At 61.2% G+C, this 225,113-nt stretch carries 216 protein-coding genes, 3 tRNA genes, 2 pseudogenes and 1 riboswitch (2 of these 222 running past the window's edge); of the genes and pseudogenes, 120 read left to right on the top strand and 101 right to left on the bottom strand.

Features of this window, described 5'->3' with window-relative positions:
* The 6 genes in view from flgG to flgB are tightly spaced (at most 54 nt apart) and all read right to left on the bottom strand, a layout consistent with a single transcriptional unit that may run on beyond the window.
* Positions 1-412, bottom strand: the 5' portion of a protein-coding gene (gene flgG, locus SSARUM_RS14330) for a flagellar basal-body rod protein FlgG (RefSeq protein WP_004934819.1). Its footprint begins 371 nt before the window's first position; only the first 412 of its 783 coding nucleotides appear in the window; it begins with the start codon at positions 410-412; the stop codon falls past the left edge of the window.
* Positions 413-430: 18 nt separating this feature from the next.
* Complete coding sequence (locus SSARUM_RS14335) at positions 431-1,186, bottom strand: flagellar basal body rod protein FlgF (RefSeq protein ID WP_033647783.1); 756 nt, start codon at positions 1,184-1,186, stop codon at positions 431-433.
* A gap of 12 nt (positions 1,187-1,198) precedes the next feature.
* The gene (gene flgE / locus SSARUM_RS14340) at positions 1,199-2,422 is read right to left on the bottom strand and encodes a flagellar hook protein FlgE (protein ID WP_033634993.1); all 1,224 of its coding nucleotides are present in this window, start codon (positions 2,420-2,422) and stop codon (positions 1,199-1,201) included.
* 54 nt (positions 2,423-2,476) lie between these two features.
* Positions 2,477-3,154, bottom strand: coding sequence for a flagellar hook assembly protein FlgD (gene flgD, locus SSARUM_RS14345; RefSeq protein ID WP_033634994.1), 678 nt, complete (start codon positions 3,152-3,154; stop codon positions 2,477-2,479).
* A gap of 12 nt (positions 3,155-3,166) precedes the next feature.
* A complete protein-coding gene (gene flgC / locus SSARUM_RS14350; RefSeq protein WP_004934826.1) occupies positions 3,167-3,571 on the bottom strand; it encodes a flagellar basal body rod protein FlgC in 405 nt (134 codons plus the stop codon).
* A gap of 5 nt (positions 3,572-3,576) precedes the next feature.
* The gene (gene flgB / locus SSARUM_RS14355) at positions 3,577-3,990 is read right to left on the bottom strand and encodes a flagellar basal body rod protein FlgB (RefSeq protein WP_033634995.1); all 414 of its coding nucleotides are present in this window, start codon (positions 3,988-3,990) and stop codon (positions 3,577-3,579) included.
* Positions 3,991-4,150: 160 nt separating this feature from the next.
* Between flgB and flgA the strand changes: the two genes are divergently transcribed.
* From flgA to SSARUM_RS14380, 5 genes are all read left to right on the top strand, one after another.
* On the top strand, positions 4,151-4,804 hold the full coding sequence (gene flgA, locus SSARUM_RS14360) for a flagellar basal body P-ring formation chaperone FlgA (protein WP_033647785.1): 654 nt from the start codon (positions 4,151-4,153) through the stop codon (positions 4,802-4,804).
* A 129-nt stretch (positions 4,805-4,933) separates the two neighbouring features.
* The gene (gene flgM, locus SSARUM_RS14365) at positions 4,934-5,245 is read left to right on the top strand and encodes a flagellar biosynthesis anti-sigma factor FlgM (RefSeq protein ID WP_033647786.1); all 312 of its coding nucleotides are present in this window, start codon (positions 4,934-4,936) and stop codon (positions 5,243-5,245) included.
* Positions 5,246-5,285: 40 nt separating this feature from the next.
* Entirely contained in the window at positions 5,286-5,720 is a 435-nt protein-coding gene (locus SSARUM_RS14370; protein ID WP_060430214.1) for a flagella synthesis protein FlgN, read from the top strand.
* A gap of 230 nt (positions 5,721-5,950) precedes the next feature.
* A complete protein-coding gene (locus SSARUM_RS14375; RefSeq protein WP_033647787.1) occupies positions 5,951-6,322 on the top strand; it encodes a type II toxin-antitoxin system RelE/ParE family toxin in 372 nt (123 codons plus the stop codon).
* On the top strand, positions 6,319-6,621 hold the full coding sequence (locus SSARUM_RS14380; protein WP_033632742.1) for a helix-turn-helix domain-containing protein: 303 nt from the start codon (positions 6,319-6,321) through the stop codon (positions 6,619-6,621). Before SSARUM_RS14375 ends, SSARUM_RS14380 begins: the two co-directional genes overlap by 4 nt.
* A 2-nt stretch (positions 6,622-6,623) precedes the next feature.
* On the opposite strand, the gene SSARUM_RS14385 is transcribed toward SSARUM_RS14380, so the two are convergent.
* The 15 genes from SSARUM_RS14385 to flhD form a co-directional block, all read right to left on the bottom strand.
* Positions 6,624-7,028: a flagellar protein FlhE gene (locus tag SSARUM_RS14385; RefSeq protein WP_060430216.1), complete on the bottom strand. Its 405-nt coding sequence runs from the start codon at positions 7,026-7,028 to the stop codon at positions 6,624-6,626.
* Positions 7,028-9,106 carry a flagellar biosynthesis protein FlhA gene (gene flhA / locus SSARUM_RS14390; protein WP_033647789.1) on the bottom strand — a complete coding sequence of 693 codons (2,079 nt, stop codon included), beginning with the start codon at positions 9,104-9,106 and terminating at the stop codon, positions 7,028-7,030. Before flhA ends, SSARUM_RS14385 begins: the two co-directional genes overlap by 1 nt.
* Positions 9,099-10,250: a flagellar biosynthesis protein FlhB gene (gene flhB / locus SSARUM_RS14395; RefSeq protein WP_015378261.1), complete on the bottom strand. Its 1,152-nt coding sequence runs from the start codon at positions 10,248-10,250 to the stop codon at positions 9,099-9,101. Before flhB ends, flhA begins: the two co-directional genes overlap by 8 nt.
* Positions 10,251-10,415: 165 nt before the next feature.
* Positions 10,416-11,060, bottom strand: coding sequence for a protein phosphatase CheZ (cheZ, locus tag SSARUM_RS14400; protein WP_033647790.1), 645 nt, complete (start codon positions 11,058-11,060; stop codon positions 10,416-10,418).
* Between the two features lie 10 nt (positions 11,061-11,070).
* Positions 11,071-11,460, bottom strand: coding sequence for a chemotaxis response regulator CheY (gene cheY, locus SSARUM_RS14405; protein WP_004934862.1), 390 nt, complete (start codon positions 11,458-11,460; stop codon positions 11,071-11,073).
* 102 nt (positions 11,461-11,562) lie between these two features.
* Positions 11,563-12,612 carry a protein-glutamate methylesterase/protein-glutamine glutaminase gene (locus tag SSARUM_RS14410; protein ID WP_033635003.1) on the bottom strand — a complete coding sequence of 350 codons (1,050 nt, stop codon included), beginning with the start codon at positions 12,610-12,612 and terminating at the stop codon, positions 11,563-11,565.
* Complete coding sequence (cheR, locus tag SSARUM_RS14415) at positions 12,612-13,484, bottom strand: protein-glutamate O-methyltransferase CheR (protein WP_025159837.1); 873 nt, start codon at positions 13,482-13,484, stop codon at positions 12,612-12,614. The genes SSARUM_RS14410 and cheR overlap by 1 nt, the downstream gene beginning before the upstream one ends.
* Positions 13,485-13,521: 37 nt before the next feature.
* A complete protein-coding gene (locus tag SSARUM_RS14420) occupies positions 13,522-15,138 on the bottom strand; it encodes a methyl-accepting chemotaxis protein (protein ID WP_060430218.1) in 1,617 nt (538 codons plus the stop codon).
* 76 nt (positions 15,139-15,214) lie between these two features.
* Entirely contained in the window at positions 15,215-16,885 is a 1,671-nt protein-coding gene (gene tsr, locus SSARUM_RS14425) for a methyl-accepting chemotaxis protein (RefSeq protein ID WP_060430220.1), read from the bottom strand.
* A gap of 195 nt (positions 16,886-17,080) precedes the next feature.
* Entirely contained in the window at positions 17,081-17,581 is a 501-nt protein-coding gene (gene cheW / locus SSARUM_RS14430) for a chemotaxis protein CheW (RefSeq protein WP_060427896.1), read from the bottom strand.
* Positions 17,582-17,613: 32 nt separating this feature from the next.
* Complete coding sequence (cheA, locus tag SSARUM_RS14435) at positions 17,614-19,635, bottom strand: chemotaxis protein CheA (protein ID WP_060430222.1); 2,022 nt, start codon at positions 19,633-19,635, stop codon at positions 17,614-17,616.
* A complete protein-coding gene (gene motB / locus SSARUM_RS14440) occupies positions 19,632-20,702 on the bottom strand; it encodes a flagellar motor protein MotB (protein ID WP_033647795.1) in 1,071 nt (356 codons plus the stop codon). Before motB ends, cheA begins: the two co-directional genes overlap by 4 nt.
* Entirely contained in the window at positions 20,699-21,589 is an 891-nt protein-coding gene (gene motA / locus SSARUM_RS14445; protein ID WP_015378266.1) for a flagellar motor stator protein MotA, read from the bottom strand. The genes motB and motA overlap by 4 nt, the downstream gene beginning before the upstream one ends.
* Positions 21,590-21,733: 144 nt before the next feature.
* Entirely contained in the window at positions 21,734-22,318 is a 585-nt protein-coding gene (flhC, locus tag SSARUM_RS14450) for a flagellar transcriptional regulator FlhC (protein WP_016927281.1), read from the bottom strand.
* Positions 22,318-22,668: a flagellar transcriptional regulator FlhD gene (gene flhD / locus SSARUM_RS14455; protein ID WP_033647796.1), complete on the bottom strand. Its 351-nt coding sequence runs from the start codon at positions 22,666-22,668 to the stop codon at positions 22,318-22,320. Before flhD ends, flhC begins: the two co-directional genes overlap by 1 nt.
* Positions 22,669-23,595: 927 nt before the next feature.
* On the opposite strand from flhD, the gene SSARUM_RS14460 reads away from it, so the two are divergent.
* The 4 genes from SSARUM_RS14460 to SSARUM_RS14475 all read left to right on the top strand — a co-directional run bounded on the left by SSARUM_RS14460 (position 23,596) and on the right by SSARUM_RS14475 (position 25,965).
* On the top strand, positions 23,596-23,958 hold the full coding sequence (locus tag SSARUM_RS14460) for a hypothetical protein (RefSeq protein WP_033647797.1): 363 nt from the start codon (positions 23,596-23,598) through the stop codon (positions 23,956-23,958).
* Positions 23,959-24,012: 54 nt separating this feature from the next.
* Complete coding sequence (ydgT, locus tag SSARUM_RS14465; RefSeq protein WP_039565480.1) at positions 24,013-24,228, top strand: transcription modulator YdgT; 216 nt, start codon at positions 24,013-24,015, stop codon at positions 24,226-24,228.
* 197 nt (positions 24,229-24,425) lie between these two features.
* Positions 24,426-24,845 (top strand): universal stress protein UspC, encoded by a 420-nt coding sequence (uspC, locus tag SSARUM_RS14470; protein ID WP_033635011.1) that lies wholly within the window; start codon positions 24,426-24,428, stop codon positions 24,843-24,845.
* 85 nt (positions 24,846-24,930) lie between these two features.
* Entirely contained in the window at positions 24,931-25,965 is a 1,035-nt protein-coding gene (locus tag SSARUM_RS14475; protein ID WP_033647798.1) for an NADP-dependent oxidoreductase, read from the top strand.
* 34 nt (positions 25,966-25,999) lie between these two features.
* Here the strand turns inward: SSARUM_RS14475 and pcp are convergent, their stop codons facing one another.
* The gene (pcp, locus tag SSARUM_RS14480; RefSeq protein WP_033648133.1) at positions 26,000-26,647 is read right to left on the bottom strand and encodes a pyroglutamyl-peptidase I; all 648 of its coding nucleotides are present in this window, start codon (positions 26,645-26,647) and stop codon (positions 26,000-26,002) included.
* Positions 26,648-26,744: 97 nt separating this feature from the next.
* Here pcp and SSARUM_RS14485 point away from each other — a divergent pair, with 97 nt between their 5' ends.
* The 34 genes from SSARUM_RS14485 (at position 26,745) to SSARUM_RS14650 (ending at position 65,606) form a co-directional block, all read left to right on the top strand.
* A complete protein-coding gene (locus tag SSARUM_RS14485; RefSeq protein ID WP_033647799.1) occupies positions 26,745-27,677 on the top strand; it encodes a LysR family transcriptional regulator in 933 nt (310 codons plus the stop codon).
* A gap of 512 nt (positions 27,678-28,189) precedes the next feature.
* The gene (locus SSARUM_RS14490; RefSeq protein ID WP_033647800.1) at positions 28,190-30,529 is read left to right on the top strand and encodes a type VI secretion system Vgr family protein; all 2,340 of its coding nucleotides are present in this window, start codon (positions 28,190-28,192) and stop codon (positions 30,527-30,529) included.
* 10 nt (positions 30,530-30,539) lie between these two features.
* Positions 30,540-30,929: a DUF3592 domain-containing protein gene (locus SSARUM_RS14495; protein ID WP_033647801.1), complete on the top strand. Its 390-nt coding sequence runs from the start codon at positions 30,540-30,542 to the stop codon at positions 30,927-30,929.
* Between the two features lie 101 nt (positions 30,930-31,030).
* Entirely contained in the window at positions 31,031-31,531 is a 501-nt protein-coding gene (locus SSARUM_RS14500; RefSeq protein WP_060430227.1) for a hypothetical protein, read from the top strand.
* A gap of 170 nt (positions 31,532-31,701) precedes the next feature.
* Positions 31,702-34,254 (top strand): DUF2169 family type VI secretion system accessory protein, encoded by a 2,553-nt coding sequence (locus SSARUM_RS14505; protein WP_060430229.1) that lies wholly within the window; start codon positions 31,702-31,704, stop codon positions 34,252-34,254.
* Complete coding sequence (locus tag SSARUM_RS14510) at positions 34,251-35,318, top strand: pentapeptide repeat-containing protein (RefSeq protein ID WP_060430230.1); 1,068 nt, start codon at positions 34,251-34,253, stop codon at positions 35,316-35,318. The genes SSARUM_RS14505 and SSARUM_RS14510 overlap by 4 nt, the downstream gene beginning before the upstream one ends.
* Positions 35,319-35,348: 30 nt before the next feature.
* Entirely contained in the window at positions 35,349-35,984 is a 636-nt protein-coding gene (locus SSARUM_RS14515) for a DUF3540 domain-containing protein (RefSeq protein WP_033653621.1), read from the top strand.
* A 16-nt stretch (positions 35,985-36,000) separates the two neighbouring features.
* Positions 36,001-36,393 carry a DUF4150 domain-containing protein gene (locus SSARUM_RS14520; RefSeq protein WP_004934933.1) on the top strand — a complete coding sequence of 131 codons (393 nt, stop codon included), beginning with the start codon at positions 36,001-36,003 and terminating at the stop codon, positions 36,391-36,393.
* Positions 36,394-36,437: 44 nt separating this feature from the next.
* Positions 36,438-36,938, top strand: a complete 501-nt coding sequence (gene tagV, locus SSARUM_RS14525; protein ID WP_033638520.1) for a type VI secretion system accessory protein TagV — start codon at positions 36,438-36,440, stop codon at positions 36,936-36,938.
* A 29-nt stretch (positions 36,939-36,967) separates the two neighbouring features.
* Positions 36,968-37,498, top strand: coding sequence for a type VI secretion system lipoprotein TssJ (tssJ, locus tag SSARUM_RS14530; RefSeq protein WP_048321733.1), 531 nt, complete (start codon positions 36,968-36,970; stop codon positions 37,496-37,498).
* Between the two features lie 40 nt (positions 37,499-37,538).
* The gene (tssK, locus tag SSARUM_RS14535; RefSeq protein WP_048322102.1) at positions 37,539-38,885 is read left to right on the top strand and encodes a type VI secretion system baseplate subunit TssK; all 1,347 of its coding nucleotides are present in this window, start codon (positions 37,539-37,541) and stop codon (positions 38,883-38,885) included.
* A gap of 21 nt (positions 38,886-38,906) precedes the next feature.
* Positions 38,907-40,109, top strand: a complete 1,203-nt coding sequence (locus SSARUM_RS14540) for a DotU family type VI secretion system protein (RefSeq protein WP_049272050.1) — start codon at positions 38,907-38,909, stop codon at positions 40,107-40,109.
* On the top strand, positions 40,109-43,744 hold the full coding sequence (tssM, locus tag SSARUM_RS14545) for a type VI secretion system membrane subunit TssM (RefSeq protein ID WP_060430232.1): 3,636 nt from the start codon (positions 40,109-40,111) through the stop codon (positions 43,742-43,744). The genes SSARUM_RS14540 and tssM overlap by 1 nt, the downstream gene beginning before the upstream one ends.
* A gap of 18 nt (positions 43,745-43,762) precedes the next feature.
* Complete coding sequence (gene tagF, locus SSARUM_RS14550; RefSeq protein WP_033647808.1) at positions 43,763-44,482, top strand: type VI secretion system-associated protein TagF; 720 nt, start codon at positions 43,763-43,765, stop codon at positions 44,480-44,482.
* A 23-nt stretch (positions 44,483-44,505) separates the two neighbouring features.
* The gene (tssA, locus tag SSARUM_RS14555) at positions 44,506-45,537 is read left to right on the top strand and encodes a type VI secretion system protein TssA (protein WP_060423725.1); all 1,032 of its coding nucleotides are present in this window, start codon (positions 44,506-44,508) and stop codon (positions 45,535-45,537) included.
* Between the two features lie 121 nt (positions 45,538-45,658).
* The gene (gene tssB / locus SSARUM_RS14560) at positions 45,659-46,195 is read left to right on the top strand and encodes a type VI secretion system contractile sheath small subunit (RefSeq protein ID WP_033635026.1); all 537 of its coding nucleotides are present in this window, start codon (positions 45,659-45,661) and stop codon (positions 46,193-46,195) included.
* Positions 46,196-46,198: 3 nt separating this feature from the next.
* Positions 46,199-47,704, top strand: a complete 1,506-nt coding sequence (gene tssC, locus SSARUM_RS14565; protein WP_016927259.1) for a type VI secretion system contractile sheath large subunit — start codon at positions 46,199-46,201, stop codon at positions 47,702-47,704.
* A gap of 67 nt (positions 47,705-47,771) precedes the next feature.
* Complete coding sequence (locus SSARUM_RS14570; protein WP_049194641.1) at positions 47,772-48,155, top strand: Rap1a/Tai family immunity protein; 384 nt, start codon at positions 47,772-47,774, stop codon at positions 48,153-48,155.
* A complete protein-coding gene (locus SSARUM_RS14575) occupies positions 48,152-48,643 on the top strand; it encodes a T6SS effector amidase Tae4 family protein (protein ID WP_025159845.1) in 492 nt (163 codons plus the stop codon). The genes SSARUM_RS14570 and SSARUM_RS14575 overlap by 4 nt, the downstream gene beginning before the upstream one ends.
* A gap of 298 nt (positions 48,644-48,941) precedes the next feature.
* Positions 48,942-49,424: an Hcp family type VI secretion system effector gene (locus tag SSARUM_RS14580; RefSeq protein ID WP_004961372.1), complete on the top strand. Its 483-nt coding sequence runs from the start codon at positions 48,942-48,944 to the stop codon at positions 49,422-49,424.
* 48 nt (positions 49,425-49,472) lie between these two features.
* Positions 49,473-49,976 carry a type VI secretion system amidase effector protein Tae4 gene (locus SSARUM_RS14585; protein WP_071883819.1) on the top strand — a complete coding sequence of 168 codons (504 nt, stop codon included), beginning with the start codon at positions 49,473-49,475 and terminating at the stop codon, positions 49,974-49,976.
* Positions 49,973-50,431, top strand: coding sequence for a T6SS amidase immunity protein Tai4 family protein (locus SSARUM_RS14590; protein WP_033653617.1), 459 nt, complete (start codon positions 49,973-49,975; stop codon positions 50,429-50,431). The genes SSARUM_RS14585 and SSARUM_RS14590 overlap by 4 nt, the downstream gene beginning before the upstream one ends.
* Positions 50,432-50,449: 18 nt before the next feature.
* Complete coding sequence (locus SSARUM_RS14595) at positions 50,450-50,797, top strand: T6SS amidase immunity protein Tai4 family protein (protein WP_196239299.1); 348 nt, start codon at positions 50,450-50,452, stop codon at positions 50,795-50,797.
* 69 nt (positions 50,798-50,866) lie between these two features.
* Complete coding sequence (locus SSARUM_RS14600) at positions 50,867-51,205, top strand: T6SS amidase immunity protein Tai4 family protein (protein ID WP_223181965.1); 339 nt, start codon at positions 50,867-50,869, stop codon at positions 51,203-51,205.
* Between the two features lie 233 nt (positions 51,206-51,438).
* Positions 51,439-53,169 (top strand): type VI secretion system-associated FHA domain protein TagH, encoded by a 1,731-nt coding sequence (tagH, locus tag SSARUM_RS14605; RefSeq protein WP_033647811.1) that lies wholly within the window; start codon positions 51,439-51,441, stop codon positions 53,167-53,169.
* The gene (locus SSARUM_RS14610) at positions 53,169-53,942 is read left to right on the top strand and encodes a PP2C family protein-serine/threonine phosphatase (protein ID WP_015378289.1); all 774 of its coding nucleotides are present in this window, start codon (positions 53,169-53,171) and stop codon (positions 53,940-53,942) included. The genes tagH and SSARUM_RS14610 overlap by 1 nt, the downstream gene beginning before the upstream one ends.
* Before the next feature lie 28 nt (positions 53,943-53,970).
* Positions 53,971-54,957, top strand: coding sequence for a hypothetical protein (locus SSARUM_RS14615; RefSeq protein ID WP_033635030.1), 987 nt, complete (start codon positions 53,971-53,973; stop codon positions 54,955-54,957).
* A 15-nt stretch (positions 54,958-54,972) separates the two neighbouring features.
* Positions 54,973-55,794 carry a type VI secretion system accessory protein TagJ gene (locus SSARUM_RS14620; RefSeq protein WP_265093611.1) on the top strand — a complete coding sequence of 274 codons (822 nt, stop codon included), beginning with the start codon at positions 54,973-54,975 and terminating at the stop codon, positions 55,792-55,794.
* A gap of 2 nt (positions 55,795-55,796) precedes the next feature.
* Complete coding sequence (locus SSARUM_RS14625) at positions 55,797-56,372, top strand: type VI secretion system baseplate subunit TssE (protein WP_033635032.1); 576 nt, start codon at positions 55,797-55,799, stop codon at positions 56,370-56,372.
* A gap of 4 nt (positions 56,373-56,376) precedes the next feature.
* A complete protein-coding gene (gene tssF / locus SSARUM_RS14630) occupies positions 56,377-58,263 on the top strand; it encodes a type VI secretion system baseplate subunit TssF (RefSeq protein ID WP_033647812.1) in 1,887 nt (628 codons plus the stop codon).
* Positions 58,260-59,330, top strand: a complete 1,071-nt coding sequence (tssG, locus tag SSARUM_RS14635) for a type VI secretion system baseplate subunit TssG (RefSeq protein WP_033647813.1) — start codon at positions 58,260-58,262, stop codon at positions 59,328-59,330. The genes tssF and tssG overlap by 4 nt, the downstream gene beginning before the upstream one ends.
* 56 nt (positions 59,331-59,386) lie before the next feature.
* A complete protein-coding gene (tssH, locus tag SSARUM_RS14640) occupies positions 59,387-62,041 on the top strand; it encodes a type VI secretion system ATPase TssH (protein ID WP_033647814.1) in 2,655 nt (884 codons plus the stop codon).
* 49 nt (positions 62,042-62,090) lie between these two features.
* Positions 62,091-63,536 (top strand): serine/threonine protein kinase, encoded by a 1,446-nt coding sequence (locus SSARUM_RS14645; RefSeq protein ID WP_033647815.1) that lies wholly within the window; start codon positions 62,091-62,093, stop codon positions 63,534-63,536.
* A gap of 141 nt (positions 63,537-63,677) precedes the next feature.
* Positions 63,678-65,606, top strand: a complete 1,929-nt coding sequence (locus tag SSARUM_RS14650) for a type VI secretion system Vgr family protein (protein WP_033647816.1) — start codon at positions 63,678-63,680, stop codon at positions 65,604-65,606.
* 191 nt (positions 65,607-65,797) lie between these two features.
* On the opposite strand, the gene sbmC is transcribed toward SSARUM_RS14650, so the two are convergent.
* The 5 genes from sbmC to rclC all read right to left on the bottom strand — a co-directional run bounded on the left by sbmC (position 65,798) and on the right by rclC (position 69,677).
* Positions 65,798-66,265, bottom strand: a complete 468-nt coding sequence (gene sbmC, locus SSARUM_RS14655) for a DNA gyrase inhibitor SbmC (RefSeq protein WP_033647817.1) — start codon at positions 66,263-66,265, stop codon at positions 65,798-65,800.
* Positions 66,266-66,286: 21 nt separating this feature from the next.
* Positions 66,287-67,129, bottom strand: a complete 843-nt coding sequence (kynA, locus tag SSARUM_RS14660; protein WP_033635042.1) for a tryptophan 2,3-dioxygenase — start codon at positions 67,127-67,129, stop codon at positions 66,287-66,289.
* Between the two features lie 148 nt (positions 67,130-67,277).
* On the bottom strand, positions 67,278-68,615 hold the full coding sequence (gene rclA / locus SSARUM_RS14665) for a reactive chlorine resistance oxidoreductase RclA (protein ID WP_033647818.1): 1,338 nt from the start codon (positions 68,613-68,615) through the stop codon (positions 67,278-67,280).
* 37 nt (positions 68,616-68,652) lie between these two features.
* Positions 68,653-69,069: a DUF302 domain-containing protein gene (locus SSARUM_RS14670; RefSeq protein ID WP_223181980.1), complete on the bottom strand. Its 417-nt coding sequence runs from the start codon at positions 69,067-69,069 to the stop codon at positions 68,653-68,655.
* A gap of 35 nt (positions 69,070-69,104) precedes the next feature.
* On the bottom strand, positions 69,105-69,677 hold the full coding sequence (gene rclC, locus SSARUM_RS14675; protein ID WP_089185404.1) for a reactive chlorine resistance membrane protein RclC: 573 nt from the start codon (positions 69,675-69,677) through the stop codon (positions 69,105-69,107).
* 137 nt (positions 69,678-69,814) lie between these two features.
* Between rclC and SSARUM_RS14680 the strand changes: the two genes are divergently transcribed.
* The 5 genes from SSARUM_RS14680 (at position 69,815) to SSARUM_RS14700 (ending at position 74,641) form a co-directional block, all read left to right on the top strand.
* Positions 69,815-70,690 (top strand): cupin domain-containing protein, encoded by an 876-nt coding sequence (locus tag SSARUM_RS14680; RefSeq protein WP_060426002.1) that lies wholly within the window; start codon positions 69,815-69,817, stop codon positions 70,688-70,690.
* A 159-nt stretch (positions 70,691-70,849) separates the two neighbouring features.
* Positions 70,850-71,887, top strand: coding sequence for a LacI family DNA-binding transcriptional regulator (locus tag SSARUM_RS14685; protein ID WP_060426000.1), 1,038 nt, complete (start codon positions 70,850-70,852; stop codon positions 71,885-71,887).
* A 270-nt stretch (positions 71,888-72,157) separates the two neighbouring features.
* Positions 72,158-73,393 (top strand): MFS transporter, encoded by a 1,236-nt coding sequence (locus SSARUM_RS14690; protein WP_170929829.1) that lies wholly within the window; start codon positions 72,158-72,160, stop codon positions 73,391-73,393.
* Positions 73,394-73,414: 21 nt separating this feature from the next.
* Entirely contained in the window at positions 73,415-74,176 is a 762-nt protein-coding gene (locus SSARUM_RS14695) for an SDR family NAD(P)-dependent oxidoreductase (RefSeq protein ID WP_060427879.1), read from the top strand.
* A gap of 48 nt (positions 74,177-74,224) precedes the next feature.
* Positions 74,225-74,641 carry an RbsD/FucU domain-containing protein gene (locus SSARUM_RS14700; protein ID WP_060427877.1) on the top strand — a complete coding sequence of 139 codons (417 nt, stop codon included), beginning with the start codon at positions 74,225-74,227 and terminating at the stop codon, positions 74,639-74,641.
* Between the two features lie 51 nt (positions 74,642-74,692).
* Here the strand turns inward: SSARUM_RS14700 and SSARUM_RS14705 are convergent, their stop codons facing one another.
* Positions 74,693-76,036, bottom strand: coding sequence for a colicin-like pore-forming protein (locus tag SSARUM_RS14705; RefSeq protein ID WP_033647825.1), 1,344 nt, complete (start codon positions 76,034-76,036; stop codon positions 74,693-74,695).
* A gap of 374 nt (positions 76,037-76,410) precedes the next feature.
* On the opposite strand from SSARUM_RS14705, the gene SSARUM_RS14710 reads away from it, so the two are divergent.
* On the top strand, positions 76,411-77,124 hold the full coding sequence (locus SSARUM_RS14710) for a cysteine hydrolase family protein (protein ID WP_060430235.1): 714 nt from the start codon (positions 76,411-76,413) through the stop codon (positions 77,122-77,124).
* 52 nt (positions 77,125-77,176) lie between these two features.
* A complete protein-coding gene (locus tag SSARUM_RS14715) occupies positions 77,177-78,160 on the top strand; it encodes a GlxA family transcriptional regulator (RefSeq protein ID WP_052475422.1) in 984 nt (327 codons plus the stop codon).
* Here the strand turns inward: SSARUM_RS14715 and umuC are convergent.
* The 9 genes and pseudogenes from umuC to SSARUM_RS14760 form a co-directional block, all read right to left on the bottom strand.
* Positions 78,097-79,383 carry a translesion error-prone DNA polymerase V subunit UmuC gene (umuC, locus tag SSARUM_RS14720; protein WP_060430236.1) on the bottom strand — a complete coding sequence of 429 codons (1,287 nt, stop codon included), beginning with the start codon at positions 79,381-79,383 and terminating at the stop codon, positions 78,097-78,099. The genes SSARUM_RS14715 and umuC overlap by 64 nt on opposite strands.
* A 204-nt stretch (positions 79,384-79,587) precedes the next feature.
* Positions 79,588-80,304: an energy transducer TonB gene (locus SSARUM_RS14725; protein ID WP_223181966.1), complete on the bottom strand. Its 717-nt coding sequence runs from the start codon at positions 80,302-80,304 to the stop codon at positions 79,588-79,590.
* 272 nt (positions 80,305-80,576) lie between these two features.
* The gene (locus SSARUM_RS14730; RefSeq protein WP_060430239.1) at positions 80,577-81,494 is read right to left on the bottom strand and encodes a FecR domain-containing protein; all 918 of its coding nucleotides are present in this window, start codon (positions 81,492-81,494) and stop codon (positions 80,577-80,579) included.
* Positions 81,495-81,511: 17 nt separating this feature from the next.
* Positions 81,512-82,024: a sigma-70 family RNA polymerase sigma factor gene (locus SSARUM_RS14735; RefSeq protein ID WP_025303329.1), complete on the bottom strand. Its 513-nt coding sequence runs from the start codon at positions 82,022-82,024 to the stop codon at positions 81,512-81,514.
* Positions 82,025-82,191: 167 nt separating this feature from the next.
* Positions 82,192-84,729 carry a TonB-dependent receptor gene (locus tag SSARUM_RS14740; protein ID WP_060430242.1) on the bottom strand — a complete coding sequence of 846 codons (2,538 nt, stop codon included), beginning with the start codon at positions 84,727-84,729 and terminating at the stop codon, positions 82,192-82,194.
* A 95-nt stretch (positions 84,730-84,824) separates the two neighbouring features.
* Entirely contained in the window at positions 84,825-85,259 is a 435-nt protein-coding gene (gene umuD / locus SSARUM_RS14745) for a translesion error-prone DNA polymerase V autoproteolytic subunit (protein ID WP_060430244.1), read from the bottom strand.
* A gap of 188 nt (positions 85,260-85,447) precedes the next feature.
* Positions 85,448-85,627: pseudogene (locus SSARUM_RS24650) on the bottom strand (SOS response-associated peptidase family protein); the annotation flags it as partial.
* Positions 85,628-85,929: 302 nt separating this feature from the next.
* On the bottom strand, positions 85,930-86,301 hold the full coding sequence (locus tag SSARUM_RS14755) for a hypothetical protein (RefSeq protein ID WP_140927119.1): 372 nt from the start codon (positions 86,299-86,301) through the stop codon (positions 85,930-85,932).
* A gap of 213 nt (positions 86,302-86,514) precedes the next feature.
* A pseudogene (locus SSARUM_RS14760) lies at positions 86,515-86,706 on the bottom strand (S24/S26 family peptidase); the annotation flags it as partial.
* 306 nt (positions 86,707-87,012) lie between these two features.
* Here SSARUM_RS14760 and fdhD point away from each other — a divergent pair.
* Genes fdhD through SSARUM_RS14775 form a run of 3 tightly spaced genes read left to right on the top strand, consistent with a single transcriptional unit; the run spans position 87,013 to position 89,828 of the window.
* Complete coding sequence (gene fdhD / locus SSARUM_RS14765) at positions 87,013-87,855, top strand: formate dehydrogenase accessory sulfurtransferase FdhD (protein WP_049211434.1); 843 nt, start codon at positions 87,013-87,015, stop codon at positions 87,853-87,855.
* Positions 87,856-87,913: 58 nt separating this feature from the next.
* Positions 87,914-88,831: a bestrophin family protein gene (locus SSARUM_RS14770; RefSeq protein WP_033635062.1), complete on the top strand. Its 918-nt coding sequence runs from the start codon at positions 87,914-87,916 to the stop codon at positions 88,829-88,831.
* Positions 88,832-88,865: 34 nt separating this feature from the next.
* Positions 88,866-89,828 (top strand): Dyp-type peroxidase, encoded by a 963-nt coding sequence (locus SSARUM_RS14775; protein ID WP_060430246.1) that lies wholly within the window; start codon positions 88,866-88,868, stop codon positions 89,826-89,828.
* Between the two features lie 27 nt (positions 89,829-89,855).
* Here the strand turns inward: SSARUM_RS14775 and arsC are convergent, their stop codons facing one another.
* The 3 genes from arsC to SSARUM_RS14790 all read right to left on the bottom strand — a co-directional run bounded on the left by arsC (position 89,856) and on the right by SSARUM_RS14790 (position 91,987).
* A complete protein-coding gene (gene arsC / locus SSARUM_RS14780) occupies positions 89,856-90,287 on the bottom strand; it encodes a glutaredoxin-dependent arsenate reductase (RefSeq protein ID WP_048321742.1) in 432 nt (143 codons plus the stop codon).
* A 20-nt stretch (positions 90,288-90,307) separates the two neighbouring features.
* The gene (locus tag SSARUM_RS14785; protein WP_060430248.1) at positions 90,308-91,591 is read right to left on the bottom strand and encodes an arsenic transporter; all 1,284 of its coding nucleotides are present in this window, start codon (positions 91,589-91,591) and stop codon (positions 90,308-90,310) included.
* A 69-nt stretch (positions 91,592-91,660) separates the two neighbouring features.
* Positions 91,661-91,987: a metalloregulator ArsR/SmtB family transcription factor gene (locus SSARUM_RS14790; RefSeq protein ID WP_060430251.1), complete on the bottom strand. Its 327-nt coding sequence runs from the start codon at positions 91,985-91,987 to the stop codon at positions 91,661-91,663.
* A gap of 150 nt (positions 91,988-92,137) precedes the next feature.
* Between SSARUM_RS14790 and SSARUM_RS14795 the strand changes: the two genes are divergently transcribed.
* The 4 genes from SSARUM_RS14795 to SSARUM_RS14810 all read left to right on the top strand — a co-directional run bounded on the left by SSARUM_RS14795 (position 92,138) and on the right by SSARUM_RS14810 (position 95,105).
* Positions 92,138-93,247, top strand: coding sequence for a YbdK family carboxylate-amine ligase (locus SSARUM_RS14795; protein WP_060430253.1), 1,110 nt, complete (start codon positions 92,138-92,140; stop codon positions 93,245-93,247).
* Between the two features lie 95 nt (positions 93,248-93,342).
* Complete coding sequence (locus SSARUM_RS14800; RefSeq protein WP_004935085.1) at positions 93,343-93,522, top strand: hypothetical protein; 180 nt, start codon at positions 93,343-93,345, stop codon at positions 93,520-93,522.
* A 210-nt stretch (positions 93,523-93,732) separates the two neighbouring features.
* A complete protein-coding gene (locus SSARUM_RS14805; RefSeq protein ID WP_049211431.1) occupies positions 93,733-94,329 on the top strand; it encodes a hypothetical protein in 597 nt (198 codons plus the stop codon).
* Positions 94,330-94,331: 2 nt separating this feature from the next.
* Positions 94,332-95,105, top strand: a complete 774-nt coding sequence (locus SSARUM_RS14810; protein WP_033635070.1) for a DUF3307 domain-containing protein — start codon at positions 94,332-94,334, stop codon at positions 95,103-95,105.
* Positions 95,106-95,153: 48 nt separating this feature from the next.
* On the opposite strand, the gene mgtA is transcribed toward SSARUM_RS14810, so the two are convergent.
* Positions 95,154-97,853, bottom strand: a complete 2,700-nt coding sequence (gene mgtA / locus SSARUM_RS14815) for a magnesium-translocating P-type ATPase (RefSeq protein WP_060430254.1) — start codon at positions 97,851-97,853, stop codon at positions 95,154-95,156.
* 242 nt (positions 97,854-98,095) lie between these two features.
* Entirely contained in the window at positions 98,096-98,794 is a 699-nt protein-coding gene (locus SSARUM_RS14820; protein WP_025303346.1) for an MgtC family protein, read from the bottom strand.
* 500 nt (positions 98,795-99,294) lie between these two features.
* On the opposite strand from SSARUM_RS14820, the gene SSARUM_RS14825 reads away from it, so the two are divergent.
* Together SSARUM_RS14825 and SSARUM_RS14830 are read left to right on the top strand one after the other, a co-directional pair.
* Complete coding sequence (locus SSARUM_RS14825) at positions 99,295-101,478, top strand: glycoside hydrolase (RefSeq protein ID WP_060430256.1); 2,184 nt, start codon at positions 99,295-99,297, stop codon at positions 101,476-101,478.
* Between the two features lie 61 nt (positions 101,479-101,539).
* Positions 101,540-102,925, top strand: a complete 1,386-nt coding sequence (locus SSARUM_RS14830; protein WP_033653589.1) for a CoA transferase — start codon at positions 101,540-101,542, stop codon at positions 102,923-102,925.
* Here SSARUM_RS14830 and SSARUM_RS14835 read toward each other — a convergent pair.
* Positions 102,922-103,797: a LysR substrate-binding domain-containing protein gene (locus tag SSARUM_RS14835; protein WP_060387938.1), complete on the bottom strand. Its 876-nt coding sequence runs from the start codon at positions 103,795-103,797 to the stop codon at positions 102,922-102,924. The two genes, SSARUM_RS14830 and SSARUM_RS14835, sit on opposite strands and share 4 nt — an antisense overlap.
* Positions 103,798-103,898: 101 nt before the next feature.
* On the opposite strand from SSARUM_RS14835, the gene SSARUM_RS14840 reads away from it, so the two are divergent.
* Entirely contained in the window at positions 103,899-105,314 is a 1,416-nt protein-coding gene (locus SSARUM_RS14840) for a pyridoxal phosphate-dependent decarboxylase family protein (protein ID WP_060387939.1), read from the top strand.
* Positions 105,315-105,327: 13 nt separating this feature from the next.
* Here the strand turns inward: SSARUM_RS14840 and SSARUM_RS14845 are convergent, their stop codons facing one another.
* Positions 105,328-105,969 (bottom strand): GNAT family N-acetyltransferase, encoded by a 642-nt coding sequence (locus tag SSARUM_RS14845; RefSeq protein ID WP_077791457.1) that lies wholly within the window; start codon positions 105,967-105,969, stop codon positions 105,328-105,330.
* Between the two features lie 796 nt (positions 105,970-106,765).
* Here SSARUM_RS14845 and rcsA point away from each other — a divergent pair.
* The gene (gene rcsA, locus SSARUM_RS14850) at positions 106,766-107,395 is read left to right on the top strand and encodes a transcriptional regulator RcsA (protein WP_033635078.1); all 630 of its coding nucleotides are present in this window, start codon (positions 106,766-106,768) and stop codon (positions 107,393-107,395) included.
* A gap of 218 nt (positions 107,396-107,613) precedes the next feature.
* On the opposite strand, the gene dsrB is transcribed toward rcsA, so the two are convergent.
* Positions 107,614-107,814, bottom strand: a complete 201-nt coding sequence (gene dsrB, locus SSARUM_RS14855) for a protein DsrB (protein WP_033635079.1) — start codon at positions 107,812-107,814, stop codon at positions 107,614-107,616.
* Between the two features lie 320 nt (positions 107,815-108,134).
* Positions 108,135-108,347: a transcription antiterminator/RNA stability regulator CspE gene (gene cspE / locus SSARUM_RS14860; protein WP_004935122.1), complete on the bottom strand. Its 213-nt coding sequence runs from the start codon at positions 108,345-108,347 to the stop codon at positions 108,135-108,137.
* A 377-nt stretch (positions 108,348-108,724) separates the two neighbouring features.
* Here cspE and SSARUM_RS14865 point away from each other — a divergent pair, with 377 nt between their 5' ends.
* The 3 genes from SSARUM_RS14865 to SSARUM_RS14875 all read left to right on the top strand — a co-directional run bounded on the left by SSARUM_RS14865 (position 108,725) and on the right by SSARUM_RS14875 (position 110,984).
* Positions 108,725-109,102 (top strand): hypothetical protein, encoded by a 378-nt coding sequence (locus SSARUM_RS14865; protein WP_060430257.1) that lies wholly within the window; start codon positions 108,725-108,727, stop codon positions 109,100-109,102.
* A gap of 511 nt (positions 109,103-109,613) precedes the next feature.
* Positions 109,614-109,823: a hypothetical protein gene (locus tag SSARUM_RS14870; RefSeq protein ID WP_033647847.1), complete on the top strand. Its 210-nt coding sequence runs from the start codon at positions 109,614-109,616 to the stop codon at positions 109,821-109,823.
* A 153-nt stretch (positions 109,824-109,976) separates the two neighbouring features.
* Complete coding sequence (locus SSARUM_RS14875; protein WP_033647848.1) at positions 109,977-110,984, top strand: NAD(P)H-quinone oxidoreductase; 1,008 nt, start codon at positions 109,977-109,979, stop codon at positions 110,982-110,984.
* 44 nt (positions 110,985-111,028) lie between these two features.
* On the opposite strand, the gene SSARUM_RS14880 is transcribed toward SSARUM_RS14875, so the two are convergent.
* Positions 111,029-112,081: an SDR family oxidoreductase gene (locus SSARUM_RS14880; protein WP_049197249.1), complete on the bottom strand. Its 1,053-nt coding sequence runs from the start codon at positions 112,079-112,081 to the stop codon at positions 111,029-111,031.
* Between the two features lie 110 nt (positions 112,082-112,191).
* On the opposite strand from SSARUM_RS14880, the gene SSARUM_RS14885 reads away from it, so the two are divergent.
* A complete protein-coding gene (locus SSARUM_RS14885; protein WP_060430261.1) occupies positions 112,192-113,124 on the top strand; it encodes a LysR family transcriptional regulator in 933 nt (310 codons plus the stop codon).
* A gap of 3 nt (positions 113,125-113,127) precedes the next feature.
* Here the strand turns inward: SSARUM_RS14885 and SSARUM_RS14890 are convergent, their stop codons facing one another.
* From SSARUM_RS14890 to SSARUM_RS14900, 3 genes are all read right to left on the bottom strand, one after another.
* The gene (locus SSARUM_RS14890; RefSeq protein ID WP_033635085.1) at positions 113,128-113,517 is read right to left on the bottom strand and encodes a YidB family protein; all 390 of its coding nucleotides are present in this window, start codon (positions 113,515-113,517) and stop codon (positions 113,128-113,130) included.
* 95 nt (positions 113,518-113,612) lie between these two features.
* A complete protein-coding gene (locus tag SSARUM_RS14895) occupies positions 113,613-113,861 on the bottom strand; it encodes a GlsB/YeaQ/YmgE family stress response membrane protein (RefSeq protein WP_033635086.1) in 249 nt (82 codons plus the stop codon).
* 14 nt (positions 113,862-113,875) lie between these two features.
* Complete coding sequence (locus tag SSARUM_RS14900; protein WP_033635087.1) at positions 113,876-114,073, bottom strand: ElaB/YgaM/YqjD family protein; 198 nt, start codon at positions 114,071-114,073, stop codon at positions 113,876-113,878.
* A 626-nt stretch (positions 114,074-114,699) separates the two neighbouring features.
* Between SSARUM_RS14900 and SSARUM_RS14905 the strand changes: the two genes are divergently transcribed.
* Together SSARUM_RS14905 and yjdN are read left to right on the top strand one after the other, a co-directional pair.
* Complete coding sequence (locus SSARUM_RS14905; protein ID WP_033647852.1) at positions 114,700-115,620, top strand: Kdo(2)-lipid IV(A) acyltransferase; 921 nt, start codon at positions 114,700-114,702, stop codon at positions 115,618-115,620.
* A 178-nt stretch (positions 115,621-115,798) separates the two neighbouring features.
* Positions 115,799-116,218, top strand: a complete 420-nt coding sequence (yjdN, locus tag SSARUM_RS14910) for a VOC family metalloprotein YjdN (RefSeq protein WP_033635089.1) — start codon at positions 115,799-115,801, stop codon at positions 116,216-116,218.
* A gap of 15 nt (positions 116,219-116,233) precedes the next feature.
* Here the strand turns inward: yjdN and SSARUM_RS14915 are convergent, their stop codons facing one another.
* Entirely contained in the window at positions 116,234-116,428 is a 195-nt protein-coding gene (locus SSARUM_RS14915; protein ID WP_033635090.1) for a hypothetical protein, read from the bottom strand.
* Between the two features lie 160 nt (positions 116,429-116,588).
* Between SSARUM_RS14915 and SSARUM_RS14920 the strand changes: the two genes are divergently transcribed.
* The gene (locus SSARUM_RS14920; protein ID WP_033647853.1) at positions 116,589-118,142 is read left to right on the top strand and encodes a sensor domain-containing diguanylate cyclase; all 1,554 of its coding nucleotides are present in this window, start codon (positions 116,589-116,591) and stop codon (positions 118,140-118,142) included.
* A gap of 478 nt (positions 118,143-118,620) precedes the next feature.
* Positions 118,621-119,514: a Kdo hydroxylase family protein gene (locus SSARUM_RS14925; RefSeq protein WP_033647854.1), complete on the top strand. Its 894-nt coding sequence runs from the start codon at positions 118,621-118,623 to the stop codon at positions 119,512-119,514.
* Between the two features lie 43 nt (positions 119,515-119,557).
* Here the strand turns inward: SSARUM_RS14925 and paaZ are convergent, their stop codons facing one another.
* Positions 119,558-121,624 carry a phenylacetic acid degradation bifunctional protein PaaZ gene (gene paaZ / locus SSARUM_RS14930; RefSeq protein WP_048321750.1) on the bottom strand — a complete coding sequence of 689 codons (2,067 nt, stop codon included), beginning with the start codon at positions 121,622-121,624 and terminating at the stop codon, positions 119,558-119,560.
* Positions 121,625-121,941: 317 nt separating this feature from the next.
* On the opposite strand from paaZ, the gene paaA reads away from it, so the two are divergent.
* The 13 genes from paaA to paaY all read left to right on the top strand — a co-directional run bounded on the left by paaA (position 121,942) and on the right by paaY (position 133,233).
* On the top strand, positions 121,942-122,880 hold the full coding sequence (gene paaA / locus SSARUM_RS14935) for a 1,2-phenylacetyl-CoA epoxidase subunit PaaA (RefSeq protein WP_048321752.1): 939 nt from the start codon (positions 121,942-121,944) through the stop codon (positions 122,878-122,880).
* 21 nt (positions 122,881-122,901) lie between these two features.
* Complete coding sequence (gene paaB, locus SSARUM_RS14940; RefSeq protein ID WP_004935173.1) at positions 122,902-123,189, top strand: 1,2-phenylacetyl-CoA epoxidase subunit PaaB; 288 nt, start codon at positions 122,902-122,904, stop codon at positions 123,187-123,189.
* Between the two features lie 8 nt (positions 123,190-123,197).
* Positions 123,198-123,956, top strand: a complete 759-nt coding sequence (gene paaC, locus SSARUM_RS14945) for a 1,2-phenylacetyl-CoA epoxidase subunit PaaC (protein ID WP_039565380.1) — start codon at positions 123,198-123,200, stop codon at positions 123,954-123,956.
* Positions 123,957-123,965: 9 nt separating this feature from the next.
* On the top strand, positions 123,966-124,463 hold the full coding sequence (gene paaD / locus SSARUM_RS14950) for a 1,2-phenylacetyl-CoA epoxidase subunit PaaD (protein WP_033653577.1): 498 nt from the start codon (positions 123,966-123,968) through the stop codon (positions 124,461-124,463).
* A gap of 13 nt (positions 124,464-124,476) precedes the next feature.
* Positions 124,477-125,535 (top strand): 1,2-phenylacetyl-CoA epoxidase subunit PaaE, encoded by a 1,059-nt coding sequence (gene paaE / locus SSARUM_RS14955; protein WP_033647859.1) that lies wholly within the window; start codon positions 124,477-124,479, stop codon positions 125,533-125,535.
* 8 nt (positions 125,536-125,543) lie between these two features.
* Positions 125,544-126,317 carry a 2,3-dehydroadipyl-CoA hydratase PaaF gene (gene paaF, locus SSARUM_RS14960; RefSeq protein ID WP_033647860.1) on the top strand — a complete coding sequence of 258 codons (774 nt, stop codon included), beginning with the start codon at positions 125,544-125,546 and terminating at the stop codon, positions 126,315-126,317.
* Positions 126,318-126,320: 3 nt separating this feature from the next.
* Positions 126,321-127,112, top strand: a complete 792-nt coding sequence (paaG, locus tag SSARUM_RS14965) for a 2-(1,2-epoxy-1,2-dihydrophenyl)acetyl-CoA isomerase PaaG (protein ID WP_033635102.1) — start codon at positions 126,321-126,323, stop codon at positions 127,110-127,112.
* Between the two features lie 2 nt (positions 127,113-127,114).
* Positions 127,115-128,644, top strand: a complete 1,530-nt coding sequence (locus SSARUM_RS14970; RefSeq protein ID WP_060419001.1) for a 3-hydroxyacyl-CoA dehydrogenase — start codon at positions 127,115-127,117, stop codon at positions 128,642-128,644.
* Positions 128,641-129,081: a hydroxyphenylacetyl-CoA thioesterase PaaI gene (gene paaI / locus SSARUM_RS14975; protein WP_060419004.1), complete on the top strand. Its 441-nt coding sequence runs from the start codon at positions 128,641-128,643 to the stop codon at positions 129,079-129,081. Before SSARUM_RS14970 ends, paaI begins: the two co-directional genes overlap by 4 nt.
* On the top strand, positions 129,078-130,283 hold the full coding sequence (gene pcaF / locus SSARUM_RS14980) for a 3-oxoadipyl-CoA thiolase (protein WP_060419006.1): 1,206 nt from the start codon (positions 129,078-129,080) through the stop codon (positions 130,281-130,283). The genes paaI and pcaF (SSARUM_RS14980) overlap by 4 nt, the downstream gene beginning before the upstream one ends.
* A 15-nt stretch (positions 130,284-130,298) precedes the next feature.
* Positions 130,299-131,606 (top strand): phenylacetate--CoA ligase PaaK, encoded by a 1,308-nt coding sequence (gene paaK / locus SSARUM_RS14985; RefSeq protein ID WP_016927188.1) that lies wholly within the window; start codon positions 130,299-130,301, stop codon positions 131,604-131,606.
* A gap of 79 nt (positions 131,607-131,685) precedes the next feature.
* Positions 131,686-132,624 (top strand): phenylacetic acid degradation operon negative regulatory protein PaaX, encoded by a 939-nt coding sequence (paaX, locus tag SSARUM_RS14990; protein WP_033635109.1) that lies wholly within the window; start codon positions 131,686-131,688, stop codon positions 132,622-132,624.
* A gap of 12 nt (positions 132,625-132,636) precedes the next feature.
* Positions 132,637-133,233: a phenylacetic acid degradation protein PaaY gene (paaY, locus tag SSARUM_RS14995; RefSeq protein ID WP_060419008.1), complete on the top strand. Its 597-nt coding sequence runs from the start codon at positions 132,637-132,639 to the stop codon at positions 133,231-133,233.
* Between the two features lie 39 nt (positions 133,234-133,272).
* Here paaY and SSARUM_RS15000 read toward each other — a convergent pair whose 3' ends face one another.
* From SSARUM_RS15000 to SSARUM_RS15020, 5 genes are all read right to left on the bottom strand, one after another.
* On the bottom strand, positions 133,273-134,670 hold the full coding sequence (locus SSARUM_RS15000; protein WP_060419009.1) for an amino acid permease: 1,398 nt from the start codon (positions 134,668-134,670) through the stop codon (positions 133,273-133,275).
* A 20-nt stretch (positions 134,671-134,690) separates the two neighbouring features.
* The gene (locus tag SSARUM_RS15005) at positions 134,691-135,878 is read right to left on the bottom strand and encodes an amino acid aminotransferase (RefSeq protein ID WP_060419011.1); all 1,188 of its coding nucleotides are present in this window, start codon (positions 135,876-135,878) and stop codon (positions 134,691-134,693) included.
* Positions 135,879-135,936: 58 nt separating this feature from the next.
* The gene (locus SSARUM_RS15010; protein WP_060419013.1) at positions 135,937-136,308 is read right to left on the bottom strand and encodes a RidA family protein; all 372 of its coding nucleotides are present in this window, start codon (positions 136,306-136,308) and stop codon (positions 135,937-135,939) included.
* A gap of 1 nt (position 136,309) precedes the next feature.
* Positions 136,310-137,107 carry an alpha/beta hydrolase gene (locus tag SSARUM_RS15015; protein WP_060419015.1) on the bottom strand — a complete coding sequence of 266 codons (798 nt, stop codon included), beginning with the start codon at positions 137,105-137,107 and terminating at the stop codon, positions 136,310-136,312.
* A gap of 147 nt (positions 137,108-137,254) precedes the next feature.
* The gene (locus SSARUM_RS15020) at positions 137,255-138,166 is read right to left on the bottom strand and encodes a LysR family transcriptional regulator (protein ID WP_033647869.1); all 912 of its coding nucleotides are present in this window, start codon (positions 138,164-138,166) and stop codon (positions 137,255-137,257) included.
* A 98-nt stretch (positions 138,167-138,264) separates the two neighbouring features.
* Between SSARUM_RS15020 and SSARUM_RS15025 the strand changes: the two genes are divergently transcribed.
* The gene (locus tag SSARUM_RS15025; RefSeq protein ID WP_033653568.1) at positions 138,265-138,882 is read left to right on the top strand and encodes a glutathione S-transferase family protein; all 618 of its coding nucleotides are present in this window, start codon (positions 138,265-138,267) and stop codon (positions 138,880-138,882) included.
* Positions 138,883-138,886: 4 nt separating this feature from the next.
* Positions 138,887-139,801, top strand: coding sequence for a pyridoxamine 5'-phosphate oxidase family protein (locus SSARUM_RS15030; protein ID WP_282493402.1), 915 nt, complete (start codon positions 138,887-138,889; stop codon positions 139,799-139,801).
* Positions 139,802-139,838: 37 nt separating this feature from the next.
* Here the strand turns inward: SSARUM_RS15030 and SSARUM_RS15035 are convergent, their stop codons facing one another.
* The gene (locus SSARUM_RS15035) at positions 139,839-140,054 is read right to left on the bottom strand and encodes a glycogen synthase (RefSeq protein WP_038872200.1); all 216 of its coding nucleotides are present in this window, start codon (positions 140,052-140,054) and stop codon (positions 139,839-139,841) included.
* Positions 140,055-140,265: 211 nt separating this feature from the next.
* Between SSARUM_RS15035 and gabD the strand changes: the two genes are divergently transcribed.
* The 3 genes from gabD (at position 140,266) to SSARUM_RS15050 (ending at position 142,647) form a co-directional block, all read left to right on the top strand.
* Entirely contained in the window at positions 140,266-141,741 is a 1,476-nt protein-coding gene (gabD, locus tag SSARUM_RS15040) for an NADP-dependent succinate-semialdehyde dehydrogenase (protein ID WP_060419019.1), read from the top strand.
* Between the two features lie 101 nt (positions 141,742-141,842).
* On the top strand, positions 141,843-142,256 hold the full coding sequence (locus SSARUM_RS15045; RefSeq protein WP_060387986.1) for a GyrI-like domain-containing protein: 414 nt from the start codon (positions 141,843-141,845) through the stop codon (positions 142,254-142,256).
* Positions 142,257-142,275: 19 nt separating this feature from the next.
* The gene (locus SSARUM_RS15050) at positions 142,276-142,647 is read left to right on the top strand and encodes a glyoxalase superfamily protein (RefSeq protein ID WP_060419021.1); all 372 of its coding nucleotides are present in this window, start codon (positions 142,276-142,278) and stop codon (positions 142,645-142,647) included.
* Positions 142,648-142,653: 6 nt separating this feature from the next.
* On the opposite strand, the gene SSARUM_RS15055 is transcribed toward SSARUM_RS15050, so the two are convergent.
* On the bottom strand, positions 142,654-143,049 hold the full coding sequence (locus SSARUM_RS15055) for a (R)-mandelonitrile lyase (protein ID WP_060419023.1): 396 nt from the start codon (positions 143,047-143,049) through the stop codon (positions 142,654-142,656).
* 171 nt (positions 143,050-143,220) lie between these two features.
* Between SSARUM_RS15055 and SSARUM_RS15060 the strand changes: the two genes are divergently transcribed.
* Entirely contained in the window at positions 143,221-144,114 is an 894-nt protein-coding gene (locus SSARUM_RS15060; protein ID WP_033647876.1) for a LysR family transcriptional regulator, read from the top strand.
* On the opposite strand, the gene SSARUM_RS15065 is transcribed toward SSARUM_RS15060, so the two are convergent.
* Together SSARUM_RS15065 and SSARUM_RS15070 are read right to left on the bottom strand one after the other, a co-directional pair.
* Entirely contained in the window at positions 144,111-145,100 is a 990-nt protein-coding gene (locus SSARUM_RS15065) for an aldo/keto reductase (protein ID WP_060430265.1), read from the bottom strand. The two genes, SSARUM_RS15060 and SSARUM_RS15065, sit on opposite strands and share 4 nt — an antisense overlap.
* Before the next feature lie 130 nt (positions 145,101-145,230).
* Complete coding sequence (locus SSARUM_RS15070; protein WP_060431617.1) at positions 145,231-155,247, bottom strand: non-ribosomal peptide synthetase; 10,017 nt, start codon at positions 155,245-155,247, stop codon at positions 145,231-145,233.
* A 528-nt stretch (positions 155,248-155,775) separates the two neighbouring features.
* Here SSARUM_RS15070 and pqqU point away from each other — a divergent pair.
* The 4 genes from pqqU to SSARUM_RS15090 all read left to right on the top strand — a co-directional run bounded on the left by pqqU (position 155,776) and on the right by SSARUM_RS15090 (position 161,014).
* Positions 155,776-157,905, top strand: coding sequence for a TonB-dependent receptor PqqU (gene pqqU / locus SSARUM_RS15075; RefSeq protein WP_039565344.1), 2,130 nt, complete (start codon positions 155,776-155,778; stop codon positions 157,903-157,905).
* 147 nt (positions 157,906-158,052) lie between these two features.
* A complete protein-coding gene (locus SSARUM_RS15080) occupies positions 158,053-160,425 on the top strand; it encodes a glucose/quinate/shikimate family membrane-bound PQQ-dependent dehydrogenase (RefSeq protein WP_033647880.1) in 2,373 nt (790 codons plus the stop codon).
* A 227-nt stretch (positions 160,426-160,652) separates the two neighbouring features.
* A complete protein-coding gene (locus SSARUM_RS15085; RefSeq protein WP_033648139.1) occupies positions 160,653-160,838 on the top strand; it encodes a hypothetical protein in 186 nt (61 codons plus the stop codon).
* Positions 160,835-161,014 carry a hypothetical protein gene (locus SSARUM_RS15090; protein WP_033647881.1) on the top strand — a complete coding sequence of 60 codons (180 nt, stop codon included), beginning with the start codon at positions 160,835-160,837 and terminating at the stop codon, positions 161,012-161,014. Before SSARUM_RS15085 ends, SSARUM_RS15090 begins: the two co-directional genes overlap by 4 nt.
* Here SSARUM_RS15090 and SSARUM_RS15095 read toward each other — a convergent pair.
* The 10 genes from SSARUM_RS15095 to SSARUM_RS15140 form a co-directional block, all read right to left on the bottom strand.
* Positions 160,979-161,680, bottom strand: a complete 702-nt coding sequence (locus SSARUM_RS15095) for a helix-turn-helix transcriptional regulator (protein WP_080281286.1) — start codon at positions 161,678-161,680, stop codon at positions 160,979-160,981. The genes SSARUM_RS15090 and SSARUM_RS15095 overlap by 36 nt on opposite strands.
* A gap of 109 nt (positions 161,681-161,789) precedes the next feature.
* Positions 161,790-162,611, bottom strand: coding sequence for an MrpH family fimbial adhesin (locus tag SSARUM_RS15100; RefSeq protein WP_223181969.1), 822 nt, complete (start codon positions 162,609-162,611; stop codon positions 161,790-161,792).
* Positions 162,612-162,684: 73 nt separating this feature from the next.
* The gene (locus tag SSARUM_RS15105; RefSeq protein WP_369819406.1) at positions 162,685-163,227 is read right to left on the bottom strand and encodes a fimbrial protein; all 543 of its coding nucleotides are present in this window, start codon (positions 163,225-163,227) and stop codon (positions 162,685-162,687) included.
* Between the two features lie 14 nt (positions 163,228-163,241).
* Positions 163,242-163,733: a fimbrial protein gene (locus tag SSARUM_RS15110; protein ID WP_050438937.1), complete on the bottom strand. Its 492-nt coding sequence runs from the start codon at positions 163,731-163,733 to the stop codon at positions 163,242-163,244.
* 15 nt (positions 163,734-163,748) lie between these two features.
* Complete coding sequence (locus SSARUM_RS15115; RefSeq protein ID WP_223181970.1) at positions 163,749-164,234, bottom strand: fimbrial protein; 486 nt, start codon at positions 164,232-164,234, stop codon at positions 163,749-163,751.
* A gap of 18 nt (positions 164,235-164,252) precedes the next feature.
* On the bottom strand, positions 164,253-164,882 hold the full coding sequence (locus SSARUM_RS15120; protein WP_209007969.1) for a fimbrial protein: 630 nt from the start codon (positions 164,880-164,882) through the stop codon (positions 164,253-164,255).
* A gap of 48 nt (positions 164,883-164,930) precedes the next feature.
* Positions 164,931-165,689: a fimbria/pilus periplasmic chaperone gene (locus SSARUM_RS15125; protein WP_033635126.1), complete on the bottom strand. Its 759-nt coding sequence runs from the start codon at positions 165,687-165,689 to the stop codon at positions 164,931-164,933.
* A gap of 33 nt (positions 165,690-165,722) precedes the next feature.
* Positions 165,723-168,248, bottom strand: a complete 2,526-nt coding sequence (locus tag SSARUM_RS15130) for an outer membrane usher protein (protein WP_039565341.1) — start codon at positions 168,246-168,248, stop codon at positions 165,723-165,725.
* 61 nt (positions 168,249-168,309) lie between these two features.
* Positions 168,310-168,855, bottom strand: a complete 546-nt coding sequence (locus tag SSARUM_RS15135; protein WP_033647884.1) for a fimbrial protein — start codon at positions 168,853-168,855, stop codon at positions 168,310-168,312.
* A 91-nt stretch (positions 168,856-168,946) separates the two neighbouring features.
* Positions 168,947-169,471 (bottom strand): fimbrial protein, encoded by a 525-nt coding sequence (locus tag SSARUM_RS15140; protein WP_033653555.1) that lies wholly within the window; start codon positions 169,469-169,471, stop codon positions 168,947-168,949.
* A gap of 775 nt (positions 169,472-170,246) precedes the next feature.
* On the opposite strand from SSARUM_RS15140, the gene SSARUM_RS15145 reads away from it, so the two are divergent.
* Positions 170,247-170,519, top strand: a complete 273-nt coding sequence (locus SSARUM_RS15145) for a hypothetical protein (protein WP_033647885.1) — start codon at positions 170,247-170,249, stop codon at positions 170,517-170,519.
* A 62-nt stretch (positions 170,520-170,581) separates the two neighbouring features.
* Here the strand turns inward: SSARUM_RS15145 and SSARUM_RS15150 are convergent, their stop codons facing one another.
* The 3 genes from SSARUM_RS15150 to SSARUM_RS15160 all read right to left on the bottom strand — a co-directional run bounded on the left by SSARUM_RS15150 (position 170,582) and on the right by SSARUM_RS15160 (position 172,805).
* The gene (locus tag SSARUM_RS15150) at positions 170,582-172,015 is read right to left on the bottom strand and encodes an EmmdR/YeeO family multidrug/toxin efflux MATE transporter (protein WP_033653553.1); all 1,434 of its coding nucleotides are present in this window, start codon (positions 172,013-172,015) and stop codon (positions 170,582-170,584) included.
* 114 nt (positions 172,016-172,129) lie between these two features.
* Complete coding sequence (gene gspS, locus SSARUM_RS15155; RefSeq protein WP_033635132.1) at positions 172,130-172,528, bottom strand: type II secretion system pilot lipoprotein GspS; 399 nt, start codon at positions 172,526-172,528, stop codon at positions 172,130-172,132.
* A 76-nt stretch (positions 172,529-172,604) separates the two neighbouring features.
* Positions 172,605-172,805 (bottom strand): hypothetical protein, encoded by a 201-nt coding sequence (locus SSARUM_RS15160; RefSeq protein ID WP_015378375.1) that lies wholly within the window; start codon positions 172,803-172,805, stop codon positions 172,605-172,607.
* 217 nt (positions 172,806-173,022) lie between these two features.
* Between SSARUM_RS15160 and SSARUM_RS15165 the strand changes: the two genes are divergently transcribed.
* Complete coding sequence (locus SSARUM_RS15165; protein WP_039565328.1) at positions 173,023-173,457, top strand: DoxX family protein; 435 nt, start codon at positions 173,023-173,025, stop codon at positions 173,455-173,457.
* Between the two features lie 47 nt (positions 173,458-173,504).
* Here SSARUM_RS15165 and SSARUM_RS15170 read toward each other — a convergent pair whose 3' ends face one another.
* From SSARUM_RS15170 to SSARUM_RS15180, 3 genes are all read right to left on the bottom strand, one after another.
* On the bottom strand, positions 173,505-174,467 hold the full coding sequence (locus SSARUM_RS15170) for a hypothetical protein (RefSeq protein ID WP_033635134.1): 963 nt from the start codon (positions 174,465-174,467) through the stop codon (positions 173,505-173,507).
* Between the two features lie 272 nt (positions 174,468-174,739).
* Positions 174,740-175,372 (bottom strand): ECs1377 family protein, encoded by a 633-nt coding sequence (locus SSARUM_RS15175; RefSeq protein ID WP_039565325.1) that lies wholly within the window; start codon positions 175,370-175,372, stop codon positions 174,740-174,742.
* 135 nt (positions 175,373-175,507) lie between these two features.
* Positions 175,508-176,314 (bottom strand): IclR family transcriptional regulator domain-containing protein, encoded by an 807-nt coding sequence (locus SSARUM_RS15180; RefSeq protein WP_033635136.1) that lies wholly within the window; start codon positions 176,312-176,314, stop codon positions 175,508-175,510.
* Between the two features lie 190 nt (positions 176,315-176,504).
* Between SSARUM_RS15180 and SSARUM_RS15185 the strand changes: the two genes are divergently transcribed.
* From SSARUM_RS15185 to pcaDC, 5 genes are read left to right on the top strand one after another with little or no spacing between them, the layout of a single operon-like run.
* On the top strand, positions 176,505-177,194 hold the full coding sequence (locus SSARUM_RS15185) for a 3-oxoacid CoA-transferase subunit A (RefSeq protein WP_039565323.1): 690 nt from the start codon (positions 176,505-176,507) through the stop codon (positions 177,192-177,194).
* Positions 177,195-177,204: 10 nt separating this feature from the next.
* Positions 177,205-177,858 (top strand): 3-oxoacid CoA-transferase subunit B, encoded by a 654-nt coding sequence (locus SSARUM_RS15190; RefSeq protein ID WP_039565321.1) that lies wholly within the window; start codon positions 177,205-177,207, stop codon positions 177,856-177,858.
* Positions 177,859-177,868: 10 nt separating this feature from the next.
* Entirely contained in the window at positions 177,869-179,071 is a 1,203-nt protein-coding gene (pcaF, locus tag SSARUM_RS15195) for a 3-oxoadipyl-CoA thiolase (RefSeq protein WP_060430274.1), read from the top strand.
* 3 nt (positions 179,072-179,074) lie between these two features.
* On the top strand, positions 179,075-180,418 hold the full coding sequence (gene pcaB / locus SSARUM_RS15200; RefSeq protein WP_049211392.1) for a 3-carboxy-cis,cis-muconate cycloisomerase: 1,344 nt from the start codon (positions 179,075-179,077) through the stop codon (positions 180,416-180,418).
* On the top strand, positions 180,415-181,569 hold the full coding sequence (gene pcaDC / locus SSARUM_RS24675) for a bifunctional 3-oxoadipate enol-lactonase/4-carboxymuconolactone decarboxylase PcaDC (protein WP_060430276.1): 1,155 nt from the start codon (positions 180,415-180,417) through the stop codon (positions 181,567-181,569). The genes pcaB and pcaDC overlap by 4 nt, the downstream gene beginning before the upstream one ends.
* Positions 181,570-181,578: 9 nt before the next feature.
* Here the strand turns inward: pcaDC and SSARUM_RS15215 are convergent, their stop codons facing one another.
* From SSARUM_RS15215 to pcaH, 3 genes are read right to left on the bottom strand one after another with little or no spacing between them, the layout of a single operon-like run.
* Positions 181,579-182,511, bottom strand: coding sequence for a LysR substrate-binding domain-containing protein (locus SSARUM_RS15215; RefSeq protein ID WP_060430278.1), 933 nt, complete (start codon positions 182,509-182,511; stop codon positions 181,579-181,581).
* A gap of 58 nt (positions 182,512-182,569) precedes the next feature.
* Entirely contained in the window at positions 182,570-183,190 is a 621-nt protein-coding gene (gene pcaG / locus SSARUM_RS15220) for a protocatechuate 3,4-dioxygenase subunit alpha (RefSeq protein ID WP_033635143.1), read from the bottom strand.
* Positions 183,190-183,927 (bottom strand): protocatechuate 3,4-dioxygenase subunit beta, encoded by a 738-nt coding sequence (gene pcaH / locus SSARUM_RS15225; protein WP_033647894.1) that lies wholly within the window; start codon positions 183,925-183,927, stop codon positions 183,190-183,192. Before pcaH ends, pcaG begins: the two co-directional genes overlap by 1 nt.
* A gap of 229 nt (positions 183,928-184,156) precedes the next feature.
* Between pcaH and SSARUM_RS15230 the strand changes: the two genes are divergently transcribed.
* The 3 genes from SSARUM_RS15230 (at position 184,157) to SSARUM_RS15240 (ending at position 190,235) form a co-directional block, all read left to right on the top strand.
* Entirely contained in the window at positions 184,157-186,052 is a 1,896-nt protein-coding gene (locus tag SSARUM_RS15230) for a bifunctional sugar phosphate isomerase/epimerase/4-hydroxyphenylpyruvate dioxygenase family protein (protein WP_033635145.1), read from the top strand.
* A gap of 255 nt (positions 186,053-186,307) precedes the next feature.
* Positions 186,308-187,684, top strand: a complete 1,377-nt coding sequence (locus tag SSARUM_RS15235; RefSeq protein ID WP_049211384.1) for an MFS transporter — start codon at positions 186,308-186,310, stop codon at positions 187,682-187,684.
* 181 nt (positions 187,685-187,865) lie between these two features.
* On the top strand, positions 187,866-190,235 hold the full coding sequence (locus SSARUM_RS15240; protein ID WP_049211382.1) for a glucose/quinate/shikimate family membrane-bound PQQ-dependent dehydrogenase: 2,370 nt from the start codon (positions 187,866-187,868) through the stop codon (positions 190,233-190,235).
* Positions 190,236-190,447: 212 nt separating this feature from the next.
* On the opposite strand, the gene SSARUM_RS15245 is transcribed toward SSARUM_RS15240, so the two are convergent.
* Positions 190,448-190,537: transfer RNA gene (locus SSARUM_RS15245), tRNA-Ser, on the bottom strand.
* Positions 190,538-190,629: 92 nt separating this feature from the next.
* Between SSARUM_RS15245 and mtfA the strand changes: the two genes are divergently transcribed.
* Complete coding sequence (gene mtfA / locus SSARUM_RS15250; RefSeq protein WP_033635147.1) at positions 190,630-191,430, top strand: DgsA anti-repressor MtfA; 801 nt, start codon at positions 190,630-190,632, stop codon at positions 191,428-191,430.
* A 99-nt stretch (positions 191,431-191,529) separates the two neighbouring features.
* Positions 191,530-191,605 (top strand) — tRNA-Asn (locus tag SSARUM_RS15255).
* A gap of 54 nt (positions 191,606-191,659) precedes the next feature.
* On the opposite strand, the gene gap is transcribed toward SSARUM_RS15255, so the two are convergent.
* The 4 genes from gap to SSARUM_RS15275 all read right to left on the bottom strand — a co-directional run bounded on the left by gap (position 191,660) and on the right by SSARUM_RS15275 (position 195,619).
* Positions 191,660-192,670 (bottom strand): type I glyceraldehyde-3-phosphate dehydrogenase, encoded by a 1,011-nt coding sequence (gene gap, locus SSARUM_RS15260; RefSeq protein ID WP_033647897.1) that lies wholly within the window; start codon positions 192,668-192,670, stop codon positions 191,660-191,662.
* A gap of 77 nt (positions 192,671-192,747) precedes the next feature.
* Positions 192,748-193,722 (bottom strand): GlxA family transcriptional regulator, encoded by a 975-nt coding sequence (locus tag SSARUM_RS15265; RefSeq protein WP_033647898.1) that lies wholly within the window; start codon positions 193,720-193,722, stop codon positions 192,748-192,750.
* Between the two features lie 126 nt (positions 193,723-193,848).
* Positions 193,849-194,583 carry an SDR family NAD(P)-dependent oxidoreductase gene (locus SSARUM_RS15270; RefSeq protein WP_033647899.1) on the bottom strand — a complete coding sequence of 245 codons (735 nt, stop codon included), beginning with the start codon at positions 194,581-194,583 and terminating at the stop codon, positions 193,849-193,851.
* A 13-nt stretch (positions 194,584-194,596) separates the two neighbouring features.
* Positions 194,597-195,619 (bottom strand): LLM class flavin-dependent oxidoreductase, encoded by a 1,023-nt coding sequence (locus SSARUM_RS15275; RefSeq protein ID WP_060437427.1) that lies wholly within the window; start codon positions 195,617-195,619, stop codon positions 194,597-194,599.
* 150 nt (positions 195,620-195,769) lie between these two features.
* Positions 195,770-195,872, top strand: a riboswitch (TPP riboswitch).
* Between the two features lie 62 nt (positions 195,873-195,934).
* Here SSARUM_RS15275 and SSARUM_RS15280 point away from each other — a divergent pair.
* From SSARUM_RS15280 to SSARUM_RS15310, 7 genes are all read left to right on the top strand, one after another.
* A complete protein-coding gene (locus SSARUM_RS15280; RefSeq protein ID WP_049213260.1) occupies positions 195,935-196,618 on the top strand; it encodes a TenA family protein in 684 nt (227 codons plus the stop codon).
* Positions 196,615-197,355: an ABC transporter ATP-binding protein gene (locus SSARUM_RS15285; protein WP_049213262.1), complete on the top strand. Its 741-nt coding sequence runs from the start codon at positions 196,615-196,617 to the stop codon at positions 197,353-197,355. Before SSARUM_RS15280 ends, SSARUM_RS15285 begins: the two co-directional genes overlap by 4 nt.
* Complete coding sequence (locus tag SSARUM_RS15290) at positions 197,352-198,119, top strand: ABC transporter permease (protein ID WP_049213264.1); 768 nt, start codon at positions 197,352-197,354, stop codon at positions 198,117-198,119. The genes SSARUM_RS15285 and SSARUM_RS15290 overlap by 4 nt, the downstream gene beginning before the upstream one ends.
* 35 nt (positions 198,120-198,154) lie before the next feature.
* Positions 198,155-199,090, top strand: coding sequence for an ABC transporter substrate-binding protein (locus SSARUM_RS15295; RefSeq protein WP_060419061.1), 936 nt, complete (start codon positions 198,155-198,157; stop codon positions 199,088-199,090).
* Between the two features lie 108 nt (positions 199,091-199,198).
* A complete protein-coding gene (locus SSARUM_RS15300) occupies positions 199,199-200,110 on the top strand; it encodes a LysR family transcriptional regulator (protein WP_033647905.1) in 912 nt (303 codons plus the stop codon).
* 204 nt (positions 200,111-200,314) lie between these two features.
* The gene (locus SSARUM_RS15305; RefSeq protein WP_060430620.1) at positions 200,315-200,713 is read left to right on the top strand and encodes a cupin domain-containing protein; all 399 of its coding nucleotides are present in this window, start codon (positions 200,315-200,317) and stop codon (positions 200,711-200,713) included.
* 5 nt (positions 200,714-200,718) lie between these two features.
* The gene (locus SSARUM_RS15310) at positions 200,719-201,543 is read left to right on the top strand and encodes an aldo/keto reductase (protein ID WP_033647906.1); all 825 of its coding nucleotides are present in this window, start codon (positions 200,719-200,721) and stop codon (positions 201,541-201,543) included.
* Here the strand turns inward: SSARUM_RS15310 and SSARUM_RS15315 are convergent.
* Positions 201,536-202,279, bottom strand: coding sequence for a transporter substrate-binding domain-containing protein (locus tag SSARUM_RS15315; protein WP_033647907.1), 744 nt, complete (start codon positions 202,277-202,279; stop codon positions 201,536-201,538). The genes SSARUM_RS15310 and SSARUM_RS15315 overlap by 8 nt on opposite strands.
* Positions 202,280-202,565: 286 nt before the next feature.
* On the opposite strand from SSARUM_RS15315, the gene opgB reads away from it, so the two are divergent.
* Together opgB and SSARUM_RS15325 are read left to right on the top strand one after the other, a co-directional pair.
* Positions 202,566-204,869 (top strand): phosphatidylglycerol--membrane-oligosaccharide glycerophosphotransferase, encoded by a 2,304-nt coding sequence (gene opgB / locus SSARUM_RS15320; RefSeq protein ID WP_060430284.1) that lies wholly within the window; start codon positions 202,566-202,568, stop codon positions 204,867-204,869.
* A 138-nt stretch (positions 204,870-205,007) separates the two neighbouring features.
* A complete protein-coding gene (locus SSARUM_RS15325; protein WP_060430286.1) occupies positions 205,008-206,471 on the top strand; it encodes an AMP nucleosidase in 1,464 nt (487 codons plus the stop codon).
* A 36-nt stretch (positions 206,472-206,507) separates the two neighbouring features.
* Here the strand turns inward: SSARUM_RS15325 and nac are convergent, their stop codons facing one another.
* Positions 206,508-207,431, bottom strand: a complete 924-nt coding sequence (nac, locus tag SSARUM_RS15330; RefSeq protein ID WP_039565289.1) for a nitrogen assimilation transcriptional regulator NAC — start codon at positions 207,429-207,431, stop codon at positions 206,508-206,510.
* A 338-nt stretch (positions 207,432-207,769) separates the two neighbouring features.
* Here nac and SSARUM_RS15335 point away from each other — a divergent pair.
* Positions 207,770-207,845: transfer RNA gene (locus SSARUM_RS15335), tRNA-Asn, on the top strand.
* A gap of 56 nt (positions 207,846-207,901) precedes the next feature.
* On the opposite strand, the gene SSARUM_RS15340 is transcribed toward SSARUM_RS15335, so the two are convergent.
* Positions 207,902-208,342, bottom strand: coding sequence for a DMT family transporter (locus SSARUM_RS15340; protein WP_033647911.1), 441 nt, complete (start codon positions 208,340-208,342; stop codon positions 207,902-207,904).
* Between the two features lie 16 nt (positions 208,343-208,358).
* Positions 208,359-208,877: a GNAT family N-acetyltransferase gene (locus tag SSARUM_RS15345; RefSeq protein WP_033647912.1), complete on the bottom strand. Its 519-nt coding sequence runs from the start codon at positions 208,875-208,877 to the stop codon at positions 208,359-208,361.
* Positions 208,878-208,915: 38 nt separating this feature from the next.
* Here SSARUM_RS15345 and SSARUM_RS15350 point away from each other — a divergent pair, with 38 nt between their 5' ends.
* Positions 208,916-209,485, top strand: coding sequence for a helix-turn-helix domain-containing protein (locus SSARUM_RS15350; protein WP_060430288.1), 570 nt, complete (start codon positions 208,916-208,918; stop codon positions 209,483-209,485).
* A gap of 13 nt (positions 209,486-209,498) precedes the next feature.
* On the opposite strand, the gene SSARUM_RS15355 is transcribed toward SSARUM_RS15350, so the two are convergent.
* The 3 genes from SSARUM_RS15355 to SSARUM_RS15365 all read right to left on the bottom strand — a co-directional run bounded on the left by SSARUM_RS15355 (position 209,499) and on the right by SSARUM_RS15365 (position 211,476).
* On the bottom strand, positions 209,499-209,792 hold the full coding sequence (locus SSARUM_RS15355; RefSeq protein ID WP_033647914.1) for a DUF2623 family protein: 294 nt from the start codon (positions 209,790-209,792) through the stop codon (positions 209,499-209,501).
* A 130-nt stretch (positions 209,793-209,922) separates the two neighbouring features.
* Positions 209,923-210,510 (bottom strand): nitroreductase family protein, encoded by a 588-nt coding sequence (locus SSARUM_RS15360; protein ID WP_039565279.1) that lies wholly within the window; start codon positions 210,508-210,510, stop codon positions 209,923-209,925.
* A gap of 69 nt (positions 210,511-210,579) precedes the next feature.
* The gene (locus tag SSARUM_RS15365) at positions 210,580-211,476 is read right to left on the bottom strand and encodes a LysR substrate-binding domain-containing protein (RefSeq protein WP_039565277.1); all 897 of its coding nucleotides are present in this window, start codon (positions 211,474-211,476) and stop codon (positions 210,580-210,582) included.
* A gap of 115 nt (positions 211,477-211,591) precedes the next feature.
* Between SSARUM_RS15365 and SSARUM_RS15370 the strand changes: the two genes are divergently transcribed.
* Both SSARUM_RS15370 and SSARUM_RS15375 read left to right on the top strand, forming a co-directional pair.
* On the top strand, positions 211,592-212,227 hold the full coding sequence (locus SSARUM_RS15370; protein ID WP_060427804.1) for a flavodoxin family protein: 636 nt from the start codon (positions 211,592-211,594) through the stop codon (positions 212,225-212,227).
* A gap of 143 nt (positions 212,228-212,370) precedes the next feature.
* Positions 212,371-213,480, top strand: coding sequence for a glycosyltransferase family 9 protein (locus SSARUM_RS15375; RefSeq protein WP_060388003.1), 1,110 nt, complete (start codon positions 212,371-212,373; stop codon positions 213,478-213,480).
* On the opposite strand, the gene SSARUM_RS15380 is transcribed toward SSARUM_RS15375, so the two are convergent.
* Entirely contained in the window at positions 213,410-214,627 is a 1,218-nt protein-coding gene (locus SSARUM_RS15380) for an O-antigen ligase family protein (RefSeq protein WP_060388004.1), read from the bottom strand. The two genes, SSARUM_RS15375 and SSARUM_RS15380, sit on opposite strands and share 71 nt — an antisense overlap.
* Complete coding sequence (locus SSARUM_RS15385) at positions 214,605-215,513, bottom strand: hypothetical protein (protein ID WP_060388005.1); 909 nt, start codon at positions 215,511-215,513, stop codon at positions 214,605-214,607. The genes SSARUM_RS15380 and SSARUM_RS15385 overlap by 23 nt, the downstream gene beginning before the upstream one ends.
* 304 nt (positions 215,514-215,817) lie before the next feature.
* Here SSARUM_RS15385 and SSARUM_RS15390 point away from each other — a divergent pair, with 304 nt between their 5' ends.
* On the top strand, positions 215,818-216,060 hold the full coding sequence (locus SSARUM_RS15390; RefSeq protein WP_033635174.1) for a hypothetical protein: 243 nt from the start codon (positions 215,818-215,820) through the stop codon (positions 216,058-216,060).
* A 19-nt stretch (positions 216,061-216,079) separates the two neighbouring features.
* On the opposite strand, the gene SSARUM_RS15395 is transcribed toward SSARUM_RS15390, so the two are convergent.
* On the bottom strand, positions 216,080-216,709 hold the full coding sequence (locus SSARUM_RS15395; RefSeq protein ID WP_060388006.1) for an alanyl-tRNA editing protein: 630 nt from the start codon (positions 216,707-216,709) through the stop codon (positions 216,080-216,082).
* A gap of 85 nt (positions 216,710-216,794) precedes the next feature.
* Here SSARUM_RS15395 and SSARUM_RS15400 point away from each other — a divergent pair, with 85 nt between their 5' ends.
* Positions 216,795-217,730: a LysR family transcriptional regulator gene (locus tag SSARUM_RS15400; RefSeq protein WP_060388007.1), complete on the top strand. Its 936-nt coding sequence runs from the start codon at positions 216,795-216,797 to the stop codon at positions 217,728-217,730.
* On the opposite strand, the gene alkB is transcribed toward SSARUM_RS15400, so the two are convergent.
* Positions 217,713-218,360 (bottom strand): DNA oxidative demethylase AlkB, encoded by a 648-nt coding sequence (gene alkB, locus SSARUM_RS15405; protein WP_060388008.1) that lies wholly within the window; start codon positions 218,358-218,360, stop codon positions 217,713-217,715. The genes SSARUM_RS15400 and alkB overlap by 18 nt on opposite strands.
* Positions 218,361-218,499: 139 nt before the next feature.
* On the opposite strand from alkB, the gene rarD reads away from it, so the two are divergent.
* Positions 218,500-219,378: an EamA family transporter RarD gene (gene rarD / locus SSARUM_RS15410; protein WP_033647922.1), complete on the top strand. Its 879-nt coding sequence runs from the start codon at positions 218,500-218,502 to the stop codon at positions 219,376-219,378.
* A 1-nt stretch (position 219,379) separates the two neighbouring features.
* Here the strand turns inward: rarD and dhbA are convergent, their stop codons facing one another.
* The 5 genes from dhbA to SSARUM_RS15435 form a co-directional block, all read right to left on the bottom strand.
* A complete protein-coding gene (gene dhbA / locus SSARUM_RS15415) occupies positions 219,380-220,138 on the bottom strand; it encodes a 2,3-dihydro-2,3-dihydroxybenzoate dehydrogenase (protein WP_039565253.1) in 759 nt (252 codons plus the stop codon).
* A gap of 100 nt (positions 220,139-220,238) precedes the next feature.
* Positions 220,239-221,429 carry an isochorismate synthase gene (locus SSARUM_RS15420; RefSeq protein ID WP_043147656.1) on the bottom strand — a complete coding sequence of 397 codons (1,191 nt, stop codon included), beginning with the start codon at positions 221,427-221,429 and terminating at the stop codon, positions 220,239-220,241.
* Positions 221,430-221,618: 189 nt separating this feature from the next.
* On the bottom strand, positions 221,619-222,311 hold the full coding sequence (locus SSARUM_RS15425) for a 4'-phosphopantetheinyl transferase family protein (RefSeq protein WP_080430333.1): 693 nt from the start codon (positions 222,309-222,311) through the stop codon (positions 221,619-221,621).
* Between the two features lie 161 nt (positions 222,312-222,472).
* Complete coding sequence (gene agp, locus SSARUM_RS15430) at positions 222,473-223,702, bottom strand: bifunctional glucose-1-phosphatase/inositol phosphatase (protein ID WP_043147658.1); 1,230 nt, start codon at positions 223,700-223,702, stop codon at positions 222,473-222,475.
* Positions 223,703-223,848: 146 nt separating this feature from the next.
* Positions 223,849-225,113 carry the 3' portion of an anion permease gene (locus tag SSARUM_RS15435; RefSeq protein ID WP_004940821.1) on the bottom strand. The gene runs 199 nt beyond the window's last position, so the window shows 1,265 of its 1,464 coding nt (coding positions 200-1,464); the start codon falls outside the window, past its right edge; it ends in the stop codon at positions 223,849-223,851.

A 225,113-nucleotide genomic window follows, 5' to 3' on the forward strand; every position in this document is an offset into this window, starting at 1 on the left:
GCTGCACCTGGAAACCGCTGGAGGTCACCAGTTGGCCGTTCTGATCGATCTGGAACGACCCGTCGCGGGTATAGGCCTGGGTGCCGTCCGGCAGCATCACCTGGAAGAAACCCTGCCCCTTGATGGCGACGTCTTTGCTGTTGTTGGTCTGCGACAGATTGCCCTGGCTGTGCAGACGCTCGGTCGCCACCGGACGCACGCCGGTGCCGATCTGCAGGCCGGAAGGCAGCGTGGTCTGCTCGGAGGACTGCGCCCCCGGCTGACGCATGGTCTGGTACAGCAGATCTTCAAATACCGCACGCTGGCGTTTGAAGCCGTTGGTGCTGACGTTCGCCAGGTTGTTGGCGATCACGTCCATGTTGGTCTGCTGCGCGTCCAGACCGGTTTTGGCAATCCATAAGGATGGAATCATCGGTTATTTCCTTGCTGCTTAACTCAATGAGAGCAGTGAGTTGGCACGCTGTTCGTTTTCATCCACGCTGTGGATGACCTTCATTTGCATTTCAAAACGGCGGGCGTTGGCGATCATGTCGACCATGGTCTCCATCGGCTTGACGTTGCTGCCCTCCAGCACGCCCGGCATCACCCGCACCTGCGGATCGTTTTGCAACTGATTGCCGCGCTGCTGTTGGGTTTCCGGCGTCAGGCGGAACAGCCCGTCGTCACCGCGCATCACTTCGCGCGCATCGGCCTTCACCAGCTTCAGGCGGCCGATCTGCGCGATGGTGTTCGGCGGATCGCCGGCGTTCAGCGCCGAAATGGTGCCGTCGGCCGCGATGGTGATCTCCGCCGACGGCGGCACCTCGATCGGGCCGCCGTCGCCCATCACCGGCAGCCCCTGCACCGTCAACTGCCCGGTGGAGGAGATCTGAATGTTGCCGTTGCGGGTATAGGCTTCACCGCCGCCCGGCAGGCTCACCGCCAGGAAACCGTCCTGCTGCAGCGCCACGTCCAGCGGGCGCGCGGTGTAGTTAAGCGCCCCCTGGCTCATGTCGGCGCCCGGCGTCGACGCGGTCACCAAGGTGCGCGTCGCCAGGCTCGGCCCGTCGACCGGCACCGCGCGCAATGCGGCGAGCTGGGCGCGAAAGCCCGGCGTCGACGCGTTGGCCAGGTTGTTGGCGGTAATGGACTGCTGCTCCAGCGTTTGGCGCGCCGCGCCCATCGCGGTATAAATCGCGTGATCCATGACTCGGCCCTATTAGCGCAGGCTAACCAGCGTCTGCAGGATGGAGTCCTGCGTCTTGATGGTCTGGGCGTTGGACTGGTAGTTACGCTGCGCGACGATCATGTTCACCAGCTCCTGGCTCAGATCGACGTTGGAAGATTCCAGCGCGCCGCTGGTCAGCTTACCGAAGCCGCCACCGCCCGACAGACCGACGCGCGGCTGACCGGACGCGCCGGTTTCCTGCCAAACGTTATCGCCCTGCGACGCCAGCCCTTCCGGGTTGGAGAAGTTGGCCATGACGATCTGGCCCAGCACCTGGGTCTGCTGGTTGGAGTAGATGCCCACGACGGTGCCGTCGTTGTTGATTTGGAAGTTGGTGTATTCACCGGCGGCATAGCCGTCCTGCGCCACTTTGCTCACCGAGTCGCTGCCCACGTTCTGCTGCATGCTGCCGGCGAAGCTCAGGGTGAAGTTTTGCGCCGGTGCGCCGTCTTTGGCAGTCATCGGGATCACCATGCTGAACTCGCCCGGCGCGCCGTTGGTGCTGGTGGTTTTCACCAGGTTGCCGCTGGTGCTGAACTCCATGGTGCCGGCGTTCACTGGCGCGGCGCTGCCATCCTGGGTATAGACCTGCCACTTGTTGTCGTCGGTCTTGACGAAGTAGGCGTTGATGTTGTGCGCGTTGCCCAGCGAGTCGTAAGCGGTGATGGTGTTAACGTAGTTGTAGCTGTCCTGTTTGGTCGGATCGAAGGTCTTGTTCTCCGGCACCTTATGGGTGGACTTCAGGTTGGTCACCATCTCGCCGGAAGTGGACGCCTTGGCATTCATCATGCCTTCAGGAATGCTCAGCGGCACCGGGTTGGCGCCCTGCTGGATGGTCGGCGGGGAACCGGCCGCCGGATAACCGGTCAGCTGCAGGCCCTGCATGTTGGTCAGGTTACGGTTCTCGTCCAGCTTGAACTGGCCGTTGCGGGTATAGAAGATGCCGCCGTCTTTATCCTGCATGCGGAAGAAGCCGTTGCCGTTGATGGCGATATCCAGCGCACGGCTGGTGCCGGTGGTGGTGCCGCCCTTGAAGTTCTGGGTGATGCCGGACACCTTGACGCCCAGCCCAACCTGCGAACCGGCGAACATGTCGGCGAAGGAGACGCTGCCGGATTTGAAGCCCGCGGTCGCGGAGTTGGCGATGTTGTTACCGATCACGTCCAGATTGGTTGCTGCCGCGTTCAAGCCGCTGACTGCCTGAGAAAAGGCCATGTTATTCTCCGAATAGTGGTCAGGCTATCGTCCGATTGAGCCTGATGCTTAGGGTTATAAGATCTGTCGCACGTCTTCCAGGGTGGCGTTGCCCGCCAGGCCGAGATCCAATTTGGCGCCGTTGCCGTCGCGGATCACGCCGTTGACCAGCCCGAAGTGCAGGCTGCGCGCCACCAGCTGCTCGCCGTTGCCTTTGGCGTTAACCGCCACTTTGTAGGCGCCGTCAGGCGCGGTGGTGCCGTCATCCAGCGAACCGTCCCAGGTGAAGGCGTGTACGCCGGCGGTCAGGCCGCCGATTTCGATGGTGCGCACCACCTGCCCGCTGGCGTTGGTGATGGTGGCGGTCACCTGATCGGCGGCGCGCTCCAGTTCCACGCCGAACGGCGTGGTGCTGACCTTGCCGTCCTTGCTGCCGACCAGAATGTTGTTGCCCGGCACCATTACGCCGTGACCGATCAGCGCAGTCGCCTGCAGCGACTGATTGCTGTTGATCTGGCCGGAGATCGACCCCAGCGTGGTGTTGAGCTTTTCGATGCCCTGAACGGTGTTGATCTGCGCCAGCTGCGAAGTCAGTTCGTTGTTCTGCATCGGATTGGTCGGATCCTGGTTTTTCAACTGCGCCACCAGCAGCGTCAGGAAGCTGTTGTGCAGATCCTGGCTGTTGGTATTTTTGCTGTTGTTACCGATGACGGTGTTGTCCAACGACTCGTTGGTGGTTGCGGCGATAGCCATGGGAACCTCCGGTTACTGACCCAGCGTCAGGGTTTTCATCATCATCGACTTGGTGGTGTTGAGCACCTCGACGTTGGCCTGGTAGCTGCGGGAAGCGGAGATGGTGTTGACCATTTCCCCCACCACGTCGACGTTCGGCATGCGCACGTAGCCCTTGGCGTCCGCCAGCGGGTTGCCCGGCTGATACACCAGACGTTCGGGCGCCGGATCGTCCACCACCTGGGCGACGCGCACGCCGCCGGTCGGCTGCCCGGGCGCCGCCGCGACCTGGAACACCACCTGCTTGGCGCGGTAAGGCTCGCCGTCCGGGCCAGTCACGCTGTCGGCGTTGGCCATGTTGCTGGCGCTGACGTTCATGCGCTGGGATTGCGCCGATAGCGCCGAGCCGGAGATATCAAAAATGTTCAGTAAAGACATGCGCCTTATCCTTGTTGCAGCACGGACATCATCCCTTTGATCTGCCCGTTGAGCAGCGTCAGGTCGGTCTGATATTTCAGGCTGTTATCGGCAAAGTTGGTGCGTTCGCGATCCATGTCCACCGTGTTGCCGTCCATCGATGGCTGGTCCGGCACCCGGTACAACAGATCGAGCTGCGGCGGCTGCAGGGTCTGCGCCGGGATGTGGCGCGCCGCCGTCAGGTTCAGCGACATGCCGTTGCCGTTGACTCGCCCTTGTTCCAGCACTTTGTTCAATTGGCTGGCGAAATCGATATCCCGCGCCTGATAACCCGGCGTATCTGCGTTGGCGATATTGGCGGCCAGAATTTCCTGCCGCTGGGCGCGCAAGTTCAGCGCCTCTTGGCCAAAGCGCAGAGCCGCGTCCAGTTTGTCGAGCATGCTCCCTCCGCGAGGTTAGAATTTGGAGTCGACAGCATAAACGCCCCCTGCGCCACCCTATCGCGGGAATAAACGCAAAATGGGGCGCTATTTATCTGCTTAGCCTGCGCGCGCTGCGGGTACACTTACGCGTATCCCGATGAGGCTTGAGAAGATGACGATGAAAGGTAAAATGCTGCTGCTTATCGGCCTGCTGTGCAGTCTGAACGCGCGCGCCGACGATCTGGCGACGCAAATCGAAAGCTTCATCCAAGGCAAGTTCAGCGGCGAACCGGTGCAGGTGAAAGTGCGGGTGCGCACGCCGCCGGCCCAGTGGCCCGCCTGCGAACTGCCGCAGCTGTCGCTGCCGCCCAACGCGCGGATCGGCGGCAACGTCAGCATTTCGGCGCGCTGTGGCCAGGAGCGGCGTTTTATCCAGACGCAGGTGCAGGTGTTCGGCCGCTATCTGGTTTCGGCGCGCGGCATCAGCGCCGGCAGCCGGTTGACCGCGGCGGATCTGACGTTGAAAGAAGGCCGGCTCGATACCCTGCCGCCGCGCGCGCTGACCGAAGCGGGCAAAGCGTTGGGCGCCGTCAGCCTGCGCAACATCAGCCCCGGCCAACCGCTGACCCTCGCCATGCTGCGCCGGGCCTGGATTATCAAGGCCGGGCAATCGGTACAGGTCAACGCGCAGGGCGAAGGATTCAACATCAGCGGTGCGGGCAAGGCGATGAACAACGCCGCCGCCGAAGACAGCGTGCGGGTGCGCATGGCGTCCGGGCAGATCGTCAGCGGCGTGGTCGGAGACGACGGCGCGATCCGCATTACGTTATAAAAAAGTAAAGGTTCCGCAAACCTTGCCGATAAGACAAATCAAGCAGCATTTTATCGGCCAGCAGGGCCGCAACACTTTCATTGCAGCGTCGTCGCCCGAGAGCGGTCACGGCGTAAACGGAGATGGACCATGAGTATCGATCGCACCCAGCGGTTACAGCCGGTTTCCACTGTGCAACCGCGTGAAACCCCGGCCGACAACCCGCTCCAACCGCGTAAGACCGCCGTGGCCGAAACGGCCGTCAGCGGCACGCAGGTCAAGCTGAGCGAGGCGCAGGCGCGCCTGATGCAGCCGGGCACCCAGGATATCGATATGGGCCGGGTCGAGGCCATCAAGCAGGCGATCCGCAGCGGCGAACTGAAGATGGACGCCGGCAAAATCGCCGACGCGCTGCTGCAAGACGCGCAGAGCGACATTCAATGGATCGCCGGGCGCGACTGACGGCGCGGCGGCGAGTAGCGGTAAAGGATAAGTCATCACTATGGAAAACCTGGCACAACTGCTGGATAAACTGTTGGAAACGCTGCAGGCGCTCAATGGCGTGCTGGAGGAAGAGCACGACTTGCTGTGTTCCGGCCAGTTGCCCGGCGTGGCGCTGCAGCGCGTAACCGATGCCAAAAGCCAGCTGCTGGCGACGGTCGCCTACCTCGAGCAACAGCGCCTGGGGCAGGAAAGAGCCTGCGGGCAACGCGCGCCCTACGCCAGCCATGCGCCCCTGGCCGATCGCTGGCAACGCGTTCAACTGCTGAGCCAAACGCTGCGCGAAAAGAATCAGCACAATGGCCTGCTGCTCAATCAGCAGATCGACCATAACGCTCAGGCGCTGGCGATCCTGAGCAAGAACAATAAATCGCTGTATGGCCCGGACGGCCAGTCGCACGCCGGCAGCCTGCTCGGCAGAAAAATCGGCGTCTGACCTGACTCATTTCGCCCGGTGAACGCACCGCCGGGCGCGGGTTTCCCCGGTTATGCGCAGCCTCTCGCAATTTCTTCTTACCGCTTTCTGAATTCCCTTAACGCTATGCGCCAGGCTGCGCAGAACGGATATTTTCCTGTTCCCCATCACTCCCTATTTCGTCATCTTAGCTCGGTCGTTAAACATCTTGATCTGTACCCATAAAGGGTATATTTTCACACGGAGAGTGAATGACCGACATTTATCTCACAAAAGCCTTCCAGACATTTGCCGGCGACGAACGCATCAGTGACGCCACGATAGTGAAAGCGGCGCGAGAGATGCAAAATCAGTTGTACGACGCCAATCTCGGTGGTTGCGTTTACAAAAAACGCATCGCCCGGATGGGGAGTGGAAAACGGCGCGGGTATCGGGTCTTAATCGCAACGGCAGATGAAGGCAGGATCTTTTTCATGTATGGCTTTGCCAAAAACGAAAGAGACAACATCAATCAGGATGAGTTAATTTCCTGGCGGCATTTGGCGGCGCTGTATCTGGATTATTCACCATTCAGACTGTATCAGCTGGTCAACTGCGGGGAATTAATAAGGTTACAACTATGAGCAAGATGCTGAAATCGATCCACCAGGAAGTTCAGGGCCTGCACCGCGCCGGTTTCGTCGACGACGTGACCATGCGCACCTTCGACATGCTGTGCCTGCGGCCGGTAAAACAGTTCGGGCCGGCCGAGATCCGCGCATTGCGCGAACGCGAAAACGTCAGTCAGCCGGTGTTTGCGCTGTATCTCAACGTCAGCAAAAAGGCGGTGCAGAAATGGGAGCGCGGCGAAGCGCAACCGAACTCCGCCGCGATGAAGCTGTTGACGCTGGTGGAACGCAACGGCCTGCAAATTCTGGCCTGATCCTACTGATAATTGACGATCACCTGATTGCCAATCACCCGCAGCGGCGGGTTCAGCCCGCCTTGCGACTGCACGTAATAGACAAAGCGCAATTCCGCATTGGCCGGTTCGCCCTGCAAACCGTTGCTGCTGCCGCTGCCGCCGCCGAGCGCAATGCAACGGTTTACCGTGCAGAGCTGGGCCTGCAGCCCGGCCGGCTCCGGCCCCAGCAAACGGTAGCGCCAGCTGACGCGGGTGATGCGCGCATTGGCGTCCGGCAGCGCGTTCGGCGGCCGCAAACCGGCGGACTCATCGCGCATGCCGCCCTGTTCCAACGTCACGCCCGCCCCTTCGGCCACCCAAGAGCCGGACACCGCGCCGGCAGTCAACGGGGCCAGCAAACACAGCACGAACAGACAGCGTTTCATCAGGCGGCTCCGATGGTCGAGGTCATGCGAATCTGGCGATCGTCGTTGATCTCGAGGTTGGACAGCACCACGAGCTGCGGCAGGCTGCGACGCAGGAAGCGCGCCAGTAAAGGCCGCAGCGCATGGTTAACCAACAGCACCGGCGGCGCGCTGAGCATCTCTTGCCGCTGCAGCGCCTGGCGCGCCTGTTCCAGCAGGCGATCGGCCAGCCCCGGCTCCAGACCGCCGCCGCCCTGCAACGCCTGCAGCAACAGACGCTCCAGTTGGGTATCCAGACCGATGACCTGAATCTCGCCGTTGCCCGGGAACCACTGCTGCGTGATCGCCCGGCCCAGCGCCACCCGCACCACGGTGGTCAGTTCATAAGGATCGCTCTGCGCCGGAGCGTGCTCCGCCAACGTTTCGACAATGGTGCGCATATCGCGGATAGAGACGCGCTCGGCCAGCAGGTTTTGCAGCACCTTGTGCAGCGTGGTCAGTGATACCACGCCCGGCACGAAGTCTTCGGTCAGCTTCGGCATCTCCTGCGACACGCGATCCAGCAACTGTTGGGTTTCCTGGCGGCCAAACAGCTCGCTGGCGAACTGGCCGATCAGGTGATTGAGGTGTGTCGCCACCACGGTGCTGGCTTCCACCACGGTAAAGCCCTGGATCTGCGCCTGCTCGCGCAAGGCACTGTCGATCCACACCGCCTCGAGCCCAAAGGCCGGATCGACGGTTTTGTCTCCCGCCAGCTCGCCCACGGCATTGCCGGGGTTGATCGCCAGCCAGCGGCCCGGCTGCGCTTCACCGCTGCCGATTTCGACGCCTTTCATCAGGATGCGGTAGCTGGCAGGCGGCAGTTCCAGGTTGTCGCGAATGTGTACCACCGGCGGCAGATAACCCATGTCCTGCGCGAATTTCTTGCGGATCCCGCGGATACGGCCCAGCAGCTCGCCGTTCTGTTGAAAATCGACCATCGGAATCAGCCGATAGCCTACTTCCATCCCCAGCGGATCTTCCAACTGCACGTCGGCCCAGCTGGCTTCGGCGGCCTGCGGGTTGTCCGGCACCACTGGCTCTTCAACCGCTCTCGGCGCCTGTTGTTCACGGCCGCGCAGCCACCAGGCCAAGCCCAGCAAAGCGGCGGTAAACAGCAGGAACACCAGGTTCGGCATGCCCGGCACCAGGCCCAACAGCCCGAGCACCCCGGCGCTCAACAGCATCACGCGCGGATTGTTGAACAGCTGGCCCACCATCTGCTCGCCGACGTCCTGATCGGTCGCGACGCGGGTGACGATAACGCCGGCGGCGGTGGAGATCACCAGCGCCGGGATCTGCGCCACCAGGCCGTCGCCGATGGTCAGCAGCGTATAGCTTTCCGCCGCCGCCCCCAGCTCCATGCCGTGTTGCACCACGCCGACCAACAGGCCGCCGACCACGTTCAGCACCATGATCATCAGGCCGGCGATGGCGTCGCCGCGCACGAATTTACTGGCGCCGTCCATCGAGCCGTAGAAATCGGCCTCCTGGGTGACTTCGGCGCGGCGTTTCTTCGCTTCGTCCTCGCCGATCAACCCGGCGTTCAGGTCTGCGTCGATCGCCATCTGCTTACCCGGCATGCCGTCCAGCACGAAGCGCGCGCCCACTTCGGCGATACGCCCCGCCCCCTTGGTGATCACCATAAAGTTGATCAACACCAGGATGATGAACACCACGATACCGATGGCGAAGTTGCCGCCCACCAGGAAGTGGCCGAAGGCCTCCACCACACGGCCGGCGGCGGCGGAACCGGTGTGCCCTTCCAGCAGGATGATGCGCGTCGACGCGACGTTGAGCGACAAACGCAGCAGCGTGGAGAACAGCAGAATGGTCGGGAAGGCGGCGAATTCGAGCGTGCGCTGGGTGAACATCGCCACCAGCAGCACCATGATCGACAGCGCGATGTTGAAGGTAAACAGCAGGTCGAGGATAAACGCCGGCAACGGCAGCACCATCATCGACAGGATCAGCAGGATCAACACCGGGCCGGCCAACACCTGCCACTGCGTATCTTTAAAATTGCCCGGCAAACGAAGCAGGGAGGCCAAATTAGCCATCAGAGTCACTCTCTTTTGCAAAATCCAGTGCTTCCGGCACCGGTAAACGTTCAGGTTTTTTCGGGATCAAGCCGCCCTCGCGCCGCCAGCGGCGCAGTTGGTACACCCAGGCCAGCACTTCGGCGACCGCGGCATACAGGGTGGCCGGAATATGTTGCCCAATCTCGCTGTGTCGATATAGCGCACGCGCCAGCGGCGGCGCTTCCAGCATCGGGATGCGGTGTTCCGCGCCGAGCTCGCGGATGCGCAAGGCGATTTCACCGGCGCCCTTGGCCAGCACTTTCGGCGCACTCATTTTTTTATCGTTGTACTGCAACGCGACGGCGTAGTGCGTCGGGTTGGTGACGATCACGTCCGCCTTGGGCACATCGGCCATCATGCGGCGCCGGGCGATCGCCCGCTGCTGCTGACGAATGCGCCCCTTGACGTGCGGATCCCCTTCCTGATCCTTGAATTCGTCGCGAATATCCTGCTTGGTCATCTTCAGCTTTTTGAAGTGGCTCCACAGCTGGTAGAACACGTCGAACGCCACCATCGGCGTCAATCCCAGCACCACCAGAAAACCGCAGAACAGAATCATCTGCAGCGCATTGCCCAGCGCGTCGAGCGGCTGCTGGGTCATCAGATGCAGCATCGCCGCCCAGTTGTGCCACAGATAAAGACCGGTCACCCAGCCGACCAGCGTCGCTTTCAGGATCCCTTTCAGCAGCTCGGCCAGCACCTGGCTGGAAAAGATGCGCTTCAACCCGGACAACGGGTTCAGCCGTTTCAAGTCGAACTTGATCGACTTGCCGCTGAACAGGATGCCCCCCAACAGCATCGGCGCGGCGAGCGCCACCAGCACCAGCCCCGCCATGATTGGCAACAGCGCCAGCACCGCCTGGCGCAGCAACATGCCCAGCTGGCGCAGCATCTGTTTATCGTTGCTGACCATGCCGTGGTCGAAGTTCAAGCCCTGCGTGAGCATCGCCGCCAGCTGTTGCGCCATGTTGCTGCCGGACATCAGGATGATCGCCAGGCCCGAGAGCAGCATCAGTACCGAGGTCAGTTCGCGGGAACGCGGGATCTGGCCGTCTTCACGCGCCTTCTCCAGCCTATGGGGCGTGGGGGCCTCGCTTTTTTCCAGATCGCTGTCTTCAGCCACGAAACGCCGTTCCTGTGTCGGGAGGGTAAAGAATGGCGGTCAGCATGCCAAAAAATTGGCGATGTCATTGACGGAACAACGGGGGAAAAGGCGGGTTATTTAGGGGATGAGACGAAAACTGCGCGGAATGTTGTCGGGGCGCGCCGCTGCGCGCCCCGATAAGCCTCAGAAACCGAGGCTGTCGAGCAGATCATCGACCTGCGCCTGGTTGGCGATCACGCCGACGCCGTTCTGGTCGAGCTGCGGGCCGTTCAGCAGGCTGTCGTTTGGCCGTTTTTCCTTCACCGGCTGCTCCGGCATGTTTTCCATCAGCACCATCAGCAGCTGCTTTTCGATCTCCTGCACCACGTCCATCATGCGCTTGATCACCTGACCGGTCAGATCCTGGAAGTCCTGCGCCATCATGATCTCCAGCAGCTGGGCGTTGGTGAAGGCCGTATGGCTCGGCACCTGATCCAGATACTGGCGCGTGTCGTTGACCAGAGAACGCGCGTCGTCCAGTTCGATAGGATTGGCGAACCACTCGTCCCAGCGCCCCTTCAACGCGTTCGCGCCGGATTCCAGCTCCGCCTGGCGCGGTTGCGCCGCCTCCACGCAGTTCAACGCCCGTTCCGCCGCCTGCGCCGTCATGGTTACGACATAGTCAAGACGGTCGCGCGCATCCGGGATCGCCTCTGCCGCCTGGGCGATCGCCTGATCGAGCCCCAGTTCGCGCATGCTGTCGCGCAGCATTCGGGTCAGTTGGCCGATGCGGGAAATGATCTCTCCCGCGGTCGCTGCATCGCTGGCAGGCATTGGAATGTCTCTCATCGCCCTCTCCTTACATGCCCAATTTTTCAAAAATCTTGTTGAGCTTTTCTTCCAGCGTCGCCGCCGTAAATGGTTTCACTACATAACCGCTGGCGCCGGCCTGCGCCGCCGCGATGATATTTTCTTTCTTGGCTTCCGCCGTCACCATCAATACCGGCATCGCGGCCAGCGCGCTATCGGCGCGGATGGTTTGCAGCAGCTCCAGCCCGTCCATGTTCGGCATGTTCCAGTCGGACACCACGAAGTCGAAACCGCCGGCGCGCAGCTTGTTCAGCGCATCCGCGCCGTCTTCAGCTTCTTCGACGTTGTTGAAGCCCAGCTCTTTGAGCAGATTTCTGACGATGCGACGCATGGTGGAAAAGTCGTCCACAACCAGAAATCTGAGGTTCTTGTCTGCCATTGTTACTCCTGAAATAGTTAACCGTTTAATGATGCAAAACCGCAGGCCGCCGCGCGGCGAACCTGGGTCATATCGCCGCCGAGTAGACCCTGCGGACTAAAATCAAATGCGCAATGCCTGGCCGCCGGCGATCTGCGCCAACATGCGCTGGCTCATCCTGTCCAGCTCGACCACTTCGCTGACGCCGCCGCCGGCGATCGCCTCGCGCGGCATGCCGAACACCACACAGCTCGCCTCGTTTTGCGCCAGGGTATAGGCCCCGGCGCGGTGCATCTCCAGCATCCCCGCCGCCCCGTCGTTGCCCATGCCGGTGAGGATCACGCCCACCGCATTGCGGCCGGCATATTGCGCCACCGAGCGGAACAGCACATCGACCGACGGACGATGGCGGTTAACCGCCGGGCCGTCATGCAGCTTCACCTGATAGTTGGCGCCGCTGCGCGCCAGTTCCAAGTGGCGATCCCCCGGTGCGATGTAGGCATGGCCCGGCAGCACGCGCTCGCCGTCCTCCGCTTCTTTCACCGTGATCTGGCACAGCTTGTTCAGCCGCTCGGCGAACGAACGGGTGAAACCGGGCGGCATGTGCTGGGTGATCAGCAGCGCCGGACTGGTGGCAGGCAGCGGCTGCAGCACCTGGCGGATCGCTTCGGTGCCGCCGGTGGAAGCGCCGATGGCGATCAGTTTTTCACTGCTCAGCAGCGGCGCGTGGCTGAGGATCGCCGGCGCCGGGCTGTTGGAACGCTGCGGCAGGCGCGCCCTGGCGGCGGTGCGGATCTTCTCGGCAATCAGCTCGCTGTAGGCCAACATGCCCTCGCGAATGCCGAGCTGCGGTTTGGTCACGAAGTCCACCGCGCCCAGCTCCAGCGCGCGCAGCGTGATTTCCGAGCCTTTGCCGGTCAGCGAAGAGACCATTACCACCGGCATCGGCCGCAGGCGCATCAGCTTCTCGAGGAAATCCAGCCCGTCCATGCGCGGCATCTCGACGTCCAGCGTCAGCACCTGGGGATTAAATTTTTTGATCAGATCGCGCGCCACCAGCGGATCCGGCGCGGTCGCCACCATCTCCATGTCGGCGTGGCCGTTCACGATTTCCGTCATCAGCTGGCGCATCAGTGCCGAATCGTCTACGCATAACACTCTGATTTTACTCATTACCTCTCCTTGGTCAGCCCATACACGGTCTGCCCACGCAAGTAGAAATCCCGGCTGATCTGGCTGAAATTCTCGGAGTGGCCGGCGAACATCAGCCCCCCCGGCTTAAGCAAGGGAACGAAGCGGCGCAGGATGCGCTCCTGCGTCGCCTTATCGAAATAGATCATGACGTTGCGGCAAAAAATGGCGTCGAACTGCCCCGGCAGCGCCCACTCCGGCGCCAGCAGGTTCAGCGGCTGAAAGTTCACCCGCGCCGCCAGTTCCGGCCGCACGCGCACCAGCCCCTGATGCGGCCCGGTGCCGCGCAGGAAATAGCGCTGCATTTGGGTCGGCGTCAGGGTGCGCAGATCTTCCTGGCGGTAAACGCCCGCTTCCGCTTTTTCCAGCACCTGCGTATCGATGTCGCTGGCCCAGACCTGGCAACTGCCGGCCCGCTGGCCCAATGCATCGCTCAGCGTGATGGCGATCGAATACGGCTCTTCGCCGGTCGAGGCTGCGGTGCTCCACACGCTGTAGCCGTTCGGCCGCGAGCGCGCGTGTTCCGCCAGGATCGGGAAGTGATGCGCCTCGCGGAAAAAGGCCGTCAGGTTGGTGGTCAGCGCGTTGATAAACGCCTGCCACTCCGCGCTGTTCGGATCGCTTTCCAGCAGCGCCAGGTAGTCGCCGAAATCGTGCAGTCCCAACAGCCGCAGCCGGCGCACCAGACGGTTGTAAACCATCTCGCGCTTATGCTCCGCCAGCACGATGCCGGCGCGTTGATAAATCAACTGGCTGATACGGCGAAAATGCACGTCCGACAGCGGCAGGCGCTGCACCATTTGCGTCAACATCGACGCAGTATCCCGGTTAGAAGTTGACGGCGCCTGTTTCATGCCACCTCACCGGGGAAACACGTGCTGCTTATGCGGTTTAACAATCTTGGGCTTCCTTTACCACGGGTGAAACTGCGTTGTTGCTGTTACCTGGCGCGACGAAGTTATCGTCCGCCAGACGGAATACCGCGACCGCGTCAGCCAGGGTAATGGCCTGCTCTTCCAGCGCGGTGGCGGCAGAAGCGGACTCTTCCACCAGCGCGGCGTTCTGCTGGGTGACCTGATCCATCTGGGTCACCGCCTGCGTCACCTGCTCGATGCCGCGGCTCTGTTCATCCGAAGCCGACGCGATCTCGCCCATGATGTCGGTCACGCGGGTCACCGAACGCACGATGTCCTGCATGGTGGCGCCGGAGTTTTCCACCAGCACCGAGCCGTGTTTGACGCGGCTGACCGATTCATCGATCAGCACCTTGATCTCTTTCGCCGCCTGCGCGCTGCGGCTCGCCAGGTTGCGCACTTCGCCGGCGACCACGGCGAAACCGCGCCCCTGTTCACCGGCGCGCGCCGCTTCCACCGCCGCATTGAGCGCCAGAATGTTGGTCTGGAAGGCGATGCCGTCAATCACGCTGGTGATGGCGCCGATTTTCTGCGAACTGTTGGCGATATCGTGCATGGTGGTCACCACGTCGCCGGCCAGTTCGCCGCCCTTGGCCGCGGTGGCCGAGGCGTCGCGCGCCAGCTGAGAAGCCTGCCGCGCATTGTCGGCGTTCTGTTTCACCGTGGCGGTCAGCTGTTCCATGCTGGCGGCGGTCTGTTCCAGCGACGCGGCCTGCTGCTCGGTGCGGGAAGAGAGATCGTTGTTGCCTTCGGCGATCTCCTGCAGGCCGATCAGAATCGACTCCGCCCCGTCGCGCACCGCGCCGACGGTGCCGATCAGCGACTGCTGCGTGCGTTGCAGGCTGGCGAACAGCATGCTGATTTCATTGCGGCCATACACCTGAATCGGCGTCGCCAAATCGCCGGCGGCGATACGTTCAAAGTGGCTGCGGATCTGGTTCAGCGGCTGTACCAGCATGGTGCGTAACCACCACATGGCGCTGCCGGTCACCACGATCAGCATCAAGACCGCCCCCGCCAGCATCAGGCCCGCCAGCTTGAAGGAGAACTGGTTGGCGTCTCTGGCTTCGCTGATGTCGCCGTTGACCAACTGCAGGTACTGCACGAAGTCGGCTTCGAACAAGTCCTGGGTTTTCTGCGTCGGCTGGTCCATAAACGCCTGCAGCTCCCCTTTCTCCAGAAAGCCGATCAGCTCGCGCAGCGCGCCGCGCAGCCGCTCGTAGCTGGCCTTGGTGGTTGCCGTCTGCTGACTCTGTTGCTCACTGCTGCGCTCAACCGCCATGAACTGATTGAAATAAAGATCGGCCTTCTGCAGCGAACTGCGAGCGCTGCTCATCAATTCGTTCACCTGCTCCTGCGGCAGTTTCAGCGCCGCACGGGTGCCGGCGCGGTTCAGCGTATTGCGCGCCTGCAACAGCGACACCCAGCTCAGGCTGAGCGAATCGCGCTGCTGGCTGCCGAGGGTGATGATGTCGAGGTTGTGGTTATCGGAGCGAAACGCGGAATACGACAGGCCGCTGCTGGCCAGCTGCAGAACGCAGAAGGTCATCAACAACAGGAACAAGCTGGTAGAGATACGGATTCGGTTAAACACTGTGAACCTCCTTGCAGCCGGCCGGCGACCGGCCTACGTAGGGGAAAGGGCCGCTGCGAGAGAGGCCCGATACCGGTCAGAACGTTTCCCAGTTATCCTGCAGATCGCTGGCGTTCATTTTCTTATGATTGATTACCGGTGTTACCGTCGCCTTGCTGGTGACAGGCGCTTTAAACTCTTCCTGGCCTTCCGCCCTCAGGCGGAATACCGCCACCGACTGGGTCAGCATGCTGGCCTGTTCTTCCAGCGCCGCCGCCGCCGAGGCGGATTCTTCCACCAACGAGGCGTTCTGCTGGGTCACGCGGTCCATTTCCGCTACCGCCTGGCCAACCTGATCGATCCCGCGGCTCTGTTCGTCCGACGCCGAGGCGATTTCGCCCATGATGTCGGTCACGCGGGTGACGGCGTTGACGATGTCGCCCATGGTTTCACCGGCGCTTTCCACCAGCACGGAACCCATATCGACGCGGCTGACCGAGTCTTCGATCAGGCCTTTGATCTCTTTGGCCGCCTGCGCGCTGCGCTGCGCCAGGTTGCGCACTTCACCGGCCACCACCGCGAAGCCGCGGCCCTGCTCGCCGGCGCGCGCCGCTTCCACCGCGGCGTTCAACGCCAGGATGTTGGTCTGGAAGGCGATGCCGTCGATCACGCCGGTGATATCGGCGATTTTCTGCGAGCTGCCGGCGATGTCGTGCATGGTCTGCACCACGTTGGCCACCACCTTGCCGCCCTTCTGCGCGGTTTCGGAGGCGCTCAGCGCCAGCTGTGAAGCCTGACGGGCGTTTTCGGCGTTCTGTTTCACCGTCGCGGTCAGCTGTTCCATGCTGGCGGCGGTCTCTTCCAGCGAAGCGGCCTGCTGCTCGGTGCGGGAGGAGAGATCGTTGTTGCCCGCGGCGATTTCCGACGCGCCGCTGTAGATGGCGTCCGCGCCCTGACGCACGCCGCTGACGGTTTCGATCAGTTCGCTTTGCATGTGTTTCAGGCTGGCCGCCAGCACGCCCATTTCGTTGCGGCTGGTGACGACGATCTGCTGAGTCAGGTCGCCGGCGGCGATCTGTTTGATGTGGTCAATCATGCGGTTCAGCGGGCGCACCAGGATATGATGGATGCCGGTCCAAACGAGCACGATCACGGCCAACACGACCAGCAACACGATCACCAGCGTCCAAATGGCCGAGGAGAACGACTTGTTGCTGTCTTCTACCGCGCCTTGGTACAGCTTGTCGTTTTGTGCCAGGTAGGTGTTGTAGATCTGCTCGAAGCCGTCCTGATAGCTTTGTGTCGGTTGATCGAAGAAGGCATTGATTTTGCCTTCGCCCAACAGCTGAATCAGTTCGGTCAAAGCACCGTGCAAGATGTCATACTGTTGCTTGAGTTTTTCCGCGGACTGCACGTCCTGACGCGGATCGAGAGGGATTTTTTCATAGGCGGCGTAATGCTGTTCCGCGACCGTCAGCATGCTCTTCGCCGAAGTCAACAGATCGGTGACGGTGGCACCGCTGCCGATTTTGTTGGTATCCATCATGTAACGAATACCCGCTCGGTTCAGGGTATTACGAGTCTGCAGCAGGTTGACCCAGCTTTCGTTCAATTCAGACTGCTGCTGACGAATCGTCTGCAGTACGGCAAAGTTCTCTTTATCATTCTTGAGCGAGGAGAAAAAGAGTCCGCCCGAAATCAACTGCAAGGCGCCAAACAGCACCAACACCAGCAACAGGCTGGTGACCACCTTCATACGATTTAACATGATTTCCCTTGTTGAAGCCCGCGCAGACAGGCTCTGATGACGTTGAATGAGAGAGTTATCGGCGCCGTGCGGCAAAACTTTATGCGGGAAAGTAACTATTTTTAGTGGGGGTTCCGGGTGCGGTCTGCGGCGCCGCGACAGGTCAGGAAGAGTGATGGATGAAGGGGGCAGCGCCCTGCCCCCTGGCGTCATGAATCAGACGCTTTTCGCCACGCTGTCGACCAGCGACATCTCTTCGCTGCTCAACAGCTTTTCGATATCCACCAGGATCAACATGCGCTCGCCCAGCGAACCGAGACCGGTGAGGTATTCGGTCGCCAGCGTCACCGCGAACTCCGGCGCCGGGCGGATCTGCTCGGCGATCAGCGACAGCACGTCGGAAACGCCGTCGACCACGATGCCCACCACGCGCTGGCCAAAGTTCAGCACGATCACCACGGTGTTTTCATCGTAAGACACGCTTTGCTGCGAGAATTTCACCCGCAGATCGATGATCGGGACAATCACGCCGCGCAGGTTGGTGACGCCCTTGATGAACGCCGGCGTGTTGGCGATGCGGGTCACCTGATCGTAGCCGCGAATTTCCTGCACCTTGAGGATATCGATGCCGTACTCCTCATTGCCCAGGGTGAAAATCAGAAACTCTTGCCCTACCGTTTCGCCAGCCAATTTGCTGACGGCTGCCAATCCTGCCATATCATTCACCTTTTAAATCAATAAACTCATTATTATGCGGCGGCGTCCGTCAGACGCTTTTCACGGTTCAAGGTTTGCAACGCCGAGACATCGACGATCAAGGCCACGCTGCCGTCGCCCAAAATGGTCGCGGCGGAGATGCCCGGCACTTTGCGGTAGTTGCTTTCCAGATTCTTCACCACCACCTGATGCTGGCCGATCAGTTGATCCACCAGCAACGCATAGCGGCGGCCGGCGCTTTGCAGGATAACGACGATGCCCTGCGTGGCGTCGGTTTTGGCGCCGTCCACTTCAAATACCCGATACAGCTCCACCAGCGGCAGATATTCGCCGCGCACCTGCAGCACGCGTTCGCCCCCGGCCAGCGGGTGCAAGTCTTCCGCCTGCGGCTGCAGCGATTCCATCACCGCGTTCAGCGGCAGGATAAAGACTTCGTCGTTCACCTTGACCGACATGCCGTCGAGGATCGCCAGCGTCAGCGGCAGCAGGATGCGGATGGTGGTGCCTTTGCCGGCCTGCGAACGGATCTCGACGTGGCCGCCCATCTCCTGAATATTCCGTTTCACCACGTCCATGCCGACGCCGCGGCCGGAAACGTCGGTCACCTGCTCGGCAGTGGAGAAGCCCGGCGCGAAGATCAGCATGCCGACTTCTTCGTCGCTCATGCTGTCGCTCACCGCCAGCCCTTGCGACGCGGCCTTGGCGAGAATTTTTTCGCGGTTCAGGCCGGCGCCGTCGTCGATAACCTCAATACAGATGTTGCCGCCCTGATGTTCGGCCGACAGCACCAGATTGCCCACCGCCGATTTGCCGGCGGCGACGCGGGTGGCCGGTTCTTCGATACCGTGATCGAGGCTGTTGCGCACCAGGTGCGTCAACGGATCGATGATGCGTTCGATCAGGCTCTTGTCCAGTTCGGTGGAACTGCCCTGCAGCGTCAGCTCCACCTGCTTGTTCAGCTTGCCGGCCAGATCGCGCACCAGGCGCGGGTAGCGGCTGAAGACGTATTCCATCGGCATCATGCGGATCGACATCACCGACTCCTGCAGATCGCGCGCGTTACGCTCCAGCTGGCTCATGCTGTTCAGCAGATCGCCGTGGTTGACCGGATCGAGCGTGCCGGAGCGCTGCGCCAGCATCGACTGGGTGATCACCAGCTCGCCCACCAGGTTGATCAGCTGATCCACCTTTTCCACCGCCACGCGAATGCTGGTGGACTCGCTCGCCTTGGCGCGCGCTTTCGGCGCTTCCGCCGGAGCGGCGGCCGGTTTGGCGGCAGGCGGCGCGGCGTTCGCGACCGGCACAGGTGCAGGTTCCGGCGCGGCGACCGCTGCCGGTAAGCTCGCTTCTGCAACGGCCGGTTCGCTCTGCGTCGGCGTCGAGAAGCTGATTTGTTCCGGCTCCAGCACGAAGCACAGCACGGCGCTGATGTCGTCTTCGCTGGCGGAGGTGAGCAACGTCACGTCCAGACTGTGTTCCGTCTGATGAGGGTCTTTAACCTCGCCGAGGTTGCCCAGCTCTTCCAACATCAAGGGGATTTCACTGGCTTTCAGCCCGTTCAGGCTGATGCGCATGCCGCCTTCGATCGCCGCCGGCGCAGCCACCGGCTTCACGACAGGCTGCTGAACGGCCGGTTGAGCCGCAGGCGCCTCCTGCTGCTGTTGCGCCTCCAACGCCAGCTGGCGCAGCGCCTGGCAAATGTATTCAAAGCTTTCGGCGTCAGGCTGTTGCGAGGTTTTATAGGCGTCCAGTTGCTCCTGCATAATGTCTTTGGTTTCCAGAAACAGGTTGATAATCTCGGTGCTCAGGCTCATTTCCTGGCGTCTTGCACCGTCCAGCAGGTTCTCCAGCAGGTGGGTGGTTTCCTGCAGCACCGAAAAGCCAAAGGTCGCCGCGCCGCCCTTGATCGAGTGCGCCGCGCGGAAGATGGCGTTCAACGGCTCGATATCGGGGGCCAGCGGATCCAGCTCCAGCAGATGTTGCTCCATGTCGGCCAGCAACTCGTCCGCCTCATCAAAGAAGGTCTGATAAAAATCGCTAATGTCCATGCTCACGGGGTCACCTCTGGCTGTGAGTCGCGGTTAGTCGGTGCGGGTGCGGCCGCCGGTTGTTCCTGCGCCTGATCGGCCGGGGCTATCGCCGGGGATACCTGCGCTGGGACGCTCGGCGCTGGCGTTGACGCCGCCGGCTCCAGGGCTGCCGCCGAGGGCTCCGGCGTTTGGCTGGCCGGCGCAGTCGCCGACGGCGCCAGCTGTTTCAGGCTGTCCGGCTGGGCGATATCCATCGCGTTGCTTTCGGCATTTTCATGTTCGATGCCTTCTTGCGTTTGCTTATTCAGCACCAGCACGGTGATGCGACGGTTAATCGCGTCATCGGCGCCGTGCTGTTTCAGGCTCATGGTGGCCGCCATGCCCACCACCCGCAGCACCTTGCCTTCCGCCAGACCGCCGGCGATCAGCTCGCGCCGGGAGGCGTTGGCGCGATCGGCCGACAGTTCCCAGTTGCTGTAGCCACGCTCGCCGCTGGCGTAAGGGATATCATCGGTGTGGCCGGACAGGCTGATCTTATTCGGCAAATCGTTGAGGATCGGCGCTATCGCCCGCAGAATATCGCGCATGTAGCTCTCGACCTGCGCGCTGCCGGTTTTGAACATCGGCCGGTTTTGGCTATCGATAATCTGTATGCGCAGCCCCTCGTCCATCATGTTGATCAGCAGATGCGGGCGCAGCGCCTTCAGGCGCGGATCGGACTCAATCAACTCATCCAGCTTTTCGCGCAGCTTGTTCAGGCGCAGCTCTTCGGCGCGCTTGTCCGGCGAATCGACCTGCTTTCTCACCAGGCCGTGCTGCTGGGTAGGATCGTCGCCGCCGCCCGGGATCGGGCTGCTTTCGGAGCTGCTCTTGTCGCCGCTGGTCAGTGCCACCTTGAGCGGCGTGCGGAAATATTCGGCGATTTGCGTCAGCTCCTGCGGGCTGGCGATCGCCAGCAGCCACATCACCAGGAAGAACGCCATCATCGCCGTCATAAAGTCGGCATAAGCGATCTTCCAGGAGCCGCCGTGATGGGCGGCATGATGCGACTTGCGCTTTCTGACCAGAACGACCGGATGATTCTGTTTCATGCTTCTTCTTCTTCCGTCGCCTGCTGCGCCGGCGCTTTCACGCGGCGCACGTGTTCTTCCAGCTCAACGAAAGAAGGACGTTCGGTGGTATACAGCGTTTTGCGGCCAAACTCGACGGCGATCTGCGGCGCGTAGCCGTTCAGGCTCGACAGCAGCGTGACCTTGATGCACTGCATCATCTTGACGTTTTCGGCACTCTTCTGGCGCAGCAATGTGGCCAGCGGCGAGATGAAGCCGTAGGCCAGCAGAATGCCGAGGAAAGTACCGACCATGGCGTTGGCGATCAGCGCGCCCAGTTCCGCGGCCGGCCGATCGGCCGAAGCCAGGGCGTGCACCACCCCCATCACCGCCGCGACGATACCGAACGCCGGCAAGGAGTCGCCCACCATCGCCAGGCTGCCGGCGGGCACTTCGCTTTCCTGCTCGTAGGTTTCGATCTCTTCGTCCATCAGCGCTTCGATCTCGAACGCATTCATATTGCCGCTCACCATCAGCCGTAAATAGTCGGTAATGAACTCCACCAGGGTGTTATCGGCAAGGATGCGCGGATAATTAGAAAAAATTTCACTTTCTTGCGGATTATCGATATCGAACTCGAGCGACAGCATGCCCTGCTGGCGCGATTTGGCCAGCAGGCGGAACAGCAGCGCCATCAGATCCATGTACAGATCTTTGTTGTATTTGGAACGGCGCATCAGCCGCGGCAGCGCGCGCAGCGTGGCTTTGATTGCCTTGCCGTTGTTGCCGACGATGAAAGCGCCGACCCCCGCCCCGCCGATAATCAGAAACTCCGCCGGCTGATACAACGCACCGAGATGGCCGCCCACGATCAGGTAGCCGCCAAACACCGCACCCAATACCACCAGATAACCCAAAATAACTAGCACACGCATTCCTTAAATTAACAATGTGGATGGAAGGTGGGGCAAACGCGCCCTGGCGCACAGACCAGGCTGCGTGTCTGGGGGCGGCATGCCGCCCCTGCGTATCACACGTCGGTATTCATTGCCGAGAGCCGGCAATGTGGCGGCTCAAATGGCGCGTTTGACCTGCTCGTCCAGCAGTTGAGGAATAATATCGGCCAGTTGCGGCGAAAGTTTACGTCTTTTTACGGCGCGGGATGGGGGTTGGCATAAACTGCAGATGAAACCGTTCAGCGGCTGGTGCGCGTGGGTGATAAATGCGCCGCCGCAGCAGCTGCAGGCAGAGAGCTGCAGCATGCCGCTGTCGACGAAACGCACCAGCGTCCAGGCACGGGTCAGCGCCAGCAACGGCGCCTCGCCGGCCTGCTGGGGGCACTGCTCGAGATAGAGGCGATAGGCTTTGATCACCGCCTCCACTCCGCTGCACTGCCCGCTTTTCATCAGAAACAGGTAGGCGTTGTAAAACATCGACGAGTGAATATTTTGTTCCCAGGTCATAAACCAGTCGGTTGAGAACGGTAACATTCCTTTTGGCGGCGGGCTGCCGCGTAACTCCTTGTAAAGTTTAATCAAGCGCCCGCGGCTGAGCTGGGTTTCGCTCTCCAGCATCTGCAATCGGGCTCCCAGCGAAATCAGCTCCATGGCGAGCTGAATGTCCTTGGCTTCTTGAACGATACTTTTCTCAACCATCATCAGGCTCTTTTCTTCGTCGGGCTAGCGTCTTTACTCGATAGCTCTTGCAGTAAATGGCTTGATAGCAAAATGCCGGTATGGATTTGTTGCAGATCGTCGACGCGCGACTCTTTGGTCAGGCGTTCGATGGTCTGGCTTTCGTTAAAGCGGAAGTGGCAAACCAGCTGGTTGGTCTCGGCCAGTTTAACCATTTGCGGCAAAGTCAGCTGCGCCAGCGCATCGGCCATGGCTTCATCAATACCAAGACGGAACATCGCGGAGGCTTTTTCATCGTTGATCAAACGCTGTGCTAAAAGTAAATATGACAGATTGATGTCATAAATATGCTTAAGTAATTCAGACGTACCCATATTCCCCATCCCGACAGACTATGTTTAAAAACATACGCTGGGTGATAAATTTTATCGCCCGTGACCTGGGTTGTTTCCCAAAGCTGGCAAATTAATCTCTCAAAAACGACTGCTATAATTTTCAACAATCGCTAAATTTGACCACTGTTCAGTATTTGCTACGAGCGTAAACCAACGTGTATGGATGTACAGCATTCTGCTTCGATAGTGTTTAGTCACCATGAAACTATTTTTACAAATTTAATAAGATTATTCCTAAAGCAGCGCAACTCTACCCCCGAACCATTAGCACACACAATGTAAGTGAGAGGCAATTTTAAATACAATGTGACATAGATCACAAAAATAAAAAATAATTAAGCCAAATACACCCAAATACGCTCACTTATTGACCGCCATTTTGTTCACAAAACATCCATAGGTAAAAAAACGTCTTAAAAACAATGTTTATCAGCCAAAAAATTATCTTTTTTAGATCAATTCGAACAAAAGCATCACCAAACCAAAATAACAGAACAAAAATCTGTATATAGGCAACAAACTCAGTATAAATAACCATTTGAGTTACTAAAAAATATCCAAGCTGAAAAATAACACGTGTAAACTATAAGGCTATTGGCTATCGGATTTGACTTAAGCCCTCAGCCTGAAGCTGTTCTAATTTTCCACATCAGGTGATTATGGCTTATCAATGATTCGCTGGCGTAGTGAACAAGCTAACAGACGTAACGATATGTTTCCGTATTAGCGCAATGCAAGAATGCTTTTTCTACATTAGAGTTCCCCAAAACGATATATCGGCAGCAATCCATAAAACTTTAATGCCTTTATTTCTTTTTCTGTCGCCGTGATAATTCTCTCTCCCCCAGAGATTATTTACATGGCTTACGTTTTCATCACGTCATTGTCATAAAATAAAACGCAGTTTTGTTTTACTCTTCATATTTCCCCATCGAGAAAAACGGCTTTTCAGCGCAAGTGACGACGACAAACACCGCCCAATGCCGCAGCGGCACCACGGACGGTGAAAAAATCACCGCAAAAGTTGGCCTGGCGCGGCGCCGCGAGCTTGTGCACGGCAAGAACGACGACGCGTCGGCCGTCAACCGCCCTGAGACTTTCCCTATTTATCCGTTTATCAGCAGGATGAGATTGCTGACGGCGCACTGGCATATTATGATTTATCAAAGCGCCGCTACGTGCGGCGTGACATCATTACCCGGTGCAATTTATCTACTTGAAATGATTTTTGTCAGGTCGTACATCGCTGCCTCGACGGCGTCGCCGTGAGCCGCCGATGTGTTATTCACCCGGCTTTAACTATTAACAGGCTATATTTTAATCATGACCGATACGCTCGAATATCTGCTGACATTCCGTAAATGCTCCTCTTTGGACAGCCTGGAGAAGGTGTACGACAAACTGAACTACTCCATTGAAAATGATAAAGAAATTAGCAACATGTACCGCGCCGCCGACCACCGTCGCGCCGAGCTGGTTGCCGGTAAATTGTTCGATCTGGGCAAGGTGCCGAAAACGCTGTGGGCGCAGGTGCTTTAATTCAGTGAAATTACGTGCGGCAACGGTTTTATCTTTTATTGCTATATAACCGGGGTAAATTCGGCTTTTATTGCCGCGCGTGATGCGAAACACATTTATTCCCCCCGCCAGGCTCTACCCTTTATCCGACGCAGTACCTCCGCCCAGGCCGCCGATGCAGCAGCCTGGAATGCGATGGATACAACAAGGAGTGGGATATGGGGTATCAAAACGTTCTGGTCACCGTCGCCGTTGCCCCTGACAGCCACCGCCTGGTGGAAAAAGCCGTCTCCATCGTCCGCCCTTACGGCGGCAGCATCACCTTGTTAAGCACCCTCGCCAACCCGGAAATGTACAATAATTTCGCCGGGCCGATGCTGGGGGATTTGCGCTCGTTGATGGAGGAGGAAACCCGGCTGTTTATGGAGGAACTGCGTCAACGCGCCGGTTACCCGATCGCCGATGCGCTGATCGTGCACGGCGAGCTGGGTGACAGCCTGGAATACGCCAGCCGCCGTCAGCCGTTCGACCTGCTGATCTGCGGCAATCATCGCGACGGCATGATGAATAAGGTCTCCTGTTCCGCCGCCCGCTTTATCAATATCAGCCATATCGACGTGCTGATCGTTCCGCTCTAAGGCTAAGCACATTCGGTAACGTTGCCTTGCCGCCCCTGGACTAGGCTTAACGCATCTTGTTTGTCGCAACGCAAAGGAGCTTTCGATGTCCCCTTCTTCTCAACAGAACCGCCGCTTCCTGCTGGCCTCGCGTCCGCACGGTGAACCGACGGCGGCCAACTTCCGTCTCGATACCGTCCCCGCACCGCAGCCCGGCGCCGGACAGCTGGTGCTGCGCACCGTTTATCTGTCGCTGGATCCTTATATGCGCGGGCGCATGAGCGATGCCCCCTCCTACGCGCCGCCGGTGGAGATCGGTCAGGTGATGGTGGGCGGCACGGTATCGCGCGTAGCGGCTTCACAGCATCCCGATTTCAACGTCGGCGATTGGGTGTTGGGTTATGACGGCTGGCAGGATTACGCCCTGTCTGACGGCAGCGGCCTGCGCAACCTCGGCCCGCACCTGCCGCAGCCTTCCCGCCTGCTGGGCGTGCTGGGCATGCCGGGATTTACCGCTTACATGGGGCTGCTCGACATCGGCCAACCGCAGGCGGGAGAAACGCTGGTGGTGGCCGCCGCCAGCGGTGCGGTCGGCTCGGTGGTCGGCCAAATCGGTAAGCTGAAAGGCTGTCGCGTCGTCGGCGTCGCCGGAGGGGCGGAAAAATGCCGCTATGTGGTGGAAGAGTTGGGTTTCGACGCCTGCATCGATCACCGCGCCCCTGACTTTGCCGAACAGCTGGCGGCCGCCTGCCCTAAAGGCATCGACATCTATTACGAAAACGTCGGCGGGGCGGTGTTCGACGCCGTACTGCCGCTGTTGAACACCAAAGCGCGCATTCCGGTGTGCGGCATCATCGCCCATTACAATGCCACCGGGTTGCCTGCGGGGCCGGACCGCTTGCCGCTGCTGGAGGGGCTGATCCTGCGCAAACGCATCCGTATGCAGGGCTTTATCATCTTCGACGACTACGGCTCACGCTTTGACGAGTTCTTGCAACAAATGAGCAGTTGGGTCGAGGAGGGGAAAATCAAGTTCCGCGAGGACATCGTCGACGGGCTGGAGCAGGCGCCGCAGGCGTTTATCGGCCTGCTGCAGGGCAAGAACTTCGGCAAGCTGGTGATCCGCGTCGCCGACGAGTAACCGGTAACAGGGCGTGGTACACCACGCCCTGCTGTTAATGTATGGCGCCGTCGCCGAATCGCACATCTTCCTCGACCGTCAGCGTCACCTGCACAATAGTGCGCACCGCTTCCACCATCGTCGCCAGCGCCATACTCGGCTTGCCCGGATGCGCCGCCGCCAGTGCATGGCTGTACGGGACATGCACGAATCCGCCCCTGCCCCTCGCGTGCTGCGTCTCGAGATAGTGCCGCAGACCGTAAAAAATATGGTTGCAGTTATAGGTACCTGCCGTATAAGAGACCGCCGCCGGGATCCCCTGTCGGCGCAGCTGCTGCACTGCGGCCTTGACCGGCAACGTGCTGAAATACCCCACCGGCCCGCCGGCCACCACCGGTATATCGACCGGCTGTTTACCGGCATTGTCGGGAATGCGGGCATCGATCAGATTGATGGCCACCCGTTCCAGCGATATCTCGGCCCGGCCGCCGGCCAGGCCCAGACAAATCACCGCCAGCGGCTGCAGCGCCTCAATCGCCGCGATCAATTGCTGATTGGCCTCGCCCAACACGCAAGGCAGCTCGAGCGCCGCGATCTCCGCGCCGGCAATATGTTCACCGGCCAACGCCTGCGCAATCTGCCAGGAAGGATTCACCGCATCGCCATCGAACGGCTCAATGCCGGTGATCAAGACTTTGTTCATCATTTCCCCTGATTGAAGGCTAAATTCGTGTACTTCCAGCCTAGAGAACGCAGTATGATTCTGGAAATGGATTATCTGTATATAGAGTATTCATAAAATGAATTTGGCCAACGTCGATCTCAACTTGCTGGTGGTGTTCGAGGCGTTATATCAGACGCGCAACGTCACCGCCGCAGGCCGGCGTCTTAACCGCGCCCAGCCCTCCGTCAGCAATGCCTTGGCACGGCTGCGCACGCTGCTGAACGATCCGCTGTTTGTTCGCAGCGGCGGCGGCATGGCGCCTACGCCACGCGCCCATCAGCTTATGCCGCAGATACAGCAGGTGCTTGAACAGATCCATCTGGCGTTGGCGCCCCCTGCCCGTTTCGATCCGGCCACCGCCGGGCAACGGCGCTTTACGCTGGCGGCCGGCGACTATGCCGATATCCTGCTGCTGCCCGCTATCATCAGTCGGTTACGTCAGACAGCACCCGGCATCGATATTCGCGTTTCGCGCCTGGATCGCCACAATATTTACCGGCAACTGGATCGCGGCGAGGTGGATATCGCGCTGGGAGGGCACCTTTCCGGAGCGGAAAGCCACTATGTGCGCACGTTGTTTGAAGAACATCTGGTGTGTATCGCCAGCCGTTCACACCCACAGTTGGCGGATGGCCGCTGGGATCTGGCACGCTACCTCAGCCTGCCGCATGGGCTGTACGCACCGGCAGACGACGGCTCTGCCAGGGGATTGGTCGACCGGCGCCTGGCGGAAATCGGCGGTCAACGGCGCGTCGCCGTAACCTTTTCACATATTGCCGCTCTGCCGGCTGTGGTCGCCGACAGCGATCTGATCGCCACCCTGGCCGCCAGCGCGGCCCGGCATTTTTCCGATCCGCAACGCGTACGCATTCTCCCGCTGCCCGACGAGTTGGCCATCGCGCCTTTCCCCATTGAGCTGATCGCCGGCAGGCTGGCGCAACGCGACCCGGCGTTAATCTGGCTCTGTGAGCTGATAGGCCAACTCTCCTTCGCCCCCTCCCTACGTTAACGACGGCATTCGCTGCATTTTCAACCGTTCGAACGCATGTTCCAGGGCTCGCCGGTGGGCCCTGAGAGGTCTGCCAAATAGGAATCATCCGAATTAACATTCGCCAAATTTATATATTTGATCATCTTTAACTGGCAAATGGTAAGGATAAAAAACAGTCAGTGACTTTTTTTACGTAAAAAAAGAGTTGTTTTATAAACACGTTGACTTAAGTGTTACAGATTTATTTTTTGGTATTACCAATTATCCAATAATTTGAGATAAAAAATGATCTGCTCGCATGTATATGTTTTAGATGATTAAAACCAAGATCGTGAGCAAGTTAACGAATTGAGCATTGATCCACAAGGCTATTTTGCAAATGCAGAGCTCTATTGTAGACTGCACAAATCGTGCCTTTGTGTAAACTTTGTTAAATCTTTCGTCAGTTCCTGTCTCCATTCGTGACAGATACGCCATCGGGATCGCGCGTCAATTCTCGTGCGGTAGCTATGCCTAAAGCGGGGAATAGTATGGATCGCCTTATCATTGCGCACACGCCTTTGCCCTCCCATCAGCTGTTGTTCAGAAGCCTTTCCGGTGAGGAAAAACTGGCCGGATTGTTCGAGTTCGACGTCGAGCTGCTCAGCCCCGACAATCGGCTCGATCTGAAAGCGCTGCTGGGACAAAAAATCACGTTGGAGCTGCGGGGCAATCCGCTGGCGCCGCGCTATCTCAACGGCAATATCACGCGCATGACTCTCTCCGGACGGGAAGCAGGCGGCAACCGTTACTATATCTACCGCGCCGTGCTGCGCCCCACGCTGTGGTATCTGACGCAAAACCGCGATTTTCGCATCTACCAGGAAAAGACCGTTCCCGACATCCTGACTCAGGTGCTGGGGCAGTATCAGGTGAAAATCGATAATCGCCTGAGTTACGACTACCGCATCTGGGGGTACTGCGTGCAGTACCAAGAGAGCGATTTCGATTTCATCAGTCGCCTGATGGAGCACGAAGGCATCTATTACTATTTCACGCACCAGCAAGACGGCCATACGCTGGTGCTGGCTGACGCGCCGTCGGCGCATCAGGAACTCGCCGGCTACGCCAGCATTCCCTATCAGCTCGCGGAAGGCGGCCTGGTGGAAAACAAAGACAGCATCAACAGCTGGAGCGTTTCGGACGCCATCACGCCCAGCCTGTATAGCCTGGATGACTACGATTTTCGCAAGCCGCGCGCGCGGTTGCTGGAGGCGCGGCAGAATCCCGCCTCGTTCGCGCAGGACAAAGCCGAGGTGTTCGACTGGCCCGGGCGTTATACCGATCACGCCCACGGCCAGTTTTACGTCAAGGTTCGCCAGCAGGAGTTCGAAGCGCAGCACGAGCAGATGAGCGGCGAAGGCAGTTCGCAGGGCATTGCGCCCGGCTACCGTTTTCAACTGATCCAGGCGCCGCGTATGGAGGACAACCGCGCCTACCTGGTGGTCAGCGCGCATTACTTCATGCAGGAAAACAGCTACGCAAGCAATGATAACGACGTCGGCGAGCAGCGTACCGAATTTCAGGTCGTTCCGGCGGACATCAATTGGCGCCCGGCGCGCATCACGCCCTGGCCGAAAACCCACGGCCCGCAAACTGCCGAAGTGGTGGGGCCGGAAGGCGAAAGCATCTGGACCGATAAATATGGCCGGGTGAAACTCAAATTCCGTTGGGATCGCCACGGCAGCGGCAATGAAACCAGTTCCTGTTGGGTGCGCGTCTCCAGCGCCTGGGCCGGCTGGAAATACGGCGGGATCCAGATCCCGCGCGTGGGCGAAGAAGTGGTGGTCGACTTTATCAACGGCGATCCGGATCGCCCTATCATCACCGGCCGCGTTTACAACGAAGACAGCATGCCGCCGTGGGATCTGCCCGGCGACGCCACCAAAATGGGCTTTATGAGCCGCAGCAAAGGCGGCGGCGCCGACAACGCCAGCTTCCTGTTCCTGGAAGACTCGCCCGGCAACGAATCTTTCGACATGCACGCCGAACGCAACATGAACATGACGGTGGAAAACGACAAGAACGTCAATATTGACGGCAGCCGCACCACCACCATCGGCCGCAAGCAGGACGACACCGTCACCGGCGACGCCACGTTCCTGTACAAAGCGAAACGCACCACCACCGTCGATGGGCTGGAAACCGCCAACCTGAACGCCCACCAGACGGTGAACATCAAAGGCGGCCGCGACCTGACGATTATCGACGGCGGCGATAAAATCGACATCACCGGCAATCAGTCCTTCAAGCTTGACGGCGCACAGACGCAAAACATTACGCAGACCCAACACGTCACGGTGAAGGGCAATCAGACCCTCGACATTACCGAAGGGCAACAAACCAGCACCATCAAGCAAGGGCAAACGGTCAACATCACCTCCGGCGGGCAGCACACCACCATCACCGCCGGCGGGCAGGAATTGACGGTTAAAGGCGGCGGCCAAACCGCTACCGTCACCGGGAATGTCACCGAGACCTACAAAAACGATCAGAGCACGACGATCACCGGTACGCTGACCATCAAAGCGAAAACGATCAACATCACCAGCGCAGACGGCGTGTCGGTGCAGACACCGAGCTGGAAAGATAACTGCCACGGTTGGAAATGGGTGGCGACCGGGGCCAACTTCGCCTTCTACGGCTCCAATCTTGCGTTGACAGGAGCCAGCCTGAAACACACGATGCTGGATATCTCGCACAATCCGCTGGCGATCAGCAAAACCAATTTCAAGCTCAGTAACGATCCAATGACGTTCACTCAGCTTGGCGCGCTGGTGACCAACGGCGCCTTACGGTTGAGCACCAAGGCGCTGGCGATCTTTTTATAAAGGGACTCCCATGTCGAAGGCCAAAAATGTTCTCACCGTTATCGGGTTGATTTTATTGGCTCCTATCCTCAGCCTGGTGGGTTTTTTCAAATTCATCACGGTCGATATCTGGGGTTATTTCAAACATATCGGTTCTTCCCTCAGCGTGATGGAGAACGGTATTTCCGCCTCCGGGCAAATCGTCAGCATTCGCCAGACCAACCTGTGGGACGGGAATCGGCCGGTCTGCGAAGTCGAAGTCAAATACATCGCCCAAGACGGAAAAAACCATACGGCCGTGGCGAAAGGCCCGATCAGCGTCGTGGATCTGCCGCGTTATCAGCCGGGCCATTTCACCGCGATCAAGTACGACCCCAAGAACCCCAAAAAAGCGGTGATCGAAGAGCTTTCCCGGCTTTAAGCGAAAAGGCTCCTTTCAATCACGCTATCCGATTGCAACGCTCTGCCAACGGCTTATCGTTCATCGGTTCGCTAACTCACCTTGCATAAGGAAGTGTCACGATGGGCGCGTTCATTGCCTTTTCGACGCAGGACAGCCTCTGGGGACAAATCCTGTTTACCTTCTTTGGCATCCTGGTTGGCTGCGTCTTGCTCGCCGCGATCGGCAAAATCTTTTTGTCGGCCAGCCGAGCGGCCGCGTTGCCTGCGCGGTTGCTGATCTTTGTCGCGCTGATGCTGGCGCTGCTGAAATACAACCAGCAGGTGATGTCTGCGGTGAATGCCCCCGCAGAATTGATCGGGTTCCTGATTTTGCCCGGCTTTTTGATGAGTTACCTGGGTGCGGCGCCCACCGGCAGACTGGCGCTGGCGATAGAGCTGCCCTGTTTTGCGGCGCTCGCCGCGCTGCTGATTCTGGGCACCGCCGACGTCGAATTTTTTGCCCCCTATCACCTGGAGAGCGCCGGCCAATTTATCGCCAAGGCGATCGCTGCGGCATTGTCCGTCGCCGCCGTGCTGTTGGCTCGCGGAATAAACGGGAAGGACGGCGCACTGTCCTCTTGATCATCCCTTTCGAAGCGGGGCCCTCCCCGCATTAACGATCGGCGCTGAACGCCGCATCGTTTTCTTCATCTGTTGTGACATAGCCTGATATCTATTAAACCGAAAAACGGATTGTTTTTGAGCAGCAGCCTGGCTGCCAGCTGATATCCACAGGAAGCTTTACACACACAATGAAAGTCGTAAAACCTCTGCGCCTCAGCGCGCTTCATCGCCCCTTCTCTTGGCAAGGGCAAAACCATCTGGGCGTTTCCGTTTTGGCCTTGGCCGATATGGGGGCTTCCCCGCGCCTGCGCCCCGAACCGGAGCTGTGGCAGTTGGCCGCCGAAGAACTCACGCTGAGCGGCGGCGTGCTCGATTTGGCTATCCCCAAAGCCTGCGCGGAGTTTCTCGCCACCGGTAACGCCTACACCCACCATCAACAAGACAAAACCGCTTGCGCCGTAAAGATCCAGCTGGATTCGCTGGAAAAAACGCTGGTGGTTTTCGGCGATCGCCATTGGATCAACGATCGTCCCTCCACTCCCCTCCCTTTTGCAGAAATGCGTCTGGACTGGCGCCGGGCTTACGGCGGCACCCAGTTCGCCGATAATCCGCACGGCATCGGCGCCACTCCAGAAACATTTCCGCAGGGCCGCATCCATCGCCTACCCAATATTGAACCGCTGCAGGGGCGCCTCGCGTCTCCTCGGCAAAGCGCGCAACCGGCAAGCTTTGACGCGTTGGATCTCACCTGGCCGCGCCGCTTCTCCCGCATCGGTAAAAACTACGACGCCGACTGGTTGAAAAACGGCTTTCCCGGCTTCGCCAACGATATCGACTGGCGCCTGTTCAACATGGCGGAAAGCGATCAGCAGTTTCCTCAACGCGACAGCTTGCCGCCCCGCGCCGCCTATCGAATTTGGAACATGCACCCTTCAGAACCGGTGCAGCAAGGTCATTTGCCGCCGTGGCGCACACGCTGTTTCATCAACCGGCTGCGCGGCGACGAAACGCATTTCGAAGAAATCGCGATGCGCCACACCACCGTCTGGTTCTTCCCGCATCTGGAACAGATGCTGCTGATTTATCAGGGCAGCACACGCATCAATGAAGACGATGCCGCCGACGTAATGCAGCTGATGCCGGCTTTGGAAATCGAAGGCGAGCCCCGCTCCACCGCGCATTATCGGCAGGTGTTGACCCAGCGGCTGGATAAGGAACGGGGGGCTCTGCACGCGTTTCGTGAGCAAGAGTTGTTGCCGGAAGCGTGCATCGGCGCCTGGCTGGATACGGAAACGCCGACGCAGCAAAGCCCGATGGCGGAAAATATCGCCGCCTACGAGCACCGGCAGCGCGAAGAGCACCGCCAGCGCCTGCTGCGTGAAGGCCAGGACATCGATGAACTGTTCCCGCTGCCGTCGCAAGACGCGCCGCCGAAGCTGGACGAGCTTGCCGAATTCGTCGAGCGTCTGGAAAGCCAGGCCGAGGCGCAGTATCAGGACATGCTCAAGCTGGCGCAAGCCGAGGGTATCGATCCGCGCAATCCCGGTGGGGATCACGTGCCGCCATCCGGTGCGGAAAGCTACCAGCAGCAGCGCGATCTGCTGTTCCAGGAGGCGCGCCGGCATCCCGATGCGTTCAGCGAAAAACAGCTGGGGGAAAGCGAGCGTGCGCTGCACCAAATGTATTTAATGTCGGCACAGGCGCAAAGCCCTGCGCTGCGTTTAAGCGGCGATCTGGCGCAAATCATTCGCCAACGCGTCACCGCCGCCATGCTGCGTGATAAGGATCTCAGCGGTCTTGATCTCACCGGCGCCGATCTGTCCGGCATGGATCTCTGCCAGGCTAACTTGCGCGGCGCTTTGCTGGAAAACGCCAATCTGCGCCAAACCCAACTGGTGGGTTGCGACCTTCGCGAGGCGATGCTGGCGCGCGCCGATCTCAGCGGCGCCGTCTTGCAGCAGGCCGATCTGAGCCACGCCTCTTTGGCCCTGGCGAAATGCGAAGCGACGGATTTCGGCGGCGCACAGCTGCACGAAACCAACATTCAGCAAACGTTGTTTCAACGCTGCGATTTCACGATGGCCTCATTACGCGATTTGCTGGGATACGAAACCTTGCTCGGGCAGTGTGATTTCAGCCGCGCCACGCTGGCCAACATTACGCTGATGGAGTTGCAGTTGGAGCAGCTGACATTCAGCCACACCCGGCTCGACAAAGTCAGCTTCGTCAAATGCCGCTTGCAGGCGGTGAACTTCGATCGGGCGCGGCTGGAAAGCTGCGCCTGGGTTGATACCGAGACGCAAAACCTCAGTTTCCGCGCCGCACGCCTCACGGCCTGCGCCTTCGCGGCAAAGACGCTGCTGCCGCAGGCGGATTTCAGCGACGCGACGCTAAACCAGTGCAATTTACGCCAGATGCCGTTGCAGCGGGCCAATTTCAGCCGTGCGCGTCTCAATAATTGCGACCTGTCGGAAACCCGGTTGAACGACGCCGATTTCCGTCAGGCCAACGGCAGCGGCAGCCTGTTCATTCGCAGCGATCTGTCTCGCGCCAACCTGCGCGACGCCAATTTCATTGCGGCGCTCCTGCAAAAATGCGTGCTGTCGGGCGCCGACCTGCAGGGCGCCAATCTGTTCCGGGCCGACCTGTCGCAGTCGCAAGTGGATCAGGCGACCCGGCTCGAGGGCGCCTATACCGCCAGGGTGAAAACATTGCCTCGCCACAACGGGAAGGAAGTATGACCTCAAAGCCAGAGCAAATACGCCAGCGCGTGAAACGCGGCGAGCTGATTGCCGGTGAGGATTTGCACGGCCTGTCATTCGCCGGTATGGATTTGGCCGGCGGCATGTTCAATGAACTGAACCTGAACGGCGTGAACTTCTCCGATTGCGATCTGCGCGACAGCGTCTTCAGCAATTGCCGGCTCGAACAGGCGCAATTTGCACGGGCGAACCTGAAGCAAACGGCCTTCAACCAGTGCGCCATGTCGGGCGGCCGCTTCAGCGAGAGCCATATCGAACTGACGATGTTCAACGACTGCCGGCTTGAACAGGGCGACTTCAGCCGGCTGGCGCTCAACCAAAGCCACTGGATGTCATGCCAATTGGCCGGCGCGAATTTTTCCGCCACTCAGCACGATCGCACCACCTTTTACGAAAGCCCGCTCGACGGCGCTGCGTTGAATCAGGCGCGGTTATCTCTTGTCACGTTCTTCCGATTAAACCTCCGTGACACGCGGTTTGAAGGGGCAGATTTCGACCGCGTCACGTTTTTCGAATGTGACCACCGCGGCAAAAGTTACGCCGGGCAGCGCCTGATCGCCTGCCAGTTTACCGATAACCAACTGGACGACGTCGATTTCAGCCAGGCGACGCTGCGTCAAAGCAACTTCAAGGGCGCTTCGCTGCGGCGCGCCAACCTGGCGGGCGTGCAGGCGCAGCAGTCACTGTGGCTGGAGGCCAATCTGACCCACGCGCAGTGCCGCGGCGGGCAGTTCGATCAGGCGATCTTCAGCGAAGCGACGTTGGACGCCGCCAGCTTCAACCAGGCGCGCCTGTATCAATGCGTATTCCAGCACAGCCGCGCGGCGCGCTGTGATTTCAGCGACAGCGACCTGACCTACGCCGACTTCTGTTATGCCGACATCGGCGCCGCCGATTTCCGCCGCGCGCGCTTTATGCGCACCCGCATGCACCGCGCCCATCAGCAGCAAACGCGCTGGGGCGATCGCAGCGGAATTCTCGAGCGCGACGAAGAGCTGTACGCCGCCGAAACCTGGAGCGCACAGCGCCAGAGCCGAATCTGAATGCATTGACCACTTCACGAGGGGATCACCATGAGCGTTGCCAACACAACCCGCGCCGTCAACATCGCACCGCCCCAGCAGGCCGCCGGCCAGGTCGTCAACCTGTTGCCGGACGGCAGTCTGGTGGTGGAGTGCGAAGGCCGCGGCTGGCATTGCCGCCGGGCGGCGAGCTGCCTGCTGACGCCGGCACTCGGCGATAACGTGCTGGTCGCCGGCTGCGGCCACCAGCTGTGGGCGATCGCCGTCCTTGAGCGCGCGGAACCGCAAAGCGCGGCGCGGCTGAGCGTTGCAGGCGATCTGCACATTGAAACGCCGAGCGGCTCACTGTCGCTGCACGGCGCGCAGGCGCTGAAACTGAGCGGCGACGCCATGACGCTGCAGGCCAACAGCGGCGACTGCCAGGTCGACAAGATGAAATACAGCGGCGAAGAGCTGTCGGCCTTCGTCAGCATCAGCCGCCTGGTCGGCAAACGCTGCGAGTCGCTGTGGCATTCGGTCAGCCAGATCAGCCATTCGCTGTTCCGCAAAGTGCGCCAGACCGAGCACGTGCGCGCCGGGCAGCTGGATTACCAGGCGGAAGATTACGCCCGCATTCATGCCCGCAACACGCTCATTACTTCAAAAGACATCACCAAGCTGGATTCGGAACAAATCCACGTCGGATAACCTGCGGAGGCCTTTTATGTTTGCCAACAGCCAAATGATCGGCGTGGACCTGGCGTTTCCCGACGTCTGTCTGACGCCAAGCCCGGCGCCAGTACCCGTGCCCTACCCGGATATCGCCCTGGCGCCGACCGCCATTCCGAACGCGTTCAACATTCTGTTCGTCGGCACCCCGGCGCACAACATGGCGACGGTGACGCCGCTGACCAACGGCGACAACCCCGGCGTGGCCACCGGCGTCGCCTCCGGGACAGTGATGGGGCCGTCCCGCCACCTGACCGGCGCCTTTACCGTGCTGCTCAAAGGCACCCCGGCCACCCGGCTGACCAGCCTCAGCCTGCAAAATTCCACCAACGCGCTCGGCATGCGCATCGTGCCGAGCCAATTAAAAGTGTTGCTGCTTGCGCCCTGATGACGGCGCCCTATTACACAGCCATTAAACAAGAAGAGGACATTGTGAAAACACGGATTACCCTGACGCTGCTGACCGCCCTGACGCTTGCCGGTTGTTCCACGCCGCCGCCACCGCCGCCGGCGCTCAATAACGACGCCATCGTCAGCAGTGAGGTCAACGGCGTCACGCTAAAGCACCGCGCCGCAGTGAGCGCGCCGCAACAGTTCAAGCCGATCGGTGAGGAGTACCGCAGCCTGTACGCCGCCAGCATCATGAGCAGCCCGAATTATACCGGCACCGCCGTCGGCAGCCTGGACAACGCCGCCGCGTTCTACGCGCTGGGCGAAGTGGAAAACAACTGGCTGGCGATCTCCGCCATCCGGGGCGGCGACCTGGTGGGTTACATCCAGGCCAACGCCGGCGTACCGGAAGCGCGCTACAAATCGACGCTGCGCAAAGATCTGCCGCGCCGCGCGCGCGCCGCCAAACAGGACTGCGTCAAAGTCGGCGGCGACAGCAAGGCGTGTAAAAACGCCGGCTCAGCCACCTGGATCCTCCAGTAGTCAGCACGCCTGCGGGCGACGAGATTCCCATGATGACGACCCCTATCGCTTCCCGCTGGTGCGGGATGCTTTTTCTACTGCTGGGCGCACTGGCGCTCGGCGGCTGCATGTCTTCCGCCAAAAGCGTGCCGTCGCGTTACAGCCTGGTGTTCGATGCCGATCGCCAGGTCAACGCCGCCGCCGGCGCGCAACCGGCGCCGATAAAAATTCGCGTGCTGCTGCTGCGTTCGGATGCGGAATTCATGGATGCCGACTTCTTCAGTCTGCAAAACGACGCCAAAAGCGTGCTCGGCAATAGCCTGCTGGACAGCGATCAGTTCTTCCTGACGCCGGGCCAGACCGGCAAAAAACTCGGTGGGCAAAGCGCGTTGGATGCGCGCTACATCGGCGTGATCGCCGAATATCAAAATCTGGACGGCAAAACCTGGCGCCTTTCACTGCCGCTGCCGGAACCCACCGAAACCAATTTCTACAAGGTATGGCAATTCTCGCCGGATGAGCTGGAAGCGCATATCGTCGCGGGCGTGAGTGGCCTGCGCCCCGTAAAAAAGGTCGACTGACCTACCGCTGCGCTGAAGCGAAGTAACTATAGGTGTGATGATGAAAGATGCTCATAAGGTTGTCTGGACTGAGGGGATGTTTTTGCGCCCCCACCATTTCCAGCAGGCGGAAAACTATCTCGAAGGCTATATGCGCAACTGGGGCCAGGCCCACAGCGGCTGTTTCTGGGGATTCCTCACCCTGGATCTGGACCAAACGCTGCTGCGCCAGGGCAAGATTGCCCTCAACGCCGCCAGCGGCATCATGCCGGACGGCACGCCTTTTCGCTTCTCCGGCGCCCAGCAGGCGCCCGCGCCGCTGACCATCGCCGAAAACAAGACCGGTGAAAACGTGGTGCTGGCCCTGCCGACCTACCGCGCGGGGCGTGAAGACGTGATCTTTCAGGAAAGCCCGGAGGCGCTGGCGCGCTACCTGGCTTACGAGAACGAAGTCGACGATCTCAACGCCGTCTCGGTGGGCAGCGCGGCGCTGCAGTTCGGCCGCCTGCGCCTGCGGCTGATGCTGGAGAGCGAGCTCAACGCCGAATGGACGGCGCTCGGCGTGACCCGCGTGCTGGAAAAACGCGGCGACAACAGCCTGCGCCTCGATACCGCGCAGATCCCGCCGATGCTGAACTGCCAGGGCAACCCGGTACTGAAAACCTTCATCAACGATCTGCAGGGCCTGCTGCAACAGCGCAGCCAGCAGATGAGCCAGCGCCTGCTGCAGCCGGGCCGCGGCGGCAGTTCCGAAATGGTCGATTTCATGCTGCTGCAGCTGATCAACCGCCACCTCGGCCAGGTGAGCCACGCCTACCACCTCGACCATCTGCACCCGGAGCGCCTGTTCGCCGATTGGCTGCAGTTCGCCACCGAGCTCGCCAGCTTCTCGGCGCAGCGCACCCCGGAAGGCCGTCTACCGGTGTATGACCACGACAACCTGGCGCTGTGCTTCGGCAAGCTGATGCTGTTGCTGCGCCAGGGGCTGTCGGTGGTGCTGGAAGACAACGCCATTCAGCTGACGCTGGTCGAACGCTCCCACGGGCTGAACGTCGCCACCGTGCAGGACGCCAAAATGATGCGCGACTTCGGCTTCGTGCTGGCGGTGCGCGCCGACGTGGCCGCCGAGGTGTTGCTGACCCATTTCCCGGCGCAGATGAAGATCGCCCCGGTCACGCGCATCCGCGATTTGGTGCAGCTGCAGCTGCCAGGCATCGGTTTGCGCACCATGCCCGCCGCGCCGCGCCAGATCCCCTATCACGCCGGCTACACCTACTTCGAGCTGGAAAAAGGCGGCGACCTGTGGAAACAGATGGAAAAATCCAGCGCCTTCGCTCTGCACCTGGCGGGCGAATTCCCGGGGCTGGACATGGAATTTTGGGCGATTCGCAGCCATACGGACCGGTAACCTATGACTCAGGAAAATAGCATGGCGCCGGCGGCCAACCCGCTGGTGGACGCCGCCAACCCGCTGCTGAACGCCATTTCGCAGATCCGCCAGTCGGCCACGCACGCCAACCCGGCGCAGCTGCGCCAACAGCTGATCGACGAAATGCGCCGCTTCGAGATCCGCGGCCAACGCGCCAACCTGCCGTACGAGGTGATCATCGGCGCGCGTTATTGCCTGTGCACCGCGCTGGATGAAGCGGCGGCGCTGACCCCGTGGGGCAGCAACAGCGTGTGGTCCGGCAGCGGGCTGCTGGTGACCTTCCATAACGAAACCTGGGGCGGCGAGAAATTCTTCCAGCTGCTGGCCAAGCTGTCGCAAAGCCCGCGCGAGCACATCAACCTGCTGGAGCTGATCAATTATTGCCTGCTGCTGGGCTTTGAAGGCCGCTACCGGGTGATGGAAAACGGCCGCTCGCAGCTGGAAACCATGAAGCAGCGCCTGCTGCAGCTGATCCGGTCGGTGCGCGGCGGCTATGCCCCGCCGCTGTCGCCCCATGCGCTGGATCTGCCGGTACAGCAGAAACTGTGGCGCCCGCTGGTGCCGCTGTGGGCCTGCGTGGCGCTGACCGGCTTCCTGGCTTCGCTGCTGTTCATCGCCCTCAACTGGCGGCTGGGCGACAACACCAGCCCGGTGCTGGCGGCGATTTACCAAACCAATCTGCCGCAGGTGGCGATCGGTAACCCGGCGCCGGCCGCACCGCCGACGCTGAGCCTGAAAAGCTTCCTGCGCAAAGAGATCGCCGAAGGGCTGGTGGTGGTGCGCGACGAAGCGCAGCAAAGCGTGGTAATCCTCAAAGGCGACGGGCTGTTCGACTCCGCCGCCACCACGGTGCGCGCCAACTATATTCCGGTTATCGACCGCATCGCCGCCGCCATGAACGGCGTCAGCGGCAAAATCCTGGTCACCGGCTACAGCGACAACGTGCCGATCCGCAGCGCCCGTTTCGCCTCCAACTGGGAGCTGTCGCTGGCGCGCGCCGAAGCGGTCAGCGCCCGGTTGCAAAAGCACCTCGCCAACCCGCAGCGTGTCAAGGCCGAGGGCCGCGGCGAGAGCAATCCCGTCGCGCCGAACGATAACAAAGTGAACCGCGCGTTGAACCGCCGGGTAGAAATTACGCTGTTGGTCGCCCCGGAAAATACCCAGGCGGAAATCAACGGCTTGCCGCAAGGAACCGGAAAGTAATGCTCAGTACGTTATTCTCCATCATCACCAGCCGCCTGCTGTGGGGCTTTGTCGGCATTACCGCGCTGGCGTTCATCATCTGGATGATCGGCCCGCTGGTGGCCATCGGCGACTATCGCCCGCTGGAGCCGGAACTCAACCGCCAGATCGCCATCGGCGTTATCTACCTGATCTGGTTCCTGTGCCGCCTGATCCCGCGCCTCTACAGCGCCTGGTTCAACAGCCGCCTGCTGAGCAACCTGCGCGCCGCCGAAGCGGTGCCGGCGGAAGACGGCAAGCCCGAGGTCAAACAAGACGATCAGTTGGCGCAGCGCTTCGACGAAGCGGCGCAGCTGCTGAAAAAGGCGCGCTTCACACCGGGCCAGGGCGACGGCAAACACCGCTGGATGACCCGCTTTAGCCGCCAGTACCTGTACCAGCTGCCGTGGTATGTGATCATCGGCGCGCCCGGCGCCGGCAAGACCACCGCGCTGGTCAACTCCGGCCTGCACTTCCCGCTGGCGGATCGCTTCGGCAAATCCGCGCTGCGCGGCGTGGGCGGCACCCGCAACTGCGACTGGTGGTTTACCAACGACGCCGTGCTGCTCGACACCGCCGGCCGCTACACCACGCAGGAAAGCCAGCGCGAAGAAGACGCCGGCGAGTGGCAAAGCTTCGTCGCGCTGCTGAAAAAATACCGCACCCGTCAGCCGATCAACGGCGTGATGGTGACCATCAGCGTCGCCGATCTGCTGAGCGACAGCGCCGAAGCGCGCGCCGCCCAGGCCAGCGCGCTGCGCAAACGCCTGATCGAACTGCACGAACAGCTGGGCATTCACTTCCCGGTCTATGTGCTGGTCACCAAAACCGACCTGCTCAACGGCTTTATGGCCTACTTCGGCAGCTTCGACAAAGCACAGCGCGACCAGATCTGGGGGTTCACCTTCCCTTACGAGCGCTCGCGGCAGCCGGACTTCAACCTGAACGCCGCTTTCGAACAGCAATACGCCCTGCTGCAACAGCGGCTGGACGCGGCGCTGCCTGATACGCTGCTGATGGAGCACGACGCGCGCCAGCGCGCCGAAAGCTACCTGTTCCCGCAGGAGTTCGCCGCGCTGCGCCCGCTGCTCGGCCAATACCTGGAGCAGGTGTTCGCCACCTCCAGTTTTGAAACCCGCTTTACCCCGCGCGGCATCTATTTCACCAGCGGCACGCAGGAAGGCCTGCCGTTCGACCGGGTGATGGGCGAGCTGAACCGCTATCTGCAGCTGCCGACGGCAAACTCAGGGGCGCAGGCCAACGCGGCCTGGGACAGCGTGGGCCAGGAAGCGCCAATCCCGGCGGCCAAGGGCCAAAGCTTCTTCCTGAAAGAGACGTTGGAATCGGTGGTTTTCCAGGAATCCGGGCTGGCGGGCAGCAACCGCTGGTGGGAATACCGCAACCGCGCCCTGCACTGGGCGGGTTACATCGCACTGGCGGTGATCCTGGCGGTGCTGGCGATGCTCTGGTTCACCAGCTACGGCAACAACAAGGCCTATCTGGCGGAAGTGGCCGCCAAGGTGCCCGGCGTCGAGCGCCAGGGGCAAAACCTGACGCAGTTGGGCAACGGCGACATGTTCTCGCTGCTGCCGTTCCTCAACAGCCTGCTGCACCTGCCGGACAGCCAAAACTTTTCGCTGGACGATCCGCCGTTCACCTACCGCATGGGGCTGTTCCGCGGCGATCAGGTGAGCGACGCCGGCAATGCGCTGTACCAAAAAGCGCTGAAAGAGCTGCTGCTGCCGCAGGTGGCGCAACAGATCGCCACCACGCTGCGCAACGACAACCACGGCGATGCGGACTTCAGCTACGAAGCGCTGAAGGCCTACCAGATGCTGTATCTGCCGAAGCAGTACGACGGTAAATTCCTGCGCGCCTGGGTGATGCTCAACCTGCAGCGCAACCTGCCGCAGGGCAGCACCCAGAAACAGCTGCAGCAGATCGAATGGCATTTGGGCCAGCTGCTGGATGCGCAGATCCAGGCCTCGCCTTACGCCAAAGACGACCCGCTGGTGGCGCAGGCGCAGGCCGCCATCAACCGGGCGCCGCTGTCGCAGCGCGTCTACGGCCGCCTCAAGCGCCTGCTGCTGAAGCAGACCGACATCAAGCCGGTCAGTCTGGTCGATTTGGCCGGCCCGCAGACCGAGCTGGCGTTCAGCCGCAAAAGCGGCAAACCGGTGACCGACGGCGTGCCGGGCCTGTTTACCTCGCAGGGGTATTGGAAAGCGTTCAACGACAACATCGATCCGGTGACCGACACCCTGCGCAAGGAAGACGTCTGGGTGTTGAACAGCCAGACGCCGGAGCAGAAGAGCGCTGATTTGACCAAAACCATCCGCCAGCTGTACATGCAGGACTTCATCAGCGCCTGGGATGAGCTGCTGGGGGATATCCAACTGGCCAACATCGGCAACCTGACCCAGCGCATCAGCAGCGCGCGCCTGCTGTCCGGCAACCCGTCGCCGATGCGTAACCTGCTGGTCAACGTCAGCAAAAACGTCACCCTGCGCGACGAGAAAAGCGACGCCGACTCCCGCTCGCTGCTGGCCAAAACCGAAGACAGACTGAATCAAAACGCCAACCGCACGCTGGAAGCGCTGTTCACCAACCGGCCGGCCAACGCCGACGGCGACGTATCCGCCCAGCCGGAACAGCTGGTGATGGCGCACTTCGCGCCGCTGCTGGAGCTAGCGCAAAGCCAGGGCGAAGGCAATAAGGCGATCCCTTTCGACAGCGTGCTCAAGCAGGTCGATGAGCTGTACAGCTATCTGACGGCGGTTCAGGGCGCGGCCAACAGCGGCATGTCGGCGCCACCGAGCGACATCATCCCGCGTCTGCAGGCCGAATCCGGCCGCTTGCCGGTGCCGTTCAAACAGATGCTGCTGTCGCTGGCGATCGGCGCCAGCAGCGACACCCAGCGCAAAGAGATGGAGAACGTGAAAAAGCGCATCAGCTTCGAGGTCGGCAGTTTCTGCCGCCAGGCGATCGCCGGCCGTTATCCGCTGGTGGCACGGGCGCGCCAGGACGTGACGCCGGACGATCTGGCGCGCATGTTCGCGCCGAACAGCGGGCTGATGGACAGCTTCTTCCGCGACAACCTGCAGGGCAAGGTCGACACCACCCGCGCCAACTGGCGCTTTACCCCTGGCGTGGACGGCAAGACGCTGCCCGGCGGCGAAGGCATCCTGCGTTCCTTCCAGCAGGCGCAGCGCATCCGCGACGCCTTCTTCGCCAACGGTACCGCGACGCCCTCTTACCGCGTGACCGTGCGGCCGGTGCGGATGGATAACGACATCCTCAACCTGACGCTGGATATCGACGGCCAGCTGTTCAAATACAGCCACGGCCCGCAGGTGCCGCTGGTGGTCAGTTGGCCGGGCACCCGCAATACCAACCAGGTGCATCTGCAGCTGGCGCTGGCCAACGGCACCACCGCCAGCCTGGTGACCAGCGGGCCGTGGGCGCTGAACCGCCTGGTGGATATGGCGCAGTCTTCGGGCACCGGCGGCCTCGGCCGTCAGGCGACCTTCAATCTTGACGGCCACCGCGTCACGCTGGAGTTCACGCCCAACAGCATTCGCAATCCGTTCCAACTGCCGGCCTTCTCGTGCCCGTAGCCCCGAAAGGACATGACCATGAGCACTGATTCAAGCGCCCCGACGAGCATCGGCTGGTACGGCAAACTCCCTTCCGCCGGCGACTTCCTGCAACGCCGCCTGCCCGATCCGGTGGTCAACAACTGGGCCCACTGGTTCCATAACGGGCTGGTGAATTTGCAGCGCGATGCGCAGGGGCCGAACGGCCACCCGTTCAGCAACGCACCGGTGTGGAACTTCGTGATCCCCGCCACGCTCGGCAGCCCGTACGTGCAGATGGGTTGCCTGTTGCCGGCGCGCGATCGCGTCGGGCGACGCTACCCGATCTGCGCGCTGCGCCTGTTCAGCCAACAGGATTGGCGGCCGCAACAGCTGAACATGGCGGCGAGCTGGTACCAACAGCTCGGTTATACCCTGCTGAACGGCGTGCGCAACGGTTTCTCCGCCGAGCAGATCGACCGCACGTTGCAGGCGATCCCGGCGCTGCCCAGCCCGCCGGCGGAAGCGGATTCCGAGATATTGTCAATTATCGGTTTCCAGCATCCGGACGTGCCGGGCCTCGGCTGGCAACAGGCCGCCGACTGTTTCGACCCGGCGCAGTACACCAGTTTCTGGTGGACCAATCAGGCCGACGGACACCCGCTCTACACCCACGTGCACAGCGGCAACCTCACCGTGCAGCTGTTTTCACTGCTGTTCGAGCCCAACGGCTGGGCGCGCCCCGGCCGCGGCGGCCAGTACCCGCAAATGTTTGATTAACATCGCTCGTTGAAGGAAATTTTATGGCTATCGACACCGATACCCTGCTGGCACCGGTCGACGCGGACAATCCCTGCGGCGACAACCTGGAATACGACGCCGACTTTCTGGCGATGGAACAAGCCGCCACCGGCAAGGCCGAACAACAGTTCGGCAGCACCATCATCCCGGAAGAAGCGCCGGATTGGGTGCAGGTCGAACGCCTAGCGACCTCGCTGCTGGCGCGCACCAAAGACCTGCGCGTCATGCTGTATCTCACCCGCGCCTGGACCCAGCTGCGTGGGTTGCCGGGCTACGCCGACGGGCTGACGCTGATCCACCAGTCGATGGCCCGTTACTGGGACGCCCTGCAGCCGCCGCTGGAGTTCGACGGCGAGGCCGACCCGCTGTTTCGCATCAACGCGCTGGCCGACCTTGGCGACAAGGCCGCGCTGGCCGCCAGCGTGCGCGCCGCGCCGCTGCTGAAAAGCGCCGCCGGTGAAATCTCGCTGCGCGATGCCGGCGCCCTGCTCGACGGCAGCAAGCAGGAGTGCCCCAACTTTCCCGGCGGCCGCGCACGGCTGCAGGATGAGCTGGCGCAACAGGATCGCCCCGAAGGCGCCCTGGTGGCGCGCATCGCCAACACCCTGAGCGCCATTCGCGGCGAAGTGACCCGTCATCTGGGGGAAAGCGCGCTGCCGGAAATGAGCGCGCTCACCAAGGTCTTTTCGCTGGTGGCGCTCGCCGGCCAGAGCGAGGCCCCGGCCGCCGCCGAACCCGACGCCCCGCCGGAAGCCGCCGCCGTGCAGCCACCCGCCGCCGTGCAGAGCGCCACCGCCCCGCTCAACTGGCGTAGCGCGCAGATCCAGTCGCGTGACGACGCCCAGCTGATGCTGGACAAGGTGAAAAACTATTTTCGTCTTCATGAGCCGAGCCACCCGGCGCCGCTGATGATCGATCGGGTCCAGCGGTTGATTACGCTGGACTTTATGCAAATCGTCCGCGATTTGGCGCCCGATGGGCTTAACCAACTGGAGACCATTCTCGGTCGCCCCGACAACGAGGAGAACAGCTAGCCGCCGACCTTTGTTCTCTTGACGCATCCGATACCGTCTGCCCCTGCGCAGACCCGAATCAGAACCTGACTCTCCCAGCCGGACGAGGCGCGTTCCCAATCGCCATTAGATGGAGTAAATCATGTCAAACTCGAAATCCCGCAGCGGGCAGAAATTCATCGCCCGCAACCGCGCGCCGCGCGTACAGATTGAATACGATGTCGAAATTTATGGCGCAGAGCGCAAAATCCAGCTGCCGTTCGTGATGGGCGTGATGGCGGATCTGGTGGGGAAAGCGGTCGATCCGCAAGCCAGCGTGGAAGAGCGCAAGTTCATGGAGATCGACGTCGACAACTTCGACGAGCGCATGAAATCGCTGAAGCCGCGCGTCGCTTATCAGGTCGACAACACCCTGACCGGCGAAGGCAAGCTGAACATCGATCTGACCTTCGAAAGCATGGAAGACTTCTCCCCCGCCGCCATCGCCCGCAAGGTCGACGCGCTGGACAATCTGCTGGACGCCCGCACCCAGCTTTCCAACCTGCTGTCCTACATGGACGGCAAGAACGGCGCCGAAGAGCTGATCTCCAAGATCCTGCAAAATCCGGCGCTGCTGCAATCCCTGACCGACGCGCCGAAGCCGGCGGTTAACGACGAAAACAACGAGCGTGAGGATTAATCGATGAGCAACTCGCCTCAGCAACAAAATGCGTTGCAGACCACCGAGACTTTTTCCAGCGATGAATTCAGCGCGCTGCTGAACAAAGAGTTCCGGCCGAAGACCGATCAGGCCAAAGAAGCGGTCGAGAACGCGGTGAAAACCCTGGCGCAGCAGGCGCTGGAAAACACCGTCACCGTTTCTTCCGACGCCTACCGCACCATCCAGGCGCTGATCGCGGAAATCGACGAAAAGCTGTCGCAGCAGATCAACCAGATCATTCACCACGACGACTTCCAGAAGCTGGAAGGCGCCTGGCACGGCCTGCATTATCTGGTCAACAACTCCGAAACCGACGAGATGCTGAAGATCCGCTTCATGAGCATTTCCAAGCAGGAGCTGGGCCGCACGCTGAAGCGTTATAAAGGCGTGGGCTGGGACCAGAGCCCGATCTTCAAGAAAGTCTACGAAGAAGAGTATGGCCAGTTCGGCGGCGAACCGTTCGGCTGCCTGGTGGGCGACTACTACTTCGATCACAGCCCGCAGGACGTGGAGCTGCTGGGCGAAATGGCCAAGATCGGCGCCGCCTCGCACTGCCCGTTCATCGCCGGCACCGCGCCAAGCGTGATGCAGATGGAGTCCTGGCAGGAGCTCTCCAACCCGCGCGATCTGACCAAGATTTTCCAGAACACCGAGTACGCCGCCTGGCGCAGCCTGCGCGAGTCGGAAGACGCGCGCTACCTGGGCCTGGTGATGCCGCGCTTCCTGGCGCGCCTGCCGTACGGCATCCGCACCAACCCGGTGGACGAGTTTGACTTCGAAGAAGACACCGACGGCGCGACCCACGGCAACTACACCTGGACCAACGCCGCCTACGCCATGGCCGCCAACATCAACCGTTCGTTCAAAGAGTTCGGCTGGTGCACCGCCATTCGCGGGGTGGAATCCGGCGGCGCGGTGGAAAACCTGCCGTGCCACACCTTCCCGAGCGACGACGGCGGCGTGGACATGAAGTGCCCGACTGAGATCGCCATCAGCGATCGCCGCGAAGCCGAGCTGGCCAAAAACGGCTTTATGCCGCTGGTGCACCGCAAAAACTCCGACTTCGCCGCCTTTATCGGCGCGCAGTCGCTGCAGAAGCCGGCGGAATACTACGATGCCGACGCCTCCGCCAATGCCCAGCTTTCCGCGCGCCTACCGTACCTGTTCGCCTGCTGCCGCTTCGCGCATTACCTGAAGTGCATCGTGCGCGACAAAATTGGCTCCTTCCGCGAGCGCGACGACATGGAACGCTGGCTGAACGACTGGATCATGAACTACGTGGACGGCGATCCGGCCAACTCCTCGCAGGAAACCAAGTCGCGCAAACCGCTGGCCGCGGCGGAAGTGCAGGTGGAAGAGATCGAAGACAACCCGGGCTATTACAGCGCCAAGTTCTTCCTGCGCCCGCACTACCAGCTGGAAGGCCTGACCGTCTCCCTGCGCCTGGTGTCGAAGCTGCCTTCGCTGAAGCAAAACGACGCGTCCTGATGGACTGAAGTCAGGCCGCGATAGTGCGGCCTGGCTGATACATTAACCTCATCACAGGGAAAGAAAGATGAAGACAAAACGGTTTTATCTGGCATCGCTGTTGGCAGTCGTCTGCTCGCTCTCCGCCGCGCCGCCAGCTTTCGCAGAGCAGACAACGAGACAGCATTTGACTTCCGATGATGTCAATTTGCCAGGCAGCGACTTTTTCCGTTTCTATCGCAGTGCAGATAAACAGGAAAAAGAGAAAGCGCGGATTTATTTGCTGGGCGTGCTGGACGCGACGGAAGGAAAAAGCTGGTGCCAATACAGCCAGCTACAAACCGTCACTCTGCAGGAGTTTGTGTTCGAATTCTTTAATAAACTTCCCGCTGCGCGCCTGCACGAAAGGGCAGCCTCCCTGATTGAAGAGGCTCTGGCGACTCGCTTCCCCTGCAAAGGAGGCAAAGCATGAAACCATTATATCGTCAGCTAAAAAGCAGCCATTACTCCTCTGATTACTCTAGCCCGGGATATTTGGCAGCAGAAGCCGTTTACGCCGAGATTGGTTATGAGCTTGATACGCTTCTAAAGCAAAACCCTGGTTATGCCAATACCTGTGCCGTCCGCATGAGCCTTGCGCTGTTGAAAGCCGGCATCAGCTTCAAAGGCCGCCTGCCAATCAAAAAAGGCGCCTATAAGGGTAAAACGATAGAACCTGGAGCCAAACTGCTGGCCGATCAGTTGCATCGCTCCAGTAGTTTTGGCAAAGCCAAAATTTTCTTTAATGCTCCAGATGCAGAGAAAGGTATTGGCAATAAAAAAGGCGTCGTGTTCTTCAATAAGATCACCAACTATGATGGCGGACACATTGATCTGATCGAACCAGAAAACTCGCTATTGACCTGCCATTCCCATTGCTATTTTAACTGCAAAGAAGTCTGGTTTTGGGAATTAAGCTAGTGTTCCATCGGCTTGTCAGTAAATGCATGAGGTTTGGTTTAACTGCATGCTTGCAGATCGAAAAAAAACAGAACATACATTGAACCCAGACAACGCGAAATAATTAAGCATTGAGCCATTAGCACTTAATAGTGGCTCGGTAACCCGTACCGATAGTTTTCGGTATTTAATAAGGTGCATGGCACAAGGATATAAATTGGTAATGCATTACCACACTTGCAATTCCTGCTGCTATTACCTGAGTTTTTCAACGTAACGTTAATACTACTGTTAACCCTTAATAAAGAGTGAAGAAACTATGGCTATTGATATGTTCCTGAAAGTTGAAGGTGCCAGCGGCGAATCTAAAGATTCGAATCACAAAGGCTGGACCGACATTACTTCTTTCTCCTGGGGCGCTTCTCAACCGGGCAATATGGGCGTTGGCGGCGGCGGTGGCGCCGGTAAAGTGTGCTTCAACGATCTGCACGTTAACGCGCTGGTCGACAAGTCAACCCCGGCGCTGCTGAAGCATTGCTCCAGCGGTAAGCACCTGACCAAGGTTGAGTTGTCTGTCTGCAAGGCGGGCGGTACTCAGGTTGAGTACGTTAAAATCACCCTGGACGACGTGCTGGTCACCGCCGTGCAGTACACCGGCGCAGGCGGCGAAGACACCGTGGGCGTCACCTACTCCTTCCAGGCGGCGAAAGTGAAACAGCAATACTGGGAGCAGAGCGACAAAGGCGGCAAAGGCGCCGAAAGCAGCGCAGGTTGGAACATCAAGGAAAACCGCGAAGCTTAATTTGTATGCCCCCCGGTTACGGCCGGGGGTCTAATATAGGAAATAACAATGAATAATAACCGCCCCATTTTTTCAGCCGCATGGGCTGCAAGCACTAAAATATATAACGCGCAATATTCAGCTCAGAATGTTGCCGAGATTATCGGTGGGCGTGTAGCCATGAATATTGCGCCTAATGGAAAGTGGGAAAACACCTGCGCTGTACGCATGAGCTACATCTTGAATAAATCTGGCTTTCCCATTCCTTATGTAAAAGATCAGACCGTATCAGGTGCCGATCGTCAATGGTATTTTTTTAGAGTTAAAGATCTTATCGCTTATTTGACAAAGATCTGGGGCAAACCCGACCTTCGAGTCAAGTTCCCTCCTCCAGGTGGTGGTGAATTAGCAGGAAAGAAGGGGATCATATTGTTTGAAATTGCAGGTTGGAGCGATGCCGGAGGGCATGCTACGCTCTGGAATGGGAACGGCGATTGTTATGATCATTGTTATTTCAATGAACCAGAAGCTCGCTATACAACAAATTACGCTAACTTTTGGGTATTAAGATGAAAAAAATCCTTATCTCCTTTTTTTGTCTATATGCCACTTGTGCTATAGCACAGAAAAATCAAGAAGAACCTATTGAAAAGTGGCCACCGCAGGCAGCATACAGAAACTATTTGCAAAACTATAAAGATATCGCTCTAACCTACTGCATTTCAGTCGCTTATAAGACATCACCAGAAGCCAGCAAAGATGCAATTGCCTCATCGAATGGAATCGATGCGTGGTCATACTATGCAATTCGTGATGAAGAATCCCCTATCATTGCGCTGACAAAGCAGTACTTGCAAAAGAATTACAATGCTAAGGATGGGAAAAGCCGCTTAGACTTAATGAAGTGCATGGATATGTACCATAGTAAAGATCTTGACAAACTTGCGAAAGACTATGTACAGCGCCCTAATGATAATTGGGTGAAAGACAATCCGGATAGAATAAATGAAAATCCTCCTCGGAAATAATCAGTGAAAAGAATCTTACTGACTGTGGCCATCGCCGCAACGTTGAACGCTAATGCAGCGACAAAAATTGACTACTCCCCTGCCGAGTACCTCAAAAACTACGCGCTTAGCGTTTGTATCGCCGAGGGGTACTCAGCAAAAGAAGTCAAAAACGATGCCGCCGCCGCTGCTCGGGGTTACACGGAATTCGGCGATTATTCTCTGGAAGCGCATACCGCTGTCAGGGCGCTGGCAAAAGAATTTCTGGCAAAGCCCTATGACAGCATGTCTGGGGAGCCGATGACGATGGCAAAGTGCATCGACCTTGTACACAGCCAAGCGTTGCAAGCCATCATCAAGAAATACCAAGGGAAAGACGACAACTGATATCAGAGTTGCTCAAACGACGGCTCATATCAAAGGTTATCTCGGATGAGAAGATACACGTACTTTTTAATGTCTCTGCTGCTCGGAAGCCATGTAGTCCTTGCTGAAAACTCGCTTAATGCTTTATCGCAAGAGGCACTATATAAAAATTGGTTAACCAGCCGCTGCATTGGGAAATCCACTGACTCAGAAAGAACCAAACAAGACGCCTTCCGTTCCGCTTCCGCCTATTTAGAATTGAGTAAACTGCCGATGGATGCATTTGAACAAGGTGAAAAACTGGCTGAACAGTACGCAAATAAAAATAGCCAAGGCTCAGTTCAAGGGACTTACCATACTTTAGATTGTCTTTCACTGCAGAGCGCCAGTGAAGCTAACGTCATCTTTTCTCGCTACTCTAATCAGTAAATTAGTTATAAGAGGGTAGTTACCTTGGGATAATCAAGAAATCTAATTTCAATTCTCTAATCAACAAGCCTTCAATTAATAACAAAAGCATTTCGTAAAATTAAGACCACAACAAGCCTTAGTGAACGAGTTAAGAAACAACTTAACGGCTTGCCAAAATACCCGCCAATTTTGGCAAGCCACAGATCGAATCATTAATTATTGCACTACCTCCTAATCAGCAGGAATGCCTTATGCGATTTTCCATTGTAAAAAATAAAAGCGGCCAGGTTCCGCCGCAGAGCAGTTGCGATTTTCTGCCGCCGGGCGGCACCATCGGCCGCAGCGTGGACAACAACCTGGTGCTGCCGGACGAAGAGCGCGCCATTTCCCGTCTGCAGGCGATCGTGCATATTTCCGCTGACGGCGAATGCCGCATCACTAACCGCGGCAACGTTACCCGCGTGCTGCTGAACGACATTCCGCTGGAACGTGGCCGCCAGGTTGAACTGCAGGACGGCGACGTGCTCGGCATCGACGATTACCAGATTGAAGTCAGCGCGCTGCAACAGCACGCCGCGCCACAGGCTCAACCGGTGGCCAAGGCCGCCGCCGTTGCCGCTGTTACGGCCCCTGCAGCCGCCGCCAAAGAAAAATCCGCCGCGCCAATCCCCAACGAAATCTGGGACAGCCTGGTGGAAGAATTCACGCCGAATGCGCCGGCCGCCGCCACAGTCACACCGCCGCAGGTCGCCAATCCAGGCAGCCACCCGCTGCTGGATACCCCCGCTCGCGAGCTGAACCCAGCCGATCCGCTGGCTCAGCTGGCGGGCGATGTCGATCTGCGCCAGCTGCAGCAGCAGCAAACCGATCCGGCAGCGCTGTTCAACACCGACACCACCTTTGAGCGCGAACACATCCTGGCCGATACCACCCCCAGCGCGCTGCTGGCGGAGCAGGCTGCGCCGCCGCGCCCGGCGACTCCCACCCAAAAAACGCAGCAACCGGAGCAAGAGCTGGATCCGCTGGCGCTGTTCGGCGGTTCATCCGCGCCCGCTTCGCCAGAAGCGTTGAACAGCAACGATCCGCTGGGCCTGCTGATGGGCGGCGCCGTGCCGCTGGCCCAGCCGGAAGAACCGGTACAGCCGCCCGCGCCGCCGATCGCCGCACAACCGCAAGCGCCGCGCCCACAGCCGACGCCACCGCCCGTGCAAATCCCCGAGCCGCAGCCCCAACCCGCGCCGCAGTTCAGCCAGCAGGAACCACCCGTGCAGCCGCCGCGCCCGCGCCAGGGCAACCGCCTGGGCATCGATCCGGTCGCCTACCAGTCCGCCCAGCGGCAACATGCCGCCGCGCCGAATGGCGACACATTGGAAGGGCCGTTGCTGGCGGCGCTGTTGCAAGGCATCGGCCTCGACGATCTGCAGCCGCAGCCGCACTTCGACGAACAACAGATCCGCCAGGCCGGACGCCTGCTGAGCCTGTTCTCGCAAGGCACCGTCGCCCTGCTGTCATCCCGCTCTATCCTCAAGCGCGGCGTGAAGGCCGAAATGACCATGATCCTCGACGAGGCCAACAACCCGTTCAAGCTGCTGCCTTCGGGCAAAACGGTGCTGATGCAGATGTTCGGCAGCCAGATGCCGGGCTTTATGCCGCCGGAGCAGGCGGTGCGCGACGCGCTGATCGACCTGCAGGCGCACCAGCTGGGGATGATCGCCGGTATTCGCGCCATCATCGCCGCCATGCTGCAGTCGTTCAACCCGGAGCGTCTCGAAGAGGAAGCGCGCAAGGAAGGCGTGGCGCCGCGCCTGTCGCTGCCCGCCAACCGCAAGGCTGCGCTGTGGGACTACTTCGTGAAGAACTATCAGCAAACCTCCGGCGAGATCGAGGACGATTTCCACACCCTGTTCGGCGAAGCCTTCCTGCACGCCTATGACGTTGAAGTGAATCAATACAAAGACTCACAGACCAAACCGGACGCGTAATGAATATCACCATAGCCTCTACCTCCAACCAGGGCGGCCGCGCCTCCAACCAGGATCAGACCGGCGAGGTGCTCGGCAACCGCGCCGCCTGCTTCGTGGTGTGCGACGGCATCGCCGGCTTTCCGGGCGGCGATATCGCCGCCAAACTGGCGCGCGACACCATTTTGCAAAACTTCGACGGCGAAAAGCACCTGAACGCCCAGAGCATTCGCCAGCACATCACGCGCGCCAACGCCGCTATCCACCAGCAGCAGCGGCAGTCGGATGAATACAGCAAGATGGGCACCACGCTGGTCAGCCTGTTTATCGATCGCGATTATCAGCTGGCCTACTGGGCGCACGCTGGCGACAGCCGCCTGTATCTGTTCCGCCGCGGCTACCTGCATGCCGTCACCACCGACCACAGCCTGATCCAACAGATGCAGGACGCCGGTTATCAGACCAACGGCATCAACAGCAACCTGCTGTATTTCGCGCTGGGGCTCAATGAAGAGCGCGACGCCACCTACAGCGACGTGCTGCAGCTGGAAGACGGCGACGTTTTCCTGCTGTGCACCGACGGCTTCTGGCACAGCTTCAGCCAGGCCGAACTGGAACAGTCGCTGCACATGGTCAACTCCCCCAGCGAGTGGATCGCTCTGATGCAGCAGGCATGGAAGAAAAACAATAACAGCGATAACTACAGCGCTATCGCCGTCTGGATTGGCTCACCGCAGGAAACCACCCTGCTGCATTCGCTGGCGGATGCGGAGCGGTTTCTGAGCCGCGACTGAGCAGCGCACATTCACAGCAAGGTTCACTATGAAATATTGGATGCCGGGGCTCGTCGCCCTGATGGCGGTGCCGACCGCGCAGGCGATGAACTATCGCCTGGTTTACTCCCCCAGCCAGAAGCTGGAAGTGTTTATCGATGACGTCAAAAACAGCAATCCGGCAAGCTGGTGCGGCAAAAGCATCCCGCTGCGCATCGTCTCGGCGCAAAGCCAGGATCCGGCGGTGCTGAACGACTTCCTGCCGCGCGTCGGCAATCTGCTGGAAAAGCAGTGCCCGAAAACCGGCCACCTGCCCTGGACGCTGACCGACAAGCGCGGTGAGAAGCTGGCCAGCGGCGAGGCCGCCAAAGCGCGCGGCTGGAAACCGGTGGTCAAACAGGAGGCCGTCGAGCAGCCGCAGATCCCGCCGCAGCCGGCGATCCCTGCGGCGGTAGCCGTGACCTCTCCGCAAGCGGACACCGCGCCGGCTCAGCGTTTCAGCCTGCCGCAGGGCTGCCACTTCCGCACCTTCTGGCGTGACGAAGCCAACGGCGGCGCGCTGTTCATTCCCGCCGGCGACGCGCTGCGCTGCGGCGAGGACGGCTGGCTGCAGGGCAGCGGCGCGGTCACGCTGCAACAGGGCGGCCAAACCCTCTCGCCGACGCTGTGGTTCCTGCAAGGCTATCCGCTGGCGCAGATCAACGGCGGCGATCGCGCGCTGACCGTCGTCAGCGCCAACGCCCAGCGGCTGGTTCTGGGCGGCAACCCGCAGGCACCGGGCAGCTTCCTGCTGCTGAGCTTCGAACCGAAGCTGCACGCGTGGGCGTTCAACGGCGAAGCGATCGTTGAAATGCCGCGCGTCGACGCCGCAGACGAGAACAAGATCAAACAGCGCCTGCAGCAGGCGCAAACCGCCTGGCAACCGCTGCTGAGCGCCCCCGCTCCGCTGACCTTCAAGCTGGTGGAAAAGCTGGCCGCAGACCGGGTCGATCCCGCTAGCGGCAGCTACCTGTCGGTTAACGGCGCCACTCACTGATTATAAGGAAAGCCTGTGAAATCATTAGCAAGCATGCTGCAAGGTCAGTCGATCGGCGCGGCCATCACCGCCGTCGAAAACGATATCAAGGCGAAACCGGCGGATGCCGACCTGCGCGCCGCGCTGGTGCAACTGCTGTGCCTGAGCGGCAACTGGACGCGCGCCAACGCGCAGCTGAAATCCTGGCAGGCGTTGAAACCGATCGCTCAACCGACCACGCTGCTGCTGATGCAGTCGGTCAACGCCGAGCTGCAACGCCAGGCGGTGTTTGCCGGCACGGCCGCGCCGGCGCTGCTGCGGCAGGATCAGCCCTGGCTGAAACTGATGGTGCAGGCGCTGCATCAGGATGCGCAAGGGGCGGCCGAACAGGCCCAGGCGTTGCGCGATGAAGCGCTGGAGGCCGCCCCGGCCGGCGCCGGGCGGTTAACGCTGGCCGAAGGCGACCAAGAACGGCAACTGCGTTTCGACTGGCTGACCGACGGTGACGGCCGCCTCGGCCCGGTATGCGAGCTGGCGCTGAACGGCGTTTACTACTGGCTGCCGTTCGCCGACATCGCCGCGATCCAGTTCCAGGCGCCGCAGAGCGCCATCGATCTGGTGTGGAGCCATGCGCTGGTGCGCCTGACCGACGGCCGCGAACAGGTGTGCCAACTGCCCGCCCGCTACCCGCTGGCCGAAGACAGCGACGACGCGCTGCTGCTGGGCAAACGCACCGAATGGCAACCGCTGGGCGACGGCACCCACTATGCGGGGCTGGGCTTGAAGACCTGGCTCAGCGAAAGCGACGAATTCCCGCTGCACAGCCTGCGGCAGCTGAGCTTCGACGCGAGCGCCTGACCATGAACGACAAGCGCCCCCCCCACTACGACGGCGGCGATCTGCACCGCCAGGGCTATCGCTATCGTCAGGACAGCGAACGCCTGACGTCACGCGACAAAATGCAGCCGGTGCTGCTCGACATGCTGACCGACGACGAGCCGCAGAAAAAACAGGAGACGCAGGTGCGCAACCTGGTGTCGCACAGCGAACTGCGCCGCCGGGTGCTGCGCGATCTGCAGTGGCTGTTCAACTGCGTCAACAGCGAATCCAATCTGGATCTCGGCGATTTTCCTCAGGTGCGGCGCTCCACCCTGAATTACGGCATCGCCTCACTGGCGGGCAAGCGCATGTCGGACATCGAATGGCTCGACATTCAGCGCGCGCTGACCGAGTCCATTCTCCATTTCGAGCCGCGCATTTTGCCCGAAGGGTTGCAAGTGCGCTGCATCTCGGACACCGGCTCGCTGGAGCTGCACAACGTGTTGTCGATCGAAATCAAGGGCCGCCTGTGGTGCGTGCCCTATCCGCTGGAGTTTCTGTTCCGTACCGACGTGGATCTGGAAAACGGCCACTTCGATCTGAAAGACATAGGGTAAGGCGATGGACAGTAAACTTTTAGATTATTACAACCGCGAGCTGGCCTATCTGCGCGAGATGGGCGCCGAGTTCGCCGAACAGTACCCGAAGGTCGCGGGCCGTCTTGGCATGCGCGGCATCGACGTGGCGGATCCTTATATCGAGCGCCTGATGGAGGGCTTCGCCTTCCTCACCTCGCGCGTGCAGCTGAAAATGGACGCCGAGTTCCCGCGCTTTTCTCAGCGCTTGCTGGAGATCATCTACCCCAATTACCTGTCGCCGACGCCGTCGATGGCGATCGCCGAGCTGCAGCCGGACAGCAGCAAAGGTGACATCAGCAACGGCTTCGTGGTGCCGCGCGGCACCATGATGGACAGCCAGACGCTGAAGAAAAGCGGCATCACCTGCAGCTACGCCACCGCCCATGACGTCACGCTGCAGCCGGTGCGCATCGCCGCCGTCGAGCTGGGCGGCATTCCGGCCGATATCCCGTTGGCCTCGCTGGGGCTGCAGCACAGCGGCTGCGTCAGCGCGCTGCGCATTCGTCTCGAGTGCTACGAAAGCGTGACGCTCAACAACCTGCAACTGGATCAGCTGATGTTTTACCTGGCCGGGCCGGACATGCAGGCGCAGCAGCTGCTGGAACTGCTGATGCAACACAGCGTCGGGCTTGTCTGCCAAACGGTGGAGGCGCAGCCGCAGCGGCGGGCGCTGGCGCTGGACGGGCTGCGGCAGGAGGGCTTCGCCGCCGAACAGGCGCTGCTGCCCAACGACCTGCGCAACTTCGAAGGCTACCGGCTGCTGCAGGAGTACTTCGCCTTCCCGGCGCGCTTCCAGTTCTTCAGCGTCAACGGCCTGCGTCCGCTGCTGCAGAGCGTGCGCGAAGGGAAAAAGGCGCTGCGCCAGTTCGAGATCGTGGTGCTGCTGGATCGGCACGACGCCGCGCTGGAGCGGGTGGTCGACGCCGCCCATTTGGCGCTGCACTGCACGCCGGTGATCAACCTGTTTCCGAAGGTCGCCGAACGCATCGCGATCAACGAAAAAAACCACGAATACCATCTGGTGGTCGACAATATCCGGCCGCTGGATTACGAAGTGTTCTCGGTGCAGCGGCTCGGCGGCAGCGCCAGCGAAAAACGCTACGAGCAAGAGTTTCGGCCGTTTTACAGCACCCTGAGCGCGGACGACGGCAACTATGGCGCCTACTTCTCGCTGCGGCGCGAACAGCGCACGCTGTCGGAGCACGCCCGCCGCTACGGCACCCGCACCGGCTATGCCGGTTCGGAAGTGTTCGTGTCACTGGTGGACGAGCGGCAATCGCCGTGGCACAGCGATCTGAAATACCTCACCGCCGACGTGCTGTGCACCAGCCGCGACCTGCCGTTGATGTTGCTGCAACAGGATCAGGGCAACTTCGTGATGCCCGATTCGATCCCGATCAAGCAGGTCTCGCTGCGCAAAGGCCCCACCCCGCCGCGCCCGGCGCTGGCCGAAGGCATGATCACCTGGCGGCTGATCAGCCAGCTGCAGCTGAACTACCTCAGCATGATGGACGGCGATCCGGAACAGGGCGCCGCCAGCCTGCGCCAGCTGCTGGGGCTGTACGGCAACCTGAGCGAGCCGGCGATCGCCAAACAGATCCAGGGCGTGCGCCACTGCAACCTGCGGCCGGTCTATCGGCGAGTGCCGGAGCCGGGCCCCATCGTGTTCGCGCGCGGCATCGCCATCGATCTGACGGTCGATGAGCAGGCGTTCTCCGGCAACAGCCCTTATCTACTCGGCAGCGTGCTGGAGCGCCTGTTCTCACGCCTGGTGGCGATGAACACCTTCACCGAGATGACGCTCTCCAGCCAGCAGCGCGGCGAAATCGCCCACTGGCAGGCGCGCATGGGCAAAAGGACGCTGATATGAGCGCGGAGATGATTGCCACCGAACTGGCGCCGCCGCAGATTAACGCGCTGTATCGCCTGCCGGACGACTTCTGGCCGCGGCTGCGCAGCGCGCCTTACAAGCACGATCTGTTTCAGCTGCTGCGCCGCATCGACGCCCAGGGCGGCCAGCCTTACCTACTGGGGCGCGCGCCGCTGCCGCGCCATGAGATGCTGCGTCTGGGCCAGGAGCCGTCGCTGTCGTTCGCGCCCTCCACGCTGGCGCAGGTGGCGCCGCGCGCCAACAGCCCGCTGCACGACGTCTCGATCTTCAGCTTCGGTCTGTTCGGCCCCAACGGGCCGCTGCCGCTGCACCTGACCGAATACGTGCGCGAACGGGTGTACCACCACCAGGACACCACCCTGCTGGCGTTCACCAACCTGTTCCATCACCGGCTGACGCTGCTGTTTTACCGCGCCTGGGCCGACGCGCAGCCGACGGTGTCGCTGGATCGCCCGGACAACCGGCGCTTCGACGAATACCTGTCGAGCCTGATCGGCATCGGCCAGCCGGCGCAGCAGGAACGCGACAGCATCAACGCCCACGCCAAACATTTTATGGCCGGTCATCTGATTCGCCACAGCCGCGATCCGGAAGGCCTGAGCAAGATTTTGCAGCAGTATTTCAAGGTGCCGGTGCGCATCGTCGAAAACGTGCCGCACTGGCTGCGGGTGGAACCGCGCGAGCAAGCTCGCCTCAAGGCTGGGCGCGGCGCGCCGCGGCTCGGCGAGTCGGCCTTTCTCGGCATCGCGGTGCGCGATATTCAGCACAAATTCCGCATCGAGCTGGGGCCGATGCCGCAGCAAGACTATGACCGCTTCCTGCCCGGCGCCGACCTGTGCCGGCAGCTGCGCGACTGGGTGCGCCAATATCTGGGCATCGAGTTCGTCTGGGAAGTGCGCCTGATCCTGGCGAAGGAACAGGCGCACGGCATCCAGCTCGGCGGCGCGCAGCGACTGGGCCTGAGCAGCTGGCTGGCCGACGATCGGCGGCAACGCGATCTCGACGATCTGATCTTCAGCCCTGAACCGCTGGAAAATCCGTTCTGACCCTATTTCGGCCGGCGCCCTGCGGCGCCAGGCCACTCTGAGACCTGAGGAAAACCATGTCTGAAATCAGCCGCTCGGTATTATTTGGCAAACTGGATAGCCTGTTATTCACCTCTCTGGAAAGTGCGACGGCGTTTTGCAAGCTGCGCGGTAACCCCTACGTCGAACTGGCGCACTGGCTGCATCAGCTGATGCAATCGCCGGACGGCGATCTGCAGCAGATCGTCCGCCACTTCGCGCTGGACGAGGCGCAGCTGGCGCGCGATATCGTCGAGGCGCTCGATCGCCTGCCCCGCGGCGCCAGCGCCATTTCCGATCTGTCCGAGCACATCGACAGCGCGGTAGAACGCGCCTGGGTCTATGGCTCATTGAAATTCGGCGCGGCGCGCATCCGCGGCGGCCACCTGCTGCTCGGCATCCTGAAAACCTACAGCCTGCGCCATCTGCTGAAGGCCATTTCCCCGCAGTTCGAGCGCATCAACGCCGATCTGTTGATGGAGCAGTTCGCCGCCATCACCGCTCACTCGGCGGAAAACGCCCAGGATGCGCCGGCGGAAAGCAGCGCCGAGAACGTATCCGGCGCGGCGCGCAGCGGTGAAAGCGTGCTGGCGCAGTATGCCCAGGATCTGACCGCCAGAGCGCGCAACGGCGAGATCGACCCGGTGGCCGGCCGCGATGAGGAGATCCGGCAAATCATCGATATCCTGATGCGCCGCCGCCAGAACAACCCGCTGCTGACCGGCGAGGCCGGCGTCGGGAAAACCGCGGTGGTGGAAGGCCTGGCGCTGCGCATCGTGGCCGGCGACGTGCCGCCGCAGCTGCGCGACGTGAAACTGTGCCTGCTGGACATCGGCATGCTGCAGGCCGGCGCCGGCGTCAAAGGCGAGTTTGAAAAACGGCTGCAGGCGGTGATCGACGAAGTGCAGTCCAGCCCGACGCCGATCATCCTGTTTATCGACGAAATTCACACCCTGATCGGCGCCGGCGGCGCCCAGGGTACCGGCGACGCCGCCAACCTGCTGAAACCGGCGCTGGCGCGCGGCCAACTGCGCACCCTCGGCGCCACCACCTGGTCGGAATACAAGAAATACATCGAGAAGGATCCGGCGCTCACCCGCCGTTTCCAGGTGGTGCAGGTGCATGAACCGAGCGAAGACAAAGCGCTGCTGATGCTGCGCAGCACCGTCAGCCCGCTGGAGCAACACCACCGCGTGCTGCTGCTGGATGAAGCGGTGGACGCCGCGGTGCGGCTGTCCCATCGCTATATTCCTGCCCGCCAGTTGCCGGACAAGGCGGTGGCGCTGCTGGATACCGCCTGTGCGCGCGTGGCGGTCAGCCAACATGCCGAGCCTGCTCAGGTCGAAGACTGCCGCCACCGCATCGATGCGCTGCAGATAGAGTTGGATATCGCCCGCCGCGAGGCCAAGGTCGGCATCGGCGATCCCCTGCGCCCGCAGGAGATTGAAGCCCAGCTGACCGCGCTGCGCCAGGAATTGGAACAGCTGACCGACCGCTGGCAGCAGGAGCTGGCGCTGATCCAAGAGATCATCACACTGCGCGCACAGCTGCACCAACAGGAAGCGGAGCCTGCCGACGAAGAGACGCAGGCTGGCCCTGACGCCGACGCGCTGCGTGCCCAGTTGGGCGAACTGCAGCAGCAGTTGAGCGCGCTGCAGGGCGAAGCGCCGCTGATCTTCGCCGCCGTCGACGCCAACATCGTGGCGGCGGTAGTGGCCGACTGGACCGGCATCCCGCTGGGCCGCATGGTGAAAAACGAGATTGAGGCGGTGCTGCAACTCTCCGACACCCTGAACCAGCGCGTGATCGGCCAACGCCATGCGCTGGATCTGATCGCCCGCCGGGTGCGCACTTCGCGGGCGCGGCTGGACGATCCGAACAAGCCGGTCGGGGTGTTCCTGCTGGCCGGGCCGTCCGGCGTCGGCAAGACCGAAACCGCGCTGGCGCTGGCGGAAACCCTGTACGGCGGCGAGCAGAACGTCATCACCATCAACATGAGCGAATTCCAGGAGTCGCACACCGTTTCGACGCTGAAAGGCGCGCCCCCGGGCTATGTCGGCTACGGCGAAGGCGGCGTGCTGACCGAGGCGGTGCGCCGCCGTCCTTACAGCGTGGTGCTGCTGGACGAAATCGAGAAGGCGCACCCGGACGTGCATGAAATCTTCTTCCAGGTGTTCGACAAGGGCTGGATGGAGGACGGCGAAGGCCGCCATATCGATTTCCGCAACACCATCATCATCCTGACCTCCAACGTCGGCACCGATCTGATCGCCGGACTGTGCAGCGATCCGGAGCTGCTGCCGGAGCCGGAAGCGCTGAGCGGCGCGCTGCGCCAGCCGCTGCTGTCAGTGTTCCCGGCCGCCTTGCTCGGCCGCCTGCTGGTGGTGCCGTATTACCCGCTGACCGACGCTACGCTGGGCAACATCGTGCGCCTGCAGCTGGGCCGCATCCAGCGTCGCCTGGCGGAGAATCACGACATCGTCTGCACCTTCGACGACGCGGTCATCGAGCAGATCGTCAGCCGCTGCACCGAGGTGGAGTCCGGCGGCCGCATGGTCGACGCCATCCTGACCAACACTCTGCTGCCGCAGATCAGCCACACCCTGCTGACCGGCAGCGCCAACGACCAGCGCTATCGCCAGCTGCATATCGCGCTGCAGAACAACGAATTCATTTGTCAATTTCAGGCATAACGCCACGGCCGCCGAGGCGGCGGCCCTTTGAACACAGAGAGTCATCACTATGTCGGGAACCGGGATAACCAAACCGAATTCGAACAGCCTGCCGAGCGGCTATCGATTCAACGAATTCGAGATCCAGGAAGCGATCGGCGAAGGCGGCTTCGGTATCGTCTACCGCGCCTACGATCACCAACTGGAACGCACCATCGCCATCAAGGAGTACATGCCGACCTCGCTGGCGAAACGCAACGACGATCTCAGCATCGGGCTGCGCGGCGAGCGCTTCGGCAAAACCTTCCAGGCCGGGCTGAACAGCTTTATTCAGGAGGCGCGCCTGCTGGCCCGCTTCTCGCACCCCGGCCTGCTGCACGTACTGCGCTTCTGGGAAGAGAACGGCACCGCCTACATGGGCACCCAGTTCTACAGCGGCACCACGCTGAAGAACCTGCAGGCGCAGCAGCCGGAGAAAATCGACGAGGCGTGGATCCGGCGACTGCTGCCGCCGCTGTTCAGCGCCATCAACACCATCCATCAGGAAGGTTACCTGCACCGCGACATCTCGCTGGATAACATCCAAATCCAGGAGAGCCAGCTACCGGTGCTGCTGGACTTCGGGTCGGCGCGCAAAGAGATCGGCAACCTGTCGGACGAAACGGAGATCATGCTGAAACCGGGTTTCGCGCCGATCGAGCAGTACACCGAGAACAGCGACGGCGAACAGGGGCCCTGGACCGATATTTATGCACTGGGCGCCGTGCTGCACACGCTGATCGTCGGTTCGCCGCCGCCGGTCAGCGTGGTGCGCAGCATCGAAGACAGCTATCAGCCGCTGGCCGAGCGCCGTCCCGCCGGCTACTCGCCGGAGCTGCTGCGCACCGTCGACCGCGCGCTGGCGCTGAAACCGGAAGACCGCCCGCAGACCATCGATGAAATGGCCGAGCTGTTGCATCTGCCGATCGCCGATGAAAATGAAATCATCAGCACCCCGGCCGCCGCGCCGGAGAACCTGCTGGTGGCCGCCAACCCGGCTGCGGCCGCCGCGGCCGCCGGCGCCGTTACCGCGCGCAGCACCCAATTCTCGCGGCCGATGATGGCCGGCGCCGGCGTCGCGGCGCTGCTGGCGATCGGCGCCGTCGCCTGGCTGAGCGGCGGCGAGGATGATACCCCGGCCGTAGCGCAAAACAGCGAAGCGTCACCGGCGCAGAAAACCCTGACGGAGCAGCCGAGCGCGCCGCAAATCGCGCCATCTGCGCCGGTGGAACCGCAAAAGGCGGCGCCGCCACCGCAGCCGGTGGCACTGGTGTACTTCAAACTGCAGCCGGGCGAGCAGGTCAGCCTCGACGGCAAGCCGCAGCAGGTGACGCCGGGCGAAAACGGCTTCGCCAGCCTGAATCTGGCGCCGGGTCGTTATCAGCTGGAGATCCGCCACAACGATCGGCTCCGCCAGCAGCAACTCAGCATCGACAACGCCGGCACCTGGCTGGTCAATCCGGCCACCGCCGGTTAATCCCGTTCTGCCCCCCGCCGCCGCGGGGGTTCCCTTTTTCATGAGACTGACGCACCACTGCCCACCATCATTGGCCGCGCGGCAAGGCCGCTGCAACGTCGGGGTATGCAGGGCACGACGTCAATCACAGAGGATGTTCTCATGTTGGATCGCATTATTGCGCACACGCCGCTGGGCCAGGAGCAGCTGCTGTTCCGCTCGCTGGACGGTATCGAGGCGCTTTCCACCCCTTTCGACTTCTCTATTGAATTGCTGAGCACCGACGCGCGCCTCGATCGCAAAGCGCTGCTCGGCCAACCGCTGACGCTGGAGATCCCGACTCAGGGCTTTCTCAGCGCCCCGCGCTACCTGAACGGCAAGATCACCGCCATCGCCGTCAGCAGCGAAGAGATCGGCGGCACCCGCTACGCGGTGTATAGCCTGCACGTGCAGCCGGATCTGTGGCCGATGACCAAGGATCGCAACTTCCGCATCTTCCAGGAACAGACGGTGCCGCAGATCGTCAAGACCCTGCTGGCGGAGCACAACGTGCAGCTGGAAGATCAGCTGACCGGCGACTATCGCCTGTGGGGCTACTGCGTGCAGTACAACGAAAGCAGCTTCAACTTCATCAGCCGCCTGATGGAGTTGGAGGGCATCTATTACTATTTCAAACACGAGATGGGCAAACACACGCTGGTGCTCGGGGATGCGCCCCACCACCACCAGCCCTATCCCGGCTACGAGATGATCCCCTATCACCTGACGCCGTCCGGCGGCAGCACCAGCGAGGAAGGCATCAGCCAGTGGACGTTGTCCGATCGCGTCACGCCGGGCATCTACAGCCTGGACGACTACGATTTCCGCAAGCCGAACGCCTGGCTGTTCCAGGCGCGGCAAAACCCGGTCTCGCCGACGCCGGGGCAGATCGATGTCTACGACTGGCCGGGCCGCTACACCGAGCATCAGCAGGGGGAGTTCTACGCCCGCGTACGCCAGGAGGCCTGGCAGGCCGAACATCAGCAGATCCGGGGCACCGCCACCGCGATGGGCATCGCTCCCGGCAGCACCTTTACGCTGTATAACGCCCCGCACGCCGACGACAACCGCGAGTACCTGACGCTGCAGGCCAACTACCATCTGAAAGAGAACCGCTACGCCAGCGGCGACGATCAGAGCAGTGAACACCGTATCGACTTCACCGTGCTGCCGGCGGACGTGCCCTGGCACCCGCCGCAGCAGGCCACCTGGCCGAAAACCCACGGGCCGCAGACCGCCCGGGTGGTCGGCCCGGCCGGCGAATCAATCTGGACCGACAAATACGGCCGCATCAAGGTGAAATTCCACTGGGACCGCTTCGGGCCGAAGGACGACGGCAGCTCCTGCTGGGTGCGCGTCTCCAGCGCCTGGGCCGGCCAGGGCTACGGCGGCGTGCAGATCCCGCGCGTCAACGACGAAGTGGTGGTGGACTTTATCAACGGCGATCCGGATCGGCCGATCGTCACCGGACGCGTTTATAACGAAGCCAGCATGCCGCCGTGGGCGCTGCCGGCCGCCGCCACCCAAATGGGCTTTATGAGCCGTTCCAAGGATGGCACCGCCGACAACGCCAACGCCCTGCGTTTCGAAGACAAGGCCGGCGCCGAACAGGTGTGGATCCAGGCAGAACGCAACATGGACACCCAGGTCAAAAACGATGAGAGCCACAGCATCGCTAACGACCACACCCACCTGGTGGGCGGCAACCAGATCAAACGGGTGGTGCTCAATCAGGCCAGCGGCGTCAAAGGCGAGGCCTCGGCGCTGACCGGCAAAACGCGCAGCGACGCCGTGGTCAACGCCTTTACCCTCGGCTCCGGCGAATCGCTGCGGCTGGAGTGCGGCGAAAGCGTGATCGAGCTGCTGGCGAACGGCCAAATCAACATCACCGGCACCAGCTTCAATATCACGGTGAAAGAGGACGGGGAGATCAATACCGGCGGCCAGCTGGATCTCAACCAGCCCGGCGGCGCCGCACGCACCGCCGCGCCGGGCGGCGGCCATCAGGCGGCGATCCAGAGCGCCGTCGATCAGCTGTTCCCTAAAGAGTAGCCAAGTGGTACGTCGGGAAAGCCGGTTAACGCCGGCTTTCGGGCGGCGGCGCCGGCAAAACCGGCTGCCGCTGTAACCCCTTTTGGCAAGGAGGTGAATGCGCTGGCGGCAAGGTCACCGACGTTTAGCCAAAACAACGGGCTGAAGCTGTCCCGTTCATCGCTTCAGCCTTCCTTATCATCAACGCCCCCTCACCACTTCTTCACCGTCTGGTAAATATCGAGGTCGAAATAGCCGTCGGCTTCGCAGTCGTTGAGATAGTGCTCATAGCTTACCCCCTCAACCGGCTGATAGCCGCTGGCCGGCAACAGCTTCTGGTAGAACTCGCCCCACACCCGCTCGAAGTCGCCATCGCTGATGCGCACGTGGTAGACCGCGTACTGCCCGGCGGGCAGCGTCTGCACGGTAACGCCCTCGCTCTCCGCCGGCAGCGCGAAATCGTCCGCCACGCTCATCACCACGTCGGCGCGCAGCTTTTCCGGCGCCACTTCCGCCGGATCGTCCCAATACAGCACCAGCCATTTGCCGAACGGCACGCCGTGGCGCTGCCGCCATGCCAGCAGTTGCTGCGAGCCCTGTGGGATCGTCTGCGGATACGGCCCCACGACTCTCACCCCCACCACCTTCTCCGCCGCCTTATCGATAATCCTCACGCTCATCGCCCTTCCCCTCACATTGTCTCAGGCGCCGATTTCGGTGCGCACGTCCAGCAGCTCGGGGAAAAAGGTCAGATCCAACGCCTTTTTCAGGAAGCTGACGCCGCTGGAACCGCCGGTGCCCGACTTAAAGCCGATAATCCGCTCCACCGTTTTCATATGGCGGAAGCGCCACAGATGGAAGCTCTCTTCGATATCCACCAGCTTCTCCGCCATTTCATAAGCTTCCCAGTAGGTTTGCGGGTTGTCGTAGATCACTTTGAATGCCGGCAGCAGATCCGGGTTGCGCTGGTAGGGCTGCGTCCAGTCGCGCTCGAGGCACTCCTGCGGGATCGGCAAACCGTGGCGCGCCAGGTACAGCAAGTATTCGTCGTACAGGCTCGGCGCTTCGAGGATCGCCTTCAGCGCGGCGTGTTTTTCCGCGTCGCTGCTGAACACCGCCAGCATCGCCGCATTCTTGTTGCCGAGCAGGAACTCGATCGAGCGATATTGGTGCGACTGGAAGCCAGACGAGCTGCCCAGCACGTCGCGAAACTCGACGTACTCCGACGGCGTCAGCGTTTCCAACACCGCCCACTGTTCGAACAACAGCCGCTGGATCTGTTTGACGCGCGCCAGGATTTTGAAGCAGTGGCTGAGTTTGTCCTGCTGCACCAGCCGCAGCGCCGCCTGCAGCTCGTGCAGCATCAACTTCATCCACAGCTCGGAGGTTTGGTGCTGTATCACGAACAGCATTTCATCATGATGCGGCGGGTTGGAGAGCGGGTGCTGGCAGTCCAGCAGTTGGTCCAGGCACAGGTAGTCGCCGTAGCTCATGCGTTTGGAAAAATCGGTGACAATCGCGCTTTCTAATTCCCGTTTGTTCATCTGTGATCTCCGTTGCGCCCAGCGCCCCATCGGCCTGGAACGTGCCGCAAAGAGAAAACAATAGTACAGAACCCGCCGCCCCGAAGGGCGATAAACGAGAGGTGCTTCGCAGATCTCACTCATCTGCGCCGCCCCCTCTCGCCTCGCTTTACCCTATCAGCCCAAACAGGTCGTTGAGCGACTCGCTCATGGTCGGATGGGTGAACAGCTGATCGCGCAGCCGGGTATAGGGCAGCCCGGCGTCCATCGCCGTTTTGACGATGTTGATCGTCTCATGAGCATCGCGGCACAGCAGCGCCACGCCGAGGATTTGGCCGGTCTGCGCATCGACCACCGCCTTCAGCAGGCCGCGCGTGTCGCCCAGCACGCGGGCGCGCGGGATCGCCGCCGCCGGCAGCGTGGCGACCTTAATGTCGCGCCCCTGCTGCCGCGCCTGATCTTCGCTGAGGCCGATACGCGAGAAGCTGGGGGTGATGAACACCGAGTAAGGCACCGCGCCGCGATCGGCCGTGCTGCGTTTACCCGCGCCGAACAGGCTGTCGCGCACAATGCGGAAATCGTCCAGCGAGATATAGGTAAACTGCGGCCCGCCGTTGACGTCCCCCAGCGCCCAAATATGCGGCACGCTGCTGCGCAGTTGCGCGTCCACCCGCACGGCGCCGCGCTCATCCGTCTCAACGCCGGCGCGCGCCAGCTGCAAACCTGCGGTGTTCGGCCCGCGCCCGGCCGCCACCAGCAGCGCATCGAACGACTGCACGCCGCCCTGATGCACCACCTCAACGCCCCCTTCCACATCGCGCACCTGCTTCACGCCGGCGTTAAACGTGAAGCTGACTCCGGCGTCGCTCAGGATTTGCTGTATCGCCTGCGCCATATCGCGGTCTTCCCGGCCGAGCAACGCATCCGCCTCTTCGAATACCGTCACGGCGCTGCCGAACTGCGCGAACATCGAAGCGAACTCCAGCCCGATATAACCGCCGCCAATAATGCCCAACCGCGCGGGCCGCTGCGTCAACTGCAGCAGGCCGGTGCTGTCGTAACTCCGCTGCGAGCGATCCAACCCGTCGATCGCCGGCCAGCGGCTGACGGCCCCGGTGTTGATGAAGATGCGCTCGCCGCTCAGCACCTGCGTTCCCGCCGCGCCCTGCACGCTGATGCGATGCGGATCGATAAACTCCGCCCGTCCGTCGATCACCGTAACCTGTTCAAGCCCCGCCAGGTTTTGATAATTTTTCTCCCGCAGCAGGCCGGTCACCTGCCGCTTGCGCGCCATCGCCTGGCTGAACGCCTGTTCGCCCGGCCCGTGAAGCTCGGCATCGTGCACCAGCGTTTTGGTCGGGATGCAGCCGATGTTGATGCAGGTGCCGCCATACATCTGCGCCGACGCCTCCACCATCGCCACGCGCCATCCCTGCCCGGCCAGAAAGGCCGCCAGCGTTTTGCCGGCCTTGCCAAAACCGATGATAATCGCCTGATAATCGTACATTGTGTCGCCTCGTCTCATGATGTTCATCACCGGTCAATCAGCGTATTGCGGCCTCAACTAACCGCTCCAGCGGCCTCAGCGCCGCGATCTGTCGTTCGTCGGCCCCGGCGCTCCGCTTCAGACTTTCCGCCGGGTGGTAGCTGACCTGCGTTTTGCCCCGTTCGTCTTGCGCAATCAGCACCCTGAACGGCAGATCCAGCGCCAACGCCGGCCGCGCCAGCATCAGCGGCGTGCCCGCCAGCGGGTTGCCCAGCACCAGCACCGTGGTGGGCGGCATCGCCAGATGATGCTCACGCGCCGCTTTCGCGTGATCGAACTCGGCGAACAGCGTCACGCCCTTCTGCTCGGCCGTGCTGATAATGCGCTGACGCGTTTGCTGATAAGCGTAGGCGCTCTCTACCGTTCGGGTTTCTTGCCCCATCGTCCCCTCCCCCACGGCAGAACAGGCCAGCATCATCAGGCTGCCGGCCACGGCCCGGTTCATGACGCTCATGCGACCTTCCCTCGCCACTGTTTCTCGAGCAAACTGCGCGCCGAATCCGCCATGATCATCACCGCGCCCGCCAACATCAGGGTGTCCTTCAGCACCAGGCGCCCGGCGCCGGAGAGATAAGGGAAACCGTGATGCGCATCGCCCAGCGCGGGCACCCAGGCCTCCGGGGTGGTGATCAAAAAGGTCAGCGTCACCAGCGGCGTGCAAAAAGAGAGCATGCCGCCCAATAGCCCCAGCCATTTGGAGAACGGGTTGGCCAGCACCAGCAGCGCGATCGCCACTTCCACCACGCCCAGGCCGTTGGAGAAGCCATAGGTATTGTTGGCCTGCTGCCAGGCGCGGGCGGCGAGGTTCAGTTCGCCTTCGTGCGTCAGGTGAGCCTGATAGTCCTGCGGCATGTCATAGAAAAACGACATCAGCGGGCTGTTGGCGACGAACGGCGTGATGCTGTCCGCTTCGTAAGGGATGAATTTGAGCAGACCAATCCATAAGAAAACGATGGCGATGCTGAGGCGAATCAGCGTTAATCCCAGCTTGTCGCCCTTGCTCAGAAAGAATAGTATTTTCATTACCGGCTCCATGTCATTGATAACTCATGCATCGCAGCGGCGCCCTCCGCATCGCTGCACTATCGAACCGATCTTAGTGCTTCGCATTACGCCGGCCCATTGCCGAAACAATCAGCTTCTTAGCCAGGAGTCTCAAAATGGATCCGCTCAGCCAACTGTTGATGCTTAACGACATGCGCGGTTATGTGGCGCGCGATTGCCATTTCAGCGGCGAGTGGCGCTCGCCGCATGCCGCCGGGGAGTGGAGCCAGATCCGCTGGCACATGGTGCTGGCGGGCAGCTGTCGGCTGGAGATCCCCGGCGGCCGGCCGGTACCGCTGGAGCAAGGCAGCCTGCTGTTCTTGCCGCACAACTCCGCCCACCGCCTACTGCCGGAGAGGGCCGACAGCGCCACGCACCTGCTGTGCGGCGTGCAAATCTTGCCGCACAGCGCGTCGCCGCTGCTGGCGAGCCTGCCGGAATGTTTGCTGTTCAACAGCCGCCAACAGGGGCGGCTGGCGCTGCTGCAGGCGACCGGCCAGCTGCTGAGCGATGAGTTCAGCCAACAGGGCCAGGGGCACAACGCCATTGTCAGCCAGACCATGGCGCTGCTGTTCGCGCTGGCGATCCGCGCCTGGCTGGCCCAGCCAAATCAGAGCGGCAATCTGGTCGCCGCGTTGCTGCATCCGCAGTTGGGCAACGTGGTTGAACAGATGCTGCGCCGCCCGCAACATCCCTGGACGCTGGTTGAACTGAGCAAACAGGCCCATATGTCGCGCGCCAACTTCGCCCGCGTCTTTCGTCAGGTCACGCAGCAAACGCCGCTGCAGGCCCTTACCGCCATCCGCATGCAGCTGGCGGCCCGGCTGCTGGCGCGCCAGGCGTTGCCGCTGAGCCGTATCGCCGAACAGGCCGGCTATTCGTCGGAGGTGGCGCTGCACAAAGCCTTCACCCGCCACTTCGGCCTGACGCCGGGAAAATTCCGCCAGCAGGCCGCCGAGACACCGCCGGACGCTTGCCCGATCCCGGCGTAACCTCCCACCCCGCCTTACTGTTTAGTAAACAACTCGGCCGCCGCCTGACAACTCTCACAAATGCGCGATCCCATGCGGGTTTCGCCCCGGTTGCGGCTTGCCTGCGCCTGTCTTCCCTTATAGATTGCAGGCTAACGGCAGGCAGCAAGGTATCGGCAAATGGCAAATATTCGAGATGTCGCACGGTTGGCCGGCGTCTCTATCAGCAGCGTGTCGAACCTGCTGAATAATCGCAGCCACCAGATGAGCGCGCAGACCCGTGGGCGCATCGAACAAGCGATGGCAACCCTGGGGTATCGGCCGGCCCGAACGGCGGCGTTGCCCGCACCGCAGGCGAAGATCATCGGCCTGCTGCTGCCGTCGATCGTCAACCCGAGCTTTTCGGCGCTGGCGCATGCGGTCGACGGCGCGGCGCGGGCTCATCGCTACCGCGTCTTGCTCGGCAACGCCTACCGTCAGGAACAGGAAGAGGCCGCGTTTATCGACGATATGTTCCTGCATGGCGTGCGCGGCATCATTGTGGCGGCGAGCGACATTCGCCAGACCCATTTTGTCCGGGCCGCCGAGAGAGGCATGAAGATCGTCAGCTACGACAGCCCGTTCGCCGAGCAGATGGCCACCGATGCCCGGCTGTTCGACAGCGTATCGATGGACAATATCGCCGCCGGGCGCCTGGCCGCGCAGCACCTGCTCGAACGCGGCTGCCGACACATTGTGTTCGCCACCGAAGCGACGCTGACCGTCGGGCGCAGCCACAAGATCGACGGTTTTCTAAGTGCGCTGGGGCACAGCCTGAGCGAACGCCAACGGGTGATCGAAGGCAAAGCCAACAGCGCCTACGGCGACACGGAAATGTTCGAATTAGGGCTGACGCTGGCGCCGCGCGTGCTCGCGCTGACGCCGCGCCCGGACGGCATCGTGGCGATTAACGATGCGCTGGGCATCGGGCTGATGGTGGGGCTGCGCGCCGCCGGCGTCCAGGTGCCCGCAGACATCTCGGTAATCGGCATCGACAATATCGCGCTGGCCGGCCTGGCCGAACCGGGGCTGACGTCCGTCAGGCCGCCGCTGGCGGAGATGGCGCAGCTGATGGTCGAGCGCCTGATCGGCCGCATCAACGATGATGCGCAACCGCCCGGCGAGTTTCTCTTCCCGCCGACGGTCATCAGCCGGCGCTCGGTCAAAGCCGCCGGCTAAATGAAATAACAGCGTCTTCCCCAGGCGATGCGCCGCGGCATCGTCCGGATCGGTGTCAGCCAAAACAAAGGAACAGGCCGTCGGGCTTAAGGGATGCCCGCGCCTCAATGAATCAGCGTCGTGCCATTATTTAACATTCAGCTCAGGGTAATGAGCCGGGCCTCTATTATTCCGATTAACCACATTGGAAATATCAAAATGAAAATAAGCAAGCCGCAGGATATTGAACGCAGCGCTATCAGGAAATTGACGCTGCATATTGTCCCCCTCATGATTTTATTGTATTTCCTGGCGTTTCTCGATCGCAATAACATGGCCTACGCCGCCAAAGCGCTGGAAGATAACCTGGGCCTGACCGCCTCGGCCTTCGGCTTCGCCTCCGGGATTTTCTTTATCGGCTATTTCCTGTTTGAAATACCCAGCAACGCCGGCACCATTAAATTCGGCCCGCGCATCTGGTTCGCCAGAATATTAATTTCCTGGGGCATCTTCGCGACCCTGCTCGGCTTTGTACGCACGCCGCTGGAGCTGTATATCTGCCGTTTTATGCTGGGCGTGTGCGAAGCCGGATTCTTTCCCTCGGTGGTGTATTACTTTACGGTGTTCTTCCCGGAAAAATACCGCACCAAAATTCTCGGCATGTTCATCATCGTCCAGCCGCTGTCCAACGCCGTCGGCTCGCCGATTTCCGGCTTTATTCTCAATATTCAGCATGACTGGTTCGGGTTCGCCCCCTGGCAGCTGCTGTTTATCCTCGAAGGGTTGCCGCCGATCGTCATCGGCCTGCTGATCCCGTTCCTCATCAAGAACTCGCCCAAGGACGTTGGTTATCTGAACGTGGAGGAAAAGGCCTGGCTGATGAGCAACGCCGGCCGCTCCAAATCCGGCTCTAAAATCACGCTGGGCGACTTCCTGAAAGGGATGAAGAACAAGAAATACCTGCTCTACGCACTGCTCAACTTCGGCATGGTGTGCGGCATTTACGGCTTCGGCACCTGGCTGCCGTCGATCATTACCGCCCTCTCCGGCGGCGATATCTTCCGCGTCAGCCTGCTGGCGCTCATTCCCTACGGCCTGGCCGCGCTGCTGGTGTACCCGTGGAGCCTGTGGGCCAGCAAAACCAAAAAGCTCGGCGTATTCGCCGGCCTCAGCATGGTGGTCGCTGCTATCGGCCTGATGGGGGCGGTGACGTTTTTTAAATACGATCCGCTCGTCGCGCTGTCGTTCCTGTGCATCGCCGCTATCGGCATCTACACCGCCGTACCGCCGTTTTTATCTATGCCCGCCAATATTTCCACCGGCGCGGCCGCGGCCGCCGGGCTGGCGGTGGTCAGCTGCATCGGCAATATCGGCGGCTTCGTCGCGCCTTATGCGGTGGGCGTGCTGAACGATCTGACCGGCAGCAGCGCGCCGGGGCTGTTTTTCCTGGCCTCGTGCCTGCTGGCCACCGGGTTGATCTGCATTTTCTACTGCGCGAAACAGCGTGAAGGCGTCATCAATACTTAACGAACCAATAAGGAGTCAATCATGGGCGATCTTGCGGGCAAAAAGGTGTTTATCACCGGGGCGGAACAGGGCATCGGCCGCGCCACCGCAGAGCGGCTGATCAAGGCCGGTTGCGACATCTATTTTCACTATCACAGCGACGAAAGCGGCCCCAAAGCGCTGGTGGCGCTGGCCCATTCATTGGGGCAAAAGGCCGCTTACGGCTACGCCGATCTCATCGATAGCGACGAAACGCTGCGCTGCGTCTCGGCCGGCGCCGAGTTTCTCGGCGGCATCGATATTCTGGTCAATAACGTCGGCGGCATCGTCGGGCGAAAATGGCTGGGCGAGATCGACCGCGCCTTCTGGCAAACCGTGATCGACGTGAACATGACCACCATGCTGAACGTGACACAAAGCGCGCTGCCGTTCCTGAAGGCGGCAAACGGCGCCAGCATCGTCAACCTGGCGTCGCAGGCCGGCCGCGCCGGCGGGCACTCTGGCTCGCTGGTCTATTCCGCCACCAAGGGCGCGGTGCTCACCTGGACGCGCTCGCTGGCGGCAGAGCTGGGCGAATACGGCATCCGGGTGAACGCGGTGGCGCCCGGCCTGATCCTCGGCACCCGCTTCCATAATCGCCACACCACCCAGGCATCGGCGGAGGAAACCGTTCGCGCCATCCCGCTGGGCCGTGCAGGCACGCCGGACGACGTGGCGCGCGCCATCGCCTTCCTGGCGGCAGAGTACGACGGCTTCATCTCCGGCGCCACCCTCGACATCAACGGCGGCATCTACCGCATGTAATTCAGCCGCGGGCGGCACGGCTGCCGCCCCCTATTCAGGTATCGCCTTATGATTAAATCCTCCATCACCCACCCGCCGCTGCTCGCCGCGCTGGCGCAATGCGGGCATAAAACCCAGGTACTGATCGCCGACGGCAACTACGCCTGCGTGACGCACGCGCCGAAAGACGCCACCGTGGTCTATCTGAACCTGGCGCCCGGCACGCTCGCCGCCCCGCCGATCCTGGAAAAGCTGCTGGCCTGCATCAACGTGGAAAGCGCCGCGCTGATGGCCTGCCCGCCGGACTTCACCAACACCATCGAAGCCGAATATCGGCAGCTGCTGCCGGCACAGTGCCCGGTCGAACATCTGCCGCGCGAGGCGTTTTACGCCGCGGTCAAATCGGATCGGACGCTGCTGGTGATCGCCTCCGGCGAGCAGCGCCGCTTCGCCAACCTGCTGCTGACGGTGGCGCCGGTGGTGTGAAAAATGGACATGTCGATAGGATAAAAAGAGGGGGCTCCCCCCCTCTTGCGGTTACAGATCCACAATCAGTTTTTCCAGTTCTCCTGCAAGAGCCGCATCGATATAGCTGGTAGCCCAGCCAAACAGATAAGCGAATGCAAAAATGCCCACCGTCGACGACACCAGCGTCGGCGCGAAAAACGCGGCGATAGCGGAGAGCGTGTAGCCTGCCCCGATGGACAACCCGAGCGCCTCAAGCTGATTACGGAACGCTTTCCAGCTGCCGGTAGAGAAACCCTCGATCGCGGCGTTTGTCAGGTCCGCCCCTTTAATCGCCCAATCCACGCCGGTAAACGCCTTGCCCAATACCCGCGCATTGCGGGCATACTGTTCCGCATCGATCTTTTTCAACCAGGCGACAATCGCCGCTTTATCCTGCGCCTTGAGCTTTTTGTTCAAGCCCTTCGTCAATTGCTCGTAGGTTTTTTCCGCATCCTGCACATTGCGGATATATCTGCCTTGAATTCCTGCCTCCAAATCCTTGGCGAGCTTGGCGTATTTCGCGCCGAGCTTTTCCGCAATGTCTTTATTGATGCCGGCGGCCAGGCTGACGCCATCCTTGATCGCTTTTAATTCCGCATTTTGATATTCGACGAACTCCTTAACGATATTTTTTACCGTGCCTGGAGATTTCACCGGCTTACCGTTGGCATATTTCACCTCCATGCCATTCAGGTTATCCCCTCTCACCACGGCGATAAACGCGGGCCGGTTCTTATTGGCCTTATAGTAGAGACTGTAGGTCGCCATTCCGGCTTGCTTTTCCACCTTCAAATGATGAAAGCCGAAATAACTCCCGGTCGTGCGGGTCGTCGAGAACTCACCGCTTTTGCCGTTACCATGCCAGCCGTTGACGGGCCGATCGCGGTGTGAGTCTGTCACGAAACTGCCTAACGAAGAGGCGCCGATCTGCCCGGCGTTCAGGCCATTACTACCACCTTTACCGGGGGTTGAAGTTTTGCGCGCATGGCCGGTTTCGATATCCCCGATCGCCACCATTCCGCCCTTGGCGTTGACTCCCATCACCAGTCCACCCAGGCCAATGTGCTTAGCCTGATCGGCCGTCAGACCTGTGGCAGAAAGGCTCAGCGTGCCGGACGGGCTGACGCTTTCAATACGCAATTGTGCATCCGGGTTGATTCTGCGCGCCGCCTTGATCACCGCCGCCAGCTTCATGCGCAACGCCGGATCGTTTTGGATCGCCGCTATCTGTTGCTGTTCCGGGCTGTTGCCAACACTGGCGCCGCCGCGATCGCCGGAATGGCCCTTATCACCGCCCCCAGGTTCTGGGCCCGTACCACGTTCAGAACTCCAGTTAGTTCCATCCCCTTTACCGCCATAATTAAATCCAGGCATATGCTTAATCCTTATTTCTTTATTATCAACATACCGAGAAATACGCACGACGTAATTCTCGGCAAACCAATTTTTAACTGCCCGTCCGTTATAGAAATTCACAGCAACAAGAACAATGCATGGTGGCTGTGTGGCAGATCAAACAAAGAGAAACGGCGTTAACGACAGAAATATGACGACCGAAAAACTTGATAGTCATAAATAGAAGGCGCTTACAGGAGGGGGGATATGCTACGGTTTCCGATCCCGATTCAGATAACAGCCGCACACGAATTTGGCCCAAAAATACCGAATGTGGTCACCTGCCCTACTCTTGCACGATGAGCGGATGGCAAATAATGGCTCCCGAACTTATCGTTAACAGGAGAGTACAAATGAAAGCTTTGGTTCATGCCACCTTGCTGGCCGCCATGATGGGCGCCGCTTCCTTCAATGCATTGGCTCAGGAGACCGAGAACGTGAATAGTAAAACCATCAGGGCCATGTCGGGCGCCCCCGCCACCACTAACCTGTCCGCCGCCAAAACGGCGCTGATCGTGGTGGATATCCAGAATGAATATTATGCAGGCAATAACTTCCGCGGCAAGATGGTTATCCCGGATGGCCAGAAGGTGTTGGATAACAGTAACAAGCTGGTTGAGTTCGCCCGCAAAAACGGCATGCCGGTCTATTTCGTGCGGCATCTGGGGCCGGCCAACGGCCCGCTGTTTGCCGAAGGCTCGGTCTACGCCGAATTCCATCAGGCGCTGCAACCCGCTAAAGGGGATGTAGTGATCACCAAAGCGACGCCGAGCGCGTTCATCGGCACCGATCTGGATGCGCAGCTGAAGAAGCAGGGCATCAAAACGCTGATTGTGGCCGGTTTGATGACGCACATGTGCATCTCTTCTACCGCACGCGACGCGGTGCCGCTCGGCTATGATGTGTTGATCCCGCAAGACGCGACGGCGACGCGCGATCTGGACGACGGCGCGGGCGGCGTGGTCGATCATCGCGTGTTGCAGCGGGCGGCGCTGGCCGCGGTGGCGGACGTGTTTGCGGAAATCAAAACTACCGAGGGCATCCTGGCGCTGCCGGTGACCAAATAAGGTTCAGCACGCCGCTCCCCGGCGGCGCACACTGCAAGAGGCGTTATCGCGGATGAAAATAGGCATTGTGGTTTTCGACGGCATCATTCCCTTTCACCTTTCGGTGCCCTTTGCGGTGTTTGAAAAAGTGCTGGCGCCTTCAGGCGCGCCGCTGTGCGAACTGACCCTGTGCGCCGCCGAGCCTGGCGAGCTGAAAACCAATGCCGGTTTTTCCATTGTGGTCAACCTTGGGCTCGGCGCGCTGAGCGGCATGGATATGGTGATCGTGCCCAGTTGGGACGATCCGGCCCGCCAGCCGGAACCCGCGCTGCTGGATGCGCTGTGCCATGCCCATGCCGCCGGCGCCACCGTCGTCGGCCTTTGCATGGGCGCATTCGTGCTGGCGGCGGCGGGCCTGCTGAATCATCGCCGGGCCACTACCCACTGGCGCTGGCTGCCGGACTTTCAGCAACGTTATCCGGCGGTGCTCGTCGAAAATGACGTGCTGTATCTCGATGAAGGGGATGTCGTGACGTCGGCCGGCACCGCCGCCGGCATCGATTGCTGCCTGCACCTGGTGAGAAAACGCTGGGGCGCGGACATGGCGGCGCAGGCGGCGCGCCAGTTGGTAGTGCCCCCTCACCGGCAAGGCGGACAATCGCAGTATGTCGCGCTGCCGGTGCAAAATACCCGCCAGGGGGACAACTTTTCCTTGGCGCTGGCCTGGGCGATGGAAAACCTGCATCAGATGCTGTCGTTGGATAGTCTCGCGCAGAAAGCCTGCATGAGCCGCCGCAGCTTTACCCGCCGGTTTCAGCAAACCACGGGCACCCGCTTTTCGCTTTGGCTGCTGAATCAGCGCCTCATCGCCGCACAGCGTTTGCTGGAAAAGAGCGACTGCTCGGTGGAAACCATCGCGGAAAAGGTCGGCTTTCCCTCTACCACCTCATTGCGGCGTCACTTTCTTAAGCAACTGAACACCTCGCCCTCGCGCTACCGGCGTGAGTTTCGCGGCGACAGCCGCACCACCGGAATATCCGCCAGCCGGGTGGTGTAGGCCGGTGACAGCATTTCGCGCTTCATTTGCCACGGCTTGACGATCCCCTGCCCGGCGAACCACACGCGCCCGCGCCCCTCCTGATTCAGGCGATCGAGGGTCGCCATCAGCCGCTCGCTGTTGCGGCGCGGCGGGCAGTCGTCGAACAGGTCGATCTGCGCCATGGCGGCGGCGCTGAAATCCCCCAGCACCACGCCGCCCTTCAGATAACGCCGCCCTTCCTGCCAGATGCTTTCCAGCGCGCGCACCGCCATGGCGATGATGTCGCGGCTGTCGTTGCTCGGCGTTTGCAGCCGGGCGGTGCCCATATTGCTGTAATACCCTTCGCCCGCCGAATGCGGGCTGGTTTTGATAAACACCGACACGTTGCGGCAATAGCGCTTTTCCTGCCGCAGCTTTTCGGCGGCGCGTTCGGCATAGCTGCAGATGGCCTCGCGCATGTGCGGGTAATGCGTCAGCCGCTGGCCGAACGAGCGGGAACAGATGATCTGTTCTTTCGCCGCCACCTCATCTTCCCATTGCAGGCACGACTCGCCGCGCAGCTCGCGTATCGTGCGTTCCAGCACCACGCTGAAGGTTTTACGCGCCAGCCGGGTATCGCAGTCCGCCAACTGCAGCGCGGTGTGAATGCCCATCGCCTGCAGCTGGCGAGTCAGGCGGCGCCCCACGCCCCATACCTCTTCCACCGGGATCAGCGCCAGCAGCTTGCGCTGGCGCGCCGGATCGGATAAATCCACCACGCCGCCGGTGCCGCGCCATTTCTTGGCGGCGAAGTTGGCCAGTTTGGCCAGCGTTTTGCTCGGCGCAATGCCGACCCCGACCGTTAAATGCAGCTCGCGCCGGATACGATCGCGCACCCGCTGGCCGAACGGCTCCAGCGCTTCGCAGTGCGCCACGCCGTCCAGCCGCAGAAAGGCTTCGTCCAGCGAGTAGATCTCCACCGCCGGCGCCATCTCTTCCAGCGTGTCCATCACCCGGCGGGACATATCGGCGTACAGCGCGTAGTTGGAGGAGAACACCGCGACGTTGCGGCGGCGCATCTCCTCTTTGATCTTGAAATAAGGCGCGCCCATCGGCACGCCCAGCGCCTTCGCCTCGGCGCTGCGGGCGATCACGCAGCCGTCGTTGTTGGACAGCACGATCACCGGCCGCCCGCGCAGATCGGGCCGAAAGATGGTCTCGCAGGAAGCGTAGAAGCTGTTGACGTCTACCAGGGCGAACATGGTTACTGACCTTTCATCGTCAGAAGACAGGCCGGCGTCATCGTCAGTGGGTTGTTATTCATAATGGCACCAAATTACTGTTCATGCATACAGTATTTGTATTTTTCTGGTGACGATCAAGTAGAAACCACCCCATCGCTGCTATCCGTTTGATGCGCTTTGGCTTTTAACTCAGCCTCCGTTTACCTGGAGCCGAGTTTTTCATTAACGGCGAACTTCACGCAGATCGAAACGAATCGGAATGTTCACGCTGAATTCCGCCTGCCCCGCTGCGATCTCGTTGCCGGGCGCGGGCAGTGGAGAAGCGCGCTGCGGTAACTGAAGCGCCTCCCGGTCGAGCGAAGCAACCCCACTCGATCGCAATAGCTTCACACCCAGCACGTTCCCCTGCCGATCCAACGTCACGGCAACCTGAACAACCCCCTGGCGCTGTTGGCGTACCGCCAGAGCCGGGTAGCGTTTGAAACGGCTCAAATGCGCCAACAGCAGGCCGCTCCAGACCGAGGCATCCTGGCTCGGCTGCGACGCCACGCTGGTTTGCGGCGCGGCAACACGCTTTCCATCCAGAGACGGCGGCGCGCTGGTGCTTGATGCTATTGAGCTTGCCGACGCTATTTTTTCCTGTTCCTGTTCCTTTTGCCTTGGGCGCGGCGGTTCCGTCTTCGGTCTGATGGGGTCGTTCCGTTGCCCTTTGGCCTTGCTCTGCTGCTCCGTCGCACGCGGCGCATGAATCAGCGGAGGCATCGCCGCCTCCGGTTCCCGGTTGGCCTGCCGTTGCGCCACCGCCTGCACCTGGCGCACGCCGGTTGGCATCGGCTCTGCGTTGGGGGTCGATTCCGCCTGCTCGGCAACCATCATCAACACCATCGGTTGCGCCGCGGGCAGCAACGGTGGCACCAGGTGATAACCAAGGCCAAACAACAACGTACCATGCAGACCCAACGCCAACACATTGGCGGTAGCCCAGCGCAATCGCCCGCCTGTAGGCGGTAAAGATAAATCGGCAGGTAATACGTTGTGATTGAACATAGGAAACGGTACTCAGGTTAAGCGTGAAACAGACCAACGTACGCAGCGGTCAACGGCGGTCGGGGTATGTCAGAAAGGTCGTTTAGGCACGCGGCACCGGGCAGGGAACGAGAAAAAAACAGGCCAATCCAGAAGGAAAAATACAAATAGTAGAGTAAAAAACTTTAGGATACGGTGATGAAGTACTTCGACAGCATATTTACCCTAACCGGCAGCGCGCCGGGCAGAGCCGCAATGACGCGCTCGGGGTCAGCCAGCGGGAACGCGCCGGAGAGCCGCAGGCCGGCGACCTCCGGCCGGCAGCGAATAACGCCCTGACGATAACGCCCCAGCTCCATCAGGAAGTCGTCCAGCCGCATGTTGTCGGCCAGCAGCATGCCTTGCCGCCAACCGGGCTCTTGCGTCACGCGATACGGTTCGCCAATGCCTTGCCGGCTTAATCTGCCGCCCTGACCGGCGTTGAGCACCGCGTTCCGATGCGCCGGCGAAAGGATCGTGACGCGGCCAAGATAAACGGCGATCTCACTGTAGGTTTCCCACAGGCGAACGCTGAAGCGAGCAGCCTGCGTCACGATCTCACCCTGCGGCAGCCTCACCGTCAACGCGCCGCTTTCCGGCGGCAGATTCACCATCATTTCGCCCTCCAGCAATGCGGCCTGCTGACGGCTGACGTTGACCGCCGTTTGCGTGTTCAACATCAACTGCGCGCCATCCGCCAACGCGACGGTTTGCTGCTCCCCCACCGCCGTGCGGTAATCCGCCAGCCAGGGGCGCCATGGCAGTGCGCCAGAACCGATGCCAACCGTCCCCACTACGCCGATGGCCGCCAGGCTTCTCAGCAACCGGCGGCGCTGTGGGTTCGGCAACTGCGACAGACTACGCTGCGCCGCCGCCCCGTTAAGCAGAGAGAAACGGGATGAAAACGCGGCGATATGCCGCCAGGCGCGTTCATTTTCCGGTTTCGCCTGATACCAACGCCGCCAGTTTTCCCTATCCGCGTCGCTTGCCTCTTCCGACATCAGCTGGGTTAACCAGGCGGCGGCCTCACGCGCGCTCTGCCGATCAATATCCGATTCCATCATGGGTTCCGCACCTGCCGTTACGCCGCCAATGCAAAGAAACAGTGCAAATTGGCGCGCTGCAGATATTGTTTCACCGAACTGGTCGACACCCGCAAACGTTCAGCGATGTCGCAATAACGCATGCCCTGCAGGTGCGCTAACAGGAAAGCCTCGCGGACGTGCGCCGGCAATCCGTCCAACGCCTGATCCAACTGTTCGAGCATTTCGAGGGTTTGTTGACGGACTTCCGGCGAGGGCGCCTCGATCGCCGGCAGCTCGCTCAAGGCCTGCAGATAGCTCTCTTCGATTGTTTTACGCCGGTAATAATTCGCCACCAGCCGGCGCGCCACGGTCGCCAGGAAGGGGCGTGGTTGCCGAATGGCAAGCAACTGCGGGCTCAGTAAAATACTGATGAACGTATCCTGCGCCAGGTCTTCGGCGTGATGCGCGCACCCGACCTTCTGTCTCAGCCAATGGCATAGCCAACTGTGGTGCTCAAGGTAAAGCTGTTGAGCAAACCCGTTGGCTGCCGCGGCCTCTTTCCTTGCCATTCGGTGACACCAATTGATAATGAGATTGAAAATGATAATTATTATTATTTTAAAATTGTAACTTCTGTGTCAAGCGATTGCTGATGATTTATAAACGGCGAAAAAGTAGGGAAATACGGGAGAGGAAACGTGAAAAGGGGCCAAAATGGCCCCTGTTAGCAGGATATTCAGAAACGTTGACTGACGCTAAACTTGATGTTGCGCCCTACGCCGGACACCGATTCGCCCAGGTAAGGGTAATAATCGCGGTTGAACAGGTTGTCCACCGCGACGCGAGCTTCGAAGCCCTGCAAACCGCCAGGCTGCCACGAGGCGAACAGGCCGTGCAATGCATAACCCGACGTTTTCGGCAGCGCCCAGACAACGGCCATCGGATCGCCGTCGGCCGGTGAACGATCCTGTTTACGCACAAAATCGCCGGTCCAGCCGAAGGCCATGTCCCACTGCGGTACTTTCATACCCAGCATCGCGTGTGCCGTAACGGGTGGAATTTCGGCAATCCAGGTTTCGTTGCCCCACGGATCGCGCGGTGAAGCGTCGCGTTTGCCGCGAATCGAGGAGAACGACAGGCTACCGAACAGGCTTTCGCTGTCATAAAACGATTCGAGCTCCACGCCCTCAATGGTATAGCCCGGCAAGTTGCGATAGTTCGACAACGGTTGCCCACATTGGCCCCCGTGCCGTGCGGCGTCGCACACTACGCCGCGACGATAGAAAATCTCGTCCTTGCCGCGATTGCGGAACAGCGTAGTGCGGATCTGCAGACTGTCTCGCGCCATCAACACATCGTTGAAGTCCAGCACCGCGCCGAGACGAACGCCCGTCATGCGTTCCACCTGCAGGCCGCGGCTGGTGCCGGGCACGCTGGAAGCGGCGTATTGCACTTCGTACTGTTCGTCGATCACCGGGGCGCGCCAGGTGCGGCTAACGTCAGCAAACAGGGACAGATTCGACGTCGCTTTCCACATCACGCCCAAATGCGGCGACCAGCCGGTATAGGTCACGCTGCTGTAATCATGACCCACGAGCGGATCGCTGTCGTTATAGCGCGGCGCCCGGTTCGGTTGCCCGGTATTGGTCACATGATCGTAACGCACGCCCGGCGTCACGGTCAGGCTGCCGAAGCTGACCGCATCCTGCAGATAAACGCTGCGGGTTTCCTGTTCGCCCGCCGGCATGTAATACGGCTGGAAATAGCCGTAGTTGTAACTGGCGTTTTTCACCTGCGAGGGGTAATACATCAGGGTATCGCGCTGATGTTTATGCCAACGCGCGCCGAGCAACAGCTTGTGCTCCAGCGGTCCGCTGGCGAAACGGCTTTCATTGCTGACGTCAAACTGCCGATCGGTATAGTTCACCCAGCTTTCATTGCCCAGCGTACCAAGATAGCTGAACTTTGAAGCGGAATCCGGCCGCTTGTCATGCTGTTCTGTCTTCGAATAGGCATAAGACAGCGTCAGATTCAGCAACGGCTGCGCTTCCGGCGCCAGATTCCATTTCACCGAGTAATTGGTGTCCGTCTGGTCGCGATACACCAGAATGCGGCGCCACGCGTCTTCCCGGCCGTATTTATCGATATCCGCCTGGCTGGGCGCGGCGATATCGTCCCGCTTGGCGGCAAAAGGCTGCCAGCCATCGGAATCGGAGCGCATCGCCGACAGCGTCAGCGTTTGCGCCTCGCTCAGATAAATATTGGTTTTTAACAGGTAGGAAGCCTGATCGTTGGCGGAATAGGCAAAGCGCGTGCCGTCCGGCCGCTTCAGGTTGCCGCCGTCACGCTTGCTCATGTAGATCAAACCGTCGGCGAATCCTTCCGGCGTACGGCCGTACAACGCACCGCTGTAAATGCCCTGGCGATCGTTGGTGTGGTAGCTGTATTTCAGCAAGCCGCCAAAATCTTCGCCCGGCAGCAGCATATCCCCGGCATCTTTGGTCTCCAGCGTAATGGTCCCGCCAAAGCCGCCATTGCCGTTCAACAGATTGTGCGGCCCCTTATCGACCTCAACCTTTTTCAGCAGTTCGGGTTCGATGAATACCGAACCCTGCCGATATTTCTCAAATCCCTTCGGCGCCCCGTCCAGCACCACCTTCACATCTTCCATGTCGCCCATGCCCCAGATATTCAGGCTTTGGCCACCCGGGCGCGGCGATCCCGCCATCCCTACGCCGGGCAAGCGATCAAGCAAACTGGCGATATTGTCTGCCTGCACGCGTTCGATATCTTCTTTATCCAGCACCGAACGGCCGGCGGCGACGCTGTCGGACAAACCGCCGACCACCGACAGCTCCGGTATCGTCAACGGCTGAACCGGCCCGGCGTCGACCAACCGATATCCCTGTGCGGTTTGTTGAGCGCGCAATCCGCTGCCCGCCAACAGCGTATTGAACGCGTCGGTGAGGCGATAATGTCCCTGCAGGCCCGCGGTGCTTTTTCCACGCGTCTGTTCGGGCGTGAAAATCACTATCACGCCGGCCTTAGCGGCCGCCGTCTGCAAGGCGGGCGCCAGATCACCGGCGGGAATGGCGAAGGAAAGGATAGCGGGCTGTTCGACCGCCGAGGGTGATGCCGACGCACCGGGTGCCGCCATCGCGGAGGTGAGCATGCCCGATAGTGCGCATCCTATCCCGATAGCGACGCGCTTCCCGGTAATGCGTTTGGCTGATGTGAACGTACGCCCTGCGCCGTTCTTGTTTTTTATGGCCATGAAGGATTCCCCTGAGTGTATTGAACTGGAAACTCAGTAGAGAGGTCACGCCAACGAAAAGATCGGGCAGAAAAAAATGAAAAAAAGGGCCGAAGTCACCGCGCCGCGTAGACGATAAAGGTCACCACGCCGAAGATCTCCAGCTGCGCCTCGTCGTCGAACACGATCGGCGCATAGGCGGGATTCATCGGCAACAGCCGCACGTCGGGGTGGCGCTGCAGCTTTTTGACGGTGAATTCGCCGTCCACCGCGGCGATCACGATATTGCCGTGCTCCGGCGTCAGGGCGCTGTCGACGATCAGCAGATCGCCATCCTGGATATTGCCGTCGATCATCGACTCGCCGCTGGCGCGCACGAAGTAGGTGGCGTTGGGGTGCCGCACCAGCAGCTTGCCGATATCCAGCCTGCTCTCGACATAGTCCTGCGCCGGGGAAGGAAAGCCGCAGGCCACGCGATCGGCAAACAGCGGTAACGTCAGGGGTTCACCTGGTGAAAAAGCATACAACTTTGAATTGCTCAGCATAATCATAACCAAACTGTATATTTATACAGTAAAGCATAAACAAAACGCGAACGCGTGCAACCCCCAATCCCCCTGCGGATCGCGCTTTCCCGCGTAATATAATAATTTTCTGAGTGATTTTTCCTGCAGCTTTTGGCGTTCTTCGCGTGTGTTTACACACATGATACCCACCAAAACTGTGGATAATGCGGCACTCAGACCGTTGGCGTATCGATGGGCAGGATGAGTGAGGGATTGTCATTGCGAACGGCACCGACGGCGGGCGATACCGGTTGCCAGACGAAATCCTCTGCCTGCAGGCTGTACACGTCAGCCTGCATTTGACCAGAGGGCGGGACTAAGCGGGTGTCGAGCCAGTCGCGCGCGGCCGTCGGTCTCTGCTGCGTACAGCGCCGCAAAGAACAGCGACAGGCCTTGCCTCACGGGAGGAACGGCGGACGGCCTTACAAAATGACGCCAATAAAATTGCGACTGGCAATGGCATCAATGGGACGGCCAGAGACGAAAGTCAGTACGTTATGCCAGGAGCTTGGGATAACCCGACAAACGCTGTACCGCCACATTTCCCCTGATGGTCCACTGCGAGCTGACGGTATAAAGCTGCTCAACCGGGGATAATTTTAGCGGACGGAAAAATCTGGGGTTCCGGCGTAGAACCCCGAATAAGGAATAATCCTTAATTAATTTCAGGATTATTAATTCCATCTAAAACCTCTCGGCAATATTCTTTTTTATAGGCTTCATCATTACTTAATGACTTAACCAAAAAATCAGCATTTTTCCAACCATTATCCCAATGCGTCTCGAATCCTGACTGTTCATACTTTAATGTTCTAGTTAATGAGTCTTTTATTTGTTTTTTATATTTATCAATTTTCTCATTGGTTGCCCCACAAACATCATGTGCAACACGAGCATTTGAGCCAGAAAAACCTATTGCTGAAATTGCCATCGCTTCGTTTGATTTGTCGAAATCATTCGCATATGCCACAGCATTAGATAAAGCGAATATGACAAGAGCAGGTATGGTTTTTTTGTATGATATCATTTTTTACCTCTAACTCATTGATTGTTCATGGGGTCAGTTTGGATATCGAAAATTATTGTACATTAAGGCTGCTTTTTAATCAGTCTCAACTTCTTTATAGAAGGCCTGAATGCGACAAACTTGGGAAGTACTGTAGCCTGTCGCGTCTGCTGTTTCTCGGATGCTCAGTTTCTTAATCTGTCGGTAGTGCCTGATCCATCCTGCACGCTCCATCTCGCCGCTGGCGCGCACGAAGTAGGTGGCGTTGGGGTGCCGCACCAGCAGCTTGCCGATGTCCAGCCTGCTCTCGACATAGTCCTGCGCCGGGGAAGGAAAACCGCAGGCCACGCGATCGGCAAACAGCGGTAACGTCAGGGGTTCACCTGGTGAAAAAGCATACAACCTTGAATTGCTCAGCATAATCATAACCAAACTGTATATTTATACAGCAAAGCATAAACAAAACGCGAACGCGTGCAACCCCCAATCCCCCTGCAGATCGCGCTTTGCCGCGTAATATAATAATTTTCTGAGCGATTTTTTTTTACGCCTGCTAAGGGTTTCACCGCCCCTTGCACACACGTTATCCACCAAAACTGTGGATAACCTGGTGGAGTCGCCGGCAGACGTCATTCCCTGCGCGAGCGGGATCAGAATCCTGTATAATCCCCACACCTGCTAATAAGAATTCATCCCCGTCGGCGCCTCGTCACCGACGGTCACGAGAACGTTATGAACAAGCACCTGCTCCTCGCAGAAACCGACGATATCGAACAGGAATGCCTGTCGCGCCACGCGGTCTGGCAGCGCAACGATCTGGCCCAGGCGCAACAGGATTGGCTGGCGGAAGAAGTGCCGGTCGCCCTGGTGTACAACGGCATTTCCCACGTGGTGATGATGGCGACGCCGAAAGATCTGGCGGCCTTCGCCATCGGTTTTTCGCTGTCCGAAGGCATCATCGCCTCCCCTGACGATATCTACGACATCCGCCAACAGCCGGCCTGCAACGGCATTGAAGTGCATGTGGAACTCTCGAGCCGCCGTTTTATGCAGCTGAAAGAGAAGCGCCGCAGCCTGGCCGGCCGCACCGGCTGCGGCGTCTGCGGGGTGGAGCAGTTGCAGGAGGTCGCCCAGCCCATCGCGCCGCTGCCCTTCACGCAACGCTTCGATTTGGCCCTGCTCGACCGGGCGTTGGCGCAGCTGCAGGAGGTGCAAACGGTGGGGAAACTGACCGGCTGCACCCACGCGGCGGCCTGGATCCAGCCGGATGGCGCGCTCAGCGGCGGGTGTGAAGACGTCGGCCGCCACGTGGCGCTCGACAAGCTGCTGGGCTACCGCAGCCAACAGGCGTGGCTGCAAGGGGCGGCGCTGGTGTCGAGCCGCGCCAGCTATGAAATGGTGCAAAAATCCGCCATGTGCGGTGTCGAGATCCTGTTCGCCGTTTCCGCCGCCACCCGCCTGGCGGTCGAGGTGGCCGAGCGCAGCAACCTGACGCTGGTAGGCTTCAGCAAGCCGGGGCGCGCCACCGTCTATACGCACCCGCAGCGGCTCTGGCAATCGACGACGGCGGCCTAACGCCGCCGGATAAGAATCGACTATTCTCAATAGCAGAACACCAGGAAGCACCCACGTCATGATCATTCGCCCGAACCAGAACTGGTTTTTTCGCCTGTTCGCCTGGCACGGTTCCGTGCTGTCAAAGATCACCTTTCGTCTGTCGCTGAACGTGCTGATGTCGATAGTGGCGGTGATCAGCTATCAATGGTACGAACAGCTCGGCGTGCATTTGACCATCGCGCCGTTCAGCCTGCTGGGTATCGCCATCGCCATTTTTCTCGGCTTTCGCAATAACGCCGGCTACAGCCGCTTTGTCGAAGCGCGCAACCTGTGGGGCTCGCTGCTGATTACCGAGCGCTCCCTGCTGCGCCAGATCAAAAGCCTGCTGCCGGACGAACCGGCGGTGCACCAGAAGGTCGCCAAGCTGCTGATCGCCTTCAGCTGGAGCCTGAAGCATCAGCTGCGCGCCACCGATCCGACCGCCGATCTGTACCACAACCTCAGCAGCAAAGAGCTGGCGGAGGTGATCGCCAGCCCGATGCCGACCAACCGCATCCTGCTGATGCTGGGCCAGGAGATCGGCAAGCTGCGCCGACGGGGGCTGCTGAGCGACATCACCTTCGAGCTGCTCGACAACAAGCTGAGCGAGCTGTCCCACGCCCTCGGCGGCTGTGAACGGCTCGCCAGCACGCCGGTGCCGTTCGCCTATACCCTGATCCTGCAGCGCACCGTTTACCTGTTCTGCAGCCTGTTGCCTTTTGCCCTGGTGACCGATCTGCATTACATGACACCGTTTGTTTCGGTGTTCATTTCCTATACCTTCTTATCCTGGGACTCACTGGCCGAAGAGCTGGAAGATCCGTTCGGCGTGTCGGCCAACCATCTGCCGTTAAACGCCATCTGCAACACCATCGAGCGCAACCTGCTGGAAATGAACGACCAAAGCCCGCTGCCGCCGCCGATGAAACCCGACGAGCACTTTAATTTGATCTGATCGATTTCACCCGAACACACTGGAGCCGAATGCAATGAATGCAAATAACAATCCGCCGCAAGCCGTATTCACGCCGGTAACGCGCCATGCCATCTTCATCGTCGCCACCCTGTCGCCCGTTCCCGCCCATCTGGCGGCGGTGCGCGCCTGGTGCGGCGACATCGCCGCCGTGGTGCGTTCGGTCGGCAAACGCGCGCCGGCGGGCAACCTCACCTGCGTTTGCGGCTTCGGCTCCAAAGCCTGGGATACGCTGTTTGGCGCCCCGCGCCCTCGCCAGCTGCATCCGTTCAGCCCGATCGGCAGCGGAGAACGCATCGCCGTCGCCACGCCCGGCGACATCCTGCTGCATATCCGCGCCGATGAAATGGATCTGTGTTTCGAACTGGCCTCGCAGCTGGTCGGCAAGCTCGGCGATGCCGTGACGGTGGTCGAAGAGGTGCACGGCTTCCGTTACTTCGATCAGCGCGCCATGATCGGCTTCGTCGACGGCACGGAGAACCCGGAAGGGCACGAAGCCTTCGACTACACGGTGATCGGCGACGAAGACGCAGCGTTCAGCGGCGGCAGCTATGTGCTGGTGCAAAAATACCTGCACGATATGCAGGGCTGGAACTCGCTCAGCGTGGAAACGCAGGAGAAGATCATCGGCCGCCATAAGCAGTCCAACATCGAACTGGATGAAGCGGTCAAACCGTCGTCATCGCACAGTTCGCTGACTACCATCACCGACGAGCAAGGCAACGAGGTGAAAATTCTGCGCGACAACATGCCGTTTGGCCGCCCCGGCCTGCGCGAATTCGGCACCTACTTTATCGGCTATGCGCGCTCCCCGCAGCCAATCGAGCAGATGCTGGAAAACATGTTTATCGGCCGCCCGGCCGGCAACTACGATCGGCTGCTCGATTTCAGCCACGCGGTGACCGGCACCCTGTTCTTCGTGCCGTCCGCCCCGCTGCTGGAAGCGCTGGCCGATCGCAGCGGCGCCGAACTGCACTGATTTTGCCTGGGCGCAGGGCCGCAGCGATCAACCTTTGGTTATCCTGCAGCCCTGCGCATCGATCACCGGCTCCCCATCCTCTTTGCTGAAAGCCCCGCGCTGCGGATCCGGCAGAATATCCAACACCGCCTCCGACGGCCGGCACAGGCGCGTGCCGAGCGGTGTCACCACAATGGGCCGATTGATCAAAATCGGCTGTTGCAGCATGAAGTCAATCAGTTGCTCATCGTTCCAGCCGGTCTCATCCAGTTTCAGCTCGGCGTAAGGCTCGACGTTTTTACGCAGCAGCGCGCGCGGCGTCATCCCCATTTCGGCCAGCAGCGCAATCAACCGTTCACGGCTGGGCGGTGTTTCCAGATACAAAATCACCTCCGGCTCAACGCCGCTGTTGCGGATCAGCGCCAACGTATTGCGCGACGTGCCGCAAGCCGGGTTGTGATAAATCTTGATACTGCTCATGACGGTTTCTCCTATCAGGATCAAACGGACAGCCGCAGCGCCAGCGCGGCCAGGGTGACGAACAGGATTGGCAGCGTCATCACCAGCCCCACGCGAAAATAATAGCCCCAGGTAATGACGATGCTCTTCCTTGCCAACACATGCAGCCACAGCAACGTGGCCAGGCTGCCGATCGGGGTGATTTTGGGGCCGAGATCGCTGCCGATGACGTTGGCGTAAATCATCGCCTGCTTGATGACGCCTTCCGCGCCGCTGCCGTCGATTGACAACGCCCCCACCAGCACCGTCGGCATATTATTCATGACGGAAGAGAGAAACGCGCTCAGGAAGCCGGTGCCGAGCGTCGCCGCCCACAGCCCCTGCCGCGCCAGCGCGTCCAACACGCCGGAAAGCAGCTCGGTCAAGCCGGCATTGCGCAGCCCGTAGACCACCAGATACATGCCCAGCGAGAAAATCACGATCTGCCAGGGTGCCCCGCGCAGCACTTTGCCGGTGTCGATCGCGCGCCCACGTTTCGCCACCGCCAGCAGAACCAGCGCGCCGCAGGCAGCGACCAAACTCACCGGCACGCCGAGCGGCTCCAGAGCGAAGAAGCCAATCAGCAACAGCGCCAATACCGCCCAGCCGGCTCGGAAAGTCGCACGATCGCGAATCGCTTCTTGGGGTATCGGTAAACGCGTCAACGCGTAGCGCCGCGGAATATCCTTGCGAAAGAACAGATGCAACATCACCAGGGTCGCCGCCACGGCGGCAAGGTTGACCGGCACCATCACCGCCGCATACTCCGTAAAGCCCAGCCGGAAGAAATCCGCCGAAACGATATTCACCAGATTGGACACCACCAGCGGCAGGCTGGCAGCATCGGCGATAAAGCCCGCCGCCATCACGAAAGCCAGTACCGCCGCAGGGCGAAAGCCGAGCGCCGACAGCATGGCGATCACGATCGGCGTAAGGATTAACGCAGCGCCGTCGTTCGCAAACAGCGCCGCCACCACGGCCCCCAGCAGCAGCATGTAGGTAAACAGCCATCGGCCTTTGCCGTTGCCCCAGCGCGCGACGTGCAGAGCAGTCCAGGCAAAGAAGCCGCTCTCATCCAGCAGCAGGCTGATGATGATGACGGCGATAAAGGTCGCGGTCGCATTCCAGACTATCTGCCACACCACGGGAATATCGCCGACGTGCACCACGCCGCTCAGCAATGCCAATCCCGCGCCGAACGCCGCGCTCCAGCCAATGCCCAGCCCTCTCGGTTGCCAGATAACCAAGGCCAACGTCAGAATAAAGATCGCTCCTGCCACTATCATCGCCGTCTCACCGCCTCCTCACATCTACATATTCGATTTTTCGTATGTGTTTGAGCAAATTTTTTACCGTTACGGGCAGCCTTTCGCTACGCGTTGCCCCAACTCCATCATCTGTTCTGCCCGACACTGATAAGCCTGCTCAATAATCCCCGCCGCCCAAGCCGGCATATGCGGCGACAGGCGATAATATATCCACTTGCCATCGCGCCGATCGAGCAACAGCCCACTTTCACGCAGCATCGCCAAATGCCTTGAGATTTTGGGTTGCGGCAGCGCCAATGCGCCCGACAACTCGCACACGCACAGCTCGCTGGCGTGGCGCAGCAACAGCACCAGCGTCAGACGCGTCTCGTCCGACAGGTTTTTAAACAGCTTCAGCGGCGTCAATGACGTCATGTCGCACTCCCGTTAACCTTATCGTCTCCACAAATCGCTCATGAAGATACCATTTTCATATTCGGAAAAACAAATATAAAACACAAAACGTTGTCCCCCTCGCCGAGGCATATACTTATCTTTATGCTGTTCTTGCAGGAAGGAGGCACCATGCCGCTCACATTCAAACGTTCGGAAAGGCTCTCCATCGGCACCGAAATAGAGCTGCAGCTGGTCGATGACAAGCACTACGATCTTACGGATCGGGCCGACCGGGTGGTCAGCGCGGTCGGCGACCGCCGGCGCGTCAAACATGAGCTCACCAAATCGATGGTGGAGCTGAACAGCTCGGTGCACCGCGATCTCGATGAGCTGCACGCCGAGCTGCGCGCCCTGACCCATACCGTCCGGCGCAGCGCGCAGCGCCTGGGCTGTGACGTCTGCGGCGGCGGCCGCCATCTGAGCAACGACTGGCGCAAGCAGGTCATCAGCGACAACGCGCGCTACAGGCAGCTGGCCAGCCGCTTTGGCTATCTTTCCAAGCTGGCCTGCGTGTTCGGCCAACACATCCACCTCGGCGTCAACGACGGGGACGAAGCGATGTATCTGTGCCATGCGCTGACGCCCTACTTTCCGCAGCTGATCGCGCTCAGCGCATCGTCACCGCTGTACCAGGGCGTCGATACGCGCTTTGCCAGCTCCCGTTTCAGCGCGCAGAATTCCTTCCCCAACTACGGATGCCTGGAACACATCTACAGCTGGCGCGAATTCAACGCCTACTACGAACGGCTGAACGCCGCCGGCGTGATTGAAAGCATCAAGGATATTTACTGGGATGCGCGGCCCAAACCGGAGCTGGGCACGGTGGAGATCCGCATCTGCGATACGCCGCTGCGCCTCGCGCATGCCGTGCTGCTGGTCGGTTACTGCCGTCTGCTGGCTGATTTCCTGTTGCAACACCGCACACCGATCGCGCCGGAATACGATGCCTTCACCAATTACAACAAGATCAACGCCTATCGTAGCGGTTTCGCCGCCGAATACGTCGATCCCGCGACGCTGCGTCGCAGCAGCCTGACCGCCCATATCCTGCACACTCTCGATGTGCTGAGCGGGTTCGCCGAGCGACGGGAGGATCGGGCCGTGCTACAGGCGGTCGAGCACCATGTCCGCCAAGGCATCAGCGATTCGGAGCATATCCGCCAGATGTTGCACAACGGCCTGCCGCAGGCTCAGGTGATCAAGCGCCTGTGCGATGAGCTGTTGCAACCGGCAAGTTAAGTTTCGGCTATCGATTCCATACGCCAAAGCCGCTGTTCATTATGTGCTCTTTCGCTACAATCGTGAGCACTGACATTCATCGTATCGAGGACACCATGTACAACTTCTCCCGCTATCAGGCAAAAGAACTGGCGCTGGCTTACATGAGCGGCAAAAAACACGATCTGTCGCCGCAGGAATTTTTGCAGCAGCTGAAAAGCAGCGAGCGATCGTTTGAGCACCTGCTGAAACACGGCAGCGAAATGCCGCGTGACGTGCTGGTTAAAAGCTTCTGAACGGCCGGTTGCCGGCCACTTTCCGTTTACGCCGCCGGTGGCGAGCCTGCAGGCCCGCGCATTCCCGGCCATTCATACCCCTCCTCACCCTGCCTCAATTCGTCCTCACAGGCGAAAAGCCGATAAATTCGTATTCACAGGCGAATTATTGACATATTCGTATCTAGGTGCGAATTTATAGTCATCCTTCTATAAACATCGGAACATGTCATGCCGACGCCAATCAGCGTAATCAGCGGCGATCTGGTCGATTCCCGCCGATCAGACACCGTCAACTACCTCGATGAGCTGCACAGCCTGCTCGATCGGCTGCGGCGCGACGGGCGGCTGCATCAGGTGGAAATCTTTCGCGGCGACGCCTTCCAGGCGCAGGCCGCCCCAGAGGACGGGCTGCTGCTGGCGGTGTATATTCGCCTCGCGCTGCGGGCAACGGGCGCCGCGCACTGGGATGCGCGCGTCGCCGTCGGGCTGGGCAGCCAACGGCCCGACGCCGCCGGCTATGGCAGCGCCTTTATCAACTCCGGCAGCGCGTTGGACGCCATGGCGAAAAATTGCCGGCTGGCTCTGAAAACCGACAACGATCGGACAAACGCCATTGTCAGCGATCTGCTGCCGATGTTAGATCATGTGATTGGCCGCCTGTCGCAGACCGAAGCGCGCATCGTCCAGGCGAGAATGTTCGCCGACAGCGGCGCTGCCGTGGCGGATCAGCTGCAAAAAGCCGCCTCCACGGTCTCCGCCGCGCTGAAACGCGCGGCCTACGAGGAAATCATGCGGTTTATTCACGCCATTAACAGGATCGTCTGACTATGGATCTGACCTATGCGCCTTTGCTGGCCTGGCTGTTGCTCGTCCATCTGCTGGCGGATTTTCCGCTGCAGCCGCTGAGTTGGGTGGAAGATAAAATCCAGCATCGCGCGCGTTCACGTTTTCTGGTGTTGCACGCGTTGCTGCACGGGGTGCTGGCCGCCTGGGTGGTGGCCGGTTTCGGCCTGCTGCACGGCGGGCTTTCTTCACTTCAGGTGCTGGCCAGCCTGCTGATCATCGCCGTCAGCCACTACCTGATCGATTTACTGAAGGTCACCGCGATGAACCGCCTGAGCCCGGCCCGCAGTTTCCTGCTCGATCAGGGATTGCATCTGGCGGTAATCGCCTTGCTGTGGCTGGGGCTGACGCCGAATGCCGGTGAACTGCTCGCCGCGCTGGGGCGGCAACTGGGGCGTTGGCAAACCGGCCTGGTGCTGGTGGCCTACAGCCTGATTTATCTGCCGATGAGCCTGCTGATCGGGCAACTGCTGGCGCACTGGACGCCGCAAATGCCGCCTTCGGCCAAGGCCGACAACGACTCGCTGCTGCGCGCGGGCAAACAGATTGGCTATCTGGAGAGAACGCTGATCCTGACCTTCGTGCTGCTGGGGCAAATCCCGGCGATCGGCTTTTTGCTGGCGGCTAAATCTATCTTCCGTTTCGGCGATCTGCGCCAGAGCGACGATAAGATGCGCACCGAGTATGTGCTGCTCGGCACGCTGTTTTCCTTCACGCTGACCATCATGCTCGGCCTGCTGGTCAACAAACTGCTGTAGCGGAGCGGGGGCGAAGAATTTCGCCCCCGAAGTGAGTGCCGAAGCGGCTTACAGCCACTCGCCGAAGCGCCGGATGTAGAAACGTTTCATCAACTGCGCGACCACGCAGTAGCTGACCAACGTAGCGGCCAACCACGGGAAGTATTCCCACGGCAGCGGCTGCAGGCCAACCAGGGCGCCGAGCGGCGAGAACGGAATGTAGATGCCGAGCGCCATCACCAACCCGGTGGTCAGCAATACCGGCAGCGCCGCGGTGCTCTGAATGAACGGGATCTTCTGGGTGCGCAGCATATGCACCACCAGCGTTTGCGACAGCAGCCCCTCAATGAACCAGCCGGACTGGAACAGCGCCTGGTGTTCCACGCTGTTGGCGGCGAACACGTACCACATCAGCGCATACGTCGTGATATCGAAGATTGACGAGGTCGGCCCAATCCACAGCATAAAGCGCCCGATGTTTTTGGAGTCCCACTTGCGCGGCTTGCGCAGGAACTCTTTGTCCATCTTGTCCCACGGCAGCGACAGCTGGGAAATATCGTACATCAGGTTTTGAATCAACAGGTGGATCGCCAGCATCGGCAGGAACGGAATGAAGGCGCTGGCCACCAGCACCGAAAACACGTTGCCGAAGTTGGAGCTGGCGGTCATGTTCAGGTACTTGATGATATTGCCGAAGGTCTCGCGCCCTTTGATCACCCCCTCTTCCAGCACCATCAGGTTCTTTTCCAACAGGATGATGTCCGCCGACTCCTTGGCGATGTCGGTGCCGGTGTCGACCGAAATGCCGACGTCGGCATCGCGCAGCGCCGGTGCATCGTTGATGCCGTCGCCGAGGAAGCCGACGGTATGGCCGTTGGCCTGCAGCATTTTCAGCACCCGCGATTTTTGCAGCGGCGTCAGCTTGGTGAAGACCGTGCGCTGCTCCACTTCGCGCGCCAGCGTTTCGTCATCCATCTGTTCAATCTGCAGCCCGGAGAGCGGTTCACCCGGCTCCAGCCCGACGTCGCGGCAAATCTTGCAGGTGATCACCGGGTTGTCGCCGGTCAGCACCTTCACCGTCACGCCGTTTTCCTGCAGTGCGGCGATCGCCTGCTGCGCGCTCTCCTTCGGCGGATCGAGGAAGGTCAGCAACCCTTGCACCACCATGTCGCGCTCGTCGGCCACGCTCAGCGGGTCGGCCGGGCGTTGCGCATCCAGCTCGCGCGTCGCCAGCACCAGCACGCGGAAACCGTCTTCGTTATACTCGCGGGCCAGCGCCTGCAGCGCCGCACGGCGCGCGTCGTCCAGTTCCAGCGTCTTGTCGCCTTCACGCACGTGAGTGGCGATCTCCAGCATCTCCTCTACCGCGCCCTTACAGATCAGCTGCTGCTTGCCATTTTCGTCCGCCACCACGATCGACAAGCGGCGGCGCACGAAATCGAACGGCAGCTCATCCACCTTGCTGAAACGCCCCAGGGCTTCGATCCCCGGTTTGCCGCGCCCGAAGCGGATCACCGCCTGATCCATCAGGTTCTTCATGCCGCTCTGATGGAAGCTGTTCAGCCAGGCCAGGTGCAGCACCTCGTTATCCCTGGCGCCGTTGACGTCGATATGGTGCTCGAGAATGATGCGGTCCTGGGTCAGCGTGCCGGTCTTGTCGGTGCAGAGCACGTCCATGGCGCCGAAGTTCTGAATGGCGTTCAGGCGCTTCACCACCACCTTGCGGCGCGACATGGCGATCGCCCCTTTCGCCAGGTTGGAGCTGACGATCATCGGCAGCATTTCCGGCGTCAGGCCGACCGCCACCGCTAGTGCGAACAGCGCCGCCTCGCTCCAGTCGCCTTTGGTGAAACCGTTGATCAGCAACACCACCGGCACCATCACCAGCATGAAGCGAATCAGCAGCCAGCTGACGCTGTTCACCCCGCGATCGAACGCGGTTTGCGCCCGCGAACCGACGATCGATTTGGCCAACGAGCCGAAGTAGGTGCGCCCGCCGGTCGCCACCACCACCGCCGTGGCGGTGCCGCTGGCGACGTTGGTGCCCATCAGGCAGACGTTGGAGAGCTCAAGCAGCGCGTTCTCGCTGGACACTTCCCCTTCGCTCGACTTCTGCGCCACGCTGCCCATGGCATCGTATTTTTCGATAGGGATCGCTTCGCCGGTCAATATCGCCTGGCTGATGAACAGATCGCGCGAGGCGATAAGGCGCACGTCGGCCGGCACCATGTCGCCGGCGGAGAGCTGAATGATATCCCCCGGCACCAGTTCGCGGATCGGCACTTCCAGCGTCAGCGGATGCGCGCTGTAGCTGCTGCGGCGCAGCACCGTGGCGGTGGTGCGCACCATCGACTTCAGCGCTTCCGCCGCTTTGTTGGTGCGGTATTCCTGCCAGAAACGCAGCAGCCCGCTCAGCGTGACCATGATGAGAATGATAATGACGCCGGTGAGTTCAGTTTCTTCACCGCTCTGGCGCGGCAGCCAATAATCGGTAAAGAAACTGATCGCAGCCAGCACCATCAGCACGAAGATAAACGGGTTGTTGAAAGCCTTGATCAGCTGGATAAAGGCATGCGGCGCCTTGTCGTGGGCGACCTGATTGGCGCCGAACTGCTCCAGCCGCTCATCGGCGTCGTCCTGGGTCAAACCGTTGCGGTTGCACTTCAGGTTCGCCAGCGTTTGGGCGATGCTGTTGGTCGCTTCTTCCGCAATGGCGTAGGTCACCGCGTCTTTATCACGGCGACGCGTTCTTTCATTAATCTGAGTCATAACGCTATTCTCTTATTTTCGTTCTGCGCACAGGGATATCCCGCCCGATAAACAGGTGACTCTGCGCAGAGTGGAATTTTCTAATTAGCGTGACTGAATAGCGTGATTACCCTGTCAGCCACGCAAGAATCATTTCCCTTCCGGGGTCATCGTCCATAACGCCTCCTTAATGCTCGCGTTATTCAGGCCTACCTGAATAAACACGAACATATAATCAAGTTAATAAATATTTATATCATTACTCAGACCGGTAATTCGGACGCAACGCGCCAACGAACGGCGCTCACGCTTTTTTCCAGGCTGACGCGGCAGACAATACCCTCAATTTCTTTTTGTGCGGCCGGCGTGGCGGTAATTTCCGCGCACACTTCCAATTGCCCCGGGCTGGAAATATCGGCGCTGCGCAAAGATTGCAGCCGCAAGGCGACGCCGTTCAGCGCCTGCAGAATGAGGGTACGCACCAGAATTTCATCCTGCTCGCCACAGGTCACCTGAATGCGATAGCACAGTTCCAGATCGGTCGCCTGCTGGTGCGGCTGCAGATTGATGCGCTGGGCGGCCTCGCGCAGCAGGATATTGGCGCACAGGATCACCAGCGTGGCGACCACCGCATCCCAATGCTGGCCCAGGCCGCACAGTACGCCGATCCCCGCCGAACACCACAGCGTGGCGGCGGTGTTGAGGCCGCGAATGTTCAGCCCTTCACGCATGATAACGCCGGCGCCGAGGAAGCCGATACCCGAGACAATCTGCGCAGCCACGCGGCCGGCGCTGGCCGGATCGGTGGACATGGAGCTGAGAATAAAGACCGCCGCGCCGGTCGCCACCAGCGCATTGGTGCGCAGGCCGGCCATACGTTGGCGCCACTGGCGCTCGGCGCCAATTACCGCGCCCAGGCACATCGCCAGCAATAAATTTAAAACGAAAGGAGTCATAGCCATGACTGTCCCCTTAATTAACCTCAGGAGATAAAATCATGTGCTGTTTAGCACACGCAAAATCGCGCCGAAAATAAATCAGCGAATCAGCGTACTGTGCCTGGAGGGAAAAGGCTGTGGCTGCAGAATACCATAATAACGTCCAACTCAATTCACCTGAAACCATCAGGCCTCAGGAAACGTTTTTTATTCGGGTATGCACAGCTCAGGAATAACTGGAGAGGGGTGCTGCCCGCCGATAACGGCAAGCAACAAATCAGAAGAGAATTGGTCAGCTTGCCTTATTTGTTTTATTACAACTACAACTGTCCAATTGGGTTTCTCCACTGAAATTTTGGCTGAGTATAGTGACGTCGGGTAATGAAGTAAAGGCTAATTTATTAAACGAAAAATAAACTGAAATACCGCGATGATATTTCGATGTCACAAATCGGCAGCGACAGCGTTGGGAGCCAGTGCGCTTATCGGTAAACTGCCCTCCTTCATCTTTCAAGGACGCCCCGATGAAACACCGGCTTTCCCCGCTCGCGCTCGCGCTGCTCGTCAGCTATCCCGCCGATGCCCTGCTACTGCAGCAAGGCGACGCGCAGTTTGAACTCGATCCCGCCACGCTGCGCATTGCCGCCGGCGCTGTGCCGGTCAATCTGGCGCAGCCCGCGCAACAGGTGGAAGATCTCACCGCGTCGCCACAACGCGCCAGCTGGCGCTGGCCGCAGAGCGCGGTCAAGGTTAGCGCCCGTCTGGAAGGCGGCGATCTGCGCCTGAGCTTCAGCAGCGACCGGCCACAGCTTCTGAACTGGTATCGCCTGCCGCCACAAACAGAAACGCTGCTGTTGCCGATCGGCGAAGGCAGCCGCATTCCGCTCGACAACGCGGTCTGGCGCCATTACCTGACGGCGGAAATGACGCCGCTGGATACCAACTGGGATCTGAAGCTGCCGCTGTGGAGCCAGCAGCACCAGGGCAAGGTCTACAGCTGGCTGATGTTGACGCCGTTCAGCAACCGGGTCACCTTCGCCTCGGCGCAGGAAAAGCTGGAGATGCGCGCCGGGCATCAGTTCAACCGCTTCAATCAGCAACAGGCATTCGAGGTGCTGCTGCACGTCGGTGACACGCCGCTGTCCGGCGCCCGCCGCTATCGCGACTATTTGCAACAGAACGGCCAGTTCAGCAGCCTGCGCGAGAAGATAAAGCAGGCGCCCGAAGGCGAAAAGCTGATCGGCGCCACCCATGTCTACCTGTGGGGGGACAAACTGCTGGCGGCGGAAGATGTCAAAGATTGGCCGGGGTTGCTGCACTACCTCGCCTCTCCTGCCGCCGAAGCGCTGCGGCAGAAGATGGATGCCGAGAGCAGAAAGCTCCTGCTGCAGCTGGCGGGCAAAACGCCGGAGGGCTGGCAGCAACAGCCCCTGATCGACGGCATCAACCAGGCGTTGACGGCGCAAATCCCGCTGGGCGCCACGCCGGATGACGCCGACTTTCTGCAGGCGCAGCAGCGCCAGGCCGCTGCGGTGCGGGAGCGGGCGCAGCGAGAGCTGGGGCGCTGGCTAACCCCGGCGGACCGTTGGGGGCAAGGGCTGGCCAAACCGGTGATCGATGCGCTGCGCCAGGCCGGCTTGCCGCGCCTGTGGTTAGGCACCGATAACTGGACTGCCGCCTTCCTGCACCCGCAGGCGGTAACCGCCACCAAAGCGGCCGGCTATCTGATCGCCAGCTACGACTCCTACGATACCGCCATTGCGCGCGGCGTGAACGACAGCTGGCTCACCGCGCAACTGCCGACGGCGCTGCGGGAAAGTTGCGCCATCGTGCGCGCCGACGGCAGCAAGAAACCCGGCTTCGGCAAACAGGGTTACTACCTCAACCCGGGCTGCGTCCTGCCCTATTCTCAACAGCGCATGCGCGAGCTGGTGCAACTGGCCGGGTTGAACAGCCTGTTCCTCGACGTGGACGGCACCGGCATGGTCTCCGACGACTATCAGCCCGGCCACCCGACCGGCGCGGCGCAGATGGCCGAGGCGCGCAACGCCCGGCTGGCCTGGTTCAGCGCCACCCTTAAGCTGCCGCTCGGCTCAGAGGACGGCAATGCGGTAACCGCCCGCAGCCTGATGTTCGCCCACGGCATGGAAACCTGGGGATTCGGCTGGGGCGACAAGCAGATGAATCAGGATAAATCCTCGCCCTATTATCTCGGCGCCTGGTGGCCCAACGCCCAACCGGCGTTTTTCTTCCGCCCCGCCAAGGTGAAGCAGCCCTACCGCACCGTCGAATTCGATCCGCGTTATCGCCTGCCGCTGTACCAGGCCGTTTTCCACGATGCGATCGTCAGCAGCCACCACTGGAATTACGACAATCTGAAGTTCAGCGACGTTCAGACCACCCGCAGTCTGCTCAGCCAGTTGTACAACACCGCGCCGATGTTCCATCTGAGCCGCGCCACCCTGGCGGCCCGCCTGCCGGCGATCAAACGCGCCGACGCCGCCTTCCGGCCGTTGCATCAGGCCCTCTGGGACAAAGCGCTGACCGACTTCCGCTGGCTCGATCGGGACGGCTGGGTGCAGCAGACGAGCTTCAGCGACGGGTCGACGCTGACCGCCAACTTCAGCGCGCGGCCGTTCGCCGGCGTAGCGGCCCACAGCCTGCGCGCCAAACTGGCCGACGGCCGCACGTTCGACGTTGCGCCTTAGCAAGGTCGCCGGCGATGAGCTACGCTAGGCTATATTTCCGACGACCCGCAAGGAGTGGCTGATGACGCCTCTGATCCACACTCTGCTCGACGAGATTTGGCAAAGCCTGGGGCAACGCCCCGCGCCCTGCGACCGGTTAACCGTAAGCGGTACCGGCGCATTGCCTTCGGCTTTTCCCGTCACCGAATTGGCTACCGCCGCCTGGAGCGCCGCCGGTTTGGCCTGCGCCGAGTTGCTTCGCCGCGAGGCAGCCGATGCGCCGCAGGTCTGGATCGATCAACGCCTGGCCTCGCTCTGGTTCGGCTGGACGCTGCGCCCGCTGGGTTGGACGCTGCCTGCCGCCTGGGACGCCCTGGCCGGCGACTACGCGACGGCGGACGGCTGGATACGCCTGCACACCAATGCACCGCACCATCGGCGGGCGGTGGAACAGGTGCTGGGCCCGGCACCGGACAAAGGCGCGCTGGCGGAACGCGTGCTGGGCTGGAAAAAAAGCGAGCTGGAGGAAGCGGTGATCGAAGCCGGCGGCTGCGCGGCCCAAATGCGCTCGGCGGCCGCGTGGCGACAACATATTCAGGGCAAGAGCGTGGCGCTCGAACCGCTGATCCACGCCTCGCTGCAGCCGGAAGCGCCGCCGCCGGGCTGGACGTTGCCCGTCGCCCGGCCGCTGCACGGCGTGCGAGTGCTGGATCTGACGCGTATTCTCGCCGGGCCGATCGCCACCCGTTTTCTCGCCGGTTTGGGCGCCGACGTGCTGCGCATCGATCCCTACGGTTGGGATGAGCCCGGCGTCGAGCACGAGGTAATGCTGGGCAAACGCAGCGCGCGCCTCAACCTGACCAATGCGCACGATCGCCACACGTTTGAACATCTGCTGAGGAACGCAGACGTGATCGTGCACGGCTACCGTGCCGGTGCGCTGGAGAAGTTGGGCTATGGCGCGGAGGAAAGGCGCGCGCTGGCGCCGGGCCTGATAGACGTCTGCCTGAATGCCTACGGCTGGAGCGGACCGTGGCGCACCCGGCGCGGTTTCGACAGCCTGGTGCAGATGAGCTGCGGGCTGGCGGAGGCGGGCATGGTTTGGCGCAGCGCCAGTTTGCCGGTACCGCTGCCGGTACAGGCGCTGGACCACGCCACCGGCTATTTGATGGCGGCGGCGGTGCTGACCGGTATGGCGCAGCGCCTAAGCCGCGGCACCGGCTACCACGCGCGGCTGTCGCTGGCGCGCACGGCGCAACTGCTGCTGGCGCATCCCTGTTCGGCAGATTATCGGCCGGAGCCGCTGGCGCCGGCCGGAACCGCCGACGAGAACCCGGAAACGGAACTGACTTACTGGGGCGCCGCGCAACGCCTGCGCGCCCCGTTAAGCCTGCAGGGTACGGCGCTGCAATGGGCGTTGCCGGCGACCACGCTCGGCACCTCACAGCCGGAGTGGCTGCGCCGTTAAACCGCCGCCAACTGTTGCTGCAGCCATTGCAGCAAGCGTGTGACCGCCGGCGTCAGCCCGGCGGTCTGCGGCCACACCAGATAAACGTCGTCCTCGCTCAGGCGACAGGGCGCAGCCAGCGCCACCAGCCGCCCCGCGTCGATCGCATCCTGCACCAGCAGCTTTTTCGCCAGCGCGATGCCGAACCCCTGCTCCGCGGCGCGAATCAACAACCCGGCATCGTTGAACACCGCCTGTTGCCGCCCGCACAGCGAGCGCCCTTGCGCATTGAACCAGTCGCGCCACGGGCTGACGTCGTGCTCCAGAAAGGGAACGTCGCCGCCGTTCTCGAATGCCGTTCCCCACTGCCGCGCCATATCCGGCGAGGCGACCGGCAGCACGTCGCCCGACGCGATGCGCTGCGCCTGCAGCCCCGCCCACTGGCCGCTGCCGATGCGGATCGCCGCATCGAACCCGCGCTGCGACAGATCCTGCAACGCCAGCGAGGCATCGATATCCAGCGCAATATCGGCGCAGGCTGCATGAAATGCCGGCAACCGCGGCAACAGCCAGTAATGGGCAAAAGACGGCAGCACGCTGATGCGCAGCGTCTGGCTCGCCGCCAAGCGCCGGGCGCGGGCGACGCCCTGCTGCAGCGCCTGCAGCGCCGGCTCTACCGCCGCCAGCAACTCTTTCCCGGCGGCATTCAGGCGCACACCACGCCCGCGCCGTTCAAACAGCGGGTAGCCCACCGCCTGCTCCAGCAACTGAATTTGCTGACTGACCGCGCCATGCGTCAAATGCACCTGCTGCGCCGTGGCGCGCAAATTCTCCAACCTGGCGGCGATAGCAAAGGTCGGCAAGACATGCAGCGGGAGACGTTCATTCATCATTGGTTAACCAGGCTAGCCAAAAAGGCTATTTTTCATCGATTTTGGCCCGCAGGCAAATGTTCTATGTTTACCCTATCATCCCTGACGCTTTCGGAGCCGCCATGCACCCACGTTTACAACAGGATCTTGCACAGTTTCCGCAGATCCTCGACCACACCCGCCAGTTGGCGGAAGATTTTCTGGCCGGGCTGCAGCAGCGCTCGGTCTGCCCACCGCTCGCGCAACAGCAGCTGCAACCCGGTGACGATCGGCTGGCGGAAAACGGCGAAGGCGCCCTGGCGGCGCTGGATGACTTTTGGCAACGTTATCAGGCGGGCATTTCCGCCAGCGCCGGCCCGCGTTATTTTGGCTTCGTCACCGGCGGGGGCACGCCGGCGGCGGTCGCGGCAGACTGGCTGGTTAGCGTGACAGACCAAAATAGCCAACTCAGCCATGATACGATCGCCGCGGCGATCGAGCTGGCCGCGGTGACGCAGTTGAAATCCCTGCTGGGCCTGCCGGAAGCGTTCAGCGGCAGCCTGGTCAGCGGCGCCACCATGGCCAATTTCGCCGGGCTGGCCATTGGCCGGCAGTGGCTGGGGCAACAGCACGGCGTGGATATCGCCCAACAGGGCCTGGCGGCGCTCGGCCCCATCCGGGTGCTGGCGGCCAACCCGCATTCCAGCAGCGTGAAGGCGCTCAGCATGCTCGGCATCGGCCGCGACGCGCTGACGACCGTCGCCAGCCTGCCGGACTCAGAAGCCATGGATATGGCGGTGCTGGAGCGACAGCTCGCCGCCGGCGCAGGCCGTCCCACGCTGGTGCTGGCCAGCGCCGGCACGGTCAACACCGTCGCTTTCGACGATCTGCCGCGTCTGCTGGCGCTGCGGGAGCGCTACCCGTTCTGGCTGCATGTCGATGCGGCATTCGGCGGCGTGGCGGCCTGCTCGCCGCTATACGCCCCAAGGCTCGAGGGCTGGCAGCATGCCGATTCCATCACCGTCGATGCGCACAAATGGCTGAACGTGCCTTATGACAGCGCGATCCAATTTACCCGCCACCTGGATCTGCAGATGCAGGTATTTCAGAACCATTCGGCTTACCTGGAAGCGCCGACGCCGCGGCCGGACAACTATCTGCATCTGACGCCGGAAAATTCGCGCCGCTTCCGCGCCCTGCCGCTTTGGCTGACGCTGAAAGCCTATGGCCGCAGCGGCATACGGGATATCGTCGAGCGCAATGTCCGATTGGCGCAGGCGCTGGGCGCGGCGTTAGCGGCCGACGACGGCTTCCATCTGCTGGCGCCGGTGAATTTGAACGTGGTGTGTTTCGCGCTCAGTCACCCGCAGGGCGACAGCGAAGCGGCGCGCGATCGCTTTCTCGATCGCCTTAACCGGCACGGCGTGGTGCGTTGCACCCCAACGAGCTATCACCATCAGCCGGGGATCCGCGCCGCGCTGGTCAACTGGATGACAGAGGAACAGGACATCAGACTGGCGCTGGACTCGCTGCGCCATTGCCTGGCGGAAGCGGCCTAATGCACGCGGCGCATTACTCGCGTCGGAAGGCCTGCAATTGCCGTGCTTGCCGCCCGTCATCGCCGATGTTATCCGGCGATAGCCAGGCGGCAAACGCCGCGCGCCGCGCCGGCCATTCTCCGTCGACGATCGACAGCCAGTCGGTGTCGCGCGTGCGTCCTTTGACGACGACGGCCTGGCGGAACGTGCCTTCATAGCGGAAACCCAGGCGCTCGGCGGCCTGGCGTGAAGGCAGATTGAGGCTATCGCATTTCCATTCGCAACGCCGGTAACCAAGATCGTCGAACAGGTGCCGCAGCATCAGGAAGATCGCCTCGCTGCCCAGCGCACTGCGCTTCATCAGCGGCGACCAGTTGATGGTGCCCAGTTCGGCCACGCCGTTGGCGGGATCGATGCGCAAAAAAGCGCAGGTTCCTACCGCACGCCCGTTCGCCCGATCGATCACCACCATCGTGTTTCTGTCTGCGCTGGACGCCTGCGCCTGGAGATAACGTTGGAAATCTGCGCGCGACTGCGGGCGTTCCCAAAACAGATAGGTCCAGTCGCGATCGTCCTCGGCGGTTTGATAAGCCTGATAAAGCGCATCCCCCCAGCGCTCGAGGTTAAGCGGTTCCAGGCGGCAAAACCGCCCTTGCAGTGGCGTGTGGCCGGGCATGCCTGCCGGCTGCCAATGAGGGAGGGCTTCACCTATCGGCTGCCCATACTGATTCCGTCTCACCGCGGCATCCTGTTTTTTGAAAGGTGGAGAGGCAAGTTAAAACCAACGCGGGCCAGAGACAACTCCGACCTGCCATTCCTCCCCGGGGATCGGGCAGCAGGATGATAGTTTAGAAAAATCACTCAATCACCGTTAAACATTCACGAAAACTATTTCATGTGAAATAAATATCCAGATAACTCATTGTAAAACGGTGATTTATAGCAACAATTAAGCTACACATTCCAGCCAGAATGTTAACTTCTGTTTGTTGTTATGATAAAAAAAGGCGCGCTTATCATTTGCGCGAAAAGCAAAAAACACCGCAAGGTAATGATTTTTATATGTAAAAACCAAAAGCACTCAGTGCGAGTGTTTTTTCACCGCTCAAGAAACACGCTAAAAGACCTCAAAAAAACGACACATGAATTTTTTTTAAGACTTTTCCTAGCAAACTAAAATTTTGTTTCGTGACATGATGAACAGATTCACGGCAAGCAATGCAGACAGGCTCAGGCGCCAAGCGCAAATCAGGCTCAACATGCCGAAGCTGGACGAACAGCAGATCGCCCTGACTTAAGCCAAACTTATAGATTCATGCAATTAATAAGTTTAGTATGAAAATATCATTGAGTGACGTCGTGTTTATTGATAGAACACTCGCTACACTGAATTATTGCTCCATTTTGCCTTTCGGCTTTTTAGGCTTTTTCTCATATTACCGCAGTAAAACGGATTTAAGTGGGGGTGCGATATGCCAACGATCATCATGGATTCATGTAGCTATACCAGATTGGGATTAACCGACTATCTGACTTCGCATGGCGTGAAGAAACGCCATATTAATGCCATCGAGGACATTGACAGCCTGCACGAAAAATGCAGCAAGTTGAATCCCAGCCTGGTGTTTATTAACGAGGACTGCTTCATCCACGAAGCGAACGCCACCGAGCGAATAAAACGGGTGATTTCACTGCACCCGGATACGTTATTCTTCATCTTCATGGCCATTACCAACGTACATTTCGACGATTATTTATATGTTCGCAAGAACGTCATCATATCGTCAAAATCCATCAAACCAGAGACTATGAATCAGCTACTTAGTCACTATCTCGAGAGAACGTCCCTACGGGCGGAGAAATCCTCTCTGGATCAAACGCCGGTAACGCTGAGCCAGACCGAATCGAACATGTTACGCATGTGGATGTCCGGTCAAGGCACCATCCAGATATCAGACCAGATGCAAATAAAGGCCAAAACGGTCTCTTCCCACAAAGGAAACATCAAGCGGAAAATAAAGACGCACAACAAGCAGATCATTTACCACGTTGTTCGTCTGACCGATACCTTGACCAGTGGAATATTTGTCAATAGCCGTTAAACCACAGAGAAGGCCCCCACTCTGTTTTGCCAGCCGTTAAATACCCGGTGATAATGTCATCTGGATATCAGATGCTGGCGCCCTTAAAAGAATACCTGCTGCGTTATCCCCCGCTAGCGCAACGGGTATTTTTTTGTCATCGATAAAAAGAATCTTACCGCTATGAAATAATCTCAAAACGGACAATTTCATTAGCAAATTAATGAGATTAGCCGAAGTTACTGCCCATGCTCGCGACAGGGCTCCACAAACGTGCCGTCACGGCTGTCGATTTCATTAAAAAACCATACGCCCGCCGGGTAGTCGTCAAGAGAAACCAGATACATGGTGCCTTCGTTGAACACCTCTACGGCCAAAATGATGCCTTCACGCCGCGGGCCGCCGTCTGTTTTTACCGTCACTCGATCGTTAACCTGCATACCATTCCCCATTATTTGCGATTGCCGTCAGTGTATTACAAAACCGAGGGCGATGGACACCGCCCTAGCCCTGCCAGCCTCTGCTATCAGCGTAGCAGCCGCCTGGATTTTCACTTTCTTAACGGTTTGGCCGCAGAATCTTAAGCCGGTCTCGCGTAGCCTGTCTTCAGGCGTTTCCCCCCCAGAGAAGCGCTCGCAAATGAAGAAGTAACAAGGAACTTTTGCCCGCAGACTTGCGGGCTTTTTTTTGCGCGCTGCCAAATGGCAGGCATAAAAAAACCCGCCGCGGCGGGTTTTTTTCAATCAGCGCCAGGCGCCAATTAGATAGCGGTAACGTTGGCCGCAGATGGACCTTTCGCACCGTTCTCGATAGAGAACTGTACGTTCTGGCCTTCAGCCAGGGTCTTGAAACCTTGATCCTGGATAGCAGAGAAGTGTACGAATACGTCTTTGCTGCCGTCTGCTGGGGTGATGAAACCAAAACCTTTAGCTTCGTTGAACCACTTCACTTGACCTTTGATCATGTTAGACATGTCTAATTTCCTTCAATAATAAATGTAAGCCGCCATGGGCGAGGTAGCCGGTCATCAGTTACTTATGGAGGCACTGGAAAGGAAATTCGTCAGAGAAGGGCTATCCGGGATAACGCTTTAAATTTGAACTACTTTACTCAAAATGTCGTGCATAAATAGGTCTGTACCACAGGCCGACATCATTAACTCATGAGCGAGCGGCAATAGCAACCTTTTTCGCCGTGACGGGACGCTAATCTCGGCTAAACGCGCAGGATTTGACCCTGTCTACCGTTCGAGGCGCCGAATGGCTCACCCGTAACGCCCAAGGCAAATGATAGTAATTCTCGTTCTGCTGTTTTATAGTTGCCTGACGAAATCATTCAGGGAGAGTCACTATGCCGAGATGGCTCACATTACCGGCCGCCAGCGTTACCGCCCTGCTGGCCTTTGCCGCTTGCAGCGCCCCGCTGGGCGCGCTGGAGCTGAATTATCAGCCCCCAGAGCCCAGCGTTTCCCCGCCCCCAAAACCGGTGGCTCCGCCGGGGCCGCCCCCCAAGGCGGCGAAACCGCCGATTACCTGGGCAGAGGCACGCGACAAGAACGGTTTTCGCGTCGATATCGAATGCGATCATCCAGGCTGCAGCAAGCCGCGCGCCAAACCTTATCCCGCCTATGAAGGCCCGGTGAAGAAAACCGATCGCCGCCGCCAATCCGATCCTTACTCCACCAATCAGGATCCCGATTACAACATTCAGTTGGGCTATGAGTGGTAGCGGCGCTTTCGGAGTAATACCTATATCAGCCTCCTTTTCCGCTGCATAGAATAGCGTCAGTTCACCACTCCTCCTGGTGTTGAACACAACAAGCTGTGTTGCAAATCTTTATGCGCCTCCCTATAGGCGCTTTTTTTTTTGGTCCCTCCCTCAACGCGTCTTCCGATTACAGATTGCTCTCATTGCCCCACAAAGTGATGAATGTCACAAATACGCCTCCTTGCCATTCTTATTCGGAGGTAACGTTCATGGCCACAGGATCCCTTGCCCTCCTGGCCGTCTTGGCCGGCATTGCGGGCTTCGCCCTCTATAAATATTTAAAATCTCAGAAAAAAAGCACACTCATCCGCCCGTACGATCGGTAACCGACAACGCGCTTTCACCGCGAAGGCGCGGCACAACGCACGCCGCGCCTTCGCGGGCTGTCATGCTTTCATCACAAAATTGTCACACTATGGCCATATGATAATTCGCGTTTATCCGCTCTGGCTTAACACCAAGGATTTCGCCCATGACCATAATTAAAGCTGCAAACCATCAGGAAGCAGAAAAACTCATCCGCGCCGGCACTGCCAAGAAAATCGAACTGGCCTACGATATCGGCAGCGACGACTTCTTCCAGCTTGCCAGCCTGTGGTGCGATAAAGGCGCCAAGATCTCCAAAGGAAAAGACCACTTCATCGTCTCGTTGAAAGGGTTCCGCATCCCGCCTAACGATTGATACCCTGCCGCCCATCGCGGCGGCTTCGCCCCTTCCTCGCAAAACCGCTCTATTCGACCACGCGCGCCTCATTCGATTTCGCTAAGCTAACAGCAGACTTTATTGCGGACGTTTTGCCTGATCGCCACGTCCGCCACGATGAGGAGAGTAACCATGTCAACAAATGCAGCGCTGCCCGGTACGATGAAAGCGATTGAAATCAGCCAGCCGGGCGCCCCCGAGGTTCTGGTCGTCGCTGAACGCCCGGTGCCGGTTCCGCAAGCGGGCCAACTTCTGGTGAAAATCGCCGCCGCCGGCGTTAACCGCCCCGACGTGCTGCAGCGCCAGGGGAACTATGCGCCGCCGCCCGGCGCCTCGGATATCCCCGGCCTGGAAATTGCCGGCGAAGTGGTGGCCACTGGGGAAGGCGTGACCCGCTTCGCGCCCGGCGATCGGGTTTGCGCCCTCATCGCCGGCGGCGGCTATGCCGAATACTGCACCGTGCATGAAAGCAATGCGCTGCCCGTTCCGGCGGGCCTGAGCCTGACCGAGGCCGCCGCGCTGCCGGAAACCTTCTTTACCGTCTGGGTCAACGTGTTCCAGCGCGGCCACCTCAAAGCCGGCGAGACCGTGTTGATCCATGGCGGCACCTCCGGCATCGGCACGGTCGCCACCATGCTGGCAAAGGCCTTCTGCGCTCAGGTGATCACCACCGTCGGCTCCGAAGAGAAACGACAGGCCAGCCTGGCGCTGGGCGCCGACGTGGCGATTAATTACCGCAGCGAAGACTTTGTCGCACGCACCAAAGACGCCACCAACGGTAAAGGCGCCGACGTTATCGTCGACCTGATCGCAGGCGATTATGTAGCCAAAAACTATCAGGCCGCGGCGATGGAAGGCCGCATCGTGCAAATCGGCACGCAAAACGGCGTGGTGAAAGAGCTCAATCTGATGCCGCTGCTGTTGAAACGCCTGACCCATACCGGTTCGACGCTGCGTTCGCGCAGCGTGGCGGACAAAGCGCAGATCGCCGCCGAGCTGCGCGAGAAGGTTTGGCCGCTGCTGGAGCGCGGCGTGCTGAAGCCGCAAATTTTTAAAACCTTCCCGCTTGAGCAGGCCGCCGCCGCGCATGCGCTGATGGAGTCCAGCGAGCACATCGGCAAGATCATGCTGACGTTCTGACCTCATTCCCCGCGGCCGGTGCTGCGGGGAAACCGATGCCACGCTCAGGGGATGATGCCGCGACGGCGGAACTCATCGAACAGCGAGAAAAACATGGCTTCGGTTTCGACGAACTGATGGAAACCGAAGCGCCGCGCCTTGCTGCCGTCCGCGAACATGTCATAGTCCCAGGAAAAGACGAAATCGGCGAAGCGCCAGCCGGCCACCGCGCGATAGTCCGGTTCAGCCAATTGGTGCCGCTGCACCAGCTCGCGCCACAGCGGCGCTTTGTCCGCCATCATGCTCTCCAGCGGCATCGGCAGCGGCGGCGCACATTCCAGCCCAAAGTAAGCGGCGATTTTCGGCCACATCTCGCTCCAGCGAAACAGATCGCCGTTGTTGATATTAAATGCCTGATTGGCCGCCGCCGGCTCGGTCGCCGCCCACAGCGTGGCGCGCGCCAACAGCCCGGCGTCGGTCATTTCCAGCAGGCTGTGGTAAGCGCCCGGTTTACCGGGGAAGCGCAGCGGCAACCCGAGCGCTTTGCTGATCGACGCGTAAACCGCGATGCTTAACGCCAGATTCATCGGATTGCCGAGGGAGAAGCCCCCCACCACGCTCGGGCGAATGGCGCTCCAGCGCCAGCGCTTGCCGACCTGCCGCTGCGCCAGATACTGTTGCTGCGCCACGTTAAACTCCGGCGGCATATGCCCGGCGTCGCTTTCGCGCGCCGGCGTTTTAAACGGCCCCAAATGCGCGCCATACACCTTATAGCCCTGCATCAGACTGATGTGCTCCAACGCCGGTGCGGCCGGCTCCAGCCCCTCGACAACGTGTTGCAACATCTGCAGGTTCGGCGCCACCAGTCCCGCCCAGTCCGGCGCATCCTGATAGGCGGCATAGAAAACGTGGCTAATCGCGCTCAGCGGCCGCAGCGCGTCGCGCGTCGCCGCCGCATCCAGCAGATCAACCTGCAGGTGGCGCACCCCCGGCGCCGGTTGCCCACCCCGGCGCGAGACGCCCACCACTTGCCAGCCCTGGCCGGTCAGCTCCTCAATCAATCGGCGCCCAATCACGCCATTGGCGCCGATCACCAATGCCTGTCGCTTTGCATTCATCTTGCCACTCCTCAGGTTGTCGATGCCCTGAGTGTTATTGATTAGCGATGCTTGCGGTAGAGCAGTATTAGCACTAACACTTATAAGAAAAATCTATAGGGAAGATCGACATGGATAAACTGAGCGCAATGAAAACCTTTATGCGGGTGGCGGAACTGGGCAGCCTGTCGGCCGCCGCTCGCGATCTGCGTTTGACGCAGCCGGCGGTCAGTCAGCAAATCGCTGCCCTGGAGCAGCGACTGGGAGCCCAGCTGCTGTTTCGCAGCACCCGGGCGGTCACCCTGACCGATGCCGGCAGCGGTTATTATCAGCGCCTCAAACCGATTCTGGCGGCGGTCGACGAAGCGGAAGAGGCGTTGCACGGCCAGCGCCACCAGTTGCAGGGCAATCTGCGCATTCACGCCCCGACCGGGTTCGGGCAGTTGCACGTCACACCGCTGGCCATCGCTTTCCAGCAGCGCCATCCGAACCTCGCCATCGAGCTGCTGCTGGACGATCGCCTCGCCGACGTGATCGGCGAAGGCATCGACGTGGCGTTGCGTTTCGGTGAACTGCATGCGCCCGGCATGGTGGCGAAACGTTTGGGCGAGCTGCAGCGCCTGCTGGTGGCGTCACCGGCCTATCTGGCCAGGCATGGCACGCCGCGTTCCCCGGCGGAGTTGGCGAAACATGCACACATTCGTTACAGCGGCCTGAACGACGGCGATACGCTCACCCTGTTCGGCCCGCACGGCCCCGAGACGGTTGCTCTGCGGCCCACGTTCCGCGCCAACAATACGCTATCCCTGCTGGCCGCCATTGAGGTTGGGGCCGGCATCGGCGGCGCTCAACGGCCTTTAATCGCCGAACAGCTGGCGACGGGGGCATTGGTGCCCGTTTTGCCGGAATACCGCTACTCGCCCATGGCGCTGCACGCGGTCTATCCCGCCTTGCGTTTTATTCCGGAGAAAGTGCGCGCCTGGGTGGTGCATCTGCAGCAGGCGTTGACGACGATCGAGGGGATCAGCGGAGTGAATGCCCCCGGCCAGACACCGGGAGCCTAATCATTATTTGAACAGTTTACCGACCATGTCGCCCAGCTCGTTGCTGTCTTGCTGCACTTCACCGTTTGGCGAGGCGGCATCGGTGACCGTTGGCAAGAACTGTGCAATGGTGCTGGACGCCTGAGCCGGATCGATACCCAGCTTTTCAGCCAGTTGGTTGATGGCGTCGCTACCCAACGCCTGCTGTACGTGATCGCCGGTAATCGGCTGATTTTCGCCATTGCCGAGCCAGGAACCGACGATATCGCCGAACTGCCCCTGACGGAATTTGTCCAAAATGGCCTGCAGGCCGCCTTGTTGCTCGACCCACTGCATAATGGCGATGTAGTCGATGCCTTTGCCGTTGGCGCCGCCGCCCAGAATGTTACCCAATACGCTATCGAACAGACCCATGATATTCCCCTTTCAGCGAGTGCGGACTGCGCCGCGCCGCCGGATTGATTTCACGAAAAAGGGCCGCCGCGGCGACCCTGTTGAGCAATGGCTGCTTAGCCTTTGATCTTCCTGTAGACAAAAAGCACCACCAGGGCGCCGATTACTGCCACCACAAAGCTGCCCAGGTTAAAACCGTCAACGCGGCCCATACCGAAGAAGGTGCTGATATAGCCGCCGACTACGGCGCCCACGACCCCCAATATAACGGTCACAATAAAGCCGCCGCCGTCTTTGCCCGGCATAATCCACTTGGCCAGGATACCGGCGATTAAACCAAAAATGATCCAGGAAATGATGCCCATCTTTACTCTCCCTATTACCTTTTGCCTAACAGAAATCCTATTACCAGGCCCACGACGGCGCCGGCGCCTATCCCCGCCCAAGGGTTATCCTTGATGCAGGCACATGATTGCTCGAGCGCTGCCTTTACGCCGCTGCGCACTTCGCAGGCGGTGGTTTTCACGTAGTCGCTCGGTTGCTCAACACCGTTTAGATCGTCATTTTCATATGACATGTCAAATCCTTACAGACCAACCCTCTGAGAATCTCGTCACATGTTTCGCGCCAGGCGCCGTCCGCTCCGCGATCTTGCTCTGGGCAACCTGCCCGCTGCCGCTCAATGCAGAGGCGTACGGCGACAAACGCATAACTTCACACTATGACTATAGTAAAAAATCAGCGGTTTACCCATTTCCGTCCGTCTGAATTTCACCGTACAAAAAACGATCTGATTTCATCCTGCTGTCATCTCGCGAGGCTAAACTTTAAACAAATCCTCCTGGAGGAAACGCCGATGTTCAATGCCCCTTTTGTCCTGATTCTCGCGCTACTGTACGCACTGGCCGCCGTTTGGGACGGTTCCGCTGCGTTATTGTTTCATTAAGGTTACATAGCAGTTGTCACTTTTGCGATGCGCTTAATTGTGTCTTTATTTTTCAATTTCGCCAGTCGTTTGAAATAGCGTAAAATATCTGCCATTCCCTCGGTAAAAATCCTATCTCTCCCCGTTTTTCGCCTGCGCTTAACTAAAGCGTAAAAAAGCATTAATGGAAAATCCTATTTAGCTCAGAATGTTCTACCATTCGCCCTATGAAAATTTGGGTTAAGGTCCCATTGGAAAAACAAGGAATCACAGGAAAAATGCTTTCTAACCAACGCTTTGAGCGCGAATTCTTGCGCCCTCGTTATTGGTTGCTGTGGATAGGGCTGGGAATACTCTATCTCTTGGTATTACTGCCCTACCCGCTCATTTATCGACTCGGACACGGCCTTGGCAGAATAGCCATGCGCCTGATGAAACGCCGGGTAAAAATAGCGCGCCGCAATTTAGAGCTCTGCTTCCCCGCAATGCCCGCCGCCGAGCGCGAGGCGCTGATCGTCAAAAATTTTGAGTCCGTCGGTATGGGCCTGTTCGAAGTCGGCATGGCCTGGTTCTGGCCCGACTGGCGCATCGCCCGCTGGTTCCAGGTGAGCGGCATGGAAAACATGCGGCTGGCGCGTCAGGGCGGCAAAGGCGTTCTGCTGATCGGTCTGCATTTTCTGACGCTGGAACTGGGCGCGCGCATTTTCGGCATGCAAAACCCCGGCATCGGCGTGCATCGCCCGCACAACAACAGGCTGATGGAGTGGGTACAAACCCGCGGCCGGCTGCGCTCGAATAAATTCATGCTCGATCGTAAAGATATCAAAGGCATGATCCGCAACCTGAAACAGGGCGAAATCCTGTGGTACGCGCCGGATCACGATTATGGGCCGCAAAGCAGCGTGTTCGCGCCGCTCTTCGCCGTGGAAAATGCCGCCACGACCACCGGAACCTTTATCCTGGCGCGCATGGGACGGCCGTCGATCGTGCCTTTCGTGCCGCGCCGCCTGCCAGATGCTCAGGGCTATGAGTTGATCGTGCAGCCGCCGTTGACGGACTTCCCGCTGGATGATGAAACGCGCGCGGCGGCCAAGATGAACCGCGTGGTGGAAGAACAGGTGCTGCTGGCCCCCGATCAGTACATGTGGCTGCACCGCCGCTTTAAAACCCGCCCAGCCGGCGAGCCGTCGCTGTATTGACCGCCCTTGCGCCTTCGCCCGTCATGCCGGCGGCGAAGGCGCACTCACCTCGCACAAGCATTCTGCGCCAGGGGAACTACACTAATAAGTCACCGACGGCAATTATTGCCGCCAGCAACCATTTCTTCCTGCCCGAGGGCCGGTCGTTGCCTGTCGAGCCACAACCGAGGTCAATGTCATGCTGGTACAACCCTATCTGTTTTTCAGCGGTAACTGTGAGCAAGCGATTAACTTCTACGAACAGCAGTTGAATGCCAAAATTGAAATGGTCATGCGCTATAAAGACATGCCCGAAGAAGCCCGGCAAGACGGGCCGCAGGACGTCAATCCGGAGGCGATCATGCATGCGCGCCTGCTGATCGGCGACGGCGTACTGATGGCCTCCGACGGCTGCCCGCAAGATGACGGCGGCGGCGCTTCTCATAAAGGCTTCTCGCTGTCGCTGAACCCCAGCGATGCGGAACAAGGACGCAAACTGTTCGACAATCTGGCGCAGGGCGGCCAGGTGACGATGCCTTACCAAGCCACCTTCTGGGCCAAAGGCTTTGGCATGCTGACCGACAAATTCGGCGTCAACTGGATGATCAACGTCGAATAACCCGTCATGGCGCCGCTAGCCATAGCGGTGCCAGTCATACGCCGCCTTGGCGAACAGCACGAACAGCAGCGCCAACAGCGCCAATCCCAACCGCCAATAGGGCGACCGGCGCCGCCGCCAGGCGAAGTACATCATCACCGCCAGCGTCCCCAGCGTAAGGGGGTAATACACCGCCAGCGTCAGTAAAGTGATAATGATGTAATCCGACATGGCTTTTTCACTCCGCTGTGTTCACCCCGCCGCTGATACGGGGTGCAAACGCCCTTTCTCGCTATCGCCACGTTAGGGGCTAGAGGTCTGGCGCATTTATGCATAAAATATAAGATTGCTCTTAACTCAAATTGAATAGTAATCAAACAACAAGGGTGACATGACTCAGCAGCAACCCATACAGGATGCCGTGCCGGCGCGCAGCGTTAAAAGCTCCCCATTATTATTTCAGGCCGGCGTGTTTGTCATCATCGTTGCCGCCACGCTGATCCTCTTTAACAGCTGGCAAATCTGGAACGCGCATCAGCGCGATCTGCGCAGCGCCGAGCATGAGTCCGCCAACCTCGCCCGCTCGCTGGCGCAGCATGCCGACGATACTTTCATGCAGGTGGACGGCAACCTGCTCGATCTGACCGAACGTCTCCAAACCGACGGGTTGGGCCCATCGCAGCTGACGCGGCTGCAGCGCGTCATGCAGACGCAGGTCGGCAACCTGCCGCAGCTGCACGGGCTGTTTCTCTACGATGCACGCGGCCGCTGGCTGGCGACCTCCTCGGGCAAATTCATCAAGAACGCCAACAACGCCGATCGCGATTACTTCAAATACCATCAAAACCGCGACGGCGGCGGCCTGTACATCGGCAAGGTGATCCGCAGCCGCACCACCGGCGATCTGATCATTCCCGTTTCGCGGCGTTTCAACAACCCGGACGGCAGCTTTGGCGGCGTGGTGCTGGCGACGCTGTACGTCGATTATTTCCGCCAGTTTTACGACAGCTTCGCCCTCAATACCGACGCCTCACTGAACCTGCTGCTGGCGGACGGCACTATCCTTTACCGCCGCCCTTACTCGGCGGCGTCGATCGGTAAAAACATCGCCAAGGGCGTGCTGTTCAGCGAAATTTTGCCGCATTCGGAATTCGGCAACGCCACCATCACCTCGCTGTACGACAAAGTGGAGCGCATCTACGGCTATTCGCGGGTCAACCGCTTTCCGCTGGTGATCGCCGCCGGGTTGTCGAAACGCGACGCGCTGGCGGACTGGCGCACCGACGCCGGTCTGTTCGCCGCCGGTGGCCTCTCGCTGCTGATGATCCTGTTGGCGATGGGCATGGTGCTGCTGCGGCAAATCAAGCACAGCATGCAAACCGAAGCCGAGCTGATGCGCACCCGCGATCAGTTGACCAGCATCAACCAGATGCTCGAAGAGCTGGCGCTGCTGGACGGCCTGACCGGGCTGGCCAACCGCCGCCAGTTTGATATCGCGCTGAAGAACGAGCTGGCGCGGGCTTCGCGCAACTACCGCAGCGTGGCGCTGCTGATGCTGGATATCGACTATTTCAAACAGTACAACGACAGTTACGGCCACGTCGCCGGTGACCAGTGCCTGCAGCAGATCGGCCAAACGCTCAAAGGGTTGGCCTGCCGCAGCAACGACGTCCTGGCGCGCTACGGCGGCGAAGAGATGGGGATTATCCTGCCGGATACCGACGTGCAAGGCGCACTGATTTTCGCCGAGCGCGTTATCAACGCGGTGCGCGATCTGAAAATTCCGCATCAGGGCAACCCGCACGGCATCGTTACCATCAGCATTGGCATCTGCGCCAAAGTGCCGCATATGTATAACGATACGCCGATCAGCTTTATCAATGAGGCGGACAGTGCGTTGTATCAGGCCAAGAAAAAAGGCAAAAACTGCATTTACGGCGCTTAACCAATAATCGGGTCACCAAGATTTGGCGGCCCGATTTATTCGCCAGAAAAATGAAGTAGTTCCCTCGCGAAACATTATTTCACCGGTTTACCCTGCACGCTGAATAAAATAACGGAAATAATAAGCAGTATATTCATTTTCATTACAATTCAATAAGATAAAACACGCCATCCAGCAGGCAATTTGTGCCTTTTTTGATTATTCGTGCCTATACCTCGCCTCGTTTATACCCCGTTTACTTTTCATTGGCATTGCCGGTGATACCCTTATCAGGATTATTCTATCTATCAGGAAGCCATCGCACGCTTCGGCGCATTGCGCCCTGCTGATACAGCCATAATAGAACCCACAAATTTCACGTTGCCATTGGGCGGCCTGCTGACGCCGCTCCAGCCAGCCACTGCGCAAGCCAGTGCAGCCAATCACGCGGCAACCTGAGAGGCAGGAATAAAGCGATATAGATTTGCAAGGAGATCTCATGCCTACTGGCGATATTATGCACGAACAGGCCGTCCTGACGCTGTCGTTGCGACAATGGGCGGCAGCGGAAGCATCCAGCGCGGTCAGCGAACTGGAACAGGGCAAGGTGCTGTTTCTGCCCGAACTGGCCTTCACCCTGTCTGAACAGGAAATGCCGCTGCTGGATCCGACATTGGTCGACCCGAAGCGCAAAAACATCAGCTACCAACCGCTGTCCGGCAAGCTGAGCGGCGTCGCCGTCGCGGAACGCCGGCAGCAGGTTCAGCAATTGCTGGAACGCTATTACCAATCCTGCCGCCAGTTGATCGCCGGGCTGTTGCCCGAATATCAGGAGGCGCTGCACCACCCGACCGGCAGCCTGCGTTTACATCCGGTTTCCGCTTGGCGGGCGGCCAGTTCCTGGCGCAAAGACGACAGCCGGCTGCACGTTGACGCCTTCCCGTCGCGCCCGAACTACGGCGAACGCATTCTGCGCATTTTCACCAACATCAACCCGCACGGCGAGCATCGCCAATGGCGGGTCGGCGAGCCGTTCCCTGAGCTGGCGGCACGCTTTATGCCGCGTCTCGCTCGCTACTCCGCCTTCGGCAGTTGGCTGCAGCACCAGGTGCGCATCACCAAAACCCGCCGCAGCCATTATGACCACCTGATGCTGCAGTTGCATGACGCCATGAAGGCCGACGGCGATTATCAGCAACGGGGGCCGCAGCTGGCGCTGACGTTCCCGCCGGGCAGCAGCTGGATTTGCTTCTCTGATCAAACGCCGCATGCCGCGATGGGCGGCCAGTTTATGCTGGAACAGACCTTCCTGCTGCCGGTGAATAAGATGCAGGATCCGCAGCGTTCACCGCTGAAAGTGCTTGAACAGCTGCGCGGTCAGCCGCTGATCTGAATGATTCGCCGCCGCCGGGGGTGCCGGCGGCGGCAAACGCGCATCACGCTTCGAAGTCCCCCTGTTGGCGCGCCACCAGCGTCAGAATGCTGTACAGCGCCACCGGCTGCTGTTGCTGATTCAACACCTGCACATCCCACACCACCACGCCGTGCGGGCGATCTTCGGCGGTTTTCTGCGGTTTGCGGATTTTCTTTTTGCAGGTCAACCGCACCTGAATGGTATCGCCGATCTTCACCGGCTCGATAAAGCGCAGATTTTCCATGCCGTAGTTGGCGATCACCGGCCCGACGGCGGCGTCGACAAACAGCCCGGCCGCGGCGGACACCACAAAGTAACCGTGCGCCACCCGCTCGCCGAACAGCGAGTCGGCGGCGCCGATCTTGTCCATGTGCGCGTAGAAATGGTCGCCGCTCAGGCAAGCGAAGTTGACGATATCCGCTTCGGTCACGGTGCGGCGCGCGGTCAACAGGCTATCGCCCAGCTGCAGCTGCTCGAAGTATTTCCGGAACGGATGCACCGGATGCTCGGCGACCGGCGCGCCGCGCACCCATTCGCCGCCGATGGCCGCCAGCATCGCCGGGCTGCCCTGGATCGCCGTGCGCTGCATATAGTGTTTCACCGCGCGCAGCCCGCCCAGCTCTTCACCGCCGCCGGCGCGCCCCGGGCCGCCGTGCACCAGCATCGGCAGCGGCGAACCGTGGCCGGTGGACTCCGCCGCCGCCCGCTCATCCAAAATCAACATGCGGCCGTGGGCGCAGGCCGCCGCGCGAATGAAGCGCGTGGCCAATGCCGGATCGGCGGTCACCAGCGAGCCCGCCAGGCTGCCCTGCCCCAGCAACGCCAACGCGATCGCCTGTTCGGTATCCGCATACGGCATCAGCGTCGCCACCGGGCCGAAGGCCTCGGTGCCGTGCACCGCCTGATGGGTGAACGGATCGGCGCAATACAGCAGGGTCGGCGGATAAAACGCCCCGCCGCGCGCGCCGTCGCCCAGCACCTCCAGCTTATCCAGCGCCGCGCCACAGAGCGGTTCGCAGCCGTTGCGCAGCAGGAACTCCACCTTGCTTTGCACATCATCACGCTGCTCGTGGCTGACCAACGCCCCCATGCGCACCTGCTCCAGCTGCGGGTCGCCCACCGTCACCCCCGCCAGGCGCTGCAGCAAGGCCTGACGCACCGCCGCCACCTGCGCCGCCGGCACGATGATGCGGCGGATCGCGGTGCATTTCTGCCCCGCCTTGGCGGTCATTTCACGGCACACTTCTTTGATGAACAGCGCAAACTCGGGCATTTCCGGCGTCACGTCTTCCGCCAGCACGCAGCAGTTGAGCGAATCCGCCTCCATGGTGAACGCGATCGATTTCTCCAGCAGGCGCGGGTGTGCCCGCAGCCGCTGCCCGGTCTGCGCCGAACCGGTGAAAGTCACCGCATCCTGGTAATCCAGGTGCGAGAACATGTCGCCGACGCCGCCGCAAACCAGCTGCAGCGCCCCTTCCGGCACCAGGCCGCTGTCGACGATCAGCCTGACCATCGCCTGCGTCAGCTGTGCGGTGGCGGTGGCCGGCTTGATGATGGCCGGCATGCCCGCCAGCCAGGTCGGCGCCAGTTTTTCCAGCATGCCCCAGCACGGGAAGTTGAAGGCGTTGATGTGCAGCGCCACGCCGGGGCGCGAAGTGAGCACGTGGCGGGCGGCAAACTGCGCCTGTTTCGACAATGGGATCAGCTCGTCTTCCGGCCACAGGGTATCGTCCGGCAGATCGCGGCCGGCCATGCCGGCATAGGCGAACAGCGTGGCGATGCCGCCCTCGATATCGACCCAGCCGTCGCTGCGCGTCGCGCCGGTTTGATAGGAAATCTGATACAGCGCCTCTTTATGCGCCAGCAGGTGTTTGGCTACCGCTTTCAGCATCTGGGCGCGCTGCTGGAACGTCATGTGCGCCAGCGCCGGGCCGCCGCGGCTGCGGGCATAGTCCAGGCTCGCCGCCAACGGCAGGCCGTCGGAGCAGACCTGGTACAGCGCTTCGCCGGTCACCGCGTGGCGGATTTCGCGCGCCTCTCCCTGCCCGTACACCCAGGCGCCAGAAAGATAACTGTGTAACTGCTGCATGTGCCCTCCGAAATTCATAAATTTTCACCATACAGCTTAATTACGTATCATATAAACGCCAGTCAAGGCCAAATCAAATTTTAACAAAAAGAGAACAAAAGGCGTTTTCAGACCGCTTAACCTGCCATAAACAAGGAATTAATCACTTTATTAATCAAACAAAATCAAATAAATAACAAAACCCATTGTGAGTAACCTCGCAAAACCACATTAATTACGTTTGATCTTTTTGTTATCAGTTTGTAGCCTTATGGTTAGTTAAAGTGATTCACATTTTTATGTTTAATGTGAAAAATACGAATCACCAAGAGGCAAGAATGACAACTGACGCACAGTATCAGCAGCATTTCGACGACAAGATCGCGGCGGATATCGCCATTGAGGCCAAAGACTGGATGCCGGACGCCTACCGTCAGAACCTGATTCGGCAGATTGGCCAACACGCCCACTCGGAAGTCATCGGCATGCTGCCGGAAGCCAACTGGCTGACGCGCGCCCCCACGCTGCGCCGCAAAGCGGTGCTGCTGGCCAAAGTGCAAGATGAGGCCGGCCACGGTCTGTACCTCTACAGCGCCGCCGAAACCCTCGGCTGTTCGCGCCAGGACATCTACCAAAAGATGCTCGACGGCAAGATGAAGTACTCCTCTATCTTCAATTACCCCACGCTCAACTGGGCGGATATCGGCGTGATCGGCTGGCTGGTCGACGGCGCCGCCATCGTCAACCAGGTGGCGCTGTGCCGCGCGTCCTACGGCCCCTATGCGCGGGCGATGGTGAAGATCTGCAAAGAGGAAAGCTTCCATCAGCGCCAGGGCTACGAGGCGGTAATGGCGATGGCCAACGGCAGCGACACGCAGCGCGCCATGCTGCAGGACGCCATCGATCGCTTCTGGTGGCCGGTGCTGATGATGTTCGGCCCGAGCGACGCCGACTCCCCCCACAGCGCCCAGAGCATGGCGTGGAAGATCAAACGCCACAGCAACGATGAGCTGCGGCAGAAATTCGTCGACAACACCGTACCGCAGCTTGAAGCGCTGGACATGACGGCGCCGGATCCGGAGCTGCGCTGGGACGCCGCCGCGGGCCACTATCGTTTCGGCGAAATCGACTGGAGCGAGCTGCATGAGGTGATCAAAGGGCGCGGCCAATGCAACCACGAACGCCTGCAGGCCAAACGCCGCGCCTGGGAAGACGGTGCCTGGGTGCGCGACGGCGCCATGGCCCACGCCGCGAAAAACGCCGCCTCCGCCGCATAGCCAACATAAGGAACCGAGATCATGAGCCACGTTGAATGGCCGCTGTATGAAGTGTTTATCCGCAGCAAACAAGGGCTGGCGCATCGCCACGTCGGCAGCCTGCACGCCGCCGACGACCAAATGGCGCTGGAAAACGCCCGCGACGCCTATACGCGCCGCAACGAAGGCTGCTCGATCTGGGTGGTGCAATCGCGCCATCTGATCGCCTCGCAGCCGGAAGATCGCGGCGCGTTCTTCGATCCGTCCGAAGACAAGATCTACCGTCATCCGACGTTTTACACCATTCCCGACGGCATCAAGAACATGTAGAGGCGACCATGACGGTTAACGATCCGCGCATCAGCTATTTACTCCGCCAGGGCGACACGCCACTGATCCTCGCCCAGCGCCTGTGCGCCTGGTGCGGCCACGCGCCCGAGTTGGAAATCGATCTGGCGCTGGCCAACATCGGGCTCGATCTGCTCGGCCAGGCGCGCAACTTCCTGGGCTACGCCGCGGAACTGGCCGGCCCGCCCTGCAGCGAAGACAGCCTGGCCTTCGGGCGCGACGAGCGCCAGTTTCATAACCTGCTGTTGGCGGAGCAGCCGAACGGCGGTTTCAACGACACGCTGGTGCGTCAGTTTCTGCTTGATGTCTACCACGTACAGCTGCACCAGGCGCTGAGCCGCAGCCGCGATGCGCAGATTGCCGCCATCGCCGCCAAATCGTTGAAGGAGGCCGATTACCACCTGCGCTTCAGCCACGGCTGGATGATCCGCCTGGGCGACGGCAACGACGTCAGCCACCGCAAGATCCAGCAATCGCTGGATAACCTGTGGCGGTTCACCGCCGAGCTGTTCCACGCCGACGCGCTGGAGCTGGAACTGGCGGAACAAGGCATCGCCGTCGATCCCCGCGAACTGCAGGCCCCCTGGCAAGCGCAGGTGGAAGAGACGCTGCGCCAGGCGACGCTGTTGCTGCCTGCCGAGCAGGCGTTCCGGCACGGCGGCAAGCAAGGCCGGCACAGCGAACACCTCGGCCCGCTGCTGGCGGAGATGCAGTTCCTGCAGCGCGCCTATCCAAACGGGCAATGGTAGGAGGCCGCGATGAACGTCACCCGTTTGCAACCCGCCGAAATTCCGCAGATTTGGCACTGCCTGCAGCAGATCAGCGATCCCGAACTGCCGGTGCTGTCGATCACCGATTTGGGCATGGTGCGCGACGTGGCGCGCGACGGCGCTGGCTGGCGCGTGACCTTCACTCCAACCTATTCCGGCTGCCCGGCCACCGAATTTCTGCTCAACGCCATCGAGCAGCGGCTGGCGGCCGCCGGCTTCAGCCCGGTGCAGGTGGACATTCGCCTCAGCCCGGCCTGGACCACCGACTGGATGAACGCCGACGCCCGCGAACGGCTGCGGCAATACGGCGTAGCGCCACCGCAGGGGCACACCTGCGATCGGCCGCACGCCCACGGCCCGGTAGCCTGCCCGCGCTGCGGCAGCACCCACAGCGAGAAGATCAGCGAGTTCGGCTCCACCGCCTGTAAAGCGCTGTACCGCTGCTGCGACTGCCGGGAACCGTTCGATTATTTCAAATGCATATAGGAGCGCTGACACCATGACGGTCTTTCATCGCCTGAACGTCGCCGCCATCGAGCGCGAAACGCCGGACGCCGTAGCCATCACCCTGCGGGTGCCCGAAGAGCTGCAAAACCAATACCGCTATACCCCCGGCCAGCACCTGACGCTCAAGGCGTTGGTCAACGGCGAAGAGTTGCGGCGTTGCTATTCCATCTGCAGTTCACCGCAGGAAGGCCTGCTGCAGATCGGCGTGAAGGCGATTGATCAGGGGCGCTTCTCCGGCTTCGTCAACCGCATGCTGAAAGTCGGCGACGCGCTGGAGGTGATGGTGCCGCAGGGGCGCTTCGGCTACCAGCCGCAGGCAGAGCGCCACGGCAACTACCTGGCGATCGCCGCCGGCTCCGGCATCACGCCGATGCTGTCGATCATCAAGGCGACGCTGCTGCTCGAACCGGGCAGCAGCTTCACCCTGATCTACGGCAACCGCAACAGCCGTTCGATGATGTTCAAAGAGGCGCTGTCGGACCTGAAAAACCGCTACCCGCAGCGTTTTCAGCCGCTGTACCTGTTCAGCCAGGAAAGTCTCGACAGCCCGCTGCTCAGCGGCCGTATCGACCGCGAACGCCTGACGGCGATCGGCGGCGCGCTGCTGGATTTCCGCGACTATGACCACGCCTTTATCTGCGGGCCGGAATCGATGATGGACGACGCGCAAACCGTGCTGGAACAGGCCGGCGTACCGGCCAATCACATCCACAGCGAGCGCTTCAACACCAGCGGCTTGGCCGCCCGCCCGCGCCACAGCGGCGATCGCAACGCCACCCGGGTGGCGATCCTGCTCGACGGCCGCCGGTTGGATATCGAGATCGGCGAACAGGACGACAGCATTCTCGACGCCGCGCTGCGCCAGGGCGCCGACCTGCCCTACGCCTGCAAAGGCGGCGTCTGCGCCACCTGCAAATGCCGTCTGAAGGCCGGCCAGGTGGAGATGGGCGTCAACTATAGCCTGGAGCCGGATCAGCTGGCTGCGGGCTACGTATTGAGCTGCCAGTCGTGGCCGAAAGGCGACGGCGTGGTATTGGACTTCGACGTCTAGGAGCCGCGATGGACACCCCCTTTATTTTGCATCAGCAGCAGCACCGCGTGGTCACGCTGACGCTGCATCGCCCGGAGGCGCGCAACGCCCTGAGCACGCCGTGCCTGGAACAGCTGGTTGCACGGCTGGAGCAGGCCGACGCCGACAGCGGCGTGGGCGCCGTGGTGATCGCCGGTGCGGCGCGCTTCTTCGCCGCCGGCGCCGATCTGCGCGAACTGCAACAGCAGGATCTGCCGGCCGCGCTGGCGGATCGCCGTCCACAGCTGTGGCAGCGTCTGGCGCAGTTCAGCAAGCCGCTGCTGGCGGCGGTGAACGGTTATGCCCTGGGCGCCGGCTGTGAGCTGGCGCTGGCCTGCGACATCGTCATCGGCGGCGAAAGCGCCCGCTTCGGCCTGCCGGAGATCACCCTCGGCCTGATGCCGGGCGCCGGGGGCACCCAGCGCCTGATCCGCTGCGTCGGCAAGTCGCGCGCCAGCCAGATGGTGCTGACCGGCGAGCCCATCGACGCCCGCACCGCGCTGCAGGCCGGTCTTATCAGCGAAGTGTGCGTCGATGCCCTGACGCTGGAACGCACGCAGCAGATTGCCGAACGCATCAGCCGTCAGGCGCCGCTGGCGCTGCGCGCCGCCAAACAGGCGCTGAAACAGGCCGAGGAAACCGGCCTCAGCCAGGGGCTGGCGATGGAGCGTCAGCAGTTCGTCACCCTGGCCGCCACCGACGATCGCCGCGAAGGCATCGCCGCCTTTTTCGAAAAACGTACGCCAAACTATCAGGGGCGCTGATTTATGGATAACGCATTGATTCTCAGCCATCTCGACGCCGGCGTGTTGACGCTGACCCTCAACCGGCCGGATCGGCTCAATAGCTTTAACGACGAGATGCATCGCCAGCTGAGCGAAGCGCTGACGCAAGCCGAGCGCGACGACAGCGTGCGCTGCCTGCTGATCGCCGGCGCCGGGCGCGGTTTCTGCGCCGGGCAGGATCTCAACGATCGCAACGTCAGCGCCGATCAACAGGCGCCGGATCTCGGCCTGTCGGTCGAACGTTTCTACAACCCCCTGATCCGTCGCCTGACCGCCCTGCCGAAGCCGGTGGTGTGCGCGGTCAACGGCGTGGCGGCCGGCGCCGGCGCCGCGCTGGCCCTGGCGTGCGATATCGTCATCGCCGCCGACAACGCCAGCTTCATTCAGTCGTTCTGCCGTCTGGGGCTGGTGCCTGACTCCGGCGGCAGCTGGTTCCTGCCGCGGCTGGCCGGCCACGCCCGCGCGATGGGCATGGCCATGCTGGGTGACAAAATCAGCGCCCAACAGGCGCTGGCGTGGGGCATGATCTGGCAGGTGGTGCCGGCGGATGAATTGGCCGATCGCACGCAAACGCTGGCGCGCCATCTGGCCACCCAGCCGACCTACGGCCTGGGGCTGATCAAGAAAGCCCTCTACAGCTCGGCCACCAACAGCCTCGATCAGCAGCTCGATCTGGAGCGCGATCTGCAACGCCTGGGCGGCCGCAGCGACGACTATCGCGAAGGCGTCAGCGCGTTCTTTGCCAAACGCACGCCCAACTTCAGCGGGAAATAGCCATGAACGCGCCCCTTCTTAACGGCCAGGTGGCGGTGATCGGCGCCGGTACCATGGGCATCGGCATCGCCCAGGTGGCCGCCGCCGCCGGCCACCCGGTGCGGCTGTTCGATATCGCGCCCGCCGCCGCCCAGCGCGCGATCGACGATCTCGCTCGCCGCCTGCGCCAGCGGGTAGACGGCGGCAAGGCCGACGCCGCGCCCACCGAAGCGCTGCTGGCGCGCCTCGAACGCGCCGACTCGCTCGAGCAGCTGGCCGACTGCACGCTGGTGATTGAAGCGGTGGCGGAAAATTTGGCGATTAAGCAGAGCCTGTTCCGCGATCTGGAGGCGATCTGCTCGCCCACGACACTGTTCGTAAGCAATACCTCTTCGCTGTCGATCACCGCCATCGCCGGCGCACTGCAACACCCGCAGCGCATGGCCGGGCTGCACTTCTTCAACCCAGCGCCGCTGATGAAACTGGTGGAGATCGTCAGCGGTCTGGAGACCGGTACCGATACCCTCGCCGCGCTGCAGGCCCTGGCGCAGCGCTGGGGTAAGCAAAGCGTCGTGTGCCGCTCGACGCCGGGATTTATCGTCAACCGCGTGGCGCGGCCGTTCTATGCCGAAACCCTGCGCGCGCTGGAGGAACGGGTGGCCGACGCCGCCACGCTGGACGCGGTATTGCGCGACGCCGGCGGTTTCGCCATGGGCCCGCTGCAGTTGACCGATCTGATCGGCCAGGACGTCAATTACGCCGTGACCGACTCGGTGTATCAGGCCTTCTATCAGGATCCGCGCTTCACTCCCTCACTGATGCAGCAGGAGCTGGTGGCCGCCGGGCGCCTCGGCCGCAAGTCCGGCCGCGGTTTCTACCGCTACGACGCACCGCAATCCGCCGACGCGATCGCCTTTGCGCCACCGGCGCAGGCCGCAGTGCCGCAACGCGTTACGCTGCACGGCGACTGGTCTTCGCTAGCCGATTTGGCGCAGCTGTTAAGCGAAAATGCGGGGGCGATCAAACAACCCGGCCAGACCAGCCCACACGTCACGATCGACGACGTTACACTGATGTTAACCAATGGTAAAACCGCCGGCCAACTGGCCGACGAACGGGGAACGCCCGTGGTGCTGTTCGATCTCTGTGCCGACTATGCGCACGCCTCCGCCATAGCCATCAGCTGCGCGGCGCAAAACGATGCGCAACACAATGCCAACGCGATTCGCCTGCTGCAGTCCCTCGGCAAGCAGGTCATTCCGTTGCCGGATTACCCTGGCCTGCTGACGATGCGCACCCTGGCCATGCTGGCCAACGAAGCGCTCGACGTGGTGAACAAAGGCGTCGCCAGCGCCGAAGATACCGATCTGGCGATGCTGCGCGGCGTCAACTATCCGCGCGGGCCGCTGGCCTGGGGCGCCGCGCTCGGCTGGCGCCACATTCTGACGACGCTGGAAAACCTGCAACGCTATTACGGCGAAGCGCGCTATCGCCCGATGCCGCTGCTACGCCGCTACGCTTTCCCCGCCTCTTTCCCAGGAGCCGAACGATGAACGCCAATACGCCGCGCGCGCTGGCTCAGCGCTGCGCCGAACAGATGTTCCAGCAAGATACCTGCGCTCAGGCGATGGGAATGCACATCGACGCCGTCGACGCCGGATACGCTCAGGTCAGCATGACTGTCGGCCCGCAGATGCTCAACGGCCACCAGACCTGCCACGGCGGCCAGCTGTTCAGCCTGGCGGACACCGCCTTCGCCTACGCCTGCAACAGCCAGGGGTTGGCGGCGGTGGCCTCCGGCTGCAGCATCGACTTCGTCCGCCCGGCGCTGGCCGGCGACCGCCTCACCGCCAGCGCGGAGATGCGCCATCAGGGCAAAGCCACCGGGCTGTATGACGTCGAGATCGTTAACCAACTGGGCAAAACCGTCGCCTGGTTCCGCGGCCGCGCGCACCGCCTCGGCCACAGCATTTTAGGAGATCAGGCATGAATCAGGCATTTATCTGCGACGGCGTGCGCACCCCGATCGGCCGCTATGGCGGCGCGCTGGCCCAGGTGCGCGCCGACGACCTCGCCGCCCTGCCGCTACGCGTGCTGTTGGAACGCCATCTGCAGGTAGATTGGGCGCAGCTGGACGACGTGATCCTCGGCTGCGCCAACCAGGCCGGGGAAGACAACCGCAACCTGGCGCGTATGGCGCTGCTGCTGGCCGGATTGCCGGTCGGCGTTTCCGGCACCACGGTAAACCGCCTGTGCGGTTCAGGCCTGGATGCGCTGGCGATGGCGGCGCGCAGCATCAAGGCCGGCGACGCCGGGCTGCTGCTGGCGGGCGGCGCGGAATCGATGACCCGTGCGCCGCTGGTGATGGGCAAGGCCGACAGCGCCTTCAGCCGCCAGGCGCAGCTGTACGACACCACCCTCGGCTGGCGCTTCGTCAATCCGCGGATGCAGGCCGAGTTCGGCACCGATTCGATGCCGGAGACCGCCGAAAACGTCGCGGCGCAGTTCAACATCAGCCGTGCCGATCAGGACGCCTTTGCGCTGCGCAGCCAGCAGCGCGCCGCCCGGGCGCAGGCGCTGGGCCACCTGGCGCAGGAAATAGCCCCCGTCAGCCTCAGCGGCAAAAAAGGTGCGGTGACGCTGTTTAGCCAGGATGAACACCCGCGCCCCGACACCACCTTCGAGCAGCTGCAGGCGCTGAAAACCCCGTTCCGTCAGCCCGGCAGCGTCACCGCCGGCAACGCCTCGGGCCTGAACGACGGTGCGGCGGCGCTGATCGTCGCCTCCGAAGCGATGGCGGCGCGCCAGGGGCTGACGCCGCGCGCGCGCATCGTTGCCACCGCCACCTGCGGCGTGGAGCCGCGGCTGATGGGCATCGGCCCGCTGCCCGCCACCCGCAAGGTGCTGGAAATCGCCGGGCTGAGCCTGGCGCAGATGGACGTTATCGAACTGAACGAAGCGTTCGCCGCCCAGGCGCTGGCGGTGATGCGCCAGCTTGGCCTGCCGGACGATGCCCCGCAGGTCAACCCCAACGGCGGCGCGATCGCTCTGGGACATCCGCTGGGCATGAGCGGCGCGCGCCTGGCGCTGTCCGCCCTGTTTGAACTGGAACGGCGAGCCGGCCGCTACGCGCTTTGCACCATGTGCATCGGCGTCGGCCAGGGCATCGCCATGATCATTGAGCGTGTCTGACCCCTGAGGCTAACCATGACAATAAATCCACAGCCCCTCGAAACGATCGAATTCGCCTCGCGCGATGAGATTGAAGCGTTGCAGTTGGCGCGTCTGAAGTGGACGCTGCACCACGCCTACGACAATGTGCCGATGTACAAACGCAAGTTCGACCAGGCCGGCGTGCATCCCGACGATCTCAAACAGCTGAGCGATCTGGCGCGCTTCCCTTACACCACCAAGCAGGATCTGCGCGACAACTACCCGTTCGACACCTTCGCGGTGCCGATGGAACAGGTGGTGCGCATCCACGCCTCCTCGGGCACCACCGGCCGCCCGACGGTGGTGGGTTACACCCAGCGCGACATCGATAACTGGGCCGATATCGTCGCCCGCTGTCTGCGCGCCGGCGGCGCCACCGCCAAAGACAAGGTGCACGTCGCCTACGGTTACGGCCTGTTCACCGGCGGCCTGGGCGCGCACTACGGCGCGGAGCGGCTCGGCGCGACGGTGATCCCGATGTCCGGCGGCCAGACGGAACGCCAGGCGCAGCTGATCCTCGATTTCAAACCCGACATCATCATGGTGACACCGTCCTATTGCCTGACGCTGATCGACGAGCTGGAACGCAAGATGGGCGGCGACGCGCGCGGCTGCTCGCTGCGGCTCGGCGTGTTCGGCGCCGAACCCTGGACCGAAGCCCTGCGCCACGAAATCGAAACCCGCATGGGCATCAAGGCGCTGGATATTTACGGCCTGTCGGAAGTGATGGGGCCGGGCGTGGCAATGGAGTGTCTGGAGAGCGGCGGCGGCCCGACCATTTGGGAAGACCACTTCCTGCCGGAGATCATCTGCCCGGAAACCGGCATCGCCCTGCCGGACGGCGAGCACGGCGAACTGGTGTTCACCACCCTGACCAAAGAGGCGCTGCCGGTGATCCGCTACCGCACCCGCGATCTCACCCGGCTGCTGCCGGGCGACGCGCGCCAGATGCGCCGCATGGGCAAAATCACCGGCCGCTCCGACGACATGCTGATCATCCGCGGCGTCAACGTCTTCCCGTCGCAGGTGGAAGAGCAGATCATGCAGTTCGAGCAGCTGTCGCCGCACTACCAGCTGCAGGTCAGCCGCAGCGGGCACCTGGACACGCTGGCGGTGCGCGTCGAACTGAAAGAATCGGCGCTCAGCCTCAGCCATCAACAGCGTTGCGACATCTGCCACCAGCTGCGCCACCACATCAAATCGATCGTGGGCGTCAGCACCGACGTCAGCATCGCCAACTGCGGCGATATTCCGCGCTCGGAAGGCAAAGCGCAGCGCGTGGTCGATTTGCGGCCGCGCTGAGGCGCACGGCGTCACGGATGACGCCGCCTTAAATTAGGCGTAATGTTATGGCTCATCGAAGGCTAACCCATGGAAAAATATGGAACATAAACTGGATGAGTTCATTCGCCATGCCGTCGACGCGCAGCCGATCAGCGGCACCTCGCTGATCATTTCGCTGTACGGCGACGCGCTCAGCCACCGCGGCGGCGAAGTGTGGCTCGGCAGCCTGAGCGCGCTGCTGGAGGCCTTCGGCTTCGGCGATCGCTTCGTGCGCACCTCGGTGTTCCGCCTGCAGAAAGAGGGTTGGCTGGCGGTGGAGAAAATAGGCCGCCGCAGCTTCTACCGCGTGACCGAGCAGGGGATGCGCCAGTTCCGCCACGCCGAATCGAAAATCTATCTGCGCGAGCAGCCCGCCTGGGACGGCAAGTGGGAGCTGTTGCTGCTGGAAAGCGCCGAAAAAAACGCGCGCGCGCGGCTGAAAAAAGAGCTGGGCTGGCTCGGGTTCGGGCAAATCGCCAACAACCTGATGGCCGCCCCCACCCATGCGCAAACCGACGTGACGGCGCTGCTCGGCGAGCTGAACGCCAGCGAGCAGGTGATTTATTTCCGCGCCGATTATCCCTACAACCGCTCCGAGCAAACCCTGCAGAAATTGGTGGCCGACTGCTGGTCGCTGAGCGAGGTGGCGGCCGGCTATCACGAGTTTATCGTCTCCTTCCGGCCGCTGATGGCGCTGCTGCGCGAAGTCGATCCGGCGGCGCTGACGCCGCTGCGCTGTTTCCAGATTAAGCTATTATTGATTCACTTCTTCCGTCGCGTGGTGTTGAAAGATCCGCTGCTGCCGGACGCGCTGCTGCCCGCGCAGTGGGAGGGCCAGATCGCCCGCAACCTGTGCATCAATCTTTATCAGCAGGTCGATCGCGCCGCAACGGAGTACGTCAGCGCGCTGGCGGAAACCACCATCGGCGCCCTGCCCGCGCCGGCCGCCGGCTACTATCGGCGCTTCGGCGGCCTGCCGCGCGACCCTACATATTAAGGAACTCACGCTATGCCTGTGTATCAGATTGACGGCCTGACGCCGGTCGTTGACCCCAGCAGTTACGTGCACCCGACGGCGGTGCTGATCGGCGACGTGATCGTCGGCAAACACGTGTACATCGGCCCGAACGCCAGCCTGCGCGGCGATTTTGGCCGCCTGGTGATCTGCGACGGCGCCAACATTCAGGACAACTGCGTGATGCACGGCTTCCCGCAGCAGGACACGGTGGTGGAAGAAGACGGCCATATCGGGCATGGCGCCATCCTGCACGGCTGCCGTATTCGCCGCAATGCGATGGTGGGCATGAATGCGGTGGTGATGGACGGTGCGGAGATCGGCGAGAACACCATCGTCGGCGCGATGGCGTTCGTCAAAGCCGCGGCGGTGATCGAAGCCAACAAGCTGGTGGTCGGCAGCCCGGCGCGCGTGTTGCGCGATCTGACCGAGCAAGAACTGGCCTGGAAGATCGCCGGCACCCGCGAATATCAGGATCTGGTTCAGCGCTGCAAATCCTCGCTGCGCGAAGTGGCGCCGCTGACCGAAATCGAACCGGGCCGCCAGCGCCTGAGCTTCGGCGACCACCTGATCCCGAAAAGCCAGCTGTAATCCCCGGGGCTGAGGCGCGCCTCAGCCCCTCCCCCCGCATTACTCCACCTCCGGCGCCTTGAACGGCGACGGCGCAGCCGCGCGGCGGCTCTGGAAGCGGTAGGCCGCCACCAGCAGCAAGGTGAACGGAATACCGAACCACAGCGTCATACGGAAGAATTCGGTAAACGCGGTCGAGATCATCAGCGCCGCCATCAGCCCGGCGCCCAGCAAGGTGGTATAGGGGAACCCCCACATGCGGAATTTCAGGTGAGTCTGCCGGTGCCGGCGGCGGAAGAACAGATGGGTGACGAAAATCATCAGCCAGGTAAAGCAGGCGCCATACACCGAGATAGACATCATGGCGGCGAACGAGGTTTCCGGTGCCACCAGGCTCAGCACGATAGACACCACGATGCCGATGCACGACATCGCCAGCGCATTGACCGGAATGCCGCGCCGGCTGACGCGCCCCAATGCCGCCGGCGCCTGCCCGGCGCGCGACAGCGAGAACATCATGCGGGTGGTGATATACAGCTGGCTGTTCATCGCCGACAGCGCCGCCACCAGCACGATAAAGTTGAAAATACCGGCGGCGGCGGGCAGATGGATGACGTTCATCGCCATCAGGAACGGGCTTTCACCGGTGCCGGACTGGCGCCAGGGCACGATGGCCAGCATCAGAGCGATCGACAGCATGTAGAAGATGAACAGCCGCACGAGGGTGCCCTTGAACGCCGCCTTCACCGCAATCACCGGATTTTTCGCCTCGCCGGCGGCCACCGCGATCATTTCAATGCTCAGGTAGCTGAAGATAGACACGATCGTTGCGAACCACATGCCCTTGACGCCAAACGGCATGAAGCCGCCGGCGGTCAGATTGCGCAGGCCGTAAGCCGGGTTGCCCGAGAACGCCAGCATGCCGATGCCGATCAGAATGAACGCCACGATCGCCGTCACTTTGACGGTGGACAGCGCGTATTCCACCTGGCCGAACGACTTCACGCCGATCACATTGACGACGATCACCGCCGCCGAGAACAGCAGCACCCACGGCCAGGTCGGCGTCGCCGGGAACCAGAACTGCATGTACATGCCGATGGCGGTAACTTCGGTGCCCACCGCCAGCACCACGCAAGACCAGTAGGAATAACGCACCAGAAAACCGAACAGCGGGCCGAGATAGAATTCGGCGTAGTCGCCGAACGAGCCGGGCGTCGGGTGTTCGGAGGTCATTTCCGCCAGGCTGCCCATCAACAGCAGCGCAATAACGCCGCCGATCAGGTAGCTCAGCAATACCGCCGGCCCCGCCATCTGAATGGCGTAGGCACTGCCGAGAAACAGCCCGGTGCCGATGGCGCCGCCGATCGCCAGCATCGACATCTGCCCGGCGGTAAGATGCTTGTTCAACCCGCCCTGACGGCGGGCGATATGCTCAAAATCATTCATCTGTGGCATGGCTGGGTTCCCGGGCGAAGTTAGACGGTACGGGTGACGTCGAGAATGGCGGCGGTCACGTAGTCAATATTGCCGGGGTTGAGCCCCGGCAGGCACATGCGGCCGGGCGAAACCAGATAGATGGCGTAGCGCTGCCGCAGGGTCTGCAGCTGAGCTTCGTTCAGGCCGGTATAGCTGAACATGCCGCGCTGATCGCGTATACGCTGGTGATCCAGCGAAGAGCCGCCCCGCGCCAGGCCGGCGGCCAGCTGCTCACGCATCTGCTTGATGCGCACGCGCATTTCCGCCAGCTCATTGCGCCAAAGCTCACCGAGTTCGGCGTCGCCGAGCAGGGTCTCCACGATCTGGCTACCGTGCGTCGGCGGGCAGGAGTAGCTGCGGCGGATCAGCGTTTTTAACGCACCTTTGACGTTGGCGGCGTTTTCCGCATCGGCGCAGCGCACCGACAGCGCGCCCAGCCGCTGGCCGTACAGCGCCACGTTTTTGGAAAACGAGTTGCAGACCAAAAACGGCAGATCGGTTTTCAGCGCTTCGCGCAACGCAAAGCAATCCTCCTCCAGCCCGTCGCCGAAGCCCTGATAGGCGATATCGAACAGCGGCAGCAGCTTACGCCGCTGCAGCACGGCGAGCGTGGCGCGCCACTGCTCCGCCGTCAGATCGGTGCCGGTCGGGTTATGGCAGCAAGGATGTAACAGGACTACGCTGCCGGGCGGCAGGCTGTCCAGCGCGTCGAGCATGGCGGCGAAACGCAGGCCTCCCGCCGCTTCGTCAAAGTAGGGATAGGTATTCACCTGCAGCCCGGCTCCTTCAAATATCGCCCAGTGATTGGCCCAGGTGGGAGCGGATACCCAAATGTCACCGCGCGCCAGAAAGTGGCGCAAAAAATCCGCCGCCAACTTTAGCGCACCGGAGCCGCCGACGGTCTGCACCGTGGCGATCTCGGCCGCCTGTTGCTCGCCGAACAGCAGCGCCTGCACCTGGCGAGCGAACTGCGGCGAACCTTCGATCGGCGGATAGCCGTGCGGGCGACGCAGCGCCAGCAACCGCTGCTCGGCGGCCTCCACCGCCTGCATCAGCGGAATATTCCCCTGCCGGTCGTAATAGAGCCCAATGCCTAAATTCACTTTTTTCGGATTGGGGTCCTGCAAATAGGCTTCCATCAGCGACATAATAGGATCGGCTGCAGAAGGTGCAATCTGTTTAAACATGACGCATCCTTAACTCGTTATTGAATTAATATGAAGACGGACTTAATGAGAAATTAAATCAGGCGATGGCGCTGACGGTAATTTCTATTTTCATTCCCGGCACCACCAATTTATCGACAATAACCGTGGAGCGATTGGGATAAGGATAATTAAAGTATTTCCGGTAAATATCATCGAGCAATTTAACGTCGTTAACGTCGGTGAGATAAACCATTACCTGCAGCACCTTATCGCTGTGGCTGCCTGCCGCCTTCAGCGTCTGGGCCAGGTTGTCGAAGGTTAACGCAATCTGTTGCTCAGGCGCGCCGGTCTCGATGCTGCCGTCTGCCCGCACCGGGCCGTGGGCGGTAAACAGCATGCCGCCGCCCCGGGTGGCCCAGGAAAAAGGCTGGCCGATCTCCGGCAGCCCGGTCGCTACGATTTCGCGCATGTCAGTGGTTCCCGTGGTGGTCAAGTTGGCGAAGCAGCGCGCCGTCGGCGGCGAACAACGCATCCAGAATGGTGAAATGATTGGCGCCGGGCACCGCGACCAGATCGGCCGGCAGCCCGCCTTGGCGCAGCGCCGCGTGATAGTGCTGCGACTGGCCGATCAGTTCCGGCAGCTCATCAGCGCCGTAATACAACGTGAGCGGCTTACTGCGCGCCGGCAACCGGCGCGCCGGGCTGAGCGTTTCAATCTGCCGCGCGGTCAGCTGCAGCGCCCGGTTGACATAGCTCTCTTGCAGCGGCGCCAGTTCGAACAGGCCGCTGACGGGAAAGACCGCATCCACCAACGCATGCCGCTGCCAAAACGCCGCCAGATGCCCGCCGGCGGAATGGCCGCACAGATGCACCGGATGGGCATAGTGCGGGGGCAGACGACGCTGAATGGCATCAAGCGCCGCCCCCACCTGGCGACAAATAGCGTCAAGATTAACCGCCGGCGCCAGCGCATATTCCACCAGCACCACGTCAAAACCCAACGCCAACGGCCCGGCGGCGATAAAGGCGAAATCTGCCTTATCGCAGCATTGCCAATAGCCGCCGTGAATAAAAATTAACGTGCCCTGGTGCTGCTTTGCAGAATAAAGCCAATCAATCGTCTCGCGTTCGCTTTCGCCATACGCAATATTCTTTTCATGCTTCGCCTGATGATAAATAGCCGCGCTGCGAGTTTGAAATGAAGTCAAAATAGCGTCTTCATTATCCACCGCGGCACCGTTGTCATAGCTCCCCGCAAGTTGTTTCATATATTAAACTTCGTTTATTATTTAAGATATGAATTAACTATTAGCACCGGCAACATTATTGTCAAGATGGGCACATCAGCAATGCGCGCCCGGTAAAATAAAATGAGACAGGCGGCGAAAAAGTTTAACCCATGAAACTTTTCGCGCTTATTTTCCCCGCCCGTCCGGCTGAATTTGCGGCAATGCGCTGAGCCGTTCAAACGCATAATCCCAAAAGGCGCGCACCTTGAGCGGCATGCGCTGCGCCTGCTGCGCCACCAGCTGTACCGGCATCGGCAACGGTTCATGGTCCGCCAGCAGCCGCACCAGCGTGCCGGCGGCCAGATCGTCCGCCACCTGATACGAGAGCAGCCGGGCGATGCCCTTGCCAGCGCGCACCGCCAGCAGCTGCGCCTCCACGTCGTTGAGCAACAGCCGGGGAGCCAAGCGCACGCGCTCGCCGTTTTCCTGCGGGCCGAAGCGCCATTCGCGCAGCGACGGCCGCTGGGTGCCGACGATGGTGGCATGCTCCGCCAGCTGCGCCGGTGAGCGCGGCTCGCCGCAGCGCGCCAGGTAAGCCGGGCTGGCGACCGTCACCCGGCTGACCTGCCCCAGCCGCCTCGCCACGCGCGAAGAGTCCTGCAGATGACCGATGCGCACCGCGATATCCAATCCTTCGTCAATCAGATCGAGATTGCGATCGTTCAACACCATTTCGATCTGCATCTGCGGGTAGTCATCGAGAAACGCCATCACCACCGGCGCCACGTAGCGGCGGCCGAACTGCACCGGCGAGGTGACGCGCAGCAAGCCGCTCAGCTGCGCTTCGGCGGTATCCTGCACCACCGCCTGATAATCCTGCAGCAGCTGTTGCGCGCGCTCCAGCAGCCGCACGCCCGCTTCGGTAGGCGCCAGCCGCCGGGTGGTGCGTTCCACCAGTCGGGTGCCGAAACGCTGTTCCAGCGCGGCGATCGCCCGGGTGATCGCCGGCGCCGAGCGCCGCAGTTTGCGCCCGGCCGCCGCCAGGCTACCCTGCTGCACCACCGCCACGAAGATGGCCAACTCGTCTAACCGATCCATAGACTCTTCCGAAAAATGAAATTATCAATTTCCACATTGCCGGATTCCGCTCATTCGCCGCAAGAGTATGCTGAAAAAAAACAGTGAGGAGAAACGCCATGTCCACCATCACCCTCTACGGCACCCCGCTTTCCGGCCACGTTCACCGCGTGGCGTTGCTGCTGCGCATGCTGGCGCTGCCCTATGAATGGGTAGAAGCCTCGGCGGAGGTACGCCAGAGCGCGGCCTTTCGCCGGCTCAACCCGTTCGGCCAGATCCCGGTCTTGCAGGACGGCGATCTGACGCTGGCCGACAGCAACGCCATTCTGGTCTATCTGGTGAAGCGCTATGCGCCGAACAGCCACTGGCTGCCGGAACAGCCGGCGGCGGCGGCGCGAGTGCAGGCCTGGCTTTCCAAAGCCGCCGGTGAAGTGCGCTACGGCCCGGCCTCCTGCCGGCTGATCGCCCAGTTCGCGGTGCCGGAGGATTATCAGGCGGCGCGGGCAATCAGCGATCGTTTTCTGCCGCAGATGGAGCAGCACCTGAGCGAGCGCGACTATCTGGCCGGCGAACAGGCGACCATCGCCGATTTGGCCTGCTACAGCTATGTGGCGGTCGCGGCCGAAGGCGGCATTTCGCTGGCGCCTTACCCCGCCATACGCCGCTGGGTGGCGAGCATCGCGGCGCTTCCCGGCTTCTTCGCCATGCCGGCCCTGCCGGAACCGGCGGCGAGCTGACGCCATGATCCCGCAACGGTTCCACCCCGATGAGCTGCGCGCGCAAACGCTGGCCGGTTTCGATCGCGTGGGCGGCGGCATCTACCCCGCGATGCCGGATCAGCACCGCGCGTTTTTCGCCGCGTTGCCCTACCTGTTCGTCGCCACGCTGGACGAACAGGGCTGGCCCATCGCCACCCTGTTCAGCGGCCCGTCCGGGTTTTTACGCACGCCGGACGACACGCACCTGCGCATCAGCGCGCCGCGCCGCAGCGACGATCCCGCCCAGGCGCTGTTGCTGCCCGGCAAACCGGTCGGCGCGCTCGGGCTCGACTTCAGCAACCGGCGACGCAACCGCGCCAACGGCACCGTCGGCCGCACCGACAAAAACCGGGTGGAGATCGTCGTTCACCAAAGCTTCGGCAACTGCCCGCAGTACATTCAGCGCCGCGAACTCTACCCGGTGGAGAGCCGGCCACAGCCGGTTGAGCATTTAGCTTCGCTCGATGCGGCGGCGCAGGCGCTGATCCGCACCGCGGACACCAGCTTCGTCGCCAGCGGCGCGCACCTGGAACTGGCGCAGGGCGGCGTCGATATTTCCCATCGCGGCGGCCGCCCCGGCTTTATCCATCTGGCAGGCGACACGCTGTGGATACCGGACTTTCGCGGCAACCGTTATATGAATACGTTGGGCAACCTGCTGGCCGAACCGCGGGCGGCGCTGCTGTCCATCGATTTTGAGCGCGGCGACGTGCTGCATCTGCAGGGAAAAACGCAGATCCTCTGGCAGGCGGAAGGACATCCCGGCGTTGAAGGGGCGGAACGCTATTGGCGGTTTGACGTTCACCGCGCCTGGCGTTTTGCCGCGGCGCTGCCGTGGCGGGGACGCGATCTGGAATATTCGCCGGCGACGCTGGCGACCGGGGTGTGGCGCCGCTGAAATGAAAAGCCCCGCTGCGGCGGGCTGAATCGGAAGATTACAGGCTGTGTTCGGCCGCCGCTGCGGCCTGATAAAGCTGACGAAAATAACGCAACCGCGCAAAGAACAGGCGGCTTTGCTGTTCCGACATATTGCCGGCCACCTGCCCGGCGTCAATCTGCCGCCCTTGCCATTCCATCAGGGCGATGCTCGACGCCAAAAAATCCATTTCGCTGCCGTAGGCCGCGAGATGTCTGTCCACTGATTTCATCATTCGCACACTCCTTTTAATCACATCGAAAAGGGTCATATGCCTGCTCTTTCAGTATCGGCCCGGCGGCGGATATTTTTTGTACAGAAGATGCGCATAAAGAAAACGCTCATCTTGTCGCCACGCTGGCAAACGGCGGCTGCAAAGTTTGCTAGGGTAAAGGGTAGCCGTATGGGATAGACCATTCTGTTGAACTCAGCAAAGGAAGAGAACAATGAGCACCAGCATTAGCGCTACCCTCAAGGATCCCACGCTGTTCCGCGAGGCCAATTACATCGACGGGCAATGGTTGCCGGCCCAAGCAGGCCGTTCGATCGCCATTCATAATCCCGCCAACGGCGAGCTGGTCGGCCACGTGCCGGCCTTCGGCGCCGAAGAAACCGCGCGCGCCATCGCCGCCGCCAAGAAGGCGCAGCCCGCCTGGCGTGCGCTGACCGCCAAAGAACGCGCCGGCAAACTGCGGCGGCTGTTTGAACTGATGATGGAAAATCAGGACGATCTGGCACGCATCATGACGGCGGAACAGGGTAAACCGCTGGCTGAAAGCCGCGGTGAGATCGCCTATGCCGCCTCCTTTATCGAATGGTTCGCCGAGGAAGGCAAGCGGGTCTACGGCGACACCATTCCGCAGCCGCAGGCCGGTCGCCGCATTATCGTGCAGAAAGAGCCGATCGGCGTGTTCGCCGCCATCACCCCGTGGAACTTTCCGGCGGCGATGATCACCCGCAAAGCCGGCCCCGGCTGGGCCGCCGGCTGTACCGGGGTGATCCGCCCCGCCAGCCAGACGCCGTTCTCGGCGCTGGCGATCGCCGTGCTGGCGGAGCGCGCCGGGCTGCCCGCCGGGGTGTGCAACGTGATCACCGGCCCCAGCAAGGGCATCGGCGGCGAACTCACCGCCAACCCGGATGTGCGTAAACTCTCCTTCACCGGCAGCACCGAAGTCGGCGCGCAGCTGCTGGCCCAGTGCGCGCCCACCATCAAGAAAACCAGCATGGAGCTGGGCGGCAACGCGCCGTTTATCGTGTTCGACGACGCCGATCTGGACGCCGCCGTGGCCGGCGCGGTCGCCTCGAAATACCGCAACGCCGGCCAGACCTGCGTCTGCACCAACCGTTTTCTGGTGCAGGACGGCGTATACGACGCCTTCGCCGCCAAACTGAAAGCCGCCGTCGCCAAGCTGAAAGTCGGCAACGGGCTGGATGAGGGCGTCACCATCGGCCCGCTGATTAACCCGGACGCAGTGGAGAAAGTGCGCGAGCATATCGCCGACGCCGTCGAACACGGCGCATCGGTGCTGCTGGGCGGCAAGCCTGACGCGCTGGGCGGCAATTTCTTCACCCCGACCATCCTGACCGACGTGCCGCGCACGGCGAAAATCTTCCGCGAGGAGACGTTCGGCCCGGTGGCGCCCCTGATCCGCTTCAGCCACGAGGCCGACGCCGTCGAACTGGCCAACGACACGCCGTTCGGCCTGGCCGCTTACTTCTACAGCCGCGACATCGGCCGAGTGATGCGCGTGGCCGAAGCGCTGGAGTACGGCATCGTCGGCATCAACGAAGGGCTGATCTCCACCGAGGTGGCGCCGTTCGGCGGCATGAAGCACTCAGGTTTGGGGCGCGAAGGCTCAAAATACGGCATCGAAGACTATCTCGAAATCAAATACCTGTGCCTTGGCGGTTTGGGCGCCTGATGCGATGGGCTCCCGCGCCTGCGGGGGCCCTGCCTGGCGGTTTTGGAGAGTCTTTGCTACCTTTAGGCCTCTCGTTCAAACGGTTAAAAGGAATTTCCGCTATGCACCCCCTCTCGATGCAGTTGCCCGGCTTTTACGTCGCCGGCCAGACAATCAGAACCACCAATCAGGACGAAACCCGGCCCGAAACGGCTAAAATTTCTGCGCTGTGGTCAGACTTTTTCACCACCTCGCCCGCCATGCCGGTCTACGGGGTCTACTCCAACTACGCCTCCGACGCCGGCGGGCCGTTTGACGTCACCGCCGGCAGTGCGGCAGAGAGCGGTTTGTACATCCAACCCGGCCGCTATCTGGTGTTCCAGGCCCGGGGCGCGATGCCGGCGGCGGTCATCGAAGGCTGGCAAGCCATCTGGGCCTACTTCGAGCAACACCCGGAAATCGAACGCCGCTTCCTGACTGACTTCGAAGCCTATACCGGCCCCGACGCGGTCGATATCCATATCGGCTGCCGCTAACGTAACAGTGAGATCGACGATGACCACCTTCTCCCCCGCCATTCCGATCCTGCGCATCTTTTCGGTCGACAAGGCCAAAGAGTTTTATCTGGGTTTTCTCGGTTTCACGCTGGCGTGGGAGCATCGTTTCAGCGAGGATCTGCCGCTGTACATGCAGGTGAGCCGCGCCGGATTGACGCTGCACCTGAGCGAACACTACGGGGACGGCACGCCCGGCGCCGCCCTTTTCATCCCGGTGCACGATATCGACGCGCTGCACCGGGAGCTCACGGCCAAAAACTACCGCTATGCCCGGCCGGGAGTGGAGGTTGTCGACTGGGGCAAGGAGCTGAATCTCACCGATCCGTTCGGCAACCGCCTGCGGTTTTGCGAGCAGAGCCACGAGGCCTGAGCGGCCTTATTGGCGGTACTCCGCCTCGTTGACCGGCTCCAGCCAGGTCACCGGGCTGCCGTCCACCGCTTCGGCGATGGCGATATGGGTCATGGCGGTGTCCGGCGTCGCGCCGTGCCAGTGTTTGACGCCTGCCGGGATCCAGACGATATCGCCGGGGTGCATTTCCTGCGTGGTCTCGCCCCACATCTGGATCCAACCGCGCCCCTGAGTGACAATCAGCGTCTGGCCGAGCGGATGCGTATGCCAGGCCGTGCGGGCGCCGGGTTCGAAGGTGACGGTCGCGCCGCCCACCCTGGCCGGCGCGTCACCGGCGAACGGCGCGTCGATGCGTACCTGCCCGGTAAAATAATCCGCTGAACCGCGCTGTGATGGGATCGAACCGCTGCGTTGTATTTTCATCTGTCGTGTCCTCCGCGCCGGCTCTCACCGCCGGCGCTGATCGTCATGAGTGAGTGATGCCAAGATAGCGCCATGCTTTTCCGGCGACTAGCGGGTAAAATGCGCAAGGAGCTATGAGCTAAATTCATAAATCTGCGCGACAGTGCGCTCACCTTCCTCTTCGGTGCCGATATGTTGAAAGAAAACTTTAACGATCTGATCGCTTTCCTGATGGTGGCCAGGGAGCGCAGCTTCACCAAAGCGGCGGCGCAGCTTGGGGTTTCCCAATCGGCGCTCAGCCACGCTATTCGCGGGCTGGAAGAACGCCTGGCGCTGCGCTTGCTCACCCGCACCACCCGCAGCGTCGCCCCCACCGAGGCCGGTGAACGGCTGCTCAACAGCATCGGCCCGCGCTTTGCGGAGATTGAAAGCGAGCTGAACGCGCTGGGTGAAATGCGCGATCGGCCCGCCGGCAACATCCGCATCACCGCCGGCGAACACGCGGTGGATGCGGTGCTGTGGCCGGTGTTGCGCACTTTTCTCGTCGATTACCCGGATATCAACGTGGAAATCACCGTCGATAACAGCCTGACCGACATCGTCGCCGGGCGTTTCGACGCCGGCATCCGGCTGGGGGAACAGGTGGCGAAGGACATGGTGGCGGTGCGCGTCGGGCCGGACATGCGCATGGTGCCCGTTGCCTCCCCCGCCTATTTCGCCCGTTACGGCCGCCCCGCCACGCCGCAAGCGCTGCAAAACCATCGCTGCATCAACATGCGCCTGCCCACCCTCGGCGGGCTGTACGCCTGGGAATTTGCCCGCGATGGCCGGGAGATCAAAGTGCGGGTGGAGGGGCAACTGACCTTCAACAGCCTGCGCCAGCGGATCGACGCCGCGCAGCTCGGCCTCGGCATCGCCTTTGTGCCGGAAGATACCGTCGCCGAGCCGCTGGCCGACGGCCGGCTGCAGATGGCGCTGGACGACTGGTGCCCGCCGTTTCCCGGCTATTACCTCTATTATCCGAGCCGCAGGCAGCACACCACCGCCTTTGCGCTGCTGATTGAGGCGCTGCGGCGCGGGGCTTAACGCCCGACGTTTTTCTGCAGATGCGCCGGGTAGCGATCGCCGATCACGTCGATAGCGGAAAGCGCGCGCTCAATCTCGCCCAGCTCGTCCGCCGCCAACGCGACCGCCGCCGCCGCGAGGTTTTCTTGCAGACGATGGCGCTTGGTGGTTCCCGGGATCGGCACGATCCACGGCTGCTGCGCCAGCAGCCAGGCCAGAGCGATCTGCGCTGGCGTCGCGCCCTTGCGCTGCGCTATCTGCCCCAGCACATCCACCAGCGCCTGGTTGGCTCGGCGCGCCTCGGCGCTGAAACGTGGCACCTGGTTGCGAAAATCGCCGCTGTCGAAGGTGGTGTCCTCGGTGATGGCGCCGGTGAGAAAGCCCTTGCCGAGCGGGCTGAACGGCACCAGACTGATGCCCAGTTCCGCCAGCGTCGGCAAGATTTCACGCTCCGGCTCACGCCACCACAGCGAATATTCGCTTTGCAGCGCCGTGACCGGCTGCACTGCGTGGGCACGCCGAATGGTTTGCGCTCCGGCTTCCGACAGGCCGAAGTACTTCACTTTCCCTTCGCGAATCAGTTGCTGCACTGCCCCGGCCACCTCCTCGATAGGCACCTCGGGATCGACGCGATGTTGATACAGCAGATCGATGGCCTCTACCCGCAGGCGCTTCAGCGAACCGTCCACCGCCCGGCGAATATGCTCCGGACGGCTGTTCAACACCTGTTGCCCCGCCGGCTGCGACAGATCGAAACCAAACTTGGTGGCGATAACAACCCGATCGCGCACCGGCGCCAGCGCTTCGCCCAACAATTCCTCGTTCGTGAAAGGACCATAAATCTCGGCGGTATCGAAGAACGTCACGCCTTCGTCGACCGCGGCACGGATCAGCTCGATCGCCTGTCGTTTGTCGGTGGCCGGGCCATAGCCAAAACTCAGCCCCATGCAGCCCAACCCCAACGCCGAGACTTCCAGCCCTTCGCGCCCCAATTTGCGTGTTTGCATCTTCACTCTCCCGCTGATTGATACCGGCGCCGCCTGACGCGGCGCCGCTCCGGTGTGATGACTGTAAAACACGGTTGGCACCATGACTATGGGGCGAAATACGCTTGGGCTTATGAGCCAGGCTCATGAATCAAACGTCATCGTTGAGCGCTTGGCCGATCGCCTCCTCACACAGCAGGATGTTATGGTGATGACAAGCCAGCGGGATGACCCTCAGCCGCTCACAGACCGCGCCTAGCCCATTATCCGCCACCGCCAGCAGCGGCGCCGTGACCGCCTCCGGCAACTGCGGGTTCCTCTCCGTCGCCTTAAACAGCGTCACCTTGGTGGTCTGCAGCCTGCGGCTCAGCCGCCCTTCTGACAGCCGTCGCTCCGCCTGCCCTGCGGCCATGGCGCGTGTCGCCGCCTCGCCTTCGATGCCCAGCACCGGCAGCAGCTGATCCAAGGGCAACTCCGCCGTAGCCTGCCGGTAGAAGCTGTCCAGCAGATACAGTTGCACGTTACGGCAGCCACGCGCCTCCAGGCGGGCGGCAATCTCCAACGCGATAATGCCCCCCAGCGACCAACCGAGAATGCGCACCGGCCCGGCGCCTTGCAGCAGACCGGCGGCGATCATCTCGTTCAGATACCGTTCGGCCAGATCGCCGAGCGAGTCGATAGCGGGTTGATGGTAAAGGTTATGGTTATCGACGCCATAGCAGTTGAATCGCCCCTGCAGCGGCTGGGCGAAAGCGTGGAATGCCTCCGCCCCTACCAGCGCCGGATGGATCATCCATACGACGGGCGCGCCCTCTGCCCAGCGGTTAAGCGGCAAGACCAGGCGGCGTTCCTTGGCGGCCAACAGGTTTTTCAGCGTGCGACTTTGCAACAGCTGCACCACCGGCACCGGCGCGGCCATCAATTCGCCCATGCCGACACACAGGGAAATGGCCTTGATCGAGGTGCCGCCCAGCAGGAAGAAATCGTCCGTCATGCCGACCTGCCCGCACTGCAGCGCCGCCTGCCACAGCGCACACAGCTGCTGTTCCAGCTCGTTCGCGGGAGCGACATAAACCTGCGGTTCGCTCGCAGCAGGCGTAGGCAACGCCTTGCGATCCAGCTTGCCGCTGGAGTTGTGCGGCAACGCTTCCAGCCGCATCAGCGCCGCAGGCAGCATGTACAACGGCAATTGCCCGCTCATAAAGGCCAACAGCGCCGATTCATCCAGCGGCGCCTCGCTGACGTAATACAGCGCCAGGCGCTGCCGATGCGCCTCCGACAGCACGACGGCGCAACAGGATTTGATCGCGCCGAACGCCAGCGCACATTGCTCGACCTCGCCCAGTTCAACGCGGTAGCCGTTGATTTTCACCTGAAAATCCATACGGCCGAGGAACTCCAGGTTGCCGTCCGGCAAATAGCGGCCGGCGTCGCCGGTGCGATAAAGCCGCTCCCCCAGCTCCGGATGGTAGATGAATTTCTCTTCGGTCAGCGACGGATTGCGGTAATAGCCGCGCGCCACGCCGATCCCACCGATGTATTGCTCCCCCGGCAAGCAGGGCGGCAGCACGCGCAGGTGACGATCCAGCACGTAAAAACGCTGATGGGCCATCGCCTGACCGTAAGGCACGCTGGGCGCCAGGATCGGCGTCTCCGGGATGTCGTACAGGATCGACCAAATGGAGCTCTCGGTCGCGCCCCCGGCGCTGACGACTCGGCACCCCGGCCGCCATTGACGAATGCGCGCCGGCAGTTGGCGGGAGATCACCTCGCCCACCAGCACCACGTTGCGCAGTTGCGGCCACTGCGCCTGCGACGCGGCGGATTCCAACTGCTCTACCAACAGCGTCATCACCGAAGGCGCAGAGTTCCAGAAGGTCACGCCCTGAGTCATCAACAGCCGATGCCAGGCCTCAGGCTGATAGCGTTCGGTTTCGGACGGCATCACGATAGCGCCGCCCACCGACAGCAGGCCGAAAATATCGAACACCGAAATGTCGAAACTCAGCGCGCTGAGCGCCAACCCGCGATCGTCCGCGCCGAGTTCCAGCTGGCGCAAGGTATCGATGATGCTGTTCACCGCGCCGCGATGTTCTATCGCCACCCCTTTCGGCGCGCCGGTAGAGCCGGAGGTGAAAATCACATAGGCCAGCGCGGAAGGCGCCGGCAAGACAGGCTCTCCCAGCGCCGCCGGCGGTAACGCCGTGACGGCCCCCTGCGGATCGATGGTCAACAGCCTGGCCTCGCCGCTGGTCGCCCACTCCCGGCTGCTGAGGATAATTCGGGTCTGCGACTGCGCGACGATATCCAGGCGGCGGCGTTCCGGCCAGGCGCCGTCCAGCGGCAAATAAGCCTTGCCGGCCATCAGAATCGCCAGCACCGCAATGATTTGCGCCCGCCCTTTGTCCACCATCACCGCGATGGTATCGGCGCGCATGTCCGCGTGCTGACGCAGCTGCAGCGACAGCGTCAGCGCGCGCCGATACAGCTCACCGTAGCTCAGTTCGCCCCATTCATCGACGATCGCCAGCCGTTGCGGATGGCGCTCGGCCTGACGGATGAAATCATGATGGATGGCACGCTCAAAATCGTAGGCCGACGGACAGGATTGATGGAAGGCGCGTTGCCGCGCCATTTCACTCTCCGAGACCAGCGCCAACTGGCTGACGCGCTGCTCCCCGTGATTGACGATCTGCGTGAGGATGGTCAGATAATACTCGCCCAACAGCGCCAGCGTGGCCGGTGAGAACAATGCGGTGGCATAGTTGAAGATCGCCCTGCCGCCCTGCGGCGCCGGCTGTATGCTCAGCGTCAAATCGAATTTGGCCGCCTGGTAGTGCGCCAGCAGATCCTGTGGCGCCAGCCAGGCCGGCGCATCCCCCACTTCCTCCAGCGCGAACAGCGCCTGGAACAGCGGATGGCGCGACAGATCGCGCGGCACCTGCAGCAGCTCGATCAGCTGATCCAACGGCAAATTCTGATGCCGTTGCGCCTGCAGCACGCCGTCAAAGACCCGGTTTACATAGTCGTTCAGCGACGCCGCATCGTCGATCTGCGAACGCAGCGGCAGCGTGTTGACGAAGAACCCGATCGCCGAGCGGGTCTCCGCCACCGGCCGGTTGGCGACCGGCGTGCCGACCAGAATATCTTGCTGGCCGCTGAAGTAACCGAGCAGCAGGTTAAAGGCCGCGAGATACAGCGCAAACGGCGTGACGCCCTGGCGCCGGGCGAACTGCGTCGCCTGCATCGTCAGGGTCTCCGGCAGCGCGATGACGTGGTTGGCACCGCGATGATCGAAGCGGGCCGGCCGCACGAAATCGAGCGGCATTTCCAGCGCCTGCCATCCATCCAGCGCTTGCCGCCAATACGCCTTCGCCTCATCCGCCTGAGCGGATTCCAGCCAGCGCCGTTGCCAGACGGCATAGTCGCCATAGTGCAACGGCAACGCCGCCAGCCCGGCCTCTTGCCCTTGCCGCTGCGCCTGATACAGCACGTCCAGCTCCTGCAACAGCACCGGCTGCGACCAGCCGTCAAACGCCAGGTGATGCACCAGAATCAGGCTGTAAGTCACCCACCCGCCATCCGGCTGCGCCACCCGGTAAACGGCTGCCCTGATCGGCAATTCCGCCCCCAGCGCAAACGGCCGGTCGATATCCTGCCGTAGCCTGTCCGGCCAGTGCGCCGCCGCCAGCGTCACGCGCTCCAGCGAAAGCGTCAGTTCACAGGCGCGGGCGACGGCGCTTTGGGATGGCATCTGGACAATCAGGCTGTGCAAGACCTGATGCCGGGCGACCACCGCCTGCAAACTGCGCTCGTAAGCCGCCAGGCACACCTCGTCGCCGAGACGGAACAGCATTGGTACGTGGTAGAGATTGCCGCCGCCGTTCAAATTCTCGATAAACCACAGCTGCAGCTGTGAAGAAGAGAGCGGATACTCGCGCTGCCGCAGCGGCGGGATCGACACCGGCGCGGCGCCCTGCTCCTGTTGCGGCAACGCGCGGCACAGCGAGCGGATCGTCGGGAAGCGCCCCAGCTCGCTCAGCGTGACCTCGCGCGCCAGCCGCCGGCCGATCTGATAGCAGGCCTGGATAGCCAGAAGAGAGTTGCCCCCCAGCGAGAAGAAATTGTCCTCCACGCCGATATCCTGCCGCTGCAGCAGATCGCGCCACACCGCCAGACAAGCGTTCTCCCATTCGCTCTGCGCCGCGACAAACTCACGCGCCGCCCTTTCCGGCTGCGGCAACGCCTGTCGCGCTATCTTGCCGTTTTCGGTCAGCGGCAGCTGCGCCAACTGCATCAGCGCCTGCGGCACCATGTAAGGAGGCAGTTGGCGGCTCAAATGCTGAGCCAGCGCCTGAGGGGCGATCGCCTCATCGGCAACGTAATACGCGGCCAGGCAGGGCTGCGGTTGCGTGACGAGCACGCAGCAACAGGCGGTCACGCCCGGATAGGCGAGCGCGGCATGTTCTATCTCCCCCAGTTCGATGCGATAGCCGTTCAGTTTGATCTGCTGATCTAGGCGCCCCATAAACTCCACGTTGCCATCCTCCAGCCATCGGCCCGCATCGCCGGTGCGATACACCCGCTCCTGCAGCTCGTCATGCCAGAAGAAACTCTCGGCGGTGCGTTGCGGATCGCCGTAATACCCGCGCGCCAGGCCTTCCCCCGCCAGATAGATTTCGCCTCGGACACCCGGCGCGGCGGGCCGCCGCCCGGCATCCAGGATATAGCAACGCTGGTGCGGCAACGGTTTGCCGTAAGGAATGCTGACCGACCGAATTTTCTGACCGCGCGGCACTTCGTACAGCATGGTGAAGATCGCCACCTCCGTAGCGCCGCCGGCGCTGCAAAAACGGCCGTGCGGCGCCCAGGCCAGGCAGCGTTCCGGCAGCGAGGTGGCGATCCAGTCGCCCCCCACCATCACCGCCCGCAGCGCCGGTGCCGGCCCAGCCGTCAACCCCGCCCCGTTCACATAATCCAGCAACAGCTCCATCAGCGCCGGTGCGCTCAGCCATTGCGTCACCCGATGGGTCATCATCAGCTGATACCAGGCCTGCGGATTGGTCCGATCCCGCTCGGCTGGCATCACGACCGCGCCGCCGGCGCTCAACGGGCTGAAAATGTCGAAGATCGCCAGATCGAAGCTCAACGCGCTGAGGGCCAGGCTGCGATCCCGCTCGTTGAGGCCGAAATACCGCCGCACGCCTTCCAGCATATTCACCGCGCTGCGATGTTCGATCGCCACGCCTTTCGGGGTACCGGTCGATCCCGAGGTGAAAATGATATAGGCCAGGCTGTCGGGCCCGGCATCCAGCGCCGGCAGGCGCTGTTCCGGCAGCGGCAGCTGCGCCGCCAGCCCTGCGGCATTCAGTTCGATCAGATTGATCTCGGCGCAGGCCCAGGGCGCATCGCTGAGCAGCGTATTGATGCCGGCCTGCGCCATCACGTTCAGCCGCCGCTGCGGCGGCCATGCCGCCTCCATCGGCAAAAACGCCTTGCCGCACATCAGCGCCGCCAGCAGGGCTACCGGCTGCCGGCGCCCCTTGTCGGCGATGACGGCGATGGCGTCACCGGTCATCCGCCCTTGCACGCGCAGCTGAGTGGCAAGCGTCAGCGCCGCCGCGTGCAGCTCACCGTAAGTCATTTCGCCCTGCTCGTCGACAACCGCCACGGCCTGCGGATTGCGCCGCGCATGCTGCACGAAGTCCTGTTGCAGGCTGCGTTCAAACGCATAGCCGAAGGCGGGCGACGCCGGCAGCGCCTGGCTCTGCGGTTGCAGACGGATATTTTCCAGCGGCCAGTCGTCGTGGTGCGCCATCTGCTGCAACACGGCGAGATAGTAGCCGGCCAACCGATCCATCGACGCTTTGCTGAACAGCGCCGAAGCGAAGTTGAAGCGCGCGCGCATCTGCTCCCCCTGCGGCGTCAGCGTGAGCGTAAGATCAAACTTGGCGGTGCGTTCATAAGCGCTCAGATCGACCACCGACAGCCAGTCCGGGCGCGCCAGTGCGCCGCCTTCGTTCTCCAGCGCGAACATGACCTGGAACAGCGGATGGCGCGAAAAATCGCGCGGCAGCGCCAGGTCGTCCACCAGCGCTTCCAGCGACAGCGTCTGATGCTGCTGCGCCTGCAGCGTCGTGGCCGCGACCTGCCGCACAAACTCGACGACGCGATGGCGCGGGTCGATCTGCCGGCGCAAAGGCAGCGTATTGACGAAGAACCCGATCAGATTCTCCAGTTCAGGGCGGCTGCGGTTGGCCAACGGCGTGCCGACCATGACATCGTTCTGGCCGCTGTAGCGGGACAGCAGCAACATGAACCCCGCCAGCATCACCGCATGCAGCGTCACCCCCTCTCTGCGCGCCAGCGCATCCAGCGCCTTCACCAGCGCCGCCGGCAACGGCACTTCGCTGTTGTCTCCGCGCTCGTCGAAGACCGCCGGCCGCAAAAAGTCCAACGGCAGCGAGAGTTGCTGGCAGCCCGCCAGCGCTTGCCGCCAAAAGGCCAATTCTTCCGCCCGGCGCTGCACATTTTCCGGCGCTTGTTGCCAGCACGCATAGTCGAGGTATTGCAACGCAGGCTCTGTCGCCTCACGCCACGTTCCCCGATAGCGCGCGTCCAATTCCTGCAGCAGCACCTCAAGCGACCAGCCGTCAAAGACGATGTGATGGAACACCAACAGGCAAACGGTCGTTTCCCGCTCCGCCGCATCGCGGTAACGGTAGCGCGTGGCGCGCAGCGGCAGCTCGCTCGTCAAATCCATCGGCTGGCTGCAGGCTTGCGTCAGCGCGGCGTCAAATTCATCGGCGCTCAGCGTTAGCACAGGCACCGGCAACGCGGTGTCGCTGACCCACTGGCTGGCTTCGCCCCGATCATTCTGGCGAATCAGGCTGCGCAAGATCTGGTGGCGCTCGACGATCGCCTGCAGGCACTCCGCAAAACGTTCGTCATCGATATCCGGCGACAGCTGTAGCAGCACCGGCGACAGATAATGCGTGGCGTTCACCGACAGTTGCTGAACAAACCACAGCCGCGACTGCTGAAGCGACAGCGGCGCCTCCCGCAGCCCGCCGGAGAGGATCGGCAGCTCGTCCGGCGGCGCCTGACGCTGGGCAGCGATGTGCTCGCTCAGCGCGGCCACCGTCGGGTGCTGATTCAACGTTAGCACCGAGATCTTCGCCCCCGGCAGTTTATTCACTTCGTGGCACAGCCGGATCGCCATCATGGAGTTGCCGCCGAGGCGGAAGAAGTTGTCATCCACGCCGACATCGCCCCCCAGCAGCCGATTGAACAGTGCCGACAGGCGAATCTCCAGCGGCGAACACGGCCGGCGAAACGCCGTTTGCGGCTCGATCGGCAAAGGTTCCGGCAATGCCCGGTAATCGACCTTGCGGCTCACCGTCAGCGGCAGCGCCGCCAGCGCCCGCATCGCCGAGGGCAACATGTAGTGCGGCAGCTGCGCCGCCAGCCGTTGCAAGATGTCGCCGGCCTCCGGCTCCGCGCCAGGTTGCGGCACATACCAGGCCGCCAGCTGATCCGCCGTGCCGGGACGCAGGCTCACCACCGCCTCGGCCACCTCAGGCAGCGCGCGCAGCTGCATTTCTATCTCGCCCAATTCGATGCGATAGCCGTTGATCTTGATTTGCTGATCGTGCCGTCCGAGGTACTCCAGACTGCCGTCGGCCAAGCGCCGCACTCTGTCGCCGGTGCGGTACAGGCGCCGGTACGGCTCACGCAGTTCAAAAGGATTGGCGGTGAACGCGGCCTCCGTCAACGTCGGCAGGTTCAGGTATCCGCGCGCCAGACCGACGCCGGCCAGGCACAGTTCGCCTTCCGCCCCCAGCGGCAGCAAGTTATCGTGCTCGTCAACCACATAGCAACGCATGTTGGCGATGGCGTGGCCGATATTGCGCGCGCCGTTGCGGCGATAAATATTCAGGCTGGCGCTGACCGAAGCTTCGGTCGGGCCATACATGTTGGCGACCTGCATGCCGCGGGCCAGGTAATGGTCGAGCGCTTCCTGCGCGCTCGCCTCGCCGCCGGTCGCGAGATAGCGCACCGAAGCCGGCAATTCAGGGAAGATGCCAAGCAGCGCCGGCGGCAGGAAGCAGGCCTCGATGCACCAGGCCGCCATCTGTTCGCACAACAACGCCGGATCTCGTCGCTGCGCTTCGCTCGCGATGAACAGCCGGTGGCCGTTGCCCAGGGCCATGAACACCTCAAAGACGTGCGCGTCAAACGCCAGCGAGGCGAACTGCAGGCAGTTGAGCGCATCCGGCTCATTGCGCAACAAACGCTGCGTATGGCCAAGCACCATGTTGGCCGCGCCCCGGTGTTCGCACAGCGTGCCCTTCGGCCGCCCGCTGGTGCCGGAGGTGTAAATCACGTAGGCCAACTGCCGGGCGTCCACACGCGGCAAGCTCGCGGCGTCCGCGTCGGCGAGCGGTTCATCCGCCGACAGGCAAAGATCGCCCGGCGCCAATCGCTGCGCCGCGGCCTGCAACGCGCTTTCGGTCAGGACGATCGGGCTGTTCACCTCTTGCAGGATATAATCCAGCCGCTGCGCCGGCGCGGCGGGATCCAGCGGCACATAGGCGCCGCCCGCCTTCATGATGGCCAGCATCGCCACCACCGCCTCCGCGCTGCGCTGCAGATACAGAGGGATCAGCGTCTCCGGCGGCATGGCCACGCCGCGCAGCCGTTGATACTCCGCCCGCAGCCGCAGCGCCAGACGATCGCTGCGCTGCGCCAGCTGGCGGTAGCTGAGCGATCCTTTGGCGTCGGTCACGGCGATGCGTTCCGGGTGACGGCGCGCCTGGCGGGCCAGGCCGTCGAGCAGCGTCGCTTCCGCGTCGGCCGTTGCAGGCCCGCTCTCCCAGGCGTCGCGGCAGCGCAAAACCTGTTGCGCCGTCAGCTGCGGCCAAGCGGCAATCGGCGCATCCGGTTCGGTTAACGCGCGCTGCAATAGCCAAAGATACTGCTCCGCCATCTCCGCCATCTGGGTCGCGTCGAACAGATCGGGGCGGTAGCGCAGGCGAAACTCAAAGGCCTGCTCGGTGGGCTGATACTCCAGCAGCAGTTCCGAACCGGCCAGATCGACATTGAACCGGTGATTGACGCCAATGCGACACCCCTCGAGCGCCAGCGGCGCATCTTTCAGGTAAGCCTGGGTAAAGTTGACGTTCAGCTGACGCACCGGACTGAGGCTCAGCATGTCATAAACCGGTAATTGGCTGTGCCGCAGCTTGCCAGCCACCTTGAGCGCTTTGCTGTAGGCCAGCGTCGCTCGGTACAGCTGATTGAACGTGGCTCCCGGGGCGAGGGTCAAGGGAAACACCGCAGTGTTGACCTGTGCGCCGAAGAACAGCGCCTCGCCGCCCTCCGGCGCGATGGGATAACCGATATGCACCGTTTCCTGCGCAGATTGTCGGGCGATCAGCAGCGCCCACAGCGTTTTGAAGATCAGGAAAGGATTGGCATACCTGACGCCGGATTTCAGCGCTTGCCACTCAGCGAACGGCAACGCAAAGCGCACTTCGCCGGCGCCGGGCGCTTCGGCCGCTGCGCCGGGGAGATAAGGCAACGCCACGCGCGGGGCGCATTCGGCCAGCATGTCGCCCCAGAATGACGCGGAACCGAACTCGTGTTTCAACGCCGCGATATCCGCCTCATAGCGCCGGTACAATGTGCTGATGTCCGTTTCATCCGCCTGCGGCGGCGTCACCGCCGTGCCGCGATTGTAATAGGCGGAAACGGCGCTGTAGAACTCCTGTCCGGACAGGCCGTCGATCAGGATGTGATGAACGACAATGATCAGGTTATAGCGCTGCGGAGCCAGCTCAATCAGGTAGAAGCGGCACAGCGGCCCTTCCCGGAGATCGAACGGCGTGTTGATTAACTTACCGACATCGCAATCGGCATCGAGCGTTTCCAGCGCAATTTTTTTCGCCGACCTTACCCAGCGTAATTGCGAGGCGCTGTCATCCAGAACGTGGTGAAACAGAATATAGTCACGGCAAACCCCGTCGATCGCCGCGCGCAGTCGGCCGACGTCCAATTCTCCCTCAATCGTCTGATCCAGCACCAGGTTGTACTCGCAGGAGTGTGGATTGAGCATGTACTCATTCCAAAATGTGTGGGTATAGGGTGAAGCGATGAGCGCGTCCATAAATCAATTCCCTTTTAATATATTCCGTAAATATATAAATAGATATTTATGCATGACATAAATACCGTAAGCGTTATACGATTGAGCTGTTAACTGAAAACCTAAAAAACATAAGAGGGAATATTATTTTATTTTTATAAAAAATAAAGCCACAAAAATACAAATAAATAAATATGATAAAAATCAATCAGATAAAATAGATTTTTATTTTCCACTAATGAATTAACCACATTGCATTCATTAATAAAATAAATGAGATAAACAAATTAAAAAAACGAATAGGATTATGTTTAAGATAAGCCAGGGTGATTTAAAAACGCCCAGCACATCGCTATTGAATAGAGAATTTTATTAATTGAAAACACGCCTCTTTCGGCTGCGCTATTCCAAAGCATACGATATCGGAATATCCTATACTCTTTGCAGGATGCAGTTTCCTTCCCCTTGAATGCCGGTACAGGGAGTCAAAAATGGCTATTTTCGCCCCCTTGCGGGCAACTCTTTCAGCATTATTGGCAGAATTATCTGATGAATAAAAAACGTCCCGCCTTGACCCCGGCAACCCTGTTATTGCTACAGCCGATCTATATCGGCTCGGCCCTGGCGGCGGAGCAAAAAGACAGCGACACCCTGGTGGTGATGGCGCAACCCACCGGATTGACGGAGCTGGGGTCGCCGGTCTCCGTCAGCGTGATCGACGGCGAAGACCTGCGCAACGCCGCGCCGCAGATTAACCTGTCGGAAAACCTCGGCAGCGTGCCGGGCCTGCAGATCCAAAACCGGCAAAATTATGCGCAGGATCTGCAGCTGTCGATACGCGGGTTCGGTAGCCGCTCGATGTTCGGCGTGCGCGGGGTGCGCATGTACGTCGACGGCATTCCCGCCACCATGCCCGACGGCCAAGGGCAAACCTCCAATATCGACATCAATTCCGTCGAACGCATCGAGGTGCTGCGCGGCCCCTATTCCGCGCTGTACGGCAACGCCTCGGGCGGGGTCATCAATGTTGACACCATTACCGGCACCCAGCCGCCGACGCTGGAGGCCGGCGGCTATTTCGGCAGTGACAACACCTGGCGCTACGGGGTGAAAGCGACCGGCGCCACCGGCGACGGCACCCAGGCCGGCGACGTCAACTACGCCATCTCCGGCACCCGCTTTACTACCCAGGGCTACCGCGATCACAGCGCCGCGCGGAAAAACCTCGGCAACGGCAAGCTCGGCGTGCGGCTGGACGACGTCAGCACCCTGACGCTGATGTTCAACAGCGTCTCAATCGATGCCGGCGATCCGGGCGGCCTGACCGAGGCGGAATGGAAGGAAAACCCGCGCCAGGCGCCGCGCGCGGATCAATACAACACCCGCAAATCGCTCGACCAGACCCAGGCCGGCTTGCGCTATCAGCGCCAGATGAGTGAACGCGACGAACTGACCCTGACCGCCTACCACGGCGAGCGCCACACCACGCAGTACCAATCGATCCCGATGGGGCCGCAGCTCAACCCCACCCACGCCGGCGGGGTGATCGTGCTGGAAAGAAAATATCAGGGCATTGACACTCGCTGGAAGCATGAGGATACTCTCGCATCGTTACCGGTAACACTGATCGGCGGTCTGGATTATGAAACCATGACCGAACGCCGGCAGGGGTTCGAAAACTTTATTCTGCGAGACGGCACAGTGGACTACGGCGAGAAAGGCGACCAGCGGCGCAACGAGAAGAACCGCATCTGGAACCTGGATCCTTACCTGCAAACCTCCTGGCAACTGACGCCGCACTGGACGCTGGATGCCGGCCTGCGCTACAGCACGGTCAGCTTCGACTCGACCGACTATTACATCACGCCGCGCAACGGCGACGACAGCGGCAGCAAGCGTTACCACCAGTGGCTGCCGATGGGCTCGCTCAACTACAAGATCAATCCGGCGTGGAACCTTTATCTCTCCGCCGGCCGCGGCTTTGAAACCCCCACCATCAACGAGCTCTCATACCGCCCCGACGGCCAGGCGGGCCTCAACATCGGCCTGCAGCCGTCTACCAGCGACACCGTCGAGCTGGGCAGCAAGCTGCGCCTCGGCAACGGCCTGGTGAGCGCCGCCCTGTTCCAGACCGAGACCGACAACGAACTGGTGGTGGCGGAAAGCAGCGGCGGGCGCACCAGCTATGCCAACGCCGGCAAAACCCGGCGGCGTGGCCTCGAACTGGCGCTGGATCAGGAGTTTGCGCTGGACTGGCGCCTGAATATGGCCTGGACGCTGCTGGACGCCACCTACCGCAGCGATATGTGCGGTAAATCCGGCTGTACTCCCGCCGGCAATCGCCTGCCGGGCATCGCACGCAATATGGGCTACGCCTCGCTGGCCTGGGCGCCGCCGGAAGGCTGGCACGCCGGCGCGGAGCTGCGCTACATGAGCGACATTCAGGCTAACGACGCCAACAGCGCGCAGGCGCCCTCTTACACCGTGGCCGGCGTAAACGCCGGTTATCGCTTTACCTGGAACCGCTGGGCGCTGGACGTCTTCAGCCGGGTAGACAATGTGTTCGATCGCCGTTACGTCGGTTCGGTGATCGTCAACGAAGGCAACGGCCGCTATTTCGAGCCGGCGCCGGGTCGCAACTGGGGTGGCGGCGCCACCTTGTCTTACCGCTTTGAATAAGGCAAAGCACCTTAAGGTTAAAAAACGGGATGGGTTTTACGTCACCCTAGCGGCTTCCCGCTGAAATATTAGGGATAAACCGCGTGTTTTTTCCGATTTGGCTTAATCTCTAAATCGGGGACTTTCATTTTTGGTAAGGGTATTGCTATGCAAAATAAAGCGTCACTATCGCCGCTTATCGTCATAACGGCGCTATTTGCCGCGCTGAGCGGGCTTTATCTGCTCGGCGGCGGCATTTGGCTGGCCAAGTTGGGCGGTTCGCTGTATTACATCATCGCCGGGCTGGTGCTGCTGGCGACCTCCTGGCTGCTGTTCCGCCGCCGCGCCACCGCGCTGCTGCTGTACGCGGTATTCCTGCTGGGCACCACTATTTGGGCCCTGTGGGAAGTCGGCCCGGACTTCTGGGCGCTGACGCCGCGCCTGGACGTCACCTTCTTCTTCGGCCTGTGGCTGGTGCTGCCGTTTATCTACCGTAAGCTGGTCGCCAACGGCAAGTTCGCCTACGGTGCGCTGAGCGCGGCGCTGGCAATCACCGTCATCGCGCTGGCCTATGCCGTATTCAACGATCCGCAAGAGATCAACGGCACTCTCGACGCCGCGCAGGTGCAGCCGAAAGACGCCAACGGCGCCGACTGGCCGGCCTATGGCCGCACCCAGGAAGGCACCCGTTACTCGCCGCTGAGCCAGATCAACGACAAAAACGTTGGCCAGCTGCAAGAGGTTTGGCGTTTCCAGACCGGCGATCTTAAGACCGCCAACGATCCGGGTGAGATCACCAACGAAGTCACGCCGATCAAGATCCGCGATACCCTTTACATGTGTACGCCGCACCAGAAGCTGTTCGCGCTGGATGCCGCCACCGGTAAAGAAAAGTGGAAATTTGATCCGCAGCTGAAGTACAACCCGACCTTCCAGCACATCACCTGCCGCGGCGTGTCTTACCACGAAACCGCTGCAGCCGCGGGCGCCGCCGGCGATGCCGCACCGGCGATGTGCGCGCGCCGCATCATTCTGCCGGTCAACGACGGTCGCCTGTTCGCGCTGGACGCCGACACCGGCAAACCGTGCCCGGACTTCGCCAACAACGGCGAGTTGAACCTGCAGAGCAACATGCCGTATGCGACGCCGGGCCACTACGAGCCGACTTCGCCGCCGGTGATCACCGATAAAGTGATCGTCATCGCCGGCGCCGTGACCGACAACTACTCCAACCGCGAGCCTTCCGGCGTCATTCGCGGCTTCGACGTCAACAGCGGCAAGCTGCTGTGGGCCTTCGATCCGGGCGCGAAAGATCCGAACGCCATCCCGGCGGACGAGCATCACTTCGTGCCGAACTCGCCGAACTCCTGGGCGCCGGCCGCCTATGACGCCAAGCTGGATATCGTCTATCTGCCGATGGGCGTTTCCACGCCGGACATCTGGGGCGGCGATCGCACCCCGGAAATGGAGCGCTACGCCAGCGGCCTGCTGGCGCTGAACGCCTCCACCGGCAAGCTGGCCTGGTTCTATCAGACGGTACACCACGACCTGTGGGATATGGACGTGCCGGCGCAGCCGACCCTGGCGGACATTACCGACAAGAGCGGTAAAAAAGTGCCGGTCATCTACGTGCCGACCAAAACCGGCAACATCTTCGTGCTGAACCGCACCAACGGCGAGCTGGTGGTGCCGGCCCCGGAGAAACCGGTACCGCAGGGCCCGGCCAAAGGCGACCGCCTGTCGCCGACCCAGCCGTTCTCCGAGCTGACCTTCCGTCCTGAGAAGAAACTGACCGGTGCGGACATGTGGGGCGCGACCATCTATGACCAGCTGGTCTGCCGCGTGATGTTCCACAGCCTGCGTTACGAAGGCACCTTCACCCCGCCGTCCGAGCAGGGCACGCTGGTGTTCCCGGGTAACCTCGGCATGTTCGAGTGGGGCGGCCTGGCCGTCGATACCGATCGCGAAATCGCCATCGCCAACCCGATCGCGCTGCCGTTCGTGTCCAAGCTGATCCCACGCGGCCCAGGCAACCCGATTGAGCCGCCGGAAGGCGACAAGGGCGGCAGCGGCACCGAGTCCGGCGTACAGCCGCAGTATGGCGTGCCGTTCGGCGTGACCCTGAACCCGTTCCTGTCACCGTTCGGTCTGCCGTGCAAACAGCCGGCCTGGGGTTACATTTCCGCCGTGGATCTGAAAACCAACGACATCGTGTGGAAAAAACGCATCGGCACCGTGCGCGACAGCTCCCCGCTGCCGCTGCCGTTCAAAATGGGCATGCCGATGCTGGGCGGCCCGGTGACCACCGCCGGTAACGTGTTCTTCATCGGCGCCACCGCAGACAACTACCTGCGCGCCTTCAGCGTGACCAACGGTGAAAAACTGTGGGAAGCACGCTTGCCGGCCGGCGGCCAGGCGACGCCGATGACCTATGAGGTCAACGGCAAGCAGTACGTGCTGATCTTCGCCGGCGGCCACGGTTCCTTCGGCACCAAGCTGGGTGACTATCTGGTCGCTTACGCCCTGCCCGACCAGAAGTAACCGCTGCAGTTAATACCGCGCAAAGCACGCCGCAAGGCGTGCTTTTTCTTTTCCCGCCCCGCCGACTGCCCCTCGTAATACCCTTAATTTTTTCACTCTCATTATTGATAATGGTTATCATTCGCAATATTATGAGTACGTGGCCCCGGCAGCGGCCCGAAATCCTTCTCCAGCTTAATGGGCAATACAACGATCGGCCGCCTGCGGGCGGCTTTATTCGGAGGCGCATGGTCGACCATACTCGGAAGCATCGAAAGAAAATTCTACAAGCGGCGGTGAAGACGCGGCGCGCCGCTCTGCCGCTCGCGGCGAACTCCCCCGCCACTGCGCATTTTATTGGTTTGCCCCATCAGACGGAGGCCGTGCTGGTGCACCTGGTCGGCGATGATGACGCACAAGAGGAGCATGAATGAACCTGCAGCCCTTTACCGCCATGCTGATGTTCGCCTACGTGCTGTTGATGGTGCCGCTGCTCTACATCATCGACAGCCGGCTGAGCGCCAGCAAACTGGTGCGCAAAGCCACACAAAACTTCATCATCATCGTGTTGACGCTACTGTTCTTCAGCGCGATGACGCTGCTGTATTGACGCCGCAGCGGTTCCGGCGCCAAGCCGCGCACCTGAACCGCACCCCTCTCCTCGCGCCCGCTCTACGGTTTTCAGGCCCCCTTGCCGCAGCCAGTGGTATAAATCGACGTTGCGCTTGAACCCCAGTTTTCTCATCGCTGCCTGTTTGTGGTTACTGACGGTCTTCACGCTCAACGCCAAATAACGCGCTATCGCCGTCGGCGGCATTTCCCAGGCCAGATAGCGCATCACATCCTGTTCGCGGCGGGTAATGCGCTGCCGCTCGCACCAATAACAGCGGCGCGCTTCGCTATCAGACGTCTGCAACGCCAGCGCCTGTTCCACCCGGCTCAGTACGAGGCCGATCGTATCGTTGCGAAAGATCACACCCGATTCGCTGATGCAGCGCGGCTTGTCGCGCCAACGGGTGTCATCCGGCGCACGCAGAGAAAAATTAATCTGTTTACCGCCCTCCGCGGCACGCAGGCAGAATCGCGCCTGCCAATCCCTTTCCACGGACTGGAACACCATATCCGCCTGCGCCGCCGCGGCGGGATCCAGCAATCGAACCGGAATCGCCCTGCGGGCAAAATAAGACAGTAGCACCCGCTGCAGCCCTTCAATAAAAAAGCGGTCGTTATCGATGAACGCCAGGGACAGACTATTTCCCATCGGTACCTTCTCCATGAAATCTCCCTTTTCGCGCCCAGATGCACGTCATCCTTTCCGCTTATCAGCGCTAACAAGACCGATGACGGCCTTGCGGTGATACGCGGCCTTAAGCGCGACCAAGCGGCTACGGCAGCGCCAGAATGGCGACCGACTGCCCAGAGTAATCACCAGCTTTGACCGTTCCGGTCACGCCGAGCGTTGAAGTGACCGGCAACGTGATGCCGCTCGTGTCGGCAGTGAACGGATACCCCTGATTGCCCAACACGCCATTGATGCGCAGCGTGCTGTAGACGCCCGAGTTGTTGCCCAGATCCAAACGGCCGCTGCTGCCGGTGCGGATATACATGACGATATTCATCTTCTGCGAACACACCACCCGCAGACTGCCGCGCGCGGTATTACCCGCCAGTTCAGTGTCCTGCAGCACGCCATGGTTCAAATCGAGCTGCTGCTCATCAATGCCGCACACCCCGACCGGCGGCGGCGCGATGCCGCAGACGCTGCTGGGCATCAGGCGCGCATTGCTCCCCGTTACCGCGGAACCGGAGCGCGTGTTGTAAAACAACCCGACGCACTCCTGAGTGATCGACTCCCCCACGTGCGAAGTGCTCCCCTGTATCGGCAACGGATAGATGCTTTGATAAAAACGGCTGAGTTCGCCCATCGTCGCCAATTGAGTAATTTGCGGATAACGCGTCGAGCCGACAACGTAGGCAGACGGTGACACCGAAGATGTGCCCCCGGTGTTGGTGCTGGTATGCCGGTGGTTAATGCCGATAGCGCAATTTGCCTGCTGATAGCAGGGATTGGGCGACAGGTCGTCCATATCCCAGCTTTCAAGCACGAACTTATAGCTAGCGTTGGAGGGAGAGCCGGTGCTTTGGGTGACGTACGAATAGATTTGTGCCGAGCACAGCCCCGGCGCCAGGCCAAGCAGTAGAGACATCCATCTGAAGTGAGCACGCTGCATCGCGTCAGGTCCTTATTCTGTTTTACCGAATACCGGGCCGGCCCGGCGTTTATTGATAGTCCAGGTTGAAAGTCGCAATGGCGTTGAACGCGCCGCGACCGATGGTCTTCTTCGCCAGCGCCTCCGGTTCGCCCCGCACATAAGCCTGCACGGCGATCACCGTACTGCCGTTCTGCAACGGGTATTTGCCGCCGGCGCTGTTGAGCGGCAATGGCCGCCCTTGCGCGGTTTCCATGCCGATGGCGATCCCGCTGGCCTCGCTGCTCGCCGCCAGCGCCAACAACCCCGGCAACTGCGGGTTTTCCTCGCCCTTGAAGGTGATCGACACCGTTTTTCCCAGACTCAGATCGCATTCGGACAGCCGCAGCTCGAACGGTTGGCTCAACGTGCGCTGATTCAGGTACAGGTATTTGTCGACCACAGTGCCGAAATCCAGTTGGATATCTTCGTCGCCCGGCTGAATGACACAGGGCTCCGCCACCAGCGCGCCGTGCATATACAGATTGTCCGCCGCTCGCACCATGCCGCTCACGCCCAGTGAAAACAGCAACAGCCCCGCCGTCGCCCAGCGGCGTCTTGGCGTCATTTTCATACGTGTTCCCTCCTTCACTGGTAGTCAGCCTGCAGGGTCGCCGTGGCGTCGAACGCCCCTTCCGTCAAGGTTTCCCCCGCCTTGCCGACCGGCACCGCTTCCAGCACCGGCGGCTTGAGCGGATCGATGGGCAGCGAACTGCCCACTTTGAATGGCGCGGCATTTTGGTAAATGCGAATGCCCAGATAACGGTGGTTGGTTTGCACCGCCGCCTCATCGAAAGAGGTCGCCGTGCCGTTCAGGCGCAACATCATGTCCCACTTGCCGATCCCCGGCTCGCAGGTAATGCGATAGCCGATGGTTTGCCGGTAATTCACGCCGTCGACCTTATTGATACCGACGCGATCGCCGAAATCCACATCGATCACGCCATCATCGTTGATGGTGCAGGGCGGCGGCTCGATCAGCGTGCCGCGGAACTGCATATCGACCGTTTTTTCCGCCCAGGCGAAGTGGCACACCACGCCGGCGCACAGCAGCACGCTCGCCGTTAAACGCTGTTTCATGCTCTAGCTCCTGCGTTACTGATAGTCCACTTTCATCGTCGCGCCGGCGGTGAATTCGCCCGCCGTCAGTTTGGCAGTGGCCGATTTCACCGGCACCGCCTCAAGCGTCGGCGTGACGGGATAGGTAAAACTCAACCACTGATTGATCGGCCAGCGGCTGCCCCCGTGAAGCAGCGCGATGCCCAGTCCGTCCTGGCTGGTGCGCAACAATTGACCGTCGAAACCGGCCGCCGCCCCCTGAACCTGCAGTTTGAGAGCGTTGCTGCTCTGCCCGTTGCACGTCAGCGTATAGTTCACCGGCCGCCGATAGTTGCTGCCGTCGATCCGGGTGGTCATCACTTCATCGCCGAAATTCACCTCGATAGGCTGCCCACCGTTGATAACGCAGGGAGGGGAAAGCACGGTGACCCGCACGTTCACCAGGGTGTTCGCCTCAGCCGACAGTTGAACCAGCGCCAACAGCCCCGCCAGCCAGAGCGCCGTTCGGCTTCGTTTCATCATCTGCGCCATCTCACCGCCTCAGTCATAACTCAGCCTAAAATCCACCGCCGCCCGATAAGCGCCGGCCATCAACGGCGCCGCGGTTCGCTCCGGCGCGACGGTGTAGCTCAAGGTATTCTGCCCCGGCGTCAGCATCAGCGGCTCACCGCGGCTGCCCAGGCGAACGTCGCGGCCGCGGCCGTCCAGCAGGCGCAGCCCCAGACCAGACACGCCCTGCGCTTTCACCAACTGTGGGTTGTCCATATCCGTCGGCGCGCCGAAGCTGACCGTCACCGCCGGTTGGTTCGGCGCCCAGGTCAGTGCGCCGGTGCGCGCATCGCGCTGGCTGGTCGAGGCGCGCAGACAATCTTGCAGACGCAGCTCGAACGCCACCGGCAGCCCGCGATCGCCGGCCTGCCGCAAGCGTGCGGTGCCGGTTTCCCCCAGCCAAATATCCTGCCGCGCGCTGGTCATCTCCAACCGACAGGCACTCTCCGTCAGCGCGCCGCGCACCTGCAACACGCCGTTGGCGCCTTCCACCTGCCAGTTGTCGGCCGCGACGGCTTTCGGCAATAGCAGCGGCAACATCAGCGCCAGGCCGCCCATCGCGGCGTAATAGCGCCATTCGCAGCGCTGCGGCAGGCTGTCCTTTTTCAGTTTTCGTTTCATCCTTTGCACCTGAGTCACTCTCCCGTCGATAACGGCCTGAACAGAGGGTTATGAAGCCGGTTTCTTTTCCGGCACCACTTTGCAACTGCCGCCGCTGCAGCTGAAACTGAGCTGCGGCCGGCCGCCGTAGTCGTTGATATAGGTCAGCACCGGGCTGCCGCCCAGGGCCGCCGCGCTCACGGTCAGCCGCGCATTGCTCTTGGGCGCGATCATGAAGGGCTCGAAACCCTGCGCGCCTTCGCCGTGCTTTTTGCTCCCGGCATCGACAATGGTGATGTAATAAGGGGTCGGGTTATTGACCTGATAGCCGTCTCCCTGCCGCGTCAGTGTCAGTTGCTCTTGCCACGGCGTCGCCATGTCGGCGCGGCTCGGCACGATCGCCGTCGGCCGGTAAAACAGCTTGATGCGCGTTTGCAGCGCGATCTGCAGCGTGTTCGGTTTGTCGCTCTTCGGCGGGATCTCGCGCAAATTGAAGTAGTACAGGCTCTCGCGATCCTGCGGCAGCTGTTTGGCCGCCGGCAGCGCCTGAATCTTTATCTGGCTCGGTTTGCCCGGCTCGATGCGCTGCACCGGCGGCAGCACCACCAGCGGGCTCTGAATCTTGTTGCCCTGCTCGTCCTCCAGCCAACCCTGCGCCAGATACGGCAGCTGTTTGTTCTGGTTGCTGAGGTTCAGGCTGACCGAGCTCTGGCCGCCGTCAAAGATCACCCGGGTGCGATCGAGCGCGATCGCCGCCGATGCCTGCTGCGACATCGCTGTGCTCAACAGGGCGATCGCCGCCGCGGTCTTCAGGGAAATGTTCTGCATGTTGTCGATTACTCCAGATTCAGAATGATGAATTTATTCAGCCGGGGCGAGCGGCCGGCAAGGCAGCAACAATGTGCGCATCAGCATGTCGGCCGGCAGCGAAGACGGCAGCTGTATTTGGCACTGTGCGGCACCATTCCAGTGGACCGTCATGGTTTCACCGGCGTTGATGCCGCTCAGGTAGACGCTGCCGCCGTCGTTGACGATGCCGGTTTCCTGTTTGCGGGCGTTCAACACCGTAGCGCCGAACGGCGGCGTACTGCCGTCCGCCAGTTTGACGATCGCCATTGCCTTCTCACCGGCGATCACATCGAACTTGCGGTAGCCAATCGCCCCTTCCGTCAGGGTGGCCTGCACCACCGATCGGGTGGCCTCGGCGTTGTCTCCCAGCTTGTTCAGATCGATGCTGGCCTTGTTGCGGTAATAGCTGTTGACGTCCGCCACCACCGCCTTGCCGAAGCGGTTGGTGCTCACGGTGCTGCCGTAGCCGCGCACCGGTACCCCGGCTACGCCGTTGGTGTCCAGCAACAGGCGCGTACCGCCCATAACGGTAGAGCGATGCAGCGCGCCGCCTTCCTGCGTGACGGTCATCCCTCCCTGCGCGGACAGGCCAACGGCGCTGTAGCGCCCGGCCTGATAGCTGGCGTTGGCGCTCAGACGCGCCACGTCGCCCTCGTGGTTGTAGTAGCCGTTCAAATTGGCGCCGCTACGCGCGCTGCCGGCGCTCACCTGATAGTTGTTGTGTTCGTCGACGCGGTTGTAGTACCCCACGCGATGAGTGTTGTCGTTGCGATTCACCGTGGTGTTGTAGCTGAGAGTGGCACCATTGCCCCACGGCATTGACAGCGACAGATACATGCCGTCGTCGTTGGTCTCGTTGTAACGGTTGCGATAAGCCGACAACGACAGGCTCAGGTTTTTGAAGTCGCCGATGTCGAAATAGCGCGACGCCGTCAGGCTGTAACGGTCATTGGCCGGGCGATCCCAATAAGTCTGATGGTTGTAGTTGAGGTAGGTGCTCAACCCCCAGTCGCGGAACTGCTTGTTAAAGGTGATGGTGTACATCTCCTTGTTGTTGCCGACCCGATTACCGTAATAACGCGCGTCGAGGTATTCGCTCATGCTCATGTAGTCTTCTTGCGAGAAACGGTAGCCGGCGAAGGTGACCTGGCTGTCCAACTCATCGAAGGTTTTCGAATAGCTCACCCGGTAAGAACCGCCGCTCAGCGTTTTTTCCTGCTGCGGCAGGCGCGCCCGCGATTGGGTGGCGTCGAACGACAGCGCGCCGAACATCATCAGATCGCGCCCCACGCCCAGCGAAAGGGCGTTATAATCGCCGCCCGCCAACGCGCCGCCATACAACGACCAGCCGTTGCTGATGCCCCATGAGAATTCGCCGGTGCCAAACAGCGGCCCGCGAGCGTGGTGTTGCCAGTCGGACGGCTTGCCCGCCGCCAGTTTGAAACGCCACGAGCCCGGGCGGGTCAGATACGGAATGCTGGCGGTGTTCATCTTGAACGCCTGTACGCTGCCGTCCTGTTCTTCCACCCGCACATCCAACTCGCCGGAGATGGCGTCATTGATGTCCTGAATACGGAACGGCCCCGCCGCCACCTGGGTTTCATAAATGACCCGCCCCTGCTGACTGATGGTCACCTTGGCGTTGGTTTTGGCCACGCCGACCACCTCTGGCGCATAGCCGCGCAGGTTGGGCGGCAGCATATTGTCGTCGGAGACCAGACTCGCGCCTGAAAAACGGAAGCTCTCGAAAATGCCCGAATCCAAATAGTCTTCACCCAGCGTCAGGCGCGAACGCAGCGCGGGGATGGCGCGGTAGGCGTAATAGCGGCTCCACTCCAACTTCTTATCGGTAGGCTGCCCGACACCGGTTTGATGGTTAAGCTGCCCCTGCCAGTCGGCGCGCAGACGCCAGGCGCCGAGATTGGCGCCGGCGGTACCGTTGCCGCTGACGCTATACTCGCGAGTGCCCTCCTTTTGCTGATGCCGGCTTTGAGCATTGAGGTTATAGTCGAACAACAACCCCGGAATGCCCTCATCCCAGCGCGACGGCGGATCCCAGTCTTCCGAGCTGTACTCCATATAAGCCTGCGGCACGCTCAGATAGAGCGCAGCCGTCGCAAGATCGCCGCGCGACGCCATGCCCTTCAGGCTGGATTCGTCCAGACACTCACCCTGATGCCACCAGCTGAGCGATCGCACCATCTCTTGCTTCAGCCCCAATTGTTCGACCAACGCTTTGGTGATGCAGGCCCGGCTGCCGTCCGGATCGCTGTCCGGCGGATAAAACGATATTTTTTGCTCCGGCAGTTCGTTTTTATTGATATGAACCACCATGCTGTAACTCCCCGGCATAATGTAGCCGCTGCGGGAAAATTGGCTTAGGTCGATATTTTTCCGATCGTTAACATCCAGAATGTCGGTATTAAATTGAATACCGTCTTCAGCGTAAACACGCGTTGATGAACTTCCCAGTGCCAGCGTGATACATAACCCCAAAACCTGAAATCGAAATAGCTTCCCAGCAGGTGATAACATCATATCCCTAACCTTTATCGTATATTTCCGTCGTTGCGGCCCACCGTAAGCCGTAATAAAAACTTCAGTAATAATCCAGCTTGAAGCGCACCGCAGAAAAATAGCTTCCGGCATGCAGCGGTTGCTTATTGGCAACCAGCTTGATGGAATAGTTGAGCGACATGCTTCCTGGTGAAATATCGCCACGCGGCAAAGGCACACCGGGCGCCGCGATATTCCCTTGGCCATCGGATATTTGCAGCGCCACACCCTTCGCGTCTCCGCGCACGCCGAATAACTCGCCATCGGCATCGCCGTCAAAAACAACCTGGAATTGCTTCCAGTTCGGCAAATTGGGCTTTGGCCGTTCAAACGTGCAGTTGATTAATTCGATGGTGAATGGGCGCGTATTGCCCTGTCCATCGCGCGCAATATTTCCCAGCGGCAACACATCCATATCGATAGTCTGATCGCGACTGCCGGCGGCAATGGCGCAAGCGGTATCGATAATGGCTCCTTGCATATTCACTCGCCCCCATCCCTGAACCTTGGGAGCAGCCTGAGTGGCCGGAATAACTAGCATGGTCATCAATATGCAAGGAGACACTAAATGGTAAATAAACCGGTTCATTGAATACCCCTGACAAATACCCTTCATCCTGGGAAAATGCATGCGGGATATCCCGCATGCATAAAAGACGTCACGCCAATGGCGATGAGACTTATTGGTAAGCCAGTTTGAAATCGGCTACGGCGGTGAAATCACCTGGAACCACGGTGGCGGAAGCGCCGTCACCCTGCAGGTAAGCGGCGAAGCGCAGCGTGTTGTTGCCGTCGTTCAACGTCTGAGGAGCCGTTGCGGTGCCCAGTTTGATCGGATTGCTCGCCATGTCGGTAATGGCGATGCTGGCGCCGCTGGCGGTACCGATGATGCCCAGCAGATCAGGATTCGCGGCAGAAGCCTTGCCGTCAAAAGTGGTGGTGACGGTTTTCAGCGTGGAGGTGTCGCACTGTTCCAGTTTAATATCGAACTGACGCGGCGCTGATTTGCCGCCATTTTTCAGCGCGACATTGGAAATCTGCCCCATTTCCACAGTTTGATCGGCCGATTCAGGCGCAATGGAGCAAGGAGCATCAATAATAGAACCGGTAAAAGTCACTTTGCCATGACCCTGATCGGCGGCATTCGCCAGAGAAGACACGCCAAACGCCAGAACAGTTGCCAGCATGATTTTGTTCAGTTTCATAATTCACTTATTCCTTTAATATTGTGTAAAAAGCGCAGGATTGCTCCCGTTCCTTTAACAGCCATTTATACATTCCAGAATGAATAACGGTATTACTCTTCGCCAAAAAGAAAGACGTCGCAATTGTGAAATCGCGACTGTCAATTCATTACCACCCAATTAGGGTTATAAACGAATAGCTAAACAGGCAAAAGAAAAACACGCTTAAATAAAGATCGTCTAAAGACTTACCCTTCAGAGATATTTAAAATAAGTTCCTTCTTACCCGCTCATTTTGGCCTGGTTATTCTTACAAAAACACTCACACCTTGGAAAGCCATTTTAATCAAAACCAATAAATACAAAATATAAGCCCAAAAACCACGAGACGAATATATTTTTGCGAGACAACAGATCGTAAAAGCAATAACACCAGTCAATTGTATCGAAAAACATATTTTCCACGACATTAACGATCGCCATTTTGCTATTTGCGTTATAATGCGCCGAGAAAGAGAAGGAAGACTTAACGATCCGAACAGGTGAAAACCAGGCTCGGAAGTACACCATGGAGCAAAACAATGAAATACAGCCAATACACACAGCCTGCCGGGCCCCCGGCAACGGCATTCTCCATCCTGCCCCTTGCGCGCCGCCGGGTTATAGCGGCGAAAATATCAGGTTCAGACGGCCGTCCGGGAATAGCTCAGGAGCGTCTTGTCGGCAACCGGCACTATTCTCTGACCCATCTTTTACCGCTATATCAAAACTCACCTGAAGTTTAAGGGAGGCTTACATGGCAAAACGCATCTCAAAACAACAAGAATTGCAGAACCTGCAGCAACATTTACTCACGACGCTACACAACCTGTGCCCTTCAGCCAGGGAAACGCCGCCGCCGCCCCCCGGCGAATGGCCCACCACGCGCCAATTGGCCGAGTCCAACGACTTGACGATTTATCAGGCGCGCAATTTGCTGCTGAGCCTGGCGGGCAAGGGAAAAGTGCTGGTCACCCAAGGCCCTGTCAATAACTCACTGCGCTGGTATCCTTCGACTCACCACTCCTGACGACGCCATTTTCTTGTCGGCGGCCGTTCAATCGGCGCCGGCAGTTTCCCGATAATACACGGTTAACCTTTCCTCTCTCGCCTCATCCGCGGATATTTCCACAGCCAGCGCCCGCTGACCATGCGCCAATAGAACAAGGCGCCGCGCACTGCCCAATCGAGGAACATCCCCAACCAGACGCCCACCACGCCCATGCCCAGTTCAATGCCCAGCGCGTAGCCCGCCACCACGCGGCAGCCCCACATGCCCAGCATCGTCACCCACATGGCAAAGCGGGCATCGCGCGCGCCTTTCAGCCCGGCAGGCAACACCCAGGAAGCGGCCCAGATCGGCATAAAGGCGGCGTTGAGCCAAATCAGGGTTTTCACCACCGATTTCACGTCATCCTGCGAGGTATAAAACGCGGCGAATACCCCGGCCAGCGGCGCCGTGCCCCAGGCGATGGCGGTTAGCCCAAGGGTAGACAGCCAGAAAATATGGCGCAGCTGCCGCTCCGCCTGGCCGATCTCGCCTTTGCCGAGCCGCCGGCCGACGATGATGGTCGAGGCCGATCCCAACGCGTTGCCCGGCAAGTTGATCAACGAAGCGATGGAGAAGGCGATGAAGTTACCGGCGATCACGTTGGTGCCCATGCCGGCGACGAACATCTGCGTCAACAGCTTGCCGCCGTTGAACAATACCGATTCAACGCTGGCGGGAATGCCGATCCCCAGCACTTCCCACAGGATGCTCATCTTCAGCGGCGTGAAATAGCTTTTCAGCGTGATGTGCAGCGCCGGGTTAAAACCGATCGCCAGCACATAGAGAATGGCGATGGCGCCGATATAGCGGGAAATCGTCAGCCCCAGCCCGGCGCCGACGAAGCCCAGCCCGTGCCAACCCAGCATGCCGTAAATCAGGATGCTGCTGATGATGATATTGAGGATATTCATGCCGCCATTGATCAGCAGCGGGATCTTGGTGTTGCCCGCGCCGCGCAGGGCGCCGCTGCCGATCAGCGCAATCGCCGCCGCCGGGTAGCTCCACACCGTGGTCTGCAGGTAAGAGAGCGCCAGCGCTTTCACTTCCGGCGAGGCCGCGCCGGCGATCACATCGATGATCGGTTCGCCCGCCAGATGAATGCCCGCCGCCAACAGCAGCGCCACGCCGGTCATCAAGACCAGCGACTGACGCGCCGCCGCCCGCGCGCGCCTGCGATCCCGCTTGCCGAGGCTGAAGGCCACCACCACGGTGGTGCCGAGATCCACCGCGGCGAAAAAGGCGATGATCACCATGTTGAAGCTGTCCGCCAGCCCCACCCCGGCCATCGCCTCTTTGCCGAGCCAGCTCACCAGAAAGGTGCTCAGCACCCCCATCAGCAGCACGCAGGCGTTCTCCAGGAAGATCGGCACCGCCAGCGGCGTGATCTCGCGCCAGAACAGCACGCGGTAGCTTTTCCGTTTGGCGTACCAGGGCGTATTTTCCACGCGCTGACGCAGGGCGGCATACAGGTTCAAGGTGGGCTCGGTGGATAAAAGTGAAACATCATTTCAAATGATGATCGATAAATCGTTATCCTGCAAAGAATTTTTGGGCGCCCGTGACGAGCACCCGACAGGCTTGCCGCAACGCTACTCCATGTAGTCTTCCTGATCGGCCTGCGCCGCCGCGATAAAGCGCGCGGTGCTGCGGCTGAGCGTGGCGCATTTATCCGTCAGCAGCTGATTATCCTGTTGCAGAGCCAGATAGCGCGCCTGGGTGAGCGCCGGCAGCTGCCGATACCCTGCCGCATGCGTGTCCCAGCCGCGGTGCTGCGCCGTACGCATCGCGGTGCGCTGCAATTTCACATCGTCCGGCACTTCGCTGCGCCCGCACGCCACGCGCAGGAAATGCCCGCCGGCCAGCATCAGAGCGATGTGATCCAACTGCGCCTGCAGCGGCGGCGCCGGTTTATGCGCCGTCTGCTGACAACCCGCAAGCAGCAGCAACGCCACCGCGCCGCAAAGAGAAGTGCGAAACAGAGTAGACATGGGCGCTCCCGGAAACCTGTGGGTGATGCAATGATCTTAGGTGAGCGGATGCCGGGCGGCAAGGCGGGCTACACGCTTAGCGCCGGCCGCTGCTGACCTTGGTGGCGCGGGCGGGGTTGCCGGCGACGAACTCCAGCGTGGGGGAATAGTAAAACGGCAGCCAGGCGTTATAGCCGCTCTCCCACTCCCATTTGACCGGGCAGGGCCACAGCATGTCTTCATGCAGGATGTAATAGATCCACCGCCCGGGCGGACGGCGCGGTTTGCGCGTTTTCATAGCGGGTTCGACGGCCTGATGGAATGCGATAGGGTGAACTGCTGCATTTTACCGCGATTTGGGTCGCGGGGACAGCCTGCGTTGCCGTGCGCAATGCCCGCCGAACCTCGCCCGCTGATTCGGCGTAAAGCCCGCCGTTTTACTGATCCAGAACATCTTTCGCATTCACCTTGCTGATATATTGATTGAAAATCATTCCTATTCAGGAGGAAGGGTCATGGTTAAGTCACTGAATGCGGCATTCACGCGCCTTTTTGATCGCCCGGACGCCGGTAAGTTGGCGCTCAGACTGACCTTCGGCGGGTTGATGCTGTTTCACGGCGTGGCAAAAATTCAGCATGGCATCGGCTGGATCGCCGATGCGTTACAACAACAGGGGCTGCCCGCCTTCATTGCCTATGGCGTGTATGTTGGGGAGATCCTGGCGCCGATACTGATCGTTTTGGGGCTGTTCACCCGCCCCGCCGCGCTGGTTTACGCCCTCACGCTGGTGGTGGCGTTTCTGATGGTGGGCACCGGCAAGGTGTTTACCGTCACAGATGTCGGCGCCTGGGGCATTGAAAACGAACTGGTGTTCTTTATGGGTGGGGTCGTCATCCTGCTGCTGGGCAGCGGGAAATACGCGATCGCGCGCAATGAAGCCTATCGGTAAGCGGCACTATAGAGGAGGTTCCTGATTCGAACCTCCTTTTTGCATGCCTAAGGTTTGGCAAGCAGCGTGTTCGCCATGAAAGACAGTAAGGCGGTCGATTGAGGGTAGGCTGCACGGTTCTCGGTGACCTCGCGATCAAACCGCCAGTTCATGATGTAAACCACAGGCGCATTGGGATATTGGTTAATAAAATCCCAATACAGTTGAATTTGCGCATGCAGTTGCTGGTCGTTCATTCCTAACGATGCCGTGGAAGGCGGTACCAACACCCACTTTTGTCCGGCTGCGCTTATCGGCGCCAGGCGGTTGTAGGTACTCCACATATCCGCCACCGACCAGTTGTAGTTATCCACCCCAACCCAATCGGGCGTGCTTTTTACGTTGGCCGGACACGCGGTCGCAGGCGCGCCCTGCTGTATTTCACGGATCCATTCGGCGTTGTTGGCATGCCGGTAGGACAAGATGGTGTAGATGGGGATCGCGACGCCATACTGCTGCATGGCCTGCCGCAGGGTGCAAACATAGCTTGAATATTGGTAAGCGTCGTATTTCCCCGCGGTCTGTAACGCGGGAACGTCGAACGGCTCATCGATAAAATAAATGGCGCCGGGCTTATGTTTGGCTTCGGCGATCTTTTTCACCGCCGTCCAAATGGCGTTCCAGGAACCCGCGGCCTGACAACTGCCGTTCGAGTCTGCGCCAGGGCAGATATCGATAAACGGCGATCCCGAGACCGCACCCGAACCAGCCTGAATGTTCACGGCGCAGGTGCCACCGGCGCAAACGGGCAGATTGAGGCTTGCCAACGTGTGCACCACGTTCAGATTGGTCATACTGAAGCCGGTGCCGGTAATCGCCTTAAGCGCCTCTGTGGCGCTGAAAGACGGCGTGGCAGTTTCATAAAAGTCCAGCCAGTCATAGCCGTAATACTTGATATTGGCGTTGGGGCCCGCCGCCAGAGCGTTGGCGCCGATCAGGCACCAGCACAGCAGTGCAAAACGTTTCAACATACTCTTCTCCTTCAAACCCTCGTCGATGTTAGCCAAAGGTGGGCGGCAAACGGCGCCGCCGACCGGAAACACCATCGTGGCACCGGCTATCGGCGGTGGCCCGTCGTTTGCGTTGTGCAGCGGCAGAACGAACACGGTTCAGGTTTGAGGAATACGTCGCGTCGGTTTGCTTGCCGAGCGGCGAGGAGATGCGGGTAAAAAAGAACCTGGAAGAGCCAGGCAAAGCCCGGCGGGAATCAAGCTTTATAGTCTGAACCGCCGGCTATCGGCCATTAACTCTCGGCCTGGCGGTACACCGGGACCTTGCGCGTCGTGCCGGTCAGGGTGTCGAAGATTTCGGTTTCCGCCGTCACGATCGCCATGCCGGTTTTTCTTAGCCTGCGCACCTCGGCGGCAATGCGCTGGATGCCGAACCAGAACAATCCATCCAGCGCCGTTACCGGCAGCCCCTGCTCCAGCGCCAGCTTGAGCCGCTCACGCGGCGCTTTGAGCGCCTTGGCGATTTCCCGGTAAGGCAGCGCGTCCACGCCCGACGCCGAGGTTCGATGAATACGGGTCGACAGGCTGTACTGAAAAGCCTCCGGCACGCCGCTCAAATCGCTTTTCAGGCTGTAGACACAGCCGAAACGCTTGCCGTTGAACACCACATTTTTTTGACTGATCGACAGCTCATCGCGCAGGCCGGCGATCAACTGCGGCGCCCGCACCAGCAATAAGCGAAACGGCAATTCGAAACTGGTCACATAGTCCACGTTGAGCAACGCAATGCGCAGGCGCTCTTCCGCGCCCGCTTGCGTCTCGCGGCACTCGTTCAACACCTCGCTCCACTGGCGCGCAAGCCGCGGGGCCTCATCCAGCGGCGCGAAATGGTATTTCTCGATGTGATAGTCGATTTTCTCGTTCATGTCCGTTGGCCCCCGCGTCAGTCATCTTTGCCAACAGCAAATTACCTTACCCGCGGGCAACAGTACAACACCGCATGACTCACCTGGCGCGGTAAAAAACCGGCGTTAACTCCGGCAGGTACCCAAAGTTCAAGATTAATCGTGCAACAGCAGCGATATCTCTTCGGCGGCCGAGCGCAATAAAGGCAAGTGGTGCTGATACAAACGCTCTGCGGAAACCTGGCTGGCATGCACACCGACGTTCAACGCCGCGGCGATACGGCCGTCCGGCGTGGTGAGCGGCACCGCCAGTGAACGCAGGCCAATCTCCAGTTCCTGATCGTTGATGGCATATCCCTGCTGACGCACGCGCGCCAGCTCTTCCCGCAATGCGCTAACGCTCACCAGGGTATGGCTGGTGTAACGCAGTTGCGTCAGCCGCGCCAAATAGTCATTCAACGGCTCATTGGCGAGCCCGCTCAGCAGAACCCGCCCCATCGACGTCGTGCTGGCAGGTAAGCGACTGCCGACGTGCAAATCGATGGTCATGATCCGCGAAGTCGATGCGCGGGCGATATAAAGAATGTCATCACCGTCCAATATGGCCATGGAACAGGACTCATTGAGCGTCTGGCTGAGTTGCCTCAACACCGGTTGCGCGGCGTTGGCCAACGGCGAAGCCGCCAGCCAGTTATGGCCCAGCGACAAGACGCGCGGGCGCAGCTCATAATTCTTGCCGTCTTCCGCGTACACAAAGCCCAGCTTACTCAGGGTATAAAGGCAGCGGCGCACCGCCGCGCGCGGAATGCCGGTACGCTGGCTAATCTGCGATACCGACATCAGCCGCCGCTGCGGCGTAAAAGCCTGCAGGACTTCCAATCCTCGCGCCAAAGAGGCCATAAAGTCGGGATCCCCCTTCCAGGGATCGGTGCTGCTGCGCGTAATTTCCTGTCCTTTTTCCATTCTCGTTACCCCGCTGTCTGCCTGAAATTTCGGTGTGCCGACGATCACAGCCTGCGAACCTTTGTTAAACAATAGCCGATAATCGCACACTTTTTCGATAATCGGTATTGTTTGCCTGAAAGGGACGATCTACTTTTCCCATTGACGATAGACACTCCCCCCGGCGGGCATCGAACAAAAGGAACAACAGATGATCGATAAAAGTGTGGCCACCCTGGAAGATGCCGTGTCCATCATTCCGGACGGCGCGAGCATCATGATTGGCGGCTTTGGCCCCGCGGGACAGCCGCTGGAACTGATCGATGCGCTGATTGGACGCGGTGCCCGCGAGCTGACGGTAATCAGCAATAACGCCGGCAACGGCGACAGCGGCCTCGCGGCGCTGCTCAAGACCGGCTGTGTGCGAAAGATGATTTGCTCCTTCCCGCGCCAGGCCGATTCGTGGGTCTTCGACGATCTTTATCGCCGCGGCGCGATCGAACTGGAACTGGTGCCGCAGGGCAACCTGGCGGCCCGCATGCAGGCCGCCGGCAGCGGGTTGGGCGGCATTTTCACCCCAACCGCCTTTGGCACGCCGCTGGCGCAAGGCAAAGAAACGCGTGAAATCGACGGGCGTCATTACGTGTTTGAAACGCCCTTGAAGGCGGATTTCGCCTTGATAAAGGCCCATCGGGGTGACCGCTGGGGCAATCTGGTTTACCGCAAAGCGGCGCGTAATTTTGGCCCGGTGATGGCGATGGCCGCCGCCACGACGATAGCGCAGGTGGCTGAATTGGTGCCGTTGGGCGCACTGGATCCGGAAAACGTGATAACGCCGGGCATCTTCGTCCAGCGCCTGGTGGCGGTGGCGCGCCCCGCGACCTTTTCCCTCTCTGCCTGAGGAGTAGAACATGCAAAAATTAACCCGCGACCAATTAGCCCAACGGGTGGCGCGCGATATTCCGGAAGGCGCCTACGTCAACCTCGGAATCGGGCTGCCGACCCGCATCGCTAACTACCTGCCCGCCGACAAAGAAGTGATTCTGCACAGCGAAAACGGCCTGCTCGGCATGGGGCCGTCACCTGCGCCGGGCGAAGAAGATCCGGAACTCATCAACGCCGGCAAAGAGCTGGTGACCTTGCTGCCCGGCGGCAGTTATTTCCATCACGCCGACTCTTTTACCATGATGCGCGGCGGCCATCTCGATATCTGCGTGATGGGGGCGTATCAGGTCTCGGCTGCCGGCGATCTGGCCAACTGGAGCACCGGCGCCGAAGACGCGATCCCGGCGGTGGGCGGCGCCATGGATCTGGCCATCGGCGCGCGCAAAGTCTATGTGATGATGGACTACCTGACCAAGACCGGCGAATGCAAGCTGGTGGAACAGTGCAGCTACCCGTTGACCGGGTTGGCCTGCGTCAGCCGCATCTATTCGGATATGGCAATCCTTGATATCACCCCGGACGGCCCGCAGGTGCTGGAGCTGTGTCCGGGGCTCACCTTTGACGCGCTGCAAGCGTTAACCCCGATACGTTTACTGCAATCTGACCTGATCCCCGCTTGAGGAAATCGCCATGCAACAGGCTTTAATCTGCGATGCCGTTCGTACGCCCTTTGGCCGTTACGGCGGCGCATTATCCGCGCTGCGCGCCGACGATTTGGCCGCTCTGCCCCTGAAGGCGCTGCTTGCCAGGCTGCCGCAGCTGGATCCCCAGGCCATTGATGACGTTATTCTGGGGTGCGCCAACCAGGCCGGTGAAGACAACCGCAACGTGGCGCGAATGGCGCTGCTGCTGGCCGGATTGCCGCACTCCGTGCCGGGCACCACCCTCAATCGCCTGTGCGGTTCGGGATTGGACGCGGTAGGGATGGCGGCGCGCGCCATTAAATGCGGCGAAGCGGAGGTCATCATCGCGGGCGGCGTGGAAAGCATGTCGCGCGCGCCCTTTGTCACCGGCAAAGCGGACAGCGCCTTCAGCCGATCGCTGAAAATGGAAGATACGACGATGGGATGGCGCTTTATCAACCCGCAAATGCGCGCTCAGTTCGGTGTCGAAACCATGCCTGAAACCGCCGAAAATGTGGCTCGCGAATTCGCCGTCAGCCGCGCCGATCAAGACGCCTTTGCATTGCGCAGCCAACAACGCACCGCCCGCGCTCAGGAGCTGGGCCTGTTTGATGAGGAACTGATCGCCGTCAGCATTCCGCAACGCAAAGGCGAACCGCTCAACTTGGTTCGCGACGAACATCCCCGCAGCACCTCTTTGGCCGCGCTGTCCGCACTGAAAGGCGTCGTACACGCCGAGGGGAGCGTCACCGCCGGCAACGCCTCGGGCATCAACGACGGGGCCAGCGCCCTGCTCATTGCCAGCGAACGCGCGGCGGTGCAGTATGGACTCGCCCCGCTGGCGCGGGTGGTCGCCATGTCCGCCTGCGGCGTAGAGCCGCGCATCATGGGTTACGGGCCGGTTCCCGCGGTTCGCAAGGTACTGGCGCAAACCGGTTTGAGCCTGGCGCAAATTGACGTCATCGAGTTGAATGAAGCCTTTGCCGCCCAGGCGCTGGCCGTGACGCGCGCCCTGGGGTTACCGGATGATGCGGAACAGGTCAACCCTAACGGCGGCGCCATCGCGCTGGGCCATCCTCTGGGCGCATCCGGCGGCAGGCTGGCCATGACCGCCGCTTATCAGCTGCGTCGCACCGGCGGGCGCTTTGCCCTGTGCACCATGTGCGTAGGTGTTGGGCAGGGCGTCGCCTTGATTCTGGAACGGATATAACCAATGTCACTCTATAGCGCAATGTTTATGACGTCGCCATTAACGCCCTGCTTCAGCGATACGGCCCTGCTACAGGGCATGCTCGATTTCGAAGCCGGCCTGGCGCAAGCCCTGGCATCTGCAGGGATTATCGATGACGAGTCGGCTCGAATCATACGCAGCCACTGCCGGGCGGAAAAACTCGACGCCGCCGCGCTGGCGCAGTCCGCCGGATTGGCGGGCAACTTAGCGATTCCGCTCGTCAAACAGTTGACGGCGCTGGTGGCTCAACGCTCGCAGGACGCGGCGCGCTTCGTTCACTGGGGGGCAACCAGTCAGGATGCGATTGACAGCGGGCTGGTGCTGCAACTGCGCAGCGCGCTCAACCAAACCGACACGCTGCTCAATCATCTGATTGCGGCGCTGACGGCGCAATGTCGGCGCCATAGCGCAACGTTAATGGTCGGCCGCACCTGGCTGCAACACGCGTTACCCACGACGCTGGGGCTGAAGCTGGCCGGCACGCTGGACGCCTTGCTGCGCTTTCGGGTTCGTCTGGCTGAGATGCGGCCACGCGTGCTGGCGCTGCAATTCGGCGGTGCCGCCGGCACGCTCGCCTCATTCGGCGAGCAGGGAGAACGCGTCGAGCAGGCGCTGGCGGAAGCGCTGGCGCTGCCGCGCAGCGCCACGCCGTGGCATACCCAACGCGACCGGTTGCTGGAACTGGCCGGCTGGTATGCCGGACTCACGGGCACGCTCGGCAAGCTGGCGCGTGACATGTCGCTGTTGATGCAAACCGAGGTCGCTGAAATCAGCGAACCTTCTGCCCCGGGTCGCGGCGGCTCCTCCACCATGCCGCATAAGCGTAATCCGGTACTCTGCGCCGCCATCCTCAGCGCGGCTAACCGTTTGCCTGCGCTGATGGCGGGATTGTATGCCGGCCAGGTGCAAGAGCACGAACGCGCGCTGGGAGGCTGGCAGGCCGAGTGGCAAAGCCTGCCGCAGCTCCTGGTGCTGAGCGGAGCGGCAATGGCGCAAAGCCTTGACCTCGTTAACGGCCTGGAGGTGCATGAAGCGGCGATGCGGCGCAATCTGGCGCTGACGCAGGGGCAGATCATGGCTGAATCGGTTTCCCTGGCCTTAGCCCCGCTTCTCGGCAGCCAGCAGGCGCACCAGCATATCGCGCAATGTTGCCGCCAGGCTCAGGCAACGCAGCAATCCCTGTTAACCCTGCTGTGCGCCGATGCGGAAGTCTCTTCCCGACTCAGCCGGGAAGCTCTGGAGACGCTGCTCGATCCGGCCAATGCCACAGGCAGCGCACAGCGTTTCATTCAACAAGTTCTGGCATCGGCCGAAAAGGAGCAATGATGTTGAATTATGTCCTGGAAGGGCCCGAAAACGCCCCGGTCATTCTGTTCAGCAACTCGCTGGGGACGTCATTGGCAATGTGGCAACCGCAGCGCGACGCGCTCATCTCCCACTATCGCATTCTGCGCTACGACGTTGCCGGCCACGGCGCATCGCCGCCCGGTGAACAACCCGGATCGCTGGCGCTGCTGGGCAGACAGGTGCTGTCATTGCTGGACGCTCTGGCGATTGAGCGCGTCCATTTTTGCGGTATCTCCATGGGGGGGTTAACGGGATTATGGCTGGCGCGTTTTCATCCCGAGCGCTTGCTGACGTTGACCATCGCCAATAGCGCAGCAAAAATTGGAACGGCGGCGAATTGGCGACAACGCGCCGCGCAAGTGCGTCAGTCCGGGATGTCCGCCGTCAGCGATGGCGCAGCATCACGCTGGTTCACGCCGGCATTTTGCCAATCCGCCCCCGCCAGGGTGCAAGCATTATTGCAACAGCTGACCGCCTGCGATCCCAACAGCTATGCCGCTTGCTGCGAAGCATTGGCGAACGCCGATTTACGCGCCGAGCTGGAAGGGATCCTCTTGCCGACGCTGATTATCGCCGGACATGACGACGCGGTAACGACCGTCGATGATGCCAAAGCGTTAGTGGCGGGCATTCCCGGCGCTCAATGCGTCATCTTGCCCGCCTCTCACCTTTCCAGCGTCGAGGCCTGGCGGGCATTCAATCGCACTTTCCGGGCCTTTTTGGATGAACAGCTCACGCAGCGGCAACGCTACCAGCAAGGCATGGCGGTGCGCAGAGCCGTATTGGGCGATGAGCATGTCGATAATACCCTCGCGGCGCTGTCGCCGTTCAACGAGGAATTTCAACATTTCATCACTCGCTACGCCTGGGGGGAAATGTGGACGCGTCCGGGTCTGTCGCGCCATACCCGCAGCCTGATCACCATCGCGATGTTGATCGCCTTGAATCGCGAAGCTGAACTGAAAATGCATATACGAGCCGCCTTCAACAACGGCGTCACGCGCGAAGAGCTCAAAGAAGTCCTGATGCATGCTGCGCTTTACTGCGGCCTGCCCGCCTCGAACGCCGCCTTTCATTTGGCGCAATCCGTCTTTGCCGAACACGATGCCGGGCAGCCGCCGGTCGAATAGAACAGCCGTTTATACCGGCACATCCAGTACTCTCTGACGCAGCGCTGCGACCAGGCGCTGCTGCTCAGGGGGCGTGAACGCCTCTTGCCGGGTAATGATGCCCAACGGTTCTGCCATTCCCTGAGTAGGCAACGGCAGCGCACGCAGGTGATTGCCGAACAGATCGTCGCGCACCGCGCCGTAAGGCACCAGCCAAACATAGCCATACTGCAACGTCAGGCAACGCGCCAGCGTGACCGACAAGGTCTCGACGCAGCCTTCCGGCACGGCCAGCCCGTGGCTGACAATGAGCGCCTCCGCATTCTGGCGCGGTACGGTCCCACGCGGTGAGAGCACCAATGGCCAACTCAGGGCCTCCGCCAGCGTGACATCCGCATGCAGCAGCGGATGATGGGGGGAAACCACCAGCCGCAGCGTTTCATGATACAGCAGCTCGAAATTGAGCCCCTCCATGCGAGAGGGGTCTGACATACGCCCTATCCCTAAGGTTAATTGCCCGGATCTCACCGCCATCATCAGCGCATCGTTGGCCAGCGTCGAAACCTGTATGCGCCAACCTGGCGATTGCTGCTGCAACCCCACCACGACCGGCGCGACCAAACTCACCAGCGTGGTGGGCAGCGCCCCGATATGCAGCGGCGCCGGCAGCGCCTCACTGTCCGATGCGACCGTACGCCCCAACACATTCAGCGCATCCAAAACGCGCCCCGCATCCTGCAGGAAACGCGCCCCGGCGGCGGTCAGCTCTGCCCCCTGCCGGCTGCGCGAAAACAGGCGCTCGCCGGCCAGGCTTTCCAGTTCATTGAGCGTTTTGGAGAGGGCGGGCTGCGTGATGCCCAATTGCTGTGCGGCGCGCACCAGCGTCCCCTGCTGCGCGGTAGCGACAAAGGCGTGCAGATGACGCAGGCGGATGCGTTGGCTAAAGCGAGAAGTCATGTTCATGATTTATAGTATTAACTTGCCGCCAACGCGGCAAGCTCATTCACAGGGCGAACGGAGGTCAAATATCAAAAAAAACGGTCTCGTTCTCGCCCTGTAGCCAGATATCGAAATGGTATACCGTCTGATCACCGCGCTGCCGCCTTTGCGCCAATAACGTGCCGCGCCGTTTCTCCCATTCAATGAGGTTCAACACCGGATCTTCAGCGTTCGCCGCCTGCTCGTCGGCGAAGTAAAGACGCGTGTTCAACCCGATGTTGATGCCGCGGGCCACGATCCATAAATTGAGATGAGGCGCCATCAGCCGGCCGTCGCGCCCCATCACTCTGCCCGGTTTGATCGTCTCAAATTGCCACAGGCCGCTGGTGAAATCCGAACAGGTTCGCCCCCAGCCGCGAAAAGCGGGGTCGTCGGGTTTATCTCGTTGGCCGTCGGCGGGATGCTGATATCGTCCGGCGGCGTTGGCCTGCCAGACTTCAACCAGCGCGTCTCGCACCGGCGTGCCGGTACCGTCATAAACATGCCCTTCCACCACGATGCGTTCCCCGCGCGTTTCCGGTTGCGTCAACACATGGGTGAAATTACGCTCAAAAATGTCAAAACCGGCGGCATGCGGCGCCAAACCGATGTGCACATAAGGGCCGGCGGTTTGCGAGGCCGTTTCAGACAAATACTTTTTCATCACGCGGCTCCCTGTGTACGGTTCTCAAACCACGTGGCCCGATGGCCGCGCAGCACCAGATCGAAGCGGTAGGCCAGGCTGTCCAGCGGCACGGCGGCGTGCATATCCAGCTCGGCAATCAGCGTGCGCATCGCATCGTCGCTGCCTACCGACTGCAAGATGGGGCAACGAACGAGCAACGGATCGCCTTCGAAATACATCTGCGTGATCAACCGCTGCGCGAACGCCTCGCCGGAGAGCGAGAAGTGAATATGCGCCGGACGCCAGTCGCTGACCTGATTGCGCCAGGGGTACGGGCCCGGCTTGATGGTGCGAAAACAGTAATACCCGTTGTCGTCGGTCAGCATCCTGCCGCAGCCGCCAAAATTGGGATCGATAGGCGCCAGATACTGATCCTTCTTGTGACGATAGCGCCCTCCCGCATTAGCCTGCCATACCTCGACCAGGGCGTTGCGCACCGGCGCCCCGAAGGCATCGCGCACATATCCATGCACGATGATCCGCTCGCCGATCGGTAAGCCGTCTTTGGCGTAGTTCAGAATCAGATCGTGATCAATCGGGCCGATATCCGTTGGCGTGAACACGGGTGCGGTCAGTTCAGACAGCGAGTTTTGCAATGAAATTAATGCATTGCGCGGCGATCGCAGCACGCTGGTTTTATACAGCGGCGCCAGCGCAGGCGGGTGATGGCTGTAATCGCGATGCACCAGTTCTCGCGCCATCCAATCACTTTTCATCCCGGTATCCTTATTATTTGAGGGTACATGTCGACAGAGTGTAGGAAGCGCAATATGTAAAAGTAAAGTGAGAAAACCGATCGCTTTATATAACCAAAAGTCATGGAATGTTCTGAATTGACGAAACATTTCATTTGGTCCATAACAGGTTTCAATTCCCGTCGGTGGTCCGCCTCGCTACTGAATGGTCGCTTTCAGGTCATCCATGACCGCTTAACTGGAGGCAATGATGAAACGTTCTATCGCGACGGTCTCGGTATCGGGCTCGCTGCCGGAAAAACTGCGGGCTATCGCCGCCGCAGGCTTTGATGGCGTCGAAATTTTCGATAACGATCTGGTCTATTACCCCGGTTCACCGGCGCAAATCCGTGATCTGTGCGCCGAACTGGGCCTGGAAATTTTGCTGTTCCAGCCGTTTCGGGACTTCGAAGGCGGCCCGCGCGAAAGCCTGGCGCAGAACCTTTCACGCGCAGCGCGCAAGTTCGACGTCATGCAGCAATTGGGCTGCTCGCGCATGCTGCTCTGCAGTAATGTCTCGCCCGACAGCAGCGAAGACATGGCCACGCAAGTGAGCGATTTGCGCGCGTTGGCGGAGTTGGCCGCCGAGTATGATATTACTGTCGGTTATGAAGCGCTGGCATGGGGGCGTCACGTGAACCTGTGGCGCGACGCCTGGGCGCGGGTTAAGGCCGTAGACCATCCGGCGCTGGGGATCATTCTCGATAGTTTTCATATCCTGTCGCGCGGCGATAATCTTGACGGCCTTGATGAAGTCCCGCCCGAAAAAATTGTGTTTGTACAACTGGCGGACGCCCCGCTGCTGAAGATGGACGTGCTCGCCTGGAGCCGCCATTTCCGCTGTTTCCCCGGCCAAGGGGAGCTGAACCTGGCTCAATTCATGACTCAACTTTCCGCGCATGGCTATCGCGGCGCCTGGTCGCTGGAGATATTTAACGATGGTTTCCGCGCCTCGCCGGTGCTTCCCACGGCTCAGGACGGTTTCCGATCGTTGTTGTGGCTGGAGGAACAAACCTATGACTGGTTGGCCAAACAGCCTCTGCTGCCCAACGCCATGGCCTCGCTCATAGAACACTCATTATTTCATTCAGAAGCGCATCCCCCCTTGCTGGCGCTGGAGTTTATCGAATTTGCCGTCTCGCACAGCGATGGGCTGGCGATGGGCCAATGGCTGACGCAGTTGGGATTGGTTCACGCCGGCGAACACCGCTCCAAAAGCGTCGCCCTCTATCGCAACGGCAAAGTGAATGTCATTCTGAATGCCCAGCCGGAAAGTCAGGCCAGCGGCTATTATCACTTGCACGGCATTTCTCTTTGCGCCGTGGCGTGGCGGGTTCGCGGCGTAGCGCGTTTACTGCAACGGGCGCAAGACTACGGTTACGCCCTCTGGCAAGGAGAAACCGGCCCCAACGAGCGGCAAATTCCCGCCCTGTGCGCACCGGACGGCAGCCTGATTTATCTGGTCGAGGCGGACGAAGATCCCAAGAACGATATTTATCACACCGATTTTCATCTGACTCATCGCAGCGCGCCGCCGCCTGCACTGCAGAGCATCGATCACCTCGCGATAGCGCTGACGGACGAATCTTGCGGCAACTGGATCATGTTCCTGCGCAGCGTGCCGGGTTTTGTGCAGGACAACGAGTGGGAACTGCCCGATCCGTTGGGTTTGGTGCGCAGCCGCGTGTTGCGCAGCCCCAACGACGCCATCCGGCTGCCGCTGAATATGTCGGTGAGCCGGGAAACCCAAATCGCCCAGGCATTAACCACCTATCAGGGCGCGGGATTACAGCATGTCGCCTTTGGCTGTAATGATTTGTTCAGCGTCGTGAAAGCGGCTCAGCAGCGTGGATTAAAAACGCTGCGCATCCCCGATAACTACTATCAAGACCTCAGAGCGCGTTTCGATCTTGATCCCGTTTTCCTTTCGCAGCTGCAAGCGTTCAATGTGCTCTACGATCGAGACGAGCAAGGTGGAGAATTACTGCACGTCTATACCGTCGCCTACGAGAAAGGGCGCTTCTTCTTCGAGTTATTGGAACGTCGGGGCGGCTACCGCGGCTTCGGGGCCGCCAACGCCCCGGTTCGGCTCACCGCCATGCGTTAACCATGCGGGCCATCAAGGCCCGCTCATTCTTTCATCTTACTGAAAAGATTAATGATCACGCTCACACTCTCAACCGCTTCCGGCTCAGCCATTCCCACGGCAATCCCTTTTCATAACATAAGGTTAACATTCCACCCTCACTTCCCTCTCACCTCATCGTCCGATAAACGCACATTATTTCGATAATCGACATTTATTGCCCCACCAACGGCTGCTTATAGTGATGACACTCAACTACTGCACCGGGAGCCCCCCATGTCGGGAAACAACGCAATCAATGTTCGGGCGCTGATCGACAGCCGCCCCTTAGGGAAATGGCAAAAGATGGTCGTGCTGCTCGGCTTTTGCATCATTGCTCTGGATGGATTCGATATCGTTATCATGGGATTTATTGCGCCAGAGCTTAAGGCCGATTGGCAAATCACTAATCGCGAGCTGGGGCTGGTGATCAGCGCGGCGCTGATTGGCCTGTCGCTGGGCGCGATGCTTTCCGGGCCATTGTCAGACAGGTTCGGCCGCAAAGTGGTCATCATCAACAGCGTATTCTTTTTTGGCGTTTGGACGCTGGTGACGGCGTTTTCTCAAAATATGGAGCAGATGATATTATTTCGCCTGCTCACCGGCTTGGGGCTGGGCGCCGCCATGCCGAATGTCGGCACCCTGGTGGCGGAATTCGCGCCTGCCCGGCGCCGCGCTTTCTTGATTACCGTGGTCTTCTGCGGCTTCACCTTTGGCGCCGCCTTGGGCGGATTCGCCGCCTCCTGGCTGATGCCACGCTTCGGCTGGCATTCCGTGCTGCTGCTCGGCGGGATCTTGCCCCTGCTGTTCGCGCCCGTGCTGATGGCGGCGTTACCCGAATCGGTGTGTTTCCTGGTGGAGAAACGGGCGAAAAACGACGGAATTCAGCGGATTTTGGCGAAACTGGCGCCCGACCTCGATCTTCGGTACAGCACCATCATATTGCCCCCGCCAAACCAGGCCTGCGCGCACCCCATCAAATTAGTGGTGAGCTCGCAGTACCGTTTCGGCAGTTTAATGCTGTGGGGATCGTATTTTTCCGCGCTGTTTCTGTTCTATACGTTGGGCAGCTGGCTGCCGTTGCTGATTAAAGACGGCGGCTTCAACGTCACGCAAGCGGCGATCATCACCGCCCTGTTTCAGGCGGGCGGCACGCTGGGCTCACTGTTTTCCGGCTGGCTGATGGACAGGTCCGAACCGCATCGCGCTTTGGCGTCCATTTATGGGATGGGGGCGCTGTTCACCCTGCTGATGGGGCCGGCGATGGGCTACCCCGTCCTGATGGGAGGCTGCGCGATGGCGATCGGATTCTGCATCGGAGGAGCCAACACCGGCATGAACGCCCTGTCGGCCAGTTTTTATCCCACCGAAGCCCGGGCTACCGGCTCCAGCTGGATGCACGGCATCGGTCGTTTGGGCGCCATATTGAGCGCGCTGGCCGGCGCTGAAATGCTGGCGCTCGGTTGGAGCTTAAGCACCATTTTCACCGTGCTGGCGCTGCCGGCGCTATTGACGGTGGCGATGATCGTCGCCAAAGGGCGCCATCAAGTTCGCCAAGCGGCAGGGCATGGGTATAAGGCTTACCTTGACGCACGTTCAAATGACATGCGCTGAACGCGCGGAGTAGCCCCCGTTTGAACAGCGACGACAGGATAGCGGGAATGACATTCCCTCCCTTCCTTTCTTCGGTACAGACGCCTTCCGGCTGCAAACACGTGGCGCCTGAGCCGGAAGGCGCAACGCCACCTCATTCCCCTTTTTAACCGCCTCAGAGAAAAATCACTAAGGAGCTCATATGCAAAAAGCGCACAGGACGCGGGACGGGAAGAAGTACCTCCTGTGGTTTCTTGCCGGATTGATGTTCATTATCGGCCTGGCAATCTGCCTTCTCGGCGCCAGATTGGCCTTCGTCGGCGGAACGTTTTATTTCGTGGCGATGGGTCTGGCGATGATTATCGCCGCCGTACTGATTGCCCGGCGCCGTCGCAGCGGCATTATCCTGTACGCGATCGCCTTCGTCGCCTCCCTGTTTTGGGCCGTCGCCGATGCCGGCTGGCATTACTGGCCGCTGTTCTCGCGCCTTTTCACCCTCGGCGTTTTAGCGTTTCTTTGCGCTATCGCCTGGCCATTGATGCCCGGCCATTCGGCCAAAAAAGGCCCGGCTTTCGGCTTAGCGGCGATCCTGGCCATCGGGTTGGGGGTCAGCTTCGGGTGGATGTTCAGATCCCAACCGCTGGTCAGCGCGACGAAAACCATCCCCGTATTTCCAGTAGCCGCCGGCGAGCAACAAAAGAATTGGGAGCACTGGGGAAATACCCCGCACGGCGATCGCTTCGCCGCACTTGATCAAATAAACAAGCAGAACGTTTCCCGCTTGCAGGTGGCCTGGACTGCCCATACCGGCGATCTTCCCGTGAGCAAAGGTTCGGGCGCGGAAGATCAGAATACGCCTTTGCAGGTCGGCGACACGCTTTATGTCTGCACCCCGTACAGTAAAGTGCTGGCTTTAGATGTGGATAGCGGGAAAGAAAAATGGCGTTTCGATCCGCAGGCCGCCTCGCCGAACTGGCAGCGCTGCCGGGGCCTGGGTTACTACGAGGATCACGCCGCTCCTGCAGCAACAGGCTCGAGTCGCCCACCCGCGATCTGTTCGCGTCGTTTGTTCCTGCCCACGATTGACGCCAGACTCATCGCCCTTGATGCCGACACGGGGAAATTGTGCGACGCCTTTGGCGATCGCGGTACCGTCGATCTCGGCAGCGGCATGGGCGAAATCAAACCGGGCTATTATCAACAAACCTCCACGCCGCTGGTGGCCGGAGAAATCGTCGTCGTGGGGGGACGCGTAGCGGACAACTTTTCCACCGATGAGCCTCCCGGCGTTGTTCGAGCTTATGATGTTCACTCCGGCAACCTCGTGTGGGCCTGGGATCCGGGCAACCCTGAACTGAGCGGCCTGCCGCCGGAGGGGCAAACCTATACTCGCGGCACGCCGAATGTCTGGTCAGCCATGTCCTATGACAAGCGGTTGAACCTCATCTATTTACCCACAGGCAACGCGACGCCAGACTTTTTCGGCGGCACTCGCAGCGCGCTGGACGATAAATACAGCTCCGCCGTCGTCGCCATAGACGCCGCTACCGGCAAAGTTCGCTGGCACTATCAGACGACCCACCACGATTTGTGGGACTTCGATCTGCCCTCACAGCCACTGTTGTTCGATTTGCCCGACGGCAAAGGCGGCATTACGCCGGTTCTGGTGCAAACCAGCAAGCAAGGCATGATTTTCATGCTCAACCGCGTGACCGGCGAGCCCGTCGCGCAAGTTGAAGAACGCCCGGTGCCAACGGGAGCTATCAAGGGTGAACGCTATTCCCCCACCCAGCCGTACTCAGTGGGGATGCCGATGATTGGCAATGAACAACTGAAAGAGTCGGATATGTGGGGCGCAACGCCGATTGACCTGCTGTTATGCCGCATTCAGTTTAAAGAAATGCGCTATCAAGGCATTTTCACCCCGCCGGGTGAAGACCGCGCCCTGCAATACCCAGGCTCCCTGGGAGGAATGAACTGGGGCAGCGTCGCCGTGGATCCCCACAATAATCTGATGTTCGTTAACGACATGCGTCTGGGATTGGCGCATTATCTGGTGCCGAGGGATAAGGTGCCGACCAACGCCAGCGGTATTGAAATGGGGATAGTCCCGATGGAGGGCACCCCGTTCGGGGCCCTGCGAGAACGGTTCCTCTCCCCGCTGGGGATCCCCTGCCAGAAACCGCCGTTCGGCACGATGTCCGCCGTGGACCTGACTACCGGCAAATTGGTGTGGCAGGTCCCTGTCGGGACAGTCGAGGATACCGGGCCGCTCGGCATCAGCATGCATATGCCGATCCCTATCGGCATGCCAACGCTGGGCGCGCCGCTGTCGACGCAGTCGGGTCTTCTGTTTTTCGCCGGCACGCAAGACTTCTATTTACGCGCCTTTGACACCGCCAACGGTAAAGAGATTTGGAAATCGCGCTTGCCGGTCGGGAGCCAATCCGGCCCGATGACTTACCTTTCGCCGAAAACCGGCAAACAGTACATTGTCATCAATGCGGGGGGCGCACGCCAATCACCGATGCGCGGCGACTACATTATCGCCTATGCGCTACCGGACAAGTAATCCCGCACGAGAAATATCAAGGCGCATCGGGTTTACAGAGTAAGTAAATCCCATCGGCAACGGGCGGCGTCAAACCCGCCCTATCGTTCACAACATGACAAACGGTAAGACGAAAAAGGGTCGGGGCAAGGAAAAGGGGCTGCAACCGGTCAGAACGGAAGTTTTACTGTGATGGGGATCGTTGAAAGATTTATTCGTAAGTGATTGAATAGTGGCGGAGAGAGGGGGATTTGAACCCCCGGTAGAGTTGCCCCTACTCCAGTTTTCGAGACTGGTCCGTTCAGCCGCTCCGGCATCTCTCCTGACAACGCTTGCTATCATGCCCGCTTTTGCGGCATTTTTACAGCATTAGCATACCGCTGAACGTTCAAGTGATGAGTTTACGAGCAACCTGATGATTAAATGGCCGTGGAAAGCGACTCAACCCTCTCAATCCCAGGCAGACATCGAGGCCCAGTGGCAGGACGCGCTGGCGATCCCGCTGCTCTCGCCGCTGAATGAGCAGGAGCGGCAGCGGCTGGTGGCCGTCGCCGGGCAGATCTTGCAGCAAAAGCGCATCGTGCCGCTGCAGGGGCTGCAGCTCACCTCGCAAATGCAGGCGCGCATCGCCCTGCTGTTCGCCCTGCCGGTGCTGGAGCTCGGCGCGGAGTGCCTCGACGGCTTCAACGAAATCCTGCTCTACCCCACCCCGTTCGTGGTGGAAGACGAATGGCAGGACGAAATCGGCCTGGTGCACTCGGGGCCGGTGGTGCAGTCCGGCCAGAGCTGGGAACAAGGGCCGATCGTGCTCAATTGGCAAGACGTGCAGGACTCTTTCGATCTCTCCGGTTTCAATCTGGTGATCCACGAAGCGGTGCACAAGCTGGATATGCGCAACGGCGGCGTCGCCACCGGCGTGCCGCCGATCCCGCTGCGCGAGGTGGCCGCCTGGGAACATGACCTGCACGCCGCAATGGAAAGCCTGCAGGACGAGATCGACATGGTCGGCGAAGAGGCCGCCAGCATGGACGCCTACGCCGCCACCGATGCGGCCGAGTGCTTCGCCGTGCTGTCGGAGTATTTTTTCAGCGCCCCCGAGCTGCTGGCAGAACGCTTTCCGGCGCTGTATCAGCACTTTTGCCGCTTCTACCGCCAGGATCCGCTGGCGCGCCTGCTGCGCGGCCAGGCGGAAAACGACGCGCAATGGGCTGACTGACGGGCATATTGCTCAGATACCGAGCAGTCGCGCCGCCTGGGGCAATTTAGCGTTGACACACCCGGGGCGGCTGGATATGATGCGCCCCGTTCACACGATTCCTCTGTAGTTCAGTCGGTAGAACGGCGGACTGTTAATCCGTATGTCACTGGTTCGAGTCCAGTCAGAGGAGCCATATTTAGAGAAGCCCGCTTAAGGAAACTTAAGCGGGCTTTTTGCTGTTGGGCGTTTACAGCCCGCGTTGTTCCATCAGCAGCGCCAGATCGACCAAGCGGTTGGAGAAGCCCCACTCGTTGTCATACCAGGCGAGCACTTTCACCAGGTTGCCGCCGATCACCAGCGTGGACAGGCCGTCGATGATCGACGAACGCGCATCGCCCCGATAGTCGCTCGACACCAGCGGTTCATCGCTGTACCCCAAAATTCCTTTCAGCGGGCCGGACGCCGCCGCCGCGCGGAAAGCGGCGTTAATCTCCTCCACCGTCGCCGGGCGTTTCAGCGTCACCGTCAGATCGACGATCGAGACAACCGGCACCGGCACCCGCAGCGAGTAACCGGTCAGGCGGCCGTCGAGATCCGGGATCACCTTGCCGAGCGCCTTGGCCGCACCGCTGGAGTAAGGCACGATCGACTCCGCCGCCGCCCGCGCGCCGCGCAGATCTTTTTCCGGCTGATCGTGCAGCGCCTGGCTGTTGGTATAGGCGTGGGTGGTGTTCATCAGCCCGTATTCGATGCCGAACGCCTGATGCAACACCTGCGCGGCGGGCGCCAGCCCGTTGGTGGTGCAGCTACCGTTGCTGACCACTTTATGCCGCGCCGGATCGTAGAGTTGGTCGTTAACCCCCATGACGATGGTGATGTCGTCGTTCTTGGCCGGCGCCGAGATAATCACCCGCTTGGCGCCGCCGTGCGTGATGTGCACTTCCGCCTTGGCTTTATCGGTAAAGAAGCCCGTCGCTTCGATCACCACGTCCACGCCCACGCTGCTCCAGGGGATCTCGGCGGGATCGCGCTGCGAAAACACCTGAATCGGCCGGCCGTCCAGCAGCAGCTGGTTGTCGCCGGCTTCCACCCTGGCCGCCAGCGTGCCGGAAAGCGTGTCGTATTTCAGCAGATGCGCCAGCGTTTTGCTGTCCGTCAGATCGTTGATCGCCACCACTTCAAAATCGCTGCGCCCCAGCGCCGCGCGCAGCACGTTGCGCCCGATCCTGCCGAAGCCGTTAATGCCAACTTTCACCATGATGCTCTCCTCGTTTTGGGCTTTGCCTCAAATCTAGCCCTGCCCCGAGGCGGCGTAAATGACGTTTACCGATCAATTTACGCCAAATTGCGCGCATGGAAGCGTTCGCGGTATTCGCTCGGGGTCAGTTGCAGTTTGCGCTCAAACACCCGCCGCAGGTTAAGGCCGTTGCCGAAGCCGGTGGCCAGCGCGATCTGTTCGATGCCCTCCGCACTCTGCTCGAGGCGCTGCCTGGCGGTATGCAACCGCCCTTCTTCGACGAATTTGGCGGGAGAAATGCCCGTCTCGCGGGTGAATACGCGGGTAAAGTTGCGCGGGCTCATCGCCACGCGGTCGGCCAACCGATCGACGCTGAGATCGTCGGCGAGGTTTTCCAGGATCCAGGACTGCAGGTCGCGGATCGGGCCCGGCGATTTGGCCTGGTTGAGCGGGTAGCGGCTGAACTGCGCCTGCCCGCCGGGGCGTCGCAAAAACATCACCAGATCCTGCGCCACTTCGCGCGCCTGCACGAAGCCGTAGTCGTCCTCCACCAGCGCCAGCGTCAGATCGAAGCCGGAGCTGACGCCGCCGGAGGTCCAGATCGGCCCGTCCTGCACGTAGATCGGGCCGTTCTCGACCTGCACCCGCGGGAAGCGCGCCTGCAGCGTTTCCGCCAGCCGCCAGTGGGTAGTCGCCCGCCGCCCGTCCAGCAACCCGGCTTCGGCCAGCAGCAGAGCCCCGCCGCAAACGGAAGCGATACGGCGCGCCTGCGGGGCCGCGCGGCGCAGCCAATCCGCCACCAGGGCGCCCTCTTCTTCGGTCGCCCCCTTGCCGGCAACAATGACGGTATCGCGCGGCAGGGCCGGATCGAGATCCGCCAGGCGGTGGTCGGCCAACAGGCTCAGCCCGGACAGGCCGTGTACCACCCGATGGGATTGCGTGGTGGCGACCGCGATCTGATACAGCGGCGCCTCGGCAGGACTCAGACGGTTAGCCTGCATCAGGATATCGGCGATGCCCGCCGCTTCGAACAGCATGCCCCCTTCAGGGACGATAATCAGGAATGTATGCATGGCGATAATAGGAAGAACAAGCAAAACAGGTCAGACAGCCACTGTATAAGAAAAGCCTCGCCGGTTCACCCTGCGGGCATAAAAAAGCCCGTCGGCAAGCGCCGACGGGCCAACAAAGCACTGTCCTCAAGCCTGCGGCAGGCTCACCCCGCCGGCGCGCGCCAATTGCGCCAGCAGCGCCGTTTGAAACGCCTCGTCGTATACCGCCGCGTGAGGTTCGAAGCGCTGTTGATGGTGCCAATAGCCGCCGGACGCCAGAGCCTGCGGCTCATCGCTGCTCACCAGCCACGCCTGCGTCACATGCCCCAGCGCCAGATCGTCTGGCGCATCCGCGCCGCCCATTTTGGTCGGCACCCAGCCGGGATCGACCGCGCTGCTGATCACGTCAGGCCACAGGCGCGCCACGGCGGCGGCCAGCGCGGTGACGAACAGTTTGCTGTCCGAATAGGAGCCGGCTGCGCCGCCGAGCCAGTCCACGCCGCTCAGTTCCGCCACGCCGTCAAAGTGCATGCTGCTGCTCAGATAGACGATACGCTTGGGGCGTTCGATCAGGGCCGTCAGCAGGTAGGGCGCAACGACGTTCACCGGCATCACCTGCGGCCCGGTAAACATACCGGCGTTGTGGATCACCGCGTCCGGGCGGCCGAGGCGGTTGACCTGCTCGGCAAGCTGCCGGATCTGCTGCACATCGGACAGATCGCCGATCGTCGCCTGTGCGCCGCGATCCAGCAGATCGCGCACCGCGTCCAAACGGCCGGGCTCACGCGCATGCAGAATTACCTGATGCCCTTCGTCCAACAGCGTTTGCGCGGCGGCGCGGCCCAGCCCGTCTACCGAACCGGTAATGAAAATGCGTGACATGCCACTCCTCCGTTTAGCGCCAGCCGAGCGCCGGCGCGATATGGGTTAAAATCGATTCGATGACGTGGGCGTTGTAATCCACGCCCAGCTGGTTAGGCACGGTCAGCAGCAGCGTATCCGCTTCGGCGATGGCCTCGTCCTGCGCCAGCTGCTCGATCAGCACGTCCGGCTCGGCGGCATAGCTGCGGCCGAAGATCGCCCGGGTCTGCGCGTCGATATACCCCAGTTGATCGCCCTCCTTGCCGCCGCCGCCGAAGTAGTTGCGATCCCGCTGATCCACCAGCGCGAAGATGCTGCGGCTGACGGAAACCCGCGGCTCGCGCGCATGGCCCGCCTCTTGCCAGGCGGCGCGGTAGGCGCGGATCTGCTTGGCCTGCTGGATATGGAAGGGTTCGCCGGTTTCGTCGTTCTTGAGCGTCGAGCTTTGCAGGTTCATGCCCAGCTTCGCCGCCCAGACGGCGGTGGCGTTCGAACCGGCGCCCCACCAGATGCGGTCGCGCAGCCCGGCGGAAAACGGCTCCGGCCGCAGCAGCCCGGGCGGATTCGGGAACATCGGCTGTGGATTGGGCTCGGCGAACCCTTCGCCGCGCAGCGCTTCCAGGAACACTTCGGTATGGCGACGGGCCATGTCCGCGTCGCTCTCGCTGTCGGCCGGGGCATAGCCGAAATAGCGCCAGCCGTCGATCACCTGCTCCGGCGAGCCGCGGCTGATGCCGAGCTGCAGCCGCCCGCCGGCGATCAGATCCGCCGCGCCGGCGTCTTCCACCATGTACAGCGGATTTTCATAACGCATGTCGATCACGCCGGTGCCGATCTCGATGCGTTGGGTTTTGGCGCCGATGGCGGCCAGCAGCGGGAACGGCGACCCCAGCTGGCGTGCAAAGTGGTGTACGCGAAAATAGGCGCCGTCCGCCCCCAGATCTTCGGCGGCGACCGCCAGATCGATGGACTGCAGCAGCGCATCCGCCGCGGAACGGGTGCCGGACTGGGCGGAAGGCGACCAGTGGCCAAACGAGAGAAAACCAATCTTTTTCATCGGGAATCGTCCTCAAAGGCAAAATCATCGGCCTACAGTGACAAAAATCGCGCGCTCTGCGCCAGCAAAATCGCCCCCGATCGCACTAAACGAACCGATTGCCGCCGCGCCGCCCGGCGATTGTAATCAAAAAACAAATGTCGTATAACAAGCAGCTCCGAGGGGTGTCCTGTTACGGGCTGAGATGGCGCAAGCCGAACCCTTTGAACCTGATCTGGGTCATGCCAGCGAAGGGACGGTTAGGCAACAACGCTCTCACCCGTTGCCTGTTCATACCCCAGCGTGCCCGGATCTCCACTGACTCAAGGAGGTCCCATGTCCATCACCACCCTGTTCGAAAGCGGTCTTTACGGCCGGCTGCGCCAACATGCCGGCAGCCACTGGCAAGATTACGTTGATCACCCGTTTCTGCAGCAGCTGGCCGCCGGCACCTTGCCCGAACGCGCGTTTCGCCGCTACCTGACCCAGGACTATCTGTTCCTGCTGCACTTCGCCCGCGCCTACGCGCTGCTGGTCAGCAAGCTGCGCACCCTGCCGGAGATGCGCGCCGCTACCGCCTCGCTCAACGGCATCGTCGCCGAACTGCCGCTGCACGTGGCCTACTGCGCCGAATGGGGGCTGAGCGAAGCGCAGATCGCCGCCCAGCCGGAAGCGGCGGAAACCATGAACTATACCCGCTACGTGCTGGATATCGGCCATGCCGGCGACGCCCTCGATCTGCTGGCTGGCCTGCTGCCCTGCGTGGCCGGCTATGCCGAAATCGGCCTGCGGCTGCTGCACGATCCCGCCACCCAAATGGAGGGCAATCCTTACGCCTCCTGGATCCGCAACTACGGCGACGAGGGCTATCTGGCCGGCGTGCGCGCCGCCATCGAGCTGCTGGAAACCGTCGGCCACCAGCGCGGCGCACAAGGCCGCTTCACCGAGCTGGCGCAGATTTTCACCACCGCCACCCAGCTGGAATCGGCATTTTGGCAAATGGGGCTGAACGCCTCATGACCACCCCGCGTCTCCCGCCCGGCATCCAGGTGCGGGATCTCAGCCTGCGTTTCGGTCAGCAAATCGTCTTCGACCGGCTGAGCTTCGACATCGCCGGCGGCAGCTTCGTCGCCCTGCTCGGAGCCAGCGGCGCCGGCAAAACCAGCCTGCTGAAGATCATCGCCGGCCTGGCGCAGGCCACCTCAGGCACGGTGACCGGCAGCGACGGTTTGCCGATCGCCGGGCGCATCGCCTACATGGGGCAAAAAGACCTGCTCTACCCGTGGCTGACCGTCGAAGAAAACGTCGCCCTCGGCGCGCGGCTGCGCGGCGAAACGCCGGACCGGGCGTGGGCGGCGCACCTGCTGGAACGCGTGGGCCTGGCCGCTCATGGCCGCAGCCTGCCCGCCGCGCTGTCCGGCGGCATGCGCCAGCGCGCCGCCATCGCCCGCACGCTCTATGAACGCCAGCCGATCGTGCTGATGGATGAACCCTTTTCGGCGCTGGACGCCATCACCCGCGCCGAGATCCAGAGCCTGGCCGCCGAACTGCTGGCGCAAAACACCGTGCTGCTGATCACCCACGACCCGATGGAAGCCTGCCGCCTGAGCCACCGGCTGCTGGTGCTGTCGCCCTGGCCGCTGGGCCTCGACGATACCCACCGCATCAGCGGGCGGCCGCCGCGTGCGCCGGATGACGCCGGCCTGCTGAAAAGCCAGGCCGAGCTGCTGCAGCAGATGGTGAGGGCCGCGCAATGAATATCGCCAAAGAGCGCGGCCTCACCCGCCTGCGGCGCGGGCTGACGGTGTTCGTCGGCCTGCTGCTGCTGTGGTGGCTGGCGGCGCAAAGCGGCATTCCGGCCTTCCTGCTGCCCACGCCGGGCGCGGTGGCGCAGGCGCTGTGGGACGGGCGCGGCTATCTCACCTGGCACACGCTGATCACCGCTTCGGAGATCGTCAGCGGGCTGGCGCTGGGCGTGCTGCTCGGCGCGGCGCTGGCGCTGTGCATGATCTTCTCGCCACGCCTGCAGCGCTGGCTGATGCCGCTGGTGCTCACCAGCCAGGCGATACCGGTGTTCGCCCTGGCGCCGCTGCTGGTGCTGTGGTTCGGCTTCGGCATGAGCGCCAAGGTGGCGATGGCGGTGCTGGTGATTTTCTTCCCGGTGGTGTCGGCCTTTTTCGACGGGCTGCGCCGGGTCAACAACGACTATCTCGATCTGGCGCGCACGATGCGCGCTTCGCGCTGGGCGCAGCTGCGGCACGTGCGGCTGATGGCGGCGCTACCGGCCTTCGGCTCCGGCCTGCGCATGGCCGCCGCCGTCGCGCCGATCGGCGCCATCATCGGCGAATGGGTCGGCTCGGCCGAAGGGCTGGGCTACGTGATGCTGAACGCCAACGCGCGCATGCAGACCGACGTCTGCTTCGCCGCGCTGTTTATTTTGGTGCTGATGACCGTGCTGCTGTGGGCCGCGGTGGATGCGCTGCTGCGGCGCCTGATCGCCTGGGCGCCGGAAAACGACTGATGATTGCAACCATAACCAGGGATAAAGGAACGACCATGATCAAACAAACCCTCTGCGGGCTGCTGCTCGGCGCCGCCATCACCGGCCAGGCCGGCGCGGCCGAAAAGCTGACGCTGGTGCTCGACTGGTACATCAACCCCGATCACGCGCCGATTATGGTGGCCGAGCAGATCGGCGCCTTCAAGGCCGCAGGGCTGGACGTCAAGATCGTGCCGCCGTCCGATCCGGCGCTGCCGCCGCGGCTGGTGGCCGCCAAACAGGCCGACCTCGCCATCACTTACCAACCGCAGCTGCATTTCTTCGCCGATCAGGGCCTGCCGCTGATGCGCGTCGGCACGCTGATCAACACGCCGCTGAATACGGTGATCGCGCTGGATAAAAACATCACGTCGCCGGCGGATCTCAAGGGCAAGACGGTGGGTTACTCGGTCAGCGGCATCGAACAGGCGACGCTGGCCACCATGGTCGAACACGAACACCTCAAGCCGCAGGACATCAAGCTCATCAACGTCAACTTCCAGCTGACCAGCGCCCTGCTGGCGGGCCAGGTCGATGCAGTGATCGGCGGCTACCGCAACATCGAAGCGCTGGAGCTGAAGCTGCAGGGCAAGACGCCGGTGGTGTTCAACGTCGAAGATTACGGCGTGCCGGCCTACGACGAGCTGATCATCGTCGCCCACCGCGATGCGGTGAACGAGCCGAAAATCCGCAAGTTCCTCGCCGCGCTGAAGCAAGGCAGCGACTACCTGCACGCGCACCCGCAGGACACCTGGCTGGCGTTCGCCAAGGCGCACCCGGAGCTGAATACCGAGCTGAACAAACAGGCGTGGCAAGCCAGCCTGCCGCTGTTCGCGCGCGATCCGGCCAAGCTGGATCGCGCCCGCTACCAGACTTACGAACAGTTCCTGTTCGACAACAAGCTGATCAAGAAAATCACCCCGGTGGAACAGTACGCGGTGGAGCTGGATTAACGAGGCGGAACAGCTGCTGCAGGCGTGCAGCGGCTGTTCGCTTTGGTTGCGATACCCTATGCGTCGGGCTTATCATCGCGCTCTGTCGAAAGAAACAGTGGGACGAAAATGGCCACGCTCAGCCGCACAGAACTCGCCGAACTTAATGTGTTCTCCATCATTTGCCGCAAGAAAAGTTTCCGGTTGGCGGCCGTGGAGCTCGGCGTCAGCACATCGGCTCTCAGCCACGCCATGCGTTCGCTTGAAGAGCGCCTCGGCGTAAAGCTGTTGAACAGAACCAACCGCTCGGTCGTTCCCACACCGGCAGGCGTGGCCCTGGTAACCGAACTCGATCGCGGATTCGACTACATCAAATCCGCCCTCTCGACATTGGAACCGTATCGCGATGAACCCATCGGCCACCTTCGCCTGAACATTCCGCATGATGCGCTCGATTTGCTCATCGCCCCCGTCATGGAAAGCTACGCCCAAACACATCCCAAAATAGCGCTGGAAGTGGCCGTCAATAACCATCAGGTAGACATCATCAAAGAAGGCTTCGACGCCGGCATCCGGTATGGCGAGATCATCCCCAAAGACATGATTGCCGTTCCTCTGACCGGCAGTCTGAAATGGGTCGTCGTCGCCGCTCCGGCCTATCTGGCAAAATATGGCGCGCCAGGCTCACCGTCGGAGTTGAAAGATCACAGTTGCATCAACATGCGATTGGGAGATGGCGCGGTATATCAATGGGAATTGGGCAACGATGAGGCGTTTTGCCGGTTGCCGGTGAATGGGCAATATATTTTCAGTGAAACCTCAATGATTATCAAAGCGGCGCTCGCCGGGCTGGGGTTGGCCTACTGTCTGGAAATGCAAATCGATGAACACTTGCGCACTGGCGAATTGCAATGCGTCATGCCCCATTGGTCGCATCTCAGCGCCCCCTTTATGATGTACTACCCCAGCCGCCGCCAGCTGCAACCAGGATTGCGGCCTTTGATTGAGCTGATAAAAGCGCGGCATCGCTCCCCTGGTTGATATCGGCTCAACGCTTCGTCAAAAAACATTCAATGCATTGTATTGTATTCTGTCAGTGATGTGCGGGAACGTTGAAATAAGGGTGTTCGTCCGCACGCAATATTATCCAGCCTGAGATAAAACATAGTGACACCGTCGCTTGAGCCATGAATGTTTTATTTCAGTGACCGGTTAATCACGCCTATCATTTACAGTGAGCGCAGTATGAACGCATTATATTTTGATCTGGAAGAAAGGAAAAAACACTTTCCTGACACCGCCGACTCTCTGATCGTCGATATGTACCTTGATGATACGCCGCAGGGCAGCGTCCGCCTGTTTCGCGTTTATGCCGAGGTTCCCGCACACTACCACCAACAATGTGATGAAATCTTGAACGTCGTGGAAGGCGCGCTGGAGTTTCAGGCCGGCAACGATGTCAAAAGAGTTTTAGCCGAAAACCAAATGGTGATATTTAAACGAAACACCGTTCACAGCATCAATCCTTTTAACGGCAAGCCCGTATATTTTTTATCTATCGATACACCTCGTCGGGAAGCCTCTGACGTGCACTTTATTAATCCTGCTCACGAACATTTAAAATTCATCAGCCATATTGGGTAAAGAATATGCGTAATTCACAACACCGGTTCACCAATGACGGCAACGCGATGCCTGCCATCGGATTCGGCGTCTGGCAGTCGCGAGGAGATGAATTGATCGGCGCCGTTCAATGCGCGCTTGATGCGGGCTATCGCCTCGTCGATACGGCCGCAATCTATGGCAACGAATCTGAAGTGGGCAGCGCAATAAAAACTGCGGGCGTGTGCCGGGAAGATATATTCATCACCACCAAGCTATGGAACGACCGGCATGACGACGTTGAGAACGCCTTCAACGAAAGCCTGACCAAGCTCGGTTGCGACTATGTCGATCTGTATTTGATTCACTGGCCGGTATCCGGGCAAAACCTGTTCGTTTCCGCCTGGGATGCCATGATAAAACTCCGCGACAGCGGGCGAGTCAAAAATATCGGGGTAAGCAACTTTTCCATCGAGCAAATACGCCGCCTGGAGGCTGAAACCGGCGTCCTGCCCGCAGTCAATCAACTGCAAATCCACCCTTTTAATCAGCAACGAGAGTTGGTTGATTGGCTGCGCACTCAGGGGATCATCACGCAGGCCTGGAGCCCGCTTGGCCACGGCAACCAAAACATATTAACCCACCCCGTCATCTTGAAAATTGCCGAACAGCAGCATAAAACCCCTGCCCAGATCGTATTACGCTGGCTGTATGAAAACCAAATCATTGCGCTGCCGAAATCCAGTACGCCGCAAAGAATACGGGAAAATATTGATATCTTTGACTTTAACCTGTCCACATCCGAACTGTCGGCGATAAACGCACTGGATCGCGGCCTCAACGTCGGCAACGATCCCGACGCCTTCAGGTAGCCGAGGCGGCCGGCGGCGCCACCGTCACCTCACCCTGGCCGCTGCGCTGCAAGGCCGCCTTCACCAGCCCGTTGGCCTTGCAGCGCTCGATAAAATCGTTCACGTAGGCGGCGCCCTGCGTTTTTTGCCGCGGCACCGCCATTGCCTGGCGGATAGCGGTGAAATGCCCGTCCAGCACCCGGTAGCCGGGATGGACGGCCGCAGCGGCCAGCAGCGGTTGGCGCACGCCGGCCGCCGCCTCCAGCCCCCGGTCGAAAAACAGCGCGATCGCCTCGGCAGAGGTTGCCGCCCGCACCAGTTGCGCCTGCTGCAGCGTGCGCGATAAAAACAGATCGTACGCCGCCCCCTGGCCGACCGCGATGCGCACCTCCGGCCTGTCGAGCTGCGCCACCTCAAAGTAAGGCGCGTCGTTCGCCACCAGGTAAGTCCCCTCGATGATCACGTACGGCTCGCTGAAGGCGATCTGCGCCGCGCGCACCGGCTCGATGGCCATAAACGCCAGGTTCCAGGCGCCGCTGTCCAGGTCGGCGAACACCTTGCCCGCCGCGTCATAGGTGACCAGTTCGAGCGCCACGCCCAGCTCCTGGGCCAGCGCGGCGGCCAGCTCCACCGAAGCGCCTTGCGGTTTGCCGCCGGCTCCGGCCTGCGCCAGCACCGGATTGCCGTAGTTGATCGCCGCGCGCAACACGCCTTGCGGGGCCAGATCGTCGAGTACCGCGGCGGGAATCGTCTGCATACTTCCTCCTGAATGGCTGATGGGCGCGCCGTCGTGGCGCTCATTAAGCGTAGAGCGAAACCTCCGACCAGCAAGCTTTCGCCGCCGAAGCCGCCGCCGGCGTGATTAACGTCACACTATTGTCATAAAAATGTACAATAGCCGCCGTTCGTCGGCCGTAGCGGGAGATTGCGCGTTGTTCCGCCGCCGGCAATAGGCTATACCCTTCACTTTTCGCGCCGCGGCACGCTCGGCGGCGCAGACCAGGGCAGCAACGGTTTTATTTCAATCAGACAGGGTTTGGCGGATGGTTTTAGCAGTCGTTTCGTTTGTTCTCTTTTTGGCGTCGATTTTGATTTATCGCACCCGGGCCGCCGCCAACCGCTGGTGGTTCGCCATTCTGCTGACGCTGCTCGGCAGCTATCTGGTGCTGAACGTCATCCTGATCGCCAGCAACTACTTCACCGGCGACGGCATCACCGACGCGGTGATCTACACCGTCACCAGCAGCCTCAAAGGCGCGGGCATCAGCAAATACGTGCTGCCGTTCATCGGCCTGCTGGCGGCGTTGGGGCTTATCTTCGCGGTGCTGGCTCGCAGCCTGCTGCGCCGCAAGGCCAAAGGCAGCAGCGTGGCCTACAGCATCGTCGCCGTGCTGCTGGCGCTGTTTTCGGTCGGCACCACCCCGGCGTTTCAGGACATCTCGCTGCTGGTCAAGAGCCAGATCGTCGGCGATACCGCCGATTTCAGCACCTACTACAAGGCGCCGAAAAAGACCGTGCAGGGCAAGCGGCCGAACCTGGTGTACATCTATGCCGAGAGCCTGGAGCGCACCTACTTCGACGCCGAGCTGTTCCCCGGCCTGGCCGACGAGCTGAACGCCCTGCGCACGGACAGCATCGATTTCAGCAACACCCAGCAGCTGCCGGGCACTGGTTACACCATCGCCGGCATGGTCGCCTCGCAGTGCGGCATTCCGCTGTTCGCGCCCTTCGACGGCAACGCCTCCAGCGCGGTCTCCACCTTCTACCCGGAGAACGTCTGCCTGGGCGACGTGCTGAAGGCCGCCGGCTACAGCAACTATTTCTATCAGGGCGCCGAGCTGGCGTTCGCCGGTAAAGACACCTTCCTGAAATCCCACGGCTTCGACCACGTTTACGGCTTCAAAGAGCTGCGCGAACAGGTCGCCGATCCGAGCTACAAAAACGACTGGGGCTGGTACGACGACAGCGTGCTGGACGTGGTGTACGGCAAGTTCGTCGAGCTGTCCAAGCAGCGCCAACCGTTCTCGCTGTTTACCCTGACCGTCGACACCCATCACCCGGACGGCTTTATCTCCGCCGGCTGCAGCAAGAAAAGTTACGCCTGGCAGAATAAAGAAAATCGCTCGCTAAGCGCGGTGGCCTGCAGCCAGCAACACATCGCCGCGCTGATCGACAAGATCAAACGCTCGCCCTATTTCAGCAACACCGTGATCGTGGTGTCCTCCGATCATCTGGCGATGAACAACACCGCCTACGATATCCTGGCCAAACAGAAGCGCCGCAACCTGTTCTTCATCATCGACGGCACCCGGCCGCTGGCGGAGCAGCGCAACGAGAAGCGCAGCACGCTGGACAACGGCGCCACGGTGCTGGACGTGATGGGCGGCGACAACTACATCGGCCTCGGCCGCAGCAGCCTGTCGGCGCCGTCGCTGTCTACGGTGTTCCTGAACATCGAAGAGAAGATCAACGGCTGGAAACCGGCGGTGATCAACCAGTGGGGCCTGCCGAACCGCATCAGCGACTACAGCGTCGATACGCGCCAGCGCAGCTTCAGCTTCTCCGGCGTCACCTACAAGGTGCCGTTCATTCTGCGGGTAGGCGATAACCGCATCGAACCGATGTTCAACGTCTACCTTTCCGCCCCGCTGCGCAAACAGCTGGCCGGGCTGGGCGCGGGGGAAAAATTCGTCTGGGTCGATAAATGCTATGAGATCGGCCGGGTCTGGGCGCCGCAGCTGGCGCTAAGCACCGACATCTGCGTGGCCTCCGGCACCCTGGCCTCACCGCCGCAGATCGTGCAGGCCAGCGGCGAACGCTTCCGCAGCAAGGTGAGCTTTACCGCCCCGGCGGCGGACAGCGTCGCCGATTATCAAAACGCCGTTGCTCGCCTGCAGGTGGACGACGCGGCGATGAAGTACCGGGCGGACAGCATCGAGTTCATGCTGCCCGGCCTGCCGGAGCAGGTGAAAGCCATCACCGGCGTTTCCGGCGTCGAGGAGTGGGGCCGCTGGTCCGATGCCAACCTGGCGCCGGCGGTCGACATCGATTACGTCGATCCGCTGCCGAAGCGCTTCGATCTGGTGCTGCGCGCCCGCGCCTACGGCAATAACGTCGGCGAACCGATTTCGGTGCGCGTCGGCGACGAAGAGCGCTTCGTGTCGCTCGGCGAACAGGACAGCACCGTCACCCTGCGCTTCGACAACCCGCGCGGCGCGCAGAAGATCAGCATTACCCCGCCGGCCCCCACCGAGCCGAAAGAGAGCGCCAGCGGTGGCTTTACGCCGAAGAAGCTGGGCATCGGCCTGGTGTCGTTGAAGGTCGAGGCGGCCGCCCCCGCCTCCTGATCCCCGCGCCTTCACGGGCGCGGTATTTTCTTTGCCGCGCCCGTCATTTCGACCAAGCTTTTACGCCCTTCTTCGGCTAACCTGTGACGGTAAAACGCCGCAACCCCGCCACAGAGCCGGGACATCCAAGGAGAAAGTATGAGCTATGCCCCACCTCGCAGCGGCCTCAGCGCCGATCAGGCACTCGATCAACTGGAAGCCCTGTATGACGCCGCGGTAGACGCGCTGCGTCAGGCGGTCGGCGACTTTATCAGCCACGGCACGCTGCCGGATGCGCAGGCGCGCGCCGCCGGGCTGTTCGTGTATCCCGAACTGCGCGTCAGCTGGGACGGGCAGCAATCCGGCCCGAGCAAAACCCGCGCCTTCGGCCGCTTCACCCATCCCGGCAGCTACAGCACCACCGTGACCCGGCCGCAGCTGTTCCGCCACTATCTGGCCGAACAGCTGGCGATGCTGGAGCACGATTACGCCGCCCATATCGAAGTGGCGCCGTCGCAGCAGGAGATCCCGTTCCCTTACGTGATCGACGGCTCCAGCCTGGCGCTCGATCGCTCGATGAGCGCCGGCATCGCGCAGCATTTCCCCACCACCGAGCTGGCGCAGATCGGTGACGAAACCGCCGACGGCCTGTACCACACCACCGACAACCATTTCCCGCTGTCGCATTTCGATGCGCTGCGCGCGGATTTCTCGCTGGCGCGGCTGCGGCACTACACCGGCACGCCGGTGGAGCACTTCCAGCCGTTCGTGCTGTTCACCAACTACACCCGCTATGTGGATGAGTTCGTGCGCTGGGCCTGCGCGCAAATCGCCGATCCGGCCAGCCCGTACATCGCGCTCTCCAGCGCCGGCGGCACCTATATCACGCCGGAAACCCGCGCGCCCGAACAGGCGGTGTCCGATCTGGCGTGGAAAAACCACCAGATGCCGGCCTATCACCTGATTTCGCGCACCGGCCAGGGCATCACGCTGATCAACATCGGCGTCGGCCCGTCCAACGCCAAAACCATCTGCGATCACCTGGCGGTGCTGCGCCCGAGCGCCTGGCTGATGATCGGCCACTGCGGCGGCCTGCGCGAAAGCCAGAAGATCGGCGATTATGTGCTGGCCCACGCCTATCTGCGCGACGATCACGTGCTAGATGCGGTGCTGCCGCCGGATATCCCGATCCCGAGCATCGCCGAGGTGCAGCGTGCCCTGTACGACGCCACCAAGATGGTCAGCGGCATGCCCGGCGAAGAGGTCAAACAGCGTTTGCGCACCGGCACCGTGGTCACCACCGACGACCGCAACTGGGAGCTGCGCTATTCCGCTTCGGCGCGGCGCTTCAACCTCAGCCGCGCGGTGGCGGTCGACATGGAGAGCGCCACCATCGCCGCTCAGGGTTACCGCTTCCGGGTGCCGTACGGCACGCTGCTGTGCGTCTCCGACAAACCGCTGCACGGCGAAATAAAACTGCCGGGCCAGGCCAACCGCTTCTATGAAGGGGCGATCTCCGAGCACCTGCAGATCGGAATCTGCGCCATCGATCTGCTGCGCGCCGAGGGCGATCGTCTGCACTCACGCAAGCTGCGCACCTTCAACGAACCGCCGTTCCGATAACGGTTCTCAGGCCCGCTGCGGCGGGCCGTTTTTTCCTCAACGCACCAGCGCCAGCGCGCGTTTCTCCTGGCTGCGGCCGCCGGCGATCGACAGCAGCAGGTCTTTCACCAGCAGCGCCGGGGCGGACAGCGCCTGTTGGCCCGACATGCACAGCGACAGCGGCACCGACATCGTCGGCGCATTGATGCGCGCCATCCAGGCCTTGGCCGGGCCGATCATCGCGCGCGCCACCGATTCCGGCAGCACGGTCGCCCCCAGCCCGCTGGCGATCGCGGCGCTCAGCGCGCCCGAGGATTCGATCTCTCCCACCACGTTGACAGCCAGCTTGCGCAGCGCCATCGCCTCTTCCAGCTGATTGCGCACCGCATCGCCCTCGCGCGGCAGGAACAGGTTTAGCCGCGCCACGTCCAGCAGCTCGACGCTGTTGCCGGGATGCGGCACCGCGCGCGTCGCCACCAGATAAAGATCTTCTCGCATCAGTGCGATGGCGTGCAGCCCGGCGGGCATTTTGGCGCCGTAGACCATCGCCATGTCCAGCGTCTGGTTAGCCACCTGCCCGGCCAGCGTCGCGCCGCCGTTTTCATGCAGGCTGAGCAGGATACCCGGCTGCTGATCGCGCAGGCTTTGCAGCAGCGGCAACGCCAGCTGCGCCGCTGTGCTGCCCGACGCCAGCCCGAGAGACACCTGGCCGCTCATCGCCTGCCCGGCGCTGTTGACCGCACTCTGCGCCTGCTCGCACTGGCGCAGAATGGTCTGCGCGTGGGCATACAGAATGTTGCCGGCCTCGGTCGGCTGCACGCCGCGCTTGGTGCGGATCAGCAGCTGTTGCTTCAGCTCCCCCTCCAGCGTCGCCAGCTGCTGGCTGAGCGCCGGCTGGGCGATGTGCAACACCTCCGCCGCCTGGGTCAGGCTGCCGATATCGACGATTTTCACGAAGTACTTCAGACGTCTGAAATTCATAGTGCCTCCAGCGAGCCGCTAAATTGAGAATGCCGAAATCCGGTCAGGCAACCACAGCAAGATCCAGGCCAGAATCGGTAAACGGCCACGGAAGCGGGATATACGGCGGCCAACAGCCGTTCGCCGGGCGGCGCACGCCACCGCGCAGGGCAGCCGTTGCACCATCGGCAGGCAAATGCGCCAAACAACGGGCAATCCGGCGGCGCTGCGCGCGGGATAAGCGACAAAAGCGAGAAAAAGCAGCAGGTTGGGCAATCTTGCAGCAAACGAGCGCATCGGGCGCTTTCACGCTTTACAAGCCGCAACCGCCCCGCTATTATTCGCCCCGTTCACACGATTCCTCTGTAGTTCAGTCGGTAGAACGGCGGACTGTTAATCCGTATGTCACTGGTTCGAGTCCAGTCAGAGGAGCCATATTTAGAGAAGCCCGCTCAGGGAAACCCGAGCGGGCTTTTTGCTTTCTGCCGCCGTCAAAAGCTGCGTTTCGCCACCAGATAGGCGCCCGCCACCAGCAGCAGGGCGCCGAACAGCGCCGGCAGATTGTCGCGCAGCGCCGCCGGGCCGGCGCGGTAGACGTCCACCAGCAGCCCCATGCACAGCTGGCTGGCGACCAGGATCGAGATGGTGGCCGCCGCGCCCAGTTTTTGGTAACCCAGGATGCCGGCGAACACGAACAGCGATCCCAACAGCCCCGGCAGCAGCATCCACCACCTGGCGGCGCCGGTCACTTCCGCCACCGCGCCGAGGCCGTTTTTGGCCAGCAACAACCCCACCAGCAGCAGCAAACCGACGCTGGAGTTGATCACCAGCGTGATAAGGATGGTCGAGACGCTTTCGGTAATGCGCACCATCAGCAGATTCTGCACCACCAGCCCCATTCCCGCCGCGATCAGCAGCAATAGCATATTCATCGCCCTGTCTCCAGGATCAGCGCGCCGGCGGCGTGGCCCGCTCGTCGAGCGTCAGCTGCAGGAAAGTCAGATCCAGCCATTGACCAAATTTGGCGCCCACCTGCTCCATGCGCCCCACCTCGCGGAACCCGAGCGCCAGGTGCAGCTTAATCGAGGCCTGATTGCCGGATTCGATACCGGCCACCATCACGTGCTTGCCGATCTCCCGCGCCCGTGCGATCAGGGCGATCAACAGCGCTTTGCCAATCCCTTCACCGCGATGCGCCTGATGGACATACACCGAGTGTTCTACGGTATGGCGATAGCCGTCCCAGGCGCGCCAGTCGCCGAACGACGCGTAGCCGATCGCCTCGTCCGCGCCGTTCACCGCCACCAGCACCGGGTAGCCCGCCGCCTGCCGTTCGCCGATCCACGCCGCGCGGTTGGCCGCATCCACGGTTTGTTCATTCCAGATGGCGGTGCTGTTCAACACCGCGTCGTTATAGATGGCGGCAATCGCCGCGCTATCGTTGAGCGTCGCATTTCGTATAATCATGGTTTACCCCGGCTAATTGTCCACTATAATACTACGATATGAATATTAAATTAGACAATCTAAATCAGCTGATCGGCGCACGCATTCGCCTTGAGCGCGAGGCGCGCCACTGGTCGCTGTCCGATCTGGCCGAGCAGGCGGGCGTCTCACGGGCGATGGTTCATAAGATCGAGCGCGGCGAGAGCAGCCCGACGGCGATGCTGCTGGCCAGGCTGGCGGGGGCGTTCGGCCTCAGCATGTCCAAGCTCATCGCCCGGGCGGAAACGCAGGAAGGCCGGCTGCTGCGCCGGGAAGATCAGCCGGTCTGGGTCGATCCGCAGAGCGGCTACGTGCGGCGCCACGTGTCGCCGCGCACCGATCTGCCGCTCGATCTGGTGCGTATCGAACTGCCGGCCGGCGCGACGATCCCGATGCCGGCTTCGGTGTATGCCTTCAAGCGTCAGCTGATCTGGGTTTTATCCGGCGAGTTGGTCTTTGTGGAAGGTGACGCGCGCCATGACATGGCCGAGGGAGACTGCCTGGAGCTCGGCCCACCGGCGGACTGCCGCTTTGAAAACCAGAGCGATCAACCGTGCGTGTATATGGTGGCGGTGCTGAGCGCCGCCTGACGCCCCGCCCGCGCTAGCCCTGCGTCGGCCGGTTATAGCCGGCGCGGAAAAACTTCTCCGCCAGCCGGCTGTCGCCGCCGGAAAAAAACTCGCTCATCGGCTCGCTGCCGAGGCCATAGGCGCGGCTCAGCTGCCCGGCTTCGAACGCCGCCCGATTCTCGTCGCCGCAGCGCTGCGCCAAATGGTGCGCATAGCCGAGCACAAAGCCGCGCTTGTAGTCGGAGCAAAAGCGCGACAGCTCCGTCTCCGGCTTCAGACTCTCCGCCTTTAACCCCGCCAACAGCCCTTTGCCAAAATGGTCAACCACGGTTTCCTCCTCATTACGCCATCGCTATATAACAAAATATACAGCGAATGAGCGAACGAGAACATACTCCCTAAGTTTTACTCGCCGCATAAAAAAGGCCCGCCAAGCGGGCCTCGGCAAGAACGGGCGATCACAGCGTGAAATTCAGCCCTTCGCTGACGGTCTTGCCCAGCGGCAGGCGGCCCGACGGCGCCTCTTTTTCCTGCAGGAAATCTGGCAGGCGGGCTTTGTCACCCGGTTTGCCGATCGCCACCATGGCGTGCACCGCATAGTCGTCCGGCAGCTGCAGCGCCGCTTTGATCTTGTCGTGGTGAATGCCGCTCATGCAGTGGGTCAGCCAGCCTTTCAGGTGCGCCTGATGCGCCAGGCTGGCCCAGGCGGCGCCGGTATCGAACGCGTGGGTCGGGTTGTCCACCAGCCGTTCGCCGTTCAGGCTGGTGGTTTTGGAGACGATCACCACCAGCGCCGAGGCGTGCTGCGCCCAGCCGCGGTTGAAGTCGATCAGGAATTCCAGGTAGTTCTCCCAGCTGTCGGAACCGTGCTTGCTATAGGCAAAGCGCCACGGCTGAATGTTGTAGGCCGAAGGCGACCAGCGCGCCGCTTCAAAAAAGCTCAGCAGCGTTTGATCGTCGATGGCGTCGTTGGCCATCGCGCGCGGCGACCAGCGTTCGATAAATTGCGCATCAATCGGATAATCGGAAGTTCTTGGCTGGTTCATAGTCGGTTCTCGCAGTGAAGTAAAAACAAAAGTTCGCTGATATTCCCACAGCTTAGGGCGATAAAACTTTTATTTCGTGCCATTGCCCTGCGGCAGCTCCTGCTGCAGCCAGGCGAGAAACGCCCTGACCGGCGGATGCCGCTCGCGCCCCGGCGCGCACAGCACGCTGTACGCGGCGCCCGGTACGCGCACCTCCGGCCGGTACGCCACCAGCAGACCGTTGTCCACCATATCGGACACCATCACCGAGCTCGCGAGCACTATCCCCTGCCCGGCCACCGCCGCCTGCAGGGCGTAATGCTCCTCGTGATAGCTGCGCATCGCCGCATGGCGCTGCCACCAGTCCACGCCGGCGGCCCGGCACCAGTCGCGCCAGCCGCTGTCGTACAGCGCCGAATCCCCCCATTTGACGGTGATCAGCACCGGGTTTTCCGGTTCGGCGGCGGCCAGCCCCGGCGCCGCGTAGACGCCAAAGCTTTCCTCCAGCCGCGCCGTCTGATGCAGCGCGGGATAGTGCGCGCGGCTGTAGCGCACCGCCACGTCCACGCTGGCGTCCTGCTGCAGATCGATCACCTCGGCGCAGGCCTCCAGGCGCACCAGATAGTGCGGGTAGGCCTGGTAGAAACGCCCCAGGCGTGGCACCAGCCACAGCGCCGCGAAAGAGTGCGTGACCGAGACGCACAGCGATCCGGTACTGGGCTGCGGCCGCAGGCCTTCGAGCGTAGCGGCGACGTCCAGCAGCGCGCCGTGCACCCCGGCAAACAGCGTTTCGCCTTTCGGCGTCAGCCGCACGCCGCGCGGCACCCGCTCGAACAGCGCAAACCCCAACTGTTGCTCCAGCGCTTTGATCTGGTGCGAAATCGCCGTCGGCGTCACCGCCAGCTCGGCCGCCGCCAGCTTGAAGCTGCGCAGGCGAGCGGCAGATTCAAAGGTGCGTAATGCGTTGACGGGCAGCGTGGCGAACATGGCGAAACCTCTAGAGATGAGTTGAGCTCATCCTGGCAGAAAAGCCGTCATTTGTCGCCTGCCACTACTTGTTTCTAGAGTAGAGCTGAATTCACTTCATACCGAGGAACATGACATGAGTACAACTCATCAATCCAAACGTTTGGTGGTGCTGGTCGGCAGCCCGCGCCGCGACGGCAACAGCGCCACGCTGGCGCAGGCGATCATGGCGGGCGCCGCCGAAGCCGGCACGTCCGCCAGCCTGCATTTTCTCGATGATTACCTGAGCAGTTTTCTGAGCGATGAGCGCCATACGCCGCCGCCGGCCGATCGCTACGCCGAACTGTTTCTGGAGCACTTCCTGCCGTCCGACGGCGCGGTATTCTGCACGCCGATTTACTGGTACGGCATGTCGGCGCAAACCAAGGCCTTTTTCGATCGCTCGTTCAGCTTCTATTCCAACGCCTACCCTCAGGCGGAACAGGTGCACCAACGCATGAGCGGCAAACGCATCGGGCTGGCGGTAGCGTCGGAAGAGACCTACCCCGGCGCGGCGTTGGGCATCGTACATCAGATCCAGGAGTTCAGCCGCTACACCCATTCCGCATTCGTTGGGCTGGTGCACGGCGCCGGCAATCAGCGCGGCGAGATCGCCCGCGATCCACGCAATCCGCTGCAGGCCGCCCGCGAGCTGGGGCGCGAGTTTTTCACTCGCCCCTATTCGGATTATCAGATGGACAGCCCGCGCAGCACGCAGGTGTGGGAGGAGTAAGCGCGGCGCCCGGAGGCAATTGCAAGCATAACGTTAGCATCTGTCGCAATCTGTTGCGGGCCATTGGCCCGCCGTTGCCGCGCTTGTATGATACGACGCGGCGCCAGACGGTGGCCGCCGATCTCAAGCGGAAGCGAACTGCAATGTCTAAACAGTGGAAAATAGCGGCGGCCAACGCCTGTTTATGTCTCTATACCCGCATCGCGGGCAATTTCCGGCCCGCAGCGAGCTTCGATCCGCAGCAATCCTTTGAACGCATCGTGATTTTCTCCACCAGCGCCCTCGGCGATCTGATGTTCAATACGCCCGCCATCCGCGCACTGTGCGAACGCTATCCCGGCGCGCAAATCACGCTGGTCTCCAGCCATAAAAACCGGCAGCTGGTCGAAGGCAGCCCCTGCTTTCATGACGTGATTTACTGGGACCACAAGGCCAAAGACATGTTGGGCGTTATCCGGCGCCTGCGAAGAAACCGGCCTCAGCTGGCGGTCATCCTGCACTCGAAGGCGCCTTACGATGTGCTGGTCGCCATCGCCGCCGGTTGCCAATACCTGTTCAAAGACGTTTACGGCAACAAACCGAGCGGCATGGAGCGCTGGCTGACCGGCGTCAGCCACAGCAGCGACGGCCATTTGATTCAGCGCAAGCTGGATATGGTGGGGCAATTGGGATGCCGTACCGACAATCCTGACATGTTCATCCCGGTCGCTTTTCCCGCGCTGGCGAAACCGGCGGGCAAGATCCTGATCGGCTTTCAGATGGGCGCCTCCGAAACGCTGCGCCGCTGGCCGGTCGACCGCTTTATTGAGCTGGCGCAACGGCTGCTGGCGCACTCCCCCGACTGTCAGATCGCGTTGATTGGCAGCAAGGCGGAGCACAGCCTCGAGCGGGAGTTTATGGCGGGTTTGAGCGAGGCGCAGCAACAGCGGGTAGTAAGCCATATCGGCGCGACCACGCTACCGCAACTGCTGGCGACGATCGCCAATCTGCAGGTACTGGTGACCGGCGATACCGGCCCGCTCCACCTCGCCGTGGCGTTGAAAACCGCCACCGTCAGCCTGTTCGTCACCGCTAACCCGCGGCATACCGGCCCCTATCAGGACAGCGAACGGCATCAGGTGATGCACGTGCCGGTTGACAGCGTCGCGCTGAGTGCCGCTGAGCGACGCCAACCGCTCAGCATCATCGCGGCGGAACAGGTGCTGGAGAAGACGCTAGCGGCGCTGCCGTCCGCACAGTCCCGATCCGTTTAGGCTGCGACAGCAGCAACGCCAGCGGCAGCCAAAACAGGTACCAAAACTCCGCCGGATTGGCGATCACAAACATGCCCTGCGAACTGTAGAACACCAGCATAAACAGAAACAGGCCCGCCTCCCAGCGCCGCCCTGCGCGCCAGTGTGCGATGGCGAGCCGCGCGCCGTATCCCAGCAGCGCCAGCAGCAACAGGAAACCCACGCAGCCGCCCTTCAGCAACGCGCCGAGGTACAGACTGTGCGTGGTGTGGTTCAACTCGCCGGTGTAATTGAGAAAGTTAAGCTGCTTGTCAAAGCCGTAGCCGAAGAACGGCGCCTGTTCTATCAGCGCCAGGCTGTGGCGCCAGATGCTGATGCGAACAAAGCTCTGTTGATACAGCTCGCCAAAGCGCGTCAGCAACATTTCGCCGATCGCACTGTAAACGACGGCGAGAACCACAGCCAGCGCGCCGGGCAACAGAAACCACAGCCACCGTCCCGGCCGGTGTCGATAAGGCATCGCCACCACCACCGCGAGCGCCAGCGCGATCAGCGGGCCGCGGCTTTGCGTCAGCACCATGAATGCCAGCAGCGGCGGGATAAAGCACAGCGCCGCTTTTTGCCCGGTATCGCGGAAAATCATCAGGCTCAACAAAATGGCGATGGCGGCGTAACCGGCCAGATCGATCACGTTGCTCGGCCCCGGATTGCGGGCGGTGGTTTCCCGCAGATGATAAATCGACGGGGCGTCGACCAGCGTCAGATACAAGCACAGCGCCGTCATGCCGGCCAGCATCGCCCACTGCAGTTGATGACGCCGCTCACCGTCGAGCAGCGTCACCAGCCAGGCGAGATAGAGCAGGATATAAGCGCTGTGGGTCAGGGCCGACGGCATGTCGCCCGGCGTCTCGCCCCACAGCTCGCTGAGGGAATAATAAAGCAAAAATATCAGCGCCAGCCCGCCGCCCCTGCGCGCCTGACGATTGTCCCACAGCTGCCGCCGCAGCGGCGGCCAGGTGAACACGGCGGCCAGCCACAGCAGCGCCGCCAGATGAAACAGGTTATTGACGCGGGTCTGCCCGCAAAAGATCGCGCTGAAAAACGCGAAGGCTAAAAACAGCGCGCTACCAAAGCGATAACACCGCTCAGGCTTGCTGAAAGTAAACATTGCCGTCCACCTTCTCGAAGATATCGCTGCCGATAGCGCTGTGCAGGGAGAGGTTTTTAATCGCGATCTGCTGCTTTTTCATGATCGCGCCGGCGTGTCGAAAAGCGGGGATCACCAGCGACGCCACCTTGTCCGCCAGGAACGTCGGCAAGCGATCCTGCTCGGTTTCGTAAAAGCGCGGCTGGTGGAAGTTGTTCATGTCCAGTCCGGCGATAAACAGCTGCTTGAAGCCGAGATAGGCGATGATTTGCAGCGCCCAATAGGCCACGGTGCCGGCATCGAAAATGCCACAGCGGATATCCTGGCTGAAGCCGAGCGTGCGGTTCGCGATGCAAAACTCCACCCCGTTTTCCCGGCAGTAGTGATCCCACAGCGCGCCGCTGTCGATCCGGGGACGGTAAATCTTGCAGGCCGCGTCTTCGACAATCGCCAATCGGCAGCCGATCGCCGCCTGTCCAAAACGATCGAGAATGCGCGCCACGCCGTGCACGGTGGTGAACAGCGTCAGCGCCGGCCGTTGAATGACATCGCGCACGATCTCCGGGCGGTTATCGATAAACCCCATGTCCACGATGACGTAGAAGTGAAAATCCACCTGCCGATGCAGGCAATAGGCGCCGTTGACCCCGATCGCGGGCATGGCGGGAATATTTTCGAAACGCAGCGCCTTCACCGACGGGCCGGTAGCCGTCAACAACGCCGGCCCCCGGCAACTGTTGCGCAGTTCGCTCAGCGGGACGATCGGCACCGGCCGGTGCTTGTACCATAAGGCGGCGATTTCACCGCCCTCGCCGCGCGCAATCTTCACGTAGGGCCAGAGGTTTTCGTTATGCCGATAAGGGCGCGCGTGGGAATAGCGGTAGATCTGCTTAAAAAAAGAGCCCATGGTGGCGATGTCCTGTCCAGAGTGCGTGACGATACCTACAGAGGCATCTTTCTGTATGCTCAGAATTTAAAAACGTGTCAGCACTGGCCAGGCCGCACAGCGAGTATCTAAATATTCGTTTAGTGAGGCAATTTTTGTAATTTGAATTATTAGTCAGCGTAGCGGCAAGAAATGTGTCGAAGTGTTATTTGAATGAGGAACTGTTGCCGTGCGTAAAAATACCGTGAATGGCGGCAGCGCCGCCGCTTGGCATTGATGGGGTTTTGTTATAACGTATCATAACTTTAGCCAAAGGAAGACGACGATGAAAATCCAGCTGTCGCTGCTGTTTCTCTGCCTGCTGGCCGGTAAGGCCGCGGCGTTTCAGTCGAAAGTGCCCGAACCGCGCCCGGAACAGGCGCGCGCGGCGGAACAAAACATCGAAAATCTGTTTTACGGCTTTCACGCCATGGACGCCCAGCCGGTGAACATCGGCAGCTGCGCGGCGGTGCCGGTGGCGGGATGCCAATGCGCGTTCTGCACCCAGCTGCGGCAGGCCGGGCGCTGAGCCGCCCCCCTTATTCAATTCAACTCAGCGCATACTGCACGATCAGCTGCCCCTTCTTCATCTTTACGCCGGTGATAGCGATCGCGCCCACCTCGCCCAGCGTGGCGACATGGGTGCCGCCGCAGCCGTAGGCAGGCAGTTCGCCGAAACCGACCTGCCGCATCCCGTCCACCGCCTGTTGGCGGCGCGGCAGATCGGCGGCGATCAAGCGCGCCAGCTCCGCCTGCAAAAAGTCCGCTTCTATCGTCTGCGCATCCGGCCCTGGCGCGAACGTGATGCGCCCCTCCCCCGGCCAATGATGCGCCTTGACCGGCCGCCACCCCCGGCTTTCGCCCAGCCAACCGATCAGATGCCCACCGGAGTGCCAGCGGGCGTGCAGCCGACGCTGCGCCTCATCGATTTGCAGCGTAGCCGGCCCGATCGGCAGCGGCGCGGCGGTAAAGTGCAGCACGGTATCCCCCTGCTGCTGCACCCGCAGCACGGCGACGCCGCCTAACGTCCCCACGTCGGACGGCTGGCCGCCGCCCTGTGGGTGGAACAGCGTGGCGTCCAGCTCTACGGCGTAGGCGCCCGCCTCGGCCGGCGTACAGCTCAACACCTGCGCCTGGCCCTGTACATCGTCGCTGTAGTAATAACGTCGTTCGGTCATCATTTTTCTCCTCGGTTCGAAGAGCCATTATATTCATGTCATAATCGATGGATAATCCGCCGTCATCACAATGGACCTTTGCGCCATGAGCACAAATCTTTCTTACGCGCTGTTGCCCGAAATGGCCGTTTTCGTTCAGGTGGTAGAGAGCGGCAGCTTTTCCGCCGCCGCCCGTAAACTTGGCACCTCGCCTTCCGCCGTCAGCCGCAGCGTGGCAAGGCTCGAACAGGCGCTGGCGCTGCAGCTGCTGCACCGCACCACCCGCAAACTGCGGCTGAGCGAAAGCGGCGAAGAGGCGTATGCGCACTGCCGCACCCTGTTGGCGGCCGCCGATGCGGTTATGGCGATCGGCGGGCGCGGCGCCGCGGAGCCCGAAGGATTGGTCAGCGTCAGCGTGCCCAAGGCGGTGGGGCGCTTCGTGCTGCATCCGCACATGCCGGAGTTCCTGCGCCGCTACCCGAAGGTGGACGTGCGGCTGCGGCTGGAAGATCGCTACATGGATCTGATCGACGATCGGGTCGATCTGGCGCTGCGCATTACCGATCGCCCATCGCCCGGGTTGATCGGCCGCCAGTTGATGAGAATAGACCATCTGCTGTGCGCCACGCCGCACTACCTGGCGCAGCACGGCACGCCGCAGCACCCGCACGATCTGGCGGCGCACAGCTGCATCTATCTGGGCGAAACGCCGAGCGACGCGCAATGGAAGTTCCGCCGCAGCGGCAAAACGGTGACGGTCAACGTGCGCGGCCGCTACGCCGCCAACCACACCGGCGTGCGGCTGGACGCGGTGAAACAGCATATCGGCATCGGCAGCCTGCCGTATTTTACCGCCCGCCAGGCGCTCGACGACGGCGAGATCGTGCAGGTATTGCCGGAATGGGATTTCCTCAGCAGCTATCACGGCGGCCTGTGGTTGCTTTACGCGCCTAACCAGTATCTGCCGCCCAAACTGCGGGTGTTTATCGACTATCTCGTCGCCTGCCTGGCGCAGGAGCCGCAGCTAAAGCGCCTTGCGTAGCGTGATGTTGATGCGGTGCGGCCCCACCAACGAGTGATAGCCTTCCTTGACCGGCAGGATGCCGTGAAAACAGAGCCGCGATGGGCCGCCCCACACCACCACGTCGCCGTGCGCCAGCGGGATGCGCCGCGCCCGGTCGCTGCGTTGCAGGCCGCCGAACTGAAATACCGCCGGCAGCCCGAGCGACACCGAAACGATGGGTGCGCCGAAGTCGTGCTCGTCTTTATCCTGATGCAGCGACAGCTTGCTGCCCGGATCGTAACGGTTCATCAGGCAGGAATCCGGCACGAAGCGGCCGAAGCCCGCCTGCTGCGCGGCTTCGTCCGCCAGCGCCATCAGGATCGGCGGAATGGCCGGCCAGCGTTTGCCGCTGCGCGCGTCGCGTTCCGAATAGCGGTAACCGCGGCTGTCGCTGGTCCAGCCGTTGCCGCACCAGCTCATCGCCACCGACATCACGTGCCCGCCGGGCGTGGTCAAATGCCGCCACGGCACCTGGGCGACGACGCCCTGCACCGCAGCCAGCAATTCAGGCCCGTGATCGCGCACGAAGCCGTGCATCACCACCGCGCCGGGGGCGATCTCTTCGCGCCACGGCGGCGGCAGCGCGTCTTCAAAAAGATCGATTGTCATCGCCAAAACCTGTATGAATACACAGTAATCATTGTAACCCGCCGCCGCCGATTGTCCAGCGCCCGGCAACGCCATTGTCGTTGGCGGCAAATTTCTCTACAGTAGCCGCCATAAAATCAATCACTCACCAGGAATGCGTGTGATTAAGGGCATCACTCTCTCGGTCGTCGCCTCCATCTTGTTCGGCGCGATGTATTACTTCACCTCTACCCTCACCCCGCTGAACGGCGAGCAGGTCTACGGCTGGCGCACGCTGCTGACGCTGCCGTTCCTGACGCTGTTCATGGCGCTGTCCGGCGATTGGCGCAAAGTGGGCGACACGCTGGGCTGGATCGGCCAACGGCCGCAGCGTCTGCTGGGCCTGCTGCTCACCTCGGCGCTGCTGGGGGTACAGCTGTGGTTATTCCTGTGGGCGCCGCTGCACGGCAAGGCGCTCGACGTATCGCTCGGCTATTTTCTGCTGCCGCTGACCATGGTGCTGGCGGGCCGTTTGATCTACCGCGATCGGCTGTCGCTGCTGCAAAAGCTGGCGGTGGCGTGCGCCATGGTGGGGGTGGGCAATGAGCTGTATCAGGCGGGCGGCGTCTCGTGGCCAACGCTGGTGGTGGCGCTGGGCTATCCGCTCTACTTTATTTTGCGGCGGCGTTTCGGCACCGACAATCTCGGCGGGCTGTGGTGCGAGCTGGCGCTGATGCTGCCGGCGGCGGCCTGGTTCGCCTTCGGCGACGGCGGCGCGGCGGCGTTGCCGACCAATGCCGAGCTGTATTGGCGCATTCCGCTGCTCGGCGTCATCAGCGCCGTGGCGCTGGTGTGTTACATCCTCGCCAGCCGTCTGCTGCCTTTCAGCCTGTTCGGCCTGCTGAGCTATGTGGAACCGGTGCTGCTGGTGATCGTCGCGCTGCTGCTCGGCGAGAGCATCGGCCAAAGCGAATGGCCAACCTATCTGGCGATCTGGCTGGCGGTGCTGCTGCTGGCGGCGGAAGGTGCGCAGCACCTGCTGCGCCGCCAGCGGGTCTGACTCAGGCGGCCAGCGTGGCGCCGCCGTCGATCACGATGTCCTGCATGGTGATGTGGCTGGCCAAATCGGAGGCCAGGAACAACACCGCGTTGGCGATCTCATCCGGGCGGGCGATTTTGCCCAGCGGGATCCCCAGCTTGAACATCTCGGGGAAGCCGGCGATGGTGCGTTGCTGCGCGTCGTCGGTCTGCCACATGCCGCGCTGCATCGGCGTGTCGGTCGAGCCCGGCGACACCAGATTGCAGCGCACGCCGAACGGCGCCATCTCCAACCCCACACAGTGGTTCAGGCTGGTCAGCGCCGCCTTGGAGGCGCAGTAGGCCGCCATCTGCGCGCGCGGCACGTGCGCGGCGTTGGAGCCGATGCTGACGATCGCCCCGCTGCGCTGCGCCTTGAAGTGCGGCAGCACGGCGCGGAACAGGTAAAACGCTCCCGAGGCGTTGACGTTGATGCACTGATGCCAGTCATCCACGCTCAGATCTTCGGTATTGCCCATGCGCAGAATGCCGGCGGCGTTGACCAACACGTCCAGTCGCGGGTTCTCCGCCAGCTGTTGGCGGCACACCGCCTCCACCTGCTCCGGCCGGCTGATGTCCAGCGTCACGCAAGGGTAAGGCAGATCCGGGTTGGCGAACTCGCGGTCAAATCCCACCACCTCGGCGCCCTGCGTCAAAAAATGCCGGGCGATCTGCTCGCCGATGCCGCGCGCCGCGCCGGTCACCCACACGCGTTTGCCGGTGAAATCCATTTGAATGCTCATGCGCACACCGCCATCCGGGCACGCTGCCGGGTCATGTTGTTGTTCATCGTTGTCTCCTGCGAAAGCGTATGACGCGGCGCGCACTGCGCCGCAAAGAGGCCTACAGCGCGCCGCTGTTCAGGCCGAAAGCGTTGAGCATGGTGCCCAGTTTGGCGGCGGTTTCCATCCACTCGGACTGCGGTGTCGAAGCGGCGACGATGCCCGCGCCGGCGAACAGCCTCACCCGGTTGCCGCGCAGCAGGCCGCTGCGGATGACGATCGCCCACTCGCCGTCGCCGTTGGCGTCACACCAGCCGACGATGCCGCTGAACAGGCCGCGATCGTGCGGTTCCAGATCGGCGATCAGTTGGCGGGCGCTCTCGGTCGGGAAGCCGCAAAGCGCCGGCGTCGGATGCAGCAGGCAGGCCAGCTGCATCACGTTGAGATTCGGGTTCAGCAGCTCGCCGCGAATGCGGGTGGACAGGTGCCACATGGTGCCGGTGCTGAGCAGCGACGGGCCGCTGGGCACGCTCAGGCTGGCGCACAATGGCGCCAGGTGGCGGCGAATGTCGTCGATCACCAGCTTGTGTTCGTATTTGTCTTTGGTCGAGCGCATCAGGCGCTCGCTGCCGAGGCGATCCTGCTGCGGATCGTCCTGACGGCGCGCGGAGCCCGCCAGCGGATTGGTGTGGATCTCGCCGCCCTGCTTGCGGATCAGCAGTTCCGGGCTGGCGCCGATCAGCACGCCGCCATCGGCCAGCGGCAAGGAAAAGTGGTAACCGGTCGGGTTCTGCACCATCAGGTTATTGAGGATCTGGTGGCCCGCCACCGGCTGCTCCAGCTCGATGTCGAGGATGCGCGACAGCACCGCCTTGTCCAGCTTGCCCTGTTTAAAGCGGCTGACCGCTTCCGCCACCGCGTGCTTGAAGCGCGGCTCGTCCGGAATGCTGGTGCAGGCGGCCAGGCGATGCGGCTGTTGCAGCATCGGGCGCGCGGCGCGGGTAAAGCTGTCGTTGGCGACAAACTGGCAGTTTTCAGGCACGTACAGGCTGGAAGGCCGGCGCGTATCGAACGGAATGGCGCCCACCACCACCGGCGTCTCCTGGCCGGCGGCTTTGGCGCGCGCCAACGCCTGGCGGATATGCTGCGCCAGCGCGCTGCCTTCCTGCTCACCGCCGAACGCCGGCGTCTCGATACGCTCGAACACGCCATCGGCGGAGAGGGAACGGAATTCGGACCGGTACAAAAAGGTCGATTGTTCGGCGTACACAAACCCGGGGAAGGTTTGGTTTTCTGTCGTCAGTGTCGCCACTAGACCACTCCTTTGTTGCGCCTTACCAATGATAATGTTTATGCGAATAATTATCATTAGCTATAAAAGGAGGATAAATTACACCGGATCCCCACCGTGGGTCAATCTCCGATGAATGAATCTTTCCGCCCGCTGCGGCAAATCCGCGTTACGGCAAAGTAAGAAATAACACACTGTTATTATTGTGTTTTAGCAGAAAATAAAAGTCGTGACATCGTCACCTTCACGCCAAAAACGCCCGTTAAACCGGCGGCCGGCGGGGCAATTTGGCGTCAGCGTCTTAAGCAGCGCTAATACAAACGTCTGCCGCTGCATATCCACGGCGACCATGCGCGCATCGAGAAAATCGAAGTAACAGCGCACCTGCGGATAAAGCGCCTTGAACAGGCTTTCTTTGGCGGAAAACGTCAGCGTCAGCAGTTCATTGAACGGCAACGCCTCGCGCAGTAACGCCTCGCGCTCCGCCGGGGAAACGATCGCCCCCCACAGCTCCTCCGCCCGCACGTCGGAGAGCAGCGTCTCCACATCCAGCCCCACGCCGCCCAGCCCGCTCTCGCGGTGCACGGCGCACAGCGCGGTATCCGAATTATGGCTCAGCGCCCCGGCGATGCCCGGTGGCCACTGCGGCGCGCGATCTTCGCCGCGCGCCAGGGTGAAGTCGGCAAAACCGAGCGGCGCCAACAGTTGCCGCGCCAGAACACGCCCGGCCAGATACTCCGCGCGGCGCTTCGGCACCGCACGTGCCAGATGATCCGGCAGCGCAAAGCCCGCCTCGGGAAAACGCTCGTCACGATACTCCGCCAGCGCAAAATGGCAGCGCGCCACCTGGCCCGGATAGCCGTCCGGCGTGAAAAATTCGATATTGCGGATAAAAGTGGGCAACGGCGGTATCCATGATAAACAGGCAGGCTGATGATGTTAGCCCCCGAAACGGCCTGCAACAATGACCCTGGGCAAAATAAATGGCGTTAAGGCCTGCGTGGCGGCGCGTTAGCCGGGATGGGGAGAGGCCTCTCCCCCGCGCGCGGGAGAGAGGCTGGGCATTACAAGATGCCTTTCATGGTCTTTTCGAAATCGCTCCAGGCGCAGAAGCCGTCTTTGTCGATCGGGCAGCCTTTCAGCGCCAGCGTTACCCGCTGCGGCGGGGTTTGCAGCGTCAGCGGCGTCGCCTTGCGCAGCTGTTCGGTGGACTGATAGACGTACTCGATCTTCAGCAGTTCACGGTCGTTCTGCGCGTCGCGCCAGCGCTGGAACACCAGTTTGCCGCCGATCGGCGTTTTCTCGTATTGCTGCGGCAGCTGATACGGCTGGAACTGCATGGCCGACAGCAGCGAGGCAATATTGGAGTCGTGGCCGACCAGCACCGTCAGCTTCGGCGCGTCCGGTTTGCGCTCGCCGAGCAGCGCGTTGTTGATGTAGGTCAGCAGCGGCTTGGCGACGTTCTGCGCCACCACCGGCGAGGTGAACAGCGAGTCCTGATAGCCGTCTTTCAGCTGCGCCAGCTGCTGCCACTGGTGCGGGGTGGCGATTTTGCCCCAGGCCACCTCTTTCATCGGGAAACCTTCGTAATACTGCAGCATAAAGGCGTCCACCAGCGAGTTGCCCACCCGCAGCGGGCCGGAGACGCCCGGCTCTTTGCCCGGCACCGCGCTCATCACGCTGGCTTCTTTGGTCAGGTCACAGTGTTTGTCGGTCTTGCAGGCGGCGGAATCCTTGTAGTCGATGATCTTCGCCAGCTGTTGGTAAGAGGCGTCCAGCTTCAGCGAGCCCAGCGCGGCGTTCATCGCCGCCAGCGCCTGCTGGTTGAAGGCCTCGCTGGTGTCGGTGATGATCGGGTTGAAGGTCGGATCCATCTCGCCCATCTTGTCCTGATGGTGCACGCTGACGTCGCAGCCGGGGAACGCGCCGTTGCTGAAGAACTGCGCGGTGGCGACCGTGCGCTGCAGGCTGTTGGCGTAGACGTACACGCTGCCGGCGGTCGGGCAACCCTCTTTCGGCAACAGGCCGGTCTGCTTCAGCCAGGCGTTGAAGTAGTGCCCCATATACACTTCCAGCACCCCGCCCTTGGTGGTCAGCTGGCCGCCCGGCGTTTCCCAGGCCGGCCAGGCCTTCGGCGTAGACTGCGCCAGCACGCTGCCGTTGTTGGCCAGCGGCGCGCGCAGGTTATGGCGGCTCATGACCAGCACCTGTTCCAGCTGATAACCGCCGGCTTCCGCCAGCGCGTTCCCGGTGAATAACAAAGGCAGGCACAGCAATAAGGTTTTTTTTCTCATCCGCAGAGGCTCCCGGAAAATGATTATTTTTAAGGTGTTAGAGTTTGCCTGAGTATGATGGCGGGGTTAGTGTGACAAGTGTGTGACAGGGTTCACGGGAAAGGATCGTAACCGCGGCCACCGGACGGTGGCCGCGTGGCTTCAACTCAGTACCACAGGCTCATGATCGGCCAGCCGATCAGCAGCAGCGCGGCGATGTACACCACGCCGAGAATACCGCCCAGGCGCCAGTAGTCTTTCGACTTCACGTAGCCACAGCCGTAGATGATCACCCCCGGGCCGGTGGCGTACGGCGTCAGCACGCCCATGATACCGATCGACAGCACCAGCAACATCGACAGCTGCTCCATCGGCACGCCCGGCAGCCCTTTGCCGACCGCCAGGATCACCGGCAGCATGGTGGCGGTGTGCGCCGAGAGGCTGGCGAACAGGTAGTGGGCGAAGTAGAACACCAGCACCAGCGCCACCACCGTCATGTTCGGCGAGAAGCCGTCCAGGTGGGTGCTCATGGTCTGGGCGAACCAGTCGATAAAGCCGGAACGCGTCAGGCCGTTGGCCATCACCACCAGCGTCGCCAGGTTAACCAGCGTGTTCCAGGCGCTGGAATATTTGGTGATCTCTTTCCACGACACCACGTGCAGCGCCAGCATCAGCGACACCGCCAGCAGACACACCGCGGTGGCGTCCAGCATTTTGCCGCCGAACACCCACAGGCACAGGCTAAGCAGCACCAGGCCGATCAGGGTGTATTCCTTGCGCGTCAGCTTGCCCATTTCCCCCAGCGCGGTATCCGCCCAGGCGGCCACTTCGCTGCTGTGGGTCACGCCCGGTTTGTACAGGTAGTAGGAGATCAGCGGCGCGATGATCAGCAGCAGCAGGCCGACCGGCAGGAACGCCAGGAACCACTGCATCCAGCTGATGTGCACCCCGGCGATCTTGCCGACGAACTCGATGCCCAGCACGTTCGGCGCGGCGCCGGTGACGAACATCGAGGAGCTGATGCTGGTACCGACCACCATCATCCACATCAGGTAACCGCCGATACGGCGCGAGGAGGGATCGTTGGGGAAGGAGTCGAACAGCGGCGGCAGGTTTTTCACCACCGGGAATACCGTGCCGCCGGTGCGCGCGGTGTTGGACGGTGTGAACGGCGCCAGCAGGATATCGATGATCACCACCGCATAGCCCAGCGTCAGCGTGCGCTTGCCCATGAACTTCACCAGGAACAGCGCGATGCGCCGCCCCAGCCCGGTGGCCTCGTAGCCCAGCGCGAAGATAAAGGCGCCGAACACCAGCCAGACGGTGGTGCTGGAGAAGCCCGCCAGCCCCCATTTCAGCGCCTCTTTACCGGCCTTGAAGCCCGGCTCCGCCAGCTCCTGCGCGCCGAACAGCACCCAGTTGGCGCTCAGCA

It is taken from the genome of Serratia sarumanii, assembly GCF_029962605.1.
Lineage (GTDB): Bacteria > Pseudomonadota > Gammaproteobacteria > Enterobacterales > Enterobacteriaceae > Serratia > Serratia sarumanii.

What these genes read in the sequence shown, in the direction of transcription:
- SSARUM_RS14335 (WP_033647783.1), bottom strand. Translation starts at nt 1,186, where the DNA reads ATGGATCACGCGATTTATACCGCGATGGGCGCGGCGCGCCAAACGCTG.
- flgE (WP_033634993.1), bottom strand. Translation starts at nt 2,422, where the DNA reads ATGGCCTTTTCTCAGGCAGTCAGCGGCTTGAACGCGGCAGCAACCAAT.
- flgD (WP_033634994.1), bottom strand. Translation starts at nt 3,154, where the DNA reads ATGGCTATCGCCGCAACCACCAACGAGTCGTTGGACAACACCGTCATC.
- flgC (WP_004934826.1), bottom strand. Translation starts at nt 3,571, where the DNA reads ATGTCTTTACTGAACATTTTTGATATCTCCGGCTCGGCGCTATCGGCG.
- flgB (WP_033634995.1), bottom strand. Translation starts at nt 3,990, where the DNA reads ATGCTCGACAAACTGGACGCGGCTCTGCGCTTTGGCCAAGAGGCGCTG.
- flgA (WP_033647785.1), top strand. Translation starts at nt 4,151, where the DNA reads ATGAAAGGTAAAATGCTGCTGCTTATCGGCCTGCTGTGCAGTCTGAAC.
- flgM (WP_033647786.1), top strand. Translation starts at nt 4,934, where the DNA reads ATGAGTATCGATCGCACCCAGCGGTTACAGCCGGTTTCCACTGTGCAA.
- SSARUM_RS14370 (WP_060430214.1), top strand. Translation starts at nt 5,286, where the DNA reads ATGGAAAACCTGGCACAACTGCTGGATAAACTGTTGGAAACGCTGCAG.
- SSARUM_RS14375 (WP_033647787.1), top strand. Translation starts at nt 5,951, where the DNA reads ATGACCGACATTTATCTCACAAAAGCCTTCCAGACATTTGCCGGCGAC.
- SSARUM_RS14380 (WP_033632742.1), top strand. Translation starts at nt 6,319, where the DNA reads ATGAGCAAGATGCTGAAATCGATCCACCAGGAAGTTCAGGGCCTGCAC.
- SSARUM_RS14385 (WP_060430216.1), bottom strand. Translation starts at nt 7,028, where the DNA reads ATGAAACGCTGTCTGTTCGTGCTGTGTTTGCTGGCCCCGTTGACTGCC.
- flhA (WP_033647789.1), bottom strand. Translation starts at nt 9,106, where the DNA reads ATGGCTAATTTGGCCTCCCTGCTTCGTTTGCCGGGCAATTTTAAAGAT.
- cheZ (WP_033647790.1), bottom strand. Translation starts at nt 11,060, where the DNA reads ATGAGAGACATTCCAATGCCTGCCAGCGATGCAGCGACCGCGGGAGAG.
- cheY (WP_004934862.1), bottom strand. Translation starts at nt 11,460, where the DNA reads ATGGCAGACAAGAACCTCAGATTTCTGGTTGTGGACGACTTTTCCACC.
- SSARUM_RS14410 (WP_033635003.1), bottom strand. Translation starts at nt 12,612, where the DNA reads ATGAGTAAAATCAGAGTGTTATGCGTAGACGATTCGGCACTGATGCGC.
- cheR (WP_025159837.1), bottom strand. Translation starts at nt 13,484, where the DNA reads ATGAAACAGGCGCCGTCAACTTCTAACCGGGATACTGCGTCGATGTTG.
- tsr (WP_060430220.1), bottom strand. Translation starts at nt 16,885, where the DNA reads ATGTTAAATCGTATGAAGGTGGTCACCAGCCTGTTGCTGGTGTTGGTG.
- cheW (WP_060427896.1), bottom strand. Translation starts at nt 17,581, where the DNA reads ATGGCAGGATTGGCAGCCGTCAGCAAATTGGCTGGCGAAACGGTAGGG.
- motB (WP_033647795.1), bottom strand. Translation starts at nt 20,702, where the DNA reads ATGAAACAGAATCATCCGGTCGTTCTGGTCAGAAAGCGCAAGTCGCAT.
- flhC (WP_016927281.1), bottom strand. Translation starts at nt 22,318, where the DNA reads ATGATGGTTGAGAAAAGTATCGTTCAAGAAGCCAAGGACATTCAGCTC.
- flhD (WP_033647796.1), bottom strand. Translation starts at nt 22,668, where the DNA reads ATGGGTACGTCTGAATTACTTAAGCATATTTATGACATCAATCTGTCA.
- ydgT (WP_039565480.1), top strand. Translation starts at nt 24,013, where the DNA reads ATGACCGATACGCTCGAATATCTGCTGACATTCCGTAAATGCTCCTCT.
- uspC (WP_033635011.1), top strand. Translation starts at nt 24,426, where the DNA reads ATGGGGTATCAAAACGTTCTGGTCACCGTCGCCGTTGCCCCTGACAGC.
- SSARUM_RS14475 (WP_033647798.1), top strand. Translation starts at nt 24,931, where the DNA reads ATGTCCCCTTCTTCTCAACAGAACCGCCGCTTCCTGCTGGCCTCGCGT.
- pcp (WP_033648133.1), bottom strand. Translation starts at nt 26,647, where the DNA reads ATGAACAAAGTCTTGATCACCGGCATTGAGCCGTTCGATGGCGATGCG.
- SSARUM_RS14485 (WP_033647799.1), top strand. Translation starts at nt 26,745, where the DNA reads ATGAATTTGGCCAACGTCGATCTCAACTTGCTGGTGGTGTTCGAGGCG.
- SSARUM_RS14490 (WP_033647800.1), top strand. Translation starts at nt 28,190, where the DNA reads ATGGATCGCCTTATCATTGCGCACACGCCTTTGCCCTCCCATCAGCTG.
- SSARUM_RS14495 (WP_033647801.1), top strand. Translation starts at nt 30,540, where the DNA reads ATGTCGAAGGCCAAAAATGTTCTCACCGTTATCGGGTTGATTTTATTG.
- SSARUM_RS14500 (WP_060430227.1), top strand. Translation starts at nt 31,031, where the DNA reads ATGGGCGCGTTCATTGCCTTTTCGACGCAGGACAGCCTCTGGGGACAA.
- SSARUM_RS14505 (WP_060430229.1), top strand. Translation starts at nt 31,702, where the DNA reads ATGAAAGTCGTAAAACCTCTGCGCCTCAGCGCGCTTCATCGCCCCTTC.
- SSARUM_RS14510 (WP_060430230.1), top strand. Translation starts at nt 34,251, where the DNA reads ATGACCTCAAAGCCAGAGCAAATACGCCAGCGCGTGAAACGCGGCGAG.
- SSARUM_RS14515 (WP_033653621.1), top strand. Translation starts at nt 35,349, where the DNA reads ATGAGCGTTGCCAACACAACCCGCGCCGTCAACATCGCACCGCCCCAG.
- SSARUM_RS14520 (WP_004934933.1), top strand. Translation starts at nt 36,001, where the DNA reads ATGTTTGCCAACAGCCAAATGATCGGCGTGGACCTGGCGTTTCCCGAC.
- tssJ (WP_048321733.1), top strand. Translation starts at nt 36,968, where the DNA reads ATGATGACGACCCCTATCGCTTCCCGCTGGTGCGGGATGCTTTTTCTA.
- tssK (WP_048322102.1), top strand. Translation starts at nt 37,539, where the DNA reads ATGAAAGATGCTCATAAGGTTGTCTGGACTGAGGGGATGTTTTTGCGC.
- SSARUM_RS14540 (WP_049272050.1), top strand. Translation starts at nt 38,907, where the DNA reads ATGGCGCCGGCGGCCAACCCGCTGGTGGACGCCGCCAACCCGCTGCTG.
- tssM (WP_060430232.1), top strand. Translation starts at nt 40,109, where the DNA reads ATGCTCAGTACGTTATTCTCCATCATCACCAGCCGCCTGCTGTGGGGC.
- tagF (WP_033647808.1), top strand. Translation starts at nt 43,763, where the DNA reads ATGAGCACTGATTCAAGCGCCCCGACGAGCATCGGCTGGTACGGCAAA.
- tssA (WP_060423725.1), top strand. Translation starts at nt 44,506, where the DNA reads ATGGCTATCGACACCGATACCCTGCTGGCACCGGTCGACGCGGACAAT.
- tssB (WP_033635026.1), top strand. Translation starts at nt 45,659, where the DNA reads ATGTCAAACTCGAAATCCCGCAGCGGGCAGAAATTCATCGCCCGCAAC.
- tssC (WP_016927259.1), top strand. Translation starts at nt 46,199, where the DNA reads ATGAGCAACTCGCCTCAGCAACAAAATGCGTTGCAGACCACCGAGACT.
- SSARUM_RS14570 (WP_049194641.1), top strand. Translation starts at nt 47,772, where the DNA reads ATGAAGACAAAACGGTTTTATCTGGCATCGCTGTTGGCAGTCGTCTGC.
- SSARUM_RS14575 (WP_025159845.1), top strand. Translation starts at nt 48,152, where the DNA reads ATGAAACCATTATATCGTCAGCTAAAAAGCAGCCATTACTCCTCTGAT.
- SSARUM_RS14580 (WP_004961372.1), top strand. Translation starts at nt 48,942, where the DNA reads ATGGCTATTGATATGTTCCTGAAAGTTGAAGGTGCCAGCGGCGAATCT.
- SSARUM_RS14585 (WP_071883819.1), top strand. Translation starts at nt 49,473, where the DNA reads ATGAATAATAACCGCCCCATTTTTTCAGCCGCATGGGCTGCAAGCACT.
- SSARUM_RS14590 (WP_033653617.1), top strand. Translation starts at nt 49,973, where the DNA reads ATGAAAAAAATCCTTATCTCCTTTTTTTGTCTATATGCCACTTGTGCT.
- SSARUM_RS14600 (WP_223181965.1), top strand. Translation starts at nt 50,867, where the DNA reads ATGTCTCTGCTGCTCGGAAGCCATGTAGTCCTTGCTGAAAACTCGCTT.
- tagH (WP_033647811.1), top strand. Translation starts at nt 51,439, where the DNA reads ATGCGATTTTCCATTGTAAAAAATAAAAGCGGCCAGGTTCCGCCGCAG.
- SSARUM_RS14610 (WP_015378289.1), top strand. Translation starts at nt 53,169, where the DNA reads ATGAATATCACCATAGCCTCTACCTCCAACCAGGGCGGCCGCGCCTCC.
- SSARUM_RS14615 (WP_033635030.1), top strand. Translation starts at nt 53,971, where the DNA reads ATGAAATATTGGATGCCGGGGCTCGTCGCCCTGATGGCGGTGCCGACC.
- SSARUM_RS14625 (WP_033635032.1), top strand. Translation starts at nt 55,797, where the DNA reads ATGAACGACAAGCGCCCCCCCCACTACGACGGCGGCGATCTGCACCGC.
- tssF (WP_033647812.1), top strand. Translation starts at nt 56,377, where the DNA reads ATGGACAGTAAACTTTTAGATTATTACAACCGCGAGCTGGCCTATCTG.
- tssG (WP_033647813.1), top strand. Translation starts at nt 58,260, where the DNA reads ATGAGCGCGGAGATGATTGCCACCGAACTGGCGCCGCCGCAGATTAAC.
- tssH (WP_033647814.1), top strand. Translation starts at nt 59,387, where the DNA reads ATGTCTGAAATCAGCCGCTCGGTATTATTTGGCAAACTGGATAGCCTG.
- SSARUM_RS14645 (WP_033647815.1), top strand. Translation starts at nt 62,091, where the DNA reads ATGTCGGGAACCGGGATAACCAAACCGAATTCGAACAGCCTGCCGAGC.
- SSARUM_RS14650 (WP_033647816.1), top strand. Translation starts at nt 63,678, where the DNA reads ATGTTGGATCGCATTATTGCGCACACGCCGCTGGGCCAGGAGCAGCTG.
- sbmC (WP_033647817.1), bottom strand. Translation starts at nt 66,265, where the DNA reads ATGAGCGTGAGGATTATCGATAAGGCGGCGGAGAAGGTGGTGGGGGTG.
- kynA (WP_033635042.1), bottom strand. Translation starts at nt 67,129, where the DNA reads ATGAACAAACGGGAATTAGAAAGCGCGATTGTCACCGATTTTTCCAAA.
- rclA (WP_033647818.1), bottom strand. Translation starts at nt 68,615, where the DNA reads ATGTACGATTATCAGGCGATTATCATCGGTTTTGGCAAGGCCGGCAAA.
- SSARUM_RS14670 (WP_223181980.1), bottom strand. Translation starts at nt 69,069, where the DNA reads ATGCTGGCCTGTTCTGCCGTGGGGGAGGGGACGATGGGGCAAGAAACC.
- rclC (WP_089185404.1), bottom strand. Translation starts at nt 69,677, where the DNA reads ATGAAAATACTATTCTTTCTGAGCAAGGGCGACAAGCTGGGATTAACG.
- SSARUM_RS14680 (WP_060426002.1), top strand. Translation starts at nt 69,815, where the DNA reads ATGGATCCGCTCAGCCAACTGTTGATGCTTAACGACATGCGCGGTTAT.
- SSARUM_RS14685 (WP_060426000.1), top strand. Translation starts at nt 70,850, where the DNA reads ATGGCAAATATTCGAGATGTCGCACGGTTGGCCGGCGTCTCTATCAGC.
- SSARUM_RS14690 (WP_170929829.1), top strand. Translation starts at nt 72,158, where the DNA reads ATGATTTTATTGTATTTCCTGGCGTTTCTCGATCGCAATAACATGGCC.
- SSARUM_RS14695 (WP_060427879.1), top strand. Translation starts at nt 73,415, where the DNA reads ATGGGCGATCTTGCGGGCAAAAAGGTGTTTATCACCGGGGCGGAACAG.
- SSARUM_RS14700 (WP_060427877.1), top strand. Translation starts at nt 74,225, where the DNA reads ATGATTAAATCCTCCATCACCCACCCGCCGCTGCTCGCCGCGCTGGCG.
- SSARUM_RS14705 (WP_033647825.1), bottom strand. Translation starts at nt 76,036, where the DNA reads ATGCCTGGATTTAATTATGGCGGTAAAGGGGATGGAACTAACTGGAGT.
- SSARUM_RS14710 (WP_060430235.1), top strand. Translation starts at nt 76,411, where the DNA reads ATGAAAGCTTTGGTTCATGCCACCTTGCTGGCCGCCATGATGGGCGCC.
- SSARUM_RS14715 (WP_052475422.1), top strand. Translation starts at nt 77,177, where the DNA reads ATGAAAATAGGCATTGTGGTTTTCGACGGCATCATTCCCTTTCACCTT.
- umuC (WP_060430236.1), bottom strand. Translation starts at nt 79,383, where the DNA reads ATGTTCGCCCTGGTAGACGTCAACAGCTTCTACGCTTCCTGCGAGACC.
- SSARUM_RS14730 (WP_060430239.1), bottom strand. Translation starts at nt 81,494, where the DNA reads ATGATGGAATCGGATATTGATCGGCAGAGCGCGCGTGAGGCCGCCGCC.
- SSARUM_RS14735 (WP_025303329.1), bottom strand. Translation starts at nt 82,024, where the DNA reads ATGGCAAGGAAAGAGGCCGCGGCAGCCAACGGGTTTGCTCAACAGCTT.
- SSARUM_RS14740 (WP_060430242.1), bottom strand. Translation starts at nt 84,729, where the DNA reads ATGGCCATAAAAAACAAGAACGGCGCAGGGCGTACGTTCACATCAGCC.
- umuD (WP_060430244.1), bottom strand. Translation starts at nt 85,259, where the DNA reads ATGATTATGCTGAGCAATTCAAAGTTGTATGCTTTTTCACCAGGTGAA.
- SSARUM_RS14755 (WP_140927119.1), bottom strand. Translation starts at nt 86,301, where the DNA reads ATGATATCATACAAAAAAACCATACCTGCTCTTGTCATATTCGCTTTA.
- fdhD (WP_049211434.1), top strand. Translation starts at nt 87,013, where the DNA reads ATGAACAAGCACCTGCTCCTCGCAGAAACCGACGATATCGAACAGGAA.
- SSARUM_RS14770 (WP_033635062.1), top strand. Translation starts at nt 87,914, where the DNA reads ATGATCATTCGCCCGAACCAGAACTGGTTTTTTCGCCTGTTCGCCTGG.
- SSARUM_RS14775 (WP_060430246.1), top strand. Translation starts at nt 88,866, where the DNA reads ATGAATGCAAATAACAATCCGCCGCAAGCCGTATTCACGCCGGTAACG.
- arsC (WP_048321742.1), bottom strand. Translation starts at nt 90,287, where the DNA reads ATGAGCAGTATCAAGATTTATCACAACCCGGCTTGCGGCACGTCGCGC.
- SSARUM_RS14785 (WP_060430248.1), bottom strand. Translation starts at nt 91,591, where the DNA reads ATGATAGTGGCAGGAGCGATCTTTATTCTGACGTTGGCCTTGGTTATC.
- SSARUM_RS14790 (WP_060430251.1), bottom strand. Translation starts at nt 91,987, where the DNA reads ATGACGTCATTGACGCCGCTGAAGCTGTTTAAAAACCTGTCGGACGAG.
- SSARUM_RS14795 (WP_060430253.1), top strand. Translation starts at nt 92,138, where the DNA reads ATGCCGCTCACATTCAAACGTTCGGAAAGGCTCTCCATCGGCACCGAA.
- SSARUM_RS14800 (WP_004935085.1), top strand. Translation starts at nt 93,343, where the DNA reads ATGTACAACTTCTCCCGCTATCAGGCAAAAGAACTGGCGCTGGCTTAC.
- SSARUM_RS14805 (WP_049211431.1), top strand. Translation starts at nt 93,733, where the DNA reads ATGCCGACGCCAATCAGCGTAATCAGCGGCGATCTGGTCGATTCCCGC.
- SSARUM_RS14810 (WP_033635070.1), top strand. Translation starts at nt 94,332, where the DNA reads ATGGATCTGACCTATGCGCCTTTGCTGGCCTGGCTGTTGCTCGTCCAT.
- mgtA (WP_060430254.1), bottom strand. Translation starts at nt 97,853, where the DNA reads ATGACTCAGATTAATGAAAGAACGCGTCGCCGTGATAAAGACGCGGTG.
- SSARUM_RS14820 (WP_025303346.1), bottom strand. Translation starts at nt 98,794, where the DNA reads ATGGCTATGACTCCTTTCGTTTTAAATTTATTGCTGGCGATGTGCCTG.
- SSARUM_RS14825 (WP_060430256.1), top strand. Translation starts at nt 99,295, where the DNA reads ATGAAACACCGGCTTTCCCCGCTCGCGCTCGCGCTGCTCGTCAGCTAT.
- SSARUM_RS14830 (WP_033653589.1), top strand. Translation starts at nt 101,540, where the DNA reads ATGACGCCTCTGATCCACACTCTGCTCGACGAGATTTGGCAAAGCCTG.
- SSARUM_RS14835 (WP_060387938.1), bottom strand. Translation starts at nt 103,797, where the DNA reads ATGATGAATGAACGTCTCCCGCTGCATGTCTTGCCGACCTTTGCTATC.
- SSARUM_RS14840 (WP_060387939.1), top strand. Translation starts at nt 103,899, where the DNA reads ATGCACCCACGTTTACAACAGGATCTTGCACAGTTTCCGCAGATCCTC.
- SSARUM_RS14845 (WP_077791457.1), bottom strand. Translation starts at nt 105,969, where the DNA reads ATGCCCGGCCACACGCCACTGCAAGGGCGGTTTTGCCGCCTGGAACCG.
- rcsA (WP_033635078.1), top strand. Translation starts at nt 106,766, where the DNA reads ATGCCAACGATCATCATGGATTCATGTAGCTATACCAGATTGGGATTA.
- dsrB (WP_033635079.1), bottom strand. Translation starts at nt 107,814, where the DNA reads ATGCAGGTTAACGATCGAGTGACGGTAAAAACAGACGGCGGCCCGCGG.
- cspE (WP_004935122.1), bottom strand. Translation starts at nt 108,347, where the DNA reads ATGTCTAACATGATCAAAGGTCAAGTGAAGTGGTTCAACGAAGCTAAA.
- SSARUM_RS14865 (WP_060430257.1), top strand. Translation starts at nt 108,725, where the DNA reads ATGCCGAGATGGCTCACATTACCGGCCGCCAGCGTTACCGCCCTGCTG.
- SSARUM_RS14870 (WP_033647847.1), top strand. Translation starts at nt 109,614, where the DNA reads ATGACCATAATTAAAGCTGCAAACCATCAGGAAGCAGAAAAACTCATC.
- SSARUM_RS14875 (WP_033647848.1), top strand. Translation starts at nt 109,977, where the DNA reads ATGTCAACAAATGCAGCGCTGCCCGGTACGATGAAAGCGATTGAAATC.
- SSARUM_RS14880 (WP_049197249.1), bottom strand. Translation starts at nt 112,081, where the DNA reads ATGAATGCAAAGCGACAGGCATTGGTGATCGGCGCCAATGGCGTGATT.
- SSARUM_RS14885 (WP_060430261.1), top strand. Translation starts at nt 112,192, where the DNA reads ATGGATAAACTGAGCGCAATGAAAACCTTTATGCGGGTGGCGGAACTG.
- SSARUM_RS14890 (WP_033635085.1), bottom strand. Translation starts at nt 113,517, where the DNA reads ATGGGTCTGTTCGATAGCGTATTGGGTAACATTCTGGGCGGCGGCGCC.
- SSARUM_RS14895 (WP_033635086.1), bottom strand. Translation starts at nt 113,861, where the DNA reads ATGGGCATCATTTCCTGGATCATTTTTGGTTTAATCGCCGGTATCCTG.
- SSARUM_RS14900 (WP_033635087.1), bottom strand. Translation starts at nt 114,073, where the DNA reads ATGTCATATGAAAATGACGATCTAAACGGTGTTGAGCAACCGAGCGAC.
- SSARUM_RS14905 (WP_033647852.1), top strand. Translation starts at nt 114,700, where the DNA reads ATGCTTTCTAACCAACGCTTTGAGCGCGAATTCTTGCGCCCTCGTTAT.
- yjdN (WP_033635089.1), top strand. Translation starts at nt 115,799, where the DNA reads ATGCTGGTACAACCCTATCTGTTTTTCAGCGGTAACTGTGAGCAAGCG.
- SSARUM_RS14915 (WP_033635090.1), bottom strand. Translation starts at nt 116,428, where the DNA reads ATGTCGGATTACATCATTATCACTTTACTGACGCTGGCGGTGTATTAC.
- SSARUM_RS14920 (WP_033647853.1), top strand. Translation starts at nt 116,589, where the DNA reads ATGACTCAGCAGCAACCCATACAGGATGCCGTGCCGGCGCGCAGCGTT.
- SSARUM_RS14925 (WP_033647854.1), top strand. Translation starts at nt 118,621, where the DNA reads ATGCCTACTGGCGATATTATGCACGAACAGGCCGTCCTGACGCTGTCG.
- paaZ (WP_048321750.1), bottom strand. Translation starts at nt 121,624, where the DNA reads ATGCAGCAGTTACACAGTTATCTTTCTGGCGCCTGGGTGTACGGGCAG.
- paaA (WP_048321752.1), top strand. Translation starts at nt 121,942, where the DNA reads ATGACAACTGACGCACAGTATCAGCAGCATTTCGACGACAAGATCGCG.
- paaB (WP_004935173.1), top strand. Translation starts at nt 122,902, where the DNA reads ATGAGCCACGTTGAATGGCCGCTGTATGAAGTGTTTATCCGCAGCAAA.
- paaC (WP_039565380.1), top strand. Translation starts at nt 123,198, where the DNA reads ATGACGGTTAACGATCCGCGCATCAGCTATTTACTCCGCCAGGGCGAC.
- paaD (WP_033653577.1), top strand. Translation starts at nt 123,966, where the DNA reads ATGAACGTCACCCGTTTGCAACCCGCCGAAATTCCGCAGATTTGGCAC.
- paaE (WP_033647859.1), top strand. Translation starts at nt 124,477, where the DNA reads ATGACGGTCTTTCATCGCCTGAACGTCGCCGCCATCGAGCGCGAAACG.
- paaF (WP_033647860.1), top strand. Translation starts at nt 125,544, where the DNA reads ATGGACACCCCCTTTATTTTGCATCAGCAGCAGCACCGCGTGGTCACG.
- paaG (WP_033635102.1), top strand. Translation starts at nt 126,321, where the DNA reads ATGGATAACGCATTGATTCTCAGCCATCTCGACGCCGGCGTGTTGACG.
- SSARUM_RS14970 (WP_060419001.1), top strand. Translation starts at nt 127,115, where the DNA reads ATGAACGCGCCCCTTCTTAACGGCCAGGTGGCGGTGATCGGCGCCGGT.
- paaI (WP_060419004.1), top strand. Translation starts at nt 128,641, where the DNA reads ATGAACGCCAATACGCCGCGCGCGCTGGCTCAGCGCTGCGCCGAACAG.
- pcaF (WP_060419006.1), top strand. Translation starts at nt 129,078, where the DNA reads ATGAATCAGGCATTTATCTGCGACGGCGTGCGCACCCCGATCGGCCGC.
- paaK (WP_016927188.1), top strand. Translation starts at nt 130,299, where the DNA reads ATGACAATAAATCCACAGCCCCTCGAAACGATCGAATTCGCCTCGCGC.
- paaX (WP_033635109.1), top strand. Translation starts at nt 131,686, where the DNA reads ATGGAACATAAACTGGATGAGTTCATTCGCCATGCCGTCGACGCGCAG.
- paaY (WP_060419008.1), top strand. Translation starts at nt 132,637, where the DNA reads ATGCCTGTGTATCAGATTGACGGCCTGACGCCGGTCGTTGACCCCAGC.
- SSARUM_RS15000 (WP_060419009.1), bottom strand. Translation starts at nt 134,670, where the DNA reads ATGCCACAGATGAATGATTTTGAGCATATCGCCCGCCGTCAGGGCGGG.
- SSARUM_RS15005 (WP_060419011.1), bottom strand. Translation starts at nt 135,878, where the DNA reads ATGTTTAAACAGATTGCACCTTCTGCAGCCGATCCTATTATGTCGCTG.
- SSARUM_RS15010 (WP_060419013.1), bottom strand. Translation starts at nt 136,308, where the DNA reads ATGCGCGAAATCGTAGCGACCGGGCTGCCGGAGATCGGCCAGCCTTTT.
- SSARUM_RS15015 (WP_060419015.1), bottom strand. Translation starts at nt 137,107, where the DNA reads ATGAAACAACTTGCGGGGAGCTATGACAACGGTGCCGCGGTGGATAAT.
- SSARUM_RS15020 (WP_033647869.1), bottom strand. Translation starts at nt 138,166, where the DNA reads ATGGATCGGTTAGACGAGTTGGCCATCTTCGTGGCGGTGGTGCAGCAG.
- SSARUM_RS15025 (WP_033653568.1), top strand. Translation starts at nt 138,265, where the DNA reads ATGTCCACCATCACCCTCTACGGCACCCCGCTTTCCGGCCACGTTCAC.
- SSARUM_RS15030 (WP_282493402.1), top strand. Translation starts at nt 138,887, where the DNA reads ATGATCCCGCAACGGTTCCACCCCGATGAGCTGCGCGCGCAAACGCTG.
- SSARUM_RS15035 (WP_038872200.1), bottom strand. Translation starts at nt 140,054, where the DNA reads ATGATGAAATCAGTGGACAGACATCTCGCGGCCTACGGCAGCGAAATG.
- gabD (WP_060419019.1), top strand. Translation starts at nt 140,266, where the DNA reads ATGAGCACCAGCATTAGCGCTACCCTCAAGGATCCCACGCTGTTCCGC.
- SSARUM_RS15045 (WP_060387986.1), top strand. Translation starts at nt 141,843, where the DNA reads ATGCACCCCCTCTCGATGCAGTTGCCCGGCTTTTACGTCGCCGGCCAG.
- SSARUM_RS15050 (WP_060419021.1), top strand. Translation starts at nt 142,276, where the DNA reads ATGACCACCTTCTCCCCCGCCATTCCGATCCTGCGCATCTTTTCGGTC.
- SSARUM_RS15055 (WP_060419023.1), bottom strand. Translation starts at nt 143,049, where the DNA reads ATGAAAATACAACGCAGCGGTTCGATCCCATCACAGCGCGGTTCAGCG.
- SSARUM_RS15060 (WP_033647876.1), top strand. Translation starts at nt 143,221, where the DNA reads ATGTTGAAAGAAAACTTTAACGATCTGATCGCTTTCCTGATGGTGGCC.
- SSARUM_RS15065 (WP_060430265.1), bottom strand. Translation starts at nt 145,100, where the DNA reads ATGCAAACACGCAAATTGGGGCGCGAAGGGCTGGAAGTCTCGGCGTTG.
- SSARUM_RS15070 (WP_060431617.1), bottom strand. Translation starts at nt 155,247, where the DNA reads ATGGACGCGCTCATCGCTTCACCCTATACCCACACATTTTGGAATGAG.
- pqqU (WP_039565344.1), top strand. Translation starts at nt 155,776, where the DNA reads ATGAATAAAAAACGTCCCGCCTTGACCCCGGCAACCCTGTTATTGCTA.
- SSARUM_RS15080 (WP_033647880.1), top strand. Translation starts at nt 158,053, where the DNA reads ATGCAAAATAAAGCGTCACTATCGCCGCTTATCGTCATAACGGCGCTA.
- SSARUM_RS15085 (WP_033648139.1), top strand. Translation starts at nt 160,653, where the DNA reads ATGGTCGACCATACTCGGAAGCATCGAAAGAAAATTCTACAAGCGGCG.
- SSARUM_RS15090 (WP_033647881.1), top strand. Translation starts at nt 160,835, where the DNA reads ATGAACCTGCAGCCCTTTACCGCCATGCTGATGTTCGCCTACGTGCTG.
- SSARUM_RS15095 (WP_080281286.1), bottom strand. Translation starts at nt 161,680, where the DNA reads ATGGAGAAGGTACCGATGGGAAATAGTCTGTCCCTGGCGTTCATCGAT.
- SSARUM_RS15100 (WP_223181969.1), bottom strand. Translation starts at nt 162,611, where the DNA reads ATGTCTCTACTGCTTGGCCTGGCGCCGGGGCTGTGCTCGGCACAAATC.
- SSARUM_RS15105 (WP_369819406.1), bottom strand. Translation starts at nt 163,227, where the DNA reads ATGAAAATGACGCCAAGACGCCGCTGGGCGACGGCGGGGCTGTTGCTG.
- SSARUM_RS15110 (WP_050438937.1), bottom strand. Translation starts at nt 163,733, where the DNA reads ATGAAACAGCGTTTAACGGCGAGCGTGCTGCTGTGCGCCGGCGTGGTG.
- SSARUM_RS15115 (WP_223181970.1), bottom strand. Translation starts at nt 164,234, where the DNA reads ATGATGAAACGAAGCCGAACGGCGCTCTGGCTGGCGGGGCTGTTGGCG.
- SSARUM_RS15120 (WP_209007969.1), bottom strand. Translation starts at nt 164,882, where the DNA reads ATGAAACGAAAACTGAAAAAGGACAGCCTGCCGCAGCGCTGCGAATGG.
- SSARUM_RS15125 (WP_033635126.1), bottom strand. Translation starts at nt 165,689, where the DNA reads ATGCAGAACATTTCCCTGAAGACCGCGGCGGCGATCGCCCTGTTGAGC.
- SSARUM_RS15130 (WP_039565341.1), bottom strand. Translation starts at nt 168,248, where the DNA reads ATGATGTTATCACCTGCTGGGAAGCTATTTCGATTTCAGGTTTTGGGG.
- SSARUM_RS15135 (WP_033647884.1), bottom strand. Translation starts at nt 168,855, where the DNA reads ATGAACCGGTTTATTTACCATTTAGTGTCTCCTTGCATATTGATGACC.
- SSARUM_RS15140 (WP_033653555.1), bottom strand. Translation starts at nt 169,471, where the DNA reads ATGAAACTGAACAAAATCATGCTGGCAACTGTTCTGGCGTTTGGCGTG.
- SSARUM_RS15145 (WP_033647885.1), top strand. Translation starts at nt 170,247, where the DNA reads ATGGCAAAACGCATCTCAAAACAACAAGAATTGCAGAACCTGCAGCAA.
- gspS (WP_033635132.1), bottom strand. Translation starts at nt 172,528, where the DNA reads ATGTCTACTCTGTTTCGCACTTCTCTTTGCGGCGCGGTGGCGTTGCTG.
- SSARUM_RS15160 (WP_015378375.1), bottom strand. Translation starts at nt 172,805, where the DNA reads ATGAAAACGCGCAAACCGCGCCGTCCGCCCGGGCGGTGGATCTATTAC.
- SSARUM_RS15165 (WP_039565328.1), top strand. Translation starts at nt 173,023, where the DNA reads ATGGTTAAGTCACTGAATGCGGCATTCACGCGCCTTTTTGATCGCCCG.
- SSARUM_RS15170 (WP_033635134.1), bottom strand. Translation starts at nt 174,467, where the DNA reads ATGTTGAAACGTTTTGCACTGCTGTGCTGGTGCCTGATCGGCGCCAAC.
- SSARUM_RS15175 (WP_039565325.1), bottom strand. Translation starts at nt 175,372, where the DNA reads ATGAACGAGAAAATCGACTATCACATCGAGAAATACCATTTCGCGCCG.
- SSARUM_RS15180 (WP_033635136.1), bottom strand. Translation starts at nt 176,314, where the DNA reads ATGGAAAAAGGACAGGAAATTACGCGCAGCAGCACCGATCCCTGGAAG.
- SSARUM_RS15185 (WP_039565323.1), top strand. Translation starts at nt 176,505, where the DNA reads ATGATCGATAAAAGTGTGGCCACCCTGGAAGATGCCGTGTCCATCATT.
- SSARUM_RS15190 (WP_039565321.1), top strand. Translation starts at nt 177,205, where the DNA reads ATGCAAAAATTAACCCGCGACCAATTAGCCCAACGGGTGGCGCGCGAT.
- pcaF (WP_060430274.1), top strand. Translation starts at nt 177,869, where the DNA reads ATGCAACAGGCTTTAATCTGCGATGCCGTTCGTACGCCCTTTGGCCGT.
- pcaB (WP_049211392.1), top strand. Translation starts at nt 179,075, where the DNA reads ATGTCACTCTATAGCGCAATGTTTATGACGTCGCCATTAACGCCCTGC.
- pcaDC (WP_060430276.1), top strand. Translation starts at nt 180,415, where the DNA reads ATGATGTTGAATTATGTCCTGGAAGGGCCCGAAAACGCCCCGGTCATT.
- SSARUM_RS15215 (WP_060430278.1), bottom strand. Translation starts at nt 182,511, where the DNA reads ATGAACATGACTTCTCGCTTTAGCCAACGCATCCGCCTGCGTCATCTG.
- pcaG (WP_033635143.1), bottom strand. Translation starts at nt 183,190, where the DNA reads ATGAAAAAGTATTTGTCTGAAACGGCCTCGCAAACCGCCGGCCCTTAT.
- pcaH (WP_033647894.1), bottom strand. Translation starts at nt 183,927, where the DNA reads ATGAAAAGTGATTGGATGGCGCGAGAACTGGTGCATCGCGATTACAGC.
- SSARUM_RS15230 (WP_033635145.1), top strand. Translation starts at nt 184,157, where the DNA reads ATGAAACGTTCTATCGCGACGGTCTCGGTATCGGGCTCGCTGCCGGAA.
- SSARUM_RS15235 (WP_049211384.1), top strand. Translation starts at nt 186,308, where the DNA reads ATGTCGGGAAACAACGCAATCAATGTTCGGGCGCTGATCGACAGCCGC.
- SSARUM_RS15240 (WP_049211382.1), top strand. Translation starts at nt 187,866, where the DNA reads ATGCAAAAAGCGCACAGGACGCGGGACGGGAAGAAGTACCTCCTGTGG.
- mtfA (WP_033635147.1), top strand. Translation starts at nt 190,630, where the DNA reads ATGATTAAATGGCCGTGGAAAGCGACTCAACCCTCTCAATCCCAGGCA.
- gap (WP_033647897.1), bottom strand. Translation starts at nt 192,670, where the DNA reads ATGGTGAAAGTTGGCATTAACGGCTTCGGCAGGATCGGGCGCAACGTG.
- SSARUM_RS15265 (WP_033647898.1), bottom strand. Translation starts at nt 193,722, where the DNA reads ATGCATACATTCCTGATTATCGTCCCTGAAGGGGGCATGCTGTTCGAA.
- SSARUM_RS15270 (WP_033647899.1), bottom strand. Translation starts at nt 194,583, where the DNA reads ATGTCACGCATTTTCATTACCGGTTCGGTAGACGGGCTGGGCCGCGCC.
- SSARUM_RS15275 (WP_060437427.1), bottom strand. Translation starts at nt 195,619, where the DNA reads ATGAAAAAGATTGGTTTTCTCTCGTTTGGCCACTGGTCGCCTTCCGCC.
- SSARUM_RS15280 (WP_049213260.1), top strand. Translation starts at nt 195,935, where the DNA reads ATGTCCATCACCACCCTGTTCGAAAGCGGTCTTTACGGCCGGCTGCGC.
- SSARUM_RS15285 (WP_049213262.1), top strand. Translation starts at nt 196,615, where the DNA reads ATGACCACCCCGCGTCTCCCGCCCGGCATCCAGGTGCGGGATCTCAGC.
- SSARUM_RS15290 (WP_049213264.1), top strand. Translation starts at nt 197,352, where the DNA reads ATGAATATCGCCAAAGAGCGCGGCCTCACCCGCCTGCGGCGCGGGCTG.
- SSARUM_RS15295 (WP_060419061.1), top strand. Translation starts at nt 198,155, where the DNA reads ATGATCAAACAAACCCTCTGCGGGCTGCTGCTCGGCGCCGCCATCACC.
- SSARUM_RS15300 (WP_033647905.1), top strand. Translation starts at nt 199,199, where the DNA reads ATGGCCACGCTCAGCCGCACAGAACTCGCCGAACTTAATGTGTTCTCC.
- SSARUM_RS15305 (WP_060430620.1), top strand. Translation starts at nt 200,315, where the DNA reads ATGAACGCATTATATTTTGATCTGGAAGAAAGGAAAAAACACTTTCCT.
- SSARUM_RS15310 (WP_033647906.1), top strand. Translation starts at nt 200,719, where the DNA reads ATGCGTAATTCACAACACCGGTTCACCAATGACGGCAACGCGATGCCT.
- SSARUM_RS15315 (WP_033647907.1), bottom strand. Translation starts at nt 202,279, where the DNA reads ATGCAGACGATTCCCGCCGCGGTACTCGACGATCTGGCCCCGCAAGGC.
- opgB (WP_060430284.1), top strand. Translation starts at nt 202,566, where the DNA reads ATGGTTTTAGCAGTCGTTTCGTTTGTTCTCTTTTTGGCGTCGATTTTG.
- SSARUM_RS15325 (WP_060430286.1), top strand. Translation starts at nt 205,008, where the DNA reads ATGAGCTATGCCCCACCTCGCAGCGGCCTCAGCGCCGATCAGGCACTC.
- nac (WP_039565289.1), bottom strand. Translation starts at nt 207,431, where the DNA reads ATGAATTTCAGACGTCTGAAGTACTTCGTGAAAATCGTCGATATCGGC.
- SSARUM_RS15340 (WP_033647911.1), bottom strand. Translation starts at nt 208,342, where the DNA reads ATGAATATGCTATTGCTGCTGATCGCGGCGGGAATGGGGCTGGTGGTG.
- SSARUM_RS15345 (WP_033647912.1), bottom strand. Translation starts at nt 208,877, where the DNA reads ATGATTATACGAAATGCGACGCTCAACGATAGCGCGGCGATTGCCGCC.
- SSARUM_RS15350 (WP_060430288.1), top strand. Translation starts at nt 208,916, where the DNA reads ATGAATATTAAATTAGACAATCTAAATCAGCTGATCGGCGCACGCATT.
- SSARUM_RS15360 (WP_039565279.1), bottom strand. Translation starts at nt 210,510, where the DNA reads ATGAACCAGCCAAGAACTTCCGATTATCCGATTGATGCGCAATTTATC.
- SSARUM_RS15365 (WP_039565277.1), bottom strand. Translation starts at nt 211,476, where the DNA reads ATGTTCGCCACGCTGCCCGTCAACGCATTACGCACCTTTGAATCTGCC.
- SSARUM_RS15370 (WP_060427804.1), top strand. Translation starts at nt 211,592, where the DNA reads ATGAGTACAACTCATCAATCCAAACGTTTGGTGGTGCTGGTCGGCAGC.
- SSARUM_RS15375 (WP_060388003.1), top strand. Translation starts at nt 212,371, where the DNA reads ATGTCTAAACAGTGGAAAATAGCGGCGGCCAACGCCTGTTTATGTCTC.
- SSARUM_RS15380 (WP_060388004.1), bottom strand. Translation starts at nt 214,627, where the DNA reads ATGTTTACTTTCAGCAAGCCTGAGCGGTGTTATCGCTTTGGTAGCGCG.
- SSARUM_RS15385 (WP_060388005.1), bottom strand. Translation starts at nt 215,513, where the DNA reads ATGGGCTCTTTTTTTAAGCAGATCTACCGCTATTCCCACGCGCGCCCT.
- SSARUM_RS15390 (WP_033635174.1), top strand. Translation starts at nt 215,818, where the DNA reads ATGAAAATCCAGCTGTCGCTGCTGTTTCTCTGCCTGCTGGCCGGTAAG.
- SSARUM_RS15395 (WP_060388006.1), bottom strand. Translation starts at nt 216,709, where the DNA reads ATGACCGAACGACGTTATTACTACAGCGACGATGTACAGGGCCAGGCG.
- SSARUM_RS15400 (WP_060388007.1), top strand. Translation starts at nt 216,795, where the DNA reads ATGAGCACAAATCTTTCTTACGCGCTGTTGCCCGAAATGGCCGTTTTC.
- alkB (WP_060388008.1), bottom strand. Translation starts at nt 218,360, where the DNA reads ATGACAATCGATCTTTTTGAAGACGCGCTGCCGCCGCCGTGGCGCGAA.
- dhbA (WP_039565253.1), bottom strand. Translation starts at nt 220,138, where the DNA reads ATGAGCATTCAAATGGATTTCACCGGCAAACGCGTGTGGGTGACCGGC.
- agp (WP_043147658.1), bottom strand. Translation starts at nt 223,702, where the DNA reads ATGAGAAAAAAAACCTTATTGCTGTGCCTGCCTTTGTTATTCACCGGG.